Origin of the sequence: Halomonas sp. Y3 (genome assembly GCF_024137965.1) — a bacterium.
Classification (GTDB): domain Bacteria; phylum Pseudomonadota; class Gammaproteobacteria; order Pseudomonadales; family Halomonadaceae; genus Halomonas; species Halomonas mongoliensis.
Window position 1 is genome coordinate 2632296 of the sequence record NZ_CP099975.1, and the last position, 226327, is coordinate 2858622.

Annotated in this window: 208 protein-coding genes, 2 tRNA genes and 3 pseudogenes (2 of these 213 only partly in view); 98 read left to right on the plus strand and 115 right to left on the minus strand. The window is 68.4% G+C overall.

Annotation, left to right across the window (positions count from 1 at the left end):
* From hisD to NHL60_RS12590, 9 genes are all read right to left on the minus strand, one after another.
* Positions 1-183 carry the 5' portion of a histidinol dehydrogenase gene (gene hisD, locus NHL60_RS12550; protein WP_253443808.1) on the minus strand. Its footprint begins 1137 nt before the window's first position, so only the first 183 of its 1320 coding nucleotides appear in the window; the start codon lies at positions 181-183; the stop codon falls past the left edge of the window.
* A 108-nt stretch (positions 184-291) separates the two neighbouring features.
* Positions 292-945 (minus strand): ATP phosphoribosyltransferase, encoded by a 654-nt coding sequence (gene hisG, locus NHL60_RS12555; RefSeq protein ID WP_253443811.1) that lies wholly within the window; start codon positions 943-945, stop codon positions 292-294.
* A 28-nt stretch (positions 946-973) separates the two neighbouring features.
* The gene (murA, locus tag NHL60_RS12560; RefSeq protein ID WP_253443814.1) at positions 974-2236 is read right to left on the minus strand and encodes a UDP-N-acetylglucosamine 1-carboxyvinyltransferase; all 1263 of its coding nucleotides are present in this window, start codon (positions 2234-2236) and stop codon (positions 974-976) included.
* A 12-nt stretch (positions 2237-2248) separates the two neighbouring features.
* Positions 2249-2503: a BolA family protein gene (locus NHL60_RS12565; protein ID WP_253443816.1), complete on the minus strand. Its 255-nt coding sequence runs from the start codon at positions 2501-2503 to the stop codon at positions 2249-2251.
* 125 nt (positions 2504-2628) lie between these two features.
* Positions 2629-2964 (minus strand): lipid asymmetry maintenance protein MlaB, encoded by a 336-nt coding sequence (locus tag NHL60_RS12570; RefSeq protein ID WP_253443818.1) that lies wholly within the window; start codon positions 2962-2964, stop codon positions 2629-2631.
* A complete protein-coding gene (locus NHL60_RS12575) occupies positions 2961-3614 on the minus strand; it encodes a phospholipid-binding protein MlaC (RefSeq protein ID WP_253443820.1) in 654 nt (217 codons plus the stop codon). Before NHL60_RS12575 ends, NHL60_RS12570 begins: the two co-directional genes overlap by 4 nt.
* Before the next feature lie 50 nt (positions 3615-3664).
* The gene (gene mlaD / locus NHL60_RS12580) at positions 3665-4129 is read right to left on the minus strand and encodes an outer membrane lipid asymmetry maintenance protein MlaD (RefSeq protein ID WP_253443822.1); all 465 of its coding nucleotides are present in this window, start codon (positions 4127-4129) and stop codon (positions 3665-3667) included.
* A gap of 55 nt (positions 4130-4184) precedes the next feature.
* Complete coding sequence (gene mlaE / locus NHL60_RS12585) at positions 4185-4967, minus strand: lipid asymmetry maintenance ABC transporter permease subunit MlaE (protein WP_253443824.1); 783 nt, start codon at positions 4965-4967, stop codon at positions 4185-4187.
* Positions 4964-5776, minus strand: coding sequence for an ABC transporter ATP-binding protein (locus tag NHL60_RS12590; RefSeq protein WP_253443826.1), 813 nt, complete (start codon positions 5774-5776; stop codon positions 4964-4966). Before NHL60_RS12590 ends, mlaE begins: the two co-directional genes overlap by 4 nt.
* Before the next feature lie 141 nt (positions 5777-5917).
* Here NHL60_RS12590 and NHL60_RS12595 point away from each other — a divergent pair, with 141 nt between their 5' ends.
* The 11 genes from NHL60_RS12595 to NHL60_RS12645 all read left to right on the plus strand — a co-directional run bounded on the left by NHL60_RS12595 (position 5918) and on the right by NHL60_RS12645 (position 14235).
* Complete coding sequence (locus NHL60_RS12595) at positions 5918-6874, plus strand: calcium/sodium antiporter (RefSeq protein WP_253443828.1); 957 nt, start codon at positions 5918-5920, stop codon at positions 6872-6874.
* Between the two features lie 32 nt (positions 6875-6906).
* Positions 6907-7902: an SIS domain-containing protein gene (locus tag NHL60_RS12600; protein WP_253443830.1), complete on the plus strand. Its 996-nt coding sequence runs from the start codon at positions 6907-6909 to the stop codon at positions 7900-7902.
* Positions 7903-7928: 26 nt separating this feature from the next.
* Positions 7929-8486: an HAD family hydrolase gene (locus NHL60_RS12605; protein WP_253443832.1), complete on the plus strand. Its 558-nt coding sequence runs from the start codon at positions 7929-7931 to the stop codon at positions 8484-8486.
* A 4-nt stretch (positions 8487-8490) separates the two neighbouring features.
* Positions 8491-9075, plus strand: coding sequence for an LPS export ABC transporter periplasmic protein LptC (gene lptC / locus NHL60_RS12610; RefSeq protein WP_253443834.1), 585 nt, complete (start codon positions 8491-8493; stop codon positions 9073-9075).
* Entirely contained in the window at positions 9072-9578 is a 507-nt protein-coding gene (gene lptA, locus NHL60_RS12615) for a lipopolysaccharide transport periplasmic protein LptA (protein ID WP_253443836.1), read from the plus strand. Before lptC ends, lptA begins: the two co-directional genes overlap by 4 nt.
* Before the next feature lie 9 nt (positions 9579-9587).
* Complete coding sequence (gene lptB, locus NHL60_RS12620; protein WP_253443838.1) at positions 9588-10313, plus strand: LPS export ABC transporter ATP-binding protein; 726 nt, start codon at positions 9588-9590, stop codon at positions 10311-10313.
* 171 nt (positions 10314-10484) lie between these two features.
* Positions 10485-11897 (plus strand): RNA polymerase factor sigma-54, encoded by a 1413-nt coding sequence (locus NHL60_RS12625; RefSeq protein ID WP_253443840.1) that lies wholly within the window; start codon positions 10485-10487, stop codon positions 11895-11897.
* A 334-nt stretch (positions 11898-12231) separates the two neighbouring features.
* Positions 12232-12540 (plus strand): ribosome-associated translation inhibitor RaiA, encoded by a 309-nt coding sequence (gene raiA, locus NHL60_RS12630; RefSeq protein WP_253443842.1) that lies wholly within the window; start codon positions 12232-12234, stop codon positions 12538-12540.
* Between the two features lie 7 nt (positions 12541-12547).
* Positions 12548-13012, plus strand: a complete 465-nt coding sequence (gene ptsN, locus NHL60_RS12635; RefSeq protein ID WP_253443844.1) for a PTS IIA-like nitrogen regulatory protein PtsN — start codon at positions 12548-12550, stop codon at positions 13010-13012.
* Positions 13013-13057: 45 nt separating this feature from the next.
* A complete protein-coding gene (rapZ, locus tag NHL60_RS12640) occupies positions 13058-13963 on the plus strand; it encodes an RNase adapter RapZ (protein WP_253443846.1) in 906 nt (301 codons plus the stop codon).
* Positions 13964-13965: 2 nt separating this feature from the next.
* Entirely contained in the window at positions 13966-14235 is a 270-nt protein-coding gene (locus NHL60_RS12645; protein WP_253443848.1) for an HPr family phosphocarrier protein, read from the plus strand.
* A 178-nt stretch (positions 14236-14413) separates the two neighbouring features.
* On the opposite strand, the gene pmbA is transcribed toward NHL60_RS12645, so the two are convergent.
* Entirely contained in the window at positions 14414-15754 is a 1341-nt protein-coding gene (gene pmbA, locus NHL60_RS12650) for a metalloprotease PmbA (RefSeq protein ID WP_253443850.1), read from the minus strand.
* 113 nt (positions 15755-15867) lie between these two features.
* On the opposite strand from pmbA, the gene yjgA reads away from it, so the two are divergent.
* The gene (gene yjgA / locus NHL60_RS12655) at positions 15868-16407 is read left to right on the plus strand and encodes a ribosome biogenesis factor YjgA (protein ID WP_253443852.1); all 540 of its coding nucleotides are present in this window, start codon (positions 15868-15870) and stop codon (positions 16405-16407) included.
* Between the two features lie 109 nt (positions 16408-16516).
* Here the strand turns inward: yjgA and tldD are convergent, their stop codons facing one another.
* From tldD to NHL60_RS12690, 7 genes are all read right to left on the minus strand, one after another.
* Positions 16517-17971, minus strand: coding sequence for a metalloprotease TldD (gene tldD, locus NHL60_RS12660; RefSeq protein ID WP_253443862.1), 1455 nt, complete (start codon positions 17969-17971; stop codon positions 16517-16519).
* Positions 17968-21792, minus strand: coding sequence for a YhdP family protein (locus NHL60_RS12665; RefSeq protein ID WP_253443863.1), 3825 nt, complete (start codon positions 21790-21792; stop codon positions 17968-17970). The genes tldD and NHL60_RS12665 overlap by 4 nt, the downstream gene beginning before the upstream one ends.
* A gap of 4 nt (positions 21793-21796) precedes the next feature.
* A complete protein-coding gene (rng, locus tag NHL60_RS12670; protein WP_253443866.1) occupies positions 21797-23260 on the minus strand; it encodes a ribonuclease G in 1464 nt (487 codons plus the stop codon).
* A gap of 63 nt (positions 23261-23323) precedes the next feature.
* Positions 23324-23938 (minus strand): nucleoside triphosphate pyrophosphatase, encoded by a 615-nt coding sequence (locus NHL60_RS12675; RefSeq protein ID WP_253443868.1) that lies wholly within the window; start codon positions 23936-23938, stop codon positions 23324-23326.
* Between the two features lie 12 nt (positions 23939-23950).
* Positions 23951-24445, minus strand: a complete 495-nt coding sequence (gene mreD / locus NHL60_RS12680; RefSeq protein ID WP_253443870.1) for a rod shape-determining protein MreD — start codon at positions 24443-24445, stop codon at positions 23951-23953.
* Positions 24445-25368: a rod shape-determining protein MreC gene (gene mreC / locus NHL60_RS12685; protein ID WP_301271112.1), complete on the minus strand. Its 924-nt coding sequence runs from the start codon at positions 25366-25368 to the stop codon at positions 24445-24447. The genes mreD and mreC overlap by 1 nt, the downstream gene beginning before the upstream one ends.
* Positions 25369-25384: 16 nt before the next feature.
* Complete coding sequence (locus tag NHL60_RS12690) at positions 25385-26422, minus strand: rod shape-determining protein (RefSeq protein ID WP_023005904.1); 1038 nt, start codon at positions 26420-26422, stop codon at positions 25385-25387.
* Between the two features lie 172 nt (positions 26423-26594).
* Between NHL60_RS12690 and gatC the strand changes: the two genes are divergently transcribed.
* The 5 genes from gatC to NHL60_RS12715 all read left to right on the plus strand — a co-directional run bounded on the left by gatC (position 26595) and on the right by NHL60_RS12715 (position 31714).
* Positions 26595-26882 (plus strand): Asp-tRNA(Asn)/Glu-tRNA(Gln) amidotransferase subunit GatC, encoded by a 288-nt coding sequence (gene gatC, locus NHL60_RS12695; protein WP_253443874.1) that lies wholly within the window; start codon positions 26595-26597, stop codon positions 26880-26882.
* Between the two features lie 24 nt (positions 26883-26906).
* On the plus strand, positions 26907-28367 hold the full coding sequence (gene gatA, locus NHL60_RS12700; protein ID WP_253443876.1) for an Asp-tRNA(Asn)/Glu-tRNA(Gln) amidotransferase subunit GatA: 1461 nt from the start codon (positions 26907-26909) through the stop codon (positions 28365-28367).
* On the plus strand, positions 28367-29821 hold the full coding sequence (gene gatB, locus NHL60_RS12705; protein WP_253443879.1) for an Asp-tRNA(Asn)/Glu-tRNA(Gln) amidotransferase subunit GatB: 1455 nt from the start codon (positions 28367-28369) through the stop codon (positions 29819-29821). Before gatA ends, gatB begins: the two co-directional genes overlap by 1 nt.
* 9 nt (positions 29822-29830) lie before the next feature.
* A complete protein-coding gene (locus NHL60_RS12710) occupies positions 29831-30382 on the plus strand; it encodes a cupin domain-containing protein (protein ID WP_253443880.1) in 552 nt (183 codons plus the stop codon).
* Positions 30383-30829: 447 nt separating this feature from the next.
* Positions 30830-31714 carry an AraC family transcriptional regulator gene (locus tag NHL60_RS12715; protein WP_253443881.1) on the plus strand — a complete coding sequence of 295 codons (885 nt, stop codon included), beginning with the start codon at positions 30830-30832 and terminating at the stop codon, positions 31712-31714.
* A 76-nt stretch (positions 31715-31790) separates the two neighbouring features.
* On the opposite strand, the gene NHL60_RS12720 is transcribed toward NHL60_RS12715, so the two are convergent.
* The 3 genes and pseudogenes from NHL60_RS12720 to NHL60_RS12730 all read right to left on the minus strand — a co-directional run bounded on the left by NHL60_RS12720 (position 31791) and on the right by NHL60_RS12730 (position 36106).
* Positions 31791-32966 carry a serine hydrolase gene (locus tag NHL60_RS12720; protein ID WP_253443882.1) on the minus strand — a complete coding sequence of 392 codons (1176 nt, stop codon included), beginning with the start codon at positions 32964-32966 and terminating at the stop codon, positions 31791-31793.
* 63 nt (positions 32967-33029) lie between these two features.
* Positions 33030-34652 carry an NAD(P)/FAD-dependent oxidoreductase gene (locus NHL60_RS12725; RefSeq protein ID WP_253443883.1) on the minus strand — a complete coding sequence of 541 codons (1623 nt, stop codon included), beginning with the start codon at positions 34650-34652 and terminating at the stop codon, positions 33030-33032.
* A 200-nt stretch (positions 34653-34852) separates the two neighbouring features.
* Positions 34853-36106, minus strand: a pseudogene (locus NHL60_RS12730) (IS256 family transposase).
* A gap of 525 nt (positions 36107-36631) precedes the next feature.
* Here NHL60_RS12730 and NHL60_RS12735 point away from each other — a divergent pair.
* Positions 36632-36853 (plus strand): cupin domain-containing protein, encoded by a 222-nt coding sequence (locus NHL60_RS12735; protein ID WP_253443884.1) that lies wholly within the window; start codon positions 36632-36634, stop codon positions 36851-36853.
* 9 nt (positions 36854-36862) lie between these two features.
* Here NHL60_RS12735 and NHL60_RS12740 read toward each other — a convergent pair whose 3' ends face one another.
* The 3 genes from NHL60_RS12740 to NHL60_RS12750 form a co-directional block, all read right to left on the minus strand.
* Positions 36863-37033, minus strand: a complete 171-nt coding sequence (locus NHL60_RS12740; RefSeq protein WP_253443885.1) for a DUF6435 family protein — start codon at positions 37031-37033, stop codon at positions 36863-36865.
* A 125-nt stretch (positions 37034-37158) separates the two neighbouring features.
* Positions 37159-38679: an aldehyde dehydrogenase gene (locus NHL60_RS12745; protein ID WP_253443886.1), complete on the minus strand. Its 1521-nt coding sequence runs from the start codon at positions 38677-38679 to the stop codon at positions 37159-37161.
* The gene (locus NHL60_RS12750; protein ID WP_253443887.1) at positions 38676-40082 is read right to left on the minus strand and encodes an aspartate aminotransferase family protein; all 1407 of its coding nucleotides are present in this window, start codon (positions 40080-40082) and stop codon (positions 38676-38678) included. Before NHL60_RS12750 ends, NHL60_RS12745 begins: the two co-directional genes overlap by 4 nt.
* 204 nt (positions 40083-40286) lie before the next feature.
* On the opposite strand from NHL60_RS12750, the gene NHL60_RS12755 reads away from it, so the two are divergent.
* Entirely contained in the window at positions 40287-41657 is a 1371-nt protein-coding gene (locus tag NHL60_RS12755) for a glutamine synthetase family protein (RefSeq protein ID WP_253443888.1), read from the plus strand.
* 122 nt (positions 41658-41779) lie between these two features.
* Here NHL60_RS12755 and NHL60_RS12760 read toward each other — a convergent pair whose 3' ends face one another.
* The 3 genes from NHL60_RS12760 to NHL60_RS12770 all read right to left on the minus strand — a co-directional run bounded on the left by NHL60_RS12760 (position 41780) and on the right by NHL60_RS12770 (position 44723).
* Positions 41780-42466 carry a glycine zipper 2TM domain-containing protein gene (locus NHL60_RS12760; protein ID WP_253443889.1) on the minus strand — a complete coding sequence of 229 codons (687 nt, stop codon included), beginning with the start codon at positions 42464-42466 and terminating at the stop codon, positions 41780-41782.
* Positions 42467-42664: 198 nt separating this feature from the next.
* Complete coding sequence (locus tag NHL60_RS12765) at positions 42665-43516, minus strand: methylenetetrahydrofolate reductase (protein ID WP_253443890.1); 852 nt, start codon at positions 43514-43516, stop codon at positions 42665-42667.
* Positions 43517-43526: 10 nt separating this feature from the next.
* On the minus strand, positions 43527-44723 hold the full coding sequence (locus NHL60_RS12770) for a glycine cleavage T C-terminal barrel domain-containing protein (protein WP_253443892.1): 1197 nt from the start codon (positions 44721-44723) through the stop codon (positions 43527-43529).
* Between the two features lie 231 nt (positions 44724-44954).
* On the opposite strand from NHL60_RS12770, the gene NHL60_RS12775 reads away from it, so the two are divergent.
* On the plus strand, positions 44955-47522 hold the full coding sequence (locus tag NHL60_RS12775; RefSeq protein WP_253443894.1) for an FAD-dependent oxidoreductase: 2568 nt from the start codon (positions 44955-44957) through the stop codon (positions 47520-47522).
* A gap of 24 nt (positions 47523-47546) precedes the next feature.
* Here the strand turns inward: NHL60_RS12775 and NHL60_RS12780 are convergent, their stop codons facing one another.
* Positions 47547-48590 (minus strand): GlxA family transcriptional regulator, encoded by a 1044-nt coding sequence (locus NHL60_RS12780; protein ID WP_253443896.1) that lies wholly within the window; start codon positions 48588-48590, stop codon positions 47547-47549.
* Between the two features lie 240 nt (positions 48591-48830).
* Between NHL60_RS12780 and NHL60_RS12785 the strand changes: the two genes are divergently transcribed.
* Complete coding sequence (locus NHL60_RS12785) at positions 48831-50576, plus strand: formate--tetrahydrofolate ligase (protein ID WP_253443898.1); 1746 nt, start codon at positions 48831-48833, stop codon at positions 50574-50576.
* Here the strand turns inward: NHL60_RS12785 and NHL60_RS12790 are convergent.
* From NHL60_RS12790 to hemA, 12 genes are all read right to left on the minus strand, one after another.
* Positions 50573-51865: an FAD-binding oxidoreductase gene (locus tag NHL60_RS12790; protein ID WP_253443900.1), complete on the minus strand. Its 1293-nt coding sequence runs from the start codon at positions 51863-51865 to the stop codon at positions 50573-50575. The two genes, NHL60_RS12785 and NHL60_RS12790, sit on opposite strands and share 4 nt — an antisense overlap.
* Positions 51866-51907: 42 nt before the next feature.
* Positions 51908-52750 (minus strand): ABC transporter permease subunit, encoded by an 843-nt coding sequence (locus NHL60_RS12795; RefSeq protein ID WP_309635562.1) that lies wholly within the window; start codon positions 52748-52750, stop codon positions 51908-51910.
* A 2-nt stretch (positions 52751-52752) separates the two neighbouring features.
* Positions 52753-53664: an ABC transporter permease subunit gene (locus NHL60_RS12800; RefSeq protein ID WP_253443902.1), complete on the minus strand. Its 912-nt coding sequence runs from the start codon at positions 53662-53664 to the stop codon at positions 52753-52755.
* Positions 53665-53686: 22 nt separating this feature from the next.
* Entirely contained in the window at positions 53687-54820 is a 1134-nt protein-coding gene (potA, locus tag NHL60_RS12805; RefSeq protein WP_253443904.1) for a polyamine ABC transporter ATP-binding protein, read from the minus strand.
* 55 nt (positions 54821-54875) lie between these two features.
* Positions 54876-55982 carry a polyamine ABC transporter substrate-binding protein gene (locus tag NHL60_RS12810; protein WP_253443906.1) on the minus strand — a complete coding sequence of 369 codons (1107 nt, stop codon included), beginning with the start codon at positions 55980-55982 and terminating at the stop codon, positions 54876-54878.
* A 106-nt stretch (positions 55983-56088) separates the two neighbouring features.
* Positions 56089-57435: a glutamine synthetase family protein gene (locus tag NHL60_RS12815; RefSeq protein WP_253443908.1), complete on the minus strand. Its 1347-nt coding sequence runs from the start codon at positions 57433-57435 to the stop codon at positions 56089-56091.
* Positions 57436-57470: 35 nt separating this feature from the next.
* Positions 57471-58778 (minus strand): FAD-binding oxidoreductase, encoded by a 1308-nt coding sequence (locus tag NHL60_RS12820; RefSeq protein WP_253443910.1) that lies wholly within the window; start codon positions 58776-58778, stop codon positions 57471-57473.
* Between the two features lie 221 nt (positions 58779-58999).
* Positions 59000-59746, minus strand: coding sequence for a molybdopterin-synthase adenylyltransferase MoeB (locus NHL60_RS12825; protein WP_253452184.1), 747 nt, complete (start codon positions 59744-59746; stop codon positions 59000-59002).
* 8 nt (positions 59747-59754) lie between these two features.
* Positions 59755-60255, minus strand: coding sequence for an Lrp/AsnC ligand binding domain-containing protein (locus tag NHL60_RS12830; protein WP_253443912.1), 501 nt, complete (start codon positions 60253-60255; stop codon positions 59755-59757).
* A 191-nt stretch (positions 60256-60446) separates the two neighbouring features.
* Complete coding sequence (prmC, locus tag NHL60_RS12835) at positions 60447-61316, minus strand: peptide chain release factor N(5)-glutamine methyltransferase (protein WP_301271063.1); 870 nt, start codon at positions 61314-61316, stop codon at positions 60447-60449.
* A gap of 1 nt (position 61317) precedes the next feature.
* Positions 61318-62409 (minus strand): peptide chain release factor 1, encoded by a 1092-nt coding sequence (prfA, locus tag NHL60_RS12840; protein WP_253443914.1) that lies wholly within the window; start codon positions 62407-62409, stop codon positions 61318-61320.
* Positions 62410-62417: 8 nt separating this feature from the next.
* On the minus strand, positions 62418-63686 hold the full coding sequence (gene hemA / locus NHL60_RS12845) for a glutamyl-tRNA reductase (protein WP_253443917.1): 1269 nt from the start codon (positions 63684-63686) through the stop codon (positions 62418-62420).
* Between the two features lie 164 nt (positions 63687-63850).
* Here hemA and NHL60_RS12850 point away from each other — a divergent pair, with 164 nt between their 5' ends.
* From NHL60_RS12850 to htpX, 11 genes are all read left to right on the plus strand, one after another.
* A complete protein-coding gene (locus NHL60_RS12850) occupies positions 63851-65611 on the plus strand; it encodes a tetratricopeptide repeat protein (RefSeq protein ID WP_253443920.1) in 1761 nt (586 codons plus the stop codon).
* A 37-nt stretch (positions 65612-65648) separates the two neighbouring features.
* Positions 65649-66266, plus strand: coding sequence for a lipoprotein insertase outer membrane protein LolB (lolB, locus tag NHL60_RS12855; RefSeq protein ID WP_253443923.1), 618 nt, complete (start codon positions 65649-65651; stop codon positions 66264-66266).
* Positions 66267-66270: 4 nt separating this feature from the next.
* Positions 66271-67128 carry a 4-(cytidine 5'-diphospho)-2-C-methyl-D-erythritol kinase gene (gene ispE / locus NHL60_RS12860; RefSeq protein ID WP_253443926.1) on the plus strand — a complete coding sequence of 286 codons (858 nt, stop codon included), beginning with the start codon at positions 66271-66273 and terminating at the stop codon, positions 67126-67128.
* Between the two features lie 28 nt (positions 67129-67156).
* Entirely contained in the window at positions 67157-68098 is a 942-nt protein-coding gene (locus tag NHL60_RS12865) for a ribose-phosphate pyrophosphokinase (protein WP_253443929.1), read from the plus strand.
* Between the two features lie 126 nt (positions 68099-68224).
* Complete coding sequence (locus NHL60_RS12870) at positions 68225-68863, plus strand: 50S ribosomal protein L25/general stress protein Ctc (RefSeq protein ID WP_253443931.1); 639 nt, start codon at positions 68225-68227, stop codon at positions 68861-68863.
* A 171-nt stretch (positions 68864-69034) separates the two neighbouring features.
* Positions 69035-69622 carry an aminoacyl-tRNA hydrolase gene (gene pth, locus NHL60_RS12875; protein ID WP_253443934.1) on the plus strand — a complete coding sequence of 196 codons (588 nt, stop codon included), beginning with the start codon at positions 69035-69037 and terminating at the stop codon, positions 69620-69622.
* A gap of 74 nt (positions 69623-69696) precedes the next feature.
* The gene (ychF, locus tag NHL60_RS12880; RefSeq protein WP_253443937.1) at positions 69697-70788 is read left to right on the plus strand and encodes a redox-regulated ATPase YchF; all 1092 of its coding nucleotides are present in this window, start codon (positions 69697-69699) and stop codon (positions 70786-70788) included.
* 24 nt (positions 70789-70812) lie between these two features.
* Entirely contained in the window at positions 70813-71214 is a 402-nt protein-coding gene (msrB, locus tag NHL60_RS12885) for a peptide-methionine (R)-S-oxide reductase MsrB (RefSeq protein WP_253443940.1), read from the plus strand.
* Between the two features lie 97 nt (positions 71215-71311).
* A complete protein-coding gene (gene ylqF, locus NHL60_RS12890) occupies positions 71312-72280 on the plus strand; it encodes a ribosome biogenesis GTPase YlqF (RefSeq protein WP_253443942.1) in 969 nt (322 codons plus the stop codon).
* 42 nt (positions 72281-72322) lie between these two features.
* Positions 72323-73552 carry a pyridoxal phosphate-dependent aminotransferase gene (locus NHL60_RS12895; RefSeq protein WP_253443945.1) on the plus strand — a complete coding sequence of 410 codons (1230 nt, stop codon included), beginning with the start codon at positions 72323-72325 and terminating at the stop codon, positions 73550-73552.
* A gap of 143 nt (positions 73553-73695) precedes the next feature.
* Positions 73696-74601, plus strand: a complete 906-nt coding sequence (gene htpX, locus NHL60_RS12900; RefSeq protein WP_253443948.1) for a protease HtpX — start codon at positions 73696-73698, stop codon at positions 74599-74601.
* 134 nt (positions 74602-74735) lie between these two features.
* Here htpX and NHL60_RS12905 read toward each other — a convergent pair whose 3' ends face one another.
* From NHL60_RS12905 to pdxB, 7 genes are all read right to left on the minus strand, one after another.
* The gene (locus NHL60_RS12905) at positions 74736-75056 is read right to left on the minus strand and encodes a hypothetical protein (RefSeq protein WP_253443953.1); all 321 of its coding nucleotides are present in this window, start codon (positions 75054-75056) and stop codon (positions 74736-74738) included.
* A gap of 82 nt (positions 75057-75138) precedes the next feature.
* Entirely contained in the window at positions 75139-76059 is a 921-nt protein-coding gene (locus NHL60_RS12910; protein ID WP_253443956.1) for a hypothetical protein, read from the minus strand.
* 345 nt (positions 76060-76404) lie between these two features.
* Complete coding sequence (locus NHL60_RS12915) at positions 76405-77145, minus strand: transposase (RefSeq protein ID WP_253443959.1); 741 nt, start codon at positions 77143-77145, stop codon at positions 76405-76407.
* A 118-nt stretch (positions 77146-77263) separates the two neighbouring features.
* Positions 77264-78382, minus strand: a complete 1119-nt coding sequence (locus NHL60_RS12920; RefSeq protein ID WP_253452053.1) for an ISAs1 family transposase — start codon at positions 78380-78382, stop codon at positions 77264-77266.
* Positions 78383-78467: 85 nt separating this feature from the next.
* Positions 78468-78809 carry a transposase zinc-binding domain-containing protein gene (locus NHL60_RS12925; protein ID WP_253443962.1) on the minus strand — a complete coding sequence of 114 codons (342 nt, stop codon included), beginning with the start codon at positions 78807-78809 and terminating at the stop codon, positions 78468-78470.
* A complete protein-coding gene (locus NHL60_RS12930; RefSeq protein ID WP_253443977.1) occupies positions 78802-79659 on the minus strand; it encodes a site-specific integrase in 858 nt (285 codons plus the stop codon). The genes NHL60_RS12925 and NHL60_RS12930 overlap by 8 nt, the downstream gene beginning before the upstream one ends.
* Positions 79660-80081: 422 nt before the next feature.
* Positions 80082-81263, minus strand: coding sequence for a 4-phosphoerythronate dehydrogenase PdxB (gene pdxB / locus NHL60_RS12935; protein WP_253443980.1), 1182 nt, complete (start codon positions 81261-81263; stop codon positions 80082-80084).
* Between the two features lie 93 nt (positions 81264-81356).
* On the opposite strand from pdxB, the gene NHL60_RS12940 reads away from it, so the two are divergent.
* A complete protein-coding gene (locus NHL60_RS12940; protein ID WP_253443983.1) occupies positions 81357-81638 on the plus strand; it encodes a hypothetical protein in 282 nt (93 codons plus the stop codon).
* Between the two features lie 3 nt (positions 81639-81641).
* On the opposite strand, the gene NHL60_RS12945 is transcribed toward NHL60_RS12940, so the two are convergent.
* Both NHL60_RS12945 and rlmKL read right to left on the minus strand, forming a co-directional pair.
* Complete coding sequence (locus NHL60_RS12945) at positions 81642-81989, minus strand: glutaredoxin family protein (RefSeq protein WP_253443985.1); 348 nt, start codon at positions 81987-81989, stop codon at positions 81642-81644.
* Between the two features lie 254 nt (positions 81990-82243).
* Positions 82244-84421, minus strand: coding sequence for a bifunctional 23S rRNA (guanine(2069)-N(7))-methyltransferase RlmK/23S rRNA (guanine(2445)-N(2))-methyltransferase RlmL (gene rlmKL / locus NHL60_RS12950; RefSeq protein WP_253443988.1), 2178 nt, complete (start codon positions 84419-84421; stop codon positions 82244-82246).
* Between the two features lie 243 nt (positions 84422-84664).
* Here rlmKL and rmf point away from each other — a divergent pair, with 243 nt between their 5' ends.
* Complete coding sequence (gene rmf, locus NHL60_RS12955; protein WP_253443991.1) at positions 84665-84871, plus strand: ribosome modulation factor; 207 nt, start codon at positions 84665-84667, stop codon at positions 84869-84871.
* Positions 84872-84960: 89 nt separating this feature from the next.
* On the opposite strand, the gene NHL60_RS12960 is transcribed toward rmf, so the two are convergent.
* The 5 genes from NHL60_RS12960 to NHL60_RS12980 all read right to left on the minus strand — a co-directional run bounded on the left by NHL60_RS12960 (position 84961) and on the right by NHL60_RS12980 (position 93763).
* Entirely contained in the window at positions 84961-85983 is a 1023-nt protein-coding gene (locus NHL60_RS12960; protein ID WP_253443994.1) for a quinone-dependent dihydroorotate dehydrogenase, read from the minus strand.
* 144 nt (positions 85984-86127) lie between these two features.
* On the minus strand, positions 86128-90966 hold the full coding sequence (locus NHL60_RS12965) for an NAD-glutamate dehydrogenase (protein WP_253443997.1): 4839 nt from the start codon (positions 90964-90966) through the stop codon (positions 86128-86130).
* Positions 90967-91142: 176 nt separating this feature from the next.
* On the minus strand, positions 91143-92249 hold the full coding sequence (gene trmA, locus NHL60_RS12970) for a tRNA (uridine(54)-C5)-methyltransferase TrmA (RefSeq protein ID WP_253444000.1): 1107 nt from the start codon (positions 92247-92249) through the stop codon (positions 91143-91145).
* A gap of 43 nt (positions 92250-92292) precedes the next feature.
* On the minus strand, positions 92293-93072 hold the full coding sequence (murI, locus tag NHL60_RS12975; RefSeq protein ID WP_253444002.1) for a glutamate racemase: 780 nt from the start codon (positions 93070-93072) through the stop codon (positions 92293-92295).
* A gap of 142 nt (positions 93073-93214) precedes the next feature.
* Positions 93215-93763, minus strand: a complete 549-nt coding sequence (locus NHL60_RS12980) for a hemerythrin domain-containing protein (protein ID WP_253444005.1) — start codon at positions 93761-93763, stop codon at positions 93215-93217.
* 178 nt (positions 93764-93941) lie between these two features.
* Between NHL60_RS12980 and NHL60_RS12985 the strand changes: the two genes are divergently transcribed.
* Positions 93942-95285 carry a replication-associated recombination protein A gene (locus NHL60_RS12985; RefSeq protein ID WP_253444007.1) on the plus strand — a complete coding sequence of 448 codons (1344 nt, stop codon included), beginning with the start codon at positions 93942-93944 and terminating at the stop codon, positions 95283-95285.
* Positions 95286-95429: 144 nt separating this feature from the next.
* On the opposite strand, the gene lolA is transcribed toward NHL60_RS12985, so the two are convergent.
* Positions 95430-96071, minus strand: a complete 642-nt coding sequence (lolA, locus tag NHL60_RS12990; RefSeq protein ID WP_253444010.1) for an outer membrane lipoprotein chaperone LolA — start codon at positions 96069-96071, stop codon at positions 95430-95432.
* 149 nt (positions 96072-96220) lie between these two features.
* Positions 96221-99454 carry a DNA translocase FtsK gene (locus tag NHL60_RS12995; RefSeq protein WP_253444013.1) on the minus strand — a complete coding sequence of 1078 codons (3234 nt, stop codon included), beginning with the start codon at positions 99452-99454 and terminating at the stop codon, positions 96221-96223.
* Positions 99455-99608: 154 nt separating this feature from the next.
* Between NHL60_RS12995 and aat the strand changes: the two genes are divergently transcribed.
* From aat to infA, 3 genes are all read left to right on the plus strand, one after another.
* Entirely contained in the window at positions 99609-100352 is a 744-nt protein-coding gene (gene aat, locus NHL60_RS13000; protein WP_253444016.1) for a leucyl/phenylalanyl-tRNA--protein transferase, read from the plus strand.
* Between the two features lie 21 nt (positions 100353-100373).
* On the plus strand, positions 100374-101111 hold the full coding sequence (locus NHL60_RS13005; protein ID WP_253444018.1) for an arginyltransferase: 738 nt from the start codon (positions 100374-100376) through the stop codon (positions 101109-101111).
* A gap of 117 nt (positions 101112-101228) precedes the next feature.
* Entirely contained in the window at positions 101229-101447 is a 219-nt protein-coding gene (gene infA / locus NHL60_RS13010; RefSeq protein ID WP_027961652.1) for a translation initiation factor IF-1, read from the plus strand.
* 106 nt (positions 101448-101553) lie between these two features.
* Here infA and clpA read toward each other — a convergent pair whose 3' ends face one another.
* The 3 genes from clpA to NHL60_RS13025 form a co-directional block, all read right to left on the minus strand.
* Positions 101554-103830: an ATP-dependent Clp protease ATP-binding subunit ClpA gene (gene clpA / locus NHL60_RS13015; RefSeq protein ID WP_253444021.1), complete on the minus strand. Its 2277-nt coding sequence runs from the start codon at positions 103828-103830 to the stop codon at positions 101554-101556.
* Between the two features lie 143 nt (positions 103831-103973).
* Positions 103974-104297 (minus strand): ATP-dependent Clp protease adapter ClpS, encoded by a 324-nt coding sequence (gene clpS, locus NHL60_RS13020; protein WP_253444024.1) that lies wholly within the window; start codon positions 104295-104297, stop codon positions 103974-103976.
* A 220-nt stretch (positions 104298-104517) separates the two neighbouring features.
* Positions 104518-106752, minus strand: a complete 2235-nt coding sequence (locus NHL60_RS13025) for an NADP-dependent isocitrate dehydrogenase (RefSeq protein WP_253444027.1) — start codon at positions 106750-106752, stop codon at positions 104518-104520.
* Positions 106753-107044: 292 nt separating this feature from the next.
* Between NHL60_RS13025 and NHL60_RS13030 the strand changes: the two genes are divergently transcribed.
* Together NHL60_RS13030 and NHL60_RS13035 are read left to right on the plus strand one after the other, a co-directional pair.
* Complete coding sequence (locus NHL60_RS13030) at positions 107045-107692, plus strand: pseudouridine synthase (RefSeq protein WP_253444030.1); 648 nt, start codon at positions 107045-107047, stop codon at positions 107690-107692.
* On the plus strand, positions 107689-108138 hold the full coding sequence (locus NHL60_RS13035; protein ID WP_253444033.1) for an NUDIX domain-containing protein: 450 nt from the start codon (positions 107689-107691) through the stop codon (positions 108136-108138). Before NHL60_RS13030 ends, NHL60_RS13035 begins: the two co-directional genes overlap by 4 nt.
* A 77-nt stretch (positions 108139-108215) precedes the next feature.
* Here NHL60_RS13035 and NHL60_RS13040 read toward each other — a convergent pair whose 3' ends face one another.
* From NHL60_RS13040 to NHL60_RS13055, 4 genes are all read right to left on the minus strand, one after another.
* Positions 108216-109061, minus strand: coding sequence for an alpha/beta hydrolase (locus NHL60_RS13040; RefSeq protein WP_253444036.1), 846 nt, complete (start codon positions 109059-109061; stop codon positions 108216-108218).
* A gap of 104 nt (positions 109062-109165) precedes the next feature.
* The gene (locus NHL60_RS13045; RefSeq protein ID WP_253444040.1) at positions 109166-112168 is read right to left on the minus strand and encodes an efflux RND transporter permease subunit; all 3003 of its coding nucleotides are present in this window, start codon (positions 112166-112168) and stop codon (positions 109166-109168) included.
* Entirely contained in the window at positions 112165-113202 is a 1038-nt protein-coding gene (locus tag NHL60_RS13050; RefSeq protein WP_253444043.1) for an efflux RND transporter periplasmic adaptor subunit, read from the minus strand. Before NHL60_RS13050 ends, NHL60_RS13045 begins: the two co-directional genes overlap by 4 nt.
* A 116-nt stretch (positions 113203-113318) precedes the next feature.
* Positions 113319-113924, minus strand: coding sequence for a TetR/AcrR family transcriptional regulator (locus NHL60_RS13055; RefSeq protein ID WP_253444046.1), 606 nt, complete (start codon positions 113922-113924; stop codon positions 113319-113321).
* 138 nt (positions 113925-114062) lie between these two features.
* On the opposite strand from NHL60_RS13055, the gene mnmA reads away from it, so the two are divergent.
* The 6 genes from mnmA (at position 114063) to NHL60_RS13085 (ending at position 120845) form a co-directional block, all read left to right on the plus strand.
* Complete coding sequence (gene mnmA / locus NHL60_RS13060) at positions 114063-115193, plus strand: tRNA 2-thiouridine(34) synthase MnmA (protein ID WP_253444049.1); 1131 nt, start codon at positions 114063-114065, stop codon at positions 115191-115193.
* Positions 115190-115831: a high frequency lysogenization protein HflD gene (gene hflD, locus NHL60_RS13065; RefSeq protein ID WP_253444052.1), complete on the plus strand. Its 642-nt coding sequence runs from the start codon at positions 115190-115192 to the stop codon at positions 115829-115831. The genes mnmA and hflD overlap by 4 nt, the downstream gene beginning before the upstream one ends.
* Before the next feature lie 59 nt (positions 115832-115890).
* Entirely contained in the window at positions 115891-117255 is a 1365-nt protein-coding gene (gene purB / locus NHL60_RS13070; protein ID WP_253452190.1) for an adenylosuccinate lyase, read from the plus strand.
* A gap of 2 nt (positions 117256-117257) precedes the next feature.
* Positions 117258-118433 carry a cupin domain-containing protein gene (locus NHL60_RS13075; RefSeq protein ID WP_253444055.1) on the plus strand — a complete coding sequence of 392 codons (1176 nt, stop codon included), beginning with the start codon at positions 117258-117260 and terminating at the stop codon, positions 118431-118433.
* A 43-nt stretch (positions 118434-118476) separates the two neighbouring features.
* On the plus strand, positions 118477-118926 hold the full coding sequence (locus NHL60_RS13080; RefSeq protein ID WP_253444058.1) for a GNAT family N-acetyltransferase: 450 nt from the start codon (positions 118477-118479) through the stop codon (positions 118924-118926).
* Positions 118927-119252: 326 nt separating this feature from the next.
* Positions 119253-120845 carry an isocitrate lyase gene (locus NHL60_RS13085; protein ID WP_253444061.1) on the plus strand — a complete coding sequence of 531 codons (1593 nt, stop codon included), beginning with the start codon at positions 119253-119255 and terminating at the stop codon, positions 120843-120845.
* Between the two features lie 134 nt (positions 120846-120979).
* On the opposite strand, the gene NHL60_RS13090 is transcribed toward NHL60_RS13085, so the two are convergent.
* A complete protein-coding gene (locus NHL60_RS13090; protein ID WP_253444064.1) occupies positions 120980-121462 on the minus strand; it encodes a peptidylprolyl isomerase in 483 nt (160 codons plus the stop codon).
* 231 nt (positions 121463-121693) lie between these two features.
* Between NHL60_RS13090 and NHL60_RS13095 the strand changes: the two genes are divergently transcribed.
* Positions 121694-121975: a hypothetical protein gene (locus NHL60_RS13095; protein ID WP_253444067.1), complete on the plus strand. Its 282-nt coding sequence runs from the start codon at positions 121694-121696 to the stop codon at positions 121973-121975.
* Positions 121976-122090: 115 nt separating this feature from the next.
* On the opposite strand, the gene NHL60_RS13100 is transcribed toward NHL60_RS13095, so the two are convergent.
* Complete coding sequence (locus NHL60_RS13100) at positions 122091-122558, minus strand: glycine zipper 2TM domain-containing protein (protein ID WP_253444070.1); 468 nt, start codon at positions 122556-122558, stop codon at positions 122091-122093.
* Between the two features lie 382 nt (positions 122559-122940).
* On the opposite strand from NHL60_RS13100, the gene NHL60_RS13105 reads away from it, so the two are divergent.
* On the plus strand, positions 122941-123165 hold the full coding sequence (locus tag NHL60_RS13105) for a hypothetical protein (RefSeq protein WP_253444072.1): 225 nt from the start codon (positions 122941-122943) through the stop codon (positions 123163-123165).
* Positions 123166-123218: 53 nt separating this feature from the next.
* Here NHL60_RS13105 and NHL60_RS13110 read toward each other — a convergent pair whose 3' ends face one another.
* The 3 genes from NHL60_RS13110 to NHL60_RS13120 form a co-directional block, all read right to left on the minus strand.
* On the minus strand, positions 123219-124397 hold the full coding sequence (locus NHL60_RS13110; RefSeq protein WP_253444075.1) for an MFS transporter: 1179 nt from the start codon (positions 124395-124397) through the stop codon (positions 123219-123221).
* Positions 124398-124415: 18 nt separating this feature from the next.
* Positions 124416-125045: a C40 family peptidase gene (locus NHL60_RS13115; protein ID WP_253444078.1), complete on the minus strand. Its 630-nt coding sequence runs from the start codon at positions 125043-125045 to the stop codon at positions 124416-124418.
* A gap of 242 nt (positions 125046-125287) precedes the next feature.
* The gene (locus NHL60_RS13120) at positions 125288-127753 is read right to left on the minus strand and encodes a DUF1266 domain-containing protein (RefSeq protein WP_253444081.1); all 2466 of its coding nucleotides are present in this window, start codon (positions 127751-127753) and stop codon (positions 125288-125290) included.
* A gap of 234 nt (positions 127754-127987) precedes the next feature.
* Here NHL60_RS13120 and gabT point away from each other — a divergent pair, with 234 nt between their 5' ends.
* Positions 127988-129280, plus strand: coding sequence for a 4-aminobutyrate--2-oxoglutarate transaminase (gene gabT / locus NHL60_RS13125; RefSeq protein WP_253444084.1), 1293 nt, complete (start codon positions 127988-127990; stop codon positions 129278-129280).
* 131 nt (positions 129281-129411) lie between these two features.
* A complete protein-coding gene (locus tag NHL60_RS13130; protein ID WP_253444087.1) occupies positions 129412-130008 on the plus strand; it encodes a hypothetical protein in 597 nt (198 codons plus the stop codon).
* A gap of 82 nt (positions 130009-130090) precedes the next feature.
* Here NHL60_RS13130 and NHL60_RS13135 read toward each other — a convergent pair whose 3' ends face one another.
* Positions 130091-130336: a GlsB/YeaQ/YmgE family stress response membrane protein gene (locus NHL60_RS13135; RefSeq protein WP_253444090.1), complete on the minus strand. Its 246-nt coding sequence runs from the start codon at positions 130334-130336 to the stop codon at positions 130091-130093.
* A gap of 53 nt (positions 130337-130389) precedes the next feature.
* Positions 130390-130941 (minus strand): DUF924 family protein, encoded by a 552-nt coding sequence (locus tag NHL60_RS13140; protein ID WP_253444092.1) that lies wholly within the window; start codon positions 130939-130941, stop codon positions 130390-130392.
* A gap of 83 nt (positions 130942-131024) precedes the next feature.
* Between NHL60_RS13140 and NHL60_RS13145 the strand changes: the two genes are divergently transcribed.
* From NHL60_RS13145 to siaD, 9 genes are all read left to right on the plus strand, one after another.
* Complete coding sequence (locus NHL60_RS13145) at positions 131025-131213, plus strand: hypothetical protein (RefSeq protein WP_253444095.1); 189 nt, start codon at positions 131025-131027, stop codon at positions 131211-131213.
* A gap of 19 nt (positions 131214-131232) precedes the next feature.
* The gene (locus NHL60_RS13150; protein WP_253444098.1) at positions 131233-132624 is read left to right on the plus strand and encodes a YcjX family protein; all 1392 of its coding nucleotides are present in this window, start codon (positions 131233-131235) and stop codon (positions 132622-132624) included.
* 10 nt (positions 132625-132634) lie between these two features.
* Positions 132635-133726 carry a YcjF family protein gene (locus NHL60_RS13155; RefSeq protein ID WP_253444101.1) on the plus strand — a complete coding sequence of 364 codons (1092 nt, stop codon included), beginning with the start codon at positions 132635-132637 and terminating at the stop codon, positions 133724-133726.
* A 47-nt stretch (positions 133727-133773) separates the two neighbouring features.
* Complete coding sequence (locus NHL60_RS13160; RefSeq protein ID WP_253444104.1) at positions 133774-134217, plus strand: universal stress protein; 444 nt, start codon at positions 133774-133776, stop codon at positions 134215-134217.
* A gap of 133 nt (positions 134218-134350) precedes the next feature.
* Complete coding sequence (locus NHL60_RS13165) at positions 134351-136291, plus strand: exoribonuclease II (RefSeq protein WP_253444107.1); 1941 nt, start codon at positions 134351-134353, stop codon at positions 136289-136291.
* 199 nt (positions 136292-136490) lie between these two features.
* Positions 136491-138539 carry a biofilm regulation protein phosphatase SiaA gene (gene siaA / locus NHL60_RS13170; protein WP_253444110.1) on the plus strand — a complete coding sequence of 683 codons (2049 nt, stop codon included), beginning with the start codon at positions 136491-136493 and terminating at the stop codon, positions 138537-138539.
* Positions 138540-138552: 13 nt separating this feature from the next.
* Positions 138553-139083: a biofilm regulation protein kinase SiaB gene (gene siaB, locus NHL60_RS13175; protein WP_253444128.1), complete on the plus strand. Its 531-nt coding sequence runs from the start codon at positions 138553-138555 to the stop codon at positions 139081-139083.
* Between the two features lie 8 nt (positions 139084-139091).
* Complete coding sequence (gene siaC, locus NHL60_RS13180; RefSeq protein ID WP_301271064.1) at positions 139092-139487, plus strand: biofilm regulation phosphoprotein SiaC; 396 nt, start codon at positions 139092-139094, stop codon at positions 139485-139487.
* Positions 139484-140266, plus strand: a complete 783-nt coding sequence (gene siaD / locus NHL60_RS13185) for a biofilm regulation diguanylate cyclase SiaD (RefSeq protein WP_253444131.1) — start codon at positions 139484-139486, stop codon at positions 140264-140266. Before siaC ends, siaD begins: the two co-directional genes overlap by 4 nt.
* A gap of 79 nt (positions 140267-140345) precedes the next feature.
* On the opposite strand, the gene sucD is transcribed toward siaD, so the two are convergent.
* From sucD to sdhC, 9 genes are all read right to left on the minus strand, one after another.
* Positions 140346-141218 (minus strand): succinate--CoA ligase subunit alpha, encoded by an 873-nt coding sequence (sucD, locus tag NHL60_RS13190; RefSeq protein WP_253444133.1) that lies wholly within the window; start codon positions 141216-141218, stop codon positions 140346-140348.
* Complete coding sequence (gene sucC / locus NHL60_RS13195) at positions 141218-142384, minus strand: ADP-forming succinate--CoA ligase subunit beta (RefSeq protein ID WP_253444135.1); 1167 nt, start codon at positions 142382-142384, stop codon at positions 141218-141220. Before sucC ends, sucD begins: the two co-directional genes overlap by 1 nt.
* Positions 142385-142523: 139 nt before the next feature.
* On the minus strand, positions 142524-143963 hold the full coding sequence (gene lpdA / locus NHL60_RS13200; RefSeq protein WP_253444138.1) for a dihydrolipoyl dehydrogenase: 1440 nt from the start codon (positions 143961-143963) through the stop codon (positions 142524-142526).
* A gap of 64 nt (positions 143964-144027) precedes the next feature.
* Complete coding sequence (odhB, locus tag NHL60_RS13205) at positions 144028-145569, minus strand: 2-oxoglutarate dehydrogenase complex dihydrolipoyllysine-residue succinyltransferase (RefSeq protein ID WP_253444141.1); 1542 nt, start codon at positions 145567-145569, stop codon at positions 144028-144030.
* Positions 145570-145611: 42 nt separating this feature from the next.
* On the minus strand, positions 145612-148446 hold the full coding sequence (locus tag NHL60_RS13210) for a 2-oxoglutarate dehydrogenase E1 component (protein WP_253444144.1): 2835 nt from the start codon (positions 148444-148446) through the stop codon (positions 145612-145614).
* A gap of 266 nt (positions 148447-148712) precedes the next feature.
* Complete coding sequence (locus NHL60_RS13215; protein ID WP_253444147.1) at positions 148713-149417, minus strand: succinate dehydrogenase iron-sulfur subunit; 705 nt, start codon at positions 149415-149417, stop codon at positions 148713-148715.
* A 26-nt stretch (positions 149418-149443) separates the two neighbouring features.
* Positions 149444-151216, minus strand: coding sequence for a succinate dehydrogenase flavoprotein subunit (sdhA, locus tag NHL60_RS13220; protein WP_253444149.1), 1773 nt, complete (start codon positions 151214-151216; stop codon positions 149444-149446).
* Between the two features lie 3 nt (positions 151217-151219).
* Positions 151220-151567, minus strand: coding sequence for a succinate dehydrogenase, hydrophobic membrane anchor protein (sdhD, locus tag NHL60_RS13225; protein WP_253444152.1), 348 nt, complete (start codon positions 151565-151567; stop codon positions 151220-151222).
* Positions 151561-151938 (minus strand): succinate dehydrogenase, cytochrome b556 subunit, encoded by a 378-nt coding sequence (gene sdhC, locus NHL60_RS13230; RefSeq protein ID WP_253444155.1) that lies wholly within the window; start codon positions 151936-151938, stop codon positions 151561-151563. The genes sdhD and sdhC overlap by 7 nt, the downstream gene beginning before the upstream one ends.
* A 453-nt stretch (positions 151939-152391) precedes the next feature.
* Here sdhC and gltA point away from each other — a divergent pair, with 453 nt between their 5' ends.
* Entirely contained in the window at positions 152392-153675 is a 1284-nt protein-coding gene (gene gltA, locus NHL60_RS13235; RefSeq protein ID WP_253444157.1) for a citrate synthase, read from the plus strand.
* Positions 153676-153798: 123 nt separating this feature from the next.
* The gene (locus NHL60_RS13240; protein WP_253444159.1) at positions 153799-154689 is read left to right on the plus strand and encodes an NAD(P)-dependent oxidoreductase; all 891 of its coding nucleotides are present in this window, start codon (positions 153799-153801) and stop codon (positions 154687-154689) included.
* Between the two features lie 390 nt (positions 154690-155079).
* Here NHL60_RS13240 and NHL60_RS13245 read toward each other — a convergent pair.
* The 3 genes from NHL60_RS13245 to gltX all read right to left on the minus strand — a co-directional run bounded on the left by NHL60_RS13245 (position 155080) and on the right by gltX (position 156787).
* A tRNA-Glu gene (locus tag NHL60_RS13245) sits at positions 155080-155155 on the minus strand.
* Positions 155156-155175: 20 nt separating this feature from the next.
* Positions 155176-155251 (minus strand) — tRNA-Ala (locus tag NHL60_RS13250).
* Positions 155252-155308: 57 nt separating this feature from the next.
* The gene (gene gltX / locus NHL60_RS13255; protein ID WP_253444162.1) at positions 155309-156787 is read right to left on the minus strand and encodes a glutamate--tRNA ligase; all 1479 of its coding nucleotides are present in this window, start codon (positions 156785-156787) and stop codon (positions 155309-155311) included.
* A 148-nt stretch (positions 156788-156935) separates the two neighbouring features.
* On the opposite strand from gltX, the gene NHL60_RS13260 reads away from it, so the two are divergent.
* Positions 156936-157676 carry an SDR family NAD(P)-dependent oxidoreductase gene (locus NHL60_RS13260; RefSeq protein ID WP_253444165.1) on the plus strand — a complete coding sequence of 247 codons (741 nt, stop codon included), beginning with the start codon at positions 156936-156938 and terminating at the stop codon, positions 157674-157676.
* A gap of 122 nt (positions 157677-157798) precedes the next feature.
* Complete coding sequence (locus NHL60_RS13265) at positions 157799-158389, plus strand: helix-turn-helix domain-containing protein (RefSeq protein WP_253444167.1); 591 nt, start codon at positions 157799-157801, stop codon at positions 158387-158389.
* Between the two features lie 5 nt (positions 158390-158394).
* On the opposite strand, the gene NHL60_RS13270 is transcribed toward NHL60_RS13265, so the two are convergent.
* From NHL60_RS13270 to NHL60_RS13280, 3 genes are all read right to left on the minus strand, one after another.
* Positions 158395-158982, minus strand: coding sequence for a hypothetical protein (locus tag NHL60_RS13270; protein WP_253444170.1), 588 nt, complete (start codon positions 158980-158982; stop codon positions 158395-158397).
* 69 nt (positions 158983-159051) lie between these two features.
* A complete protein-coding gene (locus NHL60_RS13275) occupies positions 159052-159438 on the minus strand; it encodes a TraR/DksA C4-type zinc finger protein (RefSeq protein ID WP_253444172.1) in 387 nt (128 codons plus the stop codon).
* 94 nt (positions 159439-159532) lie between these two features.
* On the minus strand, positions 159533-159772 hold the full coding sequence (locus NHL60_RS13280) for a hypothetical protein (RefSeq protein ID WP_253444175.1): 240 nt from the start codon (positions 159770-159772) through the stop codon (positions 159533-159535).
* A 436-nt stretch (positions 159773-160208) separates the two neighbouring features.
* Between NHL60_RS13280 and NHL60_RS13285 the strand changes: the two genes are divergently transcribed.
* The 4 genes from NHL60_RS13285 (at position 160209) to dusA (ending at position 162189) form a co-directional block, all read left to right on the plus strand.
* Complete coding sequence (locus NHL60_RS13285; protein WP_253444178.1) at positions 160209-160550, plus strand: type II toxin-antitoxin system RelE/ParE family toxin; 342 nt, start codon at positions 160209-160211, stop codon at positions 160548-160550.
* 10 nt (positions 160551-160560) lie between these two features.
* Positions 160561-160863, plus strand: coding sequence for a helix-turn-helix domain-containing protein (locus NHL60_RS13290; RefSeq protein ID WP_253444181.1), 303 nt, complete (start codon positions 160561-160563; stop codon positions 160861-160863).
* Complete coding sequence (locus tag NHL60_RS13295; RefSeq protein ID WP_253444184.1) at positions 160860-161087, plus strand: hypothetical protein; 228 nt, start codon at positions 160860-160862, stop codon at positions 161085-161087. The genes NHL60_RS13290 and NHL60_RS13295 overlap by 4 nt, the downstream gene beginning before the upstream one ends.
* A 91-nt stretch (positions 161088-161178) precedes the next feature.
* Complete coding sequence (dusA, locus tag NHL60_RS13300) at positions 161179-162189, plus strand: tRNA dihydrouridine(20/20a) synthase DusA (RefSeq protein ID WP_253444187.1); 1011 nt, start codon at positions 161179-161181, stop codon at positions 162187-162189.
* Between the two features lie 10 nt (positions 162190-162199).
* On the opposite strand, the gene NHL60_RS13305 is transcribed toward dusA, so the two are convergent.
* Positions 162200-163231 (minus strand): succinylglutamate desuccinylase/aspartoacylase family protein, encoded by a 1032-nt coding sequence (locus NHL60_RS13305; protein WP_253444190.1) that lies wholly within the window; start codon positions 163229-163231, stop codon positions 162200-162202.
* A 159-nt stretch (positions 163232-163390) separates the two neighbouring features.
* On the opposite strand from NHL60_RS13305, the gene NHL60_RS13310 reads away from it, so the two are divergent.
* Positions 163391-164008, plus strand: coding sequence for a TetR family transcriptional regulator (locus NHL60_RS13310; RefSeq protein ID WP_253444193.1), 618 nt, complete (start codon positions 163391-163393; stop codon positions 164006-164008).
* Positions 164009-164037: 29 nt separating this feature from the next.
* Here the strand turns inward: NHL60_RS13310 and NHL60_RS13315 are convergent, their stop codons facing one another.
* The 5 genes and pseudogenes from NHL60_RS13315 to ltrA form a co-directional block, all read right to left on the minus strand.
* On the minus strand, positions 164038-164793 hold the full coding sequence (locus NHL60_RS13315; RefSeq protein WP_253444196.1) for an enoyl-CoA hydratase-related protein: 756 nt from the start codon (positions 164791-164793) through the stop codon (positions 164038-164040).
* Positions 164794-164865: 72 nt separating this feature from the next.
* Positions 164866-166278, minus strand: a complete 1413-nt coding sequence (locus NHL60_RS13320) for an efflux transporter outer membrane subunit (protein ID WP_253444198.1) — start codon at positions 166276-166278, stop codon at positions 164866-164868.
* A pseudogene (locus tag NHL60_RS13325) lies at positions 166271-169413 on the minus strand (efflux RND transporter permease subunit). The gene NHL60_RS13320 and the pseudogene NHL60_RS13325 overlap by 8 nt, the downstream one beginning before the upstream one ends.
* On the minus strand, positions 169413-170648 hold the full coding sequence (locus NHL60_RS13335) for an efflux RND transporter periplasmic adaptor subunit (protein ID WP_253444204.1): 1236 nt from the start codon (positions 170646-170648) through the stop codon (positions 169413-169415). The pseudogene NHL60_RS13325 and the gene NHL60_RS13335 overlap by 1 nt, the downstream one beginning before the upstream one ends.
* Positions 170649-170867: 219 nt before the next feature.
* Complete coding sequence (gene ltrA, locus NHL60_RS13340; RefSeq protein WP_253444207.1) at positions 170868-172244, minus strand: group II intron reverse transcriptase/maturase; 1377 nt, start codon at positions 172242-172244, stop codon at positions 170868-170870.
* Between the two features lie 686 nt (positions 172245-172930).
* Here ltrA and NHL60_RS13345 point away from each other — a divergent pair.
* The 3 genes from NHL60_RS13345 (at position 172931) to NHL60_RS13355 (ending at position 176922) form a co-directional block, all read left to right on the plus strand.
* Positions 172931-173797, plus strand: a complete 867-nt coding sequence (locus tag NHL60_RS13345) for an alpha/beta fold hydrolase (RefSeq protein ID WP_253444210.1) — start codon at positions 172931-172933, stop codon at positions 173795-173797.
* Between the two features lie 117 nt (positions 173798-173914).
* Positions 173915-175909: an AMP-binding protein gene (locus NHL60_RS13350; RefSeq protein WP_253444213.1), complete on the plus strand. Its 1995-nt coding sequence runs from the start codon at positions 173915-173917 to the stop codon at positions 175907-175909.
* Positions 175903-176922: a 1-acyl-sn-glycerol-3-phosphate acyltransferase gene (locus tag NHL60_RS13355; protein ID WP_253444216.1), complete on the plus strand. Its 1020-nt coding sequence runs from the start codon at positions 175903-175905 to the stop codon at positions 176920-176922. The genes NHL60_RS13350 and NHL60_RS13355 overlap by 7 nt, the downstream gene beginning before the upstream one ends.
* Here the strand turns inward: NHL60_RS13355 and NHL60_RS13360 are convergent.
* Both NHL60_RS13360 and NHL60_RS13365 read right to left on the minus strand, forming a co-directional pair.
* Positions 176852-177118, minus strand: coding sequence for a fasciclin domain-containing protein (locus NHL60_RS13360; RefSeq protein WP_253452196.1), 267 nt, complete (start codon positions 177116-177118; stop codon positions 176852-176854). The two genes, NHL60_RS13355 and NHL60_RS13360, sit on opposite strands and share 71 nt — an antisense overlap.
* Positions 177088-177357, minus strand: coding sequence for a hypothetical protein (locus tag NHL60_RS13365; protein ID WP_253444219.1), 270 nt, complete (start codon positions 177355-177357; stop codon positions 177088-177090). The genes NHL60_RS13360 and NHL60_RS13365 overlap by 31 nt, the downstream gene beginning before the upstream one ends.
* Before the next feature lie 132 nt (positions 177358-177489).
* Between NHL60_RS13365 and NHL60_RS13370 the strand changes: the two genes are divergently transcribed.
* On the plus strand, positions 177490-177804 hold the full coding sequence (locus NHL60_RS13370) for a YqfO family protein (protein WP_253444221.1): 315 nt from the start codon (positions 177490-177492) through the stop codon (positions 177802-177804).
* An 18-nt stretch (positions 177805-177822) separates the two neighbouring features.
* Here NHL60_RS13370 and NHL60_RS13375 read toward each other — a convergent pair whose 3' ends face one another.
* Entirely contained in the window at positions 177823-178380 is a 558-nt protein-coding gene (locus tag NHL60_RS13375) for an NUDIX hydrolase (RefSeq protein WP_253444224.1), read from the minus strand.
* A 78-nt stretch (positions 178381-178458) separates the two neighbouring features.
* Here NHL60_RS13375 and NHL60_RS13380 point away from each other — a divergent pair, with 78 nt between their 5' ends.
* The 7 genes from NHL60_RS13380 (at position 178459) to NHL60_RS13410 (ending at position 183126) form a co-directional block, all read left to right on the plus strand.
* Positions 178459-179094, plus strand: coding sequence for a CoA pyrophosphatase (locus NHL60_RS13380; protein ID WP_253444227.1), 636 nt, complete (start codon positions 178459-178461; stop codon positions 179092-179094).
* 20 nt (positions 179095-179114) lie between these two features.
* Positions 179115-179780 carry a 2OG-Fe(II) oxygenase gene (locus NHL60_RS13385; protein WP_253452199.1) on the plus strand — a complete coding sequence of 222 codons (666 nt, stop codon included), beginning with the start codon at positions 179115-179117 and terminating at the stop codon, positions 179778-179780.
* Positions 179780-181210 (plus strand): PAS domain S-box protein, encoded by a 1431-nt coding sequence (locus tag NHL60_RS13390; RefSeq protein ID WP_253444230.1) that lies wholly within the window; start codon positions 179780-179782, stop codon positions 181208-181210. Before NHL60_RS13385 ends, NHL60_RS13390 begins: the two co-directional genes overlap by 1 nt.
* Positions 181183-181326, plus strand: a complete 144-nt coding sequence (locus NHL60_RS13395) for a hypothetical protein (protein ID WP_253444233.1) — start codon at positions 181183-181185, stop codon at positions 181324-181326. The genes NHL60_RS13390 and NHL60_RS13395 overlap by 28 nt, the downstream gene beginning before the upstream one ends.
* On the plus strand, positions 181323-181973 hold the full coding sequence (locus NHL60_RS13400) for a response regulator transcription factor (RefSeq protein WP_253444236.1): 651 nt from the start codon (positions 181323-181325) through the stop codon (positions 181971-181973). Before NHL60_RS13395 ends, NHL60_RS13400 begins: the two co-directional genes overlap by 4 nt.
* Before the next feature lie 83 nt (positions 181974-182056).
* Positions 182057-182422 (plus strand): hypothetical protein, encoded by a 366-nt coding sequence (locus tag NHL60_RS13405; protein ID WP_253444239.1) that lies wholly within the window; start codon positions 182057-182059, stop codon positions 182420-182422.
* Positions 182423-182484: 62 nt separating this feature from the next.
* Positions 182485-183126, plus strand: coding sequence for a c-type cytochrome (locus tag NHL60_RS13410; RefSeq protein WP_253444242.1), 642 nt, complete (start codon positions 182485-182487; stop codon positions 183124-183126).
* A gap of 46 nt (positions 183127-183172) precedes the next feature.
* On the opposite strand, the gene NHL60_RS13415 is transcribed toward NHL60_RS13410, so the two are convergent.
* From NHL60_RS13415 to NHL60_RS13430, 4 genes are all read right to left on the minus strand, one after another.
* Positions 183173-184165, minus strand: coding sequence for a L,D-transpeptidase family protein (locus tag NHL60_RS13415; RefSeq protein WP_253444245.1), 993 nt, complete (start codon positions 184163-184165; stop codon positions 183173-183175).
* A 195-nt stretch (positions 184166-184360) separates the two neighbouring features.
* On the minus strand, positions 184361-185155 hold the full coding sequence (gene lgt, locus NHL60_RS13420; RefSeq protein WP_253444248.1) for a prolipoprotein diacylglyceryl transferase: 795 nt from the start codon (positions 185153-185155) through the stop codon (positions 184361-184363).
* A 68-nt stretch (positions 185156-185223) separates the two neighbouring features.
* Positions 185224-186873 carry a multicopper oxidase family protein gene (locus tag NHL60_RS13425; RefSeq protein ID WP_253444251.1) on the minus strand — a complete coding sequence of 550 codons (1650 nt, stop codon included), beginning with the start codon at positions 186871-186873 and terminating at the stop codon, positions 185224-185226.
* Positions 186874-186944: 71 nt separating this feature from the next.
* Complete coding sequence (locus NHL60_RS13430) at positions 186945-187298, minus strand: hypothetical protein (protein ID WP_253444253.1); 354 nt, start codon at positions 187296-187298, stop codon at positions 186945-186947.
* 180 nt (positions 187299-187478) lie between these two features.
* Here NHL60_RS13430 and NHL60_RS13435 point away from each other — a divergent pair, with 180 nt between their 5' ends.
* The 8 genes from NHL60_RS13435 to NHL60_RS13470 all read left to right on the plus strand — a co-directional run bounded on the left by NHL60_RS13435 (position 187479) and on the right by NHL60_RS13470 (position 193845).
* A complete protein-coding gene (locus NHL60_RS13435) occupies positions 187479-187910 on the plus strand; it encodes a hypothetical protein (RefSeq protein ID WP_253444256.1) in 432 nt (143 codons plus the stop codon).
* A gap of 123 nt (positions 187911-188033) precedes the next feature.
* Complete coding sequence (locus NHL60_RS13440) at positions 188034-188636, plus strand: Spy/CpxP family protein refolding chaperone (RefSeq protein WP_253444259.1); 603 nt, start codon at positions 188034-188036, stop codon at positions 188634-188636.
* Positions 188637-188716: 80 nt separating this feature from the next.
* Positions 188717-191446 (plus strand): heavy metal translocating P-type ATPase, encoded by a 2730-nt coding sequence (locus NHL60_RS13445; protein ID WP_253444261.1) that lies wholly within the window; start codon positions 188717-188719, stop codon positions 191444-191446.
* On the plus strand, positions 191443-191622 hold the full coding sequence (locus NHL60_RS13450; RefSeq protein WP_253444264.1) for a hypothetical protein: 180 nt from the start codon (positions 191443-191445) through the stop codon (positions 191620-191622). Before NHL60_RS13445 ends, NHL60_RS13450 begins: the two co-directional genes overlap by 4 nt.
* Positions 191623-191729: 107 nt before the next feature.
* On the plus strand, positions 191730-192047 hold the full coding sequence (locus tag NHL60_RS13455) for a hypothetical protein (RefSeq protein ID WP_253444268.1): 318 nt from the start codon (positions 191730-191732) through the stop codon (positions 192045-192047).
* Between the two features lie 87 nt (positions 192048-192134).
* Positions 192135-193241: a YncE family protein gene (locus tag NHL60_RS13460; protein WP_253444271.1), complete on the plus strand. Its 1107-nt coding sequence runs from the start codon at positions 192135-192137 to the stop codon at positions 193239-193241.
* Between the two features lie 14 nt (positions 193242-193255).
* Positions 193256-193408 carry a hypothetical protein gene (locus NHL60_RS13465; protein ID WP_253444274.1) on the plus strand — a complete coding sequence of 51 codons (153 nt, stop codon included), beginning with the start codon at positions 193256-193258 and terminating at the stop codon, positions 193406-193408.
* Positions 193405-193845 (plus strand): DUF411 domain-containing protein, encoded by a 441-nt coding sequence (locus NHL60_RS13470; protein WP_253444276.1) that lies wholly within the window; start codon positions 193405-193407, stop codon positions 193843-193845. Before NHL60_RS13465 ends, NHL60_RS13470 begins: the two co-directional genes overlap by 4 nt.
* Before the next feature lie 89 nt (positions 193846-193934).
* Here NHL60_RS13470 and NHL60_RS13475 read toward each other — a convergent pair whose 3' ends face one another.
* The 4 genes from NHL60_RS13475 to NHL60_RS13490 all read right to left on the minus strand — a co-directional run bounded on the left by NHL60_RS13475 (position 193935) and on the right by NHL60_RS13490 (position 196851).
* Entirely contained in the window at positions 193935-194375 is a 441-nt protein-coding gene (locus tag NHL60_RS13475) for a YtoQ family protein (protein ID WP_253444279.1), read from the minus strand.
* A gap of 93 nt (positions 194376-194468) precedes the next feature.
* Positions 194469-195314, minus strand: coding sequence for an MOSC domain-containing protein (locus NHL60_RS13480; RefSeq protein WP_253444282.1), 846 nt, complete (start codon positions 195312-195314; stop codon positions 194469-194471).
* A 51-nt stretch (positions 195315-195365) separates the two neighbouring features.
* Positions 195366-195710 carry a hypothetical protein gene (locus tag NHL60_RS13485; RefSeq protein WP_253444285.1) on the minus strand — a complete coding sequence of 115 codons (345 nt, stop codon included), beginning with the start codon at positions 195708-195710 and terminating at the stop codon, positions 195366-195368.
* A gap of 61 nt (positions 195711-195771) precedes the next feature.
* Entirely contained in the window at positions 195772-196851 is a 1080-nt protein-coding gene (locus NHL60_RS13490; RefSeq protein WP_253444287.1) for an NAD(P)-dependent alcohol dehydrogenase, read from the minus strand.
* Between the two features lie 249 nt (positions 196852-197100).
* Between NHL60_RS13490 and NHL60_RS13495 the strand changes: the two genes are divergently transcribed.
* On the plus strand, positions 197101-197988 hold the full coding sequence (locus NHL60_RS13495; protein WP_253444290.1) for a DMT family transporter: 888 nt from the start codon (positions 197101-197103) through the stop codon (positions 197986-197988).
* Positions 197989-198020: 32 nt separating this feature from the next.
* Here NHL60_RS13495 and NHL60_RS13500 read toward each other — a convergent pair whose 3' ends face one another.
* Entirely contained in the window at positions 198021-199982 is a 1962-nt protein-coding gene (locus NHL60_RS13500; protein ID WP_253444293.1) for a sigma-54-dependent Fis family transcriptional regulator, read from the minus strand.
* A 372-nt stretch (positions 199983-200354) separates the two neighbouring features.
* Between NHL60_RS13500 and NHL60_RS13505 the strand changes: the two genes are divergently transcribed.
* Positions 200355-202151, plus strand: coding sequence for an NAD(P)/FAD-dependent oxidoreductase (locus NHL60_RS13505; RefSeq protein WP_253444296.1), 1797 nt, complete (start codon positions 200355-200357; stop codon positions 202149-202151).
* A gap of 107 nt (positions 202152-202258) precedes the next feature.
* Here the strand turns inward: NHL60_RS13505 and NHL60_RS13510 are convergent, their stop codons facing one another.
* The 6 genes from NHL60_RS13510 to NHL60_RS13535 all read right to left on the minus strand — a co-directional run bounded on the left by NHL60_RS13510 (position 202259) and on the right by NHL60_RS13535 (position 209948).
* On the minus strand, positions 202259-203032 hold the full coding sequence (locus NHL60_RS13510) for an enoyl-CoA hydratase-related protein (protein ID WP_253444298.1): 774 nt from the start codon (positions 203030-203032) through the stop codon (positions 202259-202261).
* A 102-nt stretch (positions 203033-203134) separates the two neighbouring features.
* Positions 203135-203983: a 3-hydroxybutyryl-CoA dehydrogenase gene (locus NHL60_RS13515; protein WP_253444301.1), complete on the minus strand. Its 849-nt coding sequence runs from the start codon at positions 203981-203983 to the stop codon at positions 203135-203137.
* A gap of 36 nt (positions 203984-204019) precedes the next feature.
* Entirely contained in the window at positions 204020-205651 is a 1632-nt protein-coding gene (locus tag NHL60_RS13520; protein ID WP_253444304.1) for an acyl-CoA synthetase, read from the minus strand.
* A gap of 103 nt (positions 205652-205754) precedes the next feature.
* Entirely contained in the window at positions 205755-207548 is a 1794-nt protein-coding gene (locus tag NHL60_RS13525; RefSeq protein ID WP_253444307.1) for an acyl-CoA dehydrogenase, read from the minus strand.
* Positions 207549-207647: 99 nt separating this feature from the next.
* Complete coding sequence (locus NHL60_RS13530) at positions 207648-209069, minus strand: MFS transporter (protein WP_253444320.1); 1422 nt, start codon at positions 209067-209069, stop codon at positions 207648-207650.
* A gap of 177 nt (positions 209070-209246) precedes the next feature.
* Positions 209247-209948 (minus strand): class I SAM-dependent methyltransferase, encoded by a 702-nt coding sequence (locus NHL60_RS13535; RefSeq protein WP_253444323.1) that lies wholly within the window; start codon positions 209946-209948, stop codon positions 209247-209249.
* Positions 209949-209988: 40 nt separating this feature from the next.
* Here NHL60_RS13535 and NHL60_RS13540 point away from each other — a divergent pair, with 40 nt between their 5' ends.
* The 4 genes from NHL60_RS13540 (at position 209989) to NHL60_RS13555 (ending at position 213398) form a co-directional block, all read left to right on the plus strand.
* The gene (locus NHL60_RS13540) at positions 209989-210396 is read left to right on the plus strand and encodes a VOC family protein (protein WP_253444326.1); all 408 of its coding nucleotides are present in this window, start codon (positions 209989-209991) and stop codon (positions 210394-210396) included.
* Positions 210397-210491: 95 nt separating this feature from the next.
* The gene (locus NHL60_RS13545) at positions 210492-210866 is read left to right on the plus strand and encodes a DUF4870 domain-containing protein (RefSeq protein ID WP_253444329.1); all 375 of its coding nucleotides are present in this window, start codon (positions 210492-210494) and stop codon (positions 210864-210866) included.
* 69 nt (positions 210867-210935) lie between these two features.
* Complete coding sequence (locus tag NHL60_RS13550) at positions 210936-212291, plus strand: IS1182 family transposase (RefSeq protein WP_253443240.1); 1356 nt, start codon at positions 210936-210938, stop codon at positions 212289-212291.
* 177 nt (positions 212292-212468) lie between these two features.
* Positions 212469-213398: a lysophospholipid acyltransferase family protein gene (locus NHL60_RS13555; protein WP_253444332.1), complete on the plus strand. Its 930-nt coding sequence runs from the start codon at positions 212469-212471 to the stop codon at positions 213396-213398.
* 14 nt (positions 213399-213412) lie between these two features.
* On the opposite strand, the gene NHL60_RS13560 is transcribed toward NHL60_RS13555, so the two are convergent.
* Positions 213413-214984, minus strand: a complete 1572-nt coding sequence (locus NHL60_RS13560; protein WP_253444337.1) for an alkaline phosphatase — start codon at positions 214982-214984, stop codon at positions 213413-213415.
* Positions 214985-215180: 196 nt separating this feature from the next.
* Here NHL60_RS13560 and NHL60_RS13565 point away from each other — a divergent pair, with 196 nt between their 5' ends.
* Genes NHL60_RS13565 through NHL60_RS13580 form a run of 4 tightly spaced genes read left to right on the plus strand, consistent with a single transcriptional unit; the run spans position 215181 to position 220282 of the window.
* Positions 215181-216758, plus strand: a complete 1578-nt coding sequence (locus NHL60_RS13565; RefSeq protein ID WP_253444340.1) for a glucan biosynthesis protein — start codon at positions 215181-215183, stop codon at positions 216756-216758.
* Positions 216730-218652 carry a glucans biosynthesis glucosyltransferase MdoH gene (mdoH, locus tag NHL60_RS13570; RefSeq protein ID WP_253444343.1) on the plus strand — a complete coding sequence of 641 codons (1923 nt, stop codon included), beginning with the start codon at positions 216730-216732 and terminating at the stop codon, positions 218650-218652. The genes NHL60_RS13565 and mdoH overlap by 29 nt, the downstream gene beginning before the upstream one ends.
* Complete coding sequence (locus tag NHL60_RS13575; RefSeq protein ID WP_253444346.1) at positions 218649-219461, plus strand: FkbM family methyltransferase; 813 nt, start codon at positions 218649-218651, stop codon at positions 219459-219461. Before mdoH ends, NHL60_RS13575 begins: the two co-directional genes overlap by 4 nt.
* Positions 219458-220282 carry a creatininase family protein gene (locus tag NHL60_RS13580; protein WP_253444348.1) on the plus strand — a complete coding sequence of 275 codons (825 nt, stop codon included), beginning with the start codon at positions 219458-219460 and terminating at the stop codon, positions 220280-220282. The genes NHL60_RS13575 and NHL60_RS13580 overlap by 4 nt, the downstream gene beginning before the upstream one ends.
* A 19-nt stretch (positions 220283-220301) precedes the next feature.
* Here NHL60_RS13580 and NHL60_RS13585 read toward each other — a convergent pair whose 3' ends face one another.
* Entirely contained in the window at positions 220302-221423 is a 1122-nt protein-coding gene (locus tag NHL60_RS13585) for a GTP cyclohydrolase II (RefSeq protein ID WP_253444351.1), read from the minus strand.
* 85 nt (positions 221424-221508) lie between these two features.
* Between NHL60_RS13585 and NHL60_RS13590 the strand changes: the two genes are divergently transcribed.
* Positions 221509-222339, plus strand: coding sequence for a RibD family protein (locus tag NHL60_RS13590; protein WP_253452202.1), 831 nt, complete (start codon positions 221509-221511; stop codon positions 222337-222339).
* Between the two features lie 81 nt (positions 222340-222420).
* Here the strand turns inward: NHL60_RS13590 and NHL60_RS13595 are convergent.
* The 5 genes and pseudogenes from NHL60_RS13595 to NHL60_RS13615 form a co-directional block, all read right to left on the minus strand.
* Positions 222421-223311, minus strand: a pseudogene (locus tag NHL60_RS13595) (YbhN family protein); the annotation flags it as partial.
* A gap of 2 nt (positions 223312-223313) precedes the next feature.
* Positions 223314-224228 (minus strand): class I SAM-dependent methyltransferase, encoded by a 915-nt coding sequence (locus tag NHL60_RS13600; RefSeq protein WP_253444354.1) that lies wholly within the window; start codon positions 224226-224228, stop codon positions 223314-223316.
* On the minus strand, positions 224225-225331 hold the full coding sequence (locus NHL60_RS13605; protein WP_253444357.1) for a glycosyltransferase family 4 protein: 1107 nt from the start codon (positions 225329-225331) through the stop codon (positions 224225-224227). The genes NHL60_RS13600 and NHL60_RS13605 overlap by 4 nt, the downstream gene beginning before the upstream one ends.
* Positions 225331-225729 carry a 6-carboxytetrahydropterin synthase gene (locus tag NHL60_RS13610; protein WP_253444360.1) on the minus strand — a complete coding sequence of 133 codons (399 nt, stop codon included), beginning with the start codon at positions 225727-225729 and terminating at the stop codon, positions 225331-225333. Before NHL60_RS13610 ends, NHL60_RS13605 begins: the two co-directional genes overlap by 1 nt.
* Before the next feature lie 44 nt (positions 225730-225773).
* Positions 225774-226327, minus strand: partial view of a zinc-binding alcohol dehydrogenase gene (locus tag NHL60_RS13615; RefSeq protein WP_253444363.1) — the 3' portion only. The gene runs 433 nt beyond the window's last position; the window shows 554 of its 987 coding nt (coding positions 434-987); its start codon lies beyond the right edge, outside the window — the gene reads right to left on this strand; its stop codon occupies positions 225774-225776.

Sequence of the window (226327 nt, forward strand, 5' to 3'; positions counted from 1 at the left end):
GCTGGCCTCGACCAGGGCAGCGTCGCCCCGGGTGCGCACGGCCTGGAGGATCTCGTCCACGCGCTGCTGCACCTGGGCGTCGGAGACGCCCTCCCAGGCCAGCAGGGTCGAGAGGCGCGTGTCGAAGTCGGCATCGCGGGTGGTGAGTCGAGCAATGCCGGAGGAAACGGGGGAATCGGTCATGAGGGCATCCATCACAGAAGATCCGTAAGACTGTGCCGCGCCATGGGGCCGCGAACAAGCCGCGGGCCCCTATGGCACCAAGAGCGAGCCGCTATCGGCGAGCCCGCCTCAGGCCGAGGCGGGCTCGCGCCGCGCCGCTACCGCCGCCTCGAGGCGCTCGAGCAGCGGCTTGATACGGGCATGCTTCATGGTCATGGCGGCCTTGTTGACCACCAGCCGGGTGGAGACCTCCGCGATCAGCTCTCGGGGCTCCATGCCGTTGGCACGCAGGGTATTGCCGGTGTCGACGATGTCGACGATCTCGTCGGCCAGGTTCATCAGCGGGGCCAGCTCCATGGCGCCGTAGAGCTTGATCACCTCGGCCTGGATGCCCTGCTCGGCATACCAGCGCCGCGCCACCCCGACAAACTTGGTGGCGACCCGGCGTCGCGCTCGGGCCGGCTCGGCGCCGGTGATCCCCGCGGTCATCAGCTTGCAGCGGGCGATCTCCAGGTCCAGGGGCTCATAGAGCCCCTCGGCGCCGTGCTCCAGCAGCACATCCTTGCCGGCCACGCCGAGATCCGCCGCACCCAGCTGCACATAGGTGGGCACGTCGGTGGCGCGAATCACCACCAGCTTGACGTCCGGCAGGTTGGTGTCGAACAAGAGCTTGCGGCTCTTGCCGAGATCCTCCGCCGGGGTGATGCCGGCATCGGCCAGCAGCGGCAGCGTCTCGTCGAGTATGCGGCCCTTGGAGAGGGCCAGGATCAGTTGTTTGCTCATGCTCTCGCCTTGGTCAGGGGGTGCCGGTTCAGCCCGGCACGCGACGGATCTGCGCGCCCAGCAGCTGCAGCTTCTCCTCGATGCACTCGTAGCCGCGATCGATATGGTAGATGCGATCGACCCGGGTCTCGCCCTCCGCCATCATCGCCGCGATGACCAGCGACGCCGAGGCCCGCAGGTCGGTGGCCATCACCGGCGCTCCGGAGAGGCGCTCGACCCCCTCGATCACCGCGGTATTGCCCTCCAGGGCGATCCTGGCGCCCATGCGATTGAGCTCCTGGACGTGCATGAAGCGGTTCTCGAAGATGGTCTCCACCACCCTGGAGGTGCCATCGGCCACGGCGTTCATGGCCACGAACTGCGCCTGCATGTCGGTGGGAAAGGCCGGATAGGGAGCGGTGCGGATATTCACCGGCCGCGGGCGCCTGCCGTGCATGTCGAGCTCGATCCAGTCCTCGCCGGTGGTGATCTCGGCGCCGGCCTCTTCCAGCTTGGCCAGCACCGCCTCGAGGATATCGGCGCGGGTGCGGCGCACCTTGACCCGCCCTCGGGAGAGCGCCGCCGCCACCAGGAAGGTGCCGGTCTCGATGCGGTCGGGCATGACGTCGTGGTAGGCGCCATGGAGGCGCTCGACGCCCTCGATGACGATGGTGTCGCTGCCGTGGCCGCGGATCTTCGCCCCCATCTTGATCAGACACTCGGCCAGGTCGACCACCTCCGGCTCCCGGGCGGCATTCTCCAGCACCGTGGTGCCCTCCGCCAGGGTGGCCGCCATCAGCAGGTTCTCGGTGCCGGTGACGGTGACGGTGTCGAAGAAGATGGTGGCGCCCTTGAGGCGACCCTCGACCCGGGCCCGGATATAGCCGCCCTCGACGCGAATCTCCGCCCCCATGGCCTCCAGCCCGCGCAGGTGCAGGTCCACCGGGCGCGAGCCGATGGCGCAGCCGCCGGGCAGGGAGACATCGGCATGGCCGAAGTGGGCCAGCAGCGGCCCCAGCACCAGGATGGAGGCACGCATCTTCTTGACCAGCTCGTAGGGAGCGTCGCAGTGCGTCACCTGGGCGCCATCGAGCTGGATGGACATCTTCTCGCCCATCACCGGCTCGACGCCGAGATGGCCGAGCAGCTCCAGGGTGGTGGTGATGTCCTGAAGGTGCGGCAGGTTGCCGATGGTCACCGGCTCGTCGCCCAGCAGGGTGGCACAGAGGATCGGCAGGGCAGCGTTCTTGGCACCGCTGGCCCACACCTCACCGTCAACCGGCCCGTTGCCGGTGATGATCAACTTGTCCATGGGGGCTCGTTATCAGGCGCCGGCGTTCTCCGGCGCGCTTTCCCACTGCGCCGGGGTGTAGGTCTTGATGCTCACCGCATGCAGGGCGCCGCTGGCGATCTCCTCGGAGAGGGCGCCGTAGATCAGCTGCTGGCGCTTGACCGGGGAGAGCCCCTCGAAGGTCTCGCCCACGGCTACCACCTGGAAGTTGCAGCCTTCGCCCTGGATATGGAACTCGCAGCCCTCGATGCGGGACTCGAGCAGCGCCTTGACGTCGCTGGGGTGCATGATGCGGCACTCCTATGATGCTGAAAACGGTGAGGCCACCGGGCGCGGCGCGGCCGATGGCACGAAACGGGGATGTCCCATGGTAATGAAAAGCGCCGCGCTTGGCGATGCCGACGGCGGCCGGCTCAGGCGGCGGCGCCCGCCAGGGGCAGCAGCCGCTCCAGGCCGGCCAGGTCGGTGAGCCGACGCAACGCCGGCGAGAGGCGCACGGCCTCGAGCGTCAGGCCGGCGGCCCGGACCGCCCGGGCCCACTCCAGCAGCACGCTGAGCGCCGCGCTGCTGACGTCGGCCACCCCGGTGAGGTCGAAGCTGACGGCGGTCTCCGCGGGCTGACCGGCAAGCCAGCCGCGGCCCGCCTCGGCCAGGGCGGTGGCCACCTCGAAGCCCACCTGCCCCTCGACTCTCAGGACGCTGCCGCTGGCCTCCAGGCTGACCCCGCCGCGCTCGAGCAGCCGCGTCATGCGCTGCCGCCCTCCTCCAGCTCCTCGACGGCCAGCTCCGGCGCCCAGTTGTTGATCACGGCGTCATAGTCGCGCCCCTGGTCGCGCATGGCCTGGTCGAACTGGTTGCGGAAGGTCAGGCCAAGGTTGATGCCGTTGACAATGACGTTGACCACCCGCCACTCGTTGCCGGAGAGGCGCAGGGAGTAGCTGACCGGATAGACCTGGCCATTGGTGGCGACCACCTCCATGTCGACGCTGGCCTGGTCCTCGTGGCGCTGGGGGCGCTGATTGTCCAGGACGCGCAGCTCTCGGTAGTCGAAGGTGACCAGCCCCCTGGTGTAGGTGTCGATCAGGGTCTGACGGAAGGTGTCGGCGAAGCGCGAGCGCTGCTGGGGCGTGGCGTTCTGGAAGTAGCGCCCCATGACGCTGGCGCCGATGTAGCGGAAGTCGGCGATATCGTCGAGGCTGTCGTCCACCAGCGCCTTGAGCTCGTCGAGGTTCTCGGCGAAGTAGTCGCGACGCCCCTCGATCTCGCCGGTCAGGGTCTCGACGCTGTGGCGGATCACCTGCTCCGGGGTGCGCTCGGGCGCAGCACTGGCCGGCAGGGCCAGCAGCGCCAGCAGCAGGCCGAGCAGCAGCGAGCGGAGCGGATGGGTCGGGGTGTTCATGGAAGGCGCCTCCTTGAAAGGGCGTGACGGAAAGCGATGCCGCGTCGGCATCAGTCGCTGATCATGTTGGACAGGAACTGCTGGATGAGTTCTTCCAGCACCACCGCCGACTGGGTATCGCGGATGGTATCGCCGCCGGCGAGGGTCTCGGGGTCGCCCCCCACGGTGAGGCCGATATACTGCTCGCCGAGCAGCCCCGCGGTGAGGATCGCCGCGGTGGTGTCCCGGGAGAGCTTGCCCTCCAGGTCGCCGTCGAGCTCCAGGATCACCCGGGCATCGTACCAGTCGGTATCCAGCTCGATGGCCGAGACCCGCCCCACGGTGACGCCGGCCATGGTGACCCGGGCCCGGGGCTTGAGGCCGCCGATATTGGCAAAGTTGGCCTCCAGGCGGAAGGTATCCCCCGGCGCCTGGAAGGTCAGACCGCTGACCCTCAGGCCGAGGAACACCAGGCCGAGGATGCCGGCGAGCATGAACAGCCCCACCCCCAGCTCCATCATCTTGCTGCGCTTCATCGTTTATCTCCGAACATCAAGGCTTGCGGGGCGTCTCGTCCTGTCGGGGACCCGGTCAGGAGAGGCCACCGAACATCATCGCGGTCAGCACGAAATCGAGGCCGAGCACCGCCAGGGAGGAGTAGACCACGGTGCGCGTGGTGGCCCGGGAGATCCCCTCCGAGGTGGGCACCAGGTCGTAGCCCTGGAACACCGCGATCCAGGTCACCACCACCGCAAACACCAGGCTCTTGAGCATGCCGTTGCCGATATCGCCGATGAAATCGACGCTGGCCTGCATGTTGCCCCAGTAGGAGCCCTCGAAGACGCCGAGCCACTCCACTCCCACCAGGTAGCCGCCGTAGACCCCCACCACGCTGAAGCCGATGGTCAAGAGCGGCAGGGCCACGAAGCCGGCCCAGAGCCGCGGCGCCACCACCCGCCGCAGCGGGTCGACGCCGATCATCTCCATGCTGGTGAGCTGCTCGGTGGCCTTCATCAGGCCGATCTCGGCGGTCAGCGCCGAGCCCGCGCGGCCGGCGAAGAGCAGCGCCGCCACCACCGGCGCCAGCTCGCGCAGCAGCGACAGCGCCACCATCTGGCCCAGCGCCTGTTCGGCGCCGAAGTCCACCAGGATGGTGTAGCCCTGCAGCGCCAGCACCATGCCGATGAAGAGGCCCGAGACCAGCACGATGGCCAGCGACAGCACGCCCACGAAGTGCATCTGGCGCAGCCACAGGTGCCAGCCCTCGCGGCTCGGCACCCCGACCGCCGACTGGGCCATGAAGATGCCGGCCCGCCCCAGGGCCTCGAGCAGCTCGCAGCCACGGCGCCCCAGGTGCGTGATGCGTGAGATCATCGTCCGCCTCCCGCATTGAGGATATCGGTGGTGAAGTCCACCGCCGGATAGTGGAAGGGCACCGGGCCGTCGGGCTCGCCGTGGACGAACTGGCTCACCCGGGGGTCCTGGTCCAGGTCGAGGCTCTGCGGCGTGCCGTGGGCCATCACCTCGCCGTCGGCGATCACGTAGACGTAGTCGGCGATGGTCAGGGTCTCCTTGATATCGTGGGAGACCACGATGGAGGTGAGCCCCAGCGCCTCGTTGAGCCGCTTGATCAGCTGCACCAGCACCCCCATGGAGATGGGGTCCTGGCCGACGAAGGGCTCGTCATAGAGGATCAGTTCCGGGTCCAGGGCCATGGCACGGGCCAGGGCGACCCGACGGGCCATGCCGCCGGAGAGCTCCGAGGGCATCAGGTCGCGAGCCCCGCGCAGCCCCACCGCCTCGAGTTTCATCAGTACCAGGTCGCGAATCATCGCCTCGGGCAGGTCGGTGTGCACGCGCAGCGGGAAGGCGACGTTCTCGAAGACGCTGAGATCCGAGAAGAGCGCGCCGCTCTGGAACAGCATGCCCATGCGCCGGCGCATGGTAAACAGCGCCCGGCGCGACTGGCGATGCACGTCCTCGCCGTCGATCAGCACCCGGCCGGCGTCGGGCACGAGCTGCCCGCCGATCAGCTTGAGCAGCGTGGTCTTGCCGGTGCCGCTGGGCCCCATGATGGCGGTGATCCTGCCTCGCTGGATGGTGAGATCGACGCCGCGGAAGATCTCCTTGTCGCCCCTCGAGAAATGCAGGCCCTCCACCACCACGAAGGGAGTGTCACTCATCGGCTTGTCAACCCTCTTCAGCGTGGAGAGAAAAATTATCGAACATCGTATCCTAACTGCCCCGGGACACGCCACTCGCCTTGCACTGGACGGGGCCAGCGCGTTTAATGCGCCTCCTCGCCCCACGACCAAGGACACCCCATGCTGCTACCGCTGATCGCCGTGCTGCTGGGACTGGCGGCGCTGCTGTGGAGCGCCGAGCGCTTCGTGGGCGCCGCCGCGGCCACCGCCCACCGGGCCGGCATGAGCACCCTGCTGGTGGGCATGACGGTGGTGGCGCTGGGCACCTCGGCGCCGGAGATGGTGGTCTCCACGGTGGCCGCCCTGGACGGCATTCCCGACCTGGCCACCGGCAACGCCCTGGGCTCCAATATCGCCAATATCGGCCTGGTGCTGGGCGTCACCGCCCTGGTGGTACCGATCCCCGTCCGCTTTTCCCTGGTGCGCCGGGAGCTGCCGCTGCTGCTGGGCGCCACGGGCCTGGCCGGCTATGCCCTGGCCAACGGCATTCTCGGCCGCTTCGACGCCCTCTTCCTGCTGCTGCTGCTGGTCTTCAGCCTCTGGTGGCTGTTTCGCGCCGACACTCCGGACGCGCCGGACGCCAGCGCCGGCGAGATCCCCGACATGGCGCTGCCCCGGGCGCTGGCCTGGCTCGCCGCCACTCTGCTGGTGCTGGCCGTGGGCTCCCGCAGCGTGGTGTGGGGCGCCAGCGAGCTGGCCCGGGGCCTGGGCGTCAGCGAGCTGGTGATCGGGCTGACCGTGGTGGCCATCGGCACCAGCCTGCCGGAGCTCGCCGCCTGCGTGGCCAGCGCCCTCAAGCGCCACCACGACATCGCCATCGGCAACGTGATCGGCTCCAACCTCTTCAACCTGCTCGCCGTGCTGCCGATCCCCGGCCTGCTGGCCCCCGGCCCCAGCGACCCCGCCGCCGCCGCCCGCGATTACCCGGTCATGCTGCTGCTGACCCTGGCCCTGGGGATGCTGCTGCTCTGGCAGCGCCGCGGCCGCATCGGCCGCCTTCACGGCGCCCTGCTGGCGGCCAGCTATCTGGGCTACCTGGCCTGGGTCGGCCTGGCCAGCCTCGGCGCCGCCCCTTGAGTGAACCCGCACAACAGGCAACAATCACCGCCATGACTCAGGATACCTCTGCGGCCACCGAGCCCTCCCCGCTGCGCGACAGCGCCCGGCGCACCCTGCAGATCGAACAGCAGGCCGTCGCCGCCTTGATCACCCGACTCGACGCCGGCTTCGACCGCGCCTGCCAGCTGATCCTCGCCTGCCGCGGCCGGGTGGTGGTCACCGGCATGGGCAAGTCCGGCCATATCGGCGGCAAGATCGCCGCCACCCTGGCCAGCACCGGCACCCCGGCCTTCTTCGTGCATCCCGGCGAGGCCAGCCATGGCGACCTGGGGATGATCACCCCGGGGGACGTGGTGCTGGCGCTCTCCAACTCCGGCGAGACCGCCGAGGTGACCGCCCTGCTGCCGCTGATCAAGCGCATGGGCGTGCCCCTGATCAGCATGACCGGCCGCCCCGCCTCGACCCTGGCCCGACACGCCGAGGCCCACCTCGACGCCGGCGTGGAACGCGAGGCCTGCCCCCTGGACCTGGCGCCCACCGCCTCCACCACCGCCGCCCTGGCTCTGGGCGACGCCCTGTCGGTGGCGCTGCTGGAGTCGCGCGGCTTTACCGCCGAGGAGTTCGCCCTCTCCCACCCCGGCGGCAGCCTCGGCAAGCGCCTGCTGCTGCGCGTCCGGGACCTGATGCACGAGGGCGCACGGCTGCCCACCGTCCCCCTGGGCAGCCCGCTGCGGGATGCCCTGCTGGAGATCACCCGCCAGGGACTCGGCTTCACCTGCGTGGTGGCGCCGGACGGCCGCCTCGCCGGTGTCTACACCGACGGCGACCTGCGCCGCACCCTGGACCAGCACAGCGACCTCTCCGGCCTCGTCGTCGACGAGGTCATGACCGCTCCCGGCCGGCGGGTTCCCCCCGATATGCTCGCCGCCCAGGCGGTCAAGCTGATGGAGGAGCACCGTATCTCCGCCCTGGCGGTGGTCGACGACGAGGGACGTCCGGTGGGCGCCCTGCACATGCACGACCTGCTCTCGAGCGGCGTGGTCTGATTCACCCCTACCCAACCGGAGTTCCCATGCCCCACACCCTACCGCTGAAAGACACCCACCTCGTCGACCGCCTGCGCCGCATCCGCCTGCTGGCCCTGGACGTGGACGGCGTGCTGACCGACGGCCAGCTCTACTTCCAGGCCGACGGCATCGAGATCAAGGCCTTCAACGTCCAGGACGGCCACGGCCTCAAGCTGCTCAAGCGCGCCGGCATCCAGGTGGCGCTGATCACCGGCCGCGACTCTCCCACGGTCAGCCGCCGCGCGGCGGCACTGGGCATCCAGCACGTCTTCCAGGGGGTGGAGCGCAAGCTGCCGGTGCTCCGCGACCTCTGCGCCCGCCTGGGCCTGGAGTTCGACCAGGTGGCCTACTGCGGCGACGACATGCCCGACGTGGGCGCCATCCGCCGCGCCGGCGTCGGCATCAGCGTGCCCAACGCCCCGGAGTACATCCAGAAGCACGCCGACTGGGTCACCGTGAAGGGCGGCGGCCAGGGCGCCGCCCGCGAGATCGCCGACACCCTGCTCAAGGCCCAGGGCCACTGGGACGCGGTGATCGACACCTACCTGCACGGAGCCGGCTGAGCCCATGGCGCTGCCGCGGCCGTCGTTCCGAGTCTGGCTCTTCCTGCTGCTGCTGGCCCTGGGCGGCGTGCTGGTACTGCTCGATTCGCGCAGCGCCCGGGAGCCCGGCACCGTGCCCCGGGACGCCGCCGGCGAGCCCGACTTCTACCTGGAGGGGGCGCGGCTGACCCGCTTCGACGGCGAGGGGCGCGCCCACCAGCGCCTCGACACCCCGCGCCTGGTGCATACGCCCCACGACGACGTCACCCGTCTCGAGACGCCGGATGCCCGCCTCTACGACCGTGCCGGGCGGGTCTGGCTCGCCGAGGCTGAGAGCGGCGTACTCGGCCCTGGCGGCAACCTCCTGACCCTCAGCGGCAGCGCTCGTCTTTACGCCCCCGAGGAGCGCTGGCAGCTCGACACCGAGGTGCTTCACTACGATGCCGAGCGCGGCCACGCCTGGAGCGACACCGCGGCCCTGCTCCGGCAGCCGCCCCAGCGCATGAGCGGGGAGCGCTTCGACGCCTGGCTCCATGACAATCAGGCCCGCCTGACCGACAATGTGCGCGGCCACCATCCGCCCGAGACCCGAGAGGACTCCCCGCCATGAAGCGAACCTCCGCCCTGCTGCTCTGCCTGCTGCTGCCCCTGGTCAGCGCCCCGACCCTGGCCCAGGGCCGCGACGCCGAGGCCCCCATCGAGGTGGAGGCCGACCAGCTCGACCTGGACGACCGCGCCGGCACCGCCGTCTATACCGGCGACGTGGACATCCGCCAGGGCAGCATGCGCCTGACCGGCGACCGGGTGGAGATCCAGCGCAACGCCCAGGGCCAGCTCTCCCGCGCCATCGCTACCGGCGAGCGCGCCTACCTCGAGCAGCAGCCCGATCCCGCAGAGCCCGTGGTGCGAGGCTGGGGCCGCACCATCATCTACCACGTGGCCGAGCGGCGCATGGAGCTGATCGACCGCGCCGAGCTGCACCAGGGCGGCGACACCTTCGACGGCGGCTACCTGGAGTACTTCCTCGACCGCCGCGTGGTCCAGGCCCGCAGCGAAGGCGAGGGCGTCGAAGGGCGCCAGCGCATCCGCATGACCCTCCAGCCCGAGCAGTAAGGCCCGCCCATGAAGACGCTTCACGCCCGTCACCTGGCCAAGAGCTACAAGCGGCGCCGAGTCGTGCAGGACATCAGCCTGTCGATCAGGCAGGGCAGCATCGTCGGGCTGCTCGGCCCCAACGGCGCCGGCAAGACCACCTCCTTCTACATGATCGTGGGGCTGGTGCGCGCCGACGCCGGCGAGGTGGCCATCGGCGAGCTGGACCTGTCCCGTGCCGCCATGCACGAGCGCGCCCGAGCCGGGATCGGCTATCTGCCCCAGGAGGCGTCGATCTTTCGCAAGCTTTCCGTGGCCGACAACATCATGGCGATCCTCGAGACCCGCAAGGATCTCGACCGCGAGGGGCGCCGCGCCCGCCTTGAGGAGCTCCTCGAGGAGTTCCACGTGACCCATATCCGCGACAACCTCGGCATGAGCCTCTCCGGCGGCGAGCGCCGCCGGGTGGAGATCGCCCGCGCCCTGGCCACGGAGCCCGCCTTCATCCTGCTCGATGAGCCCTTCGCCGGGGTCGACCCGATCTCGGTGGGGGAGATCAAGAGCGTCATCCGCCAGCTCAAGGCCCGCGACATCGGCGTGCTGATCACCGACCACAACGTCCGCGAGACCCTCGACATCTGCGACACCGCCTATATCGTCGGCGACGGCCAGATCATCGCCGAGGGCAACGCCGAGGCGATCCTGGCCAACCAGCGGGTACGCGATGTCTACCTGGGCCAGGACTTCCGGCTCTAGCCACTCGCCGCTTACCTACACAGCCTGCTGATATACCAGACGTTCTTGCCTGGCGGCATGACAATTGCGCCTGGCACGAAAGTTGCAGACGCCGACAAGGAAAGGCGCTTGCATCACCCATCGCCGCCGGCTAGGGTGAAGGCTTTCCACACCCGAGGGACTCGTTAGACCATGGCCATGAAAGCCTCCCTCCAGCTGCGCGTCGGCACCCAGCTGACCATGACGCCTCAGCTGCAGCAGGCCATCGCCCTGCTGCAGCTCTCCACCCTGGACCTGCGCCAGGAGATCCAGCAGGCGCTGGAAGCCAACCCCATGCTGGAGCTCGACGAGGGCTTCGGCGAACAGGCGGTCAGCGAGGCCCCCGAAGCGGAGTGGGCCAGCGAGATCCCCGACCAGCTGGCCACCGACAGCGACTGGTCGGACACCTACCAGGACTTCAGCGCCCCCGCCTCCGGCGGCGAAGGGCCAGATTTCGAACGCGAGGCCGCCGGCCAGAGCCTGCAGGGCCACCTCAGCTGGCAGCTGGCCATGACCGACCTCACGCCTCGGGAGCAGCAGATCGCCGAGAGCCTGATCGACGCGGTGGATGACGCCGGCTACCTGGCCCAGTCCCTGGAGGAGATCCGCGACGGCCTGCGGGACCAGGGTCTCGAGGGACTGCGCAGCGCCGAGGTGGAGCAGGTACTGCTGCGCCTGCAGCAGTTCGAGCCTACCGGGGTCTTTGCCCGGGAGCTGCGCGAGTGCCTGCTGCTGCAGCTGGCCGCGCTGCCCGACGACACCCCCCTGCTACCCCAGGCACGCCGGCTGGTGCGCCAGTTCCTCGAGGCGCTGGCCGGCGGCGACCGCCGCCTGCTCAAGCGACGCCTCGGCCTCGACGACGACACCCTGGACGCGGCCATCGCCCTGGTCCGCTCCCTGGACCCCCGCCCCGGCAGCGCCTTCGCCGGCACCACCAGCGACTACGTCACTCCCGACCTGGTGGCGCGCCACGACAGCCACGGCTGGCACGTGGAGCTCAACCCCGAGGCACTGCCCCGACTGCGCATTCAGCCCGACTACGCCGCCCTGGTCCGCCGCGCGGACAAGAGCCAGGACAACCAGTTCCTCAAGGACCATCTCCAGGAGGCGCGCTGGCTGATGAAGAGCCTCTCAAGCCGCAACGACACTCTGCTCAGGGTGGGGCGCGAGATCATGGCCCGCCAGCTGGACTTTCTCGAGCAGGGCGAGGAGGCGATGAAGCCGCTGATCCTGGCCGATATCGCCCAGGCCGTGGAGATGCACGAGTCCACCATCTCCCGGGTCACCACCCAGAAGTACATCCATACCCCCAGGGGCGTCTTCGAGCTCAAGTACTTCTTCTCCAGCCAGGTGGGCGGCGGCGAGGGAGACGCCCACTCCAGCACCGCCATCCGCGCCCGCATCCGCAAGCTGATCCAGGAAGAGACGCCGCGCAAGCCGCTCTCCGACAGCAAGCTGGTGGCCCTGCTCGACGAGGCCGGCATCCAGGTGGCCAGAAGGACGGTGGCCAAGTACCGCGAAGCCATGGGCATTCCGGCCTCCAGCGAGCGCAAGCGGCTCAGGTAATGCAGGACCGTGGCGCTCTCAAGGGTCAGCCGCGACGCCATGGGCATTCCGGCCTCCAGCGAGCGCAAGCGGCTCAGGTAATGCAGGACCGTGGCGCTCTCAAGGGTCGGCCGCGACGCCATGGGCATTCCGGCCTCCAGCGAGCGCAAGCGACTGCTCTGAGCCCCATTTCCCAGCATGCCCCATCCGCACGATCCGGGCATCGTCTCCCGGGCACGAGCGAAGGTCGCGATGACCTGCATCACGCCAGCGCGCGGCGTCTCCGCCACAGGGGGTATGCAAGGCAGGAAAAAGGGTTACAATCGAACCACAACCAACGAGCAAGGAGCGTGTCATGCAAGTCAATATCACCGGCCATCATGTGGAACTGACCGACGCCCTGCGTGGCTATGTGAACGAGAAACTGGCACGCGTGGAGCGCCACTACGACAACATCACCAACGTGCAGGTGACCCTGTCCGTGGAGAAGGAGCGCCAGCTCGCCGCCTGCACCCTGCACGCCGCCGGTGCCGACCTGCACGCCGAGGCCCAGGACGGCGACATGTACGCCGCCATCGACGCCCTGGCCGACAAGCTGGACCGTCAGCTGGTCAAGCACAAGGAGAAGGCACAGGCCCGCGCCCAGGGCGCCGGCGCTCGCTGATCCGACCATGTCACTGGAAGCCATCCTGCCCCCGGAGCGCACCCTGTTCGGCGTGCCCGGGGGCAGCAAGAAAAGGGTGCTGGAGTTCTTCAGCACCTTCATCGCCCAGAACACCCCGAGCCTCGACAGCCAGGAGGTCTTCAGCCGGCTGATCGGGCGCGAGCGTCTGGGCAGTACCGGCATCGGCAACGGGGTAGCCATCCCCCACGCCAGAAGCCCCCACTGCAAGGGCCCCATCGCCGGTTTCCTGAAGCTGGCCGAGCCCGTGGACTTCGACGCCATCGACGGCGAACCGGTGGACCTGGTGTTCGTGCTGCTGGTGCCCGAAGAGGCCGATGACGCCCACCTGGCGCTGCTGGCCCAGGTGGCCGGCGTGATGAACGACGCCGAGACACGCACCGCCCTGCGCCGCAGTGAAAGCCAGCGTGAACTGCACGAACGGCTGCTCGAAGCGATCCGACGACAGGCGTGACCACATTCCGGGCCACCCGGCCAGTTTGACGACCAGGAGACCCCCATGCAGCTCGTGATCATCAGCGGCCGCTCCGGTTCAGGCAAGTCGATCGCGCTGCAGGCCCTGGAGGACCTGGGCTACTACGCCATCGACAACCTTCCGGCCATGCTGCTCGGCTCCCTGGTCGATGAGCTGGGCAGCTCGGAATCCCCGCGCTCCTCCATCGCCGTCAGCATCGATGCCCGCAACCTGCCCCAGGCCCTGGAGAGCTTCCCGGCCCAGCTGCAGGCGCTGCTGGCCCGCGGCATCGCCTGCCAGGTGATCTACCTCACCGCCGATGCCCGCATCCTGATCGAACGCTACTCCGCCACCCGACGCCGCCACCCGCTGACCCGGGAGAGCGACATGACCCTGGCCGAGGCCATCGACAGCGAGGAGCTGGCGCTCGCGGAGATCCGCGACCTGGCCGACCTGGTGATCGACACCTCGCGCCTCTCGGTGCACGAGCTGCGTCGGCGCATCGGCGATCAGGTAGCGCGCCACCAGCCCGACCAGCTCACCCTCACCATCGAGTCCTTCGGCTTCAAGCGCGGCGTGCCCCTGGATGCCGACCTGGTGTTCGACGCCCGCTGCCTGCCCAACCCCTACTGGGACCCGCAGCTGCGTGCCGCCACCGGCCGCGACGCCGAGGTGGTCGAGTTCCTCGAGGCCTACCCCTTGGTGGAGGCGATGCATGCCGATATCCAGGCCTGGGTGGAGCGCTGGCTGCCCGCCTACAAGGCCAGCCACCGCAGCTACCTGACGGTGGCCGTCGGCTGCACGGGGGGCCAGCACCGCTCGGTCTACCTGGCCGAGCGGCTCGCCGCCGGCCTGGCCGCCACCCACCCCCTGGTGCGCCTGCGCCACCGCGAGCTGGGCATCCATGACGCCCTGCCCCCTCCCGACGACACCTCTCATCAAGGAAGTTGAGCGTGCCGCAACGCAAGCTGACCCTCACCAACAAGCGCGGCCTGCACGCCCGCGCCGCCACCAAGCTAGTCCAGTGCTGCCAACCCTTCCAGGCCCGCGTCAGCGTGGCCAACGGCGCCCTCCAGGGGGACGCCGCCAACATCATGTCGCTGCTGATGCTCGCCGCCCCCTGCGGCACCGAGCTGACGGTGAGCGCCGAGGGCGAGGACGCCGAAGCGGCCCTCGCTGCCATAGAGGCGCTGTTCGAGGCCCGCTTCGACGAGGATGAATGAAAGCCGTAAGCCGTAAGCCGTAAGCCGTAAGCCGTAAGCCGTAAGCCGTAAGCCGTAAGCCGTAAGCCGTAAGCCGTAAGCCGTAAGCCGTAAGCCAGGATCTTCCCCGCCGGCTCACGGCACGCGGTTTTTCTTACAGCTTAACGCTGATGGCTTACAGCTCCGGGCGCAGCCCGGCCTAGCCGCCGGCCACGGTCATCTCGCCGATCAGCCAGCTGCCGGTGTGGATGCTGCCCCGGGTGTCGGTATCGCTGCCGATGCCGGAAAGCCCCTTGAACATCGCCTCCAGGTTGCCAGCAATGGTGAACTCCTCCACCGGGTGCCGGATCTCGCCGTTCTCCACCCAGAAGCCCGCCGCCCCCCGGGAGTAGTCCCCGGTCACGGCGTTGACCCCCTGGCCCATCAGCTCGGTAACCAGCACCCCGCGCCCCATACGAGCGAGCAGCTCCTCCCGGCTGGCCAGCGGCGCCTCGATGCGCAGGTTGCGGGCACCGCCGGCGTTGCCGGTGGTCTGCATCCCCAGGCGCCGCGCGCTGTAGGCGGAGAGCATATAGCTGGCCAGGCGGCCATTCTCGATGAAGACGTTGTCCCGGGTCTGGACGCCGTCGCCGTCGAAGGGAGAGCTCGCCATGGCACCCACCTCCATGGGTCGCTCCTGGAGGCTGAACCACTCGGGGAAGAGCGGCTCGCCCAGGCGGTCGCAGAGAAAGGAGGCCTGGCGATAGAGGGCCCCCCCGGCGATGGCCCCCATCAGCGAGCCGACCAGCCCCGACGCCAGGGTTGGGTCGAAGAGCACCGGCATCCGCCCCGTGGCCGGACGGCGGGCGCCCAGACGGCGCAGGGTGCGCTCGGCGGCGCTCTCGCCGACCTTCTCGGGGGCCAGCAGGTCCCGCGGGTTGCGCGCGGAGGTGTAGTCGTAATCCCGCTGCATGCCGCCCTCGTCGCCGGCGATCAGCATGCAGGAGAGCGAATGACGGCTGCCGCGCTGGCTGCCCAGGAAGCCGTGGCTGTTGGCGTAGACCCGCACCCCCTCGCCGCTGGAGAGAGAGGCGCCGTCGGAGCTACGGATGCCGGGGCGCTGGCGGCCGGCGGACTCGCAGGCCAGCGCCAGCTCGATGGCCTCCTCGGTGGAGAGCGGCCAGGGGTGGTGAACATCGAGGTCGGGCAGCTCGGTGGCCATCAGCTCGGCATCGGCGAGCCCCGCGGCCGGATCCTCACCGGTGTGGCGGGCGATGGCGATGGCCTTCTCCACCACGGCGCGGATCGACGCCTCGCCGGCGTCGGTGGAGGAGGCGCTGCCCTTGCGGCTGCCCAGGTAGACGGTCACGGCGATGCCCTGATCCCGGGATAGCTCCACCGTCTCCACCTCCCCCTCGCGGACGCTGACGCCGACGCCCTGGTCGACGCTGGCGCCCACCTCGCAGGCGTCGGCGCCGAGCCGGCGAGCCAGCTCCAGGGCCATCTGGGCACGGGTCTCCAGCAGGGCCTGCTGGGCGGCGGCATCGAATGCCTGTGTCATGGGTCTCTCCTCGTCATCCGGCGCGCGGCCGGCCGTTCGTGATATCGCACTCAAGCCCGCCGCGGCGGGCTGGTATACTGTTCGAATTATTCGCCTTCAATCATGGATGCAGCATGTCCCAGGACTCCCCCCGCGAGCTGCTCGACCAGCTCATTGCCCAGACCGGCGACGACGACGAACGGCCCAGCAAGTCGCAGCTCAAGCGCGAGATGCACGCCCTCCAGACCCTCGGCGAGGCGATCATCGCCATGACCCCGGCCGAACGCGCCCGCTTCCCCCTCTCCGACGACATGCTGGCCGCCGTGGAGGAGACCGCCCGGGTCCGCTCCCACGAGGGGCGCCGGCGCCATATGCAGTACGTGGGCAAGGTGATGCGCCGAGAGAACCTGGAGGCGATCAAGGCCGTCTACGACGAGATCGAGCAGGAGAAGCTGCGCCGCGACCACGCCTTTCATCGCCTGGAGGCCTGGCGCGACCGCCTGCTCGACGAGGGCGACAGCGCCGTGGAGGCCTTTATCGCCGACTACCCCGACGTCGACCGCCAGGCGCTGCGCCAGCTGATCCGCAACGCCCAGCGCGAGCGCGACAAGGGCAAGCCCCCGGCCAGCGCCCGCAAGCTCTTCAAGCTGATCCGCGATACTGCCGGCATGTAGGAGCCCGACTTGTCGGGCGATTGGCACCGTCAGGTGCCCCTGCGGCAGCCGCCAGCCGGGCCGATGACCGCCATCGCCCAGCAGAGCTGGGCTCCTACAGGCCAGTCGCCTACGACTGGGTGCCACCCACCGTCAGCTCATCCAGCTTCAGGGTGGGCTGGCCCACCCCCACCGGCACGCCCTGTCCCTCCTTGCCACAGACGCCGATGCCGGCGTCCAGCTCCAGGTCGTGGCCGATCATCGACACCCGCCCCATGGCCTCGGGGCCGTTGCCGATCAGGGTCGCGCCCTTCACCGGCGCGGTGATCCTGCCATCCTCCACCAGATAGGCTTCGCTGGCCGAGAAGACGAACTTGCCCGAGGTGATATCCACCTGACCGCCGCCGAAGCTCACCGCATAGAGACCGCGCTTGACGCTCTTCAGGATATCCGCGGGGTCGTCCTGGCCGGCCAGCATGATGGTGTTGGTCATGCGCGGCATCGGCAGGTGGGCGAAGGACTCGCGCCGGGCGTTGCCGGTGGGCGCCATGCCCATCAGCCGGGCATTGAGCTTGTCCTGCATATAGCCGGTGAGGATGCCGTCCTCGATCAGCGTGGTGCACTGCCCCGGGGTGCCCTCATCGTCGACGCTCATGGAGCCGCGACGATCGGCCAGGGTGGCGTCGTCCACCACGGTGACGCCCTTTGCCGCCACCCGCTGGCCCATGCGGCCGGCGAAGGCGGAGCTGCCCTTGCGGTTGAAGTCCCCCTCCAGGCCGTGCCCCACCGCCTCGTGGAGCAGGATGCCGGGCCAGCCCGGCGCCAGCACCACCGGCAGCTGGCCAGCCGGGGCATCGATGGCCTCCAAATTGACCAGCGCCTGGCGCACCGCCTCCTTGGCGAAGCGTTCGGCCACGCCCTCGTCACGCAGCCGCGACATGGGGTAGCGGCCGCCGCCGCCGGCGCTGCCGCGCTCCCGGCGGCCGTTCCTCACGGCGATGACGCTGACGTTGAAGCGCACCAGGGGGCGGATATCCGCCGCCAGGGTGCCGTCGCTGGCGCGTACCAGCACCACCTCGTGCACGCCGGTGAGCGAGGCGCTGACCTGGCTCACCGAGGGGTCGGCGGCGCGCGCCACCCGGTCCGCCTCCTTGAGCAGGGCGATCTTCTCCTCGGCGGAAAGGCCGGTGAGCGGATCCACGCCGCCATAGCGAGCGTCCCCCTGCACCACCACCCTGGGGGCGACCGCTAGCCGGCTGCCGCTGCGCACAATGCCGGAGGCCGTGCGACCGGTCTCGGCCAGGGCGTCGGCGGTGATCTGGTTGGAGTAGGCGAAGCCGGTCTTCTCGCCGGCGAGCGAGCGCACGCCGACGCCGCCGTCGATGTTGTAGCTCGCCTCCTTGACCTCGCCATCCTCCAGCACCCAGCCCTCGTGCCAGCTGCGCTGGAAGTAGAGATCGGCATAGTCGATGCCCGGCCCCAGGGCGTGGCCCAGGCCGAGGTCCAGGTCGTCGAGGGTCAGTCCCCCGGGGGTCAGCAGGCAGTCGGCGGCTTCGTCGATCAGGGAACGTCGGGATGCAGTCATTCGGCACTTTCCACGGAAATCTGCGGCGCGGTCCAGGGACCCCGCACGCGATAGTGAATTCGGGTCACGCGGTCGAGAGCGTCACCGAAGAGGCGGTCGGCGATAAAGAGGGCTCCCCCCACCACCGGCGCCCCGGCGAGCACCGCCGCCAGCGGCAGGTTGCGGCTGATGGGTACCGTGACCCCCAGCCGCTGGTCGAGTTCCCGGCGGGCGAGGTCCACGCGCCCCTCCAGGGTAAAGCGGGTGGCCGGGCCATCGACCGTTACCGGCCCTCGGGTTTCCAGTATGCCACCATACAGGGTCGCCGCGCCGCTGACACGGTCGAAGGCGGTGCCCTGGCCGGTCACGTCGGAGAAGTCCAGGCGCAGGCGGCGCACCAGGTTGTCCAGGTTGAGCAGCCCCACCAGCCGCGCCGGCGTCGAGGCCAGGTTGACGAAACGCCCGTCGCGCAGCTCCGCCTCGACGCTGCCCCGGGAGCGCTCCAGGGCGAACTGCCAGGGGGCCCCCGGCCAGGCGAGCTGGCTCTTCACCCGAGTCTCGGCGCTGCGAATGGCGGCGGCCTGCCCCAGTGCTTCCAGGGCGGTGCCCAGGTCGCGGCCGTCCAGGTCAAGGCGCGCCCGGGTCAGGCTGTCGGCGTCGCCGGCGGCCTCCCAGACCAGCTCGCCCCGGGCAGTGATCTGCCCCAGGGTCAGCCCCAGAGGCGCGACGGTGAGGCGCTCCGGGGTGGCGCGCCAGCGCGCGGTCAGGGGCCCCAGGCGCTGACCGCCGCGCTCGATCTCGGCGATGCGCAGACGGCCATCGGGGAGCTCGGCCACCCAGCCGGGCAGCGGCGTAGGCTCTGGGGGCGTGGCGATCTCGTCGAAGAGCGAGCCCACCCCCGCCGGCTCGGGGGTCAAGCTATCCAGGGAGAGCCGGGTCAGGCCAATGTCCAGGGCATCGGCCAGGGCCGGGCGGTAGTCGAGCTGCCCGGCAAGCAGGCTGCCGTCCAGTGCCGCGCGCCAGCCACCCCCCGCCTGGGGCCTCGCCTCGGCAGCAAAGGAGCCGATGCAGTGGCCGTCGCTCTCCAGGCAGTCGGTGGCCAGGCGGACCTCGCGAAGCCCGGCGGCGCCGCCCCCGCCCGAGGCCTGACCGCCAAGCCCGCCCAGCGCCTCGGCCCAGGCCGCCGGGTCCAGGCGCGGCTGGTAGGCGTCGACCCACCACCCCTCCCCGGCGGGCCAGCCGGCGGCGGGAGCTCGCCCCAGCCACACCTGTCCCTGGCCGGGCCCCTCGCCCGGCAGGTCCCGCCAGCGCAGCCTCAGGTCATCGCCCAGGCGCCCGTCGAGGCGCCCCTCGGTCAGATCCATATCGAGCCGCAGCGGGCGCCGCTCGGCGGCAGCCTTGCCCAGCGGCGACGGCAGGTCGATGACGAGGCCCTCCAGATTGCTATCGAGCCCGAGGTCCACGCCCTCCTCACCGACCGCCAGCCGGCCCTGCCAGGGGAAGCGACCGCTTGCCGACTCGCGCAGCCCGGCCACCCCGCCCCAGTCGAGCAGCGACCCGGCCTCTGCCGAGCCGGCCAGGTCCAGGCCGCCGGCCAGGGTGTCGATCTCGGCGCGTACCGGGCCACCCAGCAGCCGGCCCTCGATGCGCCCCTCGAGCCCCCCCTCCTCGCCCCGCTGGCGCCAGGCCAGGGGACCTGCGAGGTCGCTGAACGCAAGCTCGAGGGGGCGATACACCAGCCGCGACAGGCGCGCCTGGGTCTCGATATCGAGCTCGAGTCCGCCGGGCTCGCCCAGGGGCAGCGCCAGCCTGAGCTGCCCCTCGGCGCGCCCCTCTCCCTGCCACGCCTCCACCGCCTCGATCCCCTCCACCGGCATGGCGAGCAGATAGCGACGCAGCGCCTCGGCGGAGGCCTCGAGCTCCCCCTCCACCTCGAGGCGCTCATCGACGAGGCGCACCTCGCCCCGACGGGCCGTCACCCCCAGGCTCTCGGCGTGCTCCACCCTGGCCTGCAGGTGGGTGTCCTGAAGCGACAGCTGCCCTCTCACCTCGCTCAGCGCCGGCCAGGCGGGGTCGAAGGCCAGTCGCCCCTGCTCGATGGCGAGTTCCAGGCCGAAGCTCGGGAGCATCGCCTCGGCGCCGCCCAGGGGAGCGTGCAGGCGCAGCGCGCCCTCGCTCACCCGGCCGGCCACGCCGCCGAGCCAGTCGCGCAGCTCGTCGCCGAGGATCCCCACCGGCAGCCAGCCGCTCAGCGGGGCGTCGAGGGCATCCACCTCACGAAAATCCAGGGAGAGGCCGAAGCCGCCGCGCTGCCCGCCGCCCACGGCAAGGCCGAAGCCGCCCTCCACCTCGGCGCCGTTCCAGCCAACCCGCAGGTCGCGTCCCGTAACCAGGGTCCGGGGGCCATCGTAGGCCCACACCACCTCGCCGGCGGCGTGCTCCAGGGTCATGGGGGCCTCGAAGAGTTCGGGAAAGTGGAGGCTGGCGCCCCCTCCCCCCACGAAATGGACCCGCCCGGTGAGGTCCCGGGCCTCCACCCAGATGTCCAGGGGGCCACCGCCGGGGGCCTGCTCCCAGGGCGAAACCTCCACCCCGCTGAGCGCCGCCCGGGCCAGCCACTCGCCGTGGCGATGGCCGAGGCGAAAGCCGGTCACCTGGCCCCGGGGATCCAGGGTGTCCACCACCCGCCCCAGGGCCTCCGGCAGCGGCACCCGATGGCGCCAGGCGGCCAGGGAGCCGACGTCAAAACCGCTGGTGTTCAGCCACCAGCCATCGGCGTCGCCGGCCAGCTGCCAGCGATGAGGCAGCGCCGGGCCCCAGGGCGTCTCCAGAGCATCGGGCTCGGTGGCCTCGGGGCTCTCCGCATCCCCCTCGAACCACGCCTCCCAGCCCTCGTCCCGGCGCAGCCACTGGCCGCGCCCCATCACCTCGGAGAGCTCGATGGCGTGGCGTTCGCCGTTCTCATCGGCGTGGCTCACCGCCAGCCGGGCGATGCCCAGCTCCAGCCGCGCATCGGCCAGCGAGCCGCGGTGCCAGCGCCCCCAGAGCCGTGCCCGGCCGCTGGATTCATCGAGGCGCAGGGGCTCGTTGCGGCCCAGCACCTCCATCAGGCTGATCAGGCTGTCGAGGCGCATCTCCGCCTGCAGGGCGGCACTGAAGTCGCGAAAGCCCCCGGGGCCGGGCAGCACCTCCAGGGCGGCCTGCATGGCGGCCTCCGGGTCCCCCTCCAGGCGAATCTCCCCCTCCAGGTGGGCATGGCGCTCATCACCGGTCATCAGCAGCCGCGGTGATTCCAGGGTCACGCGGCGCTCGCGGCCGTGCAGCACCACCCGCACCTCGTCGGCCCAGGCGCGCTGGCGCAGCAGCACCCCGACCCAGAAATCGAGACGCTCCAGGTCGAACTCGCCGCTGGGCTGCAGCTCGGGAGGCAGCTCGGCGGGATCGGGCCAGTGCCAGCCCCCCTCCGGAGTCTGGTAGAGGTGCAGGGTGACCCCGGAGAGCCTGGCGTCCTCCACCACCGGCACCCCGGCACGCAGGGTGGCCAGGGTGTCGAGACGCAGCCGGCCGCTTTCCACCTCCAGCAGCGTCAGGCGCCGGTCCCGAGACGCTATGGTCAGGGTGTCCAGGGAGAGCGCCGGGTCGAAGCCCGCCAGGCGGGTATCCAGCTCGGCGATGCTCACCTCGGCGCCGAAGCGTGCCGAGAGCAGCGCCTCCAGGCGCGGGGTGAGGCCATCCGCGAGCCCCAGGGCGAGGCGCAGGGCGAGCAGCAGCAGCGCCAGCGACGCCAGCACCAGCGCGACCAGGGTCAGGCTCCAGCGCACCACCAGGCGGGTCGGGGACATGGGCTTACATCAGTACGATGTCGTACTGCTCCTGGGAGTAGTGGGCCTCGACCTGGAAGCGGATCGGCTTGCCGATGAACTCCTCGAGGTCGGCCACCGCCGCCGACTCTTCGTCGAGCAGGCGGTCCACCACCGCCTGGGCCGCCAGCACCATATAGGTCTCGGCGCTGTAGGCGCGCTCCTCGCGGAGGATCTCGCGGAAGATCTCGTAGCAGACCGTCTCCGGGGTCTTGAGGGTGCCGCGCCCTCCACAGGTGGGACAGGCCTCGCAGAGGGTCTGTTCCAGACTTTCGCGAGTGCGCTTGCGGGTCAGCTGGACGAGGCCCAGCTCGGTGACGCCGGTGCATTTGGTCTTGGCGTGGTCCCGCTCCAGGGACTTCTCGAGCATGCGCAGCACCTGGCGCTGATGCTCGGTGTCCTCCATGTCGATGAAGTCGATGATGATGATGCCACCCAAGTTGCGCAGCCGGAGCTGCCGGGCGATGGCGGTAGCCGCCTCGAGGTTGGTCTTGAAGATGGTCTCCTCGAGGTTGCGGTGCCCCACATAGCCGCCGGTGTTGACGTCGATGGTGGTCATCGCCTCGGTGGGGTCGATGACCAGATACCCCCCGGACTTGAGCTGCACCTTACGCCCCAGGGCCTTCTGGATCTCGTCCTCGACGCTGAACAGATCGAAGATCGGCCGCTCGCCGGCGTAGTGCTCGATACGCTCCACCGCCGTGGGCATGAACTCCTCGGCAAACTCGATCAGCTTGACGTGGTTCTCCCGGGAGTCGATGCGCACCTTCTCGATATCGTCGCGCATGACATCGCGCAGGATGCGCATGAAGAGCGGCAGGTCGTCGTAGATGACGCTGGGGGCCCCGGCGGTCACCTTGCGCTCGCTCACCTTGCGCCACAGCCGCAGCAGGAAGTGCATGTCGGCGGCGAGCTCCTCGAGCCCCACCCCCTCGGCGGCGGTGCGCACGATGAAGCCCCCCACCACCTCCAGGCTCTGCTGGCCCTGGGCCTCCTCGATCAGCCCGCGCAGGCGCTCTCGCTCGCGCTCGTCCTCGATGCGCTGGGAGACCCCATGATGGGGAGCGTCCGGCATGTAGACCAGGTAGCGCGACGGCACGGAGAGGTGGGTGGTGAGCCTTGCCCCCTTGGAGCCGATGGGGTCCTTGGTGACCTGCACCACCAGCGCCTGCCCCTCGTGGAGCAGGTGGCCGATGGAGAGCTGCTCGTCGGCAGGGGTGCCGGGGGGCATCACCTCGTGGGCGTGGATGAAGGCGGCGCGGTCCAGGCCGATATCGACGAAGGCCGCCTGCATGCCGGGCAGCACCCGCACCACCTTGCCCTTGTAGATATTGCCGACGATACCGCGCCGGCGGCTGCGCTCGACGAAGGCCTCCTGCAGCACGCCGTTCTCCACCACGGCGACGCGGGTCTCCATCGGGGTCAGGTTGATGAGTACTTCACCGCTCATGCGGAAATCCTTGTCCAGAATGCTTTGCGGTCATTATGACATAGTGGCATAGGCCCAAGGCGTTTAAGCGCTCGCCGCTGGACCCAGGGCACCGCTCCACAGCGCTACACCCTGGCGGCGCAGCAGCTCGGCGGTCTCGTAAAGCGGCAGCCCCACCACCGCCGAGTGGCTGCCCTCGATGCGCTCGACGAACACCGCCGCCAGCCCCTGGATGGCGTAGCCGCCCGCCTTGTCGGCGGGCTCGCCGCTGGCCCAGTAGGCGACGATCTCGTCGTCGGCGATCTCGCGCATGGTCACGCGGGTGGCGACACAGGCGTCGAGCACCCCGGCCGGGCCGCTCACCGCCACCGCGGTGAGCACTTCGTGGGAGCGACCGGCGAGGCGGCGCAGCATGGCGGCGGCGTGCTCGGGCCCCGCCGGCTTGCCGAGGATCTCGCCGTCGCAGACCACGGCGGTATCGGAGCCCAGGGTCGGCAGCGGCGTGAGCCGGGCGCCGGCCAGCGCCTTCTCCCGTGCCAGGCGGGTCACATAGGCCACCGCTCCCTCCCCGGGGCGCGGCGTCTCGTCGATATCCACCGGGCACACCGATACCGCCACGCCGATATCGGCGAGCAGGTCGCGGCGACGAGGGGAGGCGCTGGCCAGGCAGAGCACGGGCGAAGGGGGAACAGTGGTCATGGCGGCTCCGGGTCAGTCGCGGGCCAGGCGCCGCCCCAGAGCCTCGAAGAGGGTGGCAAGCCAGGGCCAGAGCACGGCGCCGATCAGCGACGGCAAGAGAAAGGAGAGGTGGATCGAGAAGGGCCCTACCAGGGTGCGCAGCCACTGCTCGGCCAGCTGGACGGTGCCCAGCAGGACCAGGATCAGCAGCGCCTGCTGGACCAGGGAGTAGGCCCGGAAACGGGGATAGACCAGAGCGCAGAGGAAGGCCAGCAACGACAGGATCAGGGCGTTCTGACCCAGGGTGGCCCCCTCGATCAGGTCGACCAGCAGCCCCAGTGCAAAGCCGTGGAAGACTCCCACCTTGTGGGGCGCCTTCATGCACCAGTAGATCAGCAGCAGCCCCAGCCAGTCGGGGCGCCAGATCTGCCAGCCGTCGGCCAGGGGCATCACCTGCAGGCAGAGCGCCAGCAGCAGGGTCAGCCAGATCCAGGGCAGGGCGAGATTGGCGGGGGACGGCGCACCCATCAGGGAGCCTCCTGGTCGGCATCGAGACCAATCACGGCACGCGCAGCCTCCATGGCGTCGGCGGAGAGCTCCAGCTCCCAGGCCTCGTCGTCGGCGCCGGGAGGCGGCGTCGGGAAGAGCAGCAGGAAGTGGCGCGAGCGCTGCAGCTGGGCCACCGGGGTGGCGGTGACCCGCGCAAAGGGCTGCCCCGGGTCATGAACCACCTCGGCGACCCGGGCCACCGGGTAGCCTGCCGGAAAGCGCCCGGCCAGCCCCGAGGTGATCAGCAGGTCGCCCTCGCGAATGTCGGCGGTGTCCGGCACGTGCAGCACCTTGAGAGCGTCGTAGCGGCCGCTGCCCCGAACGATGAAGCGCAGGCCGTTGCGATTGACCTGCACCGGCAGCGCATGGCTGGCATCGGCCACGGTGAGCACCCGGCTGGAGTAGCCGGAGACCGCGGTCACCTGGCCCACCAGGCCCGAGGCGTCCATCACCGGCTGTCCCACGTAGACGCCGTGACGCCGACCGCGATCCACCACCATCTGGTGGGTGAAGGGGTCCGGGTCCAGGGAGAGCAGCTCGGCGGTGATAAAGGGCATATCGTCCTGGCGGGAGGCGGAGAGCAGCTCGCGCAGGCGCACGTTCTCGGCGGTGAGGCTCGCCATGTGCTGCACCCGGTGCGAAAGGGTCAGGATCTGCTCGCGAAGCCGACGGTTCTCCTCCAGCAGGGCGCGCTGATCGGAGAGCGCCAGCGACCCCCAGGTGAGAATATCGCTGGGCAGGCTCACCGCCCACTGGATGGGCGCCACCAGGGTGGAGAGCTGGGCGCGCACCTCCTCCATGCGCGTGAACCGCGTATCGGCGAACATCAGCGCCGAGGCGGTCAGCACGCACAGGAAGAGACGATAGCCGGGCAGCGGGCCGTGGGAGAACAGCGGCTTGATAGGGCGGCCCCCCGAGTCAGTCGCTGGAGAGCAGCTCGAAGGTGTGCTGGTCGATCATCTCCAAAGCCTTGCCGCCACCGCGAGCCACACAGGTCAGCGGATCCTCGGCGACGATCACCGGCAGGCCGGTCTCCTCGGCGATCAGCTTGTCCAGGTCGCGCAGCAGCGCCCCGCCGCCGGTCAGCACCAGGCCGCGTTCGGCGATATCCGAGGCGAGCTCCGGGGGCGACTGCTCCAGGGCGTTCTTCACCGCGGCCACGATGGAGGCCAGGGTCTCCTGCAGGGCGTCGAGGATCTCGTGGGAGTTGAGCGTGAAACTGCGCGGGATGCCCTCGGCCAGGTTGCGCCCGCGCACGTCGATCTCGCGCAGCTCGCCGCCGGGATAGGCGCAGCCGATCTCCTCCTTGATGCGCTCGGCGGTGGCCTCGCCGATCAGGCTGCCGTAGTGGCGGCGCACATAGCCGATGATCGCCTCGTCGAAGCGGTCGCCGCCGACGCGGATCGACTCGGAGTAGACGATGCCGTTGAGGGAGATGATGGCGATCTCGCTGGTCCCGCCGCCGATATCCACCACCATGGAGCCCTGGGCCTCTTCCACCGGCAGGCCGGCACCGATGGCCGCCGCCATGGGCTCCTCGATCAGGAACACCTCGCGGGCGCCGGCGCCCTCGGCGGACTCCTTGATGGCGCGACGCTCCACCTGGGTCGACATGCAGGGCACGCAGACCAGCACCCGCGGACTCGGGGTGAGGAAGGTACTCTGATGGACCTTGCGGATGAAGTGCTGCAGCATCTGCTCGGTAACGGTGAAGTCGGCGATCACGCCGTCCTTCATCGGACGAATGGCGGTGATATTGCCGGGGGTGCGGCCCAGCATGCGCTTGGCGTCGGAGCCCACGGCGGCCACGCTGCGCATGTTGCCGGACTGGCGGATGGCCACGACCGACGGCTCGTCGAGCACGATGCCACGACCGCGCACGTATATCAGCGTATTGGCGGTTCCCAGGTCGATCGACAGATCGCTGGAGAACAGCCCCCTCAAGCGTTTGAACATGGAAGTCGTTACCTAGTGCAGTCCGGGAACCCTGTGCGGAGGCAAACGGTATCACCGCGGCCCCCGCGCAGCAAGCGCGGAACCCGCGGGGGACGCCTCTTCCGCAGCTGCCCGCAGGCGTCCGGATGTGGTACCTTTTGCGCCTTGTTTTCCCTTCGAGGACATCCGAATCATGGCGCTTGAACACGCTGACGTGCTCAGGGCCGCGCACCTTGCCCGGCTCGGCCTGAGCGACGAGGAGGCCGCCCACTACCAGGACGACCTCGGCCGCATCCTTGAGATGGTGGACCAACTGCAGGCTCTCGACACCCAGGGCGTCGCCCCCCTGGCCCACCCGCTGGACGCCACCCAGCGGCTGCGCGCCGACGAGGTGACCGAGAGCGACCAGCGCGACCGCTTCCAGCGCTGCGCACCGGCAGTGGAACAGGGCCTCTACCTGGTCCCCCGCGTGGTCGAATAAGCATTCCGACGGAGCCCCCGGCCCATGCATGACAAGACACTGACCGAACTGGCCGCCGCCCTCACGGCCGGCGAGTTCACCAGCCGCGAGCTGACCGAGCATCTGCTGGCGCGCATCGAGCGCCTCGATGGCGAGCTCAACAGCTTTATCACCGTGACCCCCGAGGCGGCCCTGGCCGCCGCCGATGCCGCCGACGCCGCCCGCGCCCGGGGCGAGGCGGGCCCGCTCACCGGCCTGCCCGTGGCGATCAAGGACCTCTTCTGCACCCAGGGGGTGCTGACCACCGCCGGCTCGAAGATGCTGGCCAACTTCGTCTCCCCCTACGACGCCACCGTGGTGGAGCGGCTCAAGGCCGCCGGCACCGTGAGCCTGGGCAAGGTCAACCTGGACGAGTTCGCCATGGGCTCCTCCAACGAGAACAGCGCCTTCGGCGCGGTGAAGAATCCCTGGGACGCCACCGCCGTGCCCGGCGGCTCCTCCGGGGGCAGCGCCGCCGCCGTGGCCGCGGGCCTGGCGCCCGCCGCCATGGGCACCGACACCGGCGGCTCCATTCGCCAGCCGGCGGCCTTCTGCGGCATCACCGGCTTGAAGCCCACCTACGGCCGCGTCTCCCGCTGGGGCATCATCGCCTACGCTTCGAGCCTCGACCAGGCCGGCCCCATGGCGCGCTCGGCCTCCGACTGCGCGCTGCTGCTGAACGCCATCGCCGGCCACGACCCGAAGGACTCCACCAGCGTGGCCAGGGGCGTCCCGGACTACACCGAGGAGCTCGGCGCCCCGCTGACGGGCCTCAAGATCGGCCTGCCGGTCGAGTATTTCGGCGACGGCCTCGACCCCGAGGTGGAGACCGCGGTGCGCGAGGCGGTCAGGGTCTACGAGTCCCTAGGCGCCACGGTGCGCGAGGTGAGCCTGCCCCACACCCACTACGCCATCCCGGCCTACTACGTCATCGCCCCGGCGGAGGCCTCCTCGAACCTGTCACGCTACGACGGCGTACGCTTCGGCCACCGCTGCCAGGCCCCCAGCGACCTGATCGACCTCTACAAGCGCTCCCGGGCCGAAGGCTTCGGGGAGGAGGTCAAGCGGCGCATCCTGATCGGCACCCACACCCTCTCCGAGGGCTTCTTCGACGCCTACTACAAGAAGGCCCAGCAGGTGCGCCGGCTGATCCGCCAGGACTTCCTCGACGCCTTCGAGGAGGTCGACGTCCTGATGGGGCCGGCCTCCCCCACCCCGGCCTTCGACCTGGGCGCCAAGAAGGACCCGGTCTCCATGTACCTGCAGGATATCTACACCATCGCGGTGAACCTGGCCGGCATCCCCGGCATCAGCGTGCCGGCGGGCTTCGTCAAGGGCCGCCCGGTGGGCCTGCAGATACTGGGTACCCACTTCGCCGAGGCGCGCCTGCTCAACGTCGCCCACCGCTTCCAGCAGGCCACCGACTGGCACCTGCGCCGCCCCGAGCTTGCCGAGGAGACCACCTGATGCAATGGGAAACCGTGATCGGGCTGGAGGTGCACGTCCAGCTCGCCACCAAGTCGAAGATCTTCTCCGGGGCCTCCACCGCCTTTGGGGCCGAGCCCAACAGCCAGGCCTGCGCCGTGGACCTGGGCCTGCCCGGGGTACTGCCGGTGCTCAACGAGCAGGCGGTGGCCATGGCGGTGCAGTTCGGCCTGGCGATCCACGCCGAGATCCCCGAGGTCTCGATCTTCGATCGCAAGAACTACTTCTATCCGGACCTCCCCAAGGGCTACCAGACTAGCCAGATGTACCACCCCATCGTGGGGGCCGGCGAGGTGGAGATCACCCTGGAGGACGGCAGCAGCAAGCGCATTCGGGTCCATCACGCCCACCTGGAGGAGGACGCCGGCAAGTCGCTCCACGAGGATTTCCACGGCATGACCGGTATCGACCTCAACCGTGCCGGTACCCCGCTGCTGGAGATCGTCTCCGAGCCGGACATGCGCTCGGCCAAGGAGGCCGCGGCCTACCTCAAGGCGATCCACTCCATCGTGACCTATCTCGGCATCAGTGACGGCAATATGGCCGAGGGCTCCATGCGCTGCGACGTCAACGTCTCGGTGCGCCCGGTGGGCCAGGCCGAGTTCGGCACCCGGGCCGAGATCAAGAACGTCAACTCCTTCCGCTTCGTGGAGCGCGCCATCGAGTTCGAGGTGGAGCGCCAGATCGAGCTGCTGGAGGATGGCGGCAAGGTGGTCCAGGAGACGCGTCTCTATGACCCCGAGCGCGACGAGACCCGCAGCATGCGCACCAAGGAGGAGGCCAACGACTACCGCTACTTCCCCTGCCCCGACCTGCTGCCGGTGGTGCTCGACCAGGCCTATGTGGATCACCTGCGCGAGGCCCTGCCGGAGCTCCCCGACGAGAAGCGCGCCCGCTTCCAGGCCGAGCTCGGCCTCTCCGCCTATGACGCCGGGGTGCTCTCGGCCACCCGCGAGATGGCCGAGTACTTCGAGGAGGTGAAGGACGTCTGCGGCGACGCCAAGTCCGCCGCCAACTGGGTGATGGGCGAGCTCGCCGGGGCGCTCAACCGCGAGGGGCTGCCGATCACCGACAGCCCGGTCTCGGCCCGCCAGCTCGGCGAGCTGATCGGCAGGGTGCTGGATGACACCATCAACGGCAAGGCCGCCAAGCAGGTGTTCCAGGCGCTCTGGAACGGCCAGGGGCAGTCCGCCGACGAGGTGATCGAGACCAAGGGGCTCAAGCAGGTCACCGACAGCGGCGCCATCGAGGCGATGATCGACCAGGTGATCGCGGAGAGCCCGGCCCAGGTGGCTCAGTACCGCGACGCCGAGCCCGACAAGCGCGGCAAGATGATCGGCTACTTCGTCGGCCAGGTGATGAAGGCCTCCCGGGGGACCGCCAACCCCCAGCAGGTCAATGCGCTGCTGAAAGAGAAGCTCGACGCCCTGTGCTGAGGAGCCACCATGGCCGATGACGTGGGCGAGCGGCTGCGCGCCCTGCGCAGCCTGCGCGGCATCTCCCAGCGGGAGCTGGCCAAGCGCTGCGGGGTGACCCACTCTAGCCTGTCGCTGATCGAGCAGGGCAAGGTGAGCCCCTCGGTCAGCTCCCTGAAGAAGATCCTCGACGCCATCCCCATGAGCGTCGGGGACTTCTTCACCCTGGACCTGGAGAGCGGCCGGCGGGTCTTCTACTCGGCAGAGGAGCTCGCCGACGTGGGCTCGGGGGACGTCATCTACAAGCTGGTGGGCGCCGATCGCCGCGACCGGGCGCTGGCCTTCATGGTGGAGACCTACCCCCCCGGCGCCGACACCGGCCGGGAGATGATCACCCACCAGGGCGAGGAGGCCGGGGTGGTGCTGGAGGGGGAGATCGAGATCACCATCGGCGCCGAAAGCCGGGTGCTCGGGCCCGGCGAGGCCTACTACTTCGACACCAAGGTCCCCCACCGCTTCCGCAACCCGGGCAGCGAGCCATGCCGCCTGGTGAGCTGCGCGACCCCCGCCCGGGCCTTCTGAGCCCACTAGCTGCAATAAAAGCGGTATCGTTTATCGCTACCCCTCGGTGCAGGTTATGGAAAATTAACAGCCTAACACAGCTATGTAGCATGCCCGGCGTAAGGATCGAGGCTACAGCACCTGACAGTTGCACTTACAAAACAAGCACTGAATTCGATGCCCTTAGGCTGATGGGGCCAAAACTCTAGTCTTCCCCCCTGATCTTAACCCGCCTTCAGTGGAACAAAGATGTAGCACGCGCCACTCATCAGCCTAAAGTCTTACATCAGTATACTAACCCCCAACCTAGACTAGAAAAGTGCAAATCCACGATGGATAGCCATGCTTATCCCGATGAAAACAATGGGAAACACAAAACCAACAGCCCAAAACCCAAAATCACTTAGTGCAACTTAACACCCCACCCTCCAAGAAAAAAATATTGGCAAAAAGGAGGATACAAGAATAATGAGCAAGCTAATAACACCTGAAGAGCTACCTATGTGGGTCCCGGGAGAGGTCATTACAGCCAGCGATGGTCTAGGGTGGAAAGATGTAGGGCAGCGCTCTTACCGTTATACCGGATTAGATGTGCCGATACCACCGATGAAGCACTATATGATAGTCCGATACTTTGAGGGCCAGACTCCGATGGACCGGCGCGTGGAAAGTCGCTGGAAGCGAACTACCTGTGTGCCTGGCCACATCTCCCTGCTGAGCCGGGCCAGGCCATCACATTGGCACTGGACGCAAGATATTGACGTCTCCCACGTTTACCTATCCAATGACTTAATGTCTCGAGTAGCCCAGGATGTTTTAGGACGACCTATTTCCGAGGTCTGCCTACATGATGTTCTGAATGCAGAGGACCCGGTTATCACCACCATCTCTGACGCCATTGTGGGGGAAACCAAGAGCTCTTCGATTGGCGGTCAAATCTACGCTGAAGCCCTAGGAATTCAGCTTAGCGTCCACCTATTACGCAACTACGCAAATATAAAATATCGGGAAAGCACTAATCAAGCCCGCCTATCAAAACGACAACATGGAAAACTGATCGAATTCATGAAGGAAAATCTGCAACACCAGGTGAGCATTGAAAATCTCGCAGAGGTGACGGGCGTCGGAGTATGGACCTTTTGCCGTCGATTCAAGGAAACCTACGGCACCACTCCAAGTGCCTATCTGATGGAAAAACGCATTGAGCGGGCGAAAGAGATGCTAAGAAAAAGTGAATTGCCCATTAAGGCAGTTGCCGCTGAATGTGGGTTCTCTGATCAGTCCCACATGACGCGGGTATTCCGCCGAAAATTAGGCCTTACACCGGGGCAGATCAGGCAGTCCAGAGACTAGTCCACCCCCTAGCCTCGTCAAGATAAGCAAAAGAGAGCGCCGACTTTCCAGCCGGCACTCTTATAAGCGGACCGAATCAGCCTAGGTTGTTATAGACCGTGGCCTCGAACTCATAGAAGCCCGGGTACGAAGCACTGTCGTAGAACGGCAGAACTTGGCTAGCCCAATACCCTCCAATCCCCCTGGATTTATCGATCCAGAAGTAACAGTTGGCCAAACCGGCCCACGCCAGAGCACCAGGAGAGCGCCCGGTAGGTGCCTGCCCCCGGTTGATCATGAAAGCATGCGACCACCCCTTATCGACCCCCGGCAGGAACTCACCGCTATTGCTGAGGCTGGGGTCGGCGGTTTCCCAGAACCCAACCGGGATGCCTGTTCCCGCGTAACCATCTTTAGCCAGCAACTGCACAGTATCTGGGTTCAAAACCCTACTATTCTCACCTTTGCCATCGTTCAGCACCATCCGAATAAACTTCATGTAGTCCCTGATCGTGCCGTGGAGTCCATGCCCCCCCATGTCCATATCAGGTTGTCGCGGCAGAGCCAGTTCTGGCTCGGGGGTGAGCTGACCGTCTTCGAATCGCGTGTGGATCGTAGCCCGGCGGGCATGCATGTTATCATCCACGGCGAACGAGGTATCGTTCATCCCCAAGGGCTGAAAGACATGCTCACGCATGACATCACCGAGGCGCTCACCACGCAACTCCTCGACAATTAGACCGAGCCAATCGGTGTTCACGCCGTAGGTCCACGCCACGCCCGGGTCATGGAGCAAGACTGATCGGATCGAGTCCTTCGTGCAGGTGATGATGGATGGGATATCCTTCAGCTCCCTGTACTGCTTATCCTCCGGGCTGAAAAAATCGTAGCTGAGACCAGAGGTGTGCAGGAGGAGGTCACTTACCGTCACCCTCCGTTTCGGGGGACGCAACCGGGGCTGGCCATCCCCCCCGAATCCCTCGAGCACCTGCAGGTTATCCAGCTCAGGGAGATATGCACCCGCCGGATCGTCCAGCTTTAGTCGCCCTTCTTCGACGAGCTGCAGTGCACAGACACTGGTGATCGCCTTGGTCGTGGAGAAGATCGCAAACACGGTGTCGATATCCATGGGGGCATCCTTGCCCAGCTCCCGTACACCCGCCGCACCCTCAAAGATATTTCGGTTGTGATCGGTGACCATGGCCACGACGCCGGGGACCCCTCCGTGCCGCTCGGTCGCTTGCGCCAACACGCTGTCCAGGGCGACCGTCATTTTCTCGCTCTTCATTAGCAACTACCCCTTTCTGAAATCGGAAATAGTCCGGACCGGTTTGGTTTACGCAAAGGCAAACCCAGGGTATTTTTTCTCGGCGAGCTCAGCACAGCGCCGGTTGTAGTCGTTCACCCCGCCGCAGTAGGAGAGGAGCCGTCGGGGTTTACCCGGTACGTTTGTGCCCATATACCAGCCATCCACGCGAGGAAACAGCGTCTGATTCGTCACTTGGTCATGATGTTCCACCCAAGCATCCTGAAACTCCTTCGTCGGCTCCACCACGCTCTTGTGTTGATCCCGTGCAAACTGAATGATGTCAGCAATCCACCCAACCTGCTGCTGCAGGCAGGTGGTCATATTGCACAGAGCCGCCGACGGGGCAAGCGGGGCGCCAGTAGTAAACAGGTTGGGGTAGCCGTGGACCTGCAGCCCCATCGCGGTGCGAATCTCCTGGCTCCACTCCTCCTTAAGCGCCCGCCCTTCCTTACCGCGGATATCGATCCGCGTCAGGGCACCAGAGCCCGCGTCGAAACCGGTCGCCAGGATGATGACATCCACCTCGTGGACCTTGCCATCCTCGGTCTGCACGCCTTCCGGGACAATGCGAGAGATTGGCGTCTTCTGGCAGTTTATGGTCTGAACGTTAGGTCTCAGGTAGGTCTCCAGGTAGCCAGTGTCCAGCGGTACCCGACGAATACCAAAACCGTAGTCCGCCGGAATCAGCAGATCGCAGAGGTCAGGGTCATGGTTCAGTCGCTCGCGCATCTTGCCACGGACGAATTCAGACACCTCCTCGCTGACCAACTCGTCGGTGAACATCTCGGGATAGGAAGAGAGCCAAAGGGCCAGCGAGCCATCGTTATACAATGCCTCCAAAGTGCGCTGGCGTTGCTCTGGGGTATCCTTGTACCAGGAGCGACCCTCGAAATCATAGTCAAACCCTGCGAAGGTGTTACGGACCCGCTCTTTGAGATAGTCAAACTGCTTGGTCCAGGCCCCCCACTCCTCTTCGCTATATTTCGGGTTGCGCATCGGCAGGGTGTACTGTGGTGTCCGCACAAACACTTTTAGGGCGCCCACCTCCGGCGCAATGGTCTGGATGACCTGTATCCCAGTAGCACCAGTACCGATCACAGCGACACGCTTACCCTTGATACCGACATCCTCTTTCGGCCAACGGGACGTGTGGCAAATCTTCCCCTTAAAGCTAGACTGCCCCTCAAAGACCTCTTCAAGCGGCGCAGATAACATGCCAGTGCAGGCAATTAGGAACTGCGCGTCGATTTGATCATTTTGGCTGGTCCTGATCTTCCACCGTCCGGTGGCCTCATCCCAATGCGCCGCATCGATCCGGGTGTTGAACTGGATGTCCTTACGTAGATCCAACTTGTCGGCCACGTAGTTCAACCACCGCTCGCTCTCCGGCTGGCTGGGGAAACGCTCCGACGGCTTCCACTCCTCGTAAAGTTCCTTGGAGAACCAATACTGGTAAATCTCAGCCTGGGAGTCATACCGGGCCCCCGGGTAGCGATTCCAGTACCAAGTGCCACCGACACCTGATGCGGCTTCTATACCCCGCACGTTCAAACCAAGCTCTCTTAGTCTGTGCAACTGGTATAATCCTGCCACACCTGCGCCTATCACAACTGCATCACAAAAATCGGCTGAATTATTGTTAACTTTCATTTTTTATTTCTCCATCCAGAAGATTACGAGCATCACACCCAGATATCACTTGGGCGCTCATTTCCTAACCTAAGAAAAATCTCACAGGAGGTATTGTAAAATGCTGGCAAATGGTTGTATGTTTTTGGCAAACAGCCCGTGTGCAGCGAATACTTGTAGGGTACCGGATGGGAATTATCGTCAAATATGGTGGATGGCGGTCAGGCCGCATTCCTGTCTGACTGGCCGATTACCTGCTCTCCATCCTGGAACTTGACGTTGTTGACGACCAGCTCCAGCTTCTGGAAGTGCTTGATGCGCCTCCAGCGCTTCTGAGCGCTCTGGAGCAGCTTGAAGACTATCGCCAGGGTCGTCGCCCGGGAGCCGCAGTTCCGGCTCCGCTTGGTCCTCAGCCGGACCGTGGCAAAGGTCAACTCGATCGGGTTAGTGGTGCGGATATGCACCCAGTGCTCTCCTGGGTAGTCGTAAAACGCCAGCAGCTCGTCCCGATCCTTGGCCAGGCACCCCATCGCCTTGGGGTACTTGGCCTCGAAACGCTTCACCATACGATCGAAGGCCCTGTGTGGCTCCTCGCGGGTCTCGGCCATCCAGATGTCATGGAGGTCCGCCTTGACCTTGGGCTGCACCGATTTTGGCAGCTTGTTCAGCACGTTGGCCGTCTTGTGGACCCAGCAGCGCTGATGGCCGGTTTCCAGGTAAATCTTGCTCAGCGCCGCCCAGAACCCCATGGCATCGTCACCCACTGCCAGCTTGGGAGCCTGGGCCAGGCCACGCTCTCGTAGCCCTGTCAGCAAGGTCTCGCAACTGGCCGCCGACTCGCAAAAGCCGTCCTCGACGGCCACCAGCTCCTTGCGGCCCTGCTCGGTGACGCCGATGATCACCAGCAGGCACAGGCGGTCACCCATCCGGACGTTGCTATACACACCGTCGGCCCACCAGTAGACGTAGTGACGGTCGGCGAGGTCCCGCTTCCGCCACTCGGTATGCTCGTCTTCCCACTGCTTCTTGAGCCGTGACACTGTGTTGGCCAACAGACCCTTGGCCTGGTCACCGAGCAGCGCCGCCAAAGCTTCCTGGTAGTCGCCGGTGGAGCCCCCTTCAGGTAGAGCCAGGGCATCAGCTCCTCGATGCTGCGGGCCCGCTTCAGGTAGAGCGGCAGCAGGCTGCTGTTGAAGCGAGCGCCACCACCGCTACGGTCGCGCACCTTGGGCACCTGCACGCTGACATCTCCGACCCCGGTCTGGATGGTGCGCTCGGGCAGGTAGCCGTTGCAGACCACGGCTTGGCGCCCATCATCGAGCCGCTGGCCTGCGTACTGTGCCAGGTAAAGTGGCCAGTTCAGCCTCGACGGCCTTGGCGATCAGGTCACGGGCACCTTGACGCAGCAACTCGTGCAGCGGGCCAGTGACCTGGGGGTCTGGTTGTGAAAGAGCCCGGAGGGTAAAATCGGTCATGGCGTATCCACTCGTGTTGATTGAGATCTTGGTCGTGATCAATCAACAGGATACGCCACCCTTCCTACCTCCTCCCGTATACCAGAAATCACCATAGCTCTTGAGCAGGTCAATGTTGCCTTCTAGGGCAGCAAGACTGTCAGCGGTCACATAAGCCATAATGTCGATGCTCTATCACACGGCCTATTCTCTCGATGTCTACGCTTCGCAGCGGCGGCTGCCCGACGCCACGCAGGGCTCGCTACCTGCTGGTGGCTAGCCTTGGACGGGAGAGACTCCCATCTACTGGGTTTCAATTCACCCTTTCCACCACGCCGGAGCAGTAGTTTCCCGGGTAACCAGGCTTCGCTTGTCGCACTACTGCGGTTATTTTATGAATCCAAGAAACGAATAGGCTGGACGATATAATCCAATAAGATCAATTCGCTACACCAACAAACTGATCAAAGAGAGCCGCTACTAGATTCATAGGCGGCCCCCCTCCGTGTTGAGCTCGATGTCCAACGCAACACCAGCGCAAACGGCATGCTGCTGTCGCTGGGCAAGATCAATATTCAGCAACACCAGGGCGAGGAGGCCGGGGTGGTGCTGGAGGGGGAGATCGAGATCACCATCGGCGCCGAAAGCCGGGTGCTCGGGCCCGGCGAGGCCTACTACTTCGACACCAAGGTCCCCCACCGCTTCCGCAACCCGGGCAGCGAGCCATGCCGCCTGGTGAGCTGCGCGACCCCCGCCCGGGCCTTCTGAGCCCGGGACCTACCCCTTCTTCAGCGCCTCGATCTCGGCGCGGATCGCCTCCGCCTCCTCGGTGAGCGAGGCGTTGGCGCGCATGTCGCCGTTGCGGGCGGCGTGCATCGCCTGCTCCAGCTTGCGCTCGTATTCCTTCTGCAGCTTCTTCGCCGGGTCTGACTTGAAGAGTCCGAACATGAGAGTACCTCTGGCCGGGGAGTGTCCCCACAGGCTACTCCCCTCGCCCAAAAAAAGCGATACAAGAGCTGTACATTAAGCACTTCTTGTACGCAAAAGCCCGCGGCCGGCCCCGGCGAAAGGGCTCAGGGCGCCAGCGACATCCAGACGCTCTTGAGGGTCGAGTACTCCTCCAGGGAGTGATGGGACTTGTCGCGGCCGTTGCCCGACTGCTTCACCCCGCCGAAGGGCATGGTCTGGTCGCCGCCGGCCCAGTTGTTGACGAACACCTGGCCGGAGTGGAGCCGCCGGGTGACACGCATGATGCGGTCGATGTCCTGGCTCCAGAGCCCCGCGGCCAGGCCATAGACGCTGTCGTTGGCCATGGCCACCGCCTGCTCCTCGCTGTCGAAGCCGAACACCGAGAGCACCGGGCCGAAGATCTCCTCGCGGCCGATGGCCATCTCGGGGGTCACGCCATCGAACACCGTGGGCGGAATGAAGAGCCCCTTGCCATCGACCCGGGTGGCCTCACCGCCCACACGCAGCCGGGCGCCCTCCTCGCGGCCCTTCTCGATATAGCCCAGGATGCGCCGGTACTGCGCCTCGTCGACGATGGCCCCCATGAAGCTCTCCGGGTCCAGGGGGTCGCCGGGCTGCATCCCCTTGGCCGCCTCGAGCACCTGGTCGATAAAGGCCTCGCGGATCGAGTTCTCCACCAGCAGCCGGGAGCCGGCGATGCACACCTCCCCCTGGTTGTGGAAGATCGCCGCGGCGGCGTGTTTCGCCACGCGACCCAGATTCTTGCAGTCGGCGAAGACGATATTGGGGGACTTGCCGCCGCACTCCAGATAGACCCGCTTGAGGTTGGACTGACCGGCATACTGCATCAGCTGCTTGCCGGTGGCGGTGGAGCCGGTAAAGGCGAGGCAGTCCACCCCCATGGAGAGCGCCAGTGCCTTGCCCACGGTGTGGCCGAAGCCCGGCAGCACCTGGAAGACGCCAGGCGGCAGTCCCGCCTCCCGGGCCAGCGCCGCCAGGCGCAGCGCCGAGAGCGGCGACTTCTCCGAAGGCTTGAGGATCACGCTGTTGCCGGCAGCCAGCGCCGGGGCCACCTTCCAGGCGGTCATCATCAGTGGGAAGTTCCAGGGCACGATGGAGGCCACCACGCCGAGGGGCTCGCGCAGCACCAGCGCCAGGGCCTCCTCGCCGGTGGGCGCCACCTCGCCGTAGAGCTTGTCGATGCACTCCGCCTGATAGCGAAAGCAGGCGATAGCGCCAGCCATATCACCGAGCGAGCTTGTCACCGGCTTGCCCATGTCCAGGGTGTCGAGCAGCGCCAGCTCATGCTTGTGGGCCTCCAGCAGCTCGGCCAGGCGCAGCAGCACCTTCTTGCGCCGGCCCGGGGCCAGGCGCGACCACTCGCCGGCCTCGAAGGCGGCCCGGGCGTGGCCCACGGCGAGCTCGGCGTCGGCGGCATCGCAGCTGGCCACCTCGGCCAGGGCCTCGCCGGTAGCCGGGTTCGTCGTGGTGAAGGTCTCGCCGCTCACCGCAGCGACGAAGGCGTCGTCGATGAAGGCGAGAGTCTCGAGCCCCGTCTCGGACGTCAGGGAGGCGGCCAAGGCCTGCCAGTCGGCCAGGGTCTTCGGGGATTCAGAGCGGCTCATGCGAGGCTCTCCTTCTGAGGGTCGGTTAGGGGGTCGGCCAGCCGGGCCAGGGTCGCGTCAAGCGCCCGACGAGCCTTCTCGACCAGCTCGTCGATCTCGTCACGGGAGATCACCAGCGGCGGCGAGATGATCATGGTATCACCCACCGAGCGCATCACCAGGCCGCCGGCGAAGCAGAGGTCGCGGCAGAGGGTACCGACGCCCAGGGATTCGTCGAAGCGCTCGCCGGTGGCGGGGTCGACCAGCTCAAGGGCGCCGATCAGCCCCAGCGAGCGCGCCTCGCCCACCAGCGGGTGCGCCTCGAGGGCCTTCCAGCGGCCGGCCAGGTAGGGGCCGATCTCGTCGCGGACCCGGTCCACCAGCCCCTCGGCCTCCAGCAGCTCGAGGTTCCTCTGCGCCACCGCGGCGCACACCGGATGGCCCGAATAGGTGAAGCCGTGGAAGAACTCGCCGCCCTCCTCGATCAGGGTCTCGGCGACCCGGTCCCCTACCAGGACCCCGCCGATGGGCAGGTAGCCCGAGGAGAGCCCCTTGGCGATGGGCATCAGGTCCGGCTCCAGGCCGTAGTGGACGCTGCCGAACCACTCGCCCAGACGCCCGAAGCCGCAAATCACCTCATCTACCACCAGCAGGATGTCGTACTTGGCCAGCACCGCCTTGACCGCCGGCCAGTAGCTTTCCGGGGGGATGATGGCGCCCCCGGCGCCCTGCACCGGTTCGGCGATGAAGGCGGCGACCTGCTCCTCGCCGAGCTCCTGGATCTTCGCCTCCAGGGCCGCGGCGCACTCCCGGCCGAAGGCCTCGGGGTCCTGGCCGGCCGTGCGCCCTTCTCCAGACCGCCCCTCTCCAAACCAGTAGGGCTGGCGCACATGGGCGATCTTCGGCACCAGAGGACCGCCCTGGGCGTGCATGGGGGCCATGCCGCCGAGGCTCACCCCCGCCACGGTGGAGCCGTGGTAGGCGTTGTTGCGGCCGATCACCCACTGCTTGTCGGGCTGGCCCTTCAGCGCCCAGTAGCGGCGCACCATGCGCAGCACGGTGTCGTTGGCCTCGGAGCCGGAGCCGGTGAAGAAGACGTGGTTGATATGGGCGGGCGCCAGGCGGCAGAGCGTCTCGGCCAGACGGATCGCCGGCGGATGGGCGGTCTTGAAGAAGCTGTTGTAATAGGGGAGCTGGCGCATCTGCTCGGTGGCGGCCGCCACCAGCTCCTCGCGGCCGTAGCCCAGGTTGACGCACCAGAGCCCGGCCATGCCGTCGAGGATACGGTTGCCCTCGGCGTCGTGGATATAGACTCCCTCGGCGCGCTCGATGATGCGGCTGCCCTCCTCCCCCAGCGCCTTGAAGTCGGTAAAGGGGTGCAGGTAGTGGGCGCGATCCAGGGCCTGGTAGTCGCGGGTAGACATGAAGTTCTCCGTAAGAGGGGCCCAGGCTCCGCCAGGCAGAGGCGGACGGGAACCCGGCGGCAGCATGTTATGCTTTATTCACCATAGCGACTCGGCAATCCCTTTCCAAGCGGCAGAAACCCGGCTTTTCGTAAACTATTTGACAACATAGGTCACCCCAACAAGGATAGGAACCACAAGGATCACAACGCCAGAGGTGCGCCCATGCCGGCTCCCGACGAGGCCCAGGCCTTCCTCGACGCCCACCCCGAGATCAACAGCATCGACCTGCTGATCGGCGATCTCAACGGCGTGATGCGGGGCAAGCGCATCCCCCGGGACAGCCTCGCCAAGGCCTATACCCGCGGCATCGCCCTGCCCGCCTCGGTCTTCGCCCTGGACATCAACGGCCACACCATCGAGGCAACCGGCCTCGGCCTCGACAGCGGCGACGGCGACCGCCTCTGCCGCCCCATTACCGGCAGTCTCAAGCCGGTGCCCTGGGTCGCCCGGGGCCACCAGGCCCAGCTGCTGATGAGCATGGAGGAGTTCGACGGCACGCCCTTCTTCGCGGATCCCCGCCAGCTGCTGAAGCGGGTGCTGGGCCGCCTGACCGCTCTGGGGCTGACGCCGGTGGTGGCGGTGGAACTGGAGTTCTACCTGGTGGATCGCCAGCGCACCGCCGACGGGCTGATCCAGCCGCCCTGCTCGCCGGCCAGCGGCGAGCGCGCCACCCAGAGCCAGCTCTACTCCATGCTGGAGCTCGACGAGTACGCCGACTTCCTCGAGGAGGTCCAGGCCGCCGCCCAGATCCAGGGCCTGCCCCTGGACACCGCCCTCAAGGAGTGCGCCCCGGGACAGTTCGAGATCAACCTGATCCACTGCGACGATGCGCTGGCGGCCTGCGACCACGCCGTGCAGCTCAAGCGCCTGATCAAGGGGGTCGCCCTGCTCCACGGCTTCGAGGCGACCTTCATGGCCAAGCCCTACGGCCAGGAGGCGGGCAACGGCATGCACGTGCATATCAGCCTGCTGGACAAGGGCGGACGCAACGTCTTCGGCGAAGCGGGAGACGACCCCCTGGGGAGCCCGCGGCTGCGCCAGGCGGTGGCCGGCCTGCTGGCGCTGATGCCCGCCGCCATGGCGATCTGCGCGCCCAACCTCAACGCCTTCCGCCGCTTCCAGCCGGGCCTCTATGTGCCCATGGCCCCCACCTGGGGCTTCGACAACCGCTCGGTGGCGCTGCGAATTCCCGCCGGGGCCCGGGCCGCCCGGCGCATCGAGCACCGGGTGGCGGGCGCCGACGCCAACCCCTACCTGCTGCTGGCCGCCCTGCTGGCCGCCATCCACCATGGTCTCGCCGAGGGGCTCGAGCCGCCGCCGCCCAGCGTCGGCAACGCCTACGAGACGACGCCCCCCAGCCTGACCAACAGCTGGCAGCAGGCCCTCGACCTGCTGGAGGCCGACGAGATCCTCGGCGAGGCCCTGGGACATGACTTCCTGCACGTCTACCTGGCCAACCGTCGCGCCGAGCGTGCCCAGGCCCTGCAGGCGGTGAGCCGGCTCGAGTACGACTGGTACCTGCGCCACGTCTGAGCCCCCTGGCGCGGTCCCCCGAAACGCATACGCCCCCGGATCCGCGGATCCGGGGGCGTGCATGAGCCAGGCCGGTGGGGCGCAGAGCGCTCTTGCTCAACCCTCTTGCTCAGCCCTCTCGCTCAGCCCTCGCGCTGGGGCTCGGCCTCCTGCAGGGCGGCCTGCCACTGCACCTCGCCCTCGACGACCGGGAGACGCTCGGCCTGGGGGGCGCTCTCCATGCGCCGGGTCAGCTCCTCGCCGTTGAGGCGATAGGTGACGTCGTAGCCGAGGTGCTCCTCGTGGCTCTCCATCACCGTCTGGCACTGCCGCTCAGTCACGGTCTGGTTCTGGGTCTCGTAACGGGTCTCGTACTGGACCTGGCTACCCGCCTGGGCGTGCTGGCGGGCCTCGACGCGATTCTGCACCTCTCGCCCGGCCAGGCCGCCGCCGATGGCACCGGCCACGGTGGCCAGCTTCTTGCCGCTGCCGCCGCCCACCTGGTTGCCCAGCAGGCCGCCGACGATGGCCCCGGCCGCGGTGCCGACGACGCGATGGGGGTCCTGGCTCGCCCCGGGGCCTGAGGGCGCGGCCTGGGTGACGGGCACCTGGACGGGCACCTCCACCGGCACCTCGACGCTGACCACCTTCTCCACGTCCTCGCACACCTCGCGGGGGCGCTCCACGCTGCGGGTGGCCGCCGCGACGTCGATGATCTCGGCAAACTGAGGCGCGGGGGCCCGGTTGTCCTGGACCTGCCAGGCGCCGAAGGCCAGCCCACCCAGCCCCAGCACGGCCAGGCTGGATCCCACGATGATCGACTTGCTCATGACTCTCCTCCTCGCGGGCGCACGGGCGCCCATCGCTGAAACTCGCAGGGCTCCAGGCGAGGGAGACTCGGTTCGGTGATAACGACGATGAGAGGCGCGGCGGGGCCTCCTGCGCCACCGCGATGCCGCCAGTATAGGTGCCTGCACCGCCCTGAGGGACTCAGCAGCGCCGCTTCCCCATTTTCTGACCCGCTGTCGTCATCGGGCGACAGGCAGCAGCGCCTCCAGGCTGGCCCGAGAGGGCTCGGTCTGGTTGAAGGTGTAGACGTGCAGGCCGACGAAGCCCTCGCGCTCCACCTCCAGCGCCGGCCAGAGATCGCGCAGCAGGGCGTCGGGGCGATAGAGGGAGGCCCCGAACAGCCGGCTGAGCCAGCCGTCCTGGCGGCGCAGGGCGCGCAGCGAGGGACCCAGCCCCAGCCGCAGGGCGATGGTGAGCAGGCGTCGACGATCCATCACGCCCGGGATCCCGGCGTAGACCGGCAGGGGCAGGCCGAGGCGCCGCTGCCGTTCGCGCCAGGCGAGCAGGGGCGCCGCCTCGAAGCAGAGCTGGGTGACGGCATAGTCAGCCAGCGCCGCCTTGGCCTCGAGGTCGCGCTGCAGGGGGGCCGCCGCGATCCGGTGGTGGCCTTCCGGATAGGCGGGCACCCCGACCCGCTCGGGCCGCATCGACAGCGAGGCCATGGCCTCGAGCAGCGCCAGGCCGTGGGGAAAGTCCCCCACCGGGCGCTCGGCATCGCCGCCCACCACGAAGACGTCCTCGATCCCCAGCGCCGCCAGCTGCGCCAGCAGCCGCTCCAGGTGGAGGCGATCACGCACCAGGCGTGCGGCGAGGTGGGGCACCACCTGGAAGCCCGCCCCCACCAGCCACTCGCTGGCCTCCAGGGTGCGCTCGAGGCCGTGACGCGGCGAGCAGGTCATGGTGACCAGGGCGCCTGCCGGCAGCGCCGCGGCGGCCTCACGCATGCCGCGGATCGGCAGCAGTTCAAAGCGGGTGGCCAGCCAGGGCGGGCGGGCAAGGGCCGCCAGGGCGGCCCGATTGGCATCGTTCATGGCACCTCCATCACCCCTTGGGAATCGCCTTGGCCGGGTCGTGGAAGGGCTTCTCCACCACCACGGCGTCCTGCATGCCGGTATTGGCCTCGATGCGCAGGGGCGTGCCCAGCTCGGCATGGGCGACGGGCACCATGGCGTAGCCGATGTTGCGCTCCTGACGCGGCGAGTGGGTGGCCGAGGTCACCTTGCCGATGCGCTCGCCGTCCGGGGCGAACACCGGAAAGACGTCGATCATCGAGCCGTCGGTGAAGTAGCCCACGCCGGGGCCGTCGATCTCCACCCCCACCAGCTTGCGCGACACCCCCTCCGCCTTGATCCGCTCCAGGGCGGCGCGGCCGATGAAGTCGTCGTCGCCGCGCAGGTCGACCATCCAGTCGTAGCCCATGCCCACCTCGAAGGGGTTGGTGCCGAAGTCGATATCGCAGCCGAAGGCGAGGATGCCGCCCTCGATGCGGCGGATATGGCAGGGGCCTATCACCTGCATGCCGTGGGGCCGGCCGGCCTCGAAGACCCGCTGCCAGAGCGCCTCCCCGAAGCGGGTGGCATCGCGCAGGTAGATCTCGTAGCCGATCTCGCCGGAGTAGCCGGTGCGCGAGATCACCACCGACATGCCGTCGAGCTCGGCCTCCATCAGGTGGTAGTAGGGAATCCCCAGCACGGCGTCGCCGAACAGGTCCACCATCACCGCCTTGGCCCTGGGGCCCTGGACCTGTACCGGGGCCACGTCCACCTCGCCAAGGGTCACGTCCAGCCCGGCATTGACGGCCAGCCCCCGGCACCAGAGCAGGATGTCGCTGTCGGCCAGGGAGAGCCAGAAGCGGTCCTCCTCGATGCGCAGCAGCACCGGGTCATTGAGGATGCCGCCATCCGGGGCGGTGACGAAGACATACTTGCACTGCCCCACCTGGCACTGGCGCATGTCGCGAGGCACCAGGCGCTGGACGAAGGTGAAGGCGTCCGGGCCGCTGATCTCGATCTGGCGCTCGACCCCCACGTCCCAGAGGGTGACGCCCTGCACCAGGGCCCAGTACTCCTCCACCGGGTCGGTGTAGAGCCGGGGGTGATAGTGGTGGTTGTAGACGCTGTACTTGCGCACCCCGTGACGCCGCGAGGCGTAGAAGAAGGGCGACTTGCGAATACGCGGATAGAGCAGGATCTCGGGCGCCTGCTGACCCTGGGCGATGTTCTGGATGACCTGGGACATGACCTGCCTCCTCGACGCGGTGGACGGCACCCGCTGCCGCCCCTGTCTGGAAGCTAGTGCCCGCCGGCGGGGGGCATCTCGCTGTGGGCGTCGGCCACTTTGGCAGCGGCGACACGCCGCCCATCATGCTGTCGTTCCGACGACAGGGAGCGTCGCCGGGGGACAGAGAGCCGCCCGGCAGCTACCTATGCTGTACCCAGAGGCCCACCCGCAGTGACCCCAGGAGGCAGCATGGCGACCCTTCCCACTCAGGCAGCGGCGGTGATCATCGGCCAGGGCGGCATCGTGGGCGCCTCGGTGGCACACCATCTGATCGAGCAGGGCTGGAGCGACCTGGTCGGCCTCGACGGCGCCGCCATCCCCACGGATGTCGGCTCCACCGCCCACGCCTCCGACTTCTGCTACATGACGTCCCACGACCGCCTGACGTGCTATACCACCACCTACAGCCGCCGCTTCTACGAGGCCCTGGGCCACTACCACCGGGTGGGCGGCCTGGAGATCGCCCGGGTCGGCGACGAGGCGCGCCTCGCGGAGCTTCAGCGCAAGGTGGCCTCGGGCAAGGCCTTCGGCACCCGCGCCCGCATGATCGACGCCGACGAGGCGGTAGCGCGCTTCCCGCTGCTGGACCCGGCGCTGATTCTCGGCGGCCTGTGGGACCCCGACGCCGGCCTGGTGGTGCCACGCTCCCAGCGGGTCGCCGGGGTCCTGGTCGAGCGCGCCGTGGCGAGCGGCCACCTGAGCGTCTTCCCGGATACGCCGGCCGTGAATATCGACGTCCAGGCCGGCCGGGTATGCGGCGTCGAGACCCCCAGGGGCTATATCGCCACCCCGCTGGTGATCCTCACCGCCGGCATCTGGGGACCGCTGCCCGCGGCCACGGCGGGGGTGGCGCTGCCGCTGATGCCGGTGGAACATCCGCTGATGTTCTTCGGCCCCTTCGAGGCCTTCGCCGGCAGCGGCAAGGAGATCGGCTACCCGCTGCTGCGCGACCAGGGCAACTCCGCCTACATGCGCGACACCGGCGATCCGCGCTCCACCGAGGGGGGGCTGCTGGAGTGGGGCTACTACGAGCCCGTCGAGCCTCGCCTGGTCCATCCCGGGGATATCCTCTCCCGGGAGCGGGCCCGCCTCTCCCCCTCCATGCGCGACCTGGAGGCCGACCAGGTGGCCGAGGCCTTCGAGCGCGCCGTCGAGCTCACCCCCCTGCTGGGCGAGCTGGGCTGGGACGAGAAGCACTCCTTCAACGGTCTGCTCTCCGTCACCCCGGACGGCGGCTCCCTGGTGGGCGAGGCGCCGGAGGTCCGCGGCCTCTGGCTGTGCGAGGCGGTGTGGGTCAAGGACGGCCCGGGCATGGGCAAGGTGCTGGCGGACTGGCTCACCCACGGCCGCCCCGAGCTCGACCCCTGCGGCATCGACATCGCCCGCTTCTACCCGGTGCAGAAGACGCCCCACCACGCCCTCGGCCGCTGTCGGGAGATCGCCCAGAAGATCTATGATCCGCCGGTGCACCCCCGCGAGCCCTTCGAGAGCGGCCGTGACCTGCGCCGCGGCCCCTTCTGGCCCCGCGAAATGGAGCTGGGGGGCTACTTCATGGAGGCGGCGGGCTGGGAGCGCGCCCACGGCTACGGCGCCAACGAGGCACGGCTGAGCGACTATCTCGAGCGGGTGCCCGAGCGCCCCGCGGAGTGGGACGCCCGCCACTTCTGGCGGGTCGCCAACGCCGAGCAGCTGGCCATGAGCGACGACGTGGGCATGATCAACCTCTCCCACTTCGCCATCTACGACATCTCGGGGCGCGACGCCGAGGCTCTGCTGGAGCGGCTCTCGGTGGCCAAGGTGGGCGGCGACACCCCCCTCGGCAAGGGGGTCTACACCCACTTCCTGGACGCCTTCGGCGGGGTCCACTCGGATCTGACCATCGTGCGCCTGGCCGTGGATGCCTGGCGGGTGATCTGCGGCGGCGACACCGGCCATCGCGACCTGATGTGGATCAGGCGTCGCGGCGAGGACCTTGGCCTGACCCGCTGGCACCTGGAGGACCGCACCGACAGCCTGGCCACCCTGGGGGTATGGGGGCCCAACGCCAGGCGCCTGCTGCAGGGCCTGGCCGACGAGCCGGCGGGGCTCGACGATGCCCGCTTCCCCTTCGCCACTGCCCGGGAGCTGCGCCTCCAGGGCCTGCCGGTCTGGGCCTTCCGCATCTCCTACGTGGGCGAGCAGGGGTGGGAGCTCTACGTGCCCTTCAGCTACGGCCTGGCGCTCTGGGACCGACTCTTCGAGGCCGGCGTGCTCCCGGTGGGCATCGAAACCTACGCCAACAGCCGCCGCCTGGAGAAGAGCCTGCGATTGCAGAACGTCGACCTGCTCACCGACTACAACCTCGTTGAGGCCGGCCTGGCCCGGCCCAGGGTCAAGGCCGCGGACTTCCACGGCAAGGCCGCCTACCTGGAACAGCGCCAGCGGCCGCAGCAGCCGGCCAGCCTCTGCACCCTGGTGATGGAGGAGAACCACGACGCGGCGGGCACTCCGCGCTTCCCGGTGGGGCAGTCCCCGCTGCTCGACCCGGCGAGCGGCGAGGTGCCGATCGATGATCTCGGACGACGCTCCTACGTCACCAGCATCGCCTACGGGCCGAGCCTCGAGCGCAATATCGCCCTGGCCTACCTGCCCGCGGCCTGCGCCGAGGCGGGACGCACCCTGCTGCTGGAGTACTTCGGCGAGCACTATCCGATGCGGGTCGCGGCGGTGGGCTATCGGGCGCTCTACGATCCGGAGAACCTCCGACCGCGCAGCTGACTCACGCCGGCCCCATGGACCCGCTCAGGTCGCCTCGCCGCCCTGAGCCGCGGTGTCCGGCACCTCGGCGGCAGCCACGCCGACCTGGCGCTCGCGGCGACCCTTGCGCTCGCCGCTCGGCGAGTGGCCGAAGTGGTCGTGGTAGCACTTGGTGAAGTGGGGCGGCGAGATGAAGCCGCAGGCCAGCGCCACCTCGGTGATCGGCAGCTGGGTCTGGCGCAGCAGCAGCCGGGCCCGGGCCAGGCGCAGCTCCAGGTAGTACTTGAGCGGCGGCGTGCCCACGTAGCGCTGGAAGAGCCGCTCCAGCTGGCGGCGAGAGAGGCCCGCATAGCGGGCCAGTTCGTCCAGGGCCAGGGGCTCCTGGAGGTTGGCCTCCATCAGGGTGGCCACCTCCTCCAGCTTGGGATGACTGTGTCCCAGGCGCACCCGCAGCGGGTTGCGCTGTCGGTCCCCCACGCCACGAATCCGCTCGTGGATGAACTCCTCGGCGATCGCCTCGGCCAGCGCCGGCCCCTGCTCGCGGTCGATCAGGTGGAGCATCATGTCCAGGGGGGCAATACCGCCGGAGCAGGTATAGCGGTCGCGATCCATGACGAAGAGCCGGGAGGTGAAGGTGACCGCCGGGAAGCGCCGCGCCTCGTGCAGGCTCGAGATATGCTCCCAGTGCAGGGTGCAGCGATAGCCGTCGAGCAGGCCCGCCTGGGCGAGCACATAGCCACCGGTACAGACCGCGCCCAGAGGGGTATGTCGCTCGGCCAGGCGGCGCAGCCAGGCGAGCAGGGGGCGGCCGCAGTGGCGGTGAACCTCCACCCCGGCGCAGACGAGCAGCAGGTCAAGGGCCGGCAGCGGCTCCAGCGCCTGATCCACCGCGGTAGCCAGGCCATTGCTGGCCGCCACCGGGACGCCGTCTACGCCGATCAGGTGCCAGGTGTAGAGGCGACGGCCGGCCAGATAGTTGGCCATGCGCATCGGCTCCAGGGCCGAGGAGAGGGCGAGATGGGAGAAGCCGGGCAGCAGCAGGAAGCCGATATCCCGGTGATCCGAGGCCGCTGGGGCGTGAATCGTCATGGGGTATCTCCCGAGCGGGGTGGCCTTGACGGGCAGAGTTGCCTGGCAGCCTAGTCGAACCCAGGCGGTCTGGCGACGGCTCTTCCTTTGACAGCGCCATGCGCCGATCCGTGTCATGCTGAGGGCCATCGGCATGTCGCTGCGGCCAAGCCGCCCGACGCCGGCGCGCAAGCTACTTCCGATCATGGCGCGATACTGAGCCTGACAGCCGATGCAGCCCCGGCCCCGAGGAGGTAGACCATGGCCCCCCACTCCCCCGCCACTGACCAGGCCAGCCCGGCCCCGCTCGACAACCTGGGCATCGCCCGCGCCGCGCGGCTGTGGCCCATCGAGGAGATCGCCCACCGCCTGGGCCTGCCCGGCGAGGCCGTGGAGCCCTACGGGCGAGGCATCGCCAAGCTCGACCCGACGGCCCTCTCGGCGCTGGCCGAATGCCCCCGGGGGCGCTACGTGGTGGTGACGGCGATCACCCCCACGCCTCCCGGGGAGGGCAAGACCACCACCGCCATCGGCCTGGTCCAGGGTCTGCAGCGCCTGGGCCATACCGCCAGCGTGGCCCTGCGCCAACCCTCCATGGGCCCCACCCTGGGGCTCAAGGGCGGCGCCACCGGTGCCGGCTACAGCCAGGTGCTGCCCATGGAGCGCATCAATCTACACCTCACCGGCGATATCCACGCGGTGGGCGCCGCCCACAACCTGCTGGCGGCCCTGATCGACAACCACCTCCATCACGGCCTCGAGCCGGCGCTGGACCCCCGCGAGATCCGCTGGCAGCGGGTCATCGACCTCAACGACCGCGCCCTGCGCCACCTGGTGCTGGGCCTGGGCGGCCCGGGTGGCGGCTATCCTCGAGAGAGCGGCTTCGAGATCACCGCCGCCTCGGAGGTGATGGCGGTACTGGCCCTGGCCGACTCCCTGGCCGACCTGCGCCGGCGCCTGGGCCGGCTGATCGTGGGCCTGGATCGCGACGGCGAGCCGGTCACCGCCGAACAGATCGGTGCCGCCGGGGCCATGACGGTGCTGCTGCGCGAGGCCTTCAAGCCCAACCTGCTGCAGACCCTGGAGCACGCGCCGGCGCTGATCCACGCCGGCCCCTTCGGCAACATCGCCCACGGCAACTCCTCCATCGTCGCCGATCGCATCGGACTCCACGCCGGCGACTACCTGGTCACCGAGGCGGGCTTCGGCGCCGACATGGGCGCCGAGCGCTTCTTCAACATCAAGTGCCGCGCCTCGGGCCTGGTCCCGGATGCCGCGGTGCTGGTGGTGACGGCGCGCGCCCTGAAGTATCACAGCGGCCGCCACCCCATGACGCCCGGCCAGCCGCTGCCCGCCGCCCTGCTCGCCGAGCGACCCGAGGCGGTCCGGGAGGGCGGCGCCAACCTGCTCAAGCAGATCGACAATATTCGCGCCCACGGCGTCACCCCGGTGGTGGCGATCAACGCCTTTCCGGATGACCACCCAAGCGAGCACGACGCCATCCGTGAGCTGTGCCAGTCCGTCGGCGTCAAGGCGGTGGTCGCCACCCATGTGCGGGACGGCGGTCAGGGTGCCCAGGCGCTGGCCGAGGCGCTGATCGAGGCGATCGACGAGAGCCGAGACGCCGGCAATGGTTTCCACTTCCTCTACCCCGACGACATGCCGCTGACCGAGAAGATCGAGCGCATCGCCACCCGCCTCTACGGCGCCGACGGCGTCGACTTCGCCCCCGCGGCCCGGATGCGCCTGGAGGCCTGGCAGGGCCAGGGATACGGCGAGCTGCCGGTCTGTATCGCCAAGACCCACCTCTCGCTCTCCCACGAGGCTGGCCGTCTCGGCGCTCCCCGGGGCTGGCGGCTGCCGGTGCGCGAGGTGCGCCTCTCCGCCGGCGCCGGCTTCGTCTACGCCCTGTGCGGCGATATCCTCACCCTGCCAGGGCTGGGGCCCTCGCCGGCCGCCACCCGTATCGACATCGACGAGAACGGCAATACGGTGGGGCTGTATTAGATGCCGAGCCTGTCGCGGGCCTGGTAGTACCAGGCGCCGAGCGCCGAGAGCGGTACCCGCAAGAGGCGCCCGCCGGGGAACGGCAGGTGAGGGATGCCGGCGAAGGCGTCGAAGCGCTCGCCCTGGCCGTGCATCACCTCGGCGATCAGCTTGCCGGCCAGGTGGGTGCAGGTGACCCCGTGGCCGGAGTAGCCCTGGGCATAGTAGACGTTGCCGTTGACCACCCCGAACTGGGGCAGGCGGTTGAGGGTCATTAGGAAGGTGCCGCTCCAGGCGTGGTCCACCTTGACGTCGGCGAGCTGCGGGAAGGTGGCCAGCATCTTGGGGCGGATCAGCGCGGTGATGTCCGCCGGATCCTCGCCGCCGTAGTTGACCCCGCCGCCATAGAGCAGGCGGTTGTCCCGGGTCAGCCGGTAGTAGTCGAGCAGGTAGTTGCAGTCCTCCACCGCCTTGCCCAGGGGAATCAGCGCCCGGGCGCGGGCCTCGCCGAGGGGCTCGGTGGCGATGATCTGGGTGCCGCAGGGCATCGAGCGGCCCTCGATCTCCGGCAGCACGCCGCGCAGGTAGGCGTTGCCGGCCATCACCACCCGCTCGGCCCGGACCCGCCCGCCGGCGGTGCGCAGGGTGAGCGGCTCGCCGTGGATGACCTCCTCCACCGCCGACTGCTCGTAGATGCGCCCGCCGAGCGACTCCAGCGCCGCGGCCTGGCCCAGCACCAGGTTCAGGGGATGCAGGTGGCCGCCGCCGTGGTCCACCAGGGCACCCAGGTAGCGGTCGGAGTTGACCTCGCGCTTCACCGCCTCCCCCTCCAGCAGCTCCAGCTCCCGGTAGCCGTAGCGCTCCCAGAGCGCCTGGTGCTCGCGCAGCCCGGCCAGCTGCTTGCGGTTGCAGGCGGCGAAGAGGTTGCCGTCGGCGAGGTCGCAGTCGATGGCGTACTGCTCGATGCGCTCACGAATGATGCGGTTGCCCTCGAAGGCCATGTCGCCTAGGGCGCGGGCGGTCTCGGCGCCATACTTTGCCTCGATCACGTCCATGTCGCGGCTGTAGCTGTTGACGATCTGGCCGCCGTTGCGCCCGCTGGCGCCGAAGCCCACCCGGGCCGCCTCCAGCACCACCACCGAGAGGCCGCGCTCGGCCAGGTGCAGCGCCGCGGAGAGGCCGGTGAAGCCGGCCCCCACCACGCAGACGTCGCAGTCGAGCTCCCCGACGAGCGCCGGACGCTCGGGGGCGGGGTGGGCAGTGGCGGCGTACCAGGAGGCGACGTGCTCGCCGGCGGGCTGTTCAGGCATGGCGGGGCTCCGGACGGTTGACGGTAGAGGTGAAGGGGGGCATCAGGGCGTCTCCTGCTGGCGCAGGGCGGCCAGCCGGCGCGCCTCGCTGCGGCGCATCAGGTACCAGGCGATGAAGGTGGCCAGCGACACCGCCAGGATGATCAGGGTGGCCAGGGCATTGATCTTGGGCGAGACCCCCATGCGCACCGAGGAGAAGACCACCATGGGCAGGGTGGTGGCCCCGGGGCCGGAGACGAAGCTGGCGATCACCAGGTCATCCAGCGACAGGGTGAAGGCGAGCAGCCAGCCCGCCGCCAGCGCCGGGGCGATCACCGGCAGGGTGATCTGGAAGAAGGTCTTCACCGGCGGCGCGCCGAGGTCCATGGCCGCCTCCTCGATGGAGCGGTCCACCTCCCTGAGCCGCGACGAGACCACCACCGCCACGTAGGCGCTGCAGAAGGTGGTGTGGGCGATCCAGATGGTGGCCATGCCGCGATCCGCCGGCCAGCCGACGATCTGGGCCATCTGCACGAAGAGCAGCAGCAGCGAGAGGCCGGTGATCACCTCCGGCATCACCAGCGGCGCGGTGATCATGCTGGAGAGCGCGGTCTTGCCGCGAAAGCGCCCGAAGCGGGTCATCACGAAGGCGGCCAGGGTGCCCAGGCAGACCGCCATGGTGGCCGAGAAGAAGGCGATGCGCAGGCTGGTCCAGACGGCGGCCAGTATCTGCCGGTCGCGCAGCAGCTCCAGGTACCAGCGCCCGGAGAAGCCCGCCCACACCGTCACCAGCCGCGACGAATTGAAGGAGTAGACCACCAGCACCACCATGGGCAGGTAGAGAAACAGCAGCCCCAGGATCAGCATCAGGGTGGTGAAGGATGGCGGCGTGAAGGGTCGGCGCATGGTCACTCCTCCAGCTCGCGGGACTGGTAGCGATGAAACAGCCCGATGGGGATCAAGAGCAGCAGCAGCATCACCATGGCCAGCGCCGAGGCCACCGGCCAGTCGCGGTTGAGGAAGAACTCCTCCCAGAGCACCTTGCCGATCATCACCGTGTTGGGACCGCCGAGAAGCTCAGGGATCACGTACTCCCCCACCGCGGGAATGAAGACCAGCATGGAGCCGGCGATGATCCCCCCCTTGGAGAGCGGCAGGGTCACCTTCAGGAAGGTGTTGAACTTCCGGGAGCCAAGGTCTGCGGCGGCCTCCAGGAGAGAGTCGTCGAGCCGGGTCAGGTTGGCGTAGAGCGGCAGAATCATGAACGGCAGGTAGGCATAGACGATGCCCAGCATCACCGCGAAGTTGGTGTTCATCATGCGCAGCGGCGAGTCGATGAGGCCGATCCACAGCAGCAGGTTGTTGAGCAGGCCGTTGGTGCTGAGAATGCCCATCCAGGCGTAGACCCGGATCAGGAAGGAGGTCCAGGAGGGCAGCATCACCAGCAGCAGCAGCACCAGCTGCCAGCGCGCCGGGGCCCGCGCCATGGCATAGGCCATGGGGTAGCCGATCAGCAGGCAGAAGAGCGTCGAGAAGAAGGCGATCTTCACCGAGCCCCAGTAGGCCGCCACGTAGAGCGAATCGCTGGCCAGGAACAGGTAGTTGCCCAGGTTCAGGGCGACGTTGAGGGTCTCGGCGGTGAAGTCGAGGATCGGCTGGTAGGGGGGTACCGCAATGGCCGCCTCGGAGAGGCTGATCTTGAGCACGATGGCGAAGGGCGCCAGGAAGAAGAGGCTCAGCCAGATCAGCGGCACGGCGATGACCCAGCCGCGCCCCGGGCGCAGGCGGCGCGAGAGGCGCTCGAGGGCAGTCGGTTTCATGGGGCTCCTCGCTTTTTCGGGCTCACTCATGCAACACTACGGCGCTCATCGCGTCCCAGCCGACGTAGACCGGCTCGTCCCAGTCGGGGCGGTCGCCGCGCCGCTCCACGTTGGCCAGGCTCGCCTTGACCAGGGTGCCGGTCTCGGTACGCACGTAGTAGACCGAGTGCCCGCCCAGATAGGCGATATCCTCTACCTTGCCGGCGGCCCAGTTCCTCTCCCCCTCCGGCCGCTCCCGGGAGAGCAGGGTCTTCTCCGGGCGCACCGCCACCCACACCCGGCGCTCGTCCGCCTGGGTGGTGATGCCGTGCCCGATATAGATATCGCGCCCGAGGGCGGGGCTTGCAATGATGCAGTGGTCGGCCTCGTCCACGCGAATCTCCCCCTCGAAGAGGTTCACGCTGCCCACGAACTCGGCCACCATGCGGCTCGCCGGGCTCTCGTAGATATCCACCGGGGTCCCCACCTGGGCAATCCAGCCATCCGACATGATCGCCACCCGGTCGGCCATGGTCATCGCCTCCTCCTGGTCGTGGGTGACCATGATGCAGGTCACGCCGACACGCTCGAGGATCGCCACCACCTCGAGCTGCATCTCGGTGCGCAGCTTCTTGTCCAGCGCCCCCATGGGCTCGTCGAGCAGCAGCAGCTTGGGCCGCTTGGCCAGCGAGCGGGCCAGGGCCACCCGCTGGCGCTGGCCCCCGGAGAGCTGATGGGGGCGGCGCCTGGCGAACCCCTCCATATGGACGAGCCTGAGCATCTCGGCCACTCGCTGCTCGATCTCGGCCCGGGGCAGGCGATCCTGCTTGAGCCCGAAGGCGATGTTCTGGGCCACCGTCATATGCGGGAAGAGCGCATAGGACTGGAACATCATGTTGATGGGCCGCTCATGGGGCGGCATGGCGGTGATCTCCTGACCGTCGAGCAGGATCTGGCCGTCGCTTGGCGTCTCGAACCCTGCCAGCATGCGCAGCAGGGTCGACTTGCCGGAGCCCGAGCCGCCCAGCAGGGCGAAGATCTCGCCCTGGCGGATGGTCAGGTTGACGTCGTCCACCGCCAGGGCGCCGTCGAAGCGCTTGCTGATGCGGCGGATCTCGACCAGCGCCTCGCCGGTGCGTCGCCCGGGCGGACGCGCCGCGGTCTGGTTCTGGGGCATCGGCATCTCCTCTCTCGAACTGCCCGCGGCGTCCCTCGCCGCGGGCATCACGGGCTCAGCGCCCCGACTTGACGCGGTTCCAGACCCGGGTCCGCACGCGCTGCACGGCCAGCGGCTTCTCCTCGGCCACGTAGAGGTTGTCCATCACCTCCTGGTCGGGATAGATCGCCGGATCGTCGCGGATGGCCGGGTCGAGGAAGGCGTTGGCCGCCAGGTTGGGGTTGGCGTAGACCACGTACTCGGTGATCGCGGCGGCGATCTCCGGCTCGAGGATGAAGTTGATGAAGGCGTGGGCGTTGTCGGGGTTCGGCGCATCGGCGGGAATCGCCATCATGTCGAACCAGAGCGCGGCGCCCTCCTTGGGGATGCTGTAGGCGATGGTGAAGTCGCGGCCCGCCTCCTCGGCCCGGTCGGCGGCCTGGAAGATGTCGCCGGAGTAGCCCGCCGCCACGCAGATGTCGCCATTGGCGAGATCGGTGATATAGCGCGAGGAGTGGAAGTAGGTGACGTTGTTGCGCACCGCGGCGATGAGGTCCCCCGCCGCCTCCAGGTCGGCACTCTCCTCGGAGAGCGGCGAGAGCCCCAGGTAGGCCATGGCCGGGGAGAGCATCTCGTCACCGGAGTCGAGCATGGAGATGCCGCAGCCCCCCTCGCGCAGGGCGGTGGTGATCTCGGGGTCGAAGATCAGCGCCCAGGAGTCGGTCGGGGCATCCTCGCCGAGGATCTCGGTCACCCGTTCGACGTTGTAGCCGATGCCGTTGGTGCCCCACATGTAGGGGATCGAGTAGCGGCTGCCCGGGTCGACGAACTCCAGGTCGTCCATGAGATCGGGGTTGAGGTTGGCCATGTTGGGCAGCTTGTCGTGGTCCAGCTCCTGGTAGACCCCGGCGCTGATGTGGCGGGTCAGGTAGTGGTTGGAGGGTACCACCACGTCATAGCCGGAGCGGCCCGCCAGCAGGGCGGCATCGAGCACCTCGTTGCTGTCGTAGACGTCGTAGATCACCTCGATGCCGGTGGCCGCGGTGAACTTCTCCAGGGTGTCCGGGGCGATATAGTCCGACCAGTTGTAGATTCGCACCTCACCCGCGGCCTGGGCGGCGGCAGCGCCCAGCGCCAGGCTGGCGGCGGCTACGGCCAGTGAGAGTCGCTTGGTTTGCATCATCGATCACCTCTTCGGTCGCTTGTTGTTATCGGTCGCCCGGAGCCGGGGCCGATGAAGCCAGCGTAGCGGTCCGCGTCGGGGGCGGCCTCAACGCTGACGGGACACGTCAGACGCTGAGCAGCAGGAACTCCCGCTCCCAGGAGCTGATCACGCGCTTGAAGTTCTCGTTCTCCACCCGCTTGACCGCCACGAAACCGGTCACGAACTTGCTGCCCATGTAGGTCTCGAGCTCGGCGCAGTGCTCCATGCGCTCCAGGGCCTGCTCCAGGGTGAAGGGCAGGCGCAGGTTGCGTCGCTCGAAGGCGCGCCCCTGCACCGGCGCCGAGGGATTGACCTTCTGGATCATCCCCAGGTAGCCGCACAGCAGGCTCGCCGCGATGGCCAGGTAGGCGTTGGCATCGGCCCCCGGCAGGCGGTTCTCGACGCGGCGGTTCTGGGGGGTGGAGTCCGGCACCCGCAGGCCGCAGGTGCGGTTCTCCTCGCCCCACTCCACGTTCACCGGTGCCGAGGTATCGGGCAGGAAGCGGCGGAAGGAGTTGACGTTGGGGGCCATCAGCGGCAGCGCCTCGGGGATGAACTTCTGCAGCCCGCCGATATGGTGCAGGAAGAGCTGGCTCATGGTGCCGTCGGGGTTGGAGAAGACGCTCCTGCCGCTCTTCGCGTCCACCACGCTCTGATGGATATGCATGGCGCTGCCGGGCTCGTTGGTGACCGGCTTGGCCATGAAGGTGGCCGCCACGTCGTGCTTGAGCGCCGCCTCGCGCATGGTGCGCTTGAACAGGAAGACCTGGTCTGCCAGGGCCAGGGCATCGCCGTGACGGAAGTTGATCTCCATCTGGGCGGTGCCCTCCTCGTGGATCAGGGTGTCGATATCGATGCCCTGGGTCTCGCACCAGTCGTACATGTCCTCGAAGAGGGGGTCGAACTCGTTGGCGGCGTCGATGGAGAAGGACTGGCGGCCGGTCTCCTGGCGGCCGCTGCGGCCGATGGGCGGCTGCAGCGGCAGGTCCGGATCTTCGCAGCGCTTGGTGAGGTAGAACTCCATCTCGGGAGCGACGATGGGGCGCCAGCCCCGCTCGGCGTAGAGCGCCAGCACCTTCTTGAGCTGGTTGCGCGCCGAGAGCTCGATGGGGTTGCCCATCTTGTCGTAGCAGTCATGGATCACCTGGGCGGTGGGCTCCAGGGCCCAGGGGACCGGATAGGCGGCACTCGGGTCAGGCTTGCAGACCATGTCGATATCGGCCGGGTCGAGCAGCGAGTAGTAGAGGTCGTCCTCGACGTAGTCGCCGGTCACCGACTGCAGCAGCACGCTCTCGGGCAGGCGCATGCCCTTCTCGGCCACGAACTTGGAGACCGGGGCGATCTTGCCACGGGCGATGCCGGTGATGTCCGCAACCAGGCACTCCACCTCGGTGATGCGTCGCTCCTTCAGCCAGCTTTCCAGGTCTTTCATGGGAACCTCGTCTGGCGCCCGAGGGCGGGCGCTCGTCATAGTCGGTCGCGCAGCTTGTAGAAGCTGGTGGCCAGCACCAGCAGCGGCGTGCGCAGCCGCTCGCCGCCGGGAAAGCGCCGGTGGGGCATGGCGGCAAAGGCATCGAAGCGCTCGCTCTGGCCGGCGATGGCCTCCGCCATCAGCCGGCCGGCCAGCCCCGCCAGGGCCATGCCGTGCCCCGAGTAGCCCTGGGCATAGTAGAGCGTCTGGCCAACACGGCCGAAGTCCGGCGCCCGGTTGAGGGTGATGGCCACCTCGCCGCCCCAGCGATAGTCGATGGCGACGCCGCGCAGGATCGGGAAGAGCCGGGCGATCTTGGCGTCCATACGCGCCTGAAGCCCCCTGGGCTCGCGGCCGGTGTAGCTCACCTCGCCGCCGTAGACCAGCCGCCGGTCACCGGAGAGCCGATAGTAGTCGAGCACGAAGTTGGCATCCGACAGGGCGTCGTTTCTCGGCAGCACCCGGGCGGCGCGCTCGGCGGAGAGCGGCTCGGTGGCGACGATATAGTTGGCCGCCCGCATCACCCGCCCCTCGAGTTCCGGCACCAGGCGGTGCTGGAAGGCGTTGGTGCCCAGCACCACGAAGTCGGCGGTCACGCTCCCCTCGGGGGTCATCACCCGGTGGGGAGCGCCGCGCTGGATGTCCAGCGCCGGGCTGCCCTCGTGGAGCCGGGCGCCGGCATCGCGGGCGGCCCGGGCCAGCCCCAGGGTGTAGTTGAGCGGGTGCAGGTGCCCCGCCTCGCTCTCGTGCAGCGCCCCGGGGTAGGCGTCGGTCACCACCCGTTCGCGCAGGGCGTCCCCCTCGAGCCAGGTCAGCGCCTCATAGCCGTAGTCTCGGGCCAGGCGGTCGCGGAAGGCCTTGAGCTCGCTGACGTGGCGCGGCTTGACCGCGGCGTGCAGGTAGCCCCAGGCCAGGTCGCAGGGGATGGCGTGGCGCCCGATAAGCTCGGCGGTAAGCGCCACCGCCTCGCGACTCATGGCCCAGATATCCTGGGCGGCCGACAGGCCCAGGGCGCGCTCCACGGTAGCGATATCGGTGCCGAGCCCCGGCAGGATCTGGCCGCCGCTGCGCCCGGAGGCGCCATGGCCGATCTCGCTGGCCTCCAGCAGCACCACCGAATAGCCCCGCTCGGCCAGGTGCAGCGCCGCCGAACAGCCGGTCACCCCGCCACCGATCACGCAGACGTCGGCACGCACCTCCCCCGCCAGGGGCGGGCAGGGGCCGAGCGCCACGGCGATGGAGTCGCGGTACCAGGAGGCGGGGCGGCGTTCGAGGCTACCGGAAGAGGGGGGAGATACGCTCATGCGCAGGGCGCTCGCTGTTGTTCTTGAGATTGTTGATGCGATTCAGTTTGACATCAGCCGCGGCGAAACTGTCAAGTATTCGATACCAACGCCGCGGGGCGCCCGCTCCTGCGCCAACCGCCGCCGGTGGCCCGCTAAACGGGCTGGCATCCTGGCTTTCCGGCGCCCTCGAGGCGCTACCCCGGCCCCGGGCGGCCGCCCGGAGCGTCAAGAAATTACCATCACCCGCCGCAGGTCGCACAGGCCGGATCCCGGGGCACCCGGAAGTGGCGCCACTGGCCGGTGAGGCCGTCGAAGGTGGAGAGCCCCCGATGGGGGGTGCCCGCGCCGCTGAGCAGCTTGATCGCCTCCAGGGCCTGAAAGCTGCCGATCAGCCCCACCAGGGGAGCCACCACGCCGCTCTCGGCGCAGGAGAGCGCCTCGTCGCCGCTGCCATCCGGCGGATAGAGGCAGGCGTAGCAGGGGCACTCGGGGTCCCGGGGATCGAACACCGCCAGCTGCCCGGAGAAGCGGATCGCCGCCCCGGAGACCAGCGGCACGCCCGCCGCCCGGCAGGCGGCGTTGATGGCGTAGCGGCTGGAGAAGCGATCGGTGCAGTCAAGCACCACGTCGGCGTCGGCCACCGCCGCGGCCATGCGCTCCCCCTCCAGGTGGGCGGTCAATGTCTCGATGCGGCAGCCGGGGTTCAACGCCTGGGCCGACTCCCGGGCGGACTCTGCCTTGTTGCGGCCCAGGTCCGCTTCGCCGTGGGCGATCTGGCGCTGCAGGTTGGAGAGCTCCACCGCATCGGCATCGGCCAGGGTCAGCCGGCCGACCCCGGCGGCGGCCAGGTAGAGGGCCACCGGGGAGCCGAGCCCACCGGCGCCCACCACCAGGGCGCGGCCGGCGAGCAGCCGCTCCTGCCCCTCGATGTCGATCTGGGCCAGCATGATCTGGCGGCTGTAGCGCAGCAGGTCGGCGTCGTTCATGGTCGCGGTCACTTGCCTTCGAACTCCTCGATATCGGGCACGTGGAGGGAGAACTCCTCCTTCACCTCCTCCATCACCACATAGCTCTTGGACTCCTTGACCCCGGGCAGGGTCAGCACCACGTCGCCGAGCAGCTGTCGGTAGGCGGACATCTCGGGGATGCGGCACTTGAGGATGTAGTCGAACTGGCCGGAGACCAGGTGGCACTCCTGGATCTGGGGCAGCTTGGCCACGGCGCGACGGAATTCGTCGAACACCGCCGGCGACTGGGTCTCCAGGCTGATCTCGACGAAGACCAGCAGGTTGGCCTTGAGCGCCCGGGGGTCGAGTACCGCCTTGTAGCCGCGGATGACCCCGGCGCGCTCCAGGCGCTTGACCCGCTCCAGGCAGGGGGTGGTGGAGAGCCCCACCTGGGAGGCGAGGTCGACGTAGGAGATGCGGGCGTTCTCCTGCAGGCAGCGCAGGATCTTGAGGTCGATACGGTCGAGAGTGCGAGTCTTGGCTTTCATGGGGAGGTGGCTGGCCGGTCGGGAGTGGCAGACTGAGCCGTCCAAACAGGTGATTGAACTGGAAACAACCGCGGCAACGGCCGCTGTCTGGTGTTCAGTCACGCATTCAGGGCGGCTTTCGGTATTATTTTCTGATCAACATCTACCATAACATCCCGCGGCACCGCCAGCCGCCCTCTCAACGTCCAACGTCAGGCCAGGCGGCCGAGGGAGACCCGCTCGTGGCCGGCCAGGTCGCGCCGGGTCGCCACCTCCCGGTAATCGGCCGCCTGCAGGGCGTCGCGCACCGCCCTCCCCTGCTCGGCGCCGTGTTCCAGCAGCAGCCAGCCGCCCGGTGCAAGGTAGCCGCGGGCGACCGCCACCAGGTGGCGCAGATCGGCCAGGCCGGCCTCGCCGGCCACCAGAGCGCTCACCGGCTCGAAGCGCAGGTCGCCCCGGGCCAGGTGGGGGTCGTCATCGGCGAGATAGGGCGGGTTGGAGACGATCAGGTCGAAGCGTTCGGCGGCCTCGCCCTCCGCGGGGGCCAGCGCGGAGAGCCAGTCGCTCTGGCGGAACTCGGCGTTGACGATGGCGAGCCGCGCGGCGTTGCGGCGAGCCAGCGCCACCGCCTCGGGGCGGATATCCACCCCCAGCACCCGCCACGCCGGCCGCTCGCTGGCGAAGGCGAGCGCGATGGCGCCGGTGCCGGTGCCGAGATCCAGCAGGCGCCCGCTGGCCGCCTTCGCCCGCTCCAAGGCGGCTTCCACCAGGGTCTCGGTATCGGGGCGGGGGATCAGGGTGCTCGGCTCGGTGGCCAGGCGCAGGCCCCAGAACTCCCGCTCGCCGGTGAGGTAGGCCACCGGCTCGCCGGCCTCGCGGCGCGCCACCAGGGCGGCGAAGCGTTCCGCCATGGCGGGGTCCGCCTCGCGATCCCCCCAGGTGTAGAGCCAGGTGCGGTCGACCTCGAGCAGGTGGCAGAGCAGCACCTCGGCGTCGAGGCGCGGCGTGGGCGAGCCGGCCTCGGCCAGGCGCGCCGCCGCCGCCACCAGCAGGGCATCGAGACGCTGGCTTGCACCCAGCACCTCAGGCCTCCTGCTGCAGGGCGGCGAGCTGCTCCGCCTGGTACTCGTGGATCAGCGGCTCGATCACCTCGTCGAGCTGCTCGCCGCCGATCACCTCGGACAGCTTGTAGAGGGTCAGGTTGATGCGGTGGTCGGTGACCCGCCCCTGGGGGAAGTTGTAGGTGCGGATGCGCTCGCTGCGGTCGCCGGAGCCCACCAGGCTCTTGCGCTCGTCGGCCTGGGCCTGGCGCCGCGATGACTCGGCGCTCTGCTTGAGCCGGGCGGCGAGCAGCGACATCGCCTTGGCGCGGTTCTTGTGCTGGCTGCGCTCCTCCTGGCACTCCACCACCACGCCGCTGGGCAGGTGGGTGATGCGGATGGCGGAGTCGGTGGTGTTGACATGCTGGCCGCCGGCGCCGCTGGAGCGGAAGGTATCCACCCGCAGGTCGGCGGGGTTGATCTCGATGTCGCCCACCTCGTCCGCCTCGGGCATCACCGCCACGGTGCAGGCGGAAGTATGGATGCGCCCCTGGGACTCGGTGGCCGGCACCCGCTGCACGCGATGGGCGCCGGACTCGAACTTGAGCCGAGCGTAGACCCCCTCGCCCTTGATGCGCGAGATGATCTCCTTGTAGCCGCCCTGCTCGCCATGGCTGGCGCTGACCACTTCCACCCGCCAGCCGTGCTGCTCGGCGTAGCGAGAATACATGCGGAACAGGTCGCCGGCGAACAGCGCCGCCTCGTCGCCGCCGGTGCCGGCGCGCACCTCGAGGAAGACGCTGCGGCCGTCGTCGGGGTCCTTGGGCACCAGCAGCTGCTTGAGCTCCCCTTCCAGGGTCTCCAGGCGCTCGCGCCCCTCGGCCAGCTCCAGCTCGGCCAGCTCGCGCATCTCGGGGTCGCTGTCACAGGCGAGCTGCTCGGCGGCCTCGATATCGTCCTCGACCCCGCGATAGACCCGCCAGGCCTCCACCAGCGGCTCCAGCTCGGCATACTCGCGGGAGTAGTCTCGGAAGCGGCGCTGGTCGCCGATCACGTCGGGCTCCGCCAACAGGGCGGCGAGCTCCTCGAAGCGCTCGCCGAAGGCGTCGAGGCGCTGGCGCAGGGATGCTTTCATGGGTCGTCCTATCGGGTCTTGTCGGGGGAGTCGGCGAGGAGCAGCGCGCCGGCGGCTTCGAGCAGATCGTGGCGCTCGGCGGAGGCGGCCTCGCGCAGCGCCACGGTGGGGCGGTGCAGCAGCCGGTTGGTGAGCTGGTGAGCCAGGCGGCGCACCACCGCCTCGGGGTCCTCGCCTCGGCCGAGGCGCATCAGCGCCTGCTCCAGGGAGAGGTCGCGCTGGGCCTCGCCCAGGGAACGAAAGTCGTGGATCAGCTCGCCGCCGCCGCGGATGCGCCGCTCGTGCAGCCAGGCGCCCACGCCGTGCTCGATCAGCGACTCGGCCTGGTCGGCGGCCACCTGGCGGTGGCGGCGATTCTCCTCGATCACCTCCTGAAGGTCATCGACGGAGTAGAGAAAGATATCGGAGAGCTTGCCCACCTCGGGCTCGATATCCCGGGGCACGGCGATGTCCACCATGAAGATGGGGCGGTGGCGCCGCTTCTTCAGCGCCCGCTCCACCATGCCCTTGCCGATGATCGGCAAGGGCGCGGCGGTGGAGGAGATGACGATATCGGCCTCCGCCAGCGCCTCGGGAATGGCGTCCAGGGCAATGGCGCGTCCGCCCAGGCTGCCGGCCAGCAGCTCGGCGCGCTCCCGGGTCCGGTTGGCCACGGTGAGCTGGCGCACGCCGGCCTCGTGGAGGTGGCGGGCCACCAGCTCGATGGTCTCGCCGGCGCCGATCAGCAGGGCCCGGGCACGACCGAAGTCGTCGAAGATCCGGCTGGCCATGCTGACCGCCGCGTAGGCCACGGAGACGGGGTTCTTGCCGATGCCGGTCTCGGTACGCACCTGCTTGGCCACCGAGAAGGTGTGCTGAAAGAGGCACTCGAGCTCCTTGCCCAGCCCCCGCGCCAGCCGGCTGGCCTGGTAGGCGTCCTTGAGCTGGCCGAGGATCTGCGGCTCTCCCAGCACCATGGAGTCGAGCCCCACCGCTACCCGCATCAGGTGGCGGGCGGCCTCGTTGTCCAGGTAGTGGTAGGCACACCGGGACAGATCCTCCACCGGGAGGCCGTGGAAGCGGCCCAGCCAGTCGAGGATCGCACGCTCCCCCTCCGTCTCGGTGACGCAGTAGAGCTCGGTGCGATTGCAGGTGGAGAGAACCGCCGCTTCCTTGACCTGCGGCAAACCACGCAGCTCACCGAGCGCCGTCTCCAGCTGGGCTGGCGTGAAGGCCACCTGTTCGCGCACCTCGACGGTGGCGGTTCGATGATTGATTCCTAGGGCAAGCAGCGTCATGCGTAGGGCGTCTTTGCTGGTGGTGGCCGGCCTTGGCGGCATCATGAATAATGCGCAGCGATTCTATCACAGGGTCACCGCCTTGGGCGCCCCTGCCGAGGCGACCTTTGCCCGCGCCGGCCGAGCCGTTATGCTGGCGGTTCGGCCCTGCCAACGAGATGCTCATGCCTGCCGTCCGCTCCTCGTCACTTCGCTCGCTTTCCGCCCGCCTGGCGCCCCTGGCGCTGGCCGTCACGCTCGGCGGCTGCCAGGCGCTGCCTTCGGCCGGGGAACATGAACTGCCCCTGGACGACCCCCTGATCGGAGCGCCCCCCATCGAGCGCGGCCTGGACGCCCAGGGGCTGGCGGGGCTCCTGACCGCGGAGCTCGCCGGGCAGCGGGGCGACTACCGCCGGGCCGCCCTGGGCTACCTGGAGGCCAGCGAGCGCTACGCCACCCCGGCGCTGGCCGAGCGCGCCGCCCTGGCGGCCAGCTTCAGCAGCGACCGCGAACTGCTGGCCCGAGCCGCCGACCGCTGGCAGGCGCTAGCCCCGGGTGCCGAAGCCCCCTCCCGCCTGCTGGCCGGCCTGGCCGTCCAGCGCGGCGACTGGCCAGAGGCGCTGCGTCAGCGCCTGGCGCTGGTCGAGCGCGGCGGCGAGAGCGACCTCACCGCCTTCGTCGAGGCGGCGCTGGCCGAGAACGCCGACCCGCGCCCGCTGCTCCCCCTGCTGCGCGACTGGCTGCCCCGCGCCCCCCAAGGGCCCGCCCGCCAGGACGCGGAGCTCGCCACCGCCCTGCTGGAGGTCTCCGCCGGCGATATCGTCGCCGCCGAACGGCGCCTCGCCCGGCTCGGCGAGAGCGCCCCGGCGCTGCCGGCGCTGTGGCTGACCCGGGCCCGCCTGGCCCAGGAGCGTGGCGACCACCGCGGCGCTCGGGACGCGGCCCGCCGCGGGCTGGCCCTCTCCCCGGATGACCCCCGCTTTATTCTGCTGCTGGCCCAGAGCGAGCTGCGCCTGGGCAATGTCGCCGCCGCCGAGGCCCGCACCGATGCCCTGCTCGAGGAGCATGTCGGCAACGCCTCGCTGCGCCTGGCCCTGGCCCAGCTCTATCTGGAAGAGGACGCCGCCGAGGCCGCCCGGCGCCTGCTGCTGCCCCTGGTGGATGCCCCCGACACGCCCCCCATGGCCTTCTACCTGCTCGGCACCGCCGCCGAGGCGGAGGGCGAGGTGGACAATGCCCTGCTCTACTATCGCCAGGTCGCCCCGGGTGGCGAGTTCCTCGCCGCCCGGCTGCGCGCCGCCGAGATGCTGATCGCCGACGACCGTCTGCTCGACGCTCGGGCCTTCCTGCGCATCGAGCGGCTGCGTCACGATGCCCACTTCGCCGACCTGATCACCCTGGAGGTGGAGCTGCTGGAGCGGGAGGGGCTCGGCGAAGAGGCGGACGCCCTGCTGGACCGTGAGCTCAGCCGCACCCCCAACGATGAGCAGCTGCTCTACCTGCGCGCCATGCGCGCCTGGGCGGCCGGCGACCTCGACGGCATGGAGCGGGACCTGGGGCGCATCATCGAGCGCAACCCCGACAGCGCCATGGCCCTCAATGCCCTGGGCTACACCCTGGCCGACATGAACGTGACCGAACGCCTGGACGAGGCGCGCGAGATGATCGAGCGCGCCCACGAGCTCGACCCCGGCAACCCCGCCATTCATGACAGCCTGGGCTGGGTCTACTTCCGCCTGGGGGACCCGGAGCGTGCCCTGCCCTGGCTGGAGCGCGCCTATGCGGCCATGCCCGACCAGGAGATCGCCGCCCACCTGATCGAGGTGCTCTGGGCCCTGGAGCGCCGCACCGAGGCTCGCGAGCGCCTGGCCGAGGCGCTGGAACGCTTCGATGAGCGTCCGCTGATCGACGACCTGCTCCGGCGCCTGCCCGAACTGCGGCCCTGACGCCGCGATTCCCCCGACCACCGCCACGAGAGACCCCATGACACCACGCTCCCTGACGACGCTGCTGATTCCCCTGTTCGCCCTGCTGCTGCTGGCCGGCTGCGCCGGCCGCACTCCCGCACCGGATGGCGAACGCGCCGCCGGCCAGTGGCAGGCCCAGGCCGAGCGCACCGAGGCCCTCGACACCTGGATCCTGGCCGCCCGGGTCGGGTTGCGCACCTCCCAGGACGCGACCAGCGCCAATCTCGACTGGAGCCAGCACTCCCACTACTATCGGATGCTGCTCAGCGGCCCCTTCGGCAGCGGCCGCAGCACCCTGGAGGGTCGCGAGGGGCGCTTCTCCCTGACCACCAGCGAAGGGCGCTTCGAGGCCGAGACCCCGGAAGCCTTGATGGAGGAGCAGCTGGGCTGGTCCCTGCCGGTGGGGGCCCTGCAGGACTGGGTTCGCGGCCTGCCCGGCGCCAACAGCGACTACCGCCTCGAGGAGGATGAGCTGGGCTTTCCCCTGCACCTGATGCAGGACGGCTGGACCATCGACTACCGCGACTGGACCCAGACCGAGTCGCTCTGGCTGCCGCGGCGCCTGGTGATGACCTACGGCGACCTGCGGGTGACCCTGGTGGTCACCGACTGGCGCCCCGTCGTCGATGAGTGAGCCGATGAGAGAGCCCCTTGTCCTGCCCGCCCCGGCCAAGCTCAACCGCATGCTGCATATCATCGGTCGCCGGCCCGACGGCTACCACGAGCTGCAGACGCTCTTCCAGTTCCTCGACCACGGCGACACCCTGCGCCTCTCCTCCCGCAGCGACGGCGAGCTGCGCCTGACCCCCGAGCTGCCCGGCGTCGCCGCCGAGGAGAACCTGGTGCTGCGCGCCGCCCGGGCGCTGCAGCAGGAGAGCGGCCGCCGCCTGGGCGCCGATATCCACCTTGAGAAGCGCCTGCCCATGGGCGGCGGCCTGGGGGGCGGCAGCTCGGATGCCGCCACCGCCCTGGTCGGGCTCAACCGGCTCTGGGCGCTGGGACTCCCCCTGGAGCGGCTGGCCGAGCTGGGGCTCGCCCTGGGCGCCGACGTGCCGGTCTTCGTGCGCGGCCACGCCGCTTGGGGGGAGGGGGTCGGCGAACGCCTCACCCCGGTGGAACTGGACACCCCCTGGTTCGTGGTGGTGCATCCGGGCGTGGCGGTCTCCACCCCCGCGGTGTTCGGGGCAGCCGAATTGACACGCCACACACCCCCGATTACCATGGCGCGCGCCCTGCAGGGGGGAGCGTCTAGCTGGCGCAACGACTGCGAGGCCACGGTGCGTCGTCTCTACCCGCCGGTGGCAGAAGCGATCGACTGGCTGTCGGAGCGGGCACCCAGCCTGCTGACCGGCACCGGCGCCTGTGTCTTTTCCCGCCTGCCGCGGGAGGTCGATGCGGACCGGCTGCTGGCCGAGATCGACGGACGCTGGCCAGCCTTCAAGGCCCGCGGCCTGAACCGCTCTCCCCTCCACGAAGTTCTGGGATTCAACTCCTGATGACCCAACACTGCATAGGTGGCTGCGCGTGTCAAAATTGATGGTTTTCGCCGGGAACGCCAATCCCGAACTCGCCCGTAAGATCGCCGAGAGTCTGGATACTCGCCTTGGCAACGCCACGGTCGGCCAGTTCAGCGACGGCGAAATCGCGGTCGAGATCAACGAGAACGTGCGCGGCAAGGATGTCTTCATCCTTCAGTCCACCTGTGCGCCGACCAACGACAACCTGATGGAGCTGGTGCTGATGGTCGACGCCCTGCGTCGCGCCTCGGCCCACCGCATCACCGCCGTGGTGCCCTACTTCGGCTATGCCCGTCAGGATCGTCGCGTGCGCTCGGCCCGGGTGCCGATCTCCGCCAAGATCGTCGCCGACATGCTGGTCAAGGCCGGCGTCGACCGCGTCATGACCATGGACCTCCATGCCGACCAGATTCAGGGCTTCTTCGACGTGCCGGTGGACAACGTCTACGGCTCGCCGATCCTGCTCGACGACATCGAGCGTCAGAACTACGAGAACCTGGTGGTGGTCTCCCCCGACGTGGGCGGCGTGGTGCGCGCCCGGGCCATCGCCAAGCAGCTCAACGCCGACCTCGCCATCATCGACAAGCGTCGTCCCCAGGCCAACCAGGCCCAGGTGATGCACATCATCGGCGAGATCGAAGGCCGCAACTGCGTGGTGGTAGACGACATGATCGACACCGCCGGCACCCTCTGCAAGGCCGGCGAAGCGCTCAAGGAGCACGGTGCCGAGCGCGTTGTCGCCTACGCCACCCACCCGATTCTCTCGGGCCCGGCGGTGGACAACATCGTCGGCTCGGTGCTCGACGAGGTGGTGGTCACCGATACCATTCCGCTCTCCGACAACGCCCGCCGCTGTGGCCGCATCCGCCAGCTGAGCGTGGCCGGCCTGATCGCCGAGGCGATCCGTCGGGTGAGCAACGAAGAATCCGTCAGCGCCATGTTCCACTGAGGTCTGCCTCGGGAACCGGCGCCGGACAGCACCCTGCGGGACCCTCCGTCCCGGCAGGCTATCGGAAGTGCCGTTGGTCAGGTCGCGGGCCACGGCGCTTTCCTACTTCACTGAAGAGGCAATTCCATGTCTGATTTTACCCTTAACGCCAGCGTTCGTAACGACCTGGGGAAAGGTGCGAGCCGCCGCCTGCGTCGTGCGAACCTCCAGGTGCCGGCCATCATCTACGGTGGCGAAAAGGCCCCCCAGCCGATCTCCGTCGAGAAGTCCGCCTTCTACAAGGCGATCGAGCAGGAGTCCTTCTTCTCCTCCGTGATCAACCTGGTCATCGACGGCCAGAGCGAGCAGGTCGTGGTGCGTGACCTCCAGCGCCACCCCTTCAAGCCGCTGGTCACCCACGCCGACTTCCTGCGCGTTGACGCCACCCATGAGATCACCATCAACGTGCCGCTGCACGTGGTGGGCGAGGAGAAGTCCAAGGCGATCAAGGACAACGGCGGCGAGCTGCACGTGCTGGCCAACGAAGTCCAGATCAGCTGCCTGCCCAAGGACCTGCCCGACTTCCTGGAAGTGGACATCACCGACGTCGAGCTGGGCACCACCCTGCACCTGACCGATCTGACCCTGCCGGCCGGCGTGAGCCTGGTCGAGCTGACCCACGGCGAAGACCACAACCAGGCGATCCTGAGCATCACCAAGGCCAAGGTCCGCGGTGGCGATGCCGACGAAGCGGCCGAAGGCGAGGAAGGCGAGCAGGGCGAGTAATCTCCCGCGCCACGCTCGGGGGGCCGTGCCAGCCGCGGCCCCCTTCGGTTATGATCAAGCGCCCCGGCGCTTGATTTTTTTTGTGGCCGCCCGTCCCTGGCGGCCATCCTGCGGACCGCCGCTAACGCGACGTCAAAAATCATTCCGGATGATTTTTTGGAGACAACCGCCATGAGTCAGGTCAGAGCCATCATCGGACTGGGCAACCCGGGCGCCGACTACGAGGCCACCCGCCACAACGCCGGCGCCTGGCTGGTGGAGGCCGTGGCCCGCCGCGCCGGCGCCGAGCTGCGCCCGGACCGCAAGTTCCTGGGGCTCCACGCCAGGGTTCAGTTCGAAGGACACGACCTTCACCTGCTCAACCCGACCACCTTCATGAACCGCAGCGGCGGCGCCGTGGCGGCGCTCTGCCAGTTCTACAAGATCGCCCCGGACGAGCTGCTGGTCGCCCATGACGAGCTGGATATCGCCCCCGGCACCGCCCGCTACAAGACCGGCGGCGGCCACGGCGGCCATAACGGGCTGCGCGACATCGTCAGCGCCCTGGGCAACGAGCGCGGCTTCCACCGCCTGCGCATCGGCATCGGCCACCCGGGCGATGCTAAGCAGGTGACCCACTTCGTGCTGGGGCGCCCCGGCAAGGCCGAACATGCCGCCATCGAGGCCGCCATCGACGAGTGCCTGGCCACCCTGCCCCTGGCGCTCGCCGGCGACTGGGTCAAGGCCATGAACCGGCTGCACAGTTTCAAGAGCGCTTGATGTTCCAAACGCGCTTCGCCCGCGTAGAATAGACGCCACTTTCCAATCGCGAACACGCTTTCCAGGACGATCCCATGGGTTTCAACTGCGGTATCGTCGGCCTGCCCAACGTCGGCAAGTCGACCCTCTTCAACGCCCTCACCAAGTCCGGCATCGACGCCGAGAACTTCCCCTTCTGCACCATCGAGCCCAACGTCGGCATCGTGCCGATGCCCGACCCGCGCCTCGACAAGCTGGCGGAGATCGTCAAGCCCCAGAAGGTACTGCCCACCACCATGGAGTTCGTGGATATCGCCGGCCTGGTGGAAGGCGCCTCCAAGGGCGAGGGGCTCGGCAACAAGTTCCTGGCCAATATCCGCGAGACCCAGGCCATCGCCCACGTGGTGCGCTGCTTCGACAACGACAACGTCATCCACGTGGCCAACCAGGTGGATCCCCGGGCCGATATCGAGATCATCAACATGGAGCTGGCGCTGGCCGACCTCGACACCGTGGAGCGCGCCATCCAGCGCCTGGTGCGGGTGGCCAAGGGCGGCGACAAGGAGGCCATCGCCACCAAGGCGATCCTCGAGCGCATCCAGCCCCATCTGGCCGAGGGCCTGCCGCTGCGCAGCTTCGGCCTCGATGACGACGAGCAGAAGCAGCTCAAGGGCTTCGGCTTTTTGACCCTCAAGCCCACCATGTACATCGCCAACGTCAACGAGGATGGCTTCGAGGCCAACCCCTACCTGGATGTGGTGCGCGAGATCGCCGAGGCCGAGGGGGCAGTGGTGGTGCCGGTGTGCAACCAGCTCGAGGCGGAGATCGCCGAGCTCGACGACGAGGAACGCGCCATGTTCCTCGACGAGATGGGCATGGAGGAGCCGGGGCTCGACCGCGTGATCCGCGCCGGCTACGCCCTGCTCGGCCTGCAGACCTACTTCACCGCCGGGGTGAAGGAGGTGCGCGCCTGGACCGTGAAGGTGGGTGCCACCGCCCCCGAGGCCGCCGGCGTCATCCACACCGACTTCCAGAAGGGCTTCATCCGCGCCGAGGTCATCGCCTATGATGACTTTGTCACCCTGGGCGGCGAACAGGGCGCCAAGGACGCCGGCAAGTGGCGCCTGGAGGGCAAGGAGTACATCGTCCAGGATGGTGACGTGATCCACTTCCGCTTCAATGTCTGAAGCCGGTCGACGAGGAGAGACGGCATGCGCAACAAGATCGCCAAGAGCGAAGCCGAGTGGCGTGAGCAGCTGACTGAGGAGCAGTACCGGGTGACCCGGGAGCAGGGCACCGAGCCGCCCTTCAGCGGCGACTACCGGGTCAGCGACGAGCACGGCATCTACCACTGCGTGTGCTGCCAGGCCCCGCTGTTCGAGAACGAGCACAAGTTCGACGCCGGCTGCGGCTGGCCGAGCTTCGACAGGCCCCTGGGCAAGCATAGCGTCGAGGAGCGGCCGGACAGCTCCCACGGCATGCTGCGTACCGAGGTGGTCTGCGCCCACTGCGACGCCCACCTGGGCCATGTCTTTCCCGACGGCCCGCCGGAGACCACCGGTCTGCGCTACTGCATCAACTCGGTGGCCATCGACTTCCACGGCGGGGAATAACCGCCCGGCGAGGAATCGTCTTCCGTCGCATCCAGCCGCGGCCGCCCATCTGCTATGATGGGCGGCCTTTTTTTCATTGGTTGGCAGGAGAGACTCGATGCTCGGCTGGTACCCGGGACACATGCACAAGGCGCGACGCCAGATCACCGAGGCGCTGCCGGAGATCGACGTGGTGATCGAGGTTCTCGACGCCCGCCTCCCCTACTCCAGCGCCAACCCCATGCTCGCCGAGCTGACCCGCCACAAGCCGGTGCTCAAGATCCTGTCGCGAGCCGATCTCGCCGACCCGGAACGGACTCGGGAGTGGGTGGCCTTCTTCGACGCCCAGCCCGACACCCGCGCGCTCGCCATCACCACCACCAACGCCCGGGAGCTCAAGCGCATCCCGGCGCTCTGCCATGAGCTGGCGGGCCAGGTGCGCGCCGACCGCGACGTGCGGGTGATGGTGATGGGCATCCCCAACGTCGGCAAGTCGACCCTGATCAACGGCCTGGCCGGCAAGGCGATCGCCAGGACCGGCAACGAGCCGGCGGTGACCAAGCGCCAGCAGAAGGTGCGCATCGGCGGACGGGTCGCGCTGACCGATACCCCGGGCGTGCTCTGGCCCAAGATCGAGGACCAGGCCAGCGCCTACCGCCTGGCCGCCAGCGGCGCCATCCGCGACACCGCCATCGACTACGTGGACGTGGCGGTGGTGGCCGCCGCCGAGCTGGCCCGTCGCTATCCCGAGGCGCTCAAGGCCCGCTACAAGCTCAAGGCCCTGTCCCCCTATGCCCCCCACCCCGAGGCGGAGCGGGTCGAGGCCGACGGCCCGGCACGGGTGGACCTGCTGGCCGTGGCCGGCTTCGACGGCCACGCCATCCTGGCCGAGATCGCCGGCAGGCGAGGCGGCCTGCGCCCGGGCGGCGAGGTGGACCTGCACCGCGGCGCCGAGGTGCTGCTCCATGAGCTGCGCGACGGCAAGCTCGGCCGCCTGACCCTGGAGACGCCCGCGGACATTCCCGCCGCACCCGCCGCCGAGCCGGACGGCGGCGAGGATGACGGCGACGCCGCCCCCGACGCATAATCCCCTTTCGCCCGCCGCCCTGGATACTGGACACCGAACGATATGGACACCACCCCGATCCGCAAATCCCACAAGCTGCACAACGTCTGCTACGACATCCGCGGACCGGTGCTCGACCACGCCAAGCGTCTGGAGGAAGAGGGCCAGCGCATCCTCAAGCTCAATATCGGCAACCCCGCCCCCTTCGGCTTCGAGGCGCCGGAGGAGATCCTCCAGGACGTGATGCGCAACCTGCCCACCGCCCAGGGCTACTGCGACTCCAAGGGGCTCTACTCGGCGCGCAAGGCGATCATGCAGGAGTGCCAGCGCAAGGAGATCCCGGGCGTGGGCATCGAGGATATCTATATCGGCAACGGCGTCTCCGAGCTGATCGTGATGGCCATGCAGGCGCTGCTCAACGACGGCGACGAGGTGCTGATCCCGGCGCCGGACTATCCGCTGTGGACCGCCGCCGCCAACCTCTCCGGCGGGCGCGCCGTGCACTACCTGTGCGACGAGCAGGCCGACTGGGCGCCGGATCTCGACGACATCCGCGCCAAGGTGACCAGCCACACCCGGGCCATCGTGATCATCAACCCCAACAACCCCACCGGCGCCGTCTATCCGCCGGAGGTGGTGCGCGAGCTCCTGGAGATCGCCCGCCAGCACGACCTGGTGGTCTTCTCCGACGAGATCTACGACAAGATCCTCTACGACGACGTCGAGCACGTCTCCACCGGCGCCCTGGCCGAAGAGGACCAGCTGGTGGTGACCATGAACGGCCTCTCCAAGAGCTATCGCTGCGCCGGCTTCCGCTCCGGCTGGATGATCCTCTCCGGCAGCATCGCCAAGCAGCGCGCTGCGGACTTCATCCAGGGGCTGACCATGCTCGCCTCCATGCGCCTGTGTGCCAACGTGCCGGCCCAGCACGCCATCCAGACTGCGCTGGGCGGCTACCAGTCGATCAACGACCTGATCCTGCCGGGTGGGCGCCTGCTGGCCCAGCGCGACATCACCTTCGAGAAGCTCAACGCCATCCCCGGGGTGAGCTGCGTCAAGCCGAAGGGGGCCCTCTACGCCTTCCCGAAGCTCGACCCCAAGGTGTTCAATATCCAGGACGACCAGCAGATGGTGCTCGACCTGCTGCTCCAGGAGAAGATCCTGCTGGTCCAGGGCACCGCCTTCAACTGGCCGGACCCGGACCACGTGCGCATCGTCACCCTGCCCTGGGCCGACCAGCTCGGCGACGCCCTGGACCGCTTCGCCCGCTTCCTGTCCCGCTACCGCCAGTAGCCGGCGGCGCAGGGATATGTCCGCCGCTTGAAACCCCGGCGCGCCGACCGTATCTAAGCAACGACTTCTGAATGCCGCGCCCCCGGTGCGGCCATATTCTCCCGAGCTCCCGCTATTCCCCTAACCACCGGAGACAACGCAACATGATGAGAATCCTGCTCTTCCTGGGCACCAACCTGGCGGTGATCCTGGTTGCCAGCATTACCCTGCGCCTGCTGGGCGTGGAGGGCTACCTGCGCGGCCAGGGCATCAACTTCAACAGCCTGCTGATCTTCTGCTTTATCGTCGGCATGGCCGGCTCGATGATCTCGCTGTTCATCTCCAAGTGGATGGCCAAGCGCAGCACCGGCACCGTGATCATCGAGACGCCCAGCAACGCCACCGAGAAGTGGCTGCTCGACACCGTGGAGGAGCTCTCCCGGGAGGCCGGCATCAAGACGCCGGAGGTGGGCATCTTCCCCGCCCAGCAGTCCAACGCCTTCGCCACCGGCTGGAACCGCAACGACGCCCTGGTGGCGGTCTCCGCCGGCCTGCTCAACCGCATGCGCCCGGAGGAGGTGCGCGCGGTGCTGGCCCACGAGATCGGCCACGTGGCCAACGGCGACATGGTGACCCTGGCGCTGGTGCAGGGGGTGGTAAACACCTTCGTGATGTTCTTCGCCCGGGCGGTCGCCCACCTGGTGGATCAGTTCCTCAAGAGCCGCAGCGACGGCGAGGGGGGACTCGGCTTCATGGGCTACTTCGCGGTGGTGATCGTCGCCGAGATCGTCTTCGGCATCGTCGCCTCGGCCATCGTCGCCTGGTTCTCGCGCTTCCGTGAATACCGCGCCGACGCCGCCGGCGCCAGGCTTGCCGGCTCCGGCGCCATGATCAACGCCCTGGCCCGCCTCAAGGCGGAGACCGAGATGCCCGACCAGATGCCGGACACCCTGCGCGCCATGGCCATCACCAAGGGCCAGACCCGCTCGCTGATGGAGCGGATGTTTGCCAGCCACCCCCCACTGGATGACCGCATCCGCGCGCTGAAGGAATCCGCCTACCGTCAGTAACGGCGATCAGCCATTCCGACGGCCAGAATGCAGAGGGCCCGCCATTGGCGGGCCCTCTTGCGTTGCAGCGTCTGTCATCACCGGTGGCAAATCCGCAGCGAAGCGTAAGTTTTGGCATCCGGCGCATGCCCTGGTTATGCTTGAAACTCGATATTCACAGCCGACTCGTCTCCACAATGAATGAATATCTTGCCTTTAGCTGAGCCTGCAGATTGAAACTGGAACCAACCACGGCCAGAGTTCTCGCGGCCATCGTCATTGCCGGACCACGAGAATTCGACGCGCGCTCCATCATCAGTAACGCGATAATCGATTTGCCCCTCGACTGCGCCGAACATGAAGAAACCAAGGCCGTCTTTATCGAACTGAAAATACCCGGGCTCGATAAGATCAACAAAATCTTGATCCCACATCTCCATCCACTTGATTCGCCATTTTCCCACAATATTAATCAATTTACCTCCTGAAGAACGCCGCGCTCTGCGGCAAATTTGGAGCGCAGCGGAAAATTTGTCCGACAGCAGCGCTTGGTTAGATTTACCTTCTCTTACGCTCAGTCCGCTTTGCAATTTCAGGTACGCTTTCGGCGGGGCTTGCAATTGTTGACATCGAAACACCTTCTTCGTCTCCCAAAACCACCCTAAAACAATGAGCAAGAGTTTTTCCAGTTTCTCTGGCCATTTTCATAGCTGCATCAATTTTTTCTCCGGGTATTCCATCTTCAGGGCCTCTGATTATCGATTGCATATGCACAGAACCTTCCTCTGGGTTAGAAGTAGATAGTGCATTTTCAATGAACTCATCAGGGCTTTCTGCAAAGCGATCCATATGCTCTTGCATTCCCTGACCGCCAGGCCCGAATGAGTGTATGAATCCCGAATCTGGGTCATTTTCTAAAACGATTTTCAACTGATCATCTTTGGAAAGAGGAATGTGGTAGTCATTAAAGTTTATAAACTGATTACCATCGATCCTCATCTGAAAATGCCAGTGAGGAAAATCAGTTTTTGTCCCAGCATGACCTTCAAAGTCATTTTTTGAGCAATCGAAAGTCCATTCAACATTCTTCCACTTAATTGTTACCTCGAATATTTTTCTATCGCTGCTTTCTTCCTTGAGATTATTGATGTTTCTTACTCTTGACTCTGCATTAGCAACCCACCTTAAAAATGCCGAAATTTGATAGAAGTCATAATTTTCTACAATTTTTGGAAAATCTTTCTTTTTAAATTTACATCTACGCAGTAACCAGTGCGCGCAAGGGGTGGCCATGCTTATTGTTTTAAACGGCTTCCCGCAAAGATAGCAAATATCTTGCTCATAGCTATCGATAAAAGCCGTGTACTCTTTTTTGTACTTTTCCTTTTGCATCTCAAAATGCTGAATAGATTCTTCTTGTGCAAGCACGTTCGCCTGTTTTTTGAACGACTCAGCAACTCTACGAATATCGTCTTGCACAATCTCTCCTTGGAAATCTAACTGTTCAGCATTTCTTCGCCGTGCGGAGCATGGCGTATAAATGCCTGTTGGACTAAGCCGCCCATCAGGCTGCTCTGCAGCTTCTATAGGGTATTGTATTCTTCGGAGTGCGGCCTGGGGCATCCGGTGGGGCATCCGGTCGCGCAGATACAGACCTGTGGTGACGCGTTCGAGCCGTGATGTTGACCATGATCACCGTTCCCTCTGGGGCCAATTTGCCCCAATGTAGCGCGCCTGCTCGCCAACATCCATCACCGAGACGAGCGCCGCCGCAACCCGCGAGCGGGCCGGATAGTCGAGTCCGTTGTGGGTTATGGCGTTACTTCATGCTCGATAACGTTGCTCCCTGTGGTTCGGTGGTCGGCCACATGTGGGTCTGCGCGGGGCGAGGGTCCCGATCACCCGCAGTGTCGGTTGCTGGCAGTGCGGGCAGGTGTAGGTCGGCTCCGGGTCGCTGGCGGCAGAATCGGCATCCGGCGTCACCTCAGCGACTGCCAGCGCTTGGCGGATCTGTGCCAGGCGTCGTCGCCGGCAACGATTGGCCAGAAAGCCGTAGTGACGTACCCGCATCAGCCCCTTGGGTAGGACGTGGAGCAGGAAGCGGCGCACGAACTCCTCGCCATCGAGGACGAGCTGTTTCCGCCGATCACGGTCGCGGTAGTCCTTGTAGCGCAGGGTCACCTGGCGGTCGTCCACCGCGAGGATGCGGGCGTTGCTGATAGCGATCCGTCGCGTGTAGCGCGCCAGGTAGCGCACCACCGTGTCGGTGTGTTCGAGACAGTCCTTGCTGTAAACCACCCACTCGGTGACCATCAGGGCGTTGAGCTGGTCATCGACGTCACCGGGCCGGGTGACTCGGTGGAGTTCGCCAGCCGTGGCGGCCTGACGCAGCCCACTGACCAGGTGCCCGCGAAAGTGGCGCGACAGGGCTCGGACCGGGAACAGATAATGGCTGCGAGCCCCATGCCAGCCGCCATCGTCGCCCAGCGCACCGCCCGGGACCAGGCAATGCAGGTGCACGTGCTGGCTCAGGTTCTGGCCCCAGGTGTGAAGCACGGCGCTCATGCCCATCTCGCCGCCGAGACGCTTGGGATCGCGACCGAAGGATCGGAGGGTGTGCCAGGCACTCTGGAACAGCAGTCGGTAAATCACCTCGGGGTGCAGGGAAAACGCATGAAAAACCCTACACCGCGAGAATGTCTGCGAGGTAAGTCTCATCCAGTGCCGCTTTCTTCTGCTTTCGCCGGATGCCGCCTTTGAAACGGCTCTCCCCTTTCAGGTAATTCAAGGCGATATGGCGCATCCTGGCGAGGTTTTCCGCCGCCTGACCGCGGTGGATTTTGCAAGCATCCTCGCGGAGCGCGACGTCCAAGGACCAGTGGAGCTTATTCTCGACAAACCAATGCTGGCGAGCCGCTTCGGCGAGCTTCTTGGCGCTCAGCTCGGCAGAGCTGATGTAGTAGCGGATCATCGGGGCTTCTGGCACCTCATCGCCTTCCTGGCGGAAACTCATCACCACGCCCACCGTTTTCAGGCCTGGCCATTCATAGCTAAGCTCCTGAAATTCTTCAGTAACCTCGCTGACAATATGGTATCGAGTCTCTTGCCGGCCCCGATTCTTCTCGTCCGTGACATACGCATCCCCTTCAAAGTTGACCACCTTGGGCATGGGAAACGCTGCCTCGAAGGCATCCGCCAGGGCTGGCTGATTTTCCTTCACCGACAACAGGTAATCGGCGCCCTTCCGCAGCACCTGAGTGGCGATCTTCTTTTGGCAACCCATGGCATCGATCGTCACCAAGCAACCTTGCAGATTGAGAAGCTTGAGTAGCTCGGGAATCGCCGTGATCTCGTTGGATTTCTCCGCCGTCTTGACCTGGCCCAGCACCACGCCATTCGCCGCACTGAAGGCACTGACCATGTGTATCGCCCCTTTGCCCTTCCCTCGGCAGTACGACCCTCGCAGCGTCTTGCCATCGATGGCCACCACCGCGCCCTCCGTCACATCGTGACAGGCCTTCATCCACTCGGCGAATGCGCTTTGCAACTGCTCGGCATTCACCAGGGCCATGACCCTGGCCAAGGTGTCATGGCTGGGCACGCCAGCCTCAAAATCGCCGTACTGACGGAGAAAATCGAGCTTCGCGTGGCCAAAGTCCTCGATTTCGTCCCAACCCTCGGCACCACAGATCACTGCACAGACCGTCAGGAACAGGATATCCGACAGCTGATGCTGCACTTTCCAGGCCTGGCGGAAGTCGGGAACGATCGATAAATGGTGCATAAGCGATGGTGTCAGCATGAGGTCATCCATGAGCAAAAGTCGTTAGATGACCACATTAGCTCCTACTGGTAAAGCGCCACGAAGCCCGTCATAGAGCGGTTTTTCATGCGTTTTCCCTGGCCTCGGGGTGAAGCTGGACCCAGCCGTTGAGGCTGTGCGGCAGGGTGAACACGACGTGGTAGTAGCGCACCGGCAGGATGTTCGCCTGCTGACGCTCGGCCCACTGATGCATGGCGCGGCCTTGACACTGCGGGCAGTGGCGATCGCGACAGCCAAAGTAGTGCGGCTGGGTGTGGTCGCAGTCCGTACACTGCAAGACCGTCCCGCCCATCGCCTCGGTGCGACAGGCGAGTAGATAGCGGCATACGCGTTGGCGCTGACGATCCAGGCCGGCCGGATTGAAAAAGCGAGCCAGGGCCTGTTGGAGGGTGGCTGTCTCAGTCATGGGCCACCTCCAGGCCGGCCACCAGGTCGATGGGGCCCTGACTCATCCCCTGCTGGCCCGGCAGCCAGTGCAGGTAGCGCATCGTCGACTGGACGCTTCGGTGGCCCAGCAACCGTTGAAGCTGATGGACGGGCATACCCTGCTCCAGGACATGCGTGGCGTAGGCATGGCGCAGGCTGTGAATGCCACCGACCCGTTCTATACCAGCCTGGCGCTTGGCCTGGGTAAAGGCCTTCTGCGGCGCGCTCGGATGCAGCGCGCGATCCGGGAACAGCGCGCTCGGAAACAGCCAAGTCGGCGGCCGGTAGGCACGCCAGTAATCACGCAGGCGATCGAGCAGGGTCACCGATAGCAAGACCATGCGATCCTTCGCGCCCTTGCCCTGGGTGACACGTAGCTGGCCACGCTGGCTGTCGATGTCCCGGACCCGCAGGTGGCAGACCTCACTCACGCGCAACCCGCAGCCATAGCACAGTTCGAGCATCATGCGATGCTTGGGGTTTTGGCACGCGGCCAGGATCCGCCGGACGTCGTCGCGAGTCAGCAATTCCGGAATCCGTTGCGGTGTCTTCGGCACCACGGGCGATACCTCAACCGACGGCCAGTGCAACACGTGGAGGTACAGGAATCGCACGCCGTGCAGATAGACGCGGCAGCTGGCGGCTGACAAACCGCGCTCCTGAACCAGGTGGTTGAAGAAGCGCTGCAGGTCGTCAGGGCTCAACGTGTCTGGCGGTCGGTGGAAATAGCGCGCCAGGTCAGTGATCACCATCAGGTAGGTATGCTGGGTGCGTTGTGCGAAGCCATGCTGACGCATGGCCTCAATCATCGCCTGTCGTAAGGCAGTCATCGTCGTCACTCCTGTTCAGTGACCCTCGGGGGTCAATGAACAGTGTGGTTCGGTAAAGCGAGAGACAGGATTCGACGACAGCTACCGCGAAGCGGTTTAGTTCAACAGGTATTAGACAGCACGCTCGTTTATTGACTTGAACGCGCGCGCTCGTTCAAGTCAATAAACGAGCGTGCAACTTTTCCACTAACCAACTGATTTCCTTTGAAATTAAGAATAGCTTGGCTACATAAGAAGGATTCGCGTGCCTGCTCGCTCGGTCATTCAGGCACGCTACCGCCCCACTGCATGCTGGCTTGGCACCTGCCATCCATGCGGTGTGATGCGCCTCTTTGAGCTCGCTGGCCAGCCGCCTCGGCTGGCTTGCTGTATTTCAGCGTATGCCGGGGCCGCCAGGGATGCAAAGGGCAGTTCGGATGATCCTATCGACTCTTGCCATCATCGCCGTGTAGCAGCCGAAAGCCCGCTCCCGTCAGTAGCGCCGCCAGGGCGGCGTCGGGCTCGGTCAGCTCCACCTCAAGGGTGGAAAACTCCCGGCGCAGGGGGTAGTTCGCCCGGCAGGCATCGAAGCCTTGCGCCATGCCCTGACGGCGGCTTTCCCGGCGCAGGCTGTCGTGGTCCCGGCGCACGTCGTGAACGGCGCGCAGGCAGAGCCGCAGCGCTTCTTCGGGGTCGAGGCCCGGGCCCAGCGCCAGGCGGCGCAGGGGCGGGGAAGGCAGCAGCGCATCGAGGGTGACCCGAGCGGGGAGCCCGAGCTCACGGCAGAGCGCCCGGTAGATCATATGGGTGCCGCGGCGCTTGCCGTCCAGGCTGTGGCCGGCCACGTGGGGCGTGGCGATCTCGGCGAGGTCGCACAGGGCGGCGTCGATGGCGGGCTCGTCCTCCCAGACGTCGAGCACCGCGCTGATATCGCCCTCCCCCGCCAGCCGCTGGCGCAGCGCCGCGCCGTCCAGGCAGTCGCCGCGGCCGGCGTTGAGCAGCACGGTACCGGGCGCCAGCTCGGCGATCGCTTCGGCGTCGAGCAGGTGATGGGTGGCATGGGGCCCCTCGCGCACCAGCGGGGTATGCAGGCAGAGCACGTCGCACTCGTCGATCAGCGTCTCGAGGTCGACGAAGCCGGACAGAGATTGCCCCGCGGCACTCTCTGCCGTGACCCTGGGCGGGTCGCAGGCCAGGCAGTCGATGCCCATGGCGGCGAGGCGGCCCAGCAGGCGCCCGCCCACGTTGCCGGCGCCCACAACGCCCACCCGCCGCTCGGTGAGCCGCCACCCCTGGCGCTCGGCCAGGGTGGCGAGGCTGCCGAGCACATGGTCCACCACCGCCTCGGCGTTGCAGCCCGGGGCGCTGGCGAAGGCGATGCCTCGCTCGGCAAGCAGCGCGGTCTCGATATGGTCGGTGCCGATGGTGCAGGTACCGACGAAGCGCAGCCGGTTCGCCTGGGCCAGCAGCGCTTCATCCACCCGGGTGATGGAGCGCACCACCAGGGCATCGACATCACGCAGGTCATGGGCCGTGATCTCACGCCCCGGCCGGCGGATCAGCTCACCCAGCGCGCCTAAGCAGGCCTCGGCGGCCGGGACATCGGCATCGACAAGGATTCGCATGGTCTCTTGTTCCCATTTCTCAGGCGACTACAATACGCACCAACCTACCATCCCCCCGCCACCATGGGGAGCCTCGATCCGCCAGGAGCCCTGATGATCATCCGCTGGGAAACCGACCATGACTATGTGCTGGTGCATATCCATCAGGACATGTTCGGCGACTGGATCTTCAGCCGCGCCTGGGGACAGATCGGCACTCAGTTCGGCGGGCTCAAGCACCAGCTGGCCGATGATCATGACCAGGCGATGATGTGGCTGGCCGATGAGGCCACCATCCAGGCCTCCCGGGGCTTTCGCAAGGTGCTGGAGGTGGAGGACGAAAGCCCCGAGGGGCGCGAGGCGGTCAGCCAGCTCTCGCTCCTCGACGCCCTCTAGGCGCTAACCCAGGTAGCGCCGCCCGTCACGCATCTCGGCCCCGCGCACCTCGCGGGGCGGCGCCTCGCCTTCCAGCTGGCGGCGCAGCGCCTCCCAGGCGGACGTATCCAGCCAGCCCCGCTCTGCCAGCCAGGCCGCCAGGCGCGGCGCGTCGAAGCCGCGGTTCAGCTCCCGGCCCTCGGCGTCCGCCAGCACCGGAATCCGCACCCCGTAGCGCTCCATCAGGGCGTCGTCCTCGCTGATCTCGACCCGCTCCAGGCAGTAGTCGCCGGCGCAGAGGGTGGCCAGTAGCGCCTCGAGCTGATGGCAGAGGTGGCAGCCCAGGGTGGTGTAGAGCGTCAGGCGGATCATGCGCGCACCTCCCGATGGCGAATCACGAAGACGTGGTGCAGGTCGGGGTTGCGATTGCAAAGTAAAAAGCGGGTCGAAGGTCTCATGCCGCTTCCTCCCGGTGGCGAATCACGAAGACGTGGTGCAGGTCGGGGTTGCGATTGCAAAGTAAAAAGCGGGTCGAAGGTCTCATGCCGCTTCCTCCCGGTGGCGAATCACGAAGACGTGGTGCAGGTCGGGGTTGCGATTGCAAAGTAAAAAGCGGGTCGAAGGTCTCATGCCGCTTCCTCCCGGTGGCGAATCACGAAGACGTGGTGCAGGTCGGGGTTGCGATTGAAATCCGGGTCGAAGGTCTTCGCCGAGATATCTTCCACCGCGTAGTGCTCCGCCAGGTCGGCATCCAGCTTGAAGCGGCGCTGGTTGTTGGAAAATACCAGGGTGCCCCCCGGCGCTAGCCGCGCCATGGCCAGGCGCACCAGGCGGCCGTGGTCGCGCTGCACGTCCAGGGTGTCCGCCATCTTCTTGGAGTTGGAGAAGGTGGGCGGGTCCATGAAGATCAGGTCGAACTGCGCCCCGGCGGTCTGCAGCCAGCGCAGGCAGTCGTCGCGCACCACCCGATGGCGGCCGGGGTCGAGGCGGTTGAGGGCGAAATTGTCCCGGGCCCACTCCAGGTAGGTGTTGGAGAGGTCCACGCTGACGCTCTCGCTGGCCCCGCCCAGGGCCGCCTGCACCGTGGCGGTGGCGGTATAGCAGAAGAGATTGAGAAAGCGCTTGCCGGCCGCCATCTCGCGCAGCATCCGCCGCACCGGCCGGTGGTCCAGGAAGAGACCGGTATCCAGGTAGTCGCGCAGGTTGACCCACAGCCGCGCCGGCCCTTCGCGCACCTCGAAGCGCTCGCCGGTGGCGGCCTGCTTCTGGTACTGGGCTCGGCCGCTCTGGCGCTCACGACGCTTGACCACCACCCGGGCCGGGTCGACCTCGAGCACCTCGGGGATCACCGCCAGCGCCTCGAAGAGCCGCTTCTGAGCCTGGGCGGCCTCCACCGACTTGGGGGCCGCATACTCCTGCACATGGACCCGGTCGCCGTAGACGTCGATAGCCAGGGCGTACTCCGGCATGTCGGCATCGTAGAGCCGATAGCAGGTCTCGCCGCTCTTCTTGAGCCACTTCTTGAGCCGCCGGCGATTCTTCTCCAGGCGGTTGGCCAGCATCTGGGCCCCTTCCGAGCGCCGCGGCGCCTCCTGCGACTCGCCGGCCCTCTCGCCCTCCTCGGGCACCGCCATCAGCAGCAGCTTCGCCTCCAGGGGGCCGTTGCGCAGGGCGTACTGCTTGTGGGCCCGCAGGCCGATGCGGTGGCCGAGATCCGGATTGGCGGTAAAGACCGCCAGCTGCCAGCCGGGAAAGGCCGCCCGGACACGCTCGCCCAGCCGCGCATAAAGGGTCACCAGCTCAGGGAGTTCGCCAAGGCGCTCCCCGTAGGGAGGGTTGGTGACCACAAGGCCCGGCAGGTCGGGGAGCCCCGACGGTCGCGCCAGCTCGCCTAGCCCCGCCCCCTCGAGGGTGATGAGCGCCGGAATGCCGGCGCGCATGGCGTTGGCCTTGGCCGCGGCGAGCGCCGCCGGGCTCTGGTCGAAGCCGTAAAAGTGCGACCGGCAGCGCCTGCGGCCGATGCCGGCCCGGGCTTCGGCCTCGCGCTTCAGCTCGCGCCAGGCCGCCTCGTCGTGGCCCATCCAGCCGTGAAAGCCGAAGCGCTCGCGCATGAGGTTGGGGGCCATGTCGGCGGCCATCATGGCCGCCTCGATCAGCAGGGTACCGGCGCCGCACAGGGGGTCCACCAGGGGAACTCCCTGGCGCGCCAGGGCCGGCCAGCCTGCGCGCACCAGCAGCGCCGCCGCCAGGTTCTCCTTGAGCGGGGCGTGGCCCACGTCGCGGCGGTAGCCGCGACGATGCAGGCTCTCGCCGGAGAGGTCGATGCCCAGCGTCAGCCTGCCGCGATGCAGGTGGGCATAGAGTCGCAGGTCGGGCTGCTTGAGCTCCACGGAGGGGCGCGGCAGCCCCGCCGCCTGGAGGCGGTCGACCACCCCATCCTTGACGGTCTGGGCCCCGAAGCGGGTGTGGCGAATGGCGTCGCTGCGCCCGTGGAAGTCCACCGCCAGGGTGCTGCCCGGGGCAAGGTGGCGCGTCCAGTCGATGCCCGTGACGGCAGCGCGCAGCTGCTCGGGGGTCTCGATGCCCTCTTCCCGAGCCAGGCAGAGCACCACCCGGTTAGCCAGCCGGGACCAGAGGCAGAGGCGATAGGCGGAGACCAGGTCGGCGCTCAGGTTGACCCCGCCCACCGTGGTCTTGCCGGGCTCGCCGCCAAGCTCGGCGATCTCCTCTGCCAGCAGCAGCTCCAGCCCCTGGGGACAGGTGGCAAGAAGGTCCAGCGGGGCGTCGTGTCGTGGGGCGTTCATGATGTGATACCGGCTAACAGATGGATGGGTCTCCGCCATGACAGGCGGGTGAACATGCAGTTACAAATCGGGGGTCGACAAGCCTGTTCGAAGTGGGCTATCAATAGCTCAGTAGCTACTGAAACACGCATGCGTTTCCTGTCAACGGGCTTGCCGCTTTACCCAGCGAGTCCCTTGCACGTTACGGTGCCCCCTGCGCCAGCGGAGGGCACCAGTCAGATACCTTATCAAGAGGTAGTCCGAATGAAACGACAGAAACGTGATCGCTTCCAGCGTGCCTACATTCATGGCTACAAGGCAGGTGTCTCAGGTCGCTCCCGCGATGATTGTCCCAGTCAGGACGTCAATCTACGCGAATACTGGATGAGCGGTTGGCGTGAAGGTCGTGGGGATCAATGGGCCGGCATGACTGGCGTCTCCGGCATCCACAAGAACCCCATGGTGATGTGAACCCACTACTCCTATCCTCTTTCATCGACTCTTGCAGAGGTTCACTCCCCATCGAGCCCGTGGCAAACGCCACGGGCTTTTTTGGGTCCTCAGTCAGCGCCCTTCCCCCGCAGCGCCCGGGCACACTCGCCTACCAGGGCGGGGCCCCGATAGATGAAGCCCGAATAGAGCTGCACCAGGTCGGCGCCGGCCTCGCGCTTGGCCAGCGCCGCCGCGCCGCTGTCGATGCCGCCAACGCCGATGATCGGCATCTCCGGAAGCCGCCGACGCAACTCGCGGATCACCGCATTGGAGGCCTCGAACACCGGCCGACCGGAGAGCCCTCCGGCCTCCTCGGCGTGGGGCAGCCCCGCCACCGCCTCCCGGGCGATGGTGGTATTGGTGGCGATCACCGCATCGATGGCGTTGTTGGCCAGGCACTGAGCCACCAGGCCGACCTCCTCGGCGTCCATGTCCGGGGCGATCTTCACCGCCAGGGGGACCCGCCGGCCGCTCTCGCGGTCCAGGCGGCTCCCCTCCTCGCGCAGCGCTGAGAGCAGGCCATCGAGCTGCTCGCCGAACTGCAGGTTACGCAGCCCCGGGGTATTGGGCGAGGAGATGTTCACGGTGATGTAGTGGGCGTGGGCGTGCACCTTGCCGAGGCAGGCCAGGTAGTCGTCCACCGCCCGCTCCACCGGCGTGGTGAGGTTCTTGCCGATATTGATGCCGATCACGCCGTCATAGCGGCTCGCCTTGACCCGCTCGACCAGATGGTCGACCCCGGCGTTGTTGAACCCCATGCGGTTGATGATGGCGCCGGCCTCGGGCAGGCGGAAGAGCCGCGGCCGCGGGTTGCCCGCCTGAGCCTTGGGGGTCACGGTGCCCACCTCGACGAAGCCGAAGCCCAGCGCTCCCAGGGCATCCAGGTGGTCGGCGTTCTTGTCGAGACCGGCGGCCAGGCCCACTCGGTTGGGGAAACGCAGCCCCATCAGCTCCACCGGGTCCTCGACCCGCTCTCCTCCCAGGCGTCCCGCCAACCCCAGACGCGCGGCGGCATCGAGGCCCCTGAGGGCGACCCCGTGGGCGGTCTCGGCATCGAGGCGAAAGAGGAGCGAGCGGGCGAGGGAATACATGGCATCTCCGAGGTGACGATGGCAGACAGGCAGGAAAGCGAGCGGGCGAGAGTATAGCAGCGCCCCCGGCCCATGACGACGAACCCCGCCGATGGGCGGGGTTCGCGTTTCACGGGCCGGCCACGGGGCCAGTCCACCAGGGCCTCACTCCTGCCGGCTGCTCTCGGCGAGATCCACCAGCTCACGCACGGCCACGGCAAACAGCGGGAAGCCGCCCTGGGTGCCGCTGCCCACCTGCTCCAGCAGGCGACACCAGCGGCTGTGCATGTCGGCATTCTGCTCCAGCCACCGATCGACCCGCTCGGCGCCGGCCTGGGCACCCCCTTCCATTTCCAGCACGCTGACGGTGAGCGCCAGCTGCTGACGGTCGACGTCGTCGCGGAAGGTATCCCGAGCCTGGGCCTGCCAGCTGTCGCGGACCTTGAGCGCGGTGATCTGGCCGATCAGCCACGGCAGCTCCAGGCGAGAGCCGATCTCGTAGAAGACCTCGGCCACCTTCTGCGGCTTCTCGTTGGTCTGGCGGGCCGCCTGGATGATGCCGAGGCCGGCATAGAGGCTCCCCGCCGCGGCCACACTGGCGGCCAGCGCCTCGGGCACCCCGGCCTCGATGAGTTCCGCACGCCGCGCCTCCCAGGCCTCGAGCTCCTCGCCGCGCAGCCGCTTGCCGACCCCCTCCCGGAGCTGGGCCAGGCGCGGGGCAAAGTAGTCGATAAGGTCGAGGGTATCCGGCCCCAGCCGCGCCCGCACGAACCAGCGGGTCGCCCGGCGAATCAGCCGCATCAGGTCCAGCATCATGCCGTACTGCACCTGGCTCGCCACCTGGTTATCCAGCGCCTCGATCTGCTCCCAGAGCTGGTCGAGCTGGAACACCTCCCGGGCGATGACATAGGCGCGGGCGATCTCGGCGCGGCTGGCGCCGGTGGCATCGATCAGCCGGCGCACGAAGACGATGCCCATATGGTCGACCAGGTCACAGGCCACCTGGGTGGCGACGATCTCCCGCTTCAGGCGGTGCTCATACAGTTCGTCGCGGTAGTGCTTGACCAGCACGGCGGGAAAGAGACGCTCCACGTGGCGCTCCATGACGGCATCATCGGGCACGTCGGAGGTGATGAGGTCGCCCTTGAGCACGCTCTTGGCGTAGGAGATCAGCACCGCCAGCTCCGGCAGCAGCATGCCCTGCTGGGCGGCCGCGCGCTCTTCCAGCACCTCGTCGGCGGGCAGGAACTCCAGCTCCCTATCCAGCAGGCCCTGGGCCTCCAGCTCGCTGATGAAGCGGCGGAAGGGGCCGATCCCCTCCCGGGAGAGCCGCTCGGCCAGGTCCAGCGCCTGGGTCTGGCGATAGTTGTCCCGCAGCACCAGCTCGGAGACCTCGCCGGTCATGTCGGCCAGCAGCTGGTTGCGCTGCTTGTCGGTCATATCCCCGCGCTTGACCACCTCATCGATCAGGATCTTGATATTGACCTCGTGGTCGGAGCAGTTCACCCCGCCGGCGTTATCGATGAAGTCGGTATTGAGTCGCACGCCCCGGGCCGCTGCCTCCATCCGACCACGCTGGGTGAAGCCGAGGTTGCCCCCTTCGCCCACCACCCGGCAGTTGAGCTCGCCACCGTTGATGCGCAGGGCGTCATTGGCCTTGTCACCCACGTCGGCGTCGCTCTCGGCGCTGCCCTTGACGTAGGTGCCGATCCCGCCGTTCCAGACCAGATCGACCTCGGACCTGAGCATGGCGCGAATCAGCTCGCTGGGCGAGAGCCGCTCCTCCCGGATCCCGAAGCGCTGCTTCATCTGCTTGGAGATCGGGACCGACTTGGCGCTGCGCTTGAAGACCCCGCCCCCCTCGGAGATCAGGCTGGCATCGAAGTCCTCCCAGCTCGACCTCGGCATCTCGAAGAGCCGCTGGCGCTCGGCGAAGGTGGCCGAGGCATCGGGGTCGGGGTCGACGAAGATATGCAGGTGGTTGAAGGCGCCCACCAGGCGAATCCGATCGGAGAGCAGCATGCCGTTGCCGAAGACATCGCCGCCCATGTCGCCGATGCCCACCACGGTGAACTCGTCCTGCTGGGTGTTGACGCCGAGGTTGCGGAAGTGGCGCTTGACCGACTCCCAGGCCCCCTTGGCGGTGATCCCCATCTTCTTGTGGTCGTAGCCGTTGGCCCCCCCGGAGGCGAAGGCGTCGCCCAGCCAGTGGCCATACTCGGCGGAGATCGCGTTGGCGATATCGGAGAAGGTGGCGGTGCCCTTGTCCGCCGCCACCACCAGGTAGGGGTCATCCTCGTCGTGGCGCACCACCGCCCTGGGCGGCACCACCTCCCCCCCCTTGAGGTTGTCGGTGACATCCAGCAGGGCGCGGATGAAGGTTTTGTAGCACTCTACCCCCTCGCGCTGAAAGGCCTCGCGGTCGCCCTCGGGCAGGCGCTTGCAGACGAAGCCCCCCTTGGCGCCCACCGGCACGATTACCGAGTTCTTCACCTGCTGGGCCTTGACCAGGCCGAGCACCTCGGTGCGGAAATCCTCCAGGCGATCGGACCAGCGCAGCCCGCCCCGAGCCACCTTGCCGCCGCGCAGGTGTACCCCCTCCAGACGCGGCGAGCAGACGAAGATCTCGAAGGCCGGCCTGGGTTTTGGCATGCCGGTCACCCGGCCGGGCTCCAGCTTGAAGGCGATGTAGTCCTTGGGCCCGCCATCCTCGCGGGTCTGGTAGTAGTTGGTGCGCAGGGTGGCCTGGATCAGCTCCAGGTAGCGGCGCAGCAGCTGATCATCGTTGAGGCTCGCCACATCCTCGAGCAGGCGATGGATACGCTCGATGCAGGCCTCCACCTCACCCTCGGCGGGGCGCTCCTCGGGGTCGAAGCGCAGCTCGAAAAGGGTCACCAGCTCCCGGGTGATCTCGGGATGGCTGGCCAGGGTGGCCGCCATGTACTCCTGGGAGACACCGAAGCGAATCTGCTTCAGGTAGCGGGCGTAGGCGCGCAGCATGGCGACTTCCCGCCAGTCGAGGTTGGCGCCGATGATCAGGCGGTTGAAGGCGTCGTTATCCGCCTCGCCGACCCAGATACGCTGGAAGGCCTCGATGAAGGGCTTGCGCATCTCCTGGAGGTTCACCTCGGCGCTGGTGTGGTGTTCCAGGTCGAAGTCATGGATCCAGTAGTCGGCATCGGTCGCCTTGATCTCGTAGGGACGCTCACCGATCACCCGCAGCCCCAGGTTCTCCATCATCGGCAGCACGTCGGAGAGCGGGATCGGTACCTCGCGGTGGAACAGCTTGAGGTTGACTCCGCTGCCCTCCTCTTCCACCAGCCGGTAGAGCGACAGCGAGAGCGGCGCGCCCTCGTCCAGCTCGCCGATATGCTGGAGGTCATAGACCGCGGTGCGGGCGCTGAAGTCATCCCGGTAGCTGGCCGGGAAACCGTTGCGGAAGCGGTCCATCAGCCGGTTGGCACTCTCCTCGCCGAAGCCCTCCACGCAGGCGGCCTGGAGATCATCGCGCCAGTTGCGGGCCAGCTTGGCCAGCTTGGCCTCCAGGCGCTTGAGGTCGTAGGCCACCGGGCGGTCGCCCTTGAAGCGCAGAATGAACTGGATGCGCGCCAGCACCGACTCGGAGAGGTAGGTATTGAAGTCGCCGAAGGTGGCGTCGAGCTCCTCGCAGAGCATCTCCTGAATGCGCACGCGCAGCTCGGTGGAGAAGACGTCTCGGGGCACGAAGGCCAGGCAAGAGTAGAAGCGCCCGGGACGGTCCTCGCGGATAAAGAGCCTGACCCGGCGCCGCTCGCGGATGCTGAGGATGCCCAGGGCCGTCTGGGCCAGCTCCTCGGTGTCGATCTGAAAGAGGTCATCGCGGGGATAGACCTCGAGGATGTGCAGCAGATGCTTGCCGTTGTGCCCCTTGGGATTGAAGCCGGCGATCTCCATCACCGCCTTGAGCTTGCGGCGCAGGATCGGCACGTTGCGCGGCGACTCGTTGTAGACGGTGGCGGTGAAGAGCCCCAGGAAGCGGTGCTCGCCGACCAGGTTACCCTGCTCATCGTAGCGGTCGATGGAGATATAGTCGGGATAGGTGGGGCGGTGCACCCGGGCATGGTGGGCGCTCTTGGAGAAGGTCAGCAGCTCCGGGACCAGCACGAAGCGGCCATCCTCGACCCCGAGCTCGGTGCGGATGCGCTCCCGGTAGCGGGGCTGGTCGAGGCGGAACACCCCGAGCTCGCTGCCGTCGGCCTTGGCCAGCTGCTGCTTGCCTCCCTTGTCGACGGTCTCGTAGGCGTCATAGCCGAGGAAGGTGAAGTTGTCGCGCAGCAGCCACTCGAGAAAGGCCACCGCCTCCGCATGGGCCTCCGGGTCGGTCTGAGCCGGGCAGCCGGCGCGCAGCTCCTCCAGAGCCACCTTGACCCGCTCGCGCATCGGCTCGAAGTCGGCCACCGCGGTGCGCACGTCCACCAGCACTTCGTGGATGCTCGCCTGCAGCTCCGCCAGCACCGCCGGGTCGGAGTGGCGATCGACCTCGATGACGATCAGCGACTCCCGACCCTCGGGGGCGTCGGCCGCCCGGGGGCTGGCCACCCGGACGAGATGGTGGTCGGCGCCCCGCTCGGTGGCCAGCACGGCGTTGTGGATGGCATGCACGGTGATGCCGCGGCGGTTGAGCTCGATGCGCACCGAGTCCACCAGGAAGGGCATGTCGTCATGCAGCACCGCCACGAAGGTATGGGAGGACTGCCAGCCGTGCTCCTCGAAGTCCGGGTTGAAGACCCGCACCTTGGGTTCGGCCACGTCGAAATTCTGAAGAAAGTGCCACACCGAGAGGGTGGCACCGTAGAGGTCATCCAGGCGTCGGCTCTCGAGGTCGTCGAAGGGCACGGAGGCGTAGAAGTAGCGGGCAAAGGCCTCCACCTCCGCCGCCTTGCCCGCTTCCAGGCGGGCGGTCAGCCGCTCGGCGAGCTGCTTGAGAAAATCCTGTCTGGCGTCGTCGTTCGCAACGTGCTGCATCCTTCACCTCGTGCCTGGGGCCGCCGCGGCGACCGGAAGTGTTCGACACGGCGCCCGAAGGGGCGCCCTGGCGTCAGCTTACGCCACTCTCCGGCCCGGCCCCAGCGGCATACCGCCATGCTCATGGAGCATGACGGTTGGGCATCGAGGCTTGACAGATGCGACCAAGGTCGACGTCAGCCCTTTCGCTCCAGCAGCACGCCACACTCGCAGTGGTGGGTCCAGGGAAACTGGTCGAACAGCGCCAGGCGCGTGATGCGGTGGGTCTCGGTCAGCAGCGCCAGGTTGTCCTCCAGCGTATCCGGATTACATGAAATATAGACGATGCGGGCGTAGCCGCTGAGCTGGCGGCAGCTCGCCTCGTCCAGACCGGCCCGGGGCGGGTCCACCAGCACGGTGGTGAAGTCGTAGTCGTCCAGGGCCCACTCCGCCACCCGGCGGCCGCCCTTCTCGCCCTGGAGCGCCTGGGCAAACTCCTCGGCGGACATCCGCCCCACGGTGACATTCTCGAGGCCGTTGGCGGCCAGGTTCTCCCGGGCGCTGGCCACCGAGGTGCGCGAGATCTCGGTGGCAAGCACCCGGCGGAAGTTCTCGGCCAGGGCCACGGTAAAGTTGCCGTTGCCGCAGTAGAGCTCCACCAGGTCGCCGTCCCGGCTGTCCCGGGTGACCTCCCGGGCCCAGGTCAGCATCGAGCGGCAGATCTCGGCATTGGGCTGGGTGAAGCTGTTCTCCACCTGCTGGTAGACGAACTCACGCCCCTCCACCTCGAGCCGCTCCCAGACGTGGTCACGCTCGAGCACCAGGCGCTGCTTGCGGGAGCGGCCGATGATCATCACGCCCAGGGTCTCCTGCAGGCGGCGCGCCTCGGCCTCCCAGGCCTCGTCCAGGGGTCGGTGGTAGATCAGGGTCACCAGGGCCTCGCCGGCGAGGGTGGTCAGGAACTCCACCTGGAAGAGCCGGCGACGCAGCAGCGGCACGTCACGGATGGCGTCGAGCAGCGCCGGCATCAGCGCATTGATGCGCCGGCTGGCCACCGGGTAGTCATCCAGGCGCACCACGGTCTTCTTTTTGGGATCCGCCGAGTCCACCTCGAACATCGCATAGAAGAGATCCTCCCCCTCGTGCCAGATCCGGAACTCGCAGCGCTGGCGATAGTGGCTGGGCGGCGAGGGGTAGACCTCCAGCGCCGGCGGCGAGAAGCGGGCGAACTGCTCGGTGATGCGCTGGCGCTTCGCCTCGAGCTGCTGGTCATAGCGGGCAGGGTCGACAACGGGAATGGCCAAGAAGCCTCCTTCGGAAAATGGAGAAAAAAGAAGATCGGTCGCGTCAGGGGACCCGCAGCAGCTGCGGGGGAGCGAAGCCGAAGTGCGCCAGGCCGTCGGCCAGCCGCGGATCCCTGGCGGTGGCGAAGCTCTCGCCCGGGCCCCGGTGCGACGCCACGCCGGCCGCCACCTGGGCGGTGCGCCGGGCGATGGCCTCGCTGGAGTCGACCCAGGCGATCTCACGGGGCGCCGCGGCGGCCAGGACGTCGCGCAGCAGGGGAAAATGGGTACAACCCAGCACCACGGTATCCAGCGCCGGGTCCTCCCACAGCGGCGCCAGGGCCTGGCGAACCACCTCGGCGTCGGGCGTCTCTCCGGCCAGCCAGCGCTCGGCCTCCCGCACCAGGGCGTCGGCGGCCACCCGGGTCACCCGGCAGTGGGCCGCAAAGGTCTCGATCAGGCGCAGGGTGTAGGGGCGGGCCACGGTGGCACTGGTCGCCAGCAGGCCGATATGGCCACTGCGCGACAGCGCAGCGGCGGGCTTGATGGCCGGAACGGTACCCACCACCGGTACCGAGAGCCGGCTGCGCAGGGCATCCAGCGCCAGGGTGCTGGCGGTATTGCAGGCCACCACCAGGGTGACGCAGCCGCTGGCGGCCACCGCCGCCTCACAGACCGCCAGGATGCGCCGGACCAGCCAGCTATCCTCGCGCACCCCGTAGGGGAGCATGGCGTTGTCGCAGGCGTAGGCCAGGGCGGCCTCGGGCAACCGATGGCGCAGGGCCGCCACCACGGAGAGACCGCCAACGCCGGAGTCGAAGACCAGGATGGGCCCCAGGCTCACGCTTCACCCCCTGCTTGACCCTGTGGCAGCGGAGAGCGAGGGCGGCAGTGGCTGAGGGGAGAGAGGCGTGGGGAAGACATGACGAGGCACCGGCTGGAGTTGGCACCATTCTACCCCAGCCGGTCCTCTCTGGCAGCCCGAGTCAGGCGGGCTCGGGGGCCTCGCGAAGCTCCGCGTAGAGTTCGGGATAGACCTCCTGGAGGCGCTCGAGCTCGGCCGCCGCCCCCTCGGGCAGGGCTTCGGCAAGGCGGTCCATGTCCGCTTCGTTGAAGTGCTGGCGGATCAGCGGGAAGAGCAGCGCCTGCTCGTTGCGCAGGTAGGCACGATGGGCATCCAGGTAGGCCTTGAGGTCATCGGCGAAGCGATCCATGGGAATCACCGCATCCATCAGGATCATGTCGATATCGTTGGAGAGACGGCCCAGTTGGGCCTTCAGCGCCTGGTAGTCCGCCGCCAGGCGCTCGGTGACCTTGCGGCTGTCGGGGTCCACTTCCGCCAGGCGTTCGCTGAACAGCCGCTCGAGAGGCAGCGTAAAGCCCTCCATGTAGTCGAGGATGTAGTCGACCACCTCGCGCACCAGCTGAAAGTTGGGCCGCTCGCCGCCGGCGAGGGTCTTATGCTTCAGCTGCAGAACGTGCAACATGCGCGCCATGTTGGCATGATCCAGACGCAGTTGGGTCAGCACGGGCATGTCGGGCCCTCCTGTGTAGTGACATCTGTGGATGTGAGACAGAGCAAAGGCACACTCACCATTGGATGCGCCATCCGGGATGGGGTTCATCGACTGCCTGGCCAGCGATGAGTCACCCCCACTCTAGCAGCCGGGCCGAGAACCTGCCGCTGCCATAGGTCAACGAAAGGAGCTTGCCATGGACCTCTTTGCCGATGAGCACGAGCCCGGCGCACCCCTGGCCTGGCGCATGCGGCCGCGGCGACTGGCCGACTACGTGGGACAGCGGGCGCTGGTGGGGCCCGGCAAACCCCTGGCGCGCATGGTGGAGACCGGCGTGGTGCGCTCCATGATCCTGTGGGGACCACCCGGCACCGGCAAGACCACTCTGGCCGAGATCCTGGCCGCCGAGTCCGGCGCCGAGCTGGAGCAGCTCTCCGCGGTGATGGCCGGCGTCAAGGAGATCCGCGCCGCGGTGGAGCGGGCCAGGGCCCGCCAGGCCCACGGCCAGGCGACGCTGCTCTTCCTCGACGAGATCCATCGCCTCAACAAGAGCCAGCAGGACGCCCTGCTGCCTCACGTGGAGTCGGGCCTGCTGACCCTGATCGGCGCCACCACCGAGAACCCCTCCTTCGAGGTCAACTCGGCGCTGCTCTCCCGGGCCCGGGTCCACGTGCTCAAGTCGCTGGAGGAGGCGGAGCTGATGGAAGTGCTCAGGCGTGCCCTGAGCGATGACGCCCGGGGCCTCGGGACGCGCCGCCTGCGAGTCGATGACGAGGTGCTCGCCCTGCTGGCCCGGGCCGCCGCCGGCGACGCCCGCCGCGCCCTGGGGCTCCTGGAGAGCGCCTGCGACTTTGCCGAACCCGACGCCAAGGGCGGCGAGGTACTGCATCGGGAAGCGCTGGCAGACGTGCTGGGCCACCAGGCCAGCGCCTTCGACAAGCAGGGCGACCACTACTACGACCTGCTCTCGGCGATCCACAAGTCGGTGCGCTCCTCGCGCCCCGACGCGGCCCTGCTCTACATCGCCCGTTTCGTGCAGGGCGGTGGCGACCCCCTGGACGTGGTCCGACGCCTGGCCGCCATCGCCTCCGAGGACGTGGGCAATGCCGACCCCCGCGCCCTGCCCCTGGTAATGGCCGCCTGGGACGCCTTCCTGCGTCTGGGTGACTACGAGGGGCAGCGCGCCATCGCCCATGCCGCCATCCACCTGGCGGTGGCCCCCAAGAGCAACGCCATCGACCAGGCCTGGAAGCGAGCCCAGGCCCTGGCGGCCGGCCAGCCCCGGCTCGAGGTGCCCGGCTACCTGCGCAACGCCCCGACGAAACTGATGGAGAGCCTGGGCCACGGCCGGGGCTACCGCTACGCCCACAGCGAACCCCACGGCTACCCCGCCGGCAGCGCCCACGACTGCTGGCCCGAGGACGTGCCCCGAGAGCGCCTCTACCGGCCGACGGAGCAGGGCCAGGAGAGGCGCTACGGCCAGCTGATGGCCTGGCGGGAGCAGCTCGATGCCGAGGCGGACGGCGGCAGCGAGCCGTAAGCCGTAAGCCGTAAGCCGTAAGCCGTAAGCCGTAAGCCGTAAGCCGTCAACAGCCGGACACGAATCGCCCCCGTGGCAAGACCGTAGGGGGCGGTTTTTCTTTCAGCTTAAAGCTTATGGCTTACAGCTCCGGACGTAGCCCGGTCACTGGGTATCGCGAATCACATCGGTCCCTTCGGGGATCTCGAAGACGAAGCGGCTCTCGTCGATGGCGTGGTTCATCTGCACGTCGCGAAACTCGATGGCGGTACGCTGGCCGGTGCTGTCGGTCATCTGCAGGGTGCTCAGCGCGCCGCTGCGGAAGGTCATCTTCAGCTCCTCGAAGAGCGTATCCGGGTCCCTGGGCAGCAGGGTGAAGGTCTCGGCGCTGCCCTGCTGCTGACGGGAGACCTCGTAGCTGTCGGTCAGGTCGCTGGCGCTGCCGGAGAGCAGCAGGGCCGGGGTGTGGGTCACCCGCTGGTCGAGCACCTGGATGGTCGCCTGCTCGAGGTCCGGGTCATGGAGCATCACCTCCTCGCCGTCGGAGATCACCTCCTGCAGGTAGGGGGCCTCCACCTCCCAGCGGAACTTGCCGGGACGCGAGAGCCACATCTGGCCGCGGGCCTCCTGAAGGCGCTCGCCGCTGGCGTCGAGGATCTGCTGATCGAAGCGCGCCTCGTAGGTCTGAAGCGGCTCCAGCAGGCGGTTGAGGCGCTCTGCCCCGTCGCTGGCCAGCGCTGCCAGCGGCATGGCGATGGGCGCTACAACAAGCAAGGCGATGGCGGCAAGGCTCTTCTTCACTGTCATGTCTCTCTCTCCCTGGACGGTTCCCTGTGGAATCCTGTCCTTCGGACTGCGAAAGCGCCGGCGGGTTGCGGGCTCGCCGGCGCTTTCATGCTGGTTGCATGGTTGAATGCAGGCGTCTCCCCCTGGAGACGCCTGGGCGGGCCTCCCCGCTAGTCGCCCCCCGCCCGCGGCGCCAGCACCTCACGGGAGCCGTTGGTGCCCATGGTGGAGACGACCCCGGCCATCTCCATGGCTTCCACCAGGCGCGCCGCCCGGTTGTAGCCGATCTTGAAGCGACGCTGCACCGCCGAGATCGAGGCCCGGCGAGAGTCGATGACGAACTGCACCGCCTCGTCGTAGAGGGCGTCCTGCTCGGCATCGTCGCCGTCGCCTGCGCCCTCGGCCTCGAGGCCCGCCAGCGCCTCGGCGGAGACCCCGCCGGAGAGAATCTCCTCGATATACTCGGGTTCGCCGCGACGCTTCCAGTCCTCCACCACCCGGTGGACCTCATCATCGTCGACGAAGGCGCCGTGTACCCGGGTCGGCAGGCCGGAGCCCGCCGGCAGATAGAGCATGTCGCCGTGGCCCAGCAGGTTCTCGGCACCGCCCTGGTCGAGGATGGTGCGCGAGTCGATCCGCGAGGAGACCTGAAAGGCCATGCGCGTGGGGATATTGGCCTTGATCAGGCCGGTGACCACGTCCACCGAGGGGCGCTGGGTGGCGAGTATCAGGTGGATGCCGGCGGCCCGGGCCTTCTGGGCCAGACGGGCGATCAGCTCCTCCACCTTCTTGCCGACGATCATGAACATGTCGGCGAACTCGTCGACCACCACCACGATATAGGGCAGCTTCTCCAGCACCGGCGGCGCCTGGTGCATCTCCCAGGGCTGCGGCTCCCAGAGGGGGTCGGCCACCTGGGCGCCGGCCTCCTCCGCCTCGTCGAGCTTGGCGTTGAAGCCGGCGATATTGCGCACCCCCATGGCGGCCATCAGCTTGTAGCGCCGCTCCATCTCGGCCACGCACCAGCGCAGGGCGTTGGCGGCCTCCTTCATGTCGGTGACCACCGGCGCCAGCAGGTGCGGGATGCCGTCATAAACCGAGAGCTCCAGCATCTTGGGGTCGACCATGATCAGGCGCAGCTCCCGGGGGGTCGCCTTGAGCAGCATGGAGATCAACATGGCGTTGACGCCCACCGACTTGCCCGAGCCGGTGGTGCCGGCCACCAGCAGGTGGGGCATCTTGCCCAGGTTGGCCACCACCGGGCCGCCGCCGATGTCCTGGCCCAGGGCCAGGGTCAGGGCGGAGTCGGGCTGCTGGTAGCGGTCGGAGTCAATCACCTCGCGCAGCCGGATCATGGCCCGGTGCGGGTTGGGGATCTCGATGCCCACCGTGGGACGGCCGGGGATCACCTCCACCACCCGCACGCTCTTGACCATCAGCGAGCGCGCCAGATCCTTGGCCAGGTTGCTGATCTTGGAGACCTTTACCCCGGCGGCCGGCTTGATCTCGAAGCGGGTGATCACCGGTCCCGGCCAGGTATCGACCACCTCCGCCTTGACGCCGTATTCGCGCAGGCGCACCTCGAGAAGCTCGGCCATCTCGGCCAGCTGCTCGGCGCTGTAGTTCTGCTGCTGGGGCTCCGGCGGCGTCAGCAGGCGCAGGCTGGGCAGGTCGCCCTCGGGCTCCGGCATGTCGTCCAGCACCGGCCGCTGGTTCTGCAGATGCTCCACGGTCCAGAGACGCATGCCCGGCTCGTCGGCGGCCTCCCGCCCCTGCTCGGCGGTGGCCAGCCGCGCAGCGGCGGGCTCCTCGGCGGAGTCCTCCCGCTCATCCTGTGACGGCCCGGCGTCCTCCGGGGCCTCCTCGGGCTCCGGCGGCTGCAGCACCGCCGTACGAGGCTCGGGCGGACGGGAGGGCGGCATGGCGGGAGTACGGCGCTCACCATCGGACTCCTCGGCCACCGCCGGCTCATCCCAGGAGAGGCGTGGCTCCTCATCGCCGGTGCCGTCCCATTCGTCCTCCGGGGCGGCGCCCAGCCCGGGCTCCCGGCGCTCGACGGGCCGCGGGGGGGGCTCGGTCGCGGAACGACGGCCGCTGTCGGCGGCCTCGGGCATCGCCGCAGGCTCGGGCGCCGCCGCGGGCGCAGCGGGCTCCTCCACCTCCACCTCCACCGGCGCCGGCGCGGCCTCGTCACGGCTGGCCCGCAGCGCCTCGCCGCTCCAGGCGGTCAGGGGCTCATCATCATCCGGCAGCACGGGGTCGGGCACGCGCTCCGCCACCCGCGGCTCTGCGGCCGGCTCGGGAACCGGCGGCTTGGAAGCGGTCGGCTCGGCAGCAGGCGCCCCGGCATCCGGTGACTCGGCGGCGACCCGAGCAGAGGCGGCCGCCAACCCACCGGCTACCGCCATGGCGGCACCGGTACGCTCCGCCGTCGTGGCCGACTGCTCCACGTAGGAGGCCCCGGACTGCTTGGCAGAGGGCGTGGTCTCGGGCAGGTCCCAGGGAATCTCGGTATCGCCGTCACCGCCGAGGCCTGGCTCGCGCCGTGCAACGGCGGCGGCATCCGACTGCGAGGCACGTGGCCGGCGGCCGGGCAGCAGGCGCTGCCACCAGCGCGCCGACGCGCCGACGCCCTCCTCGTTCGGGGCCACCCCCGAGTCCTCGGGCGCCGCCTCGCCCCGCTCCTCCTCGGCCTCCACGCCGGAGAGCTCGGGCTCGGCGGGCGGCGAGCGGGTAAAGGCGAAACGCTCGGCGAGCCAGCCCCACAGCCGCACGGCGCGAAGGCCGATCTCGTCCATCACCGATAGCCAGGAGAGGCCGGTAAAGAGGGGCAGACCGCAGAGCAGCGCCACCGTGGCCAGCAGGCCGGTGCCCCCGGTGCCCACCAGGGGCACCAGGGCGCCCACCAGGCCTTCACCCAGGATGCCTCCCGACGAGTAGGGCAGCACCGTCTCCGCTGGCGGCTGATAGAAGTGCAGTGCCCCCAGGGTGGTGGTGCCCAGCAGCAGCAGCATCAGGCCACCACCGCGCACCGCCAGGGCGGTGGCATCCCACTCCAGGTGCACCCCTTGCCTGGCCCGCAGCAGCCGCCAGGCGGCGAAGCCCAGCATACCCGGCCACCAGAGGGCGCTGGCGCCAAACAGGGAATAGAGCACGTCGGAGAGCCAGGCGCCCACCGGCCCCATCCAGTTGTCGATGCGGGTCTCGGGGCCGCTGCGCGACCAGCCGGGGTCCCCGGGCTCGAAGCTGAACAGGGCCAAGAGCAGGAACACGCAGGCGGCCAGCAGCACGATGGCCACCCCTTCCCGCGCGGAGCCCTGCAGCCTGAGGCCGAAGCGCCTGGCCTTCTCCCTGGCCTGGGCCGCGTTCACCCGACGCGGCGAGGACTTCTTGTCGACACTCAAGTGCTCATCCCCCTTGCGCCACCGCTGGCGTCTTCCGGTTGATTGGCGCCAATCATACCGAGCCCGGCTCCCCCATCACAGTAGGGGCGTTGCTCTCTTGAGCCGGGGCGCAGCGGGCGGCACACTGGGCCCACGATTCCAAGGACGCCCGCCGATGCTGCCCTGGCTCCCCGAGCACCCGATTCGCTTTCCTCACGTGGCCGCGGCCCTGCGCGACCCGGATGGCCTGCTAGCCGCCGGCGGCGCCCTGAGCCCGGGCTGGCTGCTTGCCGCCTATCGCCGCGGCATCTTCCCCTGGTACAGCGACGATCAGCCGATCCTCTGGTGGAGCCCGGACCCGCGCATGGTGCTCTTCCCCGGGGCGCTCAAGGTGCGCCGCAGCCTCGCCAAGCGGCTGCGCCATGGCGGCTTCACGGTGACCGCCGACCGTGCCTTCGACGCCGTGATGAGCGCCTGCGCCGCACCCCGCCAGGGGCAGCCCGGCACCTGGATCACCGATGAGATGCGTGAAGCCTACGGACGCCTGCACGCCCTGGGCGCGGCCCACTCGGTGGAGGTGTGGCACGAAGACCGGCTGGCCGGCGGCCTCTACGGCGTGGCCCTGGGCCCGGTCTTCTTCGGCGAGTCGATGTTTACCCGAGTGCCCGACGCCTCCAAGGTGGCGCTGGTGCACCTGGCCCGGGCTATGGCGGCGGCAGGCGGCCGGCTGATCGACTGCCAGATGCATACGCCGCACCTGGCAAGCCTCGGCGCTCGGGATATCGCCCGCGCCGAGTTCATCGGCTATCTTGAGGAGTGGCTGGGCAAGCCGCCGCCGGTGGAGCCGGACGACGTATGCTTCACCCCTGCCTGCTGGTCCTTCACCGCCCTGGGCGAGCTTGGCGAAGGGCCCCAGTGACCGGAGCCGGAGAGACATGCCGTGAGCAGCAACGCCCCGCGCCAGCCCGTCAGGGACCTGCGCTTCTTTCTCACCGTCCCCCACGCCTGCAGCTACCTGCCGGGGCGCGAGGCCACGACGCTCTTCCTCGACCCCCAGGAGTCGCCCGGCCAGGGGGTCTATGACACCCTGGCGCTGCTCGGCTTCCGGCGCAGCGGCCGCCACCTCTACCGCCCCCACTGCGAGGGGTGCAGCGCCTGCATCTCGGTGCGCATTCCGGTAGCGGACTTCACGCCAAGCAGGAGCCAGCGGCGCCTGGCGAAACGCAACGCCGACCTCAGCCTGCACCTGAGGCCGGCCATCTACGACCCCGAGCACTATGCGCTCTATGCCCACTATATCCGCACGCGCCACGCCGACGGCGACATGTATCCGCCGAGCCATGAGCAGTACCGCACCTTCCTGACCCTCGACCAGGAGTATGCACGGCTGCTGGAGTTCCGCCTCGACGGCCGCCTGGTGGCCGTGACCGCCTTCGACCAGCTAGAGCACGGCCTCTCGGCGATATACACCTTCTTCGATCCGGCCCCGGCGCTCGAGCGACGCTCGCTCGGCACCTTCGCGGTCCTCACTCTGGTGGCCCAGGCACATCGCCGAGGCCTGCCCCACCTCTATCTGGGCTACTGGATCCGCGAATGCCGCAAGATGGCCTACAAACAGGCCTTCCAGCCCCTGGAGATGCTCGACGGCCGCCACTGGCGGCGCCTGATCGCACCCTGAACGACGCCGTTCGTCGCCTTTCTTTGCCTTGCCGCCCGGCATGCGGCACAATATCGCGCTATTCTTCAAGGGCGACCATACTGTCCCTGTCTCATCCATCAGCGAGGAACCGCCTATATGGCACGTGAAGACCATATCGAAATGGAAGGCGTCATCGTCGATACCCTTCCCAACACCACCTTCCGCGTCGAACTGGAAAACGGCCACGTGGTGACCGCCCACATCTCCGGAAAGATGCGCAAGAACTACATCCGCATCCTCACCGGCGACAAGGTCAAGGTCGAACTGACCCCCTACGACCTGACCAAGGGTCGTATCGTCTACCGCTCCCGCTGAGCCGCGGTCGAGCCCGGCAAGCTCAGCCTTGCCATGACGCCATGAAATGACAACAACGCCCCGTCCGTAGACAGGGCGCTGTGTCGTGCCTGGGTATCAGCCCGGTTCAGGGCGCATCGGCCAGCTCCGCCTCCGTGGAGAGGTGCAGCTCGCCCTCCTCCACGCTGACATGAACCACGCCGCCGTGCTCCGACAGCTCGCCGAAGAGGATCATCTCGGCCAGCGGCTTCTTGAGCTTCTCCTGAATCAGGCGCGCCATGGGGCGGGCCCCCATATCCGGGTCGTAACCCTTCTCGGCGAGCCAGTCCCGCGCGGCCAGGTCCACATCCAGCTGCACCCGCTTCTCGTCCAGCTGCGCCTGCAGCTCCACCAGGAACTTGTCCACCACGCTGCGCACCACCGCGACGGGCAGGGCGTGGAACTGAATGATGCCATCCAGGCGGTTGCGGAACTCCGGCGAGAAGGTCTTGCGGATCACCTCCATGGCATCGGTGGAGTGGTCCTGGGTCTGGAAGCCGATGGAGCGACGCGTGGCCTGCTCGACCCCGGCGTTGGAGGTCATGATCAGGATCACGTGACGGAAGTCCGCCTCCCGGCCGTTGTTGTCGGTCAGGCGGCCGTGGTCCATCACCTGCAGCAGCAGGTTGAAGACCTCGGGGTGGGCCTTCTCGATCTCGTCGAGCAGCAGCACGCAGTGCGGATGCTTGGTGATCGCCTCGGTGAGCAGGCCGCCCTGGTCGTAGCCCACGTAGCCAGGCGGCGCGCCGATCAGCCGCGACACCGTGTGGCGCTCCATGTACTCGGACATGTCGAAGCGCACCAGCTCGATGCCCATGATCTTCGAGAGCTGGCGGGCCACCTCGGTCTTGCCCACCCCGGTGGGGCCGGCAAACAGGAAGCTGCCCACCGGCTTGTCCGGCGACTTGAGGCCGGCCCGGGAGAGCTTGATCGCCGCGGAGAGGCTGTCGATCGCCTCGTCCTGGCCGAACACCAGCATCTTGAGGTCGCGATCGAGGTTCTCGAGCAGCTTGCGGTCGGAGCTGGAGACGCTCTTCGGCGGGATCCGCGCGATGGAGGCCACCACCGCCTCGACCTGGGCGGTATCGATGGTGTCGATTCGCACCTCGGGCGGCAGCAGCCGCTGGTGGGCACCGGCCTCGTCGATCACGTCGATGGCCTTGTCGGGCAGGTGGCGATCGCTGATGTAGCGGTCCGCCAGCCGTGCCGCGCTCTCGAGTGCCGCATCGGTGTACTTGAGCCGATGGTGCTCCTCGAAGCGCGAGCGCAGCCCCTTGAGGATGCGAATGGTGTCCTCCACCGAGGGAGCCGGCACATCCACCTTCTGGAAGCGACGGGCCAGAGCGCGGTCCTTCTCGAAGATGCCGCGATACTCCTGGAAGGTGGTGGAGCCGATGCAGCGCAGCTCGCCGGAGGAGAGCAGCGGCTTGAGCAGGTTGGAGGCATCCATCACCCCGCCCGAGGCGGCGCCGGCGCCGATCACGGTGTGGATCTCGTCGATGAAGAGGATGGCGTTGGGCTGCTTGCGCAGCTCCGCCAGGAGCCCCTTGAGGCGCTTCTCGAAGTCACCACGGTACTTGGTGCCGGCCAGCAGGGCGCCCATGTCCAGGGAGTAGACCACCGCATCGGCAATCACCTCGGGCACATCCTCCTCGACGATGCGCTTGGCCAGACCCTCGGCGATGGCGGTCTTGCCCACGCCGGCCTCGCCCACCAGCAGCGGGTTGTTCTTGCGACGCCGGGCCAGGATCTGCACCACCCGCTCGAGCTCGTGCTCGCGGCCGATCAGCGGATCGATCTTGCCGATGCGGGCCTGCTCGTTGAGGTTGGTGGCATAGCCGGTAAGTGGATTGGTGCCGTTCTCGCTGCCGGCTTCCTCACCCTCTTCGGCATCCGATGGGGACGCCGAGGGGTTCTGGCCGTGCCCGGCCACCTTGGAAATGCCGTGGGCAATGTAGTTGACGGCGTCGACTCGCGCTACGTTCTGCTGTTTCAGGAAGTAGACCGCCTGGCTCTCCTGCTCGGAGAAGATCGCCACCAGCACGTTGGCGCCGGTCACCTCGCTCTTGCCGGAGGATTGCACGTGGAAGACCGCACGCTGCAGCACGCGCTGGAAGCCCAGGGTCGGCTGGGTCTCGCGGTCGGCCTGATCCTCGGGAATCAGCGGGGTGGTGGAATTGATGAAATCCTGCAGGTCGGAGCGCAGCTTGTCGAGGTTGGCCCCGCAGGCGCGCAACACATCCGCCGCCGAGGCGTTATCAAGCAGAGCCAGCAGCAGGTGCTCCACGGTCATGAACTCGTGCCGCTTGGAGCGCGCCACGGTGAACGCCGTGTTCAGGGTCAGTTCAAGTTCTTTGCTCAGCATGGCAGTCCCCTTCTTGCCGCCCAGGGCTTTGCGTCGGATCTTTCGTCATCCGGCATCATCAACATCGGGCACAAACGTCGCCGTTGCAAGCCTTGTTGCCAACGGCAGGCGGTGCTCGCCCGTCGCGACCATGTCCGGGGGAGTCAGTCCGCCGCCTCGATGTCCGAGAGCAGCGGATGCTGACACTCTCTAGCGTATTGATTGACCTGATGGCTTTTGGTTTCCGCAATATCGCGGGTAAAGATGCCGCAGGTCGCCTTGCCCTGCGTATGCACCGTCAGCATTACCTGCACCGCGGTCTCGCTGTCCAGGTGGAAGAAGGTCTGGAGCACCTCCACCACGAACTCCATGGGGGTGAAGTCATCATTGTGCAACACCACCTTGTACATCGGCGGGCGCGCGAGCTCAGGCTCGACGCTCTGCACCGCCAGGTCCCCCTCCTCTTCGGTGCCGGGGGGGCGAGTCATGCCGCACCACTCGTCTCGTTGCCACATAGCAGATTACTACTCGTTTGACGGGCCGGCCCATCAGGCGAATCCGTTCGATTGGACGCCAGCGGGCCGGCAGGGTTCATCATGAATCTCAACGCCGGGCGACCATCAACGCAAAGGCCCCCGCCCGTCTCCGGGCAGGGGCCGCGGCACTGGCGTGCCGGCAGGGTCTACTCAGCTCTCAGCCCTTGGCAGCTCAGCCCTTGGAAACCAGAGCCAGGGCGGCGTTGAGGGTGGCGCTCGGACGCATCACCGACTCGGTCAGCTCGCGATCCGGGTTGTAGTAGCCCTTGATATCGACGGCCTGCCCCTGCACCGCGTTGAGCTCCTCGACGATCACCCCCTCCTTGGCCTGGAACTCCGCGGCCAGCTTGGTGAAGAGCGTCTTGAGTTCGGCATCCTCGTCCTGGGCGGCCAGGGCCTCGGCCCAGTACATGGCCAGGTAGAAGTGGCTGCCGCGGTTGTCCAGCTCGCCCACCTTGCGGGACGGCGACTTGTTGCTGTCCAGAAACTTGCCGTTGGCCTCGTCCAGTGCCTTGGCCAGCACCAAGGCACGGCCGTTGTCGAAGGTCTTGCCCAGATGCTCCAGGGAGGCCGCCAGGGCCAGGAACTCGCCCAGGGAGTCCCAGCGCAGGTGGTTCTCCTCCAGCAGCTGCTGGACGTGCTTGGGCGCGGAGCCGCCGGCCCCGGTCTCGAAGAGGCCACCGCCGTTCATCAGCGGCACGATGGAGAGCATCTTGGCGCTGGTGCCGAGCTCCATGATCGGGAAGAGGTCGGTGAGGTAGTCGCGCAGCACGTTGCCGGTGACGGAGATGGTATCCTCGCCGCGGCGGATGCGCTCCAGGGAGAACTTCATGGCGTCAACCGGGGCCATGATGCGGATATCCAGGCCGCTGGTATCGTGCTCGGCGAGGTAGGCCTCGACCTTCTTGATCAGCTGGGCGTCATGGGCGCGCTCGGCGTCGAGCCAGAAGATCGCCGGCGTCTCGCTGTCCCTGGCGCGGGCTACGGCGAGCTTGACCCAGTCCTTGATCGGCGCGTCCTTGGTCTGGCACATGCGCCAGATGTCGCCCTTCTCTACGGCGTGCTCGAAGAGCACCTCGCCGGCGTCGTTGGTGACGCGCACGGTGCCGTCGGCCGGGATCTGGAAGGTCTTGTCGTGGGAGCCGTACTCCTCGGCCTTCTGGGCCATCAGGCCGACATTGGGCACGCTGCCCATGGTGGTCGGATCGAAGGCACCGTTGGCCTTGCAGTCCTCGATCACCGCCTGATAGATGGTGGCGTAGCAGCGGTCCGGGATCACCGCCTTGGTGTCGTGCAGGGCATCGTCGGCCCCCCACATCTTGCCGGAGTCACGGATCATCGCCGGCATGGAGGCGTCGATGATGACGTCGCTGGGCACGTGCAGGTTGGTGATGCCCTTGTGGGAGTTGACCATGGCCAGGCGCGGACGCTCGGCGTAGAGCGCCTCGATATCGGCCTTGATCGCCTCCTGCTTCTCGGCCGGAAGCTGGGTGATGGTGGCGTAGAGGTCGCCGATACCGTTGCTGGAGTCGAAGCCGACCCTGGCCAGGTCGTCGGCGTGCTTCTCGAGCACGTCACGGTAGAACTCCTCCACCACGATGCCGAACATGATGGGGTCGGAGACCTTCATCATGGTGGCCTTGAGGTGCAGGGAGAAGAGGACGTCCTTCTCCTTGGCGTCGGCCACCTGCTCGGCGATGAAGGCGGAGAGCGCCTTGTGGCTCATCACGGCGCCGTCGATCACCTCGCCGGCCAGCACCGAGGTCTTCTCCTTGAGCACGGTGGCGGTGCCGTCCTTGCCCACCAGCTCGATCTTCACCGCCCCCTCAGCGGGCAGGGTCGCAGACTTCTCGCTGCCGTAGAAGTCACCCTCGCTCATGCAGGCCACGTGGGACTGGGAGTCGGCGCTCCACTCACCCATGCGGTGCGGGTACTTGCGGGCGTAGTTCTTGACCGACTTGGGGGCACGGCGATCGCTGTTGCCCTCGCGCAGCACCGGGTTCACGGCGCTGCCCTTGACGCGGTCGTAGCGCGCCTTGGCCTCGCGCTCCATGGCGGTAGTGGGCTCGTCGGGGTAGTTGGGCAGCTTGTAGCCCTGGGCCTGGAGCTCGCGAATGGCCGCCTTGAGCTGGGGCACGGAGGCGCTGATGTTGGGCAGCTTGATGATATTGGCTTCGGGGGTCTTGGCCAGCTCACCCAGCTCGGCCAGGTGGTCGCCGAGCTGCTGCTCGTCGCTCAGGTACTCGGGAAACTGGGAGAGGATGCGCCCTGCCAGGGAGATATCGCGGGTTTCAACGATGACCCCGGCGGAGTCGGTATAGGCATCGATGATGGGCAGCAGGGAGTAGGTGGCCAGGGCCGGCGCTTCGTCGGTGAGCGTGTAGATAATCTTCGGCGTTTTTGACATGTTGGCGTTGATCTCTCTGGTCACTGCGGTGGCATGAAACTGGATCGGTAGCGCGCGCTCACGATGTCTGCAACGGGGGGTCCCGGCGTGCTCCACCCACTGTTGTGATCTGACGGGGATGCGCTGGGCATCGACCCGCTGGCGGAGTCTCGGCAGGCCCCGGAACGACGAGGGCGCTCCCGGCGAGCGGGCGCATTATATCAGCCACCCCGCCTCGGCGCATGAGCAATAAGGCTGACACGCCGCTCCCTCCCCCTGCCATCCCGGGCCGCTTGCCGGTAAGCTTGCCGCCATGAGCACACTCTATTTGCTGCACAAGCCCTACCGCATGCTATCCCAGTTCACCGACCGGGCAGGCGATGACGGCGAGCGTCGCGCCACCCTGGCCGACGTCATCGACGTGCCCGGCATCTACCCCGCCGGCCGCCTCGACCACGACTCCGAAGGGCTGCTGCTGCTCTGTGACGACGGCGAGCTGATCCACCGCATCAGCCACCCCCGCCACAAGCAGCCCAAGGTCTACCGGGTCCAGGTGGAGGGGGTCCCCGGCGACGGCGCCCTGCAGGCGCTGCGCGAGGGGGTCGAACTCGGGGACGGCATGACGAAGCCGGCCCGGGTGCGGCGCCTCGCCGAGAGCGGCCTGCCCGAGCGCGACCCACCCCTGGACCCGAAACGCCACCCGATCACCAGCTGGCTGGAGCTGACCATCAGCGAGGGGCGCAACCGCCAGGTCAGGCGCATGACCGCCCACGTCGGCCACCCCACCCTGCGCCTGGTGCGCGTGGCCATCGGCCCCTGGCGGCTCGACGGCCTGGCCCCGGGGGAGTGGCGCCGCGAGACCCTCCACGCCCCCCAGCGGCACGCCGCCCCTCAGCGGGCCAAGGGTCGCGGCAGGACCTCCGGGAAACGACCGACGACCCAGCGAGGAGGCAAGCCATGAGCCGCTGGCACCCCTATGCCACCGTGGCCAGCGTGATCGAGCGCGCCGGGGCCTTCCTGATGGTGGAGGAGGACCACGGCGGCCCCTGCACCCTCTTCAACCAGCCCGCCGGCCACCTGGAACCCGGCGAACGGATCGTGGATGGCGCCCGCCGCGAGGTGGCCGAGGAGACCGCCTGGCAGGTCGGCCTCACCGACTACCTGGGCATCTATGTGCTCGAGACCCCCGACGGCTTCACCTTCCACAGCCACGCCTTCTTCGGCATGGCGCTGGCCCACCGGGGTGGCGAGCTCGACCCGGCGATCCGCGCCGTGCACTGGCTGACCCTGGAGGAGATCGAGGCCCTGGAACGCGCCGGTCGCCTGAGAAGCCCCCTGGTGCTGCGCCGCGTCCGCGACGCCCTGGCGGGGCGCTTCTACCCCATGGACGTCATCCACGAGCGCTGAGGCATGGCACGGCAATACCCGTGCGGTCCACCTCCCGTTAGGTGGTCGATATCGGGATACCCGTAACGAGCCGAACATTACGCCGAGGAGTCGAACGGCTTCGTGCGCGCTTTTACCCAGTCGATCACCTGACTGATCATCCGGCTATCGCCGAGAATGCGGTTGTGACCGCCTGAGTCCAGCCAGATGGCCTGGGCCGAGGAGGCACGCTGGTTGGCCCGGGCATCTGTCACCGGCACGATGGCATCATCCTCGGCGTGTACCAGCAGGGTCGGGGGCGCCAGGCTCGCCAGGGCCTTGTCGACCCGATAGCGATCTAGGGGCTCGCCCAGGCTCGTGTTGATACGCGCGACCATGACCTCTTGGGCTCGGCGGCTCAGGCCCTGCTGGCTGGCTTGAGCCATGGCGTAATCCTTGGCAGTACGCGGTGAGGCAATCAGTACGACGCTGCCTGGCAGCATGCCATGGTCCTCCATGGCCAGTACGGTCATGGCAGCTCCCACCGAATGGGCAATGACCGCCCGAGGCTGGCCCGTCAGCAACGCAGCCTCGGCAATGGCCTGGGCCAGCAAGGGTAGCGGCGCCTTGCGTCCCTCGGCCTCGCCGTGGGCCGGCAAATCGAGAGCAGCAACTGCATAGCCCGCCTCCAGCAGCGGCTGCACAAACCCGCCCATGGCGAAGTGATCCCGCTCCCAACCATGCACCAGCAATACCAGCGGTCCCGTGCCGGAAGTCCATACGGGAACGCGGTATCCTTGAACTTCGGTATGCCGGCACTCGAACCCGGAAAAAGCGCTGGCCCAGTGTCGCCTGCTGCCGTTCGGGCACGGACACAGGAACGCCCGCGCCCCAATCTTGCCGAAGTATGCCGGCATCAATGCAGATAGGGCGCCAACAACCCCCCGTTGCAGGCGTGTCGTCAAGACTCTGCTCATTACTATGCCCCTTTGCTTGCTCTGCTTCGTGTCCTTTCCCCGGCAGCAGGCCCAAAACGAACCCTTCCTTCGACGTTGGGTGCCACCTACTTCTATTGCTTGATCAGCAGCCGATACAGCGCCGGGATCACCAGCAGCGTCAGCAGCGTGGAGGCGATCAACCCGGAGATGATCGCCCAGGCCATCGGCGGCCACAGCGTCGACTGGGTCAACGTCAGCGGTATAAGGCCGGCCACAGTGGTGGCGGTTGTGAGCAGTACCGGCCGCGTGCGGCGGGCAACCGCCGAGACCACGGCCTCGCCGACCGACTCGCCCTGGCGCCGATTGGCATTCATCAGGTCGATCAGCACGATGGCGTTGTTGACCACGATCCCGACCAGCGCCACCACGCCGAGCATGGCGGTGAACCCAAAGGGCTGACCGGTCAACCACAGCCCCGGCACCACGCCGATGATCGCCAGCGGCACCGTGACCAGCACGATGAGCAGCTGGCGGAAAGAGTTGAACTGGGCAAGCAGAAAGACCACCAGCAGCAGGCCGCCAAACGGCAGGGTCTGGAACAGCGCGGTGTTGGCATCGCCGGCGGATTCCGCCGCGCCACCGACGCTGTAGCGGACCCCGGGCGGCAGCTCGAGCGCCTCCAGGCGCGGCAGGATCTCGCCCAGCACACCATCGTAAGTCCAGCCATCCGCCACCTCCGCCAGCACCGCCGTCATGCGCTGCAGGCCGCGATGCTGGATCACCGCCGGCCGCCAGGCAGGCGTCAGGGTGGCGATCTCGCCCAGCGGCAGCGAACGTCCGTCGGCAGCTGTCAGGCGCAGCCCTTCGAGCCCCTCGAGTGGGAAACGCTCGCCCTCCCGCGCACGCACCAGCAGCGGGGCCGGGTCGCGCCCGGCACGCCAGGCGCTGACCTCGATGCCGCGGCTGGCACCGGCCAGGGCCATGGCCACGTCGTGTCGCGAGAGGCCGTATTCAGCGGCGCGGGCATCGTCGGTCTCGACCTGCAGAGTGGCCAGCCCCTCGCCCAGACGATGGCGCGCATCCCGGGCACCCTCGGCCTGCCGCACCACGCTGAGAATCACACCAGCAGCGTCAGCCAGCGCAGCGCGGTCCTCCGCGAACACGCGAATCTCCACCGGCGCTTCCAGCGGCGGCCCCTGCCCCAGCCGGCGCGCCACCACCTCGGCCTCCGGCAGCCACTCCGGCGCCACGGCTCCCACCCAGCTCATCAGCGCAGGCAGGTCATCGGCACTTTCGGCCTCCACCACCAGCCGGGCAAGGTGCGACTGGCGCGGCTGCTCGACCAGGTTGTAGTAGAAGCGCGGACCGCTGAAGCCGGCGAAACGATGCACCGCTTGCACCGCCGGACGCGCAGCCAGCTCAGCGGCCAGCACCTCGGCCTGATAGGCGGTGTAGTCGAGATGGGTGCCCTCGGGGAAATTCAGGTCGACAACGAGCTGGTTGCGGTCGGTGTCGGGGAAGAAGTCGTGATCAAGCAACGGCAGCATGGCGATAGCCGCCGCCAGCAGAACGCCCGCCCCCGCCAGCACCGCCAGTGGCCAGCCCACGGCGAACCGGCCGATACGCTGGCCAATGGCGGCCAGCCGCTCGCGACGTGCCGCCAGCCGTGGCTTGAGAATGCTGGCGGCGAACACCGGGGTGACGAACACGGCATAGACGTAGCTCACCGCCAGGGTCAGCATCACCATGATGGGTATGGCACGGGTGAAGTCGGCGGTGTTGCCGCCAGAAAGCAGCAGCGGCACGAAAGCCGCCAGTGTGGTGCCGGTGGCCGCTAGAAGGGGCGTCGCCAGCTCCCTCACCGAACGGGTCACGGCCTGCATGGCCGAACGCCCCTGGTCGCGGTGGTACTGGATGTTCTCGACCATCACGATGGCGTTGTCCACCAGCATGCCCAATGCGATCACCATGCCGGCCACGGCGATCTGGTGCAGCACGCCGCCGCCCATGGCGTACAGGGCCAGGGCGGAAAAGGTCACCAGCGGCACGATCACCATCACCGCGAGCCCCAGCCGCAGCCCCATAGCCAGGAACAGCAGCAGGCCGAGAATGGCGACCCCCAGCAGCAGCGAGAAGCCCAGCTCCGCCAGACGTCGCTCGACCCAGTGCGGCTGATAGAAGGTCTCCTCGATGGCGAGCGGGGCGTAGGCGGGACGCAGCTCATCCACCAGCGCACGCAGCTGTTTGCCGAAGCGAACGGCGTTGCCCCAGTCGTTGGCGAGCACCACTCCCAGCGCCACCGCCGGGCGTCCGTCGTGCCACATGCGAGCGGTGGCGGGCTCCTGGGGTGCCAGGCTAACATCGGTGAGTTCGCCGAGTGGTACCAGGTCGCCCTGTCGGGTATGAATCGGGGTGCCCGCGAGTTCCTCCAGCGAACCGAACTCGGTGAGCGGGTCGAGCACCAGAGAGCGCCCCGCCATCGCCAGCGTGCCACCGGGAGAGGTCAGGTTGCGTACGGCGAGCTGATCCCCGAGCGCCCGAGCGTCGAGACCGATCATCTCGGCCAGCGTATCGTCCCAGGCCACCACCACCTGCTGGCCAGGGTCGGCAAGCAGGTCGATGCGAGAAGCCCCCTTGAGCCGGAACAGGTCGCGGCGCAGGCGCTTGGCCGCCTCGCGCAGCTCTAGTAGATCGTCCGAGCCGGTCACCGCCAGCACGATGCCGTGGGTATCGGAATCGCGGTCGCTGATCTCCGCCTCGCCCACGCCGTCGGGGAACTGCCGCATGGCCCGGTTCACGGCAATGCGCACCTGCTCCCAGGCGGCATCGGTGTCGTAAACGTGCTCGTGCATCTCGATGGTGACGTGGGCCACGCCGAGACGCGCAATGCCGATGATGTCGTTGACCTGCTCGACCTGGGCCAGCTCCTCCTCCAGCGGGTTGAGCACCAGCCGCTCGACCTGCTCCGGCTCCGCCCCGGGGTAGGGCACCAGCACCTGGCCGAAACGATACGGGAAGAACGGATCCTCCTGACGGTCCATGGCCACCCAGGCCGCTATCCCGAGCAGTGCCAGCAGCAGCGTGACGGTCAGTATCAGGCGCTTGTAGCGCAGCGAGGCGAGCATCCAGCTCATGGCAATATCCTCACCCGTATGCCCTCTTCAAGGCGCCCCTGCCCTGCCGTCACCACTCGTTCGCCCGGCACCAGTCCCTCGCCGCTCACCGACACCCAGCCGCCGGCCAGGCGCCCCGGCATCACCGGAGCGCGCCTAACCGTGTCGTCAGCGTTCAATACCAGCACGTAGGGCGCGCTGGCGGCGGGGTCGACCACCGCCGCCAGCGGTACCCGCATGACCGGTTGCGCGGCGATTTCCAATTGGACCCGAACCGGCTCGCCCAGCGCCGGGGCGCTATCGGTGGGAATGACGATGATGACCGGCGCCATGCTGTCTCCCGCGCGCCCGATATGCACAACCTCCCCGCTGATGTGCTGGGTGCCGAACGTCGGCGCAACGCTCGCTGCCTGCCCGCGCTCCAGTCGTGCGGCAAGATGGGCCGGCACCCGGATCTCCACCTCACGTGCAGACAGCCCGGCCAGGCGCAGGACCGGTTGACCGGCCGGAACGAAGTCGCCGGGTTCGACATCGAGGTCGGAGACTTCGGCGGCAAAAGGTGCGCGCAGCGTCAACTCCTCAAGCTGCGCCTGGGTCTCGTCGCGCTGTGCCAGCGCCTGCTCGCGAGCCTGGACAAGGGCTTCACGCTCCGAGCGCAACCGGTCCAGCTCCTCTTCTGCACTCAGGTTACGCTCGCGCAGGGTGCGGGCACGCTCCACGTCGCGCCCCAGCCGGCTCAGGCTGGCATCCAGCTCACGCACACGCGCCTCGGCCGCGGCAAACGCCGGTGCCATGGCCGGGTTGTGCAGCGCGGCCAGCGCCTCGCCCTGCTCGACCCGCTGGCCGCGCACCACGTGGCGCTCGCGCAGCACGCCGCCATGCAGAAAGGCCGGGGCGGCACGCTCACTGGCTCGCACCACGCCGGGAAAGCGGTATCTCGCCTCATCCGGCTCCATCCGTACGACGTCGCTGCGCACGCTGGGCAGCGGTTCCTCGATACGCTCGACCTGGGCCGGTGCCGCATCGCAGCCCGCCAGCAGCACCGCCGTCAGCATCAGCGCAGCCGCAAGGCCTGCTCGTCCCCCCCACCCCATTGTCCTCCCTCCCTTCGACTGTATTGAATAAACCCCATGAACTGGCCGGCCGGTCAGTAATTTACGTAAAAAAACGCTCACTTCCGCGGCGTTACGCCCTCCATGAAAATCTTCATGAAATCCTCCAGGAACGCCTCGTCGGAGCCCATGTCCGGCCAGTGCTGATGGTGGCACTTGGCTTCGAACCACTGGGTGCAGGTCATCACGAAGACGGCGATGACATGAGTGGGGTTGACATCGGATCGCAGCAGGCCACGCCGCTGGGTCTGGCGTATCCACTCGGCCCCCGCCCCGACCAGTTGGTTGTCGAGGTCGCTGCAATGGTTGTCCCCTTCCAGATGGGTCCAGGCAAACAGCCTCACCACGCCGGGGTTGTCGCGCAGGAAGTGGAAGTAGGCCTCGACCGAGCGTCGCAGCAGCAGTGCGTCCGGCTCACCGGCCTCCTCGAACATTGCCATCTGGGCCTGGAAGTAGCGCTCGAAGGCACGGTTCTTGACCGCCTCCCATAGCTGCTCCTTGCTGCCGAAATGGTGATGGATGAGGCTCTTGGTGACTTCGGCCGCACGCGCCAGCTCGCTGAGCTTGACGGCGGAGAAGCCCTGTTCGACGAACAGCTCTTCCGCAGCGTCGAGAATGCGGGCGCGGGTCAGTTCGGGATCGCGGGTCTGGGTTTTTCGATTCATGCGTCGAAGATAGCGCTAACTGGCCGACCGGTCAATTGCCTTGGGGTGAGCCGCTCATGTCCTTATCAGGGTGAAGCGGTACCTCGACATGGGGTATAATCCACGCCCATTTGCGACCCACTCAACCCGAGAGCGCCCATGACCGCCACCTCAGGCAAGGTGATCGTCGGCATGTCCGGCGGCGTCGACTCCTCCGTCTCCGCCCTGCTGCTGCTCGAGCAGGGCTACCAGGTCGAAGGCCTGTTCATGAAGAACTGGGACGAGGACGACGGCACCGAGTACTGCACCGCCAAGGCCGACCTGGCGGACGCCCAGGCCGTGTGCGAGAAACTCGGCATCAAGCTGCATACGGCCAATTTTGCCGCCGAGTACTGGGACAACGTGTTCGAACACTTCCTCGCCGAGTACAAGGCCGGACGCACGCCCAACCCCGACATCCTGTGCAACCGCGAGATCAAGTTCAAGGTGTTCCTCGAATACGCCGAGATGCTCGGCGCCGAGAAGATCGCGACCGGCCACTATGTTCGTCAAGGACTGGTGCGTGGCAGCACTGACGGCCAGTTGCGGCCGCGCCTGCTCAAGGGCATCGACCCCAACAAGGACCAGAGCTACTTCCTCCACGCCGTGCCCGAGGCCGCCATCGCCCGCACCCTCTTCCCGGTGGGCGAGCTGGAAAAACCCGAGGTACGCGCCATCGCCGAGCGCCACGACCTGGTGACCGCCCGCAAGAAGGACTCCACGGGGATCTGCTTCATCGGCGAGCGGCGCTTCCGCGACTTCCTGCAGCAGTACCTGCCGGCCCAGCCCGGCGTGATCGAGACCCCGGAGGGCGAGGCGATCGGCGAGCACATGGGCCTGATGTACTACACCCTCGGCCAGCGCCAGGGGCTCGGCATCGGCGGGCTGGCCAACCACCCCGAGGCCCCCTGGTACGTGGCCGGCAAGGATCTCGAGCGCAACGTGCTGATCGCCGTCCAGGGCAAGCACCATCCGCTGCTCTATACCGACAGCCTGGCCACCGAGCCGATGGAGTGGGTCGCCGGGGAGGCACCCGCCGCCGAGGGGCGCCTCACCGCCAAGACCCGCTACCGCCAGAGCGATGTGCCCTGCCGCATGAGCACCCGCCCCGACGGCGGCGTCGAGGTCGTCTTCGATGATCCCCAGCGCGCCGTGACGCCCGGCCAGTCCCTGGTGCTCTACGACGGCGATATCTGCCTGGGTGGCGGCGTGATCCGCGACACCTGGAACCGCGAGGAGCGCACCTCATGACCGCCTCGACACCGATCCATCGCGTGCCCGACGACCCCACTACCCGCCAGGCCCTGGCCCTGGCCGGCGTCTTCCAGGCCGCCAGCCTGGTCGACGAGCTGGCCCGCACCGGCCAGGTGGACCCACGCGCCTGGGATACCCTGATCCGCGCCACCCTGGACACCAACCCCGAGAGCTTCGAGGCGATCTACGGTGGCCACCCCAACAACCTGCGCCGGGGACTGGAGGTGCTCGAGGCCGTGGTGGGGCGCAAGCAGGCCAACCCCGTGGTGCTGCGCTACGGCTTCACCCTGCTGCTGCTGATGAACCAGGTGCGCAAGAATGACGCCATGCTGGGCGACCTCGGCGGCCGGCTGGTGCGCATCCAGGGCCAGGCCGAGCACTTCGGCGAGACCCACGAGAACGTCATCGCCAGCCTCGGCGAGGCCTACCAGGAGACGCTCTCCACCCTCAAGACCCGCATCATCGTGCAGGGCGACCCCTCGCTGCTGCAGAGCCGCATGATGCCGGAGCGGGTGCGCGCCTGCCTGCTCGGCGGCATCCGCTTCGCCCTGCTCTGGCATCAGCAGGGCGGCCGGCGCTGGAAGCTGATCTTCCAGCGCGGCGCCCTCAAGAAGGCCCTGGATCAGCTGGCCTGATCCGCGCCCTGCCCTTTTCTTCACCGCTCTTATCGACCCGGAAACCGACCATGCAAGCCCTGCCTCTCTCCGCCCTGACCGCCCTTTCCCCCGTCGACGGCCGCTACGGCGACAAGGCCGCCGCCCTGCGCGAGCACTTCAGCGAGTTCGGCCTGATACGCGCCCGCGTCATCGTCGAGATCCGCTGGCTGCAGCGCCTGGCCGAGCTGACCGGCGTCACCGAGGTGCCGCCGCTCTCCGCCGAGGCCACCGCCTTCCTGGAGGCGATGATCCGCAACTTCTCCCTGGAAGACGCCCAGCGCATCAAGGAGATCGAGCGCACCACCAACCACGACGTCAAGGCGGTGGAGTACTTCATCAAGGAGCAGATCGAAGGCCAGCCCGAGCTCCACGCCATCACCGAGTTCGTGCACTTCGCCTGCACCAGCGAGGACATCAACAACCTCTCTCACGGGGTGATGCTCAGCGACGGCCTCAAGGCGCTGCTGCCCAGCATGCAGAAGGTCGCCGACGAGATCGCTCGCCTGGCTCAGGAGCACGCCGAGCTGCCGATGCTGTCGCGCACCCACGGTCAGACGGCGAGCCCCACGACCCTCGGCAAGGAGATGGCCAACGTCGCCTACCGTCTGCGCCGTCAGCTCAGGCAGATCGAGAACGTCGAGATCCTGGGCAAGATCAACGGCGCCGTGGGCAACTACAATGCCCACCTGGCCACCTACCCCGAGGTGGACTGGGAAGCCAACGCCCGCACCTTCGTCGAGGGCCTGGGCCTGACGTTCAACCCCTACACCACCCAGATCGAGCCCCATGACTACATCGCCGAGCTCTTCGATGCGGTCTGCCGCTTCAACACCATCCTGATCGACTTTGATCGCGACGTCTGGGGCTATATCTCGCTGGGCTACTTCAAGCAGAAGACCGTGGCCGGCGAGATCGGCTCCTCGACCATGCCCCACAAGGTCAACCCCATCGACTTCGAGAACTCCGAAGGCAACCTGGGGCTCGCCAACGCGGTACTCGGCCACCTGGCCCAGAAGCTGCCGATCTCCCGCTGGCAGCGCGACCTCACCGACTCCACGGTGCTGCGCAACCTGGGCGTGGGCATGGCCTACGGCCTGATCGCCTACCAGGCCTCCCTCAAGGGGATCGCCAAGCTCGAGGCCAATCCGACGCGCCTGGCCGAGGACCTGGACGCCAGCTGGGAGGTGCTCGCCGAGCCGATCCAGACCGTGATGCGCCGCTACGGCATCGAGAAGCCCTACGAGAAGCTCAAGGAGCTGACCCGCGGCAAGCGCATCGACCAGGCCGGCTTCGCCGCCTTCATCGACACCCTGGCGCTGCCCGAGGCGGTCAAGGCCGAGCTCAAGGCGCTGACGCCGGGCACCTATATCGGCAACGCCGTCGAGCAGGCGAAGAGGCTCTGATCATGTCATCCGATGCCCCGCTGCCCATGCTGGGAGGCCTGAGCGCCGCCGACTTCCTGCGCGACCACTGGCAGCGCCGGCCGCTGCTGATCCGCGGCGCCTTCTCCGGCTTCGAGTGCCCGCTGACCCCCGACGAGCTGGCGGGCCTGGCCTGCGAGGAGGGGGTCGAGGCGCGCCTGGTGGAGGAGCATGGCGAGGGCGGCCCCTGGCAGGTACGCCATGGTCCCTTCGACGAGACGGTGTTCGGCACCCTGCCCGAGCGCGACTGGACCCTGCTGGTACAGGCGGTGGACCACTACGTGCCCGAGGTGGCCGAACTGCTCGAGGCCTTCGACTTCCTGCCCCGCTGGCGGCTCGACGACATCATGATCAGCTACGCCCCCCCGGGCGGCAGCGTCGGCCCCCACGTCGACCAGTACGATGTCTTCCTGCTCCAGGGCATGGGCCGGCGCCGCTGGCAGCTGGGCGGCCTGGTGCCCGACGACGCCCCCATCATCGCCGGCATCGACCTGCGCATCCTCGAGCGCTTCGAGGTGGAGGCCGGCAATGACTGGGTGCTGGAACCGGGCGACATGCTCTACCTGCCACCGGGTTGGGCCCACCACGGCGTCAGCCAGTCCGACGACTGCCTGACCCTCTCGGTGGGCTTCCGCGCCCCCTCCGCCGACGAGGCGATCACCTCCTTCGCCGACTACCTGGGCGAGCAGCTGCCGGCATCGCTGCGCTACTCCGACGCCGGCATGGCGGCTCCCGGCGACCCCGCCGAGCTCGATGACGAGGCCGTGGCGCGCATGCGCCGCTTCATCCTCGGGACCCTGGACGACCCGGCCCGCCTCGCCCAGTGGTTCGGCCGGGTGATGACACAGCCCAAGTACGTGGACCAGCTGGTGCCCAACGAGACGCCCACCGCGCCGGAGGCGCTTGTTGCCAGACTACAGGAGGACGCCGAGCTGATCCGAAGCCCCGGCTCCCGCTTCGCCTGGCGGGCCCTGGATGAGCAAGACGCCACCCTCTTCGCCGACGGCGACGGCGCCGAGTGCGCCCTGCCGCTGGCGCGGCTACTGGCCTCCGAGGCCCCGCTGGACGCCGAAGCGCTCGCCCTGCCCGGCGCTCCCGAGCTGCTGGCCGCTCTTCTGGATGCCGGCAGCCTGGCCTGGGCGGATGAGTTCGAGGGGTAGGAGCGCCGCTCTGCTGCGCGATACCCTCAACCAGGAGGCCGAGATGCCTGGAAAATCACTGGACGCCAACCTCGAGATTCGCGAGGGGAGCTGGGCAGAGCTGGGACCCGAGGCCTCCGAGATTCGCCGTGTCGTCTTCCTCGAGGAGCAGCGCGTCCCCCTCGAGGAGGAGTGGGACGGCCGCGACCCCGAGTGCCGCCACTTTCTGGCCCTGCTCGACGGGCGGGCGGTGGGCACCGCCCGCCTGCTCCCCGACGCCCATATCGGCCGGGTGGCGGTACTCGCCGAGGCCAGGGGCACCGGAGTCGGCGCGGCCCTGATGCGTGCCAGCATCGAAACCGCACGCCGCCTCGGCCACCCGGCCGTGGAACTGGCCGCCCAGACCCACGCCCTCGACTTCTATGCCCGCCTGGGCTTCGAGGCCTACGGCCCCGAGTTTCTCGACGCCGGTATTCTGCACCGCAATATGCGCCTCACCCTGCCTCGCCGCTGACCCCTTCCCTGCCCTTTTCAAACGAAAAACGACTACAGACCCCGGCCACTTCCGGCCTTCATGTAGTCGAGCTACAACGCCTTCTTCTCCAAAGAGCCCATTGTTGATGCCCATCATCATGGGGGATAGTGGTTGCCATGGTGAGGGAGCAAACGGCGGTTTCAGCGCCTCTCACGCTGGCCTCATACGTTTGTTTCAAAACCAACAGGGTTCGACCAAGGCAGCAGAGACAAGCCGACGGCGATCAACGAACCTGACCTCACTTCGCAGGTGCAGCATAAGCGACACCGGCAAGACAACGACCAGACCCAGGAGAGGATGACACCATGTCATACCAGGACGATATCAAGGCACTGACCCAGCTGCGTGAAGCCATGCAGGGCAAGTGGGCCGACATCAGCCCCGAGAACGCCGCCCGCATGCGTGCCCAGAACCGTTTCAAGACCGGCCTGGACATCGCCAAGTACACCGCCAAGATCATGCGTGAGGACATGGCCGCCTACGACGCCGACAGCGCTAAGTACACCCAGTCCCTGGGCTGCTGGCACGGCTTCATCGGTCAGCAGAAGCTGATCTCCATCAAGAAGCACTTCGGCACCACCAAGCGCCGCTACCTCTACCTCTCCGGCTGGATGGTCGCCGCCCTGCGCTCCGAGTTCGGTCCGCTGCCCGACCAGTCCATGCACGAGAAGACCGCCGTCTCCGGTCTGATCGGTGAGCTCTACACCTTCCTGCGTCAGGCCGACGCCTGGGAACTCAACCACCTGTTCCGCGCCCTGGAAGAGGCCAAGCAGGCCGGCGACAGTGCCAAGGCCGCCGAGCTCGAGAAGCAGATCGACAATCACGAGACCCATATCGTGCCGATCATCGCCGACATCGATGCCGGTTTCGGCAACGCCGAGGCCACCTACCTGCTGGCCAAGCAGATGATCGAGGCGGGCGCCTGCTGTATCCAGATCGAGAACCAGGTCTCCGACGAGAAACAGTGCGGCCACCAGGACGGCAAGGTCACCGTGCCCCACGAGGACTTCCTGGCCAAGATCAACGCCGTGCGCTACGCCTTCCTGGAGCTGGGCGTTGACGATGGCGTCATCGTCGCCCGTACCGACTCCCTGGGCGCCGGCCTGACCCAGAAGATCGCCGTGACCAACGAGCCGGGCGACCTGGGCGACCAGTACAACAGCTTCCTGGATGGCGACGTCATCGAGAAGGCGGAAGACATCAACAACGGCGACGTGGTCATCAAGCAGAACGGCAAGCTGGTCAAGGTCAAGCGCCTGGCCTCCGGCCTCTTCCAGTTCAAGCCGGGCACCGGTGAGGACCGCGTGGTGCTGGACTGCATCACCAGCCTGCAGAACGGCGCCGACCTGATCTGGATCGAGACCGAGAAGCCCCACGTCGGCCAGATCGCCGGCATGGTCAACCGTATCCGCGAGTCGGTGCCGGACGCCAAGCTGGTCTACAACAACTCGCCCTCCTTCAACTGGACCCTCAACTTCCGTCAGCAGGTGTTCGACGCCTGGGAGAAGGAAGGCAAGGACGTCTCCGCCTACGACCGCGCCAAGCTGATGAGCCCGGAGTACGACGACACCGAGCTGGCCCAGCTGGCCGACGAGTGGACCCGCAACTTCCAGCGCGACTCCTCTCGCGAGGCGGGCATCTTCCACCACCTGATCACCCTGCCGACCTACCACACGGCGGCCCTCTCCACCGACAACCTGGCCAAGGGCTACTTCGGCGACGAAGGCATGCTGGCCTACGTGGAGGGCGTACAGCGCCGCGAGATCCGTCAGGGCATCGCCACCGTCAAGCACCAGGACATGGCCGGCTCCAACATCGGGGACGACCACAAGGAGTTCTTCCACGGCGACGCGGCACTCAAGGCCGGCGGCAAGGACAACACCATGAACCAGTTCTGATCATGGTGCTGCGGTAAAACTGGAACTTGGGGAGGCCTCTGGCCTCCCTTTTTTATGCGGGCCGGATACCTGGCAACAAAAAGGGAGGGGCAGCCAATGGCTGCCCCTCCCCCCTGTCAGGCGTCACACACGAATCAGTGCTGGTGACCGCCCTCGCCGTGCACGTGGCCGTGCTCGACCTCTTCCTGGCTGGCTTCGCGCACCGAGGCAATCTCGACGGCAAAGTTCAGGGTCTGGCCGGCCAGCGGGTGGTTGCCGTCGACGGTAACGGTGTCGCCTTCGACGCTGGTCACGGTGACCATCAGCGGGCCGCCCTGGGTCTGGGCCTGGAACTGCATGCCGGGCTCGACGCTCTCGACGCCCTGGAAGGCATCCCGGGGGACTTCCTGCACCAGCTGCTCCTGCTTCTCGCCATAGCCCTCGGCGGGCGAAACCACGGCGCTGAGCTTGTCGCCCGCCTGACGACCTTCCAGCTCCTTCTCGAGGCCCGGAATGATGTTGCCGGCGCCGTGGAGATAGGTCAGCGGCTCGCGGCCTTCCGAGCTGTCCAGCACCTCACCCGCATCGTTGGTCAGGGTATAGTGGAACGCGACAACGGAGTTCTGCGCAATCTGCATTGATGAACCTTTCGGTGAGTGCATGTCCCGGCATGGTAACGTGTCGGGCGGGGGGCTGTCAGGGGCATGGGGGATTTTCAGGATGTCTGGCAGGATCCTGAGAGCGCTTCACGCACGCTTCGCTACTGTCCGAGAGTTGACCTATGGACGGTTGCGCCGGGTTGCGGGCGCGGCTAACCTACCGGCACTTTTGCCAAACCCCCTTACCCTTCCCCACCTGGAGACATGCCCATGACCCAAGTTGTGATCTGGCTGATCGCTTTTGCGCTGATTCTGGCCCTCACCTTCAAGCGCTGGGAGAGCGTCAGCCCGGCGCTGGATCGCGTCCTGCCCGACGTGCTCAAGAGCCGCGGCGAGAACCGTACCGTCTGGGGGCTCGCGCTGGCCATTCTGGGGGCGACCGTGCTGGTGCGTCCGGTGGATATCCTGCTCACCGTGGTGCTCGCCGTGATCATCGCCCTGGTCGGTATCAAGCTGGCCGGCTGGGTCATGAACAAGGTCGACCTTCACTGAGTCGTCCTGTGCAGGGCCCCAGCGCCCTGACATGACATAACGCAGAAGGCTCGCGGCATCCGCCGCGGGCCTTCTGCTTTCTATGCTATGGCGGCCCCGGGGCGGGGCCGGTGGCTCAGTAGGGCGCCACGGTCATATTGGCACCGCTGCCGATCAGGCGCACGCGCTGGCCTGCCTGGAAGGGCTGGTCGGCCTTCTGGACGATGACCACGCGCTGGCCGTCATCCCGACGAATCTCCATCTCCAGGGCCGTGACCCGGTTGGAAGCTTCCTCGATGCTGGTGCCGGCCACGGCACCGCCGATGGCCCCCGCCGCCGTGGCCAGCTGGCGACCGGAGCCCCCGCCCACCTGGCGGCCCAGCAGGCCACCGATGACGGCGCCGCCGCCGGTGCCGATGATACCCCCGGCGCGGCTGTCGGCCTGGATCTGCACCTGGCGCACGGCCTCGATGGTGCCGAAGGTGACGGTCTGGGCAGCACCCGCCTGGCTGCCGCGGTAGACGTTGCCGCCCATGGTCGAGGTATTGGCGCAGCCGGCCAGGGTCAGGGCGCCGATAGCGAGAATGGGAAGAAGACGCTTCATGAAAAACCTCCTGAAAAGATACTGCTGGCCTCGAGGTGCCAGAATCGACCCGGGCAAGGCCTGCGGAAAGATGACTCGGTTAGCAAACACCGTTTTCTAACCGAATTCTATGCCAACCTTGAACGCTTTGACCAGCGCAGCTTGGCCTTGTGCGGCTCATTCTAGCCTGAAATTACCCAAAGCGTGTGAAAGTCCCGGCCAGGCGGGCCGGAGCCCGGCCGCGGTGTAGTCGAGCTACAACCAGGGCTTCACCCAATGATGCATTGCAGCAGAGGCGGGGCTGGACCATAGTGAAAACATGGGTCAGGAGGGTGTGCCGCCATCCCGACTCCCGCAGATGGCATTTGCCAGCGCCGTGATGACCTGACATGAGGAACACACCATGAACGCCACCGAACTGAGCGAACAGGCCGACCGTATCGCCGAGAGCTTCAGCAAGCAGGATTTGGCCAAGCTGGTGATTGCCCTGAAAGGCGATCGGCAGTCCCTGCAGCACGCCCTGGAAGTGGTCGACGTGCTTGACGCGCGTCTGGGCTGCACCCTGGAAGAGGCCTGGGCCGAGGTCCGCGCCGGCGAGCACCGCGACGAGGAAGCCACCCACGAGTAGTGAGCGCCCGAACCGGCAAGACCCGACGCCCCTGCCCGACGGCAGGGGCGTTGTCATCTGGGCTGTCGCCGCCGGAGCCAGAGGGCGATGCCCAGCGTCACCCCCAGCAGCAGCCAGGAACCCAGCGCCACCCCGAACCAGGCGCCCGCCTGCCAGAAGGGCTCCAGCCAGAAGGTCCCGAGGCTCGCCCCGCTGTAGTAGAACACCAGATAAAGCGCCGAGGCGCTGCCCCGGGCCCGCCCGGCATGACGCCCCACCCAGCTCGAGGCCATGGCATGGGCCAGAAAGAAGCCGAAGGCATTGATGGTCAGTCCCAGCACGATCAGCGCCAGGGAGCCGGCCAGGGTGATCAGGGTCCCGCCCATCAGGATCAGGATGCCAAGCACCATGCAGGCCGGCGGTGACAGATGACCGGAGAGCCGTCCGGAGAGCGAGGAGCCCAGGGTCCCGCCCAGGTAGGTCAGGAAGACCATGCCCAGGACGCTGGGCCCGAGCTCGAAGGGCGCCTCTGCCAGCCGGAAGGTGAGATAGCTGTACTGGTTGATGAAGATGAGGAAGTTGATGCCCCCCAGCAGGTAGGCGGCCAGCAGCAGCGGGTTGCGCAGATGCCCGGCGAGATCGGCCAGGGCGCCGCGCAGCTCGAAGGGACGCGCCGAGAAGCCGCGCGCCGGTGGCAGGAGCTTCCAGAACAGGGCGACCCCCGCCAGGGTAATCGCTCCTACCGCCAGGAAGCTGGCCGAGCTCCCAGCCAGTTCGCCCACCCAGCCCCCCACCAGGCGCCCGCTGATGCCGCCCAGGGAGTTGGCGCCGATATAGAGCCCCACCGCCGAGAGCATGCCGCGCGGCTCGAACTCGTCCCCCATCCAGGCAATGGCCACCGCCGGCAGCCCCCCCAGCACGAACCCCTGAAGCGCACGCAGTATCAGCAGCGTCTCGAAGTTGGGCGCCAGGGCCAGGGCCAGCGACAGCCCACCGGCACCCAGCAGGGTCAGTCGCATGATCCCGCCGCGCCCGATGGCGTCCGAGAGCGGGCCGAAGACCAGCAGCGATGCCGCCAGGGACAGGGTCGCCACCGACATCACCAGCCCCACCGCCAGGGTAGAGATGCCGTAGAGCTGACGCAGCTCAGGGAGCAGCGGCTGGGGCGCATAGAGGTTGATGAAGACCAGGAAGGAGCCCAGGCAGAGGGCCAGGGTAGCGCGCCACCAGGCGCGTGTCTGAGGCTGGATCATGGGGAAACCAGGCAGGCCTCAGCCCTCCCCGGCGCCCGTCACCCGCTGAGCCAGGGTGGTGGGCTCCAGGGTACGCCGCGCCTGCCAGTAGTAGCGCTGCCAGTACTGGTTGTCCAGACGGGAGATCATCACCCCCCGGGAGGTAGAGGCGTGCAGGAAGCGCCCCTCCCCCAGATAGATGCCCACGTGGTCGTAGGGACCCGGCGGGCGGAAGAAGACCAGGTCACCCGGCGCCAGGGCGTCGCGGGCCACCGGCTGACCCTGATTCACCTGCTCCCCGGTGGTGCGCGGCAGGGAGAGGCGGAAGGTCTCCTCGAAGACGCTCTGCACCAGCGCCGAGCAGTCCACTCCCTGGAAGGAGCTGCCGCCGATCCGGTAGGGCGTGCCCACCCAGCGCTCGTGCTGGGCCAGCAGCGCCTGCTGCACCAGTGCCGGCGGCGGGTTGTCGAGGCTGCGGGCCTGGCGGATAGGGTTATCCACCGGGGACATCATAGGGTCCCAGCCGCCGGGGAGGCCGGGCAGCTGACGAGCAAAATAGGGCTCCTCCGCGTCGCGGGAAGCAATATCGCGAGGAGCGGAGGCACAGCCGGCCAGCAGGGCCAGCGAAAGAGCAACACCCAGGGCGCGGCACGACGACGTGACGTCCATTCCAGCGGTGACCTCGAACCGGAGCCGCGCCCCGGCGGCGCCGGCGGGCGCCAGCCTTCGGGGGTGTCATCGCTGTGGCAGTGGTGCCGGCAACCGGTATCACTGCCAGAGCGGCCTGTCGGCGGCTCTCTGTGGCACACGACTCCCGACAGGTGGAGCCTTGTTTTAGACACGACGACTATAAACCAGCCCCAGGCGGGTGGCGAGCCCCCGATGTTGCCAGACAGGCCTCCCGGCCGGCCTCAATGCAGGGTGCGTGAATCGCCCGGCAGGGTGTCGATATGCATCGGCGCCCAGTGGCTGGGGCGCGCCCCGGGAAACTCCAGGCTCGCCCAGGGGCCCGCCAGGGGAGGCGCCGCGGCCAGCCAGGCCACCAGGGCCTGGCGAAAACCGGCCAGGAAGCTCTCCCGCTCCGGGGTCTCCCCCATGAAGAACGAGAAACCGGCATGCAGCCCCCGCGCATAGCTGTCCCACCCCGAGTAGTGGGCGGCCGCCAGGCCATGGGCGCGCTCCAGCACCGCCACGAAGGCGGGCTCCTCCAGCCAGCCCAGCTGACGGGCGGCAATGGCCAGATCCACCGCCTGGGCCACATCCCAGGCAGCCAGGTCGGTGTCGTTGCAGCCATCCTCGTTGTCGCGCACCCGCTGCAGGCGCAGCAGGTGGGTGCGCTCCTCGTCGCTGCATTCCCCCGACTCCAGGGTGGCGATCTCCGAGGCCAGCCGGGCGGCGTTCAGGGTATAGGGGGCATAGTTGATCTGGTACTCCTGCCGGTCGCCGGTCTCGAGCAGGAAGTTGAGAAACTCCCCCAGCTCCTCGGCGCCGTGCAGCCCGTAGTGACCATCGATCCACTCGCGGATCGAGACCCGTTCCCGTTCGCTCTCCGGGTGCGGCAGGCTCCAGGCCGGGCTGTTGAGCGGCCCGACCAGGGCCATGGCCGTGAACAGGAAGAGGCTCGGCCGCGGCCCCGGCTCCTGCCACTCCCCGCCGCGCCAGTCGATCCAGTGGAACAGGCTGCCCGGATCCTCCTCATGCCAGCGGATCTCCGCGACCAGCGACGGTTGCCCCTCCTCCGGGAGCAGCGCCTCCCAGCTCGCCCAGGCCTCCAGCAGGCGTCGGGCATCGGGGTAGAAGCGGCAGAGGGAGGCGCGCAGCGCCTCGGCCAGCCGCGCCAGCCCCTCGGTGTCGAAGCCCTCGCTGTCCATGGCCATCTGCAGGTAGAAGGCATACTTCTCGGCCATGTGCACGGTGGCCGCATGGCGGCTGCCGTGCCGCAGGGCGTCACGGCTTGCCAGCCCCGCCGGGTCGGCGGGGCCAAAGGAGGTCTCCGCCCGCGGCAGGGCACCGTGGGCGGCATCCGCGGCCAGCTGGTTGAGGTGGTGGGCCTGGGCCGGCAGCCAGTAGCGCGACAGCGCCTCGACGCCCTCGTCGGGGTGCAGGTCCAGGGTCTCGGCCAGATACTGGCGGGCATCCTCTCGGCGCGCCGTCGGCACCGCCGACGCCGGCCCCTGCCGAGCCGCCAGCTCCGGCTCGCGCACCGCGGCCAGGGCCAGCACCCAGTGACGGGCGTCGGCGCGCCAGTCGCGCATGGCCTGGCGGGAGCGCTCCAGCAGCGACGGCTCAAGCAGGCCCTGCAGGGCCGGGCGCCAGGGGCTGACCGGGGACTGCAGCAGCAGCCGCCAGTCGGCCTCGAAGGTGGGCAGCAGATTGCGCCCCTCGAAGAGGCTGCGGCCCCGCTGGTAGGCCCGGGCCAGGGCCGACCAGTCGCTATAGCGGTGCATCACCAGGTCGGCGCCGTGCAGGGCGAAGTCGATCGCCTCCCGATCACTCAGCCAGCCCAGGCAGGCCCCGGCCCAGGCCAGGTCGACCAGGCGCAGCCAGTCCCAGGCGCCCCACTCCAGCGGCTCGCCGTGCTCGACGAACTCGAGCAGCACCCGGCCGTAGCGCTGGTCCGGCTCCTCGAGCTTGTGGAGCCAGGCATAGCGGCTGGCCGGGTCGCTCTCCAGCAGCCGCACCGCGTCCAGGTCCCAGCCCTGACGATCCCCCTGGGCCCCCAGCCACAGCAGGGCCCGCACCAGGTCATCGCGATCGTGGATCTGCCAGGCATCGCCCAGCCAGCCGGCCAGGCCCGCCCAGTCCTGCTCGCCGGCGGGCAGCGCAACCACGGGAGCGAAACCGGCGCGCAGCCGCCACACCTGGGCCTCCTCGCCGGAGGGCCACAGGGACGGCAGGGCGTCGTGGATCGCCAGCCACTCCCCCAGGCGCTCCCAGGTGATGCCGTCCCCGTCATGTTCCAGGGCCGACAGCGCCTCGCAGGCCTCGGCGAAGCCGTCGTCGCCGCGCACCCACCCCTCGGCGCTGCGCGCCCGGCGCAGCGCCGACAGCCAGGCATCCAGGTCGCCATGGTGGGCGCTGATCTCGGCGGCCAGGCGATGGGCCCAGGCCCGGGCCCCTGACTCCTCCAGCCAGCCGGCACTGCCCGCCAGGGCGACCACCTCCAGCGCCGACAGCAGCCTCGCCGGGTCGGCCAGGCTGCCGCCGACGCCCAGCGACTCCACCAGTCGCCAGCCCAGCTCACCGCGGTCCGCCACGCCCAACCCCTGCAGTCGCGCCAGCGCCGCCTCGGAGTCCACGCTCAGCGGGTCGGGGTCGAAGGCCCAGTCACACAGCACCAGCTGCTGGGCCCACCAGGCATTCAGCGGATCGATCAAGGCACACCTCGGTATCAGGTCAGAAAGGAGCCACGGCGCCTGCCGGAAATGTTCGGCGCCACGATTTAGGCGCCACAGTGTAGCCGAAAGCGACGCCTTCGCCGATGGGTCGCCGCTTGCCTTTTGGTATCCGACGCAAAGCGCTTGCTCCCACCGTTTAACCTGGCAGAGTGAACTAGACTGTGGGGGCGCGGGTCGCTCGAGTACCCCCTTTTTTCCTTTTTCGGAGGCAACATGACCAACGCTGAACTGAACGAACTCAAGAAGCGCTATGTGGCCAACGGCGCGGCCAGCCCCGCGACCCAGTTCGCCGACCGCGCCGAGAACGCCCTGATCTGGGATGCCGACGGCAACCGCATCATCGACTTCGCCGGCGGTATCGGCGTGCTCAATATCGGTCATCGCCATCCGAAGGTGGTCGAGGCCGTCAAGGCGCAGCTCGACCGCGTGATGCACACCTGCCAGACCGTCATGCCCTATGAGGGCTACGTGAAGGTGGCCGAGAAGCTGAGCCAGATCACCCCGGTACGGGGCCACGCCAAGGTGATGCTGGCCAACTCCGGCGCCGAGGCGCTGGAGAATGCCGTCAAGATCGCTCGGGCCGCCACCGGCAAGAGCAACGTCATCTGCTTCGACGGCGGCTACCACGGCCGTACCTTCATGACCATGGCCATGAACGGCAAGGTCGCCCCCTACGCCACCGACTTCGGCCCCATGCCGGGCAACGTCTTCCGCGCCCCCTATCCCGTGCCCTACCACGGGGTCAGCGAGGACGAGGCGCTGCGCGGCCTCAGGATGGCACTCAAGACCGACGCCAACCCCCGCGACACCGCCGCCATCGTCCTCGAGCCGGTGCTTGGCGAGGGCGGCTTCTACCCCGCCCCGGCCAGCTTCCTCAAGGCGGTCCGCGAGATCTGCGACGAGCACGGCATGCTGATGATCGTCGATGAGGTGCAGTCCGGTTTCGGCCGCACCGGCAAGATGTTCGCCATCGAGCACAGCGGCGTGGAGCCCGACCTGATCACCATGGCCAAGAGCATGGCGGCCGGCATGCCGATCTCCGCGGTGGTGGGCACCGACACCCATATGGATGCCTCCGGCGGCAACTCCCTGGGCGGCACCTACACCGGCAGCCCGGTCTCCTGTGCCGCCGTGCTGGCGGTGCTCGAGGTCTTCGAGGAGGAGAACATCCTGGCGAAGAGCCAGGCCCTGGGCGAGAAGCTGGGCAAGCGCTTCGAGAAGTGGCAGAAGGCGTTCGACTGCGTCGACAACGGGCGCCACCTGGGGGCCATGGCGGCCATCGACCTGGTCTCCGACAAGGCCAAGCACACGCCGGATGCCGACCTCGCCGCGGCGCTGTGCAAGCGCGCCAGGGAGAAGGGCCTGGTACTGCTCTCCTGCGGCCTGTGGGGCAACACCATCCGCTTCCTGATGCCCGTCACCATCGAGGACGAGGTGCTCGAGGAGGGCCTGGACATCGTCGAGGCCTCCCTCAAGGAGCTGGTGGGCCAGACCGCCACCGCCTGATCGGCCTCATCGTTTCCTCCCATACCGCCCGGCCTTGCGCCGGGCGGCCTGTGTTGGGCGGCTGGCGCTGGGGGCCTTGTCATCGCCGGGCACAGCCGGGAAGATGACGGCGTCCACCGCGAGGCCATACCGTGATACTGCGAACCCTTTCCCTGCTGCGCTCCCTGCAGGGCGCCAGCCACACCGCCCAGGAAGCCCGGGCCACCGTCCAGCAGGCCTGCGACTACCGCTGGCTGTGCCGCCAGCTGCCCGGCGGCGTCATCACCGATGCCGATACCCGGCTCAATGACGGCACCCCTGCGGTGGCCATTACCCTGGCCTACCCCGCCACTCCAGAGCGGCTGGCCGGCGGCCGCTGGCCCGAGGCCCCCGAGGAGCGCGAAGGGTGCTTCGTCGAGGGGGACCACGCCTGCCGTGCCGCTGGCGCGCCCGCCTACCGCACCCTGGAGAGCCTCTCCCGGGGAGTGGCCGAGGGGGCCGCCGCGGTGCTCACCGACGCCGCCCGCCTGGCGTACCTGATCGAGCGCGGTGCCCTGCGGCTCACCTGGCGGCGGCCGGAGGCGCTACCGTACCGGCGGCTGCCTGCCCCCGCCACCGCCGGCCAGGGGCTCTTCCTGCTGACCCTGAAGGTGCCCGCCCGCTCCGACGAGGTCGAGCTAGACGGGGCCTGGCTCGACCGCACCCTGGACCGCTACCGGCGCATCCTGCCGCGCCCGGCGAGTCGCTGAGCCCCGGCTGCCGGGTCGCCGGGCCGCAGAAACGACGACGCCCGGCCGAGGCCGGGCGTCGAGCGTGCCGCGGGGAAGGCGCTCAGGCCTTGTGCACCTTCGAGATCACCCAGAGCAGAATGACGGCCCCGATGATGGCACTCACCAGAGAGCCAAGGAAACCACCGGTACCCACGCCCAAGACCTGATCGAAGATAAACCCGCCGATCACCGCTCCCACCACCCCGACGCCGATATTGCCGAGGATACCGAAGCCGCCCCCGCGCATGATATGGCCGGCGATCCATCCCGCCAGCCCGCCGATGATCAGCCAGGCAATCAGTCCCATATGGCTCTCCTTGCAGTGTGTCGCGTCAATCCAGGCAACAGCCCGAGCGGCGCTCAGAACGACGAGCCCGGCTGTTCGAGAAAGGCCAGTTCCTCCGGCGTGGAGGGGCGGCCGAGAATGGCGTTGCGGTGGGGGTAGCGGCCGAAGCGCAGCAGGATGTCGCGGTGGCGGTGCTCATAGCGCAGCTGCTCCTCCAGGCCCGGCTGGTCGAAGAGCTCGAGGGCCACCTCGTGGATGGCAAGGGACTCGCTGTGCATCCAGGGCATATAGAGAAAGGCCCGCTGCATCACCTCGAGGGCGCGGTCGCCCCCGCTGGCTACCGCCTCCTGGGCCAGCACCAGGGCCAGCGGATCCCGGGCGAAGGCCAGGGGCGAGTCCCGGTGGATATTGCGCGAGAACTGGTCGAGGACGATCACCTCGGCCAGCCGCCCGCGGGGCGTCTCCCGCCAGGCCCACAGCTCGCCGCACCCGGCGGCCTCGAGCAGCGCCCCGAAGCGCTCGCCGATCGCCGCATCCAGCGCCGGGTCCTTGCGAAACCACTGGGCAGGCTCGAGCTCGTCGAACCAGAAGCGGAGCACCGTCTCGGCATCGGGCAGCCTGGCCATCTACGTCCTCCCTGTCGGCGCTTCGGGGAACCCCCGACTCCTGATACCATTCCCCGCAGTACACGGCAACCCGAGGAGCGCAGATGTCGCCCCAGCACTTCATGGAGATGGCCTCCTTTACCCTCAACCTGGTGGGCATGGTGGTCTGCATCGGCGGTTTGACCCTGGCCCACCGCACCCGCCACCGCCTGCCCGGCTACCTGCTGGCCGGCGCAGGCTTCGTGATCGCGGCGAGCCCCCTGCTCTACACCATGTTCGCCGGCCCCCGCTGAGCCACAGGAGCCTCCGCCCATGCGCCAGCCCCTGGCTCGCGAAATCACCGACCTGATCGAGCGCGGCCGCGACCGCCAGCTGCGCCTGGCGGTCACGGGCCTGTCGCGCTCGGGAAAGACCGCCTTCCTCACCTCCCTGGTCAACCAGCTGCGCCATGCCGGGCTCGAGGCCCGGCTCGACCTGCTGCCCGCGGCCCGCCAGGGGCGCCTGCTGGGAGCCCGGCGGGTCAACCAGCAGGACCTGGGCGTGCCCCGCTTCCCCTACGACCAGGCCATGGCGGCGCTGGCCGAGACGCCGCCACGCTGGCCGGCGCCGACCCGGGGCATCAGCGAACTGCGCCTGGAGCTGCGCTATCGCCCGGAAAGGCGCGGCTGGCTGGGCAGCGAGACCCGCCGGCTCACTCTGGACCTCTTCGACTACCCCGGCGAGTGGCTGCTGGACCTGCCCCTGCTGGCCCACGACTACCCCAGCTGGTGCCGGAGCCAACAGGCCCTGGCCGGCGAGCAGCGCCGCGTCCACTTCGCCGCCTGGCACGCCGCCGTCGAGGACCTCGACCCCGCTGCAGAGGCCGACGAGGCGCAGCTGGCCGAGATCGCCGAGCGCTATGCCCAGGGGCTGCGCGGCGCCCGGGAGGCGGGCTTCGCCGACCTGCAGCCGGGGCGCTTCCTGCTGCCGGGCGACCTCTCCGGCGCCCCGGTGCTGCAGTTCTTCCCGCTGCCCGGCATCGCCGAGGCGGAACCGACGGAGCTGGCGGCCCTGCCCCCCGAGAGCAACTACGCCACCCTGGCACGGCGCTTCCAGTACTATCAGCAGCACATCGTGCGCCCCTTCTACCGCGACCATTTCCGCCGCTTCGACCGCCAGATCGTGCTGGTGGATCTGCTCGGCGCCCTCAACGCCGGCCCGGAGCGCTTCGAGGATCTCTCCCGAGCGCTCGCCAACCTGATGCAGAGCTTCGACTACGGCAGGCGCAGCCTGCTCTCGCGGCTCTTCGCACCGCGCATCGACCGCCTGGCCATCGCCGCCACCAAGGCCGACCACGTGACCCCGGAGCAGCACCCGCGCCTGGTGGCGCTGCTCGAGGCGCTGCTCGCCGAGCCCCTCCAGGACCTGCGCTTCGCCAGCGTGCCGGTGCGGGCCATCTCCCTGGCCGCCATCCGCGCCAGCGAGGCTCGGGAGGTAGAGCACCGCGGCCAGCGCACGCCGGCCCTGCGCGGCACCGCCCTGGACGGCGAGCCGCTGCTGCTCTATCCCGGCGAAGTGCCCGGCCGCCTGCCCGATGCCGGTTTCTGGGCTCGCCAGGGCTTCGCCTTTCCCCACTTCCGCCCGCTGCCCCTGGAGGGCGGCGCCCTGCCCCATATCCGCATGGATGCCGCCCTGGACTGGCTGATCGGAGACAAGCTAGCATGAGCGAGCCCATATGAACGAACCCCGCGACCCGCGCCCGGGCCAGCGCTTCACCCCGGAGCCGCCCCCCGACGCAGCACCCGACGCGGCCGAGCCTTCGGGACCCCGAGACCCTCGCCCCGCCGAGCCCTTCGCCACGGAGCAGGCCAGCCGCCCGCTGGCGGAAACGCCTCCCGACGCCGGCGAACGCGCCCTGGAGGCGAGCCTCGCCCGCCCGCGGCGGCGGCGCTGGGGCCTGCTCGCCCTGCTCGGCGGCACCCTGGGCCTCGGCGCCGTGGAGGCCGGCGGGACCCTCTATGCCGCCAGCCTCGGCGGCGACTGGATGGCCGGTGCCTGGAGCCTGCTGCTGCTGCTGGCTCTGGGCCTGAGCGGCTCGGCCCTGGGGCGCGAGCTGTGGCGGCTGCGCCGCCTGCGCCGCCACGAACACCTGCGCCAGCGGCTCACCGCCCTGCCGGAGGCCAGCGCAGGCGAGGCGCGAGACACCGCCGAGGCGCTGCGCCGCGCCCTGGCTCTGGATGACGACCACCCCCACTGGCAGGGATTCGTGGCCGCCCGCCAGGCCCACCACGAGGGGCGCGATATCGCCCTGCTGCTCGACCACCACCTGCTCGCGCCTCGGGATCGCGAGGCCCGACGGCTGATCTCTCGGATGTCCGGCGAGACGGCCGTCATGGTCGCGGTGTCACCCCTGACCCTGGTGGACATGGCCCTGGTGGCCTGGCGCAGCCTGGCGATGATCGACCGCCTCTGTCGGCTCTACGGCCTGGAGCTCGGCTACGCGGGACGCCTGCGCCTGCTGCGGGCGGTGCTCCATCAGATGGCCTTCGCCGGGGCCACCGAGATGGCCAGCGATGCCGGCATGGAGATGCTCTCCATGAACCTGGCCGGGCGGCTCTCCACCCGGGCCGCCCAGGGGCTGGGCGTCGGCCTCCTCAGCGCCCGGCTCGGCCTGCGCACCCAGCGCCTGACCCGCCCCCTGCCCTTCCCCGACCAGCAGGCGCCGCGCCTGGCCGATCTGCGCCGGGAGCTGTGGCAGCAGCTGCGCCGTCTGGAGCAGCCTGACGCCGCCGCATCCCCTCATGACAGCGCGGCCACAAGGCGCTAGGATCAAGCCATCCACTCTGACCCTCACAAGATCAAGGAAGCACCGCCATGTTCAAGTCCATCCTGGTTCCCATCGACGGCTCCGAGCACGCCCAGAAGGCGCTGGCCGTCGCCTGTCAGCTGGCCCGTCAGGAAGATGGCTGCACCCTGCACCTGGTGCATATCCCCGAAGAGCTCTCCCACGAGACCACCCTGGTGTGGGGCATCGGCGCCATCGCCATCGAGGCGAGCCGCGAGGAGCGCGAGGAGGCCGGCAAGCAGGTGATGAACCGCGCCGCCGAGGCCGCCCGGGAGCAGGGTGCCAGCAATATCGAGACCGTGATCGGCCAGGGCGACCCGGCGCGCACCATCCTCAGCGAGGCGCGCAGGCGCGGCGTCGACGCCATCGTCATGGGCAGCCGCGGCCTGAGCGACCTGCAGGGCTTCGTGGTGGGCAGCGTCTCCCACAAGGTGGCCCATGCCGCCGAGTGCAGCGTGATCACGGTACGCTGACCTCCCCCCGACGGCGCCGGCCGGCGCCGTCGCACCCAACCCCCTGATTCCTCTGAGCCAGCCTCCCGCGGGTTTGGCGCGGGCCCTGCTAACCCGTATAGTGGCCCACCTACCCCGCCACACGTTCGTGATCATGCTGCAGAACAACGCCCTGCTTGCTCAGCTCAAGCAACAGATTCGCTCAAGCACTCCCCGCGTCGAGGGGGTGATCAAGGCCACCCAGAAGGGCTTCGGCTTCCTCGAGACCGACGAGGGCGAGTCCTACTTCGTGCCGCCCCCCGCCATGAAGCAGGTACTGCACGGCGATCGCGTCGGGGCCATCCTCCACGAGGAGGGCGACAAGAAGCGCGTCGAGCCCGACACCCTGATCGAACAGGGACTGGACCGCTTCATTGCCCGGGTACAGCTGCGCGAAGGCCGCCTGGCCGTGGTCCCGGACCACCCCTCCATCGGCAACGTCCTCAAGGCGCGCATCAAGCGCAGCCTCGACGAGGCCACCATCGGCGACGCCGACTGGGTCGTCGCTCGCCTGGTGCGCCATCCGCTCAAGGCCGACGATCGCGGCTTCTTCACCCAGATCGACGAGCTGGTCGCCAAGGCCGACGACCCCGCGGTGCCCTGGCGCGTCACCCTGGCCCGCCACGCCCTGGAGCAGGAGTGCCCCGACGCCGGTGACGACTGGCCGCTGCGCGACGAGGGCCTCGAGCGCGAGGACCTCACCGCCGCACCCTTCTTCACCATCGACGGCGAGAAGACCCGCGACATGGACGACGCCCTGCGCGTGGTGCCCCGGGAGGGCGGCGGCTGGGAGATGACCGTGGCCATCGCCGACCCCACCGCCTACGTGGAGGAAGGCCACGCGGCGGACCTGGAGGCGCGCACCCGTGCCTTCACCGTCTACCTGCCGGGCCAGAACGTCACCATGCTGCCCGAGCAGCTGGCCGACGACCTCTGCTCCCTGGTCGAGGGCCAGGCGCGCCCGGTGCTGGCCTGCACCCTGGTGGTGGAGGCCGACGGCAGCCTGGGCGACTATCGCTTCTTCGCCGCTACCGCCACCTCCCACGCCCGGCTCGTCTACGACAACGTCTCCGACTGGCTGGAGGGCCAGGGCGACTGGGCCCCGGCCGACGAGATCGCCGAGCAGCTCAGGGCCCTGCGCGACCTTACCGAGGCGCGCAGCGCCTGGCGCGCCGCCCATGCCCTGGTATTCAAGGACCGCCCCGACTACGTCTTCGACCTGGACGAGGCCGGCAACGTCCTGGACGTGCGCACCGAGGAGCGCCGCATCGCCAACCGCATGATCGAGGAGTCGATGATCGCGGCCAACGCCTGCTGCGCCCATCTGCTGTCGGAACATGTGGGCCACGGCATCTTCAACGTGCACCGCGCCTTCGAGGACGATAAGGCCGAGGCCGCCCGAGACTTCCTGGCCAGCCAGGAGATCGAGGTGGCCGTGGAGGCGCTCACCGAGCTGCCTCGCTACCGCGAGCTCAAGCGCGAGCTCGAGGGGCGCGACGACGCCTGGCTGGATGCCCGCCTGCGGCGCTTCCAGGGCTTCACCAGCATGTCGGCCAAGCCCGGTCCGCACTTCGGCCTGGGACTCGCCGCCTACGCCACCTGGACCTCGCCGATCCGCAAGTATGGCGACATGGTCAACCACCGCCTGATCAAGCGGGTGCTCAAGGGCGAGCAGGCGCCGGCCGAGGCGAGCCTGGCGCTCACCGAGCAGCTCACCGAGCGCCGCCGCCTCAACCGCATGGCCGAGCGGGACGTCAAGGACTGGCTCTATGTGCGCTACCTGAGCCCCGCCGCCGAGGCCCAGGAGAGCTTTGACGCCGAGATCATTGCCATCAACCGCGGCGGCATGCGCGTGCGCCTCACCGCCAACGGCGCCACCGCCTTCGTGCCGGCGCCGATGATGCACAGCGACCGCGACAAGGTGGCCATCGACGACAAGGAGGGTCGCATACAGGTGGAGAGCGAGGAGCGCTTCAAGCTGGGCGACCATATCCGCGTGGCGCTGGTCGAGGCCCGGGAGGAGACCCGCTCGCTGGTGGCGCGCCCCAGCGAGTAGCCCCCAAGGCCAGAAGCCTGTCGGGCTCGACGCCAATCGACTGCGAAATGAGGCCCTGGCGGAAGACGCCAGGGCCTTCTTTGTGAAATCCCGTTAATGCCGGTGACTCGCTCGTACCGTTGCTTTATGGCAGAGTAAGCTCCATAACGATGACAACCGGGCCGGCGAACCGCCCGACCCGAGCACAGGGAACCTCTTCATGGCAGCACTCCTCGGCCTGCGCGGCAAGTCCGTGGTGACTCTGCTGCTGGCCTGCCTGCTGGCGCTGATTCCCGCCGGGCTGATCGGCTGGAAGGCCGTGGACGATATTCACCGCCACTTCGCCCAGGCCTACGCCGAGAACTACACCCTGCTGCAGATGCAGCGCATCGTCTCCCCCGTCTCCCGGGAGCTGGCCCTGTCGCGGCGCTTCGCCGACTCGCTGATTACCCGGGAGTGGCTAACCCACCTCGAGGATGAAACCTACCGGACCCGCTTTCACGAGGAGTCCGAGAGCTTCCGCCGCCAGCTCGAAAGCCAGGCCTACTTTATTATCGACCACGCCAGCAGCGCCTACTTTTTCAACGACGGGGGAAAAGCGCAGGACGCCGGCCCGACCTACCACCTCGACCCCGACGAGCCCGGCGACGCCTGGTACTTCGACCTGATGGCCAGCAGCGCCAGCTACAACATCAACGTCAACATCGACCGAACGCTGCAGCAGGCGATGATCTGGATCAACGTCAAGGTGATGGAAAACGGCGAAGCCCTAGGGCTTGCCGGCGGCAGTATCGATCTCAGCGACTTCCTCGACCGCTTCATGCGCCAGGCACCGGCAGGCCTGCTGCCCATGGTGGTGGACCGCCAGGGCGCCATCCAGGTCCACCCGGACACCGCTCAGATCGCCTGGAGTTCCTTCAACACCCCGCTCGAGGCCGAGGAGAGCCAGCGCCTTCAGCACCTGGTGGGCGACGCCGACCGCACCGAGGTAACCCGCGCCCTCCAGGAGGCCGTGCGCCGCCCCGGCACCATTCATCACCTGGAGGTAGACTTCGAGGGGCGCCCCAAGCTGCTGACCCTGGGCTATATTCCCGAGCTGCAGTGGCTGCTGGTCAGCGCCCTGGATACCGGCACGGCACAGCTGCTGGAGAGCCGCTGGCTCTGGACCCTGGCCGTCGCCCTGACGCTGATCCTTGGCACCCTGCTGCTCGCCTTCGCCTACGCCACGGACCGCCTGATCCTGGCGCCTCTCAACCGCCTCAAGGCCTCGGCCCAGGCCATTGCCGGGGGCGACTACCGCTCCCGGCTGCCCACCGAGCGCGGCGACGAGATCGGCGCTCTCTCCCAGGCCTTCTCGCGGATGGCCAGCCAGGTGGAGCGCTACACCCGCGACCTCGAAGGCCAGGTCCGCGAACGTACCCAGGCCCTGGAGGCGGCCCATGCGAAGGTGGCCGCCGCCCACCAGCAGCTGGGCGACTCCATCCAGTACGCCAGCATCATTCAACGTGCCATCCTGCCGGACCGTCCGCTCGAGCGGCACCTCAGCCACCGCTACGGTGTACTCTGGAAGCCCCGGGATACCGTGGGCGGTGATTTCTACGTGTTTCACGCCAGCGGGCGAGGCTATCTGCTGGGGGTGGTGGACTGCGCGGGCCACGGGGTTCCCGGCGCCATGATGACCATGCTGGCCCGGGCCCTGATCGACCAGGCCATTGCCCGGCACGGTGCCGAGGACCCGGCGGCCCTGCTCACCGACATCGACCGGCACGGCCGCGAGCTGCTGCCCGCCGACCACCTGCCCTCCTCCATCGCCACCAACATGGACCTGGGCCTGGTCTGGATCGAGCCGGACCGGAAACGACTCACCTTCGCCGGGGCCAAGATCGATCTCTACGCCAGCGATGGCGACACGCTGACGCGCCTCAAGGCCAACAAGCGCGCCATCGGGCATCGGCGCCCGGGGGAGTACGTCAACCAGACGCTCGCCATGACCCCGGGAGCCAGCTACTACCTGTGCAGCGACGGCTTCCTCGACCAGGCCGGCGGCAGCCACGGCTTCGGCTTCGGCAACCCGCGCTTCGAGGCGCTGATCAAGGCTCAGGCGAGCCATCCCCTGGCCAAGCAGATGCGCGCCTTCGAGGCGGCACTGCAGGCCTATCGGGGAGCACTGCCCCAGCGCGACGACATCACGCTGCTGGCCTTTCGCGCCGAGCCCGACGAAGGCCTGTCACCCCAATCGCCGACCGGCCCCCCGGCGGGGCCTCGCTAGTCAAGGAGCCATCATGGACCTATTGAAGATGCGGGAGAGCTATCAGCGCGAGCGGGTCATGCTGTGCTTCAATGGCCCCATCTCGCGCAGCCTGATCGAGGAGATCGGCAAGGCCCTGCGCAACTATCTGGATACCCAGCAGGCTGCCCCCGCTGCGGCCATGGATGTCTTCGCCGCCTACATCGAGATGACCCAGAATATCCGCCACTATGCGCGTCGTCAGGGCTACGACGACGAACAGGCCTCGGCCACCGTGGTGGTCTCCCAGGACGATCAGGGGCACTACCGGGTCTCGGCGGGCAACCTGGTGCAGACCCCGGACGGCGAGCGCCTGGCAGCCACCATCGACGACCTGGCCCGGCTTGACCGCGCCGAGCTCAAGGCGGCCTACAAGCGCCAGCTCCGCCAGCCCCGGGTCGACGCCTCCAGCGGCGCCGGCCTGGGGCTGCTGGATATCGCCCGCAAGTCGAGCCGGCCGATGCGCGCCTCCCTGCAGCCGCTGTCAGACCAGCAAAGCTTCTTCAGCCTGACCGCCACCCTATGACGAACGCCATGACCATGATTCCCGACCTCGACATCCCCGGCAGCCAGTCCACGCCGGCGATACGCAGCGACTGGGCCGCCGGACGCCTGACCCTGCAGGGCGACTCCTACCCGGAAAACTCCTATGAGCTCTTCGACCAGGTCATCGCCTGGGTCGAGCGCTTCCTGAGCGACGAGAGCCGTCCCCTGGCCCTGGAGCTGACGCTGGTCTACCTCAACACCTCGTCGGTGAAGGCGATGATGGATATCTTCGACCTCCTGGAAGAGGCCCACGAGGGGGGACGCCCGGTCAGCGTGACCTGGCACTACGACCCGCGCAACGAGCGCATCGCCGAGCTGGCAGAGGAGTTCAAGGAGGACTGCAGCTACCCCTTCGCCATCACCCCGACGCCGGTGACCCCGTGAAGAGCCGGGGCGAGGAGGGGCTGCTGCAGCGGGTCGCCGCGCTGCTCGCCGAGCCCCGTCACGCCGACAACCCCCTGCGCGAGGCCCTGGAGGCCCTCTACCTGCAGCACCGCGACCAGCGGGAGCAGCTGGAGCGGCTGATGAACATCTCGGACCGCTACCAGGCCCTGGCCCGGGAGGCCCAGCAGGTGACCCAGAAGCGCTACGAGCGGTCCCTTAGGCGCCAGCAGAAGCTGTCGCGCATCTCCGACGGCTATCAGGCGCTGATCTGCGAGCGCAACCAGACGCTGCACGAGGAGGCCCACCATGACGCCCTCACCGCCCTACCCAACCGGCGGCTGATCGACGAGCATCTCGCCCGCCTGGATCGGGACGAACGCAGCTATACGCTGGCCCTGCTGGATATCGACCACTTCAAGCAGATCAACGATGCCCACGGCCACGACGTGGGCGATGCGCTGCTGGTGGCGATCACCCGAACCATGCGCGAGAGCCTGCGCGACTATGACCTCTGCGGCCGCTGGGGGGGCGAAGAGTTCCTGCTGCTGCTAGGGGAGACGAGCCTTGAGGAGGCATCGCGCATCGTCGAGCGGATGCGTGCACGCCTGGCGCGCGTTCAGGTCTTCATTGCTGGCCAGCCGCTCTCGGTGACCCTGAGCGCCGGACTCAGCGAGCACCGCGCGGGCGAGCCCTATGCCGATACCCTGCATCGAGCCGATCAGGCCCTGCTGCGCGCCAAGCGCGACGGCCGCGACCGCAGCCAGCTCGCCGCCGGCTGATCCGTTTCCGAAAAATGGCACGCACGAGAAAGGGCGCCCGAAGGCGCCCTTTTGGCATTCCCGAGAGGGGGTCGCCGGCTTACCAGCCGGTCACTTCCTTCAGGGCGTCGCCGATCTGCGCCAGGGAGCGCACGGTCTTGACGCCGGCGTCCTCGAGGGCGGCGAACTTCTCGTCCGCGGTGCCCTTGCCGCCGGAGATGATCGCACCGGCGTGGCCCATGCGCTTGCCCGGAGGGGCAGTCACACCGGCGATGTAGGAGACCACCGGCTTGGTGACGTTGGCCTTGATGTAGGCCGCCGCCTCTTCCTCGGCGGTGCCGCCGATCTCGCCGATCATCACGATCGCCTCAGTGGCCGGATCCTTCTCGAACATCTCGAGGATGTCGATGAAGTTGGAGCCCGGAATCGGGTCGCCGCCGATGCCCACGCAGGTGGACTGGCCGAAGCCGTAGTCGGTGGTCTGCTTGACGGCTTCATAGGTCAGGGTGCCGGAGCGCGACACGATACCGACCTTGCCCGGCTTGTGGATGTGACCCGGCATGATGCCGATCTTGGACTCGCCGGGGGTGATCACGCCCGGGCAGTTCGGGCCGATCAGGCGCACGCCCAGCTCGTCGCACTTCACCTTGACGTCGAGCATGTCGAGGGTGGGGATGCCCTCGGTGATGCAGACGATCAGCTTGATGCCGGCGTTGGCCGCCTCGAGGATGGAGTCCTTGCAGAAGGGGGCCGGCACGTAGATCACGCTGGCCTCGGCGCCGGTCTGCTCAACGGCTTCCTTGACGGTGTTGAACACCGGCAGGCCCAGGTGCTCCTGGCCGCCCTTGCCCGGGGTCACGCCGCCGACCATCTGGGTACCGTAGGCGATCGCCTGCTCGGAGTGGAAGGTCCCCTGGCCGCCGGTGAAGCCCTGGCAGATGACCTTGGTGTTCTTGTCGATCAGGATACTCATTACTTGCCCTCCGCTGCCTTAACGACCTGCTCTGCCGCATCGGTCAGGCTGGTAGCAGCGATGATGTTCAGACCACTGGAAGCCAGCTTCTCGGCACCCAGCTCGGCGTTGGTGCCTTCCAGGCGCACCACGACCGGCACGTTGACGCCGACCTGCTCGACGGCACCGATGATGCCCTCGGCGATCATGTCGCAGCGCACGATACCGCCGAAGATGTTGACCAGCACGGCCTTCACATTATCGTCGGAGAGGATCAGCTTGAACGCCTCGGCCACGCGCTCCTTGGTGGCGCCGCCGCCCACGTCCAGGAAGTTGGCCGGAGAGCCGCCGTGCAGGTTGACGATGTCCATGGTGCCCATGGCCAGGCCGGCGCCGTTGACCATGCAGCCGATGTTGCCATCGAGGGCCACATAGTTCAGTTCCCACGCCGCCGCCTCGGCCTCGCGCTCATCCTCCTGGGAGGGGTCGCGCATCGCCTGCAGGTCCGGGTGACGGTAGAGGGCGTTGCTGTCCAGGTTGATCTTGGCGTCGAGGCAGTGGAGGTTGCCTTCGTCGGTGATCACCAGGGGGTTGATCTCCAGCAGGGCCAGATCCTTGTCGTGGAACAGCTTGGAGAGACCCAGGAAGATCTTGGTGAACTGCTTGACCTGGTCGCCCTTCAGGCCCAGGGCGAAGGCGAGCTCGCGCGCCTGGTAGGGCTGAGCGCCTACCAGCGGATCGATCTCGGCCTTGAGGATCTTCTCGGGAGTCTCCTCGGCGACCTTCTCGATCTCGACGCCGCCCTCGGTGGAGGCCATGAAGACCACGCGACGGGTGGCACGGTCAACCACGGCGCCCAGGTAGAGCTCCTCGGCGATGTCGGTGCAGTTCTCGACCAGGATCTTGGCGACCGGCTGACCGTTGGCGTCGGTCTGGTAGGTCACCAGGTTCTTGCCCAGCCACTGCTCGGCGAAGGCCTGGGCCTCCTCCGGGCTCTTGATCAGCTTGACGCCGCCGGCCTTGCCGCGGCCACCGGCGTGGACCTGGGCCTTGACGACCCACATGTCACCGCCGATCTTCTTGCAGGCTTCGGCAGCTTCCTCGGGGGTGTCGACGGCAAAGCCCTTGGACACCGGCAGACCGTAGTCGGCAAACAGCTGTTTGCCCTGATACTCGTGAAGGTTCATCGATTCATGCCATTGGTTGCATGTGACTCGAACGGTGGTCCTGTCTCGCCGACTGGCGGACGCCTCGAACCACCACCGTCCCTTCCGATACATGGCCGGAAGGGGCGCGCCGCCCGAGGGGCGGCGCTTGTTGTGCGACTTACTTGCGCTTCTTGCGGTTGGCCATATGGATGGCGTGGCCATCCACGGCAAGCGCCGCCTCGTGCACCGCTTCCGACATGGTCGGGTGCGCGTAGCAGGTCAGCGCCAGATCCTCGGCGCTGGAGCCGAACTCAAGGGCGATGACGCCCTGGGCGATCATCTCGCCGGCGTGCTGACCGACGATATGCATGCCCAGCACGCGGTCGGTCTCGGCATCGGCGACAATCTTCGCCTGGCCCTCGGTGGCGTTGTTGGCCATGGCGCGGCCGCTGGCGGCGAAGGGGAAGGAGCCGGTCTTGACCTCGATGCCCTTGGCCTTGGCGTCCTGCTCGGTCAGGCCGACCCAGGCCACCTCCGGGAAGGTGTAGATGACGTTGGGGATGGCGTCGTAGTTCATCTCGGCCTTATGGCCGGCGATGATGTCGGCGACCATCACGCCCTCTTCGGAGGCCTTGTGGGCCAGCATCGGGCCGCGCACGCAGTCGCCGATGGCGTAGACGCCCGGCACGCTGGTGCGGCACTGGTCGTCGACGTGGATGAAGCCGCGCTCGTCCAGGTCGATGCCCAGGCCGTCGGCCACCACGCCCTGGGTGTAGGGCTTGCGGCCGACGCAGACGATCAGCTTGTCGAAGGTCATCTCCTGGTCGCCGTCACCGTCGGTGTACTTGACGACCACTTCCTTGCCCTTGACCTCGGAGCCGGTGACCCGCGCGCCCAGCTTGATGTCCAGGCCCTGCTTCTTGAGCAGCTTCTGGGTCTCCTTGGCGATGGCGGTGTCCACCATCGGCAGGAAGCTCTCCATGGCCTCGAGCACGGTGACCTCGGAGCCCAAGCGGTTCCAGACGCTGCCCAGCTCCAGGCCGATGACGCCGGCGCCGATCACGCCGAGGCGCTTGGGGGCCTCGGTGAACTCGAGCGCGCCGGTGGAGTCGACGATCAGGCCCTCGGTCAGCGGGGTCGGCGGAATCTCCACCGGCACGGAGCCGGCGGCGATGATGATGCTGTCGGCGTCATAGGTGGTCGCCTTGCCATCGAGGTCGGTGACCTCGACCTGCTTGGCGCCGACTACCTTGCCGGTGCCCTCGATACCGGTCACGCCGTTGGCCTTGAACAGGCCGGCGATGCCACCGGTGAGGTTCTTCACGATGGTGTCCTTGCGGGCGATCATCTTCTTGACGTCCATCTGGACGTCGCCGGCCTGGATCCCCATGTCGGCGAAGTCGTGCTTGGCCTCGACGAACTTGTGGGAGGCCTCAAGCAGCGCCTTGGAGGGGATGCAGCCCACGTTGAGGCAGGTACCGCCGAACACCACCTTGCCTTCCTTGCCGATCCACTTCTCGACGCAGGCGGTCTTCAGGCCCATCTGGGCGGCGCGGATGGCGGCGACGTAGCCGCCGGGGCCCGCACCGATCACGATCACATCAAACTTGTCAGCCATGTTGGCTCCCCTTGCGTGTCTTGGGATGGAGTACCGCCGGGGATCGCCCGGCGGCACATTCCGCTCAGATGTCCAGCAGCAGGCGGGCCGGATCTTCCAGCAGTTCCTTGATGGTGACCAGGAAGCGCACCGCGTCCTTGCCGTCGATCATGCGGTGATCGTAGGAGAGCGCCAGGTACATCATCGGACGAATCTCGACCTTGCCGTCCACCGCCATGGGGCGGTCCTGGATCTTGTGCATGCCAAGGATGGCGGTCTGCGGCGGGTTGAGGATCGGCGTGGACATCAGCGAGCCGAAGGTACCGCCGTTGGTGATGGTGAAGGTACCGCCCTGCATCTCGTCGATGCCGAGCTTGCCGTCACGGGCACGCTTGCCGAAGTCGCCGATGCCCTTCTCGACGTCGGCGATCTTCATGCTGTCGGTGTCGCGCAGCACCGGAACCACCAGGCCGCGGTCGGTGGAGACCGCCACGCCGATATCCTGATAGCCGTGATAGACGATATCGGTACCGTCGATGGAGGCATTGACGTCGGGGAAGCGCTTGAGCGCCTCGGAGGCGGCCTTGACGAAGAAGCCCATGAAGCCGAGCTTGACGTCGTGGGTCTTGGCGAAGGTGTCCTTGTACTGGGCACGCAGCGCCATCACCTCGCTCATGTCCACCTCGTTGTAGGTGGTCAGCATGGCGGCGGTCTGCTGGGCCTGGACCAGGCGCTTGGCGATGGTCTGGCGCAGACGGCTCATCGGCACGCGCTTCTCGGGACGCTCGCCCTCGACGGCCGGTGCTGCGGCGGCGGCCTTGGCAGCGCCGCCGGATGCCGGCTTGGCGGCCTTCTTGGCGGAGCCCTCCTTCACGGCCTTCTGCACGTCCTCCTTGAGGATGCGGCCACCCTTGCCGGTGCCCTCGATGCGGCTGACGTCGAGGTCATGCTCGGCAACCAGCTTGCGCGCGGCGGGGGCCAGGATCTTGTCGCCCACCTGCTCGTCGCTGGCGCCGTCGTCGGCGGAAGCGGCCGGGGGCTCGTCGGCGGCGGTCGCGGCACCGCCGGCACCCTCGGCGAAGATCGCCAGCACGGCCTCGGACTCGACCTGGCTGCCCTCCTCGGCCTTGATCTCGACCAGGGCACCGTCGGCGGGGGCCACGACCTCGAGCACCACCTTGTCGGTCTCGATCTCGGCCAGCACCTCGTCGCGCTTGACCGCCTCGCCCACCTGCTTGTTCCAGCTGGCCACGGTGCCTTCCTGGATGGACTCGGGGAAGGTCGGTGCCTTCACCTCGTGCTGCTTGCCGCCGGCTGCCGGCTTGTCGGCCTTGGCAGCGCCTTTTTCGGCCTTGGCGTCGGCCTTATCGGCCTTGCCGCCCGCGGCCTTGCCTTCGCCAATGCGGCCCAGCACCTGCTCGGACTCCACGGTGTCGCCCTCCTCGGCGAGCACCTCGGCGAGGGTGCCGGCCTCGGGAGCCAGCACCTCGAGCACCACCTTGTCGGTCTCGATCTCGACGATCAGCTCGTCGCGCTCCACGCTGTCACCGGCCTTCTTGTGCCAGGCAGCCACGCTGCCCTCGGCAACGGATTCCGGAAAGGTAGGGGCCTTGATCTCGGTAGCCATGTCGTTTCCCTTGTCTGTTCTTTCTCGTCCCGGTGGCGTGCCTTACAGATTGAAGGCGTCTTCCACCAGCTGGCGCTGCTGTTCGATATGCACGGACATGTAGCCCGCGGCGGGTGCGGCGGAGGCCGGGCGGCCGGCAAACTTGAGCGCCCCGCCCAGGTTGCTCTTGAGCATGTCGGCCACGGCACGCATATGGTGCTGGCTCGGGTACCAGGCCCCCTGGTTGAGAGGCTCCTCCTGGCACCACACCACGTCGCGGACATTGACATAGGCCTTGAGCGCCTCGAAGAGCTCCTCCTTGGGGAAGGGGTAGAGCTGCTCGACGCGCACGATGGCCACGTCGTCACGCTTGTTCTCGGTCCGCCAGGCGGCCAGGTCGTAGTAGACCTTGCCGGCACAGAGGATGATGCGCTCGACCTTCTTGGGGTCGAGGTTGCCCTGGTCGGGCAGCACCATCTGGAACTGACCGGTCGCCAGCTCGTCCAGGCTGGAGATCGCCTCCTTGTGGCGCAGCAGGCTCTTGGGCGACATGACCACCAACGGCTTGCGCAGCTGACGGATCACCTGGCGGCGCAGCAGGTGGAAGATCTGCGCCGGCGTGGTGGGCACGCAGACCTGCATGTTGTACTCGGCACACAGCTGCAGGAAACGCTCCAGGCGCGCCGAGGAGTGCTCGGGACCCTGGCCCTCGTAGCCGTGGGGCAGCAGCATGGTCAGGCCACACAGACGCCCCCACTTGGTCTCGCCGGAGGAGATGAACTGGTCAACCACCACCTGGGCACCGTTGAAGAAGTCGCCGAACTGCGCTTCCCAGATCACCAGGTCGTTGGGAGCAGTGGTGGCATAGCCGTACTCGAAGGCCAGCACCGCCTCCTCGGAGAGGAAGGAGTCATGGATGGTGAAGGCCGGCTGACCGTCCGCCATATGCTGGAGCGGCACATAGCTGGTGCCATCCTTCTGGTTGTGCACCACGGCGTGACGGTGGGAGAAGGTGCCGCGGCCCACGTCCTGGCCGGTGATGCGCACCGGATGCCCCTCGTCGAGCAGGGTAGCGTAGGCCAGGGTCTCGGCGAAGCCCCAGTTCAGGGCCATGCCGCCGGCCTGCATCTTGCGGCGATCCTCATAGATCTTGGCGACCTGACGCTGCACCTCGACCCCGTCGGGGATCTCGCACATGCGGGCGGCCAGGCGCTGCAGGCGCTTCATCTCCACCGCGGTGTCGGCATAGCCGGTCCACTCGTGGCCGAGGTAGGGCTTCCAGTCGACGAACAGCGAGGTGTTGGGCTCCTGCACCAGGGCGTTGGCCACATGGTTGCCGGCCAGCAGGTCCTCGCGGTAGGTCTCGATCATCGCCTTGGCCTCCTCTTCGGAGAGCACGCCCTGCTCGACCAGGCGCTTGGCGTAGATCTCGCGGGAAGAGGGATGATCCTTGATCTTGCGGTACATCAGCGGCTGGGTACCGCTCGGCTCGTCGGCCTCGTTGTGGCCGCGACGACGGTAGCAGACCAGGTCGATCACCACGTCCTTCTTGAACTGCTGACGGAAGTCGATCGCCACCTGGGTCGCGTGCAGCACCGCGTCCGGGTCGTCCCCGTTGACGTGGAAGATCGGCGCCTGGACCATCTTGGCGATGTCGGTGCAGTACTCGGTGGAGCGGGTGTCCAGGGGGTTCGAGGTGGTGAAGCCGACCTGGTTGTTGATCACGATATGGATGGTGCCGCCGGTCTTGTAGGCGCGGGTCTGGGACATCTGGAATGTCTCCATGACCACGCCCTGGCCGGCGAAGGCGGCGTCGCCGTGGATGCTGATCGGCAGGACCTTGGTGCCGTCGCTGTCGTCGCGGCGATCCTGGCGGGCGCGCACCGAGCCCTCGACCACCGGGGAGACGATCTCCAGGTGGGAGGGGTTGAAGGCCAGCGCCAGGTGCACCTCGCCTCCCGGGCTCATGACGTTGGAGCTGAAGCCCTGGTGGTACTTGACGTCGCCGGAGCCGCGCTCGATGACCTTCTTGCCATCGAACTCGTCGATCAGGTCGCCGGGGTTCTTGCCGAGGATGTTGACCAGGAGGTTGAGGCGGCCGCGGTGGGCCATGCCGATCACGATCTCCTTGATGCCGTAGCCGCCGCCGCGCTGGATCAGCTCGTCCATCATCGGAATGAAGGACTCGCCGCCCTCGAGGCCGAAGCGCTTGGTGCCCGGGTACTTGGAGGCCAGGTAGTTCTCCAGGCCCTCGGCGGCGGTCAGCCGCTCCAGCACGTGCTTGCGCACCTCGTTGCTGAACTTCGGCGCGCTGCGCACCGACTCGAAGCGCTGCTGCAGCCAGCGCTTCTCCTCGGTATCGACGATATGCATGATCTCGCAGCCGATGGAGCGGCAGTAGGTCTGCTCCAGCGCCTCGACGATATCGCGCAGCGGCGCCTTGTCCAGCCCCAGGAAGAAGGAGCCGGTCTGGAACTCGGTATCGAGATCTTGCTTGGCGAGCTGGTGGAAGGAGAGGTCGAGGTCGGGAACGGGAAGCTGGCTGCGCAGGCCCAGCGGATCGATGTTGGCCTTCTGGTGACCGCGGAAGCGGTAGGCGTTGATCAGCTGGAGGACCTTGACCTGCTTGCGGCTCTCCTCGCCGCCGGCGGCGGCGGCCGCCACGCTGGTGCGGCGGGCGCGGCCCAGCTGATAGAACTGGTCGCGAACCGGAGTCAGGGGAACATCGTGGGAGGCGCCGCCTTCGGGGACAGGCAGCTGGTCGAAGTAGTTACGCCACTCATCGGGAACAGCGGCGGGATCATCGAGGTACTGCTCGTAGAGCGCTTCCACGTAGTGAGCATTGCCGCCACTGACGTGAGAGGAGCGCCACATCAACTCCATTATGCCTTGTTGCATCTCTCGGTCACCCTGCACTGATGGGGTGGTATCGGCGCCGCGGCACTCGGGTGCTGCGACATCGGTGATGCCCTGCCGGTAGGGCCTGTGTTGTTCCGGCGTGCCGGCGGCGAACCGTCAGCCTGTTATCCATGCTCGGCTTTCGATGCTCAGGAGCCGGTGCACAAGGCACCGGCTCCTGATGCTGCTGACCCGCCGGCCACTGGCTGCGACACCTGGTCGCAGCCAATGGATGGGGGCCATGATAGCAAGCTCGCGGCCACGATTTAAGTGGCGTTGGCCAGCAGCATGTCGCGGATCTTGCCGATCGCGCGAGTGGGGTTGAGACCCTTGGGGCAGACCGCCACGCAGTTCATGATGCCGCGGCAGCGGAACACGGAGAACGGGTCCTCCAGTTCGGCCAGGCGATCACGGGTTGCGGTGTCGCGGGAGTCGGCCAGGAAGCGATAGGACTGCAGCAGGCCGGCCGGACCGACGAACTTGTCCGGGTTCCACCAGAACGACGGGCAGGAGGTGGAGCAGCAGGCACACAGGATGCACTCGTAGAGGCCGTCCAGCTTGTCGCGATCCTCCGGCGACTGCAGGCGCTCGATGGCCGGCGCCGGCGTGTCGTTCTGCAGGTACGGCTGGATGCGCTCGTACTGCTTGTAGAACAGCCCCATGTCGACCACCAGGTCACGGATGACCGGCAGGCCGGGCAGCGGGCGCAGCGTCAGCTTGCCGTCCTTCACCACCTCGGAGAGCGGCGTGATACAGGCCAGGCCGTTCTTGCCGTTCATGTTCATGCCGTCGGAGCCGCACACGCCTTCGCGGCAGCTGCGGCGGTAGGCCATGCCGTTGTCCTGCTCCTTCACCATGTGCAGAACGTCCAGCACCATGACATCGCGGCCCTGGGTGTCGACCTGGAACTCCTGCATGTAAGGCGCGGAGTCGGTTTCCGGGTTGTAGCGGTAGATGGATACCTGAAGCATCGTGACTCACCCTCGCAGTGGCTGAATTAGTAGGTGCGGACCTTCGGCTCGAAGGTGTCGACGGTCTTCGGTGCGAAGTTGACGTCGCGCTTGCCGAGCTTCTTGTCGGCCGGGAAGTAGAGCGAGTGCTTCAGCCAGTTGACGTCGTCACGGTCCGGGTAGTCGTAGCGGCTGTGGGCACCACGGCTCTCCTTGCGCTCCAGGGCCGAGATGGCGGTGGCTTCGGCCACTTCCATCAGGTTGTCCAGCTCCAGCGCCTCGACGCGGGCGGTGTTGAAGGCGTTGGACTTGTCCGGCAGGTGAGCGTTGGCGATGCGCTCGCGCAGCTCTGCCAGCTTCTTGACGCCCTCGACCATGTTCTTCTCTTCGCGGAACACGCCGAAGGAGTTCTGCATGATGCTCTGCAGCTCGCGCTTGAGCTCCGGCACCGTCTCGCCACCGGTGGACTCGTTCCAGCGGTTCATGCGCTTCATGGCCGACTCGATATCGGACTCGGAAGCGTCGAGGTACTCGATGCCCTCGTTGAGCGCGCCCTCGATGTACATGCCGGCCGCACGGCCGAAGACCACCAGGTCGAGCAGGGAGTTGCCGCCCAGGCGGTTGGCGCCGTGCACCGACACGCAGGCCGCTTCGCCACAGGCGAACAGGCCGTTGATGATCTTGTCGTTGCCGTCGGCGTCCTGCATGATCGCCTGGCCATGGATGTTGGTCGGCACGCCGCCCATCATGTAGTGGCAGGTCGGCACCACCGGGATCGGCTCCTTGGCCGGGTCCACGTGGGCGAAGGTCTTGGAGAGCTCGACGATGCCGGGCAGACGCTTGCCGAGAACCTCTTCACCCAGGTGGTCGAGCTTCAGGAAGACGTGGTCGCCGTTCTCGCCGCAGCCGCGGCCCTCGAGGATCTCCATGACCATGGAGCGTGCCACTACGTCACGGCCGGCGAGGTCCTTGGCGTTGGGCGCATAGCGCTCCATGAAACGCTCGCCGTCCTTGTTGACCAGATAGCCACCCTCGCCGCGGCAACCTTCGGTCACCAGGGTGCCGGCGCCGTAGATGCCGGTCGGGTGGAACTGCCACATCTCCATGTCCTGCATCGGGAAGCCGGCGCGCAGCGCCATGCCGATGCCGTCACCGGTGTTGATCAGGGCATTGGTGGTGGAGGCGTAGATACGGCCAGCACCGCCGGTGGCCAGCACGGTCGCCTTGGACTTGACGTGCACCACTTCACCGGTCTCGATGTCCATGGCGATACAGCCCACCACGTCATCGTTGGCGTTCTTGACCAGATCAACCGCATACCACTCGTTGAGGAAGGTGGTGTTGTTCTTCAGGTTGTTCTGATACAGGGTATGCAGCAGGGCGTGGCCGGTACGGTCAGCGGCCGCACAGGTACGCGCCGCCTGGCCGCCGGCACCGAACTCCTTGGACTGACCGCCGAAGGGACGCTGATAGATGCGGCCGTTGTCGAAGCGGGAGAACGGCAGACCCATGTGCTCGAGCTCGAAGACCGCCTTGGGGCCCTCGGAGCACATGTACTCGGCCGCGTCCTGGTCGGCGATATAGTCGCCGCCCTTGACGGTATCGTACATGTGCCAGCGCCAGTCATCGTTGGGGTCGGCGGAGGCGATGGCGCAGGTGATGCCGCCCTGAGCGGAGACGGTGTGGGAGCGGGTCGGGAAGACCTTGGACAGCACGGCGGTCTTCTTGCCGGACTTGGCCAGCTCCAGGGCGGCCCGCAGGCCGGCACCGCCACCGCCAATGATGATGGCGTCGAAAGACAGGCTACGCATGTTGGACATGAATCAGGCTCCCCACAGAATCTGAATGCCCCAGACCAGGAACACGAAGATGGCCAGGATGATGGCGGTCTGGGCGCCGACGCGAAGTCCGGTCGGCTTGAGATAGTCGGTGGTCACGGTCCACAGCCCGACCCAGGCGTGGGCCGCCAGCGACACGAAGGCCAGCAGCGAGAAGATGCGCATCCAGGTCTGGGCGAACAGACCACTCCAGGTGGCGTAGTCGAGACCCGGATTGAGCAGCAGGTAGAGAACGATAAAAACGGTGTAGAGGGCCAGGATGACCGCCGATACGCGCTGGACCAGCCAGTCGGAGAGGCCGCTGCGACCGAAATTGGTGATATTGGTTACCATACCCAGACTCCCGCCAGAATGATCAGGACCGCACTCACCACCACGGTGATCTGCGCCTTCTTGATGCCACCCTCGAGGGTCACGCCGATATCGGCGTCCATCACCAGGTGCTTGATGCCGGCGACGAAGTGGTACGCCAGCGCCGAGAGCAGGCCCCAGGCGATCAGCTTGGCCAGGAAGTTGTTGGCCAGGGCGTTGCTCACGGCGTCGAAGCCGGCCGGGGAGGAGAGCGATTTGCTCAGGGCCCAGAAGGCGAAGATCAGGCCGACGAAGAGGATCACGCCGGTGATGCGGTGGGCGATGGAGGTCAGGGCGGGCAATGGAAACTGTATCGTGGACAGATCCAGGTTTACGGGTCGTTTGCTATTCACGGCTCTCTACACACTCTCTATGGCCCACTCTACGACAGGACGGGCAAGGCCCGAGCGGGCGGTGGTTTCGGGAAGGCGCGGTACCTGTCTCCAGAGGAAGACGAGACCGCTTCTCCTGCCAGTCGCGCGGGGTGGATTATAGGGACATGGCCCCTTCATGACAAACGCAGCGGCGGCCTACTAGACCATGGTGCAAAGGTTGTCGACACCCCTGCTGCGGCCTGTCGTTCCTCGGTGGCGCCCCCGCCCGCACGAGCGTGATGCATGGCACCAATTATTCAACAACACTTATACCAGACACACAAGCATGCACAAGGTGCCAGTCGCTATGGGCTAATTGACAATCGCTGGAACGCTTCTATAGTGGGCGAACCTTTTCGCCGGCATTCGCTGCGAACTCGCTAGTGAAATAACGACTTATCGCCCTATCACGAACTCGAGAGGAGGCCTTCCATGGCTGACAGGAAAGCGACGCTGACGGTAGACGGTCTGGACAAGACGATCGAACTGCCTGTCTATTCGGGCACCCTGGGCCCCGACGTGATCGACGTCCGCGGGCTGGGCGCCGAAGGCCTGTTCACCTACGACCCCGGCTTCATGGCCACCTCTTCCTGCCAGTCGGCCATCACCTATATCGACGGCGGCAAGGGCACCCTGCTGCACCGCGGCTTTCCCATCGACCAGCTCGCCAAGGACTCCAACTTCGTCGAGCTGTGCTACCTGCTGCTGTTCGGCGAGCTGCCCAACGCCGAGCAGTATGCGGAGTTCGAGTCGCGGGTCCGCAACCACACCATGGTCCATGATCAGATCAACAACTTCTTCAAGGGCTTCCGTCGTGACGCCCACCCGATGTCGATCATGTGCGGCGTGGTCGGCGGCCTGGCCGCCTTCTATCACGACCATATGGACATCAACGTGGAAGAGGACCGCATCATCAGCGCGATCCGCCTGATCGCCAAGATGCCGACCATCGCCGCGATGTCCTACAAGTACAACGTGGGCCAGCCGTTCAACTACCCGCGCAACGACCTGAGCTATGCAGAGAACTTCCTCTACATGATGTTCAGCACGCCCTGCGACGAGTACAAGATCAATCCGGTCTACGCCAAGGCGATGGACCGCATCTTCATGCTGCACGCCGACCACGAGCAGAACGCCTCCACCTCCACGGTGCGCCTGGCGGGCTCCACCGGCGCCAACCCCTTCGCCTGCATCAGCGCCGGCATCGCCGCGCTCTGGGGCCCGGCCCACGGCGGCGCCAACGAAGCGGTGCTGAAGATGCTCGACGAGATCGGCGACGACTCCGAAGAGAACATCCAGCGCTTTATCGACAAGGCCAAGGACAAGGATGACCCCTTCAAGCTGATGGGCTTCGGCCACCGGGTCTATCGCAACTTCGATCCGCGCGCCAAGGTCATGAAGGAGACCTGCGACGAGGTGCTGGCCGAGCTCGGCATCGACGACCCGCAGCTGAAGATCGCCAAGCGCCTGGAGGAGATCGCCCTGGAGGACGAGTACTTCGTCGAGCGCAAGCTCTACCCGAACGTGGACTTCTACTCCGGCATCATCCTCAAGGCCATGGGCATCCCGACCAACATGTTCACCGTGATCTTCGCGGTGTCCCGCACCATCGGCTGGATCTCCCACTGGCACGAGATGCTCAGCGACAGCTACAAGATCGGCCGTCCGCGTCAGCTCTATACCGGTCACGACCAGCGCGACTATCCTGCCAAATAAGCCGGCAGAAGCGGCCAGGGCCGCATGCGCTACGCTTCAGAAAGCCGCCTTCGGGCGGCTTTCTGCTGCATGGAACACTCACCTCGCGACTCACCACTCACCCGCCATACCAGGAGCAACAAAATGAGCCAGAGCATCTCCACCGTCGCCTTTATCGGCCTGGGCGTGATGGGCTACCCCATGGCCGGCCACCTGGCTCGCGCCGGGCTCAGCGTACGCGTCTACAACCGCACGGCGGCCAAGGCCGAAGCCTGGGCCGCCGAACACGGCGGCAGCCACCACCCCACTCCCGAGGAGGCCGCCCGGGGCGCCGAGCTAGTGCTGGTCTGCGTGGGCAACGACGACGACGTGCGCCAGGTCACCACCGGCGAACAGGGCGCCCTCTCCGGCATGGCCGAGGGCAGCCTGCTGGTGGACCACACCACCGCCTCGGCGGAGCTCGCCCTGGAGCTCGACGCCGCCTGCCGCGAGCGCGGCATCGGCTTTCTGGATGCGCCGGTCTCCGGCGGCCAGCAGGGCGCCGAGAATGGCGCCCTGACCATCATGTGCGGCGGCGATGAGGCGACATTCGCCCGGGCCGAGCCGGTGCTCGCCCACTACGGCCGCGCCGTGACCCTGATGGGCGCCGCCGGCAGCGGCCAGCTCACCAAGATGGTCAACCAGATCTGCATCGCCGGCCTGGTCCAGGGCCTGGCCGAGGGGCTGCACTTCGCCGAGCAGGCGGGACTGGACCAGCAACGGGTGGTGGATGTCATCTCCAAGGGGGCGGCCGGCTCCTGGCAGATGGAGAACCGCCACGCCACCATGATCGCGGACGAGTACGACCACGGCTTCGCCGTGGACTGGATGCGCAAGGATCTCGGCATCTGCCTGGAGCAGGCCCGCCACCTCCAGGCGCGCCTCCCGGTCACCGCCCTGGTCGATCAGTTCTACGCCGACGTCCAGGTGATGGGCGGCGGCCGCTGGGACACCTCCTCCCTGCTGCGTCGCCTGCGCGCCCTCCAGCAGCGCTGACCCCTGCCGGCGGCGACCTCGCGGCGTCGCCGCCGGCCATTTATCCACCACCCCAACGTTTTCCACACATTCTGTGGATAACCCTGTTCAAAACCGCTCGAAAAGGTCTTCTGACCGCCACGGGAAGCGGCTTGAGCTTAGATTGATCAATTTTTGACCTCACCTAAAGCATTGTTTTATATGAGATTTATAAAAAGGCTCGGCGACACGGGCAGTTGCCCGCCCACCCTGCACAGGAGGGAAGTCGGAACCGTGCCTGGTGGACAAGTCAAGCGGAAATCGCCCTGAAAACGACGCGACAGGGAAGAAACGCGAGGCATTCCGATAGCGGAAGGAGACAGACGAAGAGAAAGAAAAAGGGCACCCGGTGAGGTGCCCTTTTCAGGAAGATGGCGTCCCATAGGGGGTTCGAACCCCTGTTCCCGCCGTGAAAGGGCGGTGTCCTAGGCCACTAGACGAATGGGACGCAGATGTCATTCAGGAAATTGGTGGAGCCTAGCGGGATCGAACCGCTGACCTCAACACTGCCAGTGTTGCGCTCTCCCAGCTGAGCTAAGGCCCCGTTGCCCTGAAGACGAGACGTATAGTACTGATTCGCCCCGCCTTCGTCAACACTTTTTCAGAGATCCCGGTACTCCTTCTCGAAGCGCTTGGCCTGCTTCTTGGAGACGCCGCCCAGCACCTCGATGGCGTGGCGAAGGCGCGCGCGGGTCATATCGGAGCCGAGGATCGCCATGGCATCCATCACCGAGGTGCTGGCGGCAGAGCCGGTCACGGCGATGAAGACCGGGGCCAGAAACTCCTTCATCTTGAGGTCGAAGTGGGCCGAGAGCGCCTTCACCTCGGCCAGCAGCGCCTCCTTCTGCCAGGCGGGCAGCGTTTCCAGGCGCCATACCAGGAACTGCAGCAGCCTGAGCAGGTCCTCGCGCCCCAGCTTGACGCCGTCGAAGCTCTCTTCATTGATGCGCGGCAGGCCGGAGAAGAAGTGGCCGGCCAGGGGGGCCACCTCGGAGAGGGTCTCCACCCGCGGGCGCACCTGGGGCAGAATCTCCTTCACGTAGGACTCGTTGAAGGCCCACTCCATCAGCACCCTGAGGAAGGCGCCGTCGTCGAGATCCTCGCGAATATAGAGGCCGTTGAGCCAGGTCAGCTTCTCCAGGTCGAAGACCGGACCGCCCAGGGAGACCCGCTGGATATCGAAGTGGGCCATCATCTCGTCGAGGCTGAACTTCTCGCGCTCGTCGGGCATCGACCAGCCCATGCGACCCAGATAGTTGATCACCGCCTGGGGCAGGTAGCCCATGCGGCGATAGTAGTTGATGGAGGTCGGGTTCTTGCGCTTGGAGAGCTTCGACTTGTCGGGGTTGCGCAGCAGCGGCATATGACAGAGCTCGGGCATCTCCCAGCCGAAGTACTCGTAGAGCAGCTGATGCTTGGGTGCGGAATTGATCCACTCCTCACCGCGCAGCACATGGGTAATGCCCATCAGGTGGTCATCCACCACGTTGGCCAGGTGGTAGGTGGGCATACCGTCGGACTTGAGCAGCACCTGAGCGTCTACTTGGGCCCAGTCCACCTCGATGGTGCCGCGCAGCATGTCACGGATCACGCAGGTGCCGCTGGCCGGCACCTGCATGCGCACCACGTAGGGCCATCCCTCCTGCTCGCGGCGGGCCTGCTCCTCTTCGGGCAGCGCCAGGTCGGCAGGCTTGAGGGCCAGGTGCATGCCGGCGGCCTTGCGCGCCTCGCGGAGCTCGTCGAGCTCCTCGCTGGTGCGGTAGCACTTGAAGGCGTGACCGGACGCGATCAGCTGGCGGGCGTACTCGCCGTAGATGTCGCCGCGCTCGCTTTGGCGGTAGGGGCCATGAGGGCCGCCCACGTCGGGACCCTCGTCCCACTCCAGCCCCAGCCAGCGCAGGGAGTCGAGGATCATCTGCTCCGACTCCTGGGTGGAGCGCACCCGGTCGGTATCCTCGATGCGCAGGATGAACTGGCCGCCGTGCTGTCGCGCAAAGCAGAGATTGAACAGGGCGATGTAGGCGGTGCCGACGTGGGGATCGCCGGTGGGTGACGGCGCGATACGCGTGCGTACGGTCATGGCGTTACGGTGTCCCGGATCCGTTGGTGGATGAGCTAGCGGATGAATGACGGCATTATACGCACCTGCCGACGGCTCGGCAGCCATGGCGGGGAATCATCCCGCCTGATTGGGGTCAACGTCTGGTCCAATAGACCATGGAGGGGACATGCTTTCTCAGCTACCCGAGGGGTTTACCGCCGTCGTGACCGGCGCCGGCGGCGGCATCGGGGCCGCCGTGGTCCAGGCCCTGCTGGCCAGCTCGCGTCCGGGGCGGGTGATCGCCGTCAGCCGCCGACCCCAGGCCCTGGAGGATCCTCGCGCCGCCTCCCTCACTGCCGACCTCACTCAGGAAGACGGCCGCGACCGCCTGGTCGCTGCGCTGGAGGGAGCACCGCTGCACCTGCTCTTCAACACCATCGGTACGCTGCACGACGCGGAGCTGGGCATCCACCCGGAGAAGAAGCTGGACGACCTCGACGCGGCGGCCCTGACGCACCTCTTTCAGGTCAACGCCGTCACCCCTGCCCTGCTGCTCCAGGCCCTGCAGCCCGGCCTCAAGGGCAGGCACCCGGCGCTGGTGGCCAGCCTGTCGGCCCGGGTCGGTTCCATCGAGGACAATCGGCTGGGCGGCTGGTACGCCTACCGCGCCAGCAAGGCGGCTCACAACATGCTGATGAAGACCGCCGCCGTGGAGCTGCGCCGACTCAACCCCAGCCTGACGGTGGCCTGTCTGCACCCCGGCACCACCGATACCGAGCTTTCTCGCCCTTTCCAGGCCAGGGTGCCCCAGGGCAAGCTGTTCTCGGCTGCTTTCGTGGCCGAGCGCCTGCTCGAGGTACTGGGCCAGCGCCCCTTGGGCGATGGCCCGAGTTTCCATGACTGGGCGGGAGAGCCGGTGCCCTGGTAGCGACACCAGCGAAAACACAGCGTTGATGCGCGATCTTGCACAAACTTGCCGGATACCGGATCATTCCGACCGGCTTTTCCTAACCCTCACGTAATGACCCCATGCATCGACAGGACGGAGAGATGGATTCACTAGGCCCGCGTATCAAGGAACTCCGCCTGGAGGCCAACCTCAACAAGGCCGCCCTGGCCCGTAAGGTCGGCGTCTCCGACGTGACCATCTCCTACTGGGAGTCAGGCGCCATCCGACAGATCGGCCACGAGAGGCTGGTCGCCCTGGCTCAGGCCCTGGGCTGTTCGCTTTCGCGGCTGCTGGAGGGCGACGGCGTCAGTCGAGCCGCTCCGCTCTACCTGCACAGTCAGCCCCCTGCCCCCTGGCAGGACCCCACCGCCGGGCGCATCGAACTGCCCTTCGAGCTGGTTCCCGCCCAGCAGTGGGAGGGAGAGTGCTACCTGCTGACCCCCGCTCCCGGTGAGCGCTTCGACTTCCTGACCGAGGGCGATCTGATCGCCGTGGCGCCGACCGAGCTCTTCCAGCAGACCGGCCTCTATCTGGTGGAGCGGGAGGGCCAGCACTGCATCCGCCGCGTTACCCAGGCAGAGGATGGCAAGCTGTGGTTCAGCGCTGAGCAGGAGGCCACAGCGGAGGAGCACAGGCCCGCCATTCGCCTGCTTGGCAAGCTGGTGGGGCGCTGGCAGCCAGCGCCCTTCTGAGCCTCCTACTCGACGCCCAGCACCTCGACGCGATCATCGGTGCGGCGAGGCTCGCTGCCGACCAGGAAGCGCCGCGAGGTGCTGGCGACCTGTCCCAGACCATGGCGTGAAGTGCCCACCAGCGGCCCACTGAGGTGCTCGCCCTGCTCCCCGATGCGGCGCCGGACCTCCAGCGGCTGGACGCTGGCCTCCGGCAGATTGACGGTGATGGTGTAGCCGCCATCCGGCATGCCGCTGCCCGGGCCGAGGGGACCTGCCTCGAAGCGGCCGTTGGCCAGGACCGTGCGCTGCTGCCAGCGAACGCCGCTCAGCTCACGCTCGACCACGATCTGCAGCCTGGCCCCCTCGGGCAGGTTACTCTCTCCCGCCACCATCAGGCGTCGGTCACCGGTCAGGGTGGCAGCAAAGTCGATCGCCACCGGTTCGGCGAAGGGCTCGACCGCAGGCTCCTCCGGCTCCGGAGCCGATGCCTGTTCGACACTCTCGGCCTCTTCCAGCCCGGCCGTAGGCTCGGCACCGGTGTCGTCCCCGCTGCATCCGGCCAGCAGCACCAGCACCGCCGCCAGGCCGCACCATCGATAGCACGCCTTCATGCATGACCTCCCAAGCGATAAGTCCTGCCCCCAGGCTACCACCGGGCCGGGTCACGCGTCCCGGCAAAGTCACCTCGGGTCGGCGCACTCGCGGCAGAGAGTGGTGAACGGCACCGCCGCCAGCCGCTCGGGGCCAATCGGCTCCTCGCAGACCTGGCAGATATCGCCCTCGCCGGCCTCGACCCTTGCCAGGGCCTGCATGACCTGGCGGAGCTCCTCCTCGGCCTCGCGCTCCAGGGCATCGACCACCTCATCGTTCTGGAGCTCGATGGCCTGCTCCTCCATGTTCTTGTCCAGCGGGCCTGCGCGCTGCTCCTTGTGCCCCCGATAGCGTTCGATTCGCTCGACCAGCTCGTCCCTGAGGGTCTCGAGTCGCTGCTTGCGCTCCATCATGGTGCTGCCTCCCGTCTCCAGGCGTACCGGTGTGGCATCGCCCTGCCCTTCTTCATAGCACATGCCGGCCGTACCACGACCCGGCAGCGAGGCTTTTCCGCTTGAATCCCCCTTGATGCCGGTCCAGGCGGATCGAAGAGACGCTCGGGGCTGGCCGTCAGGTCATGTCGAGAGCCGCATAGCCCTCCTCGGTCAGCGTCAGGGTTTCCCCTTCTGCCCGGCCGGCATGGGGCGTCACCGTGATCAGTCCCATCTCCTCCAGGGCCGCGATGTCGTCGTGAAGCGCCGGCAGCAGGGTGTCCTCCTCGGAATGGCCGAAGGGAGAGGAGAGCACCCCACCGTGCTGCAGCACGCGAGCCAGTAGTTCCAGCTGATGGTCGGTCAGGTCATATGACATGGCGATCTCCCTGTAGCGAACATTGCATGAGGATTGCTGAGGGGACTTGCCGCGATGCCGGCAAGAGTCGCGTGGAAACCCTCACCATCACCCACAAGGTACATGACCTCCTCCGCCCTTGCCGCCAAGTGCGGCAACCCGCGATCTGGACTGGTAGAATGACTGCCTCCACGAACAACCCCGTGATGCCTGATGCCCCAGCTCGACCGCACCTTCTCCGTCGCGCCGATGATGGATTGGAGTTCACGACAGCAATGACGGGCATTTCAGCGACTCAGTAGCAAATTCGCAGCAACATGAAGCCGAAATTGCCGCCGACGGCATGGCGTATCAGAGCATAACCGAGCCCGATCCCTGGTTCTTAGGTGGCGCTGCCCCGCCTTGACTATAGGGCACCGCCTATATAGGATTTACCCTATAGCCGAAGGATGACCCTATGTGGCAAATCGAGCAGACCAGCACCTTTGAAGAGTGGTACTTCTCGCTCGACGATACCGACCGGGAGAACGTGCTGGCCGCGCTCTTGATGCTGAGGGAGCGAGGACCGATGTTGCCCCGGCCGCACGCCGACACGGTGAACGGCTCGCAGTATCGCAACATGAAAGAGCTGAGGATTCAGAGCCAGGGCCGGCCGCTCCGGGCCTTCTTCGCCTTCGACCCGCGGCGAACCGGCATCGTGCTATGCGCCGGGGACAAGACCGGCAACAAGCGTTTCTATGATGACTTGATCCCAGTGGCCGACCGGGAATACGCCGCCCACCTGGAATCCCTGAAGTGAGGTGACCGCCATGACCCGCACCCTAGACCAACTGCTCGCCAGCGAGCGCCCCGAGGTCGTCAGCCGGGCCAAGGAGAAGGCCGACGAGATGCTGCTCGAGCTGCGCCTGGCGGAGGTTCGCCGCCTGGTGGAGATGACGCAGGCTGAGATGGCCGAGGCCCTCGGCGTCAAGCAACCGACTATCGCCGGCATGGAGAAGGGGGGCCAGGATCTCCGCCTGAGCTCCCTCAAGCGCTACGTCGAGGCCATCGGCGGTAAGGTGCGTCTCGACATCGAGCTGCCCGACGGCACCCATCACGGGTTCTCGGTGTGACTCGCGTCCTCGAATGCCAGGGCTATGCCGCCCGCATCGAGTTCGACGCCGAAGACGAGGTGTTCGTCGGCCACGTCCTCGGGATCGCCGACCGCATCAGCTTCCACAGCGCGCGCGCCGCCGAGTTGCAGGCCGCCTTCCGCGCCGCTGTCGACCACTACCTGGAAGACTGCCGGGCCATCGCCCGGGCCGCCGCCGAGAGCGGCTTACAGCCCGGGCACTGACCGGCGGCCAAGGCCGACGCGGTGCAACAGGTGAAGCAGCAGGCCGAATCGTGACGACAATCCCCCAAAGGAGGGAGGCTAGAAGCCTGATATGGTAGGAACAACCCCAGCAGACGCGGCCCGCCGATTTTCTGTGGCCCCCATGATGGATTGGACGACCCGCGACTACCGCGCCTTCGCCAGGACCCTGACCCGCCACGCCCTGCTCTACACCGAGATGGTCACCACCGGCGCCATCCTTCACGGCAGCCCCCGGGAGCGCTTTCTCGGCTTCGATGCGGTGGAGCATCCGCTGGCCCTGCAGCTTGGCGGCAGCGACGCCGGCGAGCTCGCCGAGTGCGCCGCCATCGCCGAGGCCTGGGGCTATGACGAGGTCAACCTCAACGTGGGCTGCCCCAGTGACAGGGTGCAGAACAACCTGATCGGCGCCTGCCTGATGGGCCATCCGGAGAAGGTGGCCGCGGCGGTGCGCGCCATGCGCGAGGCGGTGTCGATCCCGGTCACGGTCAAGTGCCGCATCGGCATCGACGACCAGGATGAGGACGCGGATCTCGAGCGCTTCATCGCCACGGTGGCCGACGCCGGCTGCGACACCTTCATCGTGCACGCCCGCAAGGCCTGGCTGCAGGGCCTCTCGCCGAAGGAGAACCGCGATATCCCGCCGCTCAACTACCCCCGGGTGCACCGCCTCAAGGCGAGCCGCCCGGCGCTGCATATCGGCATCAATGGCGGCATCAGGACCCTCGAGGAGTGCCGGGAGCAGCTGGCGCAGGTGGACAGCGTGATGGTGGGGCGCGAGGCCTACCAGAACCCCTGGCTGTTGGCCGGGGTCGATGCCGCCTTCTACGGCGAGCCGGGCCCGGCACTGAGCCGACACGACGCGGCCAGGGCCTTTCGCCCCTATATCGCCCGGCGCCTCGAGGAGGGCGCCAAGCTCAACCACATCACCCGCCACCTGCTGGGCCTCTTCCAGGGCCAGCCCGGGGGCCGGCGCTTCCGCCGCCACCTCTCCGAGAACGGCCACCTCGACGGGGCCTGCCTGCGGGTCTTCGACGACGCCCTGAGCCTGGTCCCCGAACGCGACGCCGTCGCGGAGAGCTGAGCCGCCGCCTTCAGTAGAGCGGGTCGGGCGGGGGCGAGAGGCTGGAGTGGAAGTCCTCGATGGCGTTCTCCGCCTCCTCGATGGCGTCGAAGCGGGCGATATGGAAGAGCGCCTCCCCCTCGTTGGCCAGGGGCAGTCGACTCATCCCGATGACGATGCCGTCGGCCATGGAGCGCACCTCCCCTTCCGCGTTGCCGAAGGGGTCGGCGACACGCCCCAGCAGCTCCCCCTTCGCCACCCGGGCGCCGAGGCGCACCTGGGGGCGCAGGATGCCGTCGATGGGCGCCCGGGCCCAGCTGGAGCCGTTGGCGATCTCTGCCGCCGGCGGCGCGCGGCGGCGATGCTCGCCGGTGAGCATACCGAGCCGACGCATCACCCTGAGCACGCCACGCACCCCGGGGGTGATCGCCCACTCATCGAAGCGTAGCGCCTCGCCGGCCTCATAGGTCAATACCGGGATGCCGCGGTTCTGGGCGTAGTGGCGCAGGCTCCCCTCGCGCAGCTCGGCGTTGAGGATCACCGGCGCGCCGAAGGCGTTGGCCATGCGTTCGGTCTCGCTGCCGCTCTCCAGCTGGGCGCGGATCTGGGGCAGGTTGGTGCGGTGGATCGCCCCGGTGTGCAGGTCGATGATATGGCTGGCGTGATCGACGATCTGCTCGCGAAACAGCGCCGCTACGCGCCCGCCCAGGGAGCCGGACTCGCTGCCCGGGAAGCAGCGGTTGAGGTCGCGACGATCGGGAAGGTAGCGGCTGTGCTGCACGAAGCCGAAGACGTTGACGATGGGCACGGCAACGAGCGTGCCACGCAGGCCCTGGAGCTGCTTCGAGCGCAGCAGGCGGCGCACGATCTCCACGCTGTTGATCTCGTCGCCGTGGATGCCGCCGCACACCAGCAGGGTCGGCCCCGCCTGCCGGCCGTGCACCACCTCCACGGGGATATAGAGCGGCGCATGGGTGTAGAGACGAGCCACCGGCACGTCGATCTGGGTACGGGTGCCAGGGGCGATCGAAATACCGGCGAGGTCGAAGGCGGCACGGGCCATGGCGTCATCCTGTGACAGGGCGTGAAGCCCCTTTATACCCCGCCCCGCCGACGCCGGGCGAGTCGCCTGCCCTCCCCCGCATTAATCATACATTCACGAATGTAAAAGCCGGAGGAATGGGGTAAAATGCGACGACTGTCGATTTCTGGAGTTCGCCCCATGGCGCGAAAGACCAAGGCCGAAGCCGCTGCCACCCGCGAGGCGCTGCTCGATGCCGCCGAGGAGGTGTTTCTCGAGAAGGGCGTGGCTCGCACTTCCCTGGAGCAGATCGCCCGTCACGCGGGCATGACCCGGGGCGCCGTCTACTGGCACTTCAGGAACAAGGCCGACCTCTTCCAGGCCATGCTCAACCGGGTGCGCATGCCCTTCCAGGAGCTGGTCGAGGAGATCGGCGACCCGGGCCTGGCCGATGCCCCCCTGGAGGCGATCCGCCTGGCCTGCGTCAGCGGCTTCGAGCGCCTGGAGCGCCCTCGCTACCGCCGGGTGCACGCCATCCTGATCCATCACTGCGAGGTGTTCGGCGACATCGACCCCCTGGCCATGCAGAACGAGATGGCCGAGGAGTCCTGCGGCGCCCTGCGCGACTACCTGCAGTGCGCCGCCCGGCTGGGCCAGCTGCGCGACGACCTCTCCCCGGAGGTCGCCGCCCAGCTGCTGCAGTCGATGCTCGGTGGACTCTTCCACGACTGGCTGCGCAATCACGAGCAGTTCTCCATCGTCGAGCAGGGCAACCTGCTGGTGAAGACCCAGCTCGACCTCTTCCGCCGCCGGACCTGACGTCCGGCGGCCTCTCTCCCCTGGCGCCCCTAAGGGTGGCGCCGGCTGGCGAAGAAGGCGTCGATGGCGCTCTGGGCCTCCGGCGAGCGGCAGCGCTCGAGCAGCGCCTGCTCCTCGCGGTCCAGGGCCGCTTCGATCGCCTCGGCCTGTGCGTCGCGCATCAGCGCCTTGGTGGCCAGCAGTGCCTCATAGGGCCTGGCCAGCAGGCGGGCGGCGCAGTCGAAGGCCTGCTCCAGCGCCCGGCCATCCGGCGCCGTATCGGTCACCAGGCCGATCTCCCGAGCCTCACGGGCCGAGAAGGTGTTGCTCAGCAGCAGCATCTCGCTGGCCGCCTTGGGCCCGGCCAGGCGCGGCAGCAGCAGGGTCGTCGCCCCGATCGGGCTCAGCGCAAAACGGCTGAAGGGCAGCTGCAGGCGGATCGAGTGGCCCGCATAGGCGAAGTCGCAGTGCAGCAGCATCGACACCCCCAGGCCCATGGCGATCCCCTCGGCGGCGGCGATGGCAGGCTTCCTGAAGGCGTGCAGGCGACGCAGGAAGCTGACCGCGGACACGCTGTCGGCCTGGGCCAGGGCCCGGTAGTTGTCCAGGTCGTTGCCCGCCGTAAAGCAGTTCTCGGTGCCGGTGAGAATCAGCACCTTGACTCCGTCGTCCGCCTCCGCGCTGTCGAGCGCCTCGATCAGCGTCGCATAGCTGGCCTCGTCGAGGATATTGCGCCGCTCGGGACAGCTGATCTGCAGCACCAGAATGCCGTCGTCGCGCCGTGTCGCGGTGATGCGGGTTGCCATGAGATCTCTCCCTTCCAGTGATTGGGCCGCCCGGCACCCCGGGCGGCCCTGGTTCCATGGGTCGCGCCTGTGTCAGCCCTCGACCTGCCAGCCGCCGCCCAGCGCCTTGAACAGGGTAGCGGTGGCGGTCAGGCGATCGCGCATCGCCTCGGAGAGCGCCAGCTCCGCGGCGAGCAGCGCCCGCTGGGCATCGAGGAGCTCGATGAAGCCCACGAAGCCCTCCCGGTAGCGCACCTCGGCCAGCTCCAGGGTGCGCTCGAAGGCTTCCACCTGGCGACCGATCGCTTCCACCCGCTCCCCGCTCGCCTCGTAGCTGACCAGGGCGTTGCGCACCTCGTTGAAGGCCTGGGCCACGGTGGCGCGGTACTGCACCTCCGCCTGCTCGGCCAGGGCCTCGGCGGTCTCGGTCCGCGACGCGCTGCGCCCGAAATCGAACAGCGGGCCCATCACCGTGGCGGAGAGCCCCCAGGTGCCCGCCGCCGAGGTAAAGAGATCACCGGCATCGCCGGCGGCGCTGCCCAGCAGCCCGCCCAGGTTGAAGCGCGGCAGCCGGCTCGCCTCGGCCACGCCGATGCCGGCGTTGGCGGCGACCAGCCCCGCCTCGGCGGAGCGGATGTCGGGACGGCGCAAGAGCAGCGCCGAGGGCAGCACCGCCGGCACGCCGTCGGGCAGGGCGATCGCCTCCAGCTCGGTGTCGCCGTAGTCCAGCTCTGCCATGAGCTCGGCGGGGGTCATGCCCACCAGCAGCGCCAGGGCGCCCTCCAGCATGCGCACCCGCTCCCGCTGGCCCGGCAGCTGGGCCAGGGTCGACTCCAGCTCCGACTGGGCCTGACGCAGGGCCAGCTCGTCGCTCTCCCCCACGTCGAAGCGCAGCTGCTCCAGGCGGAAGGTCTCCTCCCGGGACGCCACGGTCGCCTCGGTGATGCGCAGCTGGCGCTCGGCGCTACGCAGGTCGAAGTAGGTGGCCACCACATCGGCGATCACGTTGAGCCGCACCGCATCGTGGGCGAAGAGGCTCTGTTCGAGCAGCGCCTCGGAGGCCTCCCGCTCCCGGGCCAGGCGGCCCCAGAGGTCCAGCTCGTAGTCCAGCACGCCGGCCAGGGAGAAGAGGTTGTCGGTGCTGCTCTGCCCCAGGGGCGAGGCGGCCCCCGGGGTGCGCTCCCGGGCCGCCTCGGCCTGGGCATTCACCGACGGCAGCTGCTCGGCCCGGGCCAGACCCAGGCGCGCCCGCGCCTCATGGATCCGCGCCAGCTGCAGGCGAAGTTCCAGGTTGTCATCCACGGCCCTGGCCACCAGGGCATCCAGGTGCGGGTCCTCGAACTGGCGCCACCACTGCTGCCAGTCGGCGCGGGCCTCGTCGGAGAGCAGCACATGTTCGGGCCACTCGTCGGGCAGGTCCAGCGCGGGGGCCCGATAGTCGGGCCCCACGGCACAGCCGGCGATCAGCGCGGTGGAGAGCAGCAGGACAGGGAGTACCTTACGCATGGGTTGACTCCTTCTGTTGCCGAGCCGCCTTGCGCTCGCGCAGCCAGGTGGTGAGATCGTCAAGCAGCTTGTAGGCCAGGGGCACGAAGATCAGCGCCAGGGAGCTGGCCAGGAGCATGCCGCCCACCACCACGGTACCGATCTCCTGCCGACTGTTGGCGCCGGCGCCGGTGGCAAAGACCAGCGGCAGGGTGCCGATGATGAAGGTCAGCGCCGTCATCAGGATGGCCCGGAAGCGCTGCTGGGCCGCGGCCAGGGCCGCCTCGGCGGAACTCTTGCCCTCGCGCCGGTTCTGGGCGGCGAACTCCACGATCAGGATGGCGTTCTTGGCCGCCAGGCCGATCAGCACCAGCAGGCCTACCTGGAAGTAGATGTCGTTGGGGAAGCCCCGCAGCATGGCGGCGAGCGACGCCCCCAGCACCCCGAAGGGCACCGCCGTGGCCACTGCCAGGGGCAGCGACCAGCGCTCGTACTGGGCGGCCAGGATCAGGAATACCATCAGCAGGCCCAGGCCGAAGGCCAGGCCGCCGGCGCCGGCCGCGGCGTCGAGCTGGTAGGCCTCGCCGGTCCAGCCCAGGGAGGCATCGCCACCCTGCAGCACCTCAGCGGCCACCGCCTCCATGGCCTCCTTGGCCTGGCCGGTGGTGTAGCCCGGCGCCGCGTCGGCCAGGAACTTGGCGGCCGAGTAGACATTGTAGCGGTTGAGGATATCCGCCCCGGCCTCCCGGGTCAGGGTCACCAGGGAGCTGAGCGGGATCATCTCGCCGCTCTGGGAGCGCACGAAGACCTTGTTGAGATCCTCGGGCTGGCTGCGGAACTCGCCTTCGGACTGCAGATTCACCTGCCAGTTGCGCCCCGCCAGGGTGAAGTCGTTCACGTACATGGAGCCGAAGGTGCTCTGCATGGTGGCAAAGACCTCGTTGACGGGCACCCCCATGGCGCGGGCCTTCTCCCGATCCAGCTCCGCCCGATAGCGCGGAATGGAGGTATCCAGGGTGGTCCGCGCATTGGTCAGCTCCGGACGCTCGTTGGCCGCGGCGGCGAGCCGGCCGGCCAGCTCGGCGATCTCCTCGGTGGTGGCGTCGCCGCGCACCTGCAGGTAGCCCTCCACGCCGCCGGTCAGGGAGAGCCCCATGATGGGCGGCGGGGTGAAGGAGATCACGAAGGCCTCGGGAATGCCGCCCCCCATGCCCATGATTCGACCGGCCAGGGACTGGGCATCCTGGCCGGGGCCCTCACGCTCGCTCCAGTCGGCCAGGTTGGCGAAGCCCACCCCGGCACTGGTGCGCAGGGCGCCGGCGATGATGTCGAAACCGGCGAAGGTGGTGAACTCGTCGATCTCGTCCATCTCCAGCAGCATGCCGGAGAGCTGGTCGCGCACCGCCTCGGTGCGGGGCAGCGCCGACACCGCGGGCAGCTGGTAGACCACCAGGGCTACCCCCTGGTCCTCCTGGGGCACCAGCCCCGGCGGCAGGCGCGACATGGAGAAGAGCGTTGCCGCCATCACGCCGGCGAAGAGCAGCACGCCGACCACCCCATGGCGCAGCAGCCTGGCCACCAGCCAGGTGAAGCCGCGGGTCAACCGCTCGAAACCGGCATTGAACCACTGGAAGGGCTTGGCCACGGTGTGGGACTGCTTGTCGAGCAGCAGGGCGCACATGGCGGGCGTCAGGGTCAGGGCCACCACGCCGGAGACCACCACGGAGACGGCGATGGTCACTGCAAACTGACGGTAGAGCTCGCCGGTCAGGCCACCCAGGAAGGTCACCGGGGCAAATACCGCCACCAGCACCAGGGTGGAAGAGACCACGGCGCCGGCCACCTGCTTCATGGTCTCGATGGCCGCCTCGCGGGCCTTCATGCCCTGCTCCCGGATCAGCCGGTCGACGTTCTCCAGCACGATGATGGCGTTATCCACCACGATACCGATGGCCAGCACCAGACCGAAGAGCGTCAGCAGGTTGACCGAGAAGCCGAAGGCCAGCATGCCGGCGAAGGTGCCGATCAGCGATACCGGAATCGCCGCCACCGGAATCAGGGTGGCGCGCCAGTGCTGCAGGAAGGCGAAGGTTACCGCCACTACCAGCGCCACGGCGATCAGCAGGGTGATGAACACCTCGCGGATGGAGATCTCCACGAACTCGGTGGTGTCGTAGGGCACCGTATAGGCGAGCCCCTCCGGGAAGCGGGAGGAGAGATCCTCCAGCGCCTCGCGAACCGCGGTGGCGGTCTCCAGGGCGTTGGCCCCGGGCTGCAGGTAGACCCCCATGGGCACGGCGCTCTGGCCGTTGTAGGTGGCCGAGAAGGCGTAGTTCTGAGCCCCCAGCTCGGCGCGAGCCACGTCGCCCAGGCGCAGGGTGCTGCCATCCTCTTCTGCGCGCAGGATGATGGCTTCGAACTCCTCGGGGTCGGAGAGCTGGCCCTGGGTGGTGACCGAGAAGGTGAAGGCTTGCCCCTCCGGCGCGGGCTCGGCCCCCAGGCTGCCGGCGGCAAACTGGGCGTTCTGCTCGCGGATCGCCGCGGCCACATCGTTGGGGGTCAGGTCGTACTGGGCCATCTTGTCGGGGCTGAGCCAGACCCGCATGGAGTAGTCCTGGGCCCCGAACAGGGAGGCGTCGCCCACGCCCGGAATACGCACCAGCTCATCGAGGACGTTGAGCAGGCCATAGTTGGACATGAAGAGCACGTCGCGGCTGCCGTCCGGGGAGAAGAGCACCGGCACCATCAGGATGTTGTTGGAGCGCGCCTCGACCCGTACGCCCTGATCACGCACCTGCTGCGGCAGGCGAGCGGTGGCGGCCTGGACGCGGTTGTTGACGTTGATGGCGGCCTGGTCGGGGTCGGTGCCCATCGCGAAGGAGATGGTGATCTGCAGGCTGCCGGCGTCGGTGGACGTCGACTCCATGTAGAGCATGTTGTCGACGCCGTTGATCTCCTGCTCCAGGGGGCGGCCACCGCCTCGGCGATCACCGAGGAACTGGCGCCGGGATAGGCGGCCTGCACCACCACCTGGGGCGGCACCACGTCGGGATACTGCTCCACCGGCAGGGCACGCAGCGCCGCCATGCCGACCAGGATAATGATGATGGAGATGACCGAGGCGAAGATCGGCCGATCGATGAAGAACCTGAGCATCACGCCTCCTCGTCAGCGGCGTCCGCGGCATCAAGGGTCGCTTCGCCGGCCGTCTCGTCGATGTCGGCGTCGTCGACGGAATCCACCTCGCTCGGCTGAACCGGCATGCCGTCCTGCAGCATCATGAGGCCGCTGACGATGATGCGATCGCCCGCCTCGAGGCCGTCCAGCACCACCTGGCGGTTGTCGACGATGGGGCCCAGCTCCACGTCCCTGGCGTGAGCCTGGTCATCGGCCACCACGAAGATGCGCGGACCGCGGGGACCCTGCCCCACCGCCTCCTGAGGCACCAGGAAGACATCGTCGAGCTCCTGCACCAGCACCCGCACCCGCACGAACTGGCCCGGGACCACCAGGCCCTCCGGGTTGGGGAAGACGGCACGGGCCGAGACGCTTCCGGTGCGCGGGTCGATGGTGCTGTCGGTGAAGTCGATCTGGCCGCGCTCCTCGTATTCGCTGCCGTCGGGCAGGGTCAGCCACGCCTCCCGGGGCGCCTCCGCCTGGGCGTCACTCATGGCCCGCCGCGCGGCGCGCTGCAGGGCCGCATCGCGCTCGGGCAGCGAGAAGCGCACATGGATCGGGTCCTGCTGGGTCACCGTGGTCAGCAGGGTACCGCGCTCGATCAGGCTGCCCTCGGGGAAGCTCTCAAGCCCCGTCAGGCCGTCCAGGGGCGCCTCTACCTGGGTGTAGCTGAGGTTGAGCTCGGCGCTGGCCACCCCGGCCTCTGTCAGCGCATAGCGCGCCTCGGCCAGCTCCCGGGCGGACAGCGCGCTGTCCCGCTCGCGCTCGCTGACCGCGTTCTGGTTGAACAGGGTCGAGATGCGCCGCCACTCGCGATTGGCCTGGTTCAGCTCGGCCTGGGCGTTGGCCCGTTCCGCCTCGGCGCGCTGGAGCGCGATCGCGTAGGGCTCGCGATCGATGCGGAACAGGGGGTCGCCTGCGCTGACCACCTGGCCCTCGGTGTAGAGGCGCTCCTCGAGGATGCCGTCGACCCGTGCGCGGACCTCCACTTCCCGGGAACCCCGTGCACGTGCCGCATACTCCTCGATCACCTCGACGCTGCGCGGCTCGACGCCGAGCACCACCACCGGGGGAGGCGGACGCTCGCCGCCACCGCCCATGGGGCCGCCGGCCTGGTCGTTATCCTGACCGCAGGCGGCCAGCCCGACGGCCATCAGCCCGACAAGGGCCAGTTTTTTCAGGGGCTTGTGCCCCCTCAGGGGTGCCAATCGCATGGAAGTCTCCAGTCAGGGGGGTGTCGCAGGGAAAGAGCGCAGGCGCTACGGCACGGCGGGCGCTACCGCGCAGGATTATAGCTACATTCATGTATGTATACTAGCCAGAGGGAGCGACTTGTTCGGCGATAAAGAATCGGGTAGGGGCCGGGGTTGCCCCCGGCGCCCTCCCACACCACCGTACGTACGGTTCCGTATACGGCGGTTCACGAAGAACGATTAAGCCCTCTTGACCGTACCAAGTACCGAGATCAAGCCCAGCCGGTCGAACCACTTCCGCGGCAGGGCTTGATTCATGTGCGAGGCGCCGGCATTCCACCAGGGACCTCGCCCATTCCCCGCTGATTTCCAGGCACGCTTGTCGCCCAGGCCCAGCGCCAGTAGCTTGCGCCGCCGGGTCCATGGGCGCTTCCACTGCCGCCAGATCACGCAGCGCAGTCGACGGCGTATCCATTGATCCAGCACTTCCAGGGGGTGCCTTACATCGACAAGGCGGAAGTAATTGGCCCAGCCCCGCAGGACGGGGGCCAGCTCCTCAATGACTCGCCGTATGTTGCGCCCCCTGCCGCGCTTGAGGATCTCGCGGACACGCTGCATCAGGCGCTGCAGGCTGGCCTTGGCCAGCGTCAGCTTCGGCAACTTGTGCCGGGTCAGCGTGTAACCCAGGTACCCCCGGTTCCAGGGTCGGTCCACCGCACTCTTGTCGCCATTGACCGTCAGCCTGAGCGAGCTCTCGAGAAAATCACTCAGACTGGCCATGACGCGCTCGCCCGCTCGCCGACTCCTGACATACACCTGCATGTCATCGGCGTAGCGGCAGAAGCGGTGACCGCGGCGTTCCAGCTCCTTATCCACGTCATCCAGCAGGATATTGGCCAGCAGCGGGCTGAGTGGCCCGCCCTGGGGCGTGCCCTGCCGGCGTGGCGCGGCCAGGCCGTCCTGGAACATCCCGGCTTCCAGATAGCGTCGGATCAGGCGCAATGCTCGCTTGTCGCGGATGCGGCGCGCGACCCGCGCCATCAGCAGGTCGTGGTTCACCCGGTCGAAGAAGGCTTCCAGGTCGAGGTCGACCACCCAGCGGTGGCCGGCAGTGACATGGGACTTCATCGCCGAGACGGCCTGCTGGGCACTGCGCCCAGGGCGATAGCCGTAACTCGATGCGGAGAATTCCGGATCGAAGATCGGCGTCAGCACCTGAAGCAGAGCCTGCTGAATCAGCCGGTCGGTAACCGTGGGGATGCCGAGCTGTCGCGTTCCGCCCTTGGGCTTGGGGATCTCGACGGCTCGGATCGGGCTGGGGTGGTACTCACCGGCCAGTAGCCGTTCGCACAGCGTTGGCCAGCATTCCTTCAGGTGGTCGGCCAACTGGTGGACCGTCATGCCATCGGCACCCGGCGCCCCCTTGTTGGCGACCACCCTTCGGTAAGCCCGCGCCATGTTGGCCTTCTCTACCACGGCTTCCATGAGCGGGGCGGGCTCCGCTTTCGTCCACGATGACGACGCCGGGACCGTCTCGACGCCCACCGGCCGGGACCCGGGGTACTGCCCCTGCCCCTCTGGGTGGGTGGCGGTATCAGCGCCACTTTCTGCCTTCATGATCGATCCTCGAGACATCATCGCCTACTCGCGGTTCTTCATGTTCGGCCCTTGGTGTCGGGGTGAGTCGACACTTACTATGGCCTCTGCTGACGTCTGGTGGCCCATCCCGCCGCCTCTCGACGCCGGTAGCACGTGGCAGACCACCAGACCTCCCAGGGTAAGACGCGCGACTTTCCTGCTTATGCCTGTCGGATCTACGCCATGGCGTTCCGTGCAAGTACCGGGCTTTGATGATTTCGGCCATCTCACCCCGCCATAACGCCTCGTATCCGCTTCCTGTTCGTCAGGCCAGCGTTTTGCCTCGGGCTTCCTTCAGATTCCCCCTCGCGGGAGACACCCTTGCCGTCGGCTAGCACTTCCCCTTGCCGGGCGTGCAGGGGACTTTCACCCCCAAGTCATTCCAAGGCACCAACCTCGGAAACAGCGCCAGTCAGGCGCTGCGCGCCATGCCTGGCGCACTGAAAAAAAACCGCCCCTGAGGGGGGCGGCAAGGCAGGGTTGGTACAGACGGGACTTGAAACGAGGAAGAGGTCATTTCAAGCAGAGGGTAGAGGCACCCTCACGACAAATATTGGACCATAGCTATCCATAAATCAACAAATGTATAGGTATTTTTCTCCTCGACCCCTCGAGAAGCTCTCGCTATGCTCCCGAACAGGCTCAGCACTGCCCCGGGAGCGGCCATGGATGCACTGGAACTGATTCGCCTGGATGACCTGGAGCTTGCCGTCCGGGTCTGGCACCCCGAGGCCCCCCGCACCCTGGTGGCCTGGCACGGGCTGGCCCGTCACGGAGGGGACTTCGCCACCCTGGCCCGCCGCCTCGGCCCCGAGTGGCGGCTGATCGCCCCGGACACCCCCGGTCGCGGCCTCTCCAGCTGGTCACCTCGGCCTCCCCACGACTATCGCTATGCGCGCTATGCCGAACTGGCCGTCGCCTTGCTCGACCACTTCGACCTGGAGTGCGTGCCCTGGGTGGGCACCTCCATGGGCGGGCTGCTGGGCATGCGCCTGGCCGCCGAGCCCGCCACAGCGGCGCGCATCGAGCGGCTGGTACTCAACGACATCGGCCCGGAGCTCGAGCCTGCCGGCCTTGCCGAGATCGCCACCTATTTCGGTCGTCCCCACCGCTTTGCCCACTTCTCGGCGCTGGAGGCGGAGCTGCGCGACCACTACGCCGGCTTCGGCCTGGAGAGCGATGCGGCCTGGCGGGAAATGGCGCTGGGCAGCGCCCGGCGCCTTCCCGACGGCAGCTGGAGCTTTCACTTCGACCCGCGCATCGCCGAGCAGTTTGCCCACGACCCGCCCCGAGACCTGTGGGCCGACTGGCGCGCCCTCTCCTGCCCGCTGATGGTGATTCGCGGCGCCGACTCGCCGCTGCTGAGCCGCCACGCCGTGGCGCGAATGGCCGACGCCCAGCCGAGTCTCGTCACGCTCGAGGCGCCCGGCTGCGGCCACGCCCCCATGCTCGACCGGGGCAGCCAGACGGCGCCCCTTGCCGATTTTCTCGCCTCCCCCGCAGGCGACCCCGGCGCCGGCAGCACCGCCTGACAGGTCCGGGGCCGGCCGTCGGCCGGGGCGCCCCGCTGAACTCCGGCGAGCTGCCGGTGTCGTCAGCACAGGCCCGACAGATGCCGGGGAACAGGCTGGCCAGCCGCGAGGTACCCCATGGTCCGACCCGACGAGCCCCCTCACACCGGCAACGCCGATGCGACCCAACAGCGCCTGCTGGAGGTGATCGACACCCTGGTTCAGGAGACGCGGCCCCGGCGGCATGACCACCGCCGTGCGACCCTCGACGCCCGCCTGGACCGCGACCTGGGCCTCGACAGCATGGCGCGCTCCGAACTGCTGCTGCGCCTCGAGGACGCCTTCGACACCCGGCTGCCCGAGAGCGGGCTGATGGCCGACACCCCGGGCGAGCTGCTGACGCTTCTGATGGAGGCCCGCGGCGGCGCGCCGCCGACGCCCTCGGCCTCGCCCGAGCCCGCAGCGGACCTCGCCGCGGTAGCGGGCACGCCGGATACCGCCGACACCCTCAATGCGGCGCTGGACTGGCACCTGGCTCGCCACCCGGAGCGCCCCCATCTGCATATCTACACCGGCGACGACGAGGCGCAGACCCTGAGCTATGCCGAGCTCGATGACGGCGCCCGGGCCATCGCCGCGGCGCTGCGCCGCCGCGGGGTCTCCCCCGGCGAGCGGGTCGCCCTGATGCTGCCCACCGAGCCCGACTACTTCACCGCTTTCATCGGCATCCTGCGCGCCGCCGCGGTACCGGTTCCCATCTATCCGCCGGCGCGGCCGGCCCAGCTGGCGGAGCACCTGCGGCGCCACGGCGGCATCCTGAGCAACGCCGGCGCCAGGGTGCTGATCACCCTGCCCGAGGCCCGCCGGGTAGCGAGCCTGCTGCGGGCCGAGGCACCGCGGCTGGCCAGCATCGTCACGGTGGCAGAGCTCGGCGAGGAGCTCGGCGAGGAGCTCGGCAGCGACGATGAGGCCGACAGCGGAGACGCCGAGCCCCTCGACGCCGATAGCCTGGGGCTGCTGCAGTACACCTCGGGCAGCACCGGGGACCCCAAGGGGGTCACGTTGACCCATGGCCAGCTGCTGGCCAACATCCGCGCCATGGGCGAACGGCTGGAGGTGACCTCCCGGGACGTCTTCGTCAGCTGGCTGCCGCTCTACCACGACATGGGCCTGATCGGCGCCTGGCTGGGCAGCCTCTACCACGCCGTTCCGCTGGTGGTGATGTCGCCCCTCGCCTTCCTCTCCCGCCCCCAGCGCTGGCTCGAGCTGATCCACCGCCACCGGGCCACCCTCTCCGGCGCCCCCAACTTCGGCTATGAGCTCTGCCTGCGCACCCTGGATGCCCGCCGTCTGGAAGGACTCGACCTGAGCAGCTGGCGGGTCGCCTTCAACGGCGCCGAGCCGGTCAGCCCAGGCACCATGCAGCGCTTCGCCGAGAACCTCGCCGACTTCGGGCTGCGGCCGGACGCCCTGATGCCGGTGTACGGCCTCGCCGAATCCGCGGTGGGCCTGTGCCTCGCCTCGCCGGGCCGCGGCCTGGTGCTCGACCGGGTCGATCGCGAGACCTTCATGACGCGGCAGGAGGCGCGGCCGGTCGCGGCGAGTCAGGAGAGCGACACGGCCCAGACCTTCGTCAACTGCGGACCGCCGCTGCCGGGCTACGCGGTACGCATCCTCGACCCCGACGGCAGGGAGCTGCCGGAGCGACACGAGGGCGACATCGAGTTTCGCGGCCCCTCCGCCACGGCGGGCTATTTCGACAACCCGGCGGCCACCGGCAAGCTCTTCCATGGCGCCTGGCTGCGCACCGGCGACCGCGGCTATCTGGTCGACGGCGACCTGCATATCAGCGGCCGGGTCAAGGACGTGCTGGTGCGAGGCGGGCGCAACCTCTACCCCTACGACCTGGAGGAAGCCATCGGCCGCCTGGAAGGGGTGCGGCAGGGCTGCGTGGCGGTTTTCGGCCATCTCGACCCCGCAAGCGGCGTCGAGGAGCTGGTGGTAGCGGCGGAGACCCGCCTGACGGACCCGGCACAGCGCGAGGCGCTGGCCCAGGCGATCCGCGAAGTCACCGTCGATATCGCCAATGTCCCGGCCGATACCGTTCGGCTGGTGCCCCCCACAGCGTGCTGAAGACCTCCAGCGGCAAGATTCGCCGGGCGGCCACCGCCGAACGCTTCCGCAGCGGTCGTCTCGGCCAGGAGGGCGCCCCCGTCTGGCGTCAGGCGCTCCGCCTGGCCGCGAAGGCGGGCGTGCAGCGGATGCGACACCGCCTCATCTGGCTCGGCGAGCGCCTCTACGCCGGCTACGCCTGGGGGATCTTCGGCCTCGGCGGCGTCCTGCTGTGCCTGCTGGCGCTGCCCCTGCCGCGGCTCGGCTGGCGCTGGGCGGTGGCCCATCACCTGGCCCGCCTGGCCGCCGGGCTTGCCGGTATCCGCCTCGCACGACAGGGCCTCCAGCACCTGCCCCGCCGGGCGCCCTGCGTGCTGGTGGCCAACCACGCCAGCTACCTGGATGCCCTCGCCCTCACCGCCGCGCTGCCCCGGGGGTTTCGCTACCTGGCCAAGGCCGAGCTCCGGCAGCGCCTGCTGCCCCGCCTGGTGCTGACGCGCCTGGGCGTGCTGTTCGTGGAGCGCTTCGATCCTCGCCAGGCCAACCGGGACTCGCAGCGGGTCATGGCCGCCCTGGAGGGCGGTGACTCCCTGGCCTTCTTTCCCGAGGGCACCTTCCATGCGCAAGCCGGCCTCGGTGACTTTCATATGGGGGCCTTCGTCATCGCGGCTCACGCCGGGGTGCCGGTGGTCCCGGTGGCCCTGACGGGTACCCGGGCGGTGCTGCGCGGCAGGGAGTGGCTGCCCCGACCCGGCCGGGTTCGGGTCTGCCTCGGCGAGGCGCTCCGCCCGACCGGCGACGACTGGCGCGAGGCGGTCAGGCTGCGCGACGCCGCCCACGCCTTCATCCGCAACCGCGACGAGAGCGGCGCCCCCCAGCGGCCCGGGCCCTCCACAAAAAAGCCGCCCGGGGCGGGGCGGCAAGAGCAAGGGACTGGTACAGCAGGGAGGAAGCGTCGGGTGATCACTCCGGCAGCAGGACGCCGTCGATCACATGGATCACGCCGTTGCTGGCCTCGATATCGGCCTGGATGACGGTCGCGTCGTTGATCATCACGCTGCCATCCTGGGTGGTGATGGTGATCTCCTGGCCCTGCACCGTCTCGGCGCTCTCCAGACCCATGGCGTCCGCGGCCATCACCTTGCCCGCCACCACGTGATAGGTGAGGATCGCCTGCAGGGTCTCCAGGTTCTCGGGCATCAGCAGCTCGTCCAGGGTACCTTCCGGCAGGGCGGCAAAGGCCTCGTCGGTAGGAGCGAAGACGGTGAAGGGGCCCTCCCCTTCAGGGTATCGACCAGGCCTGCGGCCTCGACGGCGGCCACCAGGGTCTCGAACTGCCCCGCCGCCACGGCGGTGTCGACGATATCCGGATGGTCGTGATCATGGCTGCCGGCCTGCACCGCACCGGCCATCATCAGGCCGGCCACGCCGACTCCCATCCAGCGGGTTGCTGCCTTGAAGCTAGTCATGGGTCTTGCTCCTCGAATAAATGCCCAGGGGGCGGGTCGTCAGGGGGGTCGCCCTTGTACGCGACAACTTATTTGTACACGTGCTGAACAAGAAGTTCACCGCCGACAGAATTTTTTACAGGAGCCTGAATCATGTACAAGCTGGCTTTCTTCGTGCCCGTGGAGAGCGCCGAAGCGGTCAAGGAGGCGGTCTTCGCCACCGGCGCCGGCCGCATCGGCGACTACGAGGCGTGCTGCTTCCAGACCCGGGGCACCGGGCAGTTCCGCCCCCTGGCCGGCGCCAATCCGCATATCGGCCGCGTGGGCGATCTGGAGCGGGTCGAGGAGCTCAAGGTGGAACTGGTCTGCGAGGATCACCTGATCCGCCAGGCGGTGGCGGCACTCAGGGCCGCCCACCCCTACGAGGAGCCGGCCTTCGACGTCTGGCGGCTGGAGAGCGTCGAGTAGCACTCGACGGTCACCCAATCAGGCCGAACCGAAGTAGCGCTCGCGATCCTCGGGGGTGATATCGCTGACATGCAGCGGGTAGTGGCCGCCGTCACGATCCTTGAAGAAGTGGCGCAGGGTGCGCTCGATGGTGGGGAAGGCGAGCTCCTCCCAGGGGATCTCGTGCTCCTCGAACAGCGCCACCTCCAGGCTCTCCGGGCCGGCGGCGAAGCCGCCCACCAGGTCGGCACGGAACATCATGTAGACCTGGTTGATGTGCGGCAGGTTGATCATGGCGTAGAGCCCCTGCAGCGCCACCTCGGCACAGGCCTCCTCCCGGGTCTCCCGGGCGGCGGCCTCGCCGGTCGTCTCGGCGTTCTCCATGAAGCCCGCCGGCAGGGTCCAGTAGCCCCGGCGCGGTGCGATGGCGCGGCGGCAGAGCAGCACCCGGGTGCCGCTGACCGGCAGGGTGCCGGCCACGATGCGCGGGTTCTGGTAGTGGATGGTGCCGCACTCGTCGCACAGGAAGCGCGGACGGTCGTCACCCTCGGGGATGGCGAAACGGACGGTGTGGCCGCAGTGGCTGCAGAAGTTCATGGGGCTCCCAGGCAGGCTGACGGGCTTGACGCCGCGGAAGGCGGCCGGGTAGAAGGAACCAAACCCGGTGGAAACTCCATGTTAGAGAAACTTCGCGAACGCCTGCAAGCGCACCGCCCCCGCCGCACCGCGCTGCGCCTCCCCGAGGCGGCGGTGCTGCTGCCCATCGTCGACCGCCCCGAGCCGACCCTGCTGTTCACCCGGCGCGCCGATCACCTCAACACCCACGGCGGACAGGTCGCCTTTCCCGGCGGCAAGCGCGAGCCCCAGGACCCGGATCTGCTGACCACTGCCCTGCGCGAGTCCGAGGAGGAGATCGCCCTGCCCCGTGACAGGGTAGAGCTCCTCGGCCGGCTCTCCGACGTGATCTCCCTGCACGGCCTGCGCGTGACGCCCTGGGTCGGCGTGATTCCACCGGACCTGCCCCTGGCACCCGATCCCACCGAGCTTGACCTGCTCTTCGAGGTGCCGCTTGCGCTGTTCCTGGAGGATCGCCGCCACCATACCGACGTCATTCCCCACGACGGGGTGCTGCACTATGTGCCCAACTACCACGTCGACGGCCAGGTGATCTGGGGGCTCTCGGCCATGATGCTGGTGGAGCTGCTGGCCGAGGGGTTCGGCCGCCCGATCAGCCTGACCCGGGAGCCGCCGGGGCGACTCTGCTACTTTCCCGAACGCCTGCTGCGCATCCAGCAGCAGGCGAGCCCCTGAGCCTATTCGCCCACTCGGAGATAACGACGCTGAACACCCTCCCCCCCGCCCTGGCCCCCGGCGCCCTGCCGGAGCTGATCGACGCCCTGGTAGAGCAGGGCTGGTACCTGGGCCTGGGCGTGCTCGATGCCGAGCTCTGCGCCCAGCTCCACGCGGAGCTTGCGACCCTCGCCGGCCAGGACGCCCTGGAGGCCGCCGGTATCGGCCGCGGCCAGGAGCACCGGCTGCGCCGCGATATCCGCGGGGACGCCATCCACTGGCTCGACCGCGAGAGCCTCGCCCAGCGCCGCTACCTGGAGGCCATGGGCGAGCTCCAGCGGGCGCTCAACCAGGCGCTCTTCCTGGGGCTCTTCGAGTACGAGGCGCACTTCGCCCACTATCCCCCCGGCGCCTTCTACCGCAAGCACCTGGACAGCTTCCGCGGCCGCGCCAACCGGGTGGTCTCCACCGTGGGCTATCTCAACCCGGACTGGCCCGCCGACGGCGGCGGCGAGATGGCGCTCTTCGCCCCGGACGCCCCCGAACGCGAGGTCGCCCGGGTGCGGCCGGAGGCGGGCAACTTCGCCTGCTTTCTCTCCGATAGCGTCCCCCACGAGGTGCTGCCCACCCGGCGGCCTCGGGCCAGCATCGCCGGCTGGTTCCGGCGCAACGCCTCCCTGGGCGGCCTGGTGGATCCGGCGCGCTGATGAAAAGCGACGATATGCAGCGGCGCCTGGCGGCCCTGGAGGCGAAGAACCGCGAGCTCAGGCGGGAGCGGGACCACTACCGCTGGCTGGCCGAGAGCTCCACCGATCTGATCAGCCGCCACGCCCGGGACGGCACCTTCCTCTACGCCTCCGAGGCCGCCCGGGACCTGCTCGGCTACGCCCCCGAGGAGCTGATCGGGGTCTCCGCCTACGATCTCTTCCACCCGGCGGACCTGGCCGACCTGCTCAACAAGTCGCCGCGGGTCTACTACCACGACGGCTTCTACCAGCAGACCTACCGCTTCCGGGCCAGGGGCGGCCACTACGTCTGGTTCGAGACCACCAGCCGCACCCGCCGCGACCCCGCCACCGGCGAGCTTCTGGACATCCTCTGCGTCTCCCGGGACGTGGGCCGACGCATCCAGGCCGAGGCCAACCGCGAGCGCCTGGCCCGGGTGGTGGAGTCCACCACCGACTATGTGCTCTTCATGGATGACGACGAGCGCCTCTTCGACGCCAACGAGGCCGCCCGCCGCCTGCTGGGGCTGCCACGCAGTGAGGCCAGCGCCCGCCTGGCCGACGCCTATACCGCCGGCTCCCTGGGCGAGCTGCGCGACCTGGTGCTGCCCGCGGTGGCCCGCTACGGCTCCTGGAGCGGTGAGCTGGAGATGCGCGGCCAGGAGGGGCCGGTGCCGGTGCTCAGCGTGGTCACCGCCCACCGGGAGCCCGGCAGCGAGCCGGGCCATGTCTCGCTGCTCAACCGCGACATCCGCCTGCGCAAGGCCGCCGAGGCCCAGGCCCGCCGTCACCAGGAGCAGATCGCCCACGCCAACCGTCTGGCCACCACCGGCGAGCTGGCCTCCAATATCGCCCACGAGCTCAACCAGCCCCTGGGCGCCATCGCCAACTACGCCAGCGGCGCCCTGTTCAAGCTCGACGCCGCCCCCGACCAGCCCGCCGAGGCCCTGCGCCTGCCCCTTGAGCGGATTCGCGACCAGGTAGACCGCCTGGCCGAGCGCCTGCGCCATATCCGCACCTTCGTGCGCAAGGGCCAGACCCGCCCCCGCCCCCAGGAGCTGCTCGCCGTGGTGGATGCGGCCTGCCGGCTCTGCGAATGGCAGTTCCAGCAGGCCGGCATCGCCCTGGAGCACGACCTGCCTGAGGCGCTGCCCCGGGTGGTGGTGGACCCGGTGGCCCTGGAGCAGGTGCTGGTCAACCTGCTGCTCAACGCCCTGGAGGCGAGCCGGGAGCATCCCGGCGCCGAGCGGGTCCGCCTGCGCGCTCGCCAGAGCGGCCGACGCGAGGTCACCCTGACCGTCAGCGACCAGGGGCCCGGTGTGCCCGCCGAGGAGGCCGAGCGCATCTTCGCCCCCTTCCACTCCGGGCGCCCGGAGGCCTCGGCATGGGGCTCGCCATCAGCCACTCGCTGATGGAGGCCATGGGCGGCAGCCTGCGCCTGCTCCCGGCCGACGGTTCCGGTGGCGCCACCTTTGCCGCTACACTGCTGGCCGAACCCTCTGCCATGGTTTCCACGAGGCATCCGTGACCGACCACCCCAACGCCTGCATCGCCATCGTCGACGACGACGACGCCCTGCGCGAATCGCTCGCCTGGCTGCTCGACTCCGTGGGGCTCGCCAGCCGCCCCTTCGCCGACGGCGAGGCCTTCCTGCTCGCCGAGCCCTCCGCCTTCGATACGGTACTGCTCGACGTTCGCATGCCGGGATTCTCCGGCCTGCAGGTTCAGCAGCGCCTGAACGAACGCAGCGACGCCCCCCCCGTGATCTTCATGACCGGCCACGGCGACGTGCCCATGGCCGTGGCGGCGCTCAAGGCCGGGGCCCTGGACTTCATCGAGAAGCCCTTCAACCACCAGCAGCTGATCGACACCGTCCAGCGGGCCCTGCTGGCCCACCAGCGAAGGCGCCAGCAGCGCGCCCGACTCGACGATCTCCAGGCGCGCTATGCGGGACTACGCCCCAAGGAGCGGCAGATCCTGGTCCACGTCGCCGAGGGGATGACCAGTCGCGAAGTCGCCGAACACCTCGCCATTAGCGCCAAGACCGTGGAGGTCTATCGACTGCGCGCCATGAAGGCGCTGGGAGCGTCGAGCCTCGCCGAGCTGGTCCGGCTCTGCGTCGCCCTGGAGCTGGTGGAGACGCTGCCTGACCGGGGTCAAGTCGACGCCGATTGATACCCGCCGAGGCGTCCCGACGCCTTGCCGCGGCCACCGCCCCGAGAGATGATCCCGGCATCACCCTGGCTCACGGTCTTCCCATGCGACGTCTCGCCCTGCTGCTCGGCTTCTGCCTGCTGCTTGCCTTCTCGGCAAGCGGGCAGCTGCTGGCCGGGCCGCCGGGGACGACCGCCCAGGCCCCGCCCGACCCGTCGGCCGTCGCGACCCCGAGTCATGCGCACGCGGTCCATGCCCCCTCGGCCAGCGCACCGGCGGAACGGCTTGCCGACTGTCCGGACGAGGCTCACGGCACCGAGTGCCTGGCCGCCGGCCACTGCCTGAGCGGCACCGCCGGCCGCTTCAGCCTGGCGAACTCCCCCGCCGGGGCCACCTGCCCGCCGCCGCCCGAGCTGCGGCACCTCCCGGCTCCCTGCGACCGCCTCGAACGTCCTCCCAGAACCACCTGATTCCGCTGCCTTGCTCGAGCCGCCATGACGGCTCATCCCTCACGGATATCAGGAGATTCTCCATGTCAGCCTTCGTCTCGCCCAAGCGCCCCCTGCGCCCCCTGCGCCACCTGCCCCTCATCCTGCTTGCCGCCTTGGCCCTCGCCGGCCCCCTTCATGCCCATGACGACAGCAAAGAGAGCCAGGCATCCGCCCCGCATCACGGCGCACACGCCCATGCGCCGGCCCCTGCCAGCGACCACGGCGACCACGGCGACCACGCCCACGCACCGGCCCCTGCCAACGACCATGGCGACCATGCCCATGGCCACGGCGACCATGCCCATGGCGATCATGGCCGCCAGGCCCCGCAGGAGTGGCTCGATAGGGAAAGCCCCCTGGTGCCCAGCGCCGACAACCTGGCTTTCGGGCAGCAGGTCTATCAGCGCTACTGCGCCGCCTGTCATGGCGAGAGGGGACGCGGGGACGGTGTCGCCGCCGGCGTGGCCGGCTTCGTGCCAGTACCCACCGACCTCGCCCAGCATGGGGCCGGTCACGCGGCCGGGGAATACGCCTGGCTGGTGAAGGCGGGCAACCCCGAGAGCGCCATGCCACGCTTTGCCGGCAAGCTCGGAGAGGAGGAGACCTGGGCCGTGGTGCTCTACATCCGCCACGTCCTGGCCGCCGGCGAAGCGGATGACGAGGCCGGCGGCCACCGCCACTGACGAGAACGGGCGCCCGAGGGCGCCCGTTCCGTGAACCTGGCTCGCGTCAGTCGTCGCTGAGCGCCAGCTCCTCGAAGAGGCCGTTGAGCGCCGGCGCTTCCTCGGGCTCCGGCGCGGGCGGCGGCTCGAGGGCCACCACCTGCCCACTGGGCTCGTCGAGCAGACGACGCAGCTGCTCGTAGTCGAAGGCCACGCCGTTGGCGTTGCCCGCGTTGAGGCGGGAGATGGTGTCGATGAGCGCCGACATGCCGTGCTCCTGCTCCTCCAGGGGCTCGAAGACCTGCACCAGCGGCTGGCCCTCCTGCCAGCCCACCTTGATGGGCTGGTCGATGATATTCACCCGGGTGCCCACCGGCACGTTATGGAAGACCGACTCGACGTCCTCGGGGAACATACGGATACAGCCGCGGCTGGCGCGCATGCCGATACCGTCGGGATCATTGGTGCCATGAATCAGATAGCCCGGGATATCGAGCAGGATGGCGTGACGCCCCAGGGGATTATCCGGACCCGGCGGCACCACGGCCGGCGGCGGGTCGCCGCGCTCGGCGGCCTCCTCACGGATGGAGCGCGGCGGATACCAGGCCGGGTCTTCCAGCCGCATGGTGGTCTTGGTGACCCCCAGTGGGGTGTCGTACCCTTCGCGACCGATGCCGATCGGGTAGGTCTCGACCCGCGGCGTCTCGCCATTGCGCGCCTCGGGGAAATAGTAGAGACGCAGCTCGGCGATATTGATCACCACCCCGGTACGCTCCGCCTCGGGCAGGATGAACTGCCCCGGAATCTTCACCTCGGTCCCCTCGCCGGGAATCCAGATACTGACGTCCGGATTGGCACGCACGATCTCCTCGTAGCCCAGGTTATGGCGGCGCGCGATGTCGATCAGGGTGTCCTCGTGATCGTCCACGGTCACGGTGTAGGACTCGCCGATCACGTTGCCCTCCTCGGGCAGCGGGTAGTGGCCGCGAGGCCACTCGCGTTCTTCCTCGGCCTGAACGGCACCGCTCAACGCCAGCATGCCGGCAAGCAGCCCGCTCATAGCAAGGGCCGACCACGTTCGGGGCTCGCCCCGCCGGCCCGGCTGGTATCTCGATATTGCCATCTATATCACCTCGTCAAGGCATCCGCGGCTGCAAGGCCTCGGGATCATTATCGTGTCCGTAGTGTAATGGGGAGCACCCCGGTCATAAGCAGCAAGAGTGTTGAGATTTGTCACTGGAGTGCCTGATGTCTCTCATCGGGAAGCGGCTTCCACCGCCGGCTGACGCCGCGACCAGCCGATCAGCGCCGCGCCTGCCACCATCATCGGCAGGGTCAGCGCCATGCCCATGGTCACCCAGCCGAAGGCGATGAAACCGATATGCGGATCGGGCAGGCGCACGAACTCAACGGCGAAGCGGAAGACACCATAGAGCAGCAGGAAGAGCCCGGAGATCAGCCCGGTGCGGCGCGGCTCGCGGGAGAGCCACCAGAGCACCGCGAACATCACCACCCCCTCCAGGGCGAACTCGTAGAGCGCCGTGGGGTGGCGCGGCTCAGGCCCCATATGCGGGAAGGGCATCGCCCAGGGCAGCTCACTGACCCGGCCCGGAAGCTCGTGATTGATGAAGTTGCCGATCCGCCCCGCCCCCAGGCCGATCGGCACCAGCGGCGCGATGAAGTCGGTCAGCGACAGGAAGCCGATCCGCTTCTTGCGCGCGAACAGCCAGGCCGCCACCAGCACCCCGATCAGGCCGCCGTGGAAGCTCATGCCCCCCTCCCAGAGTCGCAGCAGCCACAGCGGGTCGGCGAGCCACTGCTCGCTGCCGTAGAAGAGCGCATAGCCCAGGCGGCCGCCGAGCACCACGCCAACGGCGCTGTAGAAGATCAGGTCGCCGATGTCGTCGTGGGTCAGGCCCAGGCGATGCGCGCGCAGACGCCCCAGCCACCAGGCGGCGACGAAGCCGACCACGTACATCAGGCCGTACCAGTGAATCGCGAACGGCCCGAGGCTGATGGCCACCGGATCGATATTGGGATATTGCAGCATCTCGTTCTCCTCTCTGGCGACCCCGGGGTGGCAAGGCCCCCCGGGGCGCCTCGGCAACAGGGGCGGCCTCAGCTCACGCGGATCGTCGCCATCATCCCCAGCTCCTCGTGCTCGATGATGTGGCAGTGGAACAGCCAGTCGCCGGGCTCGCGGAACACCATGCGAAGCTTCAGCCGCTGGTAGGGCGCCAGGTTGACGGTGTCCTTCCAGGCCAGCCAGGGCGCCTCGCGCCACTCGCCGTCGCCATCGCGGGTGGCGACCACCTGGAAGTGGGTGCCATGCACATGGAAGGGGTGGTCCATATGGGAGTTGTTGAAGACCTCCCACTCCTCCACCTCGCCGGCCCTGCCCTCGAAGAGGACCTCGTCCATGGCGAAGGCGCGGCCGTTGATCAGGAAATCTACCTCCGGGCGGGCGTCGCCAGCCTGGCCGGCCCCGTGACCGGCGCCAGGACCATGGGTGCCATGATGGCTGCCGCTGCCGCTGCCGCCGCCGTGGGCGGCATGGGGGTCACCGTGGCCTGCACCGTGACCTGCTCCATGGCCGGCATGGGGGTCACCGTGGCCCGCGCCGTGGTCGTCATGGCCCGGCATCACCTCGGTCAGCTCCACCCGACGCTGCACCGCCGGCTCGCCCAGGGGCTCGACGCGCCCCAGCCGCTCGGGCAGTGCGACGGCGGGGTGTACGCCCGAATTGAGAGTATGGATCGCCAGCAGCGGCGCGACCTGTTCCAGGTGGGGTGGCCTCTCGCCCATCCAGCCGCGCTCGTAGGGATGGCTGGCCAGCTGGAAGCGCCCCTCGGCCTGCTCGCTCACCCGCACCAGCAGGTCGGCGCGCTCGCCCGGGGTGAGCAGCAGCTCCTCCAGCGGCTGCGGCCGCTCGATCAGGCCGCCATCGGTACCGATCAGGGTGAGTTCGTGCTGGTCCAGGCGCAGACGCAGGTAGCGCCCGGCGCAGGCATTGATCAGCCGCAGGCGCAGGGTGGTGCCCGGCGCCACGTCCAGGCGCGGCTCGCGCTGGCCGTTGACCAGCAGCAGCTCCCCCTCGCGGCCGTTCATCCAGTCCTCGGCGGTATGCGGCGCCACCTCACCGTTCGCCATCAGGCGCAGGTCGCTGACCACCAGCAGGTGCTCCTCCACCTCCAGGGGCAGCAGATCCTGGGGCGGGCGCACCAGCAGCGCCCCCGCCAGGCCGTGGGCCACCTGACGGGCGGTGCCCTCGTGGGGATGGGGATGGAACCAGTGCAGGCCCGCGCTGCCGGCGGGGAAGGTATAGCGGTACTGGCGGGACTCGCCCGGCGCCACCGCGTCCCAGGGGGCACCATCCTGGGCCTGGGGCACCGGCACGCCGTGCCAGTGCAGGGTGGTCTCCTGCTCCAGCTCGTTGATCAGGGTGATGTCCAGCTCATCCCCCTCGCGCACCTCGATCAGCGGCGCCACCTTGCCGTTGTAGAGCCACAGCCGGGCCTCGAACTCGTCGCCGAGCGACACCGCATGGGGGGCCGGCGTCAGCGCGCTGCGAAAGCGACCGGCCGTCTCGCTCAGGTTGGCAATGCGCGGCAGGGGCTGGAGGGGCTGCCCGCCCGGCGGCGTCGGAGCGAGCCCGGAGGGCGGCGCGGAGTGGGGATGTTGGCGAGAGAAGGCATAGCCCATGGTGCCGGCCGTGGACAGCAGCAGGGCGCCCAGCGCCGAGTAGCCCAGAAATTCGCGACGTTTCATCAAGTGATCCTCGTGACATGAACACGCTCACCGCGGGGCAGTCGCCCACGGTGCATCAGGGAAGCGGAGGTTCAATGACGAGGAGGACGCTCGAAGGGGTCGGGAGGGCCCGCAGGATGGCCCAGGCCGGGCCCGGACAGGGGATGCGGGGATGCCACCGCCTCGATGATCAGCCGGGCCATGCTGGCACCGCACTGGGCACAGGGGATGCAGCAGGGAGAGGCCAGGGAGGCATCCGGCTCGCTGGGGTCGGCGGTTGCCGAGAGGTCCCAGGCCGCCGCCCCCTGCATGGCCGAATGCTCCATGAGCTGACTCTCCAGGCAGGCGGCATCCCCATGGTGACCGCCCGCGGCAACGGGCGGCGCCATGGCCAGCACCAGGGCCATCAGCAGGCTGAGAAGCCAGTGGGAGGAGAGTCGACGCATGTAGGGATAAACGGCCTTGTGAGCCAATGGAGGCGCGAGTATTTCACGGCCTCGAGGCCCCCGCAACCTGGGCCCTGCCCACAGGTTTACCATCGGAGATTCTTTGACGTGAATCAATGGACAGCTGGCGCTGCTGGACTAGGGTAAGGGCTACACGACACCGACAAGCGAGACACCGTCATGCAGCCTCAGGCGCCCGGGCAGAGCGCAGCATCCCGCCAGGGAGGACTCCCCCTCTGGCTCGGTGCCGTGCTCATCCTGGCGCTGGTGCTGGTCGCCCTGATGGCCAGGGCCCAGACGGCGGAGCCTGCCCATCAGGGCGACCCACCGGTGCCGGGCCTCGAGCTCGCCTTCGGCGAGGCCGCGTCGGAGGCCTGGCTCAGCACAGCGCCCGACTTGCCCCACTGCCACCATGACCACGCCTGGCGCCCCGCCTCGGGCGTGCTGCCCCGCAGCGAGTCGCCGGATGCCACTCCCGACCCGTCGGCCCTGATCGCCTCCGTCGCCGGGCCATCCGTGCACCTCACCTCGGCACTTGGCCACCCCCTTCCTGGGCCCGCCTCTCCCCACACCGTTCCCCTCTACCTGCTGACACAGCGCTTCCGGTCCTGAGTCCTGGCTGGTTTCCCTGACACCCAGTCGTAGTCGCACGGCATTGACCTCTGTGCCGCACATAGCCGGAATACTGTGAGCATTGGCCCTCGACGGGACCAATCAGCAGCAAGGAGAACGATCATGAAACTTCGCAAGCAGACTCTCGCCCTCGGGCTCGCGCTGGCCATCGGTGCCAGTGGTTCTGGGATCGCCCTCGCCCAGGGCATGCCGGACTCTCGACCCGGTCAGGGAAGCGGCATGATGGGAGGAATGATGGGCGGTGGCGGCCAGGGCGGCATGGGCCCCGGCATGATGGGGGGCATGATGGGCGGCGGCGGCCAGGGCGGCATGGGCCCCGGCATGATGGGAGGCATGATGGGCGGCGGCATGATGCCCTGCCCGATGATGGGCGAGGGCATGGGCATGATGTCGATGCTCGACTCCGATCAGCGCAGCCAGATGCGCGAACTGATGCAGGAGCACCGCCCGGCCCAGTTCGAGCGCAAGGGGCGCCTGATGAACCTGCGCGACGACCTGATGGCCGAGATGCACGGCGAACGTCCGGACCCTGAGCAGGTGCAAGAACTCCACGGCCGCATGGCCGAGTTGCACGGCGAGATGATGGCCGAGATGGTGCGCATGCGTAACGCCATGCACGACCTCATGACCGATGAGCAGCGCGAGCAGCTCCGCCAGGCGGCGCCCGCCGACGTGGATCCCGAGGACCACGATGCCCATCACTGATCGGCGGAGTCACTGAGTACGCAACATCAAGGACGGCCAACCCTGGCCGTCCACTAGGCGACAGCTGCAGGAGGCACGTGATGAGTGACACCAGGTCCAGAACGATCACCCTGACGGTACCCGGCATGGGCAGCGATCACTGCGCCGGCATCGTGCGCAAGACCCTCGAGCGCCTCGATGGCGTGAGCGAGATCCAGACCAATATCGCCAACCATCATGTCAGCGTGACGGTCGAGGAAGGCGGACCCGACGGCAACACCCTGAAGGGAGCCGTCGAGGGTGCCGGCTATGACGTGGCCGCCGTCAGCGGTGGTGGCCAGCAGCAGATTCGCCTGACGGTGCCCGGCATGGGCTCGGACCACTGCGCCGGCATCGTGCGCAAGACGCTCGAACGCCTCGATGGCGTGGGCGAGATCCAGACCAATATCGCCAACCACCATGTCAGCGTGACCATCGAAGCAGGCGGGCCCGACGGCGACACCTTGAAGGAAGCCGTCGAAGGCGCCGGCTATGACGTGGCCGCCGTCAGTGGTGGTACCGGCATGCAACAGGTCCGCCTGACCGTTCCCGGCATGGGCTCGGACCACTGCGCCGGCATCATCCGCAGTACCCTGGAGCGGCTCGAGGGTATCGAATCAATCGACACCAATATCGCCAGCCATCGCGTCTCTGTGAGTATTGCCGCCGATGGCCCCGATGGCGATGCGCTCAAGCGCGCCGTGGAAGGGGCCGGCTATGAGGTGGCCGCCGTGCAGGCCGACGAGGCGGAGGATGCCGACAGCGACGCCGAGATCGAGGAGGCCTACCTCGCCCAGGCGCGCAAGCGCCTGATCATCGCCGGCATACCCGCCACCCTGATCATGCTGTTGATGATGCCGCACATGTTCTGGCAGCCGATCCCGGGCTACCTGGCCATCGTCGCCCTGCTGGCCTTCCCGGTGATCTTTCTCTACGGCGGCGCCGCCACGCACCGCTCGAGCTGGCGCTCGCTGAAGAACGGCACCTTCAACATGGACGTGCTGATCTCCATGGGCAGCCTGCCGCCCTACCTGATCGGCCTGGTCGGCTTCATTACCCCCATGACCTCGTTCATCGAGATGGGCGCCACCATCATGACCTTCCACCTGCTGGGGCGTTACCTGGAGGCCCTGGCCAAGGGGCGCGCCTCCCAGGCCATTCGCCGCCTGCTGACCCTGGGCGCCAAGACGGCCCGGGTGGAGCGCAACGGTGAGGAGGTCGAGGTGCCGGTCAAGGAGCTGGCGCCCGGCGACATCATGATCGTGCGCCCCGGCGACAAGGTCCCCACCGACGGCGAGGTGGTCGAGGGCGAGAGCCACCTCGACGAGTCCATCGCCACCGGCGAATCGATCCCGGTCTACAAGAGCCCCGGCGACAGCGTGATCGGCGCCACCATCAACAAGGAGGGGCGCCTGCGGGTCAAGGCGACCCGGGTCGGCGGCGACACCTTCCTCGCCCAGGTGGTGCGCCTGATCGACCAGGCCCAGGGCTCCCGGGTGCCGATCCAGGAGTTCGCCGACCGCATGACCGGCCGCTTCGTGCCGGCGGTGATCCTGATCGCCCTGGCCAGCCTGGTGGTGTGGCTGCTCATTCCGGACGCCCTGCGCCCGATCCTCGACTGGGGCGCGACCTTCCTGCCCTGGGTCAACCCCGAGGCCGCCACCCCGGTGCTGGCGATCCTGGCCGCCGTGGCGGTGCTGGTCATCGCCTGCCCCTGCGCGCTGGGCCTGGCAACGCCCACGGCGCTGATGGTGGGCTCCGGCATCGGTGCCGAGCGCGGCATCCTGATCCGCTCCGGCGAGGCGATCCAGACCTTCAAGGACGTCAAGGTGATGGTGCTGGACAAGACCGGCACCATCACCCGCGGCGAACCGACGCTGACCGAGGTGGTGGCCGCCGAGGGCGTCGAGGAGTCGCGCCTGCTGACCCTGGCGGCGAGCGTGGAGAACGCCTCGGAGCACCCCATCGCCCGGGCCATTGTCGAGGGCGCCCGGACCCGCGGCGTCGAGCCCGGCGAGGTCAGCGAGTTCCGCTCCACCGGTGCCCGCGGCGTCGCGGGCCGGGTGGGCGACGCGAGCGTGCTGATCGGCAATCGCCGGCTGCTCGAGGAGGAAGGCGTGGCCGGCCTCGAGGCCCTGGATGACGCCATGGGCAAGCTCGAAGCGAAGGGGCGCACCGTGGTGATCGTGGCCGCCGACGGCCAGGCCCTGGGCCTGGTGGCCGTGGCCGATACCCTCAAGGAGGAGTCGGTCGAGGCCATCCGCGGCATGCATGCGCTGGGCCTGCACGTGGTGATGATCACCGGCGACAACGAGCGTGCCGCCCGGGCCGTGGCCGAGGAGGTCGGCATCGATGAGGTCCAGGCCGGGGTGCTGCCGGAGGGCAAGGTCGACGCCATTCGCGCCCTGCAGGCGAAGCACGGCAACCACGTGGCCATGGTGGGGGACGGCATCAACGACGCCGCGGCGCTGAAGCAGGCCAACGTGGGCATCGCCATCGGCGCCGGGGCGGACGTGGCCATCGAGGCCGCCGACGTGACCCTGGTGCGCGGCGAGCTGACCGGGGTGGTGGAGGCCATGCACCTCTCGCGCGCCACCTTCGGCAAGATCGTTCAAAACCTGATCTGGGCCAGTGCCTACAACGTGGCCGCCATTCCCATCGCCGCCGTGGGCCTGCTGCACCCGATGATCGGCGTGATCGCCATGACCGCCAGCTCGCTCTCGGTGATCGGCAACTCGCTGCTGCTCAAGCGGGGCTTCACCCGCGCCAACCCGCAAGGAGAGAAGACATGAACCGCCTGCACCACGCAATGATGACCGCCTGCCTGGTGCTGATGGGGGTGGCCATGCTGATCGTGCTGTGGCGCGGCAACCCCTTCGGCACCGGCACCTGGCTGCTGCTGCCGATGGGGCTCTGTCTCGGCCTGCACCTGTTCATGCACCGCCACAGCCACCGAAACGATGAATGACCCGCGTCCTCGTTCCCGCTTCGCGATTCGCCCGGGAAGTTGCCTTGGATCAATGCAGCTCGAGCCACCAAGAGGCAAGCTGAAGGCCTGACTCAAGGGAGTTCCTCATGCACCGGCTCATTCGGACATCAGCAACACAGCGCACAGGAGGCCGCCTGCTGGCACTGCTCCTCGCGCTGCTGCTGGCGGTGACCGCGCTGTCGAGCCATGGCGCCATGGAGAGCCACCAGGCCGATTGCGGCCTCGTCGCGCAGGTACAGCTGCTCGACGCTGATACCCCGGACGAGCACCGCTGCGCCAGCTGCGCCGCGCTGCCGCCCTCCATCGACCTGGCCACGGCTGCCCCTCACTTCCCGGCCCTCGCCCCGGCGCTGGCCGTGATCACCCACCGCCCCCTGCCCCCGCGGCGCCCTCCCAGAGCCTGATCGAACGAAGACGGCCCGGCCGTCGGACCGCGACACCGTTCGCTGCGACACCGCTCGCATTATGGTTACGTTCCTCAGGAGTACATCATGTCTATCCGTTTTTCATCGGCCGCAACGGCGCGCCAGGCATTCCTGCCTTCCTCATTGACGCTCACCGGCAACCACCGGCTCCTCGGCTGGCTCATGGCCGCCGGGCTAGCCCTCTCCACTATGCCGACACTCGCCGACGCGGTACCGGCGGGCACGGTGGTTACCGCCAACGAGCGTGGTGCCTCTCTCACCCACATCAACCTATCGAGCGGCGGGACCAGCACCCACGCCATGGCCATCGCGCCCCACAACGTTCAGATCAGCGATTCCGGCCGCTACCTGATGGCCGTGGGGGAGCCGGCAGCCGACGACCACGGCCATGGCCATGACGGCGGCCATGCCCACGGTGATGCCCCCGGCAAGCTCAAGCTCTACCCCTCCCATGACCCGAGCGGCGCTCCCCTGGCCAGCATCGACGTGGGCAGCCACCCGGCCCATGTGGTCAGTGACCGGGAAGGCCGATTCGCCTTCGTCACCAATGCGGGGGACAACAGCGTCTCGGTCGTGGACCTGGAGGCAAAGGAGAGCGTGGCGACCATCGCCACCGGTGAGTATCCCCACGGACTGCGTCTGAGTCCCGATGGCCAGGAGCTCTATGTGGCCAACGTCCTGGATGGCAGCGTATCAATCATCGATGTCGAAGCGCGGGAAGAGGTCGCTCGCCTGCCGGTCGGCCAGGCTCCCGTGCAAGTGGGCTTCACCCCGGATGGCACCCGGGTCTTCGTCTCATTACGGGACGAGAACCGCGTGGCCGTCATCGACACCAACCGCCGCGAGGTCGTCGAGCGCATCGAGGTGGGCCGGCTGCCGATCCAGGTACACGCCACCCCGGATGGACGCTACATGCTGGTGGCCAATGAGGGCACTGAGGACGAGCCCGATAACCGGGTCTCGGTCATCGCTCTCGACAGCCTGGCGGTGGTGGCCACCCATGAGGTCGGTGCCGGTGCCCACGGTGTTAGCGTCGATGATTCCGGGCGCTTCGCCTTCGTGACCAGCCTCTATGACGACAGCCTGTCGGTCATCGACCTGGAGGCCGGGACCGTGATCAGCCGCTATGACACCGGCCAGGGTCCCAACGGCGTGACCTGGGTAAACCACTGAGAGGAGACAGGACCATGATGACGCAATGTGCCGCTCTGATGGGCCCCCTGGGCTGGGTCATGCCCCTCGCCATGATGCTGCTGCTCGGCCTCGGCATCGCCGCCCTCGCCAAGTACCTGTTCACCTCCCGCCCCACGTCCCGCGACCTTCCGGAGGCCCGCCCATGAATCGCTTCGGCTCCACTCTGCTGCTCTCCGCCGCCCTGCTGCTGGGCGCCGGCACCGCCCACGCCGCCCTGCCCGACAAGGCGACCATGTTCAAGAACCCGGAATGCGGCTGCTGCGACGAGTACGCCCGCCAGCTCGAGGCCCGCGGGGTCGAGGTGAAGATCGTCGACGATATCGAGGTGGGCAAGATCAAGCAGCGCGTCGGCTTGCCCTATGGCCTCGGGTCCTGCCACACCATTCAGATGGGGGGTTACGCCATCGAGGGTCACGTGCCCTTCGAGGCGGTGGAGAAACTCTTCGAGGAACGCCCGGACACCCGCGGCATCGGCCTGGCCGGCATGCCCATCGGCACCCCCGGCATGCCCGGCCCCAGGCAGGGTGACTGGGACGTCTACCAGTTCCGCGACGGCGAGGCCTCGCCCTTCATGACCCTCTGACCCGGGGACACACCCGCGACATGACGCCGCCCCGGGCCTTGGCCCGGGGCGGCGTTGTCTTCGTGCGCTTCGCGGAGGAGCGCCTGCGATCAGGCCTTGAGCACGTAGCGCAGGATCTCCACCACCTGGTCGGTGGTGGTGCACCAGGCCTGGGCCTCGGCGTCGACCTCCTTGAGGGGGTGGACGATCTCCGCGGCGTGGAGCGTCACGTAGGGCTTGCCCAGAGCCGCGCAGTAGCCGGCATCGAAGGCCGCGTTCCACTGCTTGTACTGGTCGCCGAAGCGCACCACCACGAGGTCGCTCTGCTCGATCAGGGTGCGGGTGCGGATGGCGTTGACCTTGGAGGACTGGTGGTCGCGCCAGAACTGGCTGGGCGTCTCGCCCAGGTGGTCGCCGGCGGCATCGCTGGCGGCGTGGTCGGTCACCGGGGCGGTGAAGACCACATCCAGCCCGGCGGCCTCGGCGCCGCGCTGGATCTCCTCGCGCCAGTTGGTGTGGATCTCGCCGGACAGATAGACATGAAAGCTCATGGCAGGCTCCTGGTGGGGGATGGACGAATCGGACCCGCCATCATAGCCCAGGGCGATTTTAATGAAAAATCGTTCCAGGAATGCAGGGGCCGGTCAGGCGGGGCTCGCCGCCACCACATCGCCCACGCTGAGCGTCTCGCCCTCTCCCGCCAGCAGGATGGCGTTCTGGCCGAAGTAGCCGCCGGGGGCGAGGCGTGGGTTCATCTCCACCAGGGTACGCAGCGGCTCGCCGGGCACCGGTATCTCGCCGCTCTGCTGATCCACGGTGGTGATCTTGCAGCGCTGGCAGGGCTTGCGCAGCCCCAGCCGCCAGCGGCCGTCGGTGGGGCCGAGCGCTTGCCAGCCATCCTCGGCGAAGGGCTCGACACCCTCGATCACGATATTGGGGCGAAAGCGGCTCATGGGCACGGGCGCCACCCCCTTGGCGGCGAGCCGACGGTTGAGCTCGGCGAGCGATTCCGTGGAGGTCACCAGCAGCGGGTAGCCGTCGGCGAAGCCGGTGTGGGCCTGCTCGCCCGGGGCCAGGTAGTGCGGCTCCACCCGGCGACGGTGGTCGGGGGCGAATCGCACCAGGCGCAGGCGGCTGCCGCGCAGCTCCCCCAGCACCACCCCCAGCCAGTCGCGGGCCTCACCCCCTTCGTCCAGGGCGTCACAGCGATCCTCCCAGACGTAAACCGAAAGCCGCTCCTGCTGCCGGGCGGCAAGCGCCACGCGCAGCGGCTCGACCCCGGGGTGGGCAAGCACCAGGGCGTCGTGATCCAGGGAGACGCGAATGCACGCCATGGCCGGCAGCTGACGCTGGGTGACGAAGCGGCCGACATCGTCGACCACCATCCAGCGGCGATCCCAGGCCAGGCCCTCGGCGGTCAGGCGCGCGTCATCGAGGGCGATGCCGCCCAGCGACTTGACCGGATAGATGGCGAGCTGGGTGATCCTCACGGGAGGCTCCTCGGCTGGGGGCGGCCTGACACCTGGCCCGGGCGGGAGGCGCTACAGTCGCTGGGTCTCGATCACATGGCCGATGATCGGGTAGCCGGCCTTGCGGGCGGCCTTCTCGGCCTCGAGCTGCGCCTCGATCTTGGAGATGCTGGAGGAGACGTGCTCGAAGACGGTGTCCATCTCCAGCGGCTTGGTCCGCACCGCCAGCTTGACGCGGTGGCCGGTCCTGGGCGAACCGGCCGCCTTGCTGCGTGGCGCCCTGGCGGTGTCCTTCTCCTCCCTGGGCCACTCGGGAGGCGTGGTCGCTGCCTTGCGCCGGGTTTCCTGCGCGTTGTCCATGAAGGCATTGATCTCGCGGCGCATCTGCCGCTCGAACTCGCTGAGTTCCGTATCCATCGTGTCTCCGTCCACCTCAATCATCGCGCGATTGTACCAGAACTCGAGCCAGGACAAGGACTCACGACACCTCCAGGGCGATCTTGAGCACCCCGTCGCGCTGGTGGGAGAAGAGGTCATAGGCGTCGACGATCTTCTCCAGCGGGTAGCGGTGGGTGACCATCGGGCCGAGGTCCAGCCGGCCGCTGTCGATGATCTGCATCAGCCGGCGCATGCGCTCCTTGCCGCCGGGGCAGAGCGAGGTGACGATGCGGTGGTCACCGAGGCCCGCCGAGAAGGCGTCCAGCGGAATGGTCAGGCTCTCGGAGTAGACCCCCAGGCTCGACAGGGTGCCGCCAGGCTTGATCACCCGCAGCGCCTGCTCGAAGGTCTGCTGCAGCCCCAGCGCCTCGATGGAGGCATCCACGCCGCGGCCGCCGGTGAGCTTGAGAATCTCGGCGACCACGTCTACTTTCCGGAAGTTGAGGGTCACGTCGGCGCCCATCTTCCTGGCCATCTCAAGGCGCTCGTCGATGCCGTCCACGGCGATGATCAGCCCCGCGCCGCGCAGCCGGGCACCGGCGGTGGCGCACAGGCCGATGGGGCCCTGGGCGAACACCGCCACGCTGTCGCCGATCTTGATATTGGCGGACTCGGCGCCGGCGAAGCCGGTGGACATGATGTCCGGGCACATCAGCACCTGGTCATCGGTGAGGCCGTCGGGCACCGGCGAGAGGTTGGCCTGGGCGTCGGGCACCCGCAGGTACTCGGCCTGGGCGCCGTCGATGGTGTTGCCGAAGCGCCAGCCGCCCATGGGCTTGTAGCCGTGGGCGTGGTGGCCACCATCCTGGGCGCTGCAGCCGTCCTGGCAGGCGTAGGAGGTGAAGCTCGGGCAGATGGCCCCGGCGATCACCCGCTGGCCCTCCCGGTAGCCCTGGACGTTGGCGCCGAGCTTCTCGACCACCCCCACCGGCTCGTGGCCCACGATGAGCCCCTTTTCCACCGGGTACTCCCCCTTGAGGATATGCACGTCGGTGCCGCAGATGGTGGTGGTGGTGACCCGGATCAGGGCATCGTCGGGGCCGATGTCGGGGATCGGGCGGTCGTCGATCTCGATACGGCCGGGTTCGACGAAGACGGCGGCTTTCATCATGGCGGGCATGGCGGACTCCTGGCGGTGACGGAAGTGTGCCCTACAGCTATAGCAGGCGTTTGCCACCGCTGCCCTTGATGGGCGTCAACTTCATGTTGCAATGCCGCGAATGAGGGCTCGCTCCACGCCCCTTTCCATTGCCTCCTTCCCATCGCACTCTTCCCATCAAACTCTTCCCATCGAACTCTTCCCATTGTCCCCGGGCCGCCGTAACCTGATCGTTTCCCTGCGAACGATGCCCTCCTCCAAGGAACCGGAATGTCTCCCGCCGATACCCTGCGCCTGCTGCTGCTCTCCTCGCTGTGGGGCCTGTCATTCATCTTCATGCGCGTGGCGGTGCCCGAGTTCGGGCCCGTGCCGCTGATCCTGGTGCGCATGGGCATCGGCGCCCTGCTGCTGGTGCCGCTGCTGCTCAGCCTGCACTACCTGAGGCTGGTGTGGGCCAACAAGGGCGGGCTCTTCGTGCTGGGCGTGATCAACCACGTGCTGCCCTTCTCGCTGCTGGCGCTGGCCACCACCCGGCTGGAGGCCGGCTTCACCTCGCTGATCAATGCCACCACGCCGATCTTCACGGCGCTGCTCGGGGCGCTGTTCTTCGCCACGCCGGTGAGGCGGGAGCAGTACCTGGGCCTGGCCCTGGCGTTCTTCGGCGTCTACGTGCTCTCGGTGGACCGGCTGGACTTCGCCCTGGGCGGCGACGGCTGGTTCATCCTCGCCGTGCTGGGGGCCACCTTCTGCTACGGGGTGGCCAGCAACTACGCCCGGATGCACCTCGCCCACCTGCCGGTGCGGGTGCTGGCGGCGGGCAGCTCGGCCATGTCGGCGCTGGTGCTGCTGGTACCGGGGCTGCTGCTGTGGCCCGCCGAGCCGATCAGCGGCCTGGCCTGGGCCAACGGCCTGGCGCTCGCGGTGCTCAGCACCACCCTGGCCTTCCTGCTCTACTTCGGATTGATCGCCAGCGCCGGCGCCACCGCCACCTCCACGGTGACCTTCCTGGTGCCGGTCAGCGCCCTGCTGTGGGGCTACCTGCTGCTGGACGAGCGGCTGAGCCTGCAGGTCCTGGCCGGTATGGCGATCACCCTGGCCGGCACCGCCGTGGCCACCGGCCTGCTGCGCCTGAGGCGCCGCGACCTGGCGAAAGACTGACTCGGTGCCGCAGACGGGTCGCCGGCAAGCGCTCAGCCGCCTGCCAGGTGGTTGGGGGCCACCAGCCCGTGGCGCCGCATCCGGCGGTAGACCGTGGGCCGCGAGACGCCGAGTCGCCGCGCCACCAGGCTGACGTTCCAGCGCGCCTCGTCGAGCAGGTCCTGCAGGGCACGGCCATCATCGGCCACGGCGCCGTCGAACGTCACGGCCTTGAACGATCGCGCCGCGAGGGTGGCCCCCTGGCACTCCTCCGGCAGGTCGTGCACGGTGATCTCCTCCCCTTCCGCCGTCGCCAGGGCGAAGCTCAGGGCATTCCTGAGCTGGCGAATGTTGCCCGGCCAGGCATGGCCCAGCAGCGCGCTCATGGCGTCCGCACGCAACGGCCTCGCCTCGCCCCGCTCCGCCAGCAGGCCCTCGTAGACGCTGCGGATCACGAAGTGCTTGTCGGCCCGCTCGCGCAGCGCCGGGAGCCGCAGCTGGGCGCCGTTCAGGCGGTAGTAGAGATCCTCGCGGAAACGCCCCTCGGCGATCAGCGCCGCCATGTCTCGGTGGGTCGCGGTGATCACCCGGATGTCGACCTTGACCGGCGTGTCGGCACCCAGCGGCATCACCTCGCGCTCTGCCAGCACCCGAAGCAGGCGGCTCTGCAAAGGCAGTGGCATATCGCCGATCTCATCGAGGAAGAGGGTGCCGCCGTCGGCCTGCTGGATCAGCCCGCGCATGCCCTTGGGGCGCCCGCCGGTGAAGGCGCCTGGGAGGTAGCCGAAGAGCTCGCTCTCCACCAGCGCCTCGGGAATGGCCGCGCAGTTCACCGCCACGAAGGGCTTCGCGGCACGCCTGCCGCTGTCGTGAAGGGCGCGGGCCAGCACCTCCTTCCCGGTGCCGGTCTCGCCGGTCACCAGCACGCTCACCTCCTCGTTGCGCAGGCGGCGCGCCAGCTTGAGGACGCGGTGCATGGCGGGGTCATCGGCAGCCAGCCCGTCCAGGGCCGGCACCGCCTCCGCACAGGCGTGCGCCGTGGGTGCCGGCAGGCGTCGGTTCCTGGGCTCGATCAGGGTGATGAAGCAGGTCGTGTCACTGGCCCGCACCCGGAACGCCCGGATCTGATCCTCGCCCGAGGAGAGGATCCCCAGCAGATCGCCCAGGTCGCCGTCGAAGAGCTGGGGGGCCGTGGGCACCTGCTGTGGTGACCAGGCAGGCCAGCGCGCCAGGTGCGCCTCGATCAGGGCGCGCCCGTTGCCGTTGGCGGCGATGATGCTGCCGTCCTCCTCGATGGCGATCAGGCCGCGCCCGTTGAGGTGGACGAACTCCCGGGCGGTGTCGTAGCGCAGGATCAGGCTGTCGCGGTAGCGATGCAGGAAGTAGGCATCCTCGATCATCCGGGCGTAGAGGTTGACCAGCGAGAGGCCGAAGTTCTGGCTCTCCTGAGAGCGCGGCGACTGCAGGGCGGAGATGTCCAGCACCGCAATCACCTCCCCCTGGGGATCGGTGATCGGTGCCGCCGTGCAGGTCAGGCCGATATGGGTGGCATCGAAGTGATCGTTGTGGTGGCAGGTGATCGCCCGGGTATCGTGGATGCAGGTGCCCACCGCACAGGTTCCCGCATAGCGCTCGTCCCAGTCGGCGCCGAGGTAGAGGCCGGCCTTGCGCAGGGCGCGGTCGTGCTCGCGCTGGCCGCGAAAGTCCACGGTGATGCCGCGCTGGTCGGTCAGCAGCAGCACATAGCCCAGCCTGGCCACCTGTGAATAGAGCTGATCCACCCCGGCACGGGCCACGTGGAGAAGCTCATCCACCGGCTCGCGATGCGCCAGCAGCGCCTGTCGGGTCAGGACACGCACCTGGCGTGGCTGACAGGGGTCGAGACGATACTCGCCCATGCAGCGCTGCCAGGAACGGCGGATCACCTCGCGGCAGTCGGCCAGGGGAATATCCCCGCCCTCGCCGAGGCGGACCAGTGTCTCGATATGCTGGCGCTGTTCGGTACGAAGCGTCATGGCGCCTCCCGAGATGACCCCGCTCCGCCCAGGGGAGTAGCGGCGGGGCCATGAGTTGTTGTTGTGTGGCTGCGCTTGTCTGGCAGGCCAGCTATCAGCCTATGCCGCATCGCGCGGGAGTCAATCGGCTCGCCCTTCACCCTTGGTCGAGACGTTACAGGTGTAACGCCGGCGACAGCCCGTACAGGTGACAGCTGTCACGTTGTGCTCGCTCTGGTGCCTGTGACGAGGGGCGCACCCACCTGTCTCCCGGGGGTCAATTCTCCATGTTTTCAGAAAGATAGCCTGACGAAACGCGTCAGCAGTGGCTTCTGGCACGCCTCCTGCTTTGGGAGGGGCGTGTCACCTACCAACAACAACCGGAGATTCCCGATGACGACACGCACGCCAACCCAGGACGTCCAGCAGTGGCTGGGCGACTTCGAGACCGCCCTCGAGCAGCGCGATATCCAGCGGGTGCTCTCCCTGTTCGGCGAGGAGTGCTACTGGCGAGACCTGGTCGCCTTCACCTGGAACCTCAAGACGCTGGAGGGCAAGGACCAGATCCAGTCCATGCTCGATGCCACCCTGGCCGAGACCCGCCCCACCCGCTGGCAGATCGACGGCGAGGCCAGCGAGGCCAACGGCGTGACCGAGGCTTGGATCACCTTCGAGACCGGCGTGGCAAACGGCAAGGGACTGGTGCGCCTGAAGGAAGGCAAGTGCTGGACGCTGCTGACCACCATGCAGGAGCTCAAGGACCACCCCGAGCCGCGCCGTGACAGGCGCCCCAAGGGGGCCCAGCACGGCGCCAGCAAGTCCCGCGAGACCTGGCTCGAGGCCCGGGAACGCGAGCAGCAGGAGCTCGGCTACACGCGCCAGCCCTACTGCGTGATCATCGGCGGCGGCCAGGGCGGCATCGCCCTCGCCGCGCGCCTGCGCCAGCTGGACGTGCCCACCATCGTGGTGGAGAAGAACCCGCGCCCCGGCGACTCCTGGCGCAACCGCTACAAGTCGCTGTGCCTGCACGACCCGGTGTGGTACGACCACCTGCCCTATATCCCCTTCCCCGAGAACTGGCCGGTCTTCGCCCCCAAGGACAAGCTCGGCGACTGGCTGGAGATGTATACCCGGGTGATGGAGCTCAACTACTGGGGTGCCACGGAGTGCGAGAGCGCCCGCTTCGACGAGGCCGCCGGCGAGTGGGTGATCGAAGTCAACCGCGACGGCGAGCGGGTGACGCTGCGGCCACAGCAGCTGGTGCTGGCCACCGGGATGTCCGGGATGCCCAGCATCCCGCACTTCCCGGGCGCCGAGACCTTCGAGGGCGAGCAGCAGCACTCCAGCCAGCACCCCGGGCCAGACGCCTATCGCGGCAAGAAGGTGGTCGTGGTGGGCTCCAACAACTCCGCCCATGACATCTGCGCGGCGCTGTGGGAGAACGAGGCCGACGTCACCATGCTGCAGCGCTCTTCGACCCATATCGTCAGGTCCGACTCGCTGATGGACGTGGTACTCGGCCCGCTCTATTCAGAGGAGGCCGTCAACAACGGCATCACCCACGACAAGGCCGACCTGATCTTCGCCTCGATCCCCTACAGGGTGCTGCCCGACTTCCAGAGGCCGGCCTTCGACGCGATCCGTGAACGGGACGCCGAGTTCTACCGGCGGCTGGAGGATGCCGGCTTCCTGCTGGACTTCGGCACCGACGACTCCGGGCTGTTCCTGAAGTACCTGCGGCGGGGTTCCGGCTACTACATCGACGTAGGGGCCTGCGACCTGGTCGCCAGCGGCGAGATCAAGCTGCGCAGCGGCGTCGGCATCGAACGGATCAACCCGCGCTCGGTGACGCTCACCGACGGCTCCGAGCTTCCCGCAGACCTGATCGTCTATGCCACCGGCTACGGCTCCATGAACGGCTGGGCGGCCCGCATCATCTCTCAGGAGGTGGCCGACAAGGTCGGCAAGTGCTGGGGCCTGGGCTCCGATACCCCCAAGGACCCGGGGCCCTGGGAAGGCGAGCTGCGCAACATGTGGAAGCCCACCCAGCAGGAGGCGCTGTGGTTCCACGGTGGCAACCTGCACCAGTCACGCCACTACTCCCAGTACCTGTCACTGCAGCTCAAGGCCCGCATGGAGGGCATCCCGACCCCGGTCTACGGCCTGCAGGAGGTACACCACCTGGCCTGATCACCTGGCCTGATCACCGGGGCGGCTCCCGCTCCATCGCGAAACAACAGCGCGGCCGTGGCACTCGTGCCACGGCCGCGCTGCGGTTCGACGTCACACGGGCCGAATCAGAAGTTCGGCTTGCGCTTCTCGACGAAGGCGCTCATGCCCTCGGTCTGCTCGTCGCCGGCGAAGCAGAAGGCGAACAGCGCGGTCTCCAGCGCCAGGGCGCTGTCCAGGTCCTGGTCCATGCCGTCGTGGATCGCCTGCTTGGCGGCGCGCACCGACTCGGGGCCGTTGCCGCCCAGCTGCTTGGTGAGCTCCTCGGCGTAGGCCTCGAGCTCGCTCTGTGGCATCACACGGTTGACCAGGCCGATACGCAGGGCCTCATTGGCATCGATCTTGCGGCCGGTGGTGCACAGGTCGATGGCCATGGCCGGGCCGACGCGGCGCGGCAGGCGCTGGGTGCCGCCGAAGCCGGGAATCACGCCCAGCAGCACCTCGGGCTGGCCGAAGATGGCGTTGTCGCTGGCCACCGCCCAGTCGCAGGCCAGGGCCAGCTCGCAGCCGCCGCCCAGGCAGAAGCCGTTGACCAGCGCCACGGTGGGCACCGGCAGGGTCTCCAGCCGCTTGAGGGTGGCGAGTGCCTGGCGGGCGAAGGCGCGGGCCTCTTCCGGGGTCTTGGTGCGCATCTCGGCGATGTCGGCACCGGCCACGAAGGACTTCTCGCCGGCGCCGGTGACCAGCACCGCGCGCAGGTCGTCGCGGGCCTCCAGCTCGGCCAGCACGCGCTCGAGCTCGCTAAGCACGTCGCTGTTCAGGGCGTTGAGCGCCTTGGGGCGGTTGATGGTCAGGCGCACGATGCCGGCGTTGTCGACGACGTCGATCAGGGACTCGCTCATGGATGGGGCTCCTCGGGTTGTTGTTCGATCATGGAAATCGAGACGCTACCGCCCAACCCTAGCGAACGCTTGGTTGGGCGGCAATCCCCTCTTTTGTCGGGCTCAGCCGTAGACGTGGAAACCGCGGCCGCTCTTGCGGCCCAGGTAGCCGGCGGCCACCATGCGCCTGAGCAGCGGGCAAGGGCGATACTTCGGGTCGCCGAAGCCCTCCTGCAGCACCTCCATGATGGAGAGGCAGACGTCCAGGCCGATCAGGTCGGCCAGGGCCAGCGGGCCCATGGGATGGGCGGCGCCAAGCTTCATGGACTCGTCGATGTCCTCGGCGCTGGCCACCCCCTCCTGGAGCAGGAAGGCCGCCTCGTTGATCATCGGCACCAGCAGGCGGTTGACCGCAAAGCCCGGGGAGTCGGCGATGGCCACGGCGGTCTTGCCCAGCGAAGCCGTCAGCGCCTCGATGCGCGCCACGGTGGCGTCACTGGTCTGCTCGGCGCGGATCACCTCGACCAGCTTGAGCACCGGCACCGGGTTGAAGAAGTGCATGCCCACCACCCGCTCCGGGCGCTCGCACACCGCGGCGAGCCGGGTCAGCGACAGCGAGGAGGTGTTGGAGGCCAGTATCGCCTCGTGGGTCAGGCGGCTCAGGTCACGGAACAGCTTCTCCTTGAGGGCCGGCTGCTCGGGGGCCGCCTCGATGATCACCTCGCAGTCGCGCAGGGCGTCCAGGGCGGTGGAGGTGGCCAGGCGCACCATGGCGGCGTCCTTGTCGGCCTCGGAGAGCTTCTCCCTGGCCACCAGCTTGCCCAGGCCCTTGTCGATACCGCCTCGGGCGCGTTCCAGCTGCTCGTCGGCCACGTCGTAGAGCTGCACGGCAAAGCCGCTCTGGACCAGCACCTGGGCGATGCCCTGGCCCATGGTGCCGGCGCCTACCACGCCGATCGCTTGCTCACTCATTGCACTCTCTCCTTGGTTGTTGTCAGGCCGGGGCGATCACTGCTTGCGGGCTTCGTCGCGCAGCACGAACTTCTGGATCTTGCCGGTGGAGGTCTTGGGCAGCTCGGTGAAGATCACCGTCTTCGGCGCCTTGAAGTGGGCCAGGCGCGCGCGGCAGTGATCAATGATGTCCTGCTCGGTCACCTCACCGTAGCCCACCTTGAGCTTGACGAAGGCGCAGGGGGTCTCGCCCCACTTCTCGTCGGGCTTGGCCACCACCGCGGCCTCCTCCACCGCCGGGTGCGCGTAGATGGCATCCTCCACCTCGATGGTGGAGATGTTCTCGCCGCCGGAGATGATGATGTCCTTGGAGCGGTCCTTGATCTCGATGTAGCCGTCCGGATGCCACACGGCCAGATCGCCGGTATGGTACCAGCCCCCCTCCAGGGCCTGCTCGGTGGCCGCCGCGTTCTTCAGGTAGCCCTTCATCACGTTGTTGCCGCGCATCAGGATCTCCCCGAGGGTGGCACCATCCTTGGGCACCGGCTCCAGGGTGTTGGGGTCGGCCACGCAGAGCGCCTCCAGCATGTGGTAGCGCACCCCCTGACGAGACTTGAGCCTGGCCCGCTCCTCGGCGGGCAGCTCGTTCCACGCCTCGCGCCAGGCGCAGGAGGTGACCGGGCCATAGACCTCGGTGAGGCCATAGACGTGGGTCACGTCGATACCCATGCGCTCCACGCCGGCGATCACCGAGGCGGGCGGCGCGGCGCCGGCGGTGGTGACCTTGACCTCGTGACTGAAGTCGCGCTTCTGGTCATCGGGCAGGTTGACCAGGCCGTTGAGCACGATGGGCGCCCCGCTGAAGTGGGTCACCCCCTCGTCGGCGATCAGGTCCATGATGCGCTTGGGCTCCACCTTGCGCAGGCAGACGCTGGTCCCGGCGGCAGCGGCGATGGTCCAGGGGAAGCACCAGCCGTTGCAGTGGAACATCGGCAGGGTCCAGAGATAGACCGGGTGGTGGGGCATCGCCCAGACCAGGATATTGCTGGTGGCGTTCAGATAGGCGCCGCGATGGTGGTAGACCACCCCCTTGGGCTTGCCGGTGGTGCCGGAGGTGTAGTTGAGCGAGATCGCCTGCCACTCGTCCTCGGGCAGCCGGTAGGGGTAGGCCGGGTCGCCCTCGGCGAGCAGCGCCTCGTACTCCAGGGCGCCGATGGCCCGCCCCTGGGGCATGAACTCGGGGTCCGCCACGTCGATGATCAGCGGCTTGTCGTCGAGCGTCGCCACCGCCTCCTCGATGACATCGGCAAACTCGGGGTCGACCAGGATCGCCTTCGCCTCGCCGTGGGCCAGCATGTAGGCGATGGCCTCGGCATCCAGGCGGATGTTCAGGGTGTTGAGCACGCAGCCCGCCAGGGGCACGCCGAAGTGAGCCTCGAACATGGCCGGCACGTTGGGCAGCATGGCGGCCACCGTCTCGCCGGGCTTGATGCCGCGTTTCTCGATGGCCGAGGCGAGCCGCCGACAGCGCTCCCAGGTGGTGCCCCAGTCCCGGCGCAGTTCGCCGTAGACCACCGCCGGATAGTCCGGATAGACCGAGGCGGTGCGCTCGATGAAGGTCAGCGGCGAGAGCGCCACGTGGTTGGCCGGCGTCTGCGGCAGACCCTGTTCGAAGATGCTCTGACTCATGGGTGGCTCCGTAGCATGTCTTGTGCGCTGTTGAAGGCGTCGTGATCAACGCTGTCATGAACGGCCGCCGCCGGCGCGGGGCCGGCGGCGACAAGGTAGCGGGCTACTGGGCGGCGGCGTCGAAGGCGGCGAGGCTCGCCATGCCGGCCTCGATGACCGCGCGCTGGGCGCGGCCCACCGGCAGCCACTGGCGAATGGCGTAGTCGGCGCTCTGCCGCTTGGTCTGATAGAAGGGGTCATCGCGGCCCTCGGCGATGGCCGCACTGGCCTTGAGGGCCGCCTGCCCCATCTGCCAGGCGCACAGCACGTGGCCGGCGAGGTTCAGGAAGGGGGTGGCGTAGGCCTGGACGGCATCGGCACCGCTCTCTGGGTCGGCCCCGGCCTCCAGCACCGCGGCCATGGCGGCGCGCAGGTCGGCGGCGCCACCGGCCAGGCTCTCGCCCAGGGCAGCGTGCTCACCGCTCGCCTCGAGGGCCGCGGCGGTGGCCTCCACCTGGTCGAGAAGGCCCCCGAGGGCCGCACCGCCGTCGCGCTGCAGCTTGCGCCCGGCGAGGTCCAGGGCCTGGATACCGTTGGTGCCCTCGTAGATGGGGGCGATACGGGCGTCGCGCAGCAGCTGGGCGGCGCCGGTCTCCTCGATGAAGCCCATGCCGCCGTGGACCTGCACGCCCAGGGAGGCGATCTCCACGGCCTGGTCGGTGGAGAAGCTCTTGACCACCGGGATCAGCACGTCGACCCGGGCCTGGGCGGCGGCGCGCTCGGCGTCATCCGCGGCGTGGCGGGCCAGGTCGAGCTGGGCGGCGCAGTAGAGAGCCAGGGCGCGCAGCGCATCGGTGCGGGCGCGCATGGAGAGCAGCATACGGCGCACGTCGAGGTGGTCGCTGATGGTGCAGTCGCTGCGACCGGAGCGCGGGCTGCGGCCCTGGGTGCGGTCCAGGGCGTAGGCCACGGCGTGCTGGCAGGCGCGCTCGGCCACGCCGATGCCCTGGATCCCCACCTTGTGACGGGCCTCGTTCATCATGGTGAACATGTGGTTGAGGCCGCGGCCCTCCTCGCCCACCAGGTAGCCGATGGCGCCGTCGTTCTCGCCGAAGCTCAGGGTGCAGGTGGGGGAGCCGTGGATGCCCAGCTTGTGCTCGATGGAGGCGCAGGTGACGTCGTTGCGCGCGCCGAGCGAGCCGTCCTCGTTGACCAGGAACTTGGGCACCAGGAAGAGCGAGATCCCCTTGTTGCCCTCGGGGGCATCGGGCTTGCGCGCCAGCACCAGGTGGATGATGTTCTCGGCGGCGTCGTGCTCGCCCCAGGTGATGTAGATCTTCTGGCCGAAGAGGCGGTAGCTGCCGTCCTCCTGGGGCACGGCCCGGGTGCGCACCTTGGAGAGGTCCGAGCCGGCCTGGGGCTCGGTGAGGTTCATGGTGCCGGTCCAGGTGCCCTCGACCAGCTTCGGCAGGTAGCGCGCCTGCTGCTCCTCGCTGCCGTGATGGGCCAGGGCCTCGATGGCGCCGGCGGTGAGCATGGGGCAGAGCCCCAGCGCCATGTTGGCGCCGTGGAGCATCTCCTGGACCGAGCTTGCCACCACCTCGGGAAGCCCCTGGCCACCCAGGGCCTCGGGCACGCCGATGCCGTTCCAGCCGCCCTCGGCGTAGGCCTGGTAGGCCTCGGCGAAGCCGTCGGGCACGCTCACGCCGCCGTCGTCGCGGCGGGTGCAGCCCTGGCGGTCGCCGCTGGCGTTGAGCGGCGCCCACACCTCACCGGCCAGCCTGGCGGCCTCTTCCAGCACCGCCTCCACCAGGTCGGGGCTGGCCTCCTCGAAGCCGGGCAGGGCAAGGGAGCCATGCTCGAGGAGCTCTTCCAGGACGAAGCGAAGGTCGCGAACGGGGGCAGCAAAGGAGATCATCGAGGCACCTCTAGGAAAAATAATAACTGCGATAGTAGATTCCCTACTTTTCGCCAGCCATTATCCCAAGGTCTTACCTCAGGTCTCGCCCTCCCCGCCTCAACCGCGGGAGGGCAGCGGCTCGATGCCGGGCAGCTCCTCCTGGGTGGGTGTCTCCTCTCCCCGGGCCGACTCCTCGTCGAAATAGGCGACGCGGGACTCGTCGGCGGACGGCGGGCCCACCAGGGGCTCGGCCACCTCCACCTCGGGCACGGCGTCGGAGAGGTCCTCCATGTGCTCGTGCTCGATGGCGCCCTGCACCATCTCCTCGGTGACCACCAGCTCGGCACCGGCGGCGGACATGGGCGCCGTGGGCTGGAAGGGCGCCACCGGCACCGGCGCCGGGCGCACGCTGCGTCGCCAGCCGAAGAAGGCCACCAGGAAGAGCCCCAGGGCGCCGAAGCTCCAGAACAGGCCGGCGTCGCCCAGCACCCCCATCACCGGCGAGACCAGCGGCGGGCTGATCGCCGAGCCGATGGCGTTGATCAGCAGCAGGCCCTGGCTCATGCGCACCAGGGCACCGGCGGGTGCCCGGTCGGCGGCATGGCCCACCGCCACCGGATAGAGGGAGAAGACGCCGCCCCCGAGCAGGAAGAGCAGGCCGGCCAGTATCCAGGGGGTCATCGGCAACCAGAGGATCGCCGCCGAGACCAGGGCGCAGAAGGCGCCGATACCGATCAGCACGATCTGGCGGTCGTGGCGATCCGACCAGCGCCCCACCGGGTATTGCAGCAGCAGGGCACCGAGGATCACCACCGCCATCATCTGGCCGACTCGATCCACCGAGAGGCCGATGCGCTGCAGGTAGAGCGGCAGCAGCGCATAGACCGCCGCCACCGCGAGCCCGGAGCCGAAGCTGCCCATCACCCCGGTAGGGGTCAGGGTGATCAGGCGGTGGGGCGGCAGCGGCTCGGCCTTCTCGATCAGCGGTGAGACCCGGGGAATCATCGCCATGGGCAGCACCGACAGCGACGCCAGCATGCCGATCACCATGAAGGAGGCCGCCCCGCCCATGGCCTCGGTCACCCCCAGCAGCAGCTGGCCGAGCACCCCGGCGGCATAGAGCGAGATCATGTAGAGCGCCAGCAGACGCCCGCGCACCTTCTGGTCGCCGGCGGTGAGCAGCCAGCTCTCGATCACCAGGTAGACCCCGACCGTGGCCCAGCCGCCGATCAGGCGCAGGACGAACCAGGCCCAGGGGTGGTCCACCAGGCCCTGCAGCAGCACCGTGACCGCCACCAGGGAGGCGAAGCTGCCGTAGGCGCGGATATGGCCGATGCGCAGCAGCAGGCGGTCGTTGAGCATGGCGCCCAGGGCCAGGCCGATGAAGTAGGCCGAGGAGACCCAGCCGATCAGCACCGCCGACTCGCCGGCGGCATCCAGGCGCAGGGTGATCACGGTGGAGAGAAAACCGTTGCCAATGCCCAGGATAAAGAGCCCGAGCAGCGGCGCCAGGGCCATGGTCAGCAGTTGCCGCGACATTGCATGCCTCACAGCACAGAGTGGAGAAAACGGGAAGAATGGCAGAGCGCGCCGGCGCCCGCCCGGGGAAACTGCCGCCAGGATCTCGACGGCACCGACCATCGGAGCGCGCGAATCATACGCCCCGATGGAGCCGCGTCAATCACTTTTCCAGCCCGAGGCTCCAGAGCGGGATTTTCATCGGCAACAGGGAACCCGATCAGCAATATTCTCTGAAAGGCCGCCTTCGCGACTCCCCGCTGCGGGCTTCTGCAGCAGCACCACATCGGCGGCGGGAAACTCCACGCTCATGCCCAGCGACTCGGCAAGCCACTGGAAGCTGGCCTCGCTGAAGAAGCCGACATGGGTGGGGTCGAGGATATAGTGCCAGCGGGCGAAGGCCTCCCGGGTCGTGGTCCGCTTGGTCATCAGGCCCAGCCAGCCGCCGGGGCGCAGCCGCCCGGCCAGGCGAGCGAGCACCTCCCCCGGGGCGAAGAGATGCTCGGCCACCTCGGTGGCGGTGATAAAGTCGTACTCCTCCTCCAGGACGCCGGCATCCGGCGCATAGAAGGGGTCATAGATCGCCATGGGGTGCCCCGCCTCCTCGAACATCACCGAGAGGGTGGGGCCGGGGCCGGCGCCGAAGTCGAGCCCCCGGGCGCCGGGGGCGAGGCGCTCGCGCAGCGGGTCGAAGAGCCGTCCCAGGAAGCGGCGGTAGCCGAGGTCGTCCGGGGAGTTCTCGTGCTGGTCGTAGACCGCTCGCTCCTCCGCCGGCGACAGCCGGAAGACCGGCGGCACGAAGACCAGGTCGCAGCGCCGGCAGTGCCGGTAGTCGCGCCGCGCATCGCGATGGTAGAAGGCCGTCTCGGCAGATGCGCATAGCGGGCAGGTCGCCATCATCGTATCCTCTGTGGCAGAACAATCCTCCAAGGAGAAGCGAATGCTGTCAGGTCTGGACCATCTGGTCATCACCGTGACCGATATTTCCCGCGCCGTGGACTTCTACTCACGGGTGCTGGGGCTTGAGGTGCGCTACCGCGATCGCGAGCGTGTCGACCTGATCCTCGGCGACCTGGCCCTGCGCCTGCACTGGACCGCCACCGATATCGAGCCTCGGGCCGCCACTCCGACCCCGGGCAGTCTCGACCTCTGCCTGCGCAGCCTGCTGCCCCTGGAGGAGGTGGCCCGCCACCTCGAGGCCCTGGAGGTGGCGATCGAGCTCGGCCCCGTGGAGCGTCAGGGCGCCACCGGCAAGCTGGAGTCGCTCTACCTGCGCGACCCGGACGGCAACCTGATCGAGATCAGCCGCCCCCTGCGCCAGGCGAGCGCCGAGACAGCCGGCGGCTGAGGCTCTCCGCTCGCCCCTCTCCCGGCTGCCGCTGGCAATGTGTCCGGTGGCCGGTATCATGAGGCCCGAGAATTTTCCTCGGCACAGGGCCGCCCATGAGCAACGACTTCCAGAACGACAACGTCATCATCGAGCAGCGCAAGCCCCCCGACACCACCATGCCCATGGTGGTCTACGCCCTCTACCTGGCCAGCTTCGTGGTGGGCTTCACCTCGGTGGTCGGCGTGGTGATCGCCTACGTCTACCGCGGCAAGGGGCCCGGCTGGCTCGACGAGCACTACCGCTACCAGATCCGCACCTTCTGGATCGGCCTGCTCTACGCCAGCGTGGCCACCCTGCTCACCGTGGTGCTGATCGGCATTCCGCTGCTGATCGCCCTGGCGGTGTGGCTCATCGTGCGCTGCGTCAAGGGCTTCCGCGGCCTGCAGGAGAAGCGCGCCCCGGACAACGTGGATACCTGGCTCTTCTAGCAGTCTGTCGGACTTTCCGTCGCACCGTGAGATACTGACCACCGTCATCGCCGAGCTGAGAAGATCGCCATGAGCCGCTTCATCCCTGTGGACCGCCAGACCGATTACCTGCTGCCGCCTTCGGTAGACGAGTGGTTGCCCGATGGTCACCTGGCGCGGTTCGTTGTCGATGTTGTCGAACAACTGGACCTCTCGACGTTGACCCGGCGTTACATGGGGCGGGGTTCCAAGGCACATCACCCGGCGGTGCTGCTGAGCCTGCTGATCTACGGCTACGCCACCGGGGTGGTCTCCAGCCGCAAGATCGAGCGTGCCACCTATGACTCGGTGGCGTTCCGCTACCTGGCCGCCAATACCCATCCCGACCATGACACGCTGGCCACCTTTCGCCGCCGCTTTCTGCCGGAACTGGAACAGTTGTTCGTACAGGTGCTGCTGCTGGCCCGCGAGATGAAGCTGCTCAAGCTTGGCACCATCGCCCTGGACGGCACCAAGCTCAAGGCCAACGCCAGCAAGCACAAGGCGTTGTCGTATGGCCATGCCAAGAAGCTGGAGGCACAGTTCAGGGCAGAGGTGAAAGCGCTGACCGAGCGGGCCGAGTCGGCGGACAAGGAGGACGCGGCCGACGGCATGGACATCCCCGCCGAGATTGCCCGCCGTGAAGCCCGCCTGGCGGCCATCGCCGAGGCGAAGGCCAAGATCGAGGCGCGCGCCGAGGAGCGGGACGCCACCGAGCAAGCCGCCTATCAGGAAAAGGTGGCGCGGCGGGAGGCGCAGCGCAAGGCCGGCAAGAAGCCCCGTGGGCGTGACCCCGAACCGCCCACTGGTGGCCCGCGTGACAAGGATCAGATCAATTTCACCGACCCGCAGTCGCGCATCATGCCGGTCACCGGCAAGGGGTTTGATCAGTGCTACAACGCCCAAGCCGCGGTTGATACCGACAGCCTGTTGGTGACCCATGTCCACGTCACCCAGGCGACCAATGACAAGCAGCAAGTCATGCCGCTACTGACGGCCTGGCAAGGTTACCCGGAAACGCTGGAAAAACCTGACCACCTGCTGGCCGATACCGGCTACTTCAGTGGCGCCAATGTCCAGGCCTGCCATGCCCATGGCATCGAACCGCTGTTGGCGATGCAGCGCGACGTCCACCACCTCCCGGTCTTCGAGCGCTTCGCCGCTGATCCTCCTGCCCCGGCGAGCGAGGATCCCGTCGAGCAAATGGCACACCGCTTGAAGACGCAGGCGGGCCGAGCGCTCTACGCATTGCGCAAACATACCGTGGAACCCGTCTTCGGGATCATCAAGCACGTGATGGGGTTCCGGCAGTTCTCGCTGCGCGGCCTGGAGAACGTCAGTGGTGAGTGGCGATTGGCCACCATGGCGTGGAATATCAAGCGGATGCACCGGTTGACGGCGGGCTGAGGGCCGAGGGCTCGCCGCGCCCAACCGGCCAGCAGGCAAGGCGTCAGAACCGCCTTGCAGAAGCTGAGGGGCAGGTTAAGAGCCACACACCAACACCAACACAGGGGGTTGGTGAAGAACCCACGCCTCAGCTCATCCATTAACCTCAAGTCCGACAGACTGCTAGGCGACGCCCCCATGGACGACTCTCGCTCTCACTCCAGTCCCCGCCAGGCCCGCGCCATCGCCGGGCTGTGGCAGGCCCTGGCCGGCCGACGGCTCTCTACCCTGTGGCGCCTGGCGCGAATCGCCGGCCCCCTGGTGCACCGCTTCAGCCGCCGCGAGCGCGAGGTCACCGAGATCAACCTAGGCCAGGTCTACCCGGCGCGCAGCGCCGCCGAGCGCCGCCGCCTGGCCCGGGCGAGCCTGACCCACTCCACCGCCACCATGCTGGAGCTCGGCTTCGCCTGGATGGGCTCGCCCGAGCGAGTCGAGGCGGCGATACTGGCCGTTCACGGCCGGGAGCTGCTCGACGAGGCCCGCGCCGAGGGCCGCGGGGTGATCGTGCTGGCGCCGCACTTCGGCAACTGGGAGGTGCTCAACTTCTGGCTCTCCAGCCACTTCCCCTTCACCGCCATGTACGAGCCGCCGAAGATCGCCGAGCTCGACGCCGTGACCCGCGCCGGGCGCGAGCGCATGGGAGCGAGCCTGGTGCCCACCAACCCCAGGGGCGTCGCCGCCCTGCTCAAGGCGCTCAAGCGCTGCGAGGCGATCGGCATCCTGCCCGACCAGGAGCCCGACTGGGGCAGCGGCGTCTTCGCCCCCTTCTTCGGCCGCCCCGCCTACACTGCCACCCTGCTGCCCAAGCTGGTGGCCCGCACCGAGGCCCGGGTGGTCACCGGAGTCGCCAGGCGCATTCCCGGCCGCGGCTTCGAGATCCATTTCCTCCCCGCCGACGCACGGGTCTACGCGCCGGACGAGGCCGAATCCGCTACCGGCGTCAACGCCTGCGTGGAGGCCGCCATCGCCCTGGACGCGGCCCAGTACCAGTGGGAGTACAAGCGCTACCGCAAGGTGATCGAGGAGCAGCAGGGCGTGCCGAACCACCAGGCGTTCCGGCTCTACTGACACCTCCGCCTGCCTCAGGGCGTGCCAAAGTCCTCATGCAACCAGCCGCGCAGGGCGTCCAGGCCGTGGGTGGCGGGGCCCGGCTCGGGCAGCATGCCGGGCACGAAGCCGCGGGTCAGGAAGGGCTCGAGCAGGGAAGGGTCTGCGCTGATCACATGCACCGGCACCCCAAAGCCCGCCTCCTCGCCGATGATCAGCGGCGCGGCCTGGTGGTCGCCCAGGAGGATCAGCAGGGCCTCATCCCCCAGGTAGTCCGCCGCCCAGCGGGCGCTGACCTCAAGCGAGTAGTCCACCGAGAGTGCATAGTGCTCCCGCACCCGGTCCAGATCCTGCCACAGCTCATCGGGCGGAATGCCGGCACCCTCCCACTGCGTGAAGAGGCTGCCGTCCCCTATCGCATCCCAATCATCGACCACCGGCAGGATCGGGGTCCAGGGCGCGTGGCTCGAGATCAGAGCGATCTGGGCGAAGAGCGGCGCCTCGGCCGGTCGGCGAATGCGCTGCTCGAAGTGGTGCAGGGTGAACTGGTCGGGCATGGTCACCCAGTTGAAGGGCGGCCCGGCATAGTCGATGTCGGCGGCGGCGTGGATCTCGTCGAAGCCATAGGCCTCCCCCTCCGGCCAGGCCAGGGTGATGGCGGGCATCACGGTCAGGCTGCGGTGGCCGCTGGCGTGGAAGTCATCCACCAGGGTGGGTCTCTCGCTTGCCAGCATCAGCCGGTACCAGAGCGAGTTGTCGATCCGCAGGCCGCTCAGGGTGCTGGCGTGGGCGAGCCAGGACTGGCCGCCCCGGATCGGCGCCTCCAGCATGCCCGTGGCTACCGAGAGCCCGGCGCCCTCCAGGCGCCTGGCCATATCATCGAGTCGCGGCAGGGTCACCTCGGCGAAACGTGGATCGAACACCGACGACTCCCCGTAGGACTCCACGAACACCAGCAGCACATCGCGCCCGGCGAGCCCCGGCAGCGCGGTGGCCTGGCTGGGCGCCTCGGCCATGCGCGCGGCGAAGTCGCGGTGGGCGCGATGGGTCTCGACCAGCTGATGTCCCTGGAAGCGCAGGGTATCCATGGCCGGCGCCCGCGCCACGGGCAGCCAGCGCTGGTGGTGCCACTGGGCCGCCATCAGGGTGCCACTGGCCAACAGCAGCAGGGCGGCCACCAGCGATGCCGCGACGCCGGGCCTGTGCCGCTGGCCGGCGCGCAGTCCACGGTTCAGCCCCCAGCCGGCGAGAGCGATCAGCAGCAGGGCCCCGAGGGAGGCGGCCCAGGCCACCGCAGTGCCCAGGTTGCCCTCCAGCAGATGGAATACCGAGCGCAGCAGCGGCAGGTCCAGATAGAGGTTGAGCGAGCGCCCGAGGGCCAGGTGGGTGGCCGCATCGCCGAGACCGGCGAGCAGCGCCACCAGTACGCCCAGGGTCAGCAGCGGGCGCAGCCAGCCCAGTCGGCCCGCCGGCAGCAGCACCAGCAGGGCCGTCAGCAGCACCGCCTCCAGGGCGATCCAGCGGGTATCGATCCCCCCGAAGCGCAGCCACAGGGGCAGCAGCAGCAGCAGGTTGAGCAGGGCGGCAAGGCCCAGCAGTCGCAGCATCGCGTAAGGCTCCTCGAGGGTGGGGATATTGTGACAGGGTAGCGCACGAGAAAATTGTGTACGCATGACTTACCATGTACAAGGATTGCATCACAAAGATCCACTCCGTCACGCGTGCAGGATCCACCGTCCGTGACGACACTGTTCTGCAGGAGCGAGTCTGCGAGAACGAGCCAGGAAGCCCGGGAGAGACACGATGCCTCTGAGACGACACCCTCGCCTGATGGCGTGCCTGGCCATGGCGCTGCTGCTGGCACTCTCACCGGCTTTGCCGGCCGCCGCCGAGACCACGACTCCCCAAGCGGTCGAGGCGCTCTTCGAGCGCGTCACCGAAAGGGCCGAGGCGCTGGCCGGCCGTCCCCACGATCCCGGCACGGGAGCCTTGCCCGAGGCGCTGCGCGACCTCGACTACGACACCTACCGCCAGATCCGCTTCCGCCCGGAGGCGGCCCTGTGGAGCGACGAGGGGCTCTTCTCGGTGCAGCTCTTCCACACCGGCTTCCTCTTCGAATCGCCGGTCCGGCTGCATATGGTGGAGGACGGCGAGGTCACCGCGCTGGACTTCGACGCCGCGCGCTTTCGCTACGACGACGCGGCCGCCGAGCTGCCGGAGCGGGACCTGACCGGCGCCGGCCACGCCGGCTTCCGGCTGCATTTCCCCCTCAATCGCGCCGACTACCAGGACGAGTTCGCGGTGTTCCTCGGCGCCTCCTATTTTCGCCTGGTGGGCCGCGGCCAGGGCTACGGCCTCTCCGCCCGGGGCCTGGCCATCGACACCGCCCTGCCCCGGGGCGAGGAGTTCCCCGCCTTCCGCGAGTTCTGGCTGGTGCGCCCGGCCCCGGAGGCCACCCGCATGACGGTACTGGCACTCCTCGACAGCCCCTCGCTTGCCGGCGCCTACCGCTTCGACATCGCTCCGGGGCGCGACATCCAGGTGGAGGTGACCGCGCGGCTCTTCGCCCGCCGCGACGTGGAGCGGCTCGGCGTGGCGCCGCTGACCAGCATGTTCGCCCACGGCGACACCACCCCTCGGGCCGTGGACGATCATCGCCCGGCAGTGCACGACTCCGACGGCCTGATGGTGCACACCGGGCGCGGCGAGTGGATCTGGCGGCCGCTCACCAACCCGCGCTCGCTGCGCGTCTCCTCGCTGCTCGACCACGACCCCGAAGGCTTCGGCCTGGCCCAGCGGGAGCGCGACTTCGATCGCTACCTGGATCTGGAGGCCCGCTATGATCGCCGCCCCAGCCAGTGGGTGGAGCCCCTGGCCCCCTGGGGAGCCGGGCGGGTGCAGCTGGTCGAGATCCCCGCGCCGGACGAGACCCACGACAACATCGTCGCCTTCTGGGTCAGCGATATCCCTCTGCGTGCCGGCGAGCGCCGCGAGCTGCGCTACCGCACCCACACCTTCGGCGCCGAGCCCGCCGCGGCGGCACCGGCCAGGGTCATGCGCACCCGCCAGGGCTGGGGCGGGGTGCCCGGCGATCCCAGTCCGCCGCCGCGCAGCCGCCGCCACTTCATGGTCGACTTCGCCGGCGGAGAGCTCGAGGGCCTCTCCCCCGACCAGCCGGTGGAGGCCGAGCTCACGGCGAGCCGCGGCGAGATCCACCACCTGCAGGCGCGCCCCCTGCCGGATGGCCGGGGCTGGCGCGCCTCCTTCAGGCTCGACCCCGACGGCCGGCAACCCAGCGACCTGCGCCTGCATTTGCGCCTGCACGACAAGGTCATCAGCGAGACCTGGAACCATGTCTGGCACCCCGACGAGCAGCGCTAGACTCGCCGCCCGGCGCGGGCGCGACGTCAGCGGTCGGCTGCCCTGGCTGGCCGCCCGTCGAGCCCTGCTGGCGGTGCTCGTCGCCCTCACCACCCTAATCGGTGCAGGACTGATGTGGCACATCCTGCAGCCCGGCGGCATCACGCCGCTGCAGTGGGGCATCCTTGCGCTCTTCAGCGTCATCTTTGCCTGGATCGCCGTGGGCTTCTGGACCGCCGTGGCCGGCTTTCTGCTGCTGCTCGCCGACCGCGACCCCCTGACCCTGGCCCGCCGCCCGCGGGTGGACGCCGAGCGCACCCTGCCGATCACCCGGCGCACCGTGCTGGCCATGCCGATCCACAACGAGTCCCCCAGCCAGGTCGCCGCCACCCTCTCGGCCACCGCCGAATCGCTGATCGCCACCGGGGAGGCGCACCACTTCACGCTCTTCGTGCTCAGCGACACCACCGACCCGGCCATCGCCGCGGCGGAGGCCCGCGCCATCGCCGGGCTCCAGGGTCGCCTCGAGGGGCGCCTGGCCCTGCACTACCGGCGCCGCCCCGGCAATGCCGGGCGCAAGGCGGGCAATATCGCCGAGTTCTGCCGCCGCTGGGGGGCGGCCTTCGACTTCATGGTGGTGCTCGACGCCGACAGCCGCATGGAGGGCGAGACGCTGCTCGGGCTGGTACGGGCCATGCAGGCCCGCCCCGGCGTGGGGCTGATCCAGACGGTGCCGCTGCCGATGCGCCAGCACACCCTGTTCGGCCGCCTGGCCCAGTTCGCCGCCAGCCTCTACGCCCCCATGCTGGCCGCCGGCCAGAGCGCCTGGCAGGGCGACGCCGCCAACTACTGGGGGCACAACGCCATCCTGCGCCTGGGCGCCTTCATGGACCACGCCGGCCTGCCGCGCCTGCCCGGGCGTCCGCCGCTGGGCGGCGAGATCTTGAGTCACGACTTCGTGGAGGCCGCCCTGCTGCGCCGGGCCGGCTGGGAGGTGCAGCTGGAGACCCGGCTGACGGGCAGCTTCGAGGAGATGCCCGGCAACCTGCTCGACTATGCCCGGCGCGATCGGCGCTGGACCCAGGGCAACCTCCAGCACCTGCGCCTGCTGGCGTCGCCGGGCCTGCACGGCCTGAGTCGGCTGCACTTCCTGCTCGGCGCCACCGCCTTCGTCTCCTCGCTGCTGTGGCTCGCCATCCTGCTCGCCGGCAGCCTGGATGCGGTGCTGATCGCCCGCAGCGAACCCGCCTACTTCGGCCATGGCGAGCAGCTCTTCCCCTTCTGGCCCCGGGCGCGCCCCGAGCTGATCGCCGCCCTGCTGGCGATGACCGCCACCCTGCTGCTGCTGCCCAAGCTGCTGGGGCTGCTGCTGGCCCTGGGGCGACGCGCCGGCGGCTATGGCGGACGAGCGCGCCTGGTGATGAGCGCCCTGCTGGAGGGGCTCGCCGCCATTCTGCTGGCCCCGATCATGATGGCCTTCCACAGCGCCTTCGTGGTCGGCGTGCTGACCGGCACCAGCGTCGACTGGGGCGCCCAGGCGCGCGAGGGGCGGGTCGTGCCCTGGCGCGAGGCGCTGCGCCACACCGCCCCCTTCGCCCTGCTCGGGGGAGTGTGGATCGCGCTGGTCCACTGGCAGGTACCGATGCTGGTCGCCTGGCTGGCTCCGGTCTGGGTGGGGCTGGCCCTGTCGCCGCTGCTGGTGCGCGTCAGCGGCAGCCGCCGCCTTGGCGAATGGCTGGCGAGGCGGGGCCTGCTCGACACCCCGGAGCCCCAGGCCCATGCCGGGCTGCTGGAAGCACGCCACGATCTCGTCGCTGACGACGCGGCCGAGACCGATACGCCGGCACCTTGGCCACCGCCCCCCGAGTGCCCCGGAGAGATGCCCACCCAATCCCTTCACAAGGAATCAAGATGACTGCCCTGCTCCTACCGGCCCGCCTGCGCCAGGGCCTCGGCATCGCCCGCTCGCTGGTCATCTACTGGCGCCCCGGGCGGCAGCGCGCGCTGCGCCGCCTCTACACCGACTTCCTCGGCCCCGGCGACCTGGCCTTCGACGTGGGCGCCCACCTGGGCGACCGCACCGCCGCCTTCCAGGCGCTGGGCGCCCGGGTGGTGGCCCTGGAGCCCCAGCCGGGGCTCTTCCGCTGCCTGGAGAGGCTGGTGGGCGGGCGCATCGGCGTCACCCTGCTGCCCGCGGCCGCCGGCGCCTGCCCCGGCGAGGCGGAGCTGGCGGTCAGCGAGGCCAACCCCACCGTCTCCACCCTCGCTCGGGAGTGGCGCGACACCATCGGGGCGCGCAACCCGGGCTTTCGTGATGTGCGCTGGGAGAGCGGCCAGCCCGTGACGGTGACCACCCTGGACGCCTTGATCGCCGAGCACGGCACGCCGCGCTTCTGCAAGATCGACGTGGAGGGGTTCGAGGCCGAGGTGCTGGCGGGGCTCTCCACGCCCCTGGAGGGACTCTCGGTGGAGTTCGTGGCCGGCGCCCTGGAGGTGGCCGAGCGCTGCGTGACACGCCTGGTCGCCCTGGGTGACTATCGCTTCAACGTCATCGAGGGGGAGCGACGCGCCTTCCGCTGGCCCGAGTGGCGCACGGCGGAGGCTACCCTCGCCTGGCTCGAGGCGGGCGCCGACGGCCTCCCCTCCGGCGACCTCTATGCGCGGCTGGCCACCCCGGACGGCCCCACGCCTTCGGACACCTCGACCGCGGAGCCAATCCCATGAGCCACGACACCCCGCCCGTCTTCCCCCGCTGGCAGGACCTGACGACACCCGAGCTTGCCGCCCTGCCAAAGGAGAGCGTGGCGGTGATGGCGCTCGGCGCCATCGAGCAGCACGGTGCCCACCTGCCCCTCTCCACCGATCTCGACATCGGCGAGGGGCTGCTGGCGGCCGCCCTCGCCCAGCTGCCGGCGGGCTTCCCGCTGGTGCAGCTGCCCTCCCTGGCGGTGGGCGCCAGCGATGAGCACCTGAGTTTCCCCGGTACGCTCAGCCTCTCGCCGGAGCTCGCCATCGCCGCCATGGAGGCGCACGGCGAGGCCGTGGCCCGGGCCGGGTTCCAGCGATTGATATGGCTCAACAGCCACGGCGGCAACAAGGCGGTGATGGACCTTGCCGCCCTGCGGCTGCGCCGCCGCCACGGCCTGCTGGTGGTCAAGGTCCACTACATGCGCATGCCGCTACCGGATGACCTCCCGGAAGCGACGCTACCCGCCGAGGAGCTGCGCCACGGGCTGCACGGCGGAGCACTCGAAACCGCCCTGATGCGCCACCTGGCCCCGCACAAGGTGCGCCTGGCGCACCTGGACCACCCGATCTCCCGGGGCCAGGCCATGGCGGACGAGGGCCAGCTGCTGGGCCCGGAGGGCGAAGCGGCCTTCGCCTGGCTGGCGGAGGACCTGCATCCTGGGGGAGTCGTCGGCAACGCCGATCTGGGCACCGCGGCGCTGGGCAGCCGCCTGGTGGCCCACTACGCCGGGCGCATCGCCCGGATACTGCAGGAAACACGGGCGATGCGGCTCGAGCGGGTCAGCGGCGGGCCCTGAAGGCGATTCTTCCGGCGCCTCAGCGCCGCGCCCGGAAGACCTCGTCGAGCAGGTGACCGGCGCGCTCCGCCTTGGCGCTCAGGTAGCGGTGGTTGTGGTCGTTGAGGCTGCCGTAAAGCGCCTGGCGCTCCACCACCTCGATGCCGCCCTGGGCCAGGGCCGCCATCTTCAGGGGGTTGTTGGTCATCAGCTGCACCCGGCGGATACCCAGGGCGTCGAGCATGTCCACCGCCACGCCGTAGCGCCGCTCGTCCTCGCCGAAGCCGAGGATCTGGTCGGCGTCCAGGGTATCGAGCCCGCCATCCTGGAGGGTGTAGGCGCGCAGCTTGTTGGCCAAGCCAATCCCGCGCCCCTCCTGGGCCAGGTAGAGCAGCACCCCGCCGCCCAGCGCCTCGATCTCGGCCACGGCGTTGCGCAGCTGCTCGCCGCAGTCGCAGCGCAGGCTGCCGAACAGATCGCCGGTGAGGCAAGCGGAGTGCAGGCGCAGCGGCACCGCCGCCCCCTCGAGAGCCGGGTCGCCGATCACCACCGCCACGTGCTCGCGCAGCCCGTCGGGTTCGCGGAACAGGATGAAGCGGCAGTCGAAGGCATCCACCAGGGGAATCCGCGCCTCGCTGACCCGGCGCAGCATGCCGCCGGCGCCGTCCAGGCAGCGCGCCGCCTGCTCGGCCGCCACCGTCAGCAGGGTGCCATCGGCCACCGCCTGCGTCACCGCGTCGTCCCGGGACTCGGCGACCCTTGCCACCAGCGCCGAGGGGATCAGCAGCGCCCGACGCATCAGTGCCAGGGCGGCCAGGTCGGCCGGCCCCGCCGCCTCCAGGGCCGCGCAGCACTCCTCCAGCCCCGCCTGGCCGAGGCTCGCCGCCGGCGTAACCCCAAAGGCCAGGGCCTCCAGGCGCCGCTGCACCCGCCCCTCGGGCAGCGGCAGGCGAGCCTCGGCGTCGTCTCCCGCGCCGAGGATCGCCAGGCGATGCCGGCTCAGCACCAGCGCCGGGGTGGTGCCGGCCAGTTCGCCCAGGCGCGAGACGGCCGTCTCGGCGGCCCCCTCGATGGCCTGGACCAGGACCCGGGTATCCTTGGCCACCACCAGTACCGGCAGCCCCCGTCGTAGATCGAAGATGGCGCGTTCAACCTGATGCATGGCTCTCTCCTGATGGTATCCGTATGCCTGGCGTCTCGCCGCGGATCTGCGCATCATGGCGGTCAGCTCCCCGGAAGGAGGCCCCATGGGCGCCATTGACTCGACGCTGTCCCTCGCGGAGGCCTGGCAGGCCCTCCTGCATGCCGCCCATCCCGCCACCGTGACGGCGGCGGTGGCGGACCTGTCGCTCTCCCCCCCCGGCTGGCGGGCCGAACGCTCCGTCTCGCCGGCGGCCGGCGAGCTGCTCGACTGCCTCTTCCCGCTGGCCACCCGGCCCGGCCGGCTGGCCATCGCCCAGCTCGGTCAGAGCCTGGACGGGCGCATCGCCACCGAGAGCGGCCACTCCCACTTCATCAACGGGCCGGAGAGCCTGGTGCACCTTCACCGGCTCCGCGCCCTGATGGACGCCGTGGTGGTCGGCGCCGGCACCGCCAGCGAGGACGACCCGCGCCTGACCGTGCGCCATGTGGCGGGACCCCACCCGGTGCGGGTGATCCTCGACCCTCGCGGCCGGGTGACGCCGGATCGTCTCCTGCTGCGCGACCCGGAAGCGCCGACCCTGCACCTGCACGGCGAGGGGGCCTGCCCGGAAGGCGCGGCGGGGCACCATGTGACGCGCCTGGCGCTGCCCCTGGCCGAGGGCGGCTTCGCCCCCGCGGCGGTGCTCGACGCCCTGGCCGCCCGGGGCCTCGAGCGGGTGCTGATCGAAGGCGGCGGCATCACGGTGTCGCGCTTCCTCGAGGCCGGCGTCCTCCACCGACTGCACCTGCTGATGGCGCCGCTGCTGATCGGCTCCGGCCGGCCCGGGCTCGCCATGACACCCATCGCCACCCTGGATGAGGCGCGCCGCCCCGCCTCGCGCACCTTTCGCTGCGGCGACGACACCCTCTTCGATCTCGACCTCGACACGCCCTGAGCCGCCAGGCTCGTGGCCGGTGCTCCCCCTCGCGGTGCCTGCCCTGCGCTGCAGCAGCACCAGGCCGCCGGGCAGGCTGGCCAGCAGCACGATGATTCCATAGGCCATTGAGACCGCCACGCCCTGGGCCGGCGGCAGCCCCGCCAGCGCCCAGACCAGGGCCGCGGCCCCCTCGCGCACGCCCCAGCCGGCCAGCGTGAGCGGGATCAGCATCGCCAGCAGCACCGGAGGCACCAGCGCCAGCAGGGTGGCCAGGGGCAGCTCGACGCCGATCGCCCGGGCGGCGCAGACGAACACCAGGGCGTAGCTCATCACCACCAGCAGCGACCCACCAAGCTGCTTCGGCCACACCGAGGCGGCCAGCAGGCTGCGGCGCAGGTCGCCGCCAAGGCCCGCCAGCGCCGCCGGCGGATACCTGGCCAGCTGCCAGGCCGCCGGGATCAGCAGCAGCAGGCCCGCGATCCCGGCCAGCAGCCAGCCCGAGGCGGCCAGGCCCCGAACGGCACGCGCCATCAGCTCATGCCAGAGCGGCGAGGCGGCGAGCACCGCCAGGGTCAGCAGCGCCATGGCCAGCTGGCCCGAGGCGCGCTCGATGATCACCGCCCGCCAGGCGCCGCCGCGACGGCCGCTCTGCCGGGAGTGGCGCCAGGCCCGGGCGGCATCGCCGGCCACCCCGCCCGGCAGCACCTGGTTGAGGAAGAGCGCCAGGTAGTACTCGTGAAGGGCACGACGGAAGCCCAGCGGCAGCCCCAGCAGGCGGGCGGTCAGCCGCCAGCGCCAGGCGCTGAGGAAGAGCGGTGGCAGGGTCAGCGCTAGGGCCAGCAGGGCCCAGCCCGGCGAGAGCCGCTGCACCTGGGCGAGGATCGTCGCCGGCTCCAGCCACCAGGCGAGCCCGACCAGCAGCGCCAGCCCGGCCAGCGGGCGCAGCGCTCGGCGGGACACCCAGCGGGGCCCTCGCCGGGGAAAAGGCATGCTCAGACGCCCCCGGCCGGCAGGGCCAGCAGGTCGCGATGGCCGACGGTCAGCCCCAGCTTGCCCGATGCGAGGCCCGCCAGCCGGCGCAGGCGCCAGCGCTCGAGGCTCGCCTGCTCCTCCGGGGCCTGCTCCAGGGCGGCGTCGTGCCAGCCCTGCACCAGCGATTCGGCCAGGGGGAATCTCACCGCCTCGCCGGCGGCCAGATGCCAGGGGGTGGCGGCACTCTCGACCCGGTAACCGGCCGCCCCCATGGCCGCGGCCAGCACGGCGGGCGCGTCGCCTCCCAGCGCCGGGCCCAGCCCCTTGTCGCGGCGCTGGTGGGCCTGGAAGAGCCCGCGGACCACGCTATCCTCCTCGTCCTCTATCCGCGCGCCCGAGGCGTCGAGAAAGGCCCAGTCGCCGTCCACGCTGAGGGTGAAGAGCAGCGCCTGGCGGCGCACGGCCGCGGCCGCCACCAGCGCCTCGGCCCAGGGACGCGAGACCAGGTCGAAGAGCGCCGAGGCCACCACCAGCTCGCCCCCCGCCAGCAGGCCAGCGTCAACCGGCGAGAGGTCCCGGCAGCAGGCCTCGATGACGAGCCGACCGCCCGCCGCGTCGTGCAGGGTCGCCCCGTGCCGGCGGGCCAGGGCCAGCAGCGTCGAATCATGGTCCACCAGCCGCCAGCGCTGGGGCCCGGGCAGCCGGGGCGCCAGGAAGCGCAGGTTGCTGCCGCTGCCGCAGCCCAGATCGACGATCTCATGCGGGGCACTAGGCGCCCTGGGCCGACGGGAGAGCCAGTCAGCGGCGAGCCCGGTCAGGCAGTGGCTGCGAGAGCGGGCATCCAGCGCCTCGCGGCGGGAGAGCCAGTCGGCGCTGAAGCGCTCGGCTGGGGGTATGGCCGCGGCGTCGGGTCGGGCGGGTTCGGGGGCCGTCATGGCGGACTCTCCTCGGCTCGGGCATGGGCGGACAGCGCCGATGGAGTCGGCTCCTCCAGGGCGGCCCGGAAGCGGTCGCCGGCCTGCTGCCAGTCGACCAAGGACCGCCGGGCCGCGCAGGCCCCGCGGCGGCGGCGGCGGCGCAGCTCGGCGTCGTCGAGCCAGGCGGCCAGGGCATCGCGCAGCGCAGCGGCATCGTCCGGGGGCACGGCCAGGCCGGCCGCCGGCGGCAGGGTATCGGCCAGGGCGCCGCCGGTGGTGGTCAGCACCGGCACCCCTCGAGAGAGCGCCTCGGTGACCACCATGCCGTAGCCCTCGTAGCGCGAGGGCAGCACGAAAAGTTCCGCCCGGTGGTAGGCGGCGGCCAGCTCGGTGGCACTGCGCTCCCCGGCCCAGTCGATCCGCTCCTCGAGACCATAACGGCGTGTGGCGTCGAACAGCCGGGCGGCGTGATCCGGGTCTCGCGCATGGCTGCCGATGGCCTCCAGGGTCCAGTCGTGCTCCCGCAAGCCAGAGAGCGCCTCCAGCAGCAGATCGTGGCCCTTGCGCGGGACCAGGGCCGCCACGCAGAGCAGCCGCCGGGGGCCCGGGGATTCAAGGTCCAGAGCGCTGGCGGCCAGCGGGGCCGGCTCCACGCCGGGCTCGACCACGGCGAGCCGCTCGGCCGCCACGCCGAAGCGCTCGAGGCCGCGGGCGGTAAAGGGGCTAGTAACGATCACCCGACGCGCCAGCGCCAGGGCGCGGGTCTCGCTGTCGAACAGCTGCTGGCGGGTCGCCTCATCGAGGCCGGTCTCGTCGGCCAGCGGGTGGTGCACCAGGGCGATGATCGCCAGGCGATCGGCGTGGGGGGCGATCACGTCGGGGAGCCCGCCCATGGCAAGGCCGTCGATTACCACCCGGGCACCGTCCGGCAGCGCCGCCAGCGCCCGGTCCATGCTGCGCCGGGCACGTTCGTCGGGCAGGGGAAAGCGCCCCTCGAGCCCCACCACCTCGACGGCCTGGCCTCGGGCCCGCAGCGCCGCCGCGATGCGCGCATCGTAGAGGTAGCCGCCAGTCAGCTGATCCGGATCGCCGGCCACGATCAGCGTCAGGGGGCTCGCCATCAGAGGCTCCCCTCGTAGCTCGCCCAGGCGATATGGGACTCGTGAAGGGTCACGGTCATGGCCTCGAGCCCGCCGGCGCTCTCCCCCAGCTGGCCGCGCTGGATCGCGGCGGCCAGGCGCTCGAAGATCACCCGAGCCATGAACTCGGTGGTGGTGTTGCGCCCCTGGAACTCCGGCAGCTCATCGAGGTTCTGGAAGTTGAACTCGCCGAGCACCGCCTTGAGCGCCTCGCCGGCCAGGCCGATATCGATTACCAGGTCGTGGTCGTCGAGCTCGCGGCGCTGGAAGGTGACATCCACCACATAGGTGGCGCCGTGGGTGCGCTGGGCGGGCCCGAAGACCTCGCCGCGGAAGCTGTGGGCGATCATGAAGTGGTCGCGGACGGTGAGTCGGTACATGTCAGGGCTCCAGTCGGTTGGGCGTCGAATCGGTCGGGTGTCAGTCAGTCGGGCGTCGAGTAGCGCAGGCGGTGGCAGAGCACCTCGCCCGCCCCGGCGGCGAGGCGCGGCATGAGAATGGGCAGCTCCGAGAAATCGCTCTCGCCGCTGATCAGCGCATCGAGGCAGGGGTCGCGCAGCAGCTCGAGCGCCAGCGAAAGGCGGCGGCGGTGGTCCCAGCGCGGCATGCATTCGGCGGGCAGGCGGCCCACCTGGCTACTGATCAGCTTGAGCCGCCGGGAGTGGAAGGCCTCGCCCAGGGGCAGGGTCGCCTCGCGATCGCCGTACCAGCTCATCTCCACCACCCGCGCCTCGTCGCCGGCCAGCGCCAGCGCCTGGCGGAGCCCCTCGGGGTTGCCGCTGGCGTGGATCACCAGATCGTTGTCGGCCGGCGCCCGGTCGGGCAGGCGGAAGTCGAGGCCCAGGGCGCGGGCGAGCTCGGCCCGCTCCGGCGAGACATCCACCAGACAGACCCGGGTGCCGGGAATCGCCGCACAGAGCCAGGCCACCAGGGCGCCCACCACGCCGGCACCGATCACCACGATGCGGTCGCCGAGGC

Coding starts and splice junctions, on each gene's coding strand:
- hisG (WP_253443811.1), bottom strand. CDS start 945: ATGAGCAAACAACTGATCCTGGCCCTCTCCAAGGGCCGCATACTCGAC.
- murA (WP_253443814.1), bottom strand. CDS start 2,236: ATGGACAAGTTGATCATCACCGGCAACGGGCCGGTTGACGGTGAGGTG.
- NHL60_RS12565 (WP_253443816.1), bottom strand. CDS start 2,503: ATGCACCCCAGCGACGTCAAGGCGCTGCTCGAGTCCCGCATCGAGGGC.
- NHL60_RS12570 (WP_253443818.1), bottom strand. CDS start 2,964: ATGACGCGGCTGCTCGAGCGCGGCGGGGTCAGCCTGGAGGCCAGCGGC.
- NHL60_RS12575 (WP_253443820.1), bottom strand. CDS start 3,614: ATGAACACCCCGACCCATCCGCTCCGCTCGCTGCTGCTCGGCCTGCTG.
- mlaD (WP_253443822.1), bottom strand. CDS start 4,129: ATGAAGCGCAGCAAGATGATGGAGCTGGGGGTGGGGCTGTTCATGCTC.
- mlaE (WP_253443824.1), bottom strand. CDS start 4,967: ATGATCTCACGCATCACGCACCTGGGGCGCCGTGGCTGCGAGCTGCTC.
- NHL60_RS12590 (WP_253443826.1), bottom strand. CDS start 5,776: ATGAGTGACACTCCCTTCGTGGTGGTGGAGGGCCTGCATTTCTCGAGG.
- NHL60_RS12595 (WP_253443828.1), top strand. CDS start 5,918: ATGCTGCTACCGCTGATCGCCGTGCTGCTGGGACTGGCGGCGCTGCTG.
- NHL60_RS12600 (WP_253443830.1), top strand. CDS start 6,907: ATGACTCAGGATACCTCTGCGGCCACCGAGCCCTCCCCGCTGCGCGAC.
- NHL60_RS12605 (WP_253443832.1), top strand. CDS start 7,929: ATGCCCCACACCCTACCGCTGAAAGACACCCACCTCGTCGACCGCCTG.
- lptC (WP_253443834.1), top strand. CDS start 8,491: ATGGCGCTGCCGCGGCCGTCGTTCCGAGTCTGGCTCTTCCTGCTGCTG.
- lptA (WP_253443836.1), top strand. CDS start 9,072: ATGAAGCGAACCTCCGCCCTGCTGCTCTGCCTGCTGCTGCCCCTGGTC.
- lptB (WP_253443838.1), top strand. CDS start 9,588: ATGAAGACGCTTCACGCCCGTCACCTGGCCAAGAGCTACAAGCGGCGC.
- NHL60_RS12625 (WP_253443840.1), top strand. CDS start 10,485: ATGGCCATGAAAGCCTCCCTCCAGCTGCGCGTCGGCACCCAGCTGACC.
- raiA (WP_253443842.1), top strand. CDS start 12,232: ATGCAAGTCAATATCACCGGCCATCATGTGGAACTGACCGACGCCCTG.
- ptsN (WP_253443844.1), top strand. CDS start 12,548: ATGTCACTGGAAGCCATCCTGCCCCCGGAGCGCACCCTGTTCGGCGTG.
- rapZ (WP_253443846.1), top strand. CDS start 13,058: ATGCAGCTCGTGATCATCAGCGGCCGCTCCGGTTCAGGCAAGTCGATC.
- pmbA (WP_253443850.1), bottom strand. CDS start 15,754: ATGACACAGGCATTCGATGCCGCCGCCCAGCAGGCCCTGCTGGAGACC.
- yjgA (WP_253443852.1), top strand. CDS start 15,868: ATGTCCCAGGACTCCCCCCGCGAGCTGCTCGACCAGCTCATTGCCCAG.
- tldD (WP_253443862.1), bottom strand. CDS start 17,971: ATGACTGCATCCCGACGTTCCCTGATCGACGAAGCCGCCGACTGCCTG.
- NHL60_RS12665 (WP_253443863.1), bottom strand. CDS start 21,792: ATGTCCCCGACCCGCCTGGTGGTGCGCTGGAGCCTGACCCTGGTCGCG.
- rng (WP_253443866.1), bottom strand. CDS start 23,260: ATGAGCGGTGAAGTACTCATCAACCTGACCCCGATGGAGACCCGCGTC.
- NHL60_RS12675 (WP_253443868.1), bottom strand. CDS start 23,938: ATGACCACTGTTCCCCCTTCGCCCGTGCTCTGCCTGGCCAGCGCCTCC.
- mreD (WP_253443870.1), bottom strand. CDS start 24,445: ATGGGTGCGCCGTCCCCCGCCAATCTCGCCCTGCCCTGGATCTGGCTG.
- NHL60_RS12690 (WP_023005904.1), bottom strand. CDS start 26,422: ATGTTCAAACGCTTGAGGGGGCTGTTCTCCAGCGATCTGTCGATCGAC.
- gatC (WP_253443874.1), top strand. CDS start 26,595: ATGGCGCTTGAACACGCTGACGTGCTCAGGGCCGCGCACCTTGCCCGG.
- gatA (WP_253443876.1), top strand. CDS start 26,907: ATGCATGACAAGACACTGACCGAACTGGCCGCCGCCCTCACGGCCGGC.
- gatB (WP_253443879.1), top strand. CDS start 28,367: ATGCAATGGGAAACCGTGATCGGGCTGGAGGTGCACGTCCAGCTCGCC.
- NHL60_RS12710 (WP_253443880.1), top strand. CDS start 29,831: ATGGCCGATGACGTGGGCGAGCGGCTGCGCGCCCTGCGCAGCCTGCGC.
- NHL60_RS12715 (WP_253443881.1), top strand. CDS start 30,830: ATGAGCAAGCTAATAACACCTGAAGAGCTACCTATGTGGGTCCCGGGA.
- NHL60_RS12720 (WP_253443882.1), bottom strand. CDS start 32,966: ATGACGGTCGCCCTGGACAGCGTGTTGGCGCAAGCGACCGAGCGGCAC.
- NHL60_RS12725 (WP_253443883.1), bottom strand. CDS start 34,652: ATGAAAGTTAACAATAATTCAGCCGATTTTTGTGATGCAGTTGTGATA.
- NHL60_RS12735 (WP_253443884.1), top strand. CDS start 36,632: ATGCTGCTGTCGCTGGGCAAGATCAATATTCAGCAACACCAGGGCGAG.
- NHL60_RS12740 (WP_253443885.1), bottom strand. CDS start 37,033: ATGTTCGGACTCTTCAAGTCAGACCCGGCGAAGAAGCTGCAGAAGGAA.
- NHL60_RS12745 (WP_253443886.1), bottom strand. CDS start 38,679: ATGAGCCGCTCTGAATCCCCGAAGACCCTGGCCGACTGGCAGGCCTTG.
- NHL60_RS12750 (WP_253443887.1), bottom strand. CDS start 40,082: ATGTCTACCCGCGACTACCAGGCCCTGGATCGCGCCCACTACCTGCAC.
- NHL60_RS12755 (WP_253443888.1), top strand. CDS start 40,287: ATGCCGGCTCCCGACGAGGCCCAGGCCTTCCTCGACGCCCACCCCGAG.
- NHL60_RS12760 (WP_253443889.1), bottom strand. CDS start 42,466: ATGAGCAAGTCGATCATCGTGGGATCCAGCCTGGCCGTGCTGGGGCTG.
- NHL60_RS12765 (WP_253443890.1), bottom strand. CDS start 43,516: ATGAACGATGCCAATCGGGCCGCCCTGGCGGCCCTTGCCCGCCCGCCC.
- NHL60_RS12770 (WP_253443892.1), bottom strand. CDS start 44,723: ATGTCCCAGGTCATCCAGAACATCGCCCAGGGTCAGCAGGCGCCCGAG.
- NHL60_RS12775 (WP_253443894.1), top strand. CDS start 44,955: ATGGCGACCCTTCCCACTCAGGCAGCGGCGGTGATCATCGGCCAGGGC.
- NHL60_RS12780 (WP_253443896.1), bottom strand. CDS start 48,590: ATGACGATTCACGCCCCAGCGGCCTCGGATCACCGGGATATCGGCTTC.
- NHL60_RS12785 (WP_253443898.1), top strand. CDS start 48,831: ATGGCCCCCCACTCCCCCGCCACTGACCAGGCCAGCCCGGCCCCGCTC.
- NHL60_RS12790 (WP_253443900.1), bottom strand. CDS start 51,865: ATGCCTGAACAGCCCGCCGGCGAGCACGTCGCCTCCTGGTACGCCGCC.
- NHL60_RS12795 (WP_309635562.1), bottom strand. CDS start 52,750: ATGCGCCGACCCTTCACGCCGCCATCCTTCACCACCCTGATGCTGATC.
- NHL60_RS12800 (WP_253443902.1), bottom strand. CDS start 53,664: ATGAAACCGACTGCCCTCGAGCGCCTCTCGCGCCGCCTGCGCCCGGGG.
- potA (WP_253443904.1), bottom strand. CDS start 54,820: ATGCCCCAGAACCAGACCGCGGCGCGTCCGCCCGGGCGACGCACCGGC.
- NHL60_RS12810 (WP_253443906.1), bottom strand. CDS start 55,982: ATGATGCAAACCAAGCGACTCTCACTGGCCGTAGCCGCCGCCAGCCTG.
- NHL60_RS12815 (WP_253443908.1), bottom strand. CDS start 57,435: ATGAAAGACCTGGAAAGCTGGCTGAAGGAGCGACGCATCACCGAGGTG.
- NHL60_RS12820 (WP_253443910.1), bottom strand. CDS start 58,778: ATGAGCGTATCTCCCCCCTCTTCCGGTAGCCTCGAACGCCGCCCCGCC.
- NHL60_RS12825 (WP_253452184.1), bottom strand. CDS start 59,746: ATGAACGACGCCGACCTGCTGCGCTACAGCCGCCAGATCATGCTGGCC.
- NHL60_RS12830 (WP_253443912.1), bottom strand. CDS start 60,255: ATGAAAGCCAAGACTCGCACTCTCGACCGTATCGACCTCAAGATCCTG.
- prfA (WP_253443914.1), bottom strand. CDS start 62,409: ATGAAAGCATCCCTGCGCCAGCGCCTCGACGCCTTCGGCGAGCGCTTC.
- hemA (WP_253443917.1), bottom strand. CDS start 63,686: ATGACGCTGCTTGCCCTAGGAATCAATCATCGAACCGCCACCGTCGAG.
- NHL60_RS12850 (WP_253443920.1), top strand. CDS start 63,851: ATGCCTGCCGTCCGCTCCTCGTCACTTCGCTCGCTTTCCGCCCGCCTG.
- lolB (WP_253443923.1), top strand. CDS start 65,649: ATGACACCACGCTCCCTGACGACGCTGCTGATTCCCCTGTTCGCCCTG.
- ispE (WP_253443926.1), top strand. CDS start 66,271: ATGAGAGAGCCCCTTGTCCTGCCCGCCCCGGCCAAGCTCAACCGCATG.
- NHL60_RS12870 (WP_253443931.1), top strand. CDS start 68,225: ATGTCTGATTTTACCCTTAACGCCAGCGTTCGTAACGACCTGGGGAAA.
- pth (WP_253443934.1), top strand. CDS start 69,035: ATGAGTCAGGTCAGAGCCATCATCGGACTGGGCAACCCGGGCGCCGAC.
- ychF (WP_253443937.1), top strand. CDS start 69,697: ATGGGTTTCAACTGCGGTATCGTCGGCCTGCCCAACGTCGGCAAGTCG.
- msrB (WP_253443940.1), top strand. CDS start 70,813: ATGCGCAACAAGATCGCCAAGAGCGAAGCCGAGTGGCGTGAGCAGCTG.
- ylqF (WP_253443942.1), top strand. CDS start 71,312: ATGCTCGGCTGGTACCCGGGACACATGCACAAGGCGCGACGCCAGATC.
- NHL60_RS12895 (WP_253443945.1), top strand. CDS start 72,323: ATGGACACCACCCCGATCCGCAAATCCCACAAGCTGCACAACGTCTGC.
- htpX (WP_253443948.1), top strand. CDS start 73,696: ATGATGAGAATCCTGCTCTTCCTGGGCACCAACCTGGCGGTGATCCTG.
- NHL60_RS12915 (WP_253443959.1), bottom strand. CDS start 77,145: ATGAGCGCCGTGCTTCACACCTGGGGCCAGAACCTGAGCCAGCACGTG.
- NHL60_RS12920 (WP_253452053.1), bottom strand. CDS start 78,382: ATGCTGACACCATCGCTTATGCACCATTTATCGATCGTTCCCGACTTC.
- NHL60_RS12925 (WP_253443962.1), bottom strand. CDS start 78,809: ATGACTGAGACAGCCACCCTCCAACAGGCCCTGGCTCGCTTTTTCAAT.
- NHL60_RS12930 (WP_253443977.1), bottom strand. CDS start 79,659: ATGACTGCCTTACGACAGGCGATGATTGAGGCCATGCGTCAGCATGGC.
- pdxB (WP_253443980.1), bottom strand. CDS start 81,263: ATGCGAATCCTTGTCGATGCCGATGTCCCGGCCGCCGAGGCCTGCTTA.
- NHL60_RS12940 (WP_253443983.1), top strand. CDS start 81,357: ATGATCATCCGCTGGGAAACCGACCATGACTATGTGCTGGTGCATATC.
- NHL60_RS12945 (WP_253443985.1), bottom strand. CDS start 81,989: ATGATCCGCCTGACGCTCTACACCACCCTGGGCTGCCACCTCTGCCAT.
- rlmKL (WP_253443988.1), bottom strand. CDS start 84,421: ATGAACGCCCCACGACACGACGCCCCGCTGGACCTTCTTGCCACCTGT.
- rmf (WP_253443991.1), top strand. CDS start 84,665: ATGAAACGACAGAAACGTGATCGCTTCCAGCGTGCCTACATTCATGGC.
- NHL60_RS12960 (WP_253443994.1), bottom strand. CDS start 85,983: ATGTATTCCCTCGCCCGCTCGCTCCTCTTTCGCCTCGATGCCGAGACC.
- NHL60_RS12965 (WP_253443997.1), bottom strand. CDS start 90,966: ATGCAGCACGTTGCGAACGACGACGCCAGACAGGATTTTCTCAAGCAG.
- NHL60_RS12980 (WP_253444005.1), bottom strand. CDS start 93,763: ATGCCCGTGCTGACCCAACTGCGTCTGGATCATGCCAACATGGCGCGC.
- NHL60_RS12985 (WP_253444007.1), top strand. CDS start 93,942: ATGGACCTCTTTGCCGATGAGCACGAGCCCGGCGCACCCCTGGCCTGG.
- lolA (WP_253444010.1), bottom strand. CDS start 96,071: ATGACAGTGAAGAAGAGCCTTGCCGCCATCGCCTTGCTTGTTGTAGCG.
- aat (WP_253444016.1), top strand. CDS start 99,609: ATGCTGCCCTGGCTCCCCGAGCACCCGATTCGCTTTCCTCACGTGGCC.
- infA (WP_027961652.1), top strand. CDS start 101,229: ATGGCACGTGAAGACCATATCGAAATGGAAGGCGTCATCGTCGATACC.
- clpA (WP_253444021.1), bottom strand. CDS start 103,830: ATGCTGAGCAAAGAACTTGAACTGACCCTGAACACGGCGTTCACCGTG.
- clpS (WP_253444024.1), bottom strand. CDS start 104,297: ATGACTCGCCCCCCCGGCACCGAAGAGGAGGGGGACCTGGCGGTGCAG.
- NHL60_RS13025 (WP_253444027.1), bottom strand. CDS start 106,752: ATGTCAAAAACGCCGAAGATTATCTACACGCTCACCGACGAAGCGCCG.
- NHL60_RS13030 (WP_253444030.1), top strand. CDS start 107,045: ATGAGCACACTCTATTTGCTGCACAAGCCCTACCGCATGCTATCCCAG.
- NHL60_RS13035 (WP_253444033.1), top strand. CDS start 107,689: ATGAGCCGCTGGCACCCCTATGCCACCGTGGCCAGCGTGATCGAGCGC.
- NHL60_RS13045 (WP_253444040.1), bottom strand. CDS start 112,168: ATGAGCTGGATGCTCGCCTCGCTGCGCTACAAGCGCCTGATACTGACC.
- NHL60_RS13050 (WP_253444043.1), bottom strand. CDS start 113,202: ATGCTGACGGCGGTGCTGCTGGCGGGCTGCGATGCGGCACCGGCCCAG.
- NHL60_RS13055 (WP_253444046.1), bottom strand. CDS start 113,924: ATGAATCGAAAAACCCAGACCCGCGATCCCGAACTGACCCGCGCCCGC.
- mnmA (WP_253444049.1), top strand. CDS start 114,063: ATGACCGCCACCTCAGGCAAGGTGATCGTCGGCATGTCCGGCGGCGTC.
- hflD (WP_253444052.1), top strand. CDS start 115,190: ATGACCGCCTCGACACCGATCCATCGCGTGCCCGACGACCCCACTACC.
- NHL60_RS13075 (WP_253444055.1), top strand. CDS start 117,258: ATGTCATCCGATGCCCCGCTGCCCATGCTGGGAGGCCTGAGCGCCGCC.
- NHL60_RS13080 (WP_253444058.1), top strand. CDS start 118,477: ATGCCTGGAAAATCACTGGACGCCAACCTCGAGATTCGCGAGGGGAGC.
- NHL60_RS13085 (WP_253444061.1), top strand. CDS start 119,253: ATGTCATACCAGGACGATATCAAGGCACTGACCCAGCTGCGTGAAGCC.
- NHL60_RS13090 (WP_253444064.1), bottom strand. CDS start 121,462: ATGCAGATTGCGCAGAACTCCGTTGTCGCGTTCCACTATACCCTGACC.
- NHL60_RS13095 (WP_253444067.1), top strand. CDS start 121,694: ATGACCCAAGTTGTGATCTGGCTGATCGCTTTTGCGCTGATTCTGGCC.
- NHL60_RS13100 (WP_253444070.1), bottom strand. CDS start 122,558: ATGAAGCGTCTTCTTCCCATTCTCGCTATCGGCGCCCTGACCCTGGCC.
- NHL60_RS13105 (WP_253444072.1), top strand. CDS start 122,941: ATGAACGCCACCGAACTGAGCGAACAGGCCGACCGTATCGCCGAGAGC.
- NHL60_RS13110 (WP_253444075.1), bottom strand. CDS start 124,397: ATGATCCAGCCTCAGACACGCGCCTGGTGGCGCGCTACCCTGGCCCTC.
- NHL60_RS13115 (WP_253444078.1), bottom strand. CDS start 125,045: ATGGACGTCACGTCGTCGTGCCGCGCCCTGGGTGTTGCTCTTTCGCTG.
- gabT (WP_253444084.1), top strand. CDS start 127,988: ATGACCAACGCTGAACTGAACGAACTCAAGAAGCGCTATGTGGCCAAC.
- NHL60_RS13135 (WP_253444090.1), bottom strand. CDS start 130,336: ATGGGACTGATTGCCTGGCTGATCATCGGCGGGCTGGCGGGATGGATC.
- NHL60_RS13140 (WP_253444092.1), bottom strand. CDS start 130,941: ATGGCCAGGCTGCCCGATGCCGAGACGGTGCTCCGCTTCTGGTTCGAC.
- NHL60_RS13145 (WP_253444095.1), top strand. CDS start 131,025: ATGTCGCCCCAGCACTTCATGGAGATGGCCTCCTTTACCCTCAACCTG.
- NHL60_RS13150 (WP_253444098.1), top strand. CDS start 131,233: ATGCGCCAGCCCCTGGCTCGCGAAATCACCGACCTGATCGAGCGCGGC.
- NHL60_RS13155 (WP_253444101.1), top strand. CDS start 132,635: ATGAACGAACCCCGCGACCCGCGCCCGGGCCAGCGCTTCACCCCGGAG.
- NHL60_RS13160 (WP_253444104.1), top strand. CDS start 133,774: ATGTTCAAGTCCATCCTGGTTCCCATCGACGGCTCCGAGCACGCCCAG.
- NHL60_RS13165 (WP_253444107.1), top strand. CDS start 134,351: ATGCTGCAGAACAACGCCCTGCTTGCTCAGCTCAAGCAACAGATTCGC.
- siaA (WP_253444110.1), top strand. CDS start 136,491: ATGGCAGCACTCCTCGGCCTGCGCGGCAAGTCCGTGGTGACTCTGCTG.
- siaB (WP_253444128.1), top strand. CDS start 138,553: ATGGACCTATTGAAGATGCGGGAGAGCTATCAGCGCGAGCGGGTCATG.
- siaC (WP_301271064.1), top strand. CDS start 139,092: ATGACCATGATTCCCGACCTCGACATCCCCGGCAGCCAGTCCACGCCG.
- sucD (WP_253444133.1), bottom strand. CDS start 141,218: ATGAGTATCCTGATCGACAAGAACACCAAGGTCATCTGCCAGGGCTTC.
- sucC (WP_253444135.1), bottom strand. CDS start 142,384: ATGAACCTTCACGAGTATCAGGGCAAACAGCTGTTTGCCGACTACGGT.
- lpdA (WP_253444138.1), bottom strand. CDS start 143,963: ATGGCTGACAAGTTTGATGTGATCGTGATCGGTGCGGGCCCCGGCGGC.
- odhB (WP_253444141.1), bottom strand. CDS start 145,569: ATGGCTACCGAGATCAAGGCCCCTACCTTTCCGGAATCCGTTGCCGAG.
- NHL60_RS13210 (WP_253444144.1), bottom strand. CDS start 148,446: ATGCAACAAGGCATAATGGAGTTGATGTGGCGCTCCTCTCACGTCAGT.
- NHL60_RS13215 (WP_253444147.1), bottom strand. CDS start 149,417: ATGCTTCAGGTATCCATCTACCGCTACAACCCGGAAACCGACTCCGCG.
- sdhA (WP_253444149.1), bottom strand. CDS start 151,216: ATGTCCAACATGCGTAGCCTGTCTTTCGACGCCATCATCATTGGCGGT.
- sdhD (WP_253444152.1), bottom strand. CDS start 151,567: ATGGTAACCAATATCACCAATTTCGGTCGCAGCGGCCTCTCCGACTGG.
- gltA (WP_253444157.1), top strand. CDS start 152,392: ATGGCTGACAGGAAAGCGACGCTGACGGTAGACGGTCTGGACAAGACG.
- NHL60_RS13240 (WP_253444159.1), top strand. CDS start 153,799: ATGAGCCAGAGCATCTCCACCGTCGCCTTTATCGGCCTGGGCGTGATG.
- gltX (WP_253444162.1), bottom strand. CDS start 156,787: ATGACCGTACGCACGCGTATCGCGCCGTCACCCACCGGCGATCCCCAC.
- NHL60_RS13260 (WP_253444165.1), top strand. CDS start 156,936: ATGCTTTCTCAGCTACCCGAGGGGTTTACCGCCGTCGTGACCGGCGCC.
- NHL60_RS13265 (WP_253444167.1), top strand. CDS start 157,799: ATGGATTCACTAGGCCCGCGTATCAAGGAACTCCGCCTGGAGGCCAAC.
- NHL60_RS13270 (WP_253444170.1), bottom strand. CDS start 158,982: ATGAAGGCGTGCTATCGATGGTGCGGCCTGGCGGCGGTGCTGGTGCTG.
- NHL60_RS13275 (WP_253444172.1), bottom strand. CDS start 159,438: ATGTGCTATGAAGAAGGGCAGGGCGATGCCACACCGGTACGCCTGGAG.
- NHL60_RS13280 (WP_253444175.1), bottom strand. CDS start 159,772: ATGTCATATGACCTGACCGACCATCAGCTGGAACTACTGGCTCGCGTG.
- NHL60_RS13285 (WP_253444178.1), top strand. CDS start 160,209: ATGTGGCAAATCGAGCAGACCAGCACCTTTGAAGAGTGGTACTTCTCG.
- NHL60_RS13290 (WP_253444181.1), top strand. CDS start 160,561: ATGACCCGCACCCTAGACCAACTGCTCGCCAGCGAGCGCCCCGAGGTC.
- dusA (WP_253444187.1), top strand. CDS start 161,179: ATGGTAGGAACAACCCCAGCAGACGCGGCCCGCCGATTTTCTGTGGCC.
- NHL60_RS13305 (WP_253444190.1), bottom strand. CDS start 163,231: ATGGCCCGTGCCGCCTTCGACCTCGCCGGTATTTCGATCGCCCCTGGC.
- NHL60_RS13310 (WP_253444193.1), top strand. CDS start 163,391: ATGGCGCGAAAGACCAAGGCCGAAGCCGCTGCCACCCGCGAGGCGCTG.
- NHL60_RS13315 (WP_253444196.1), bottom strand. CDS start 164,793: ATGGCAACCCGCATCACCGCGACACGGCGCGACGACGGCATTCTGGTG.
- NHL60_RS13320 (WP_253444198.1), bottom strand. CDS start 166,278: ATGCGTAAGGTACTCCCTGTCCTGCTGCTCTCCACCGCGCTGATCGCC.
- NHL60_RS13335 (WP_253444204.1), bottom strand. CDS start 170,648: ATGCGATTGGCACCCCTGAGGGGGCACAAGCCCCTGAAAAAACTGGCC.
- ltrA (WP_253444207.1), bottom strand. CDS start 172,244: ATGAAGGCAGAAAGTGGCGCTGATACCGCCACCCACCCAGAGGGGCAG.
- NHL60_RS13345 (WP_253444210.1), top strand. CDS start 172,931: ATGGATGCACTGGAACTGATTCGCCTGGATGACCTGGAGCTTGCCGTC.
- NHL60_RS13350 (WP_253444213.1), top strand. CDS start 173,915: ATGGTCCGACCCGACGAGCCCCCTCACACCGGCAACGCCGATGCGACC.
- NHL60_RS13365 (WP_253444219.1), bottom strand. CDS start 177,357: ATGACTAGCTTCAAGGCAGCAACCCGCTGGATGGGAGTCGGCGTGGCC.
- NHL60_RS13370 (WP_253444221.1), top strand. CDS start 177,490: ATGTACAAGCTGGCTTTCTTCGTGCCCGTGGAGAGCGCCGAAGCGGTC.
- NHL60_RS13375 (WP_253444224.1), bottom strand. CDS start 178,380: ATGAACTTCTGCAGCCACTGCGGCCACACCGTCCGTTTCGCCATCCCC.
- NHL60_RS13380 (WP_253444227.1), top strand. CDS start 178,459: ATGTTAGAGAAACTTCGCGAACGCCTGCAAGCGCACCGCCCCCGCCGC.
- NHL60_RS13390 (WP_253444230.1), top strand. CDS start 179,780: ATGAAAAGCGACGATATGCAGCGGCGCCTGGCGGCCCTGGAGGCGAAG.
- NHL60_RS13395 (WP_253444233.1), top strand. CDS start 181,183: ATGGGGCTCGCCATCAGCCACTCGCTGATGGAGGCCATGGGCGGCAGC.
- NHL60_RS13405 (WP_253444239.1), top strand. CDS start 182,057: ATGCGACGTCTCGCCCTGCTGCTCGGCTTCTGCCTGCTGCTTGCCTTC.
- NHL60_RS13410 (WP_253444242.1), top strand. CDS start 182,485: ATGTCAGCCTTCGTCTCGCCCAAGCGCCCCCTGCGCCCCCTGCGCCAC.
- NHL60_RS13415 (WP_253444245.1), bottom strand. CDS start 184,165: ATGAGCGGGCTGCTTGCCGGCATGCTGGCGTTGAGCGGTGCCGTTCAG.
- lgt (WP_253444248.1), bottom strand. CDS start 185,155: ATGCTGCAATATCCCAATATCGATCCGGTGGCCATCAGCCTCGGGCCG.
- NHL60_RS13425 (WP_253444251.1), bottom strand. CDS start 186,873: ATGAAACGTCGCGAATTTCTGGGCTACTCGGCGCTGGGCGCCCTGCTG.
- NHL60_RS13430 (WP_253444253.1), bottom strand. CDS start 187,298: ATGCGTCGACTCTCCTCCCACTGGCTTCTCAGCCTGCTGATGGCCCTG.
- NHL60_RS13435 (WP_253444256.1), top strand. CDS start 187,479: ATGCAGCCTCAGGCGCCCGGGCAGAGCGCAGCATCCCGCCAGGGAGGA.
- NHL60_RS13440 (WP_253444259.1), top strand. CDS start 188,034: ATGAAACTTCGCAAGCAGACTCTCGCCCTCGGGCTCGCGCTGGCCATC.
- NHL60_RS13445 (WP_253444261.1), top strand. CDS start 188,717: ATGAGTGACACCAGGTCCAGAACGATCACCCTGACGGTACCCGGCATG.
- NHL60_RS13450 (WP_253444264.1), top strand. CDS start 191,443: ATGAACCGCCTGCACCACGCAATGATGACCGCCTGCCTGGTGCTGATG.
- NHL60_RS13455 (WP_253444268.1), top strand. CDS start 191,730: ATGCACCGGCTCATTCGGACATCAGCAACACAGCGCACAGGAGGCCGC.
- NHL60_RS13460 (WP_253444271.1), top strand. CDS start 192,135: ATGTCTATCCGTTTTTCATCGGCCGCAACGGCGCGCCAGGCATTCCTG.
- NHL60_RS13465 (WP_253444274.1), top strand. CDS start 193,256: ATGATGACGCAATGTGCCGCTCTGATGGGCCCCCTGGGCTGGGTCATG.
- NHL60_RS13470 (WP_253444276.1), top strand. CDS start 193,405: ATGAATCGCTTCGGCTCCACTCTGCTGCTCTCCGCCGCCCTGCTGCTG.
- NHL60_RS13475 (WP_253444279.1), bottom strand. CDS start 194,375: ATGAGCTTTCATGTCTATCTGTCCGGCGAGATCCACACCAACTGGCGC.
- NHL60_RS13485 (WP_253444285.1), bottom strand. CDS start 195,710: ATGGATACGGAACTCAGCGAGTTCGAGCGGCAGATGCGCCGCGAGATC.
- NHL60_RS13490 (WP_253444287.1), bottom strand. CDS start 196,851: ATGCCCGCCATGATGAAAGCCGCCGTCTTCGTCGAACCCGGCCGTATC.
- NHL60_RS13495 (WP_253444290.1), top strand. CDS start 197,101: ATGTCTCCCGCCGATACCCTGCGCCTGCTGCTGCTCTCCTCGCTGTGG.
- NHL60_RS13500 (WP_253444293.1), bottom strand. CDS start 199,982: ATGACGCTTCGTACCGAACAGCGCCAGCATATCGAGACACTGGTCCGC.
- NHL60_RS13505 (WP_253444296.1), top strand. CDS start 200,355: ATGACGACACGCACGCCAACCCAGGACGTCCAGCAGTGGCTGGGCGAC.
- NHL60_RS13510 (WP_253444298.1), bottom strand. CDS start 203,032: ATGAGCGAGTCCCTGATCGACGTCGTCGACAACGCCGGCATCGTGCGC.
- NHL60_RS13515 (WP_253444301.1), bottom strand. CDS start 203,983: ATGAGTGAGCAAGCGATCGGCGTGGTAGGCGCCGGCACCATGGGCCAG.
- NHL60_RS13520 (WP_253444304.1), bottom strand. CDS start 205,651: ATGAGTCAGAGCATCTTCGAACAGGGTCTGCCGCAGACGCCGGCCAAC.
- NHL60_RS13525 (WP_253444307.1), bottom strand. CDS start 207,548: ATGATCTCCTTTGCTGCCCCCGTTCGCGACCTTCGCTTCGTCCTGGAA.
- NHL60_RS13530 (WP_253444320.1), bottom strand. CDS start 209,069: ATGTCGCGGCAACTGCTGACCATGGCCCTGGCGCCGCTGCTCGGGCTC.
- NHL60_RS13535 (WP_253444323.1), bottom strand. CDS start 209,948: ATGATGGCGACCTGCCCGCTATGCGCATCTGCCGAGACGGCCTTCTAC.
- NHL60_RS13540 (WP_253444326.1), top strand. CDS start 209,989: ATGCTGTCAGGTCTGGACCATCTGGTCATCACCGTGACCGATATTTCC.
- NHL60_RS13545 (WP_253444329.1), top strand. CDS start 210,492: ATGAGCAACGACTTCCAGAACGACAACGTCATCATCGAGCAGCGCAAG.
- NHL60_RS13550 (WP_253443240.1), top strand. CDS start 210,936: ATGAGCCGCTTCATCCCTGTGGACCGCCAGACCGATTACCTGCTGCCG.
- NHL60_RS13555 (WP_253444332.1), top strand. CDS start 212,469: ATGGACGACTCTCGCTCTCACTCCAGTCCCCGCCAGGCCCGCGCCATC.
- NHL60_RS13560 (WP_253444337.1), bottom strand. CDS start 214,984: ATGCTGCGACTGCTGGGCCTTGCCGCCCTGCTCAACCTGCTGCTGCTG.
- NHL60_RS13565 (WP_253444340.1), top strand. CDS start 215,181: ATGCCTCTGAGACGACACCCTCGCCTGATGGCGTGCCTGGCCATGGCG.
- mdoH (WP_253444343.1), top strand. CDS start 216,730: ATGTCTGGCACCCCGACGAGCAGCGCTAGACTCGCCGCCCGGCGCGGG.
- NHL60_RS13575 (WP_253444346.1), top strand. CDS start 218,649: ATGACTGCCCTGCTCCTACCGGCCCGCCTGCGCCAGGGCCTCGGCATC.
- NHL60_RS13580 (WP_253444348.1), top strand. CDS start 219,458: ATGAGCCACGACACCCCGCCCGTCTTCCCCCGCTGGCAGGACCTGACG.
- NHL60_RS13585 (WP_253444351.1), bottom strand. CDS start 221,423: ATGCATCAGGTTGAACGCGCCATCTTCGATCTACGACGGGGGCTGCCG.
- NHL60_RS13590 (WP_253452202.1), top strand. CDS start 221,509: ATGGGCGCCATTGACTCGACGCTGTCCCTCGCGGAGGCCTGGCAGGCC.
- NHL60_RS13600 (WP_253444354.1), bottom strand. CDS start 224,228: ATGACGGCCCCCGAACCCGCCCGACCCGACGCCGCGGCCATACCCCCA.
- NHL60_RS13605 (WP_253444357.1), bottom strand. CDS start 225,331: ATGGCGAGCCCCCTGACGCTGATCGTGGCCGGCGATCCGGATCAGCTG.
- NHL60_RS13610 (WP_253444360.1), bottom strand. CDS start 225,729: ATGTACCGACTCACCGTCCGCGACCACTTCATGATCGCCCACAGCTTC.